The following is a 170,801-nucleotide window of genomic DNA, read 5'->3' on the forward strand; positions in this document are numbered from 1 at the left end:
TCTCCACAGTTTTGCTCTGTCAGTCCTTCTGCATCAATCCAATGGATTTCTACATAGGCATGATGGACATAGCCGGCATGACGCAGGGCCTCTGCCACCGATAAATAAGCATCGTGCAGTCCCACATATTTCCCTACTAAACCAATATGAACCGTGTTTTTCCGTTCTGCGGCCGACGCCACCATCTGCCGCCACTGCTCCAGTTCTGGCGGCGGCGCCTTGATGCCCAATTCACGGCAAACCACGGCAGAAAAATTTGCCTTCTCCAGCATGAGCGGTGCTTCATACAGATTAGGCAAAGTAAGATTCTCTATCACACAGTCCGGCTTGACATTACAAAACATAGAGATTTTCTCAAAAATAGATTTTTCAATGGGGCGGTCACTGCGCAGGACAATGATATCCGGGTGAATGCCCATCCCCTGCAGTTCCTTGACCGAATGCTGGGTGGGCTTTGACTTATGTTCTTTTGAACCGTCCAAAAAAGGGACCAGGGTAACATGAAGAAACAGGCTATTCTCCCTGCCCACTTCCAGGGAGATTTGCCTTACTGCTTCAATAAACGGCTGAGATTCAATATCCCCGATGGTCCCGCCGATCTCAGTAATTACCACATCGGCCTCCGCCGTTTTTCCTACATTATAGATAAATTCTTTTATTTCGTTGGTAATATGGGGAATTACCTGTACAGTGGATCCCAGATACGCCCCCTGCCGCTCTTTGTTCAGAACATTCCAGTACACCTTTCCAGCTGTCAGGTTAGAATACCGGTTTAAATCCTCATCAATAAACCGTTCATAGTGACCAAGATCCAGATCCGTTTCCGCCCCATCCTCGGTGACAAAGACCTCGCCGTGCTGATAAGGGCTCATGGTTCCGGGATCCACATTGATATATGGATCCAGCTTCTGGGCGGCCACCTTAAGGCCTCTGGCCTTAAGGAGCCGTCCCAACGACGCCGCCGTAATTCCTTTTCCCAAACCGGAAACCACACCGCCTGTTACAAAAATATACTTTGTCATACCAATTTCTCCTTTTCCGCTGCCTGTTTTTTATTTTCCACTGTCGCCATAGTTCGACAACACTCTGGCCGACGGATCCTTCACATCACAGCCCTCCCAGTTGGGGTTGGGCATCCAGAAATCCACGATCATCTGTCCCTGGCCGGGATAGTATTTTTCAAAAATCTCCCGATAGAGCAGCGATTCCTTGGTGAAAGGCCTTGCATGGGTGTATTTTTTGCATTTTTCTTCAAATTCTTCCTGGGTGTAATATTCCTCCGCATAGGCTTTTAAATCATCTACCATGGAATGACCCACTGCATCCGAAAACGCTGCTTTTTCCCGCCAGAGAATTTCTTCCGGCAAATATCCGCCTTCTTTGAACGCCGCCCGGAGCAAATACTTTCCTTTTCCATACCGGTTAAGCTTCAACTCCGGATCTACCGCCATCACATATTTTACAAAATCCAAATCTCCAAACGGTACTCTAGCCTCCAGGGAATTGACAGAAATACAGCGATCCGCCCGGAGCACATCGTACATATGCAACTCCCGCAGCCGTTTTTCCGCTTCCGCTTGAAAAGCCGCCGCATCCGGCGCAAAGTCCGTATATTTATAGCCAAACAATTCATCTGAAATTTCTCCGGTCAGCAAAACCCGGATATCGGTTTGTTCATGAATGGCCTTACAGACCAGGTACATTCCCATACTAGCACGAATGGTCGTAATATCAAAGGTGCCAAGCAGTTCTATCACGGTTTCCAGTGCATTAATCACGTCGTCTCTGGTAATGATCACCTCGGTATGTATGCTTCCAATATAATCCGCCACCTGCTTGGCGTATTTCAAGTCGATGGCATCTTTCTCCATCCCCACAGCAAAGGTGCGGATGGGGGTTTTGCTTTTCTTTGCCGCAATGGCGCACACCAAAGAGGAATCCAAACCTCCGGAGAGAAGAAATCCCACCTTTGCGTCTGCCACCAGCCGTTTTTCCACCCCGGCCACCAGCTTATCATGAATTTTTTTACAAACGGTTTCCAAATCGTCATGACAAACCTTTTCTACCTTGGAAATATCACAGTAGCAAATAAATTTTCCATCTTTATAATAGTGTCCCGGCGGGAAAGGCCATATTTTATCCGTAAGCCCCACCAGGTTCTTTGCCTCGCTGGCAAATAAAATCACTCCATCACTATCATAACCATAGTATAGCGGCCGGATCCCAATGGGATCCCTTGCCGCTATATACTTTTCTTCGTTTCCGTCATAAATCACACAGGCAAATTCCGCATCCAGCATGGCAAACATATCGGTGCCATACTCTCGGTACATGGGAAGCAAAAGCTCGCAATCAGAACCGCTTGCAAAGGTATATTTGTCAGAGAGCTTTTCTTTGAGCTTTTCAAAACCGTAAATCTCGCCGTTACAGACCACGTAACTGCCGTCCATCTCAAAGGGCTGCATTCCAGCCGGTGTCAAACCCATAATGGCAAGGCGATGAAAAGCCATCACGCCGTTTCCAGTATCCACAATCCGGCTGTCATCAGGTCCCCGGGACACGGTGCGGTCAAATCCTTTCTGAAACTTATCCATATCTGCATTTTTGCCGCAGTAAGCCATAATGGAACACATACCATATACCTCCAATCACATTCTGTCAGCCGGACACATAACCACTGCTCTATTCCACATCCTGCAAAGCTGCATAGCCTTCTTCTCCAGTACGTACCTTAACCACATTTTCCACATCATATACAAAGATCTTGCCGTCACCGATGTGTCCCGTATAAAGCACTTTCTTGGCCGTTTCAATTACAGTACGAACTGGCACTTTGCTGACCACGATCTCTACCTGAATCTTTGGCAGAAGGTTCGCCTCCACAGGAACACCACGATAATATTCCGGCTTACCCTTCTGAATACCACATCCTAATACATGGGAAACAGTCATGCCCGTAATACCAATTTGCATCATTGCTGCTTTCAGATGCTCAAATCGAGATTCCTTACACACAATCTCTATCTTAGTAAATTTCACACCCTCATCACTAAAGGCAGGAACTTTTTTCACCTCTACTGCCTCCGCTGGAGGAACATCTCCAACTACAGCCTCCGCATTTTCATATCCATAAGGAAGACTTTCCACGGCTGGCACAAAGTCCGCATACGCACTGGGCAGTCCATGTTCTGTACTGTCAAGACCCTGTATTTCTTCTTCCGGTGAAACCCGAAGGCCAATGGTCTTTTTGATTAAGAAGAAAGCAAGCGTCATCATCACACCCGTCCAAACCAATACCGCCACAATTCCCACGATCTGAATACCAAGCAAAGACGGATTTCCCGTATAGAAAAGACCTTCCAAGCCTGCAGGGGCATTGGGGTTTGCCAATAAGCCAACCGCCAAGGTTCCCCAGACGCCGTTTGCCAAATGGACGCCCACTGCACCGACCGGGTCGTCAATATGTAATTTCAGATCCAAAAATTCTACAACCACTACCACCAAAATACCAGAAACAATACCCACAATCGCTGCGCCCAGCGCATCTAAAGCGTCACATCCGGCTGTCACACCAACCAGACCCGCAAGAGAGGCATTTAAACACATGGAAACATCTGGCTTGCCATTTTTAATCCAAGTAAACACCATAGTGGTGCACGCCGCCACTGCCGGCGCAATGGTTGTGGTCAGGAAAATAGAGGCCAGTGAAGCCTGATCCCATGCCGCCGCACCGTTAAAACCATACCAGCCAAACCAAAGGATAAAACAACCTAACGCACCCAAGGTAATGGAATGTCCCGGAATAGCATTGACCTTTTCTATCTTTCCCGCTTTATCCTTCACATATTTTCCCAAACGGGGACCCACCATAATAGCACCGATCAACGCCGTCAAGCCGCCTACCGAGTGGATGGCCGCCGAACCTGCGAAATCATGAAATCCCAGCTGTGCCAGCCAGCCCTGGCTGTTCCAAATCCAGCCTGCTTCCACCGGATACACAAAGAGAGAAATCACACCCGAGTAAACACAATAAGCAAGGAATTTCGTTCTCTCTGCCATAGATCCAGATACAATGGTCGCCGCTGTCGCACAGAATACCAAGTTAAACACAAAGCTCGACGCATTTTCTTGAACAAAGTTTCCAAAATCAGTAAATATTCTTAAGTTTGGAATACCGATGATACCAAAAACATAGTCTTCTGCCATCATCAAGCTAAAGCCAAGCAGAACAAATACCACCGTTCCAATACAGAAATCCATCATGTTTTTCATAATGATATTCCCGGCATTTTTTGCCCGGGTAAATCCCGTTTCCACCATAGCAAACCCTGCCTGCATGAAAAACACTAATGCCGCACCAATCAAATACCAGATACCAAAAACCTCTGTCGACACCGCTTCTCCCAGCAATCTGCTGATTTCTTCCATTGCCATATGACTCCACTCCTTTTTCTATCAAATTTTTTTACCTTACACTAAACAACATATCTCCATAAGATGGATACGGCCAATATTGTTTCGCCGTTAATATTTCCGCCTCATCGCAAGCAAGCCGCAGCTCGCTCATTTTTACCAGAACCGTATCCCTTATTGCCTCAGACTGTGGGATAATTCCATCAATGTGATGCATCGCCATCAGGGCTTTTTCCAGTTCGTCCGTTTTGACTGCAATCCGATCAGTCAGATCAGAAAGTTTCTGTACCAGTTTACATTCATAGCTGCAGGCAATGGAGGGATCCAATGCCTTTTTTCTGGCGGCATTCTTTGCCACATCTCCTGCATAAGCCTCAATGGCCGGCGCAATCTGCGTTTTTGCCATATCCACCATGGTATTGGCCTCTATCAACACCGTCTTGCAATAATTGTCCAGCATGATCTCACATCTGGATTCCAACTCCGCTTTCGAATAAATTCCATGAGCTGTCAGCATATCTACATTTTTCTTATCCAGCAAATGCGGCATGCAATCCGGTGTGGTGCGATAATTCAGCAAACCCCGCTTTTCAGTAGCTTCCTTAATCCATTCCTCGTCATACCCGTTGCCGTTAAAAATAATCCGCTTATGATCCTTAATGGTTTTGCGAATCATTTCATGCAGCATGGTTTCAAAATCATCGGCCTTTTCCAGACGATCCGCATAGATTTTCAAACTTTCTGCTACCGCCCCATTTAACATGATGTTTGCACAGGCAATGCTGTTAGAGGAACCCAGCATACGGAATTCAAATTTATTTCCAGTAAACGCAAAGGGCGAGGTGCGGTTCCGGTCTGTGGTATCCCGGTTAAATTTGGGAAGCACATCAACACCCAGCTTCATTTGTGTTCTTTCGGTACCACTGTATGGTGTATCGTTTTCAATGGCTTCTAAAACAGCGTTTAATTCATCACCCAAGAAGACCGATACCACTGCCGGCGGAGCTTCATTGGCTCCCAGCCGATGGTCATTTCCGGCCGTTGCCACCGAAAGCCGCAAAAGATCCTGATAATCGTCCACTGCTTTGAGCACTGCGCAAAGGAACAACAGGAATTGGGCATTTTCATAAGGTGTTTCTCCTGGAGAAAGCAAATTTACACCAGTATCGGTAGCCATAGACCAGTTGTTATGCTTACCACTACCGTTAACGCCTGCAAAAGGCTTTTCATGAAGCAGACATACCAATCCATGCTTTGCCGCAACCTTCTGCATAATTTCCATGGTCAACTGGTTATGATCGGTTGCGATATTGGTGGTAGTATAAATCGGAGCCAATTCGTGCTGCGCAGGCGCCACTTCGTTATGCTCTGTTTTGGCCAGAACACCCAGCTTCCACAATTCCTCATTAAGCTCTTCCATATAAGCTTCTACTCTGGGCTTAATAATACCGAAATAGTGATCGTCCATTTCCTGTCCCTTGGGGGATTTTGCACCAAAAAGGGTTCGTCCGGTATAACGGAGGTCAGGGCGCTTATCATACATCTCCTTAGTAATTAAAAAATATTCTTGCTCTGGTCCTACCGAAGTGCGGACACATTTTACATTTTGGTTCCCAAACAGCCGGAGGATTCGCAGGGCTTGACGATTTAAAGCCTCCATAGACCGCAGCAGCGGTGTTTTCTTATCCAGCGCTTCCCCGCCGTACGAACAAAAAGCAGTAGGAATACATAGGGTCTTTCCTTTAATAAATGCATAAGAGGTCGGATCCCACGCGGTATAGCCCCGCGCCTCAAAGGTAGCCCTAAGACCGCCCGACGGAAAAGATGATGCATCTGGCTCACCCTTGATCAGCTCTTTTCCGGAAAACTCCATAATCACACCGCCATCCGGCGAAGGGGAAATAAAGCTGTCATGCTTTTCTGCCGTGATTCCCGTCAGCGGCTGGAACCAATGGGTATAGTGGGTCGCGCCGTGTGCCACCGCCCAATCCTTCATTGCCTCTGCCACTGCGTTGGCAACGCCGATATCCAGCTGCGCACCTTCATCAATGGTCTTGCGCAGTGTTTGATACACCTTGGCTGGCAGATTTGCTTTCATCACCCTGTCATCAAAAACCAAACTTCCAAAATACTCTGATACCGTTCCCATCATCATCTCTCCTTTTCCATAATATTGTTAAAACAAAAGACAAAGACGCCTGTTAATTAGGAAGAACTCCATGAAAGACGCCTTTGCCTTTTTCTTTATTTTCGCTTTTTTAATTCCTCGTCTTTTTCAACTGGGAAATCAATAAAAAAAGCGTCTTCGAGTATCAAACTCAAAGACGCCCTTGCCTTTTACAACCCGTATTGTACACCCATCGGAAGGATTTGTCAACCCCTTTTTTCAAATTTTTTTCTTTTTTTTTCAAAAAATCCATTTTTCGGCTTGACAAATAACATGGAAAGGTGTATAATGCCTGCAAATGAGCAAAGGCGTTCATTTTGGTACGGAGTCGCTTCCGCACCAAAATGAACGTCTTTTTCTGTTGAGTTTTATTGAGAAAGGAAGAAGCCATATGAAAACAGAAGGTCAAATACGCATCCCCTCCGGCTGTGCCATTGCCGCGGTCATCTCCAAAGAGGGAAACCGAATGTCCGGTGAGAGCATTACGCAGGCCATGAAGCCCATGCATGACCGGTCCAACGGACTGGGCGGCGGCTTTGCGGGTTATGGTATTTATCCTGAATATAAGGATTTTTATGCCCTGCATATGTTTTTTGACGAACGGGCGGTGCGCAAAAACTGTGAAGTATTTTTAAAAGAACGGTTTGAGATTGTAAAATCCGAAATTATTCCCACTCGCCAGATTCCTGAGATTACTGACGCGCCGATTATATGGCGCTACTTCGTTTCTCCTTTAAAATCTGTTCTATCCGCCATGCAACTGAGTGAAAAGGAATTTGTAGCAAGAACCGTCATGAAAATCAACGCCGAAATGCCAGGAGCCTATGTTTTTTCCAGCGGCAAAAACATGGGCGCTTTCAAAGCGGTTGGCTTTCCGGAGGATGTAGGCGTATTTTACAAACTGGAAACCTATGAAGGTTACTCTTGGACTGCCCACGGACGCTATCCCACTAATACGCCAGGATGGTGGGGCGGTGCCCACCCCTTCACCCTGCTGGATTATTCTATTGTTCATAACGGAGAAATTTCATCCTATGATGCCAATCGCCGTTATATTGAAATGTTTGGTTATCAATGTACGCTGCAAACCGATACCGAAGTTATCACCTATATCATGGATTATCTTCTCCGGGTACAAGGACTGACTGTGAAAGAGGCTGCCAATGTCATTGCGGCTCCGTTTTGGAGTACCATTGCAGGAAAACCTGACGTCGAAAGGGAAAAACTGACCTATCTTCGGACCGTATTTTCCAATCTATTGATTACTGGGCCTTTTTCCATTGTTTTTGGCTTTAACGGCGGACTTATGGCGTTAAACGACCGGTTGAAGCTGCGTTCCATGGTAGTCGGAGAAAAAGATGATAAAGTACTGATTGCCAGCGAAGAAGCTGCCATTCGTGTCATGGAACCAGAAGCCGAAAACATCTATGCTCCAAGCGGCGGTGAGCCGGTTATTGTTAAGGTAAAGGAGGGTGCATACTGATGCAAAACATCTATATCAATCCGGAATTTGAAGTAATCAGAAATGAGAACCGATGCATAAAATGCCGCGTTTGCGAACGGCAATGCGCCAATGAAGTCCACAGCTATGACGCAGACTTGAACCTTCTTATCAGTGACGAAACAAAATGCGTCAACTGTCAAAGATGCGTTTCTCTGTGTCCTACCAAAGCCCTGAAAATTGTAAAAAACGACTGCAGGCTTCGGGAAAATGCCAACTGGTCCGATTCTACCATTAAAGAAATATACAAACAAGCCAGCAGCGGCGGCGTACTGCTTTCCTCTATGGGAAATCCAAATCCGCTGCCGGTATACTGGGACAAAATTCTTATCAACGCCTCCCAGGTGACCAATCCACCCATTGACCCTCTGCGGGAACCGATGGAAACCAAGGTCTTTTTGGGAAAAAAGCCAGAAAAAGTGCAGCGGGACAAAAACGGAAACCTGATCTGCAATACCCCACCCCAATTGGAGCTTTCCATGCCGGTCATGTTTTCCGCCATGAGCTACGGATCCATCAGCTATAACGCCCATGCAAGCCTTGCAAGAGCTGCCACAGAGCTGGGTATCTTATATAATACAGGCGAGGGCGGCCTGCACGAGGATTTTTATTGCTATGGCAAAAACACCATTGTACAGGTGGCTTCGGGACGGTTTGGCGTGCATAAAGATTATCTGGAAGCCGGCGCAGCCGTAGAGATTAAAATGGGACAGGGAGCAAAGCCGGGTATTGGCGGCCATCTGCCCGGTGCGAAAATCGTGGGAGACGTTTCTCGGACAAGAATGATTCCCGAGGGTTCTGACGCAATTTCTCCGGCGCCTCATCACGACATTTACTCCATAGAGGATTTAAGACAGCTGGTATTTTCATTGAAAGAAGCAACGGAATATCAAAAGCCCATTATTGTAAAAGTTGCCGCTGTGCATAACATTGCTGCCATCGCAAGCGGCATTGCAAGAAGCGGTGCAGACATCATTGCCATTGACGGCTTCCGCGGCGGCACAGGGGCCGCTCCTACCCGTATTCGGGATAATGTGGGCATTCCCATTGAACTGGCGCTGGCATCGGTTGACAGCAGGCTTCGTGAAGAAGGAATTAGAAATAATGTGTCACTTGTAGTAGGCGGAAGCATTCGCAGTGCCTCCGATGTGGTAAAAGCCATTGCACTTGGAGCAGACGCCTGCTATATTGCCACTGCTGCAGTCCTCGCCCTGGGCTGTCACCTATGCCGCACATGCCAAACCGGAAAATGCAACTGGGGCATCGCCACTCAAAACCCTGAACTGGTCAAACGACTCAATCCGGATATCGGGAGCCAACACCTTATCAACCTGATGACGGCCTGGAAACATGAAATTAAAGAACTGATGGGCGGCATGGGCATCAATTCCATTGAAGCCCTGAAGGGTAATCGGCTTATGCTGCGCGGTGTCGGCTTAAACGATCGGGAACTTTCTATTCTTGGTATTTCGCATGCAGGAGAGTGATAATAATGAAAAAAGTTTATGTAGATGAAAAATGGTGCCTGGGTTGTCATTTGTGTGAATATAACTGTGCCTTTGCCAATTCTGGCATATCCAATATGGTCAAGGCGCTGAAAAATAAACCCATTTATCCAAGGGTACATATTGAAGAAAGTGATAAAATTACCTATGCGGTTTCCTGCCGTCATTGTGAAGACCCCATATGTGTAAAAAGCTGCATTTCCGGAGCACTTAGCATCAAAGATGGAGTAATTTGCATTGACCATGACAAGTGCATTGGATGCCTTACCTGCATTTTAGTATGTCCGTACGGTGCGGTGGCACAAGGAGAAAACGGCGTTGTTCAAAAATGCGAGCTCTGTCTGGAAAATTCCTGCGGGTCCCCTGCCTGTGTAGCCGGATGCCCCAACAATGCTATTATTTATGAGGAGAGGTGAGCTGCTGTGAAAAAATATGTGATTATTGGCAACGGTGTTGCCGCAGCCGGTTGTATTGAAGGAATCAGAACACAGGATACTGCATCAGAGATAACCGTCATATCTGAAGAAAACCATCCTGTCTACTGCCGGCCTCTGATTTCTTATTGCCTTGAAGGTAAAACTACAATAGAAAAAATGAACTACAGAGAAAAGGATTATTACTTAAACAACGGCTGCAATGTTCTATATGGAAAACAGGCCATAAAAATCGATGACAAACATAAGCTGGTTATCACCAATAGTGGGGACGAGATTCCATATGACGAGTTATGTATTGCCACAGGCTCTTCCCCCTTTGTTCCGCCCTTTCCCGGCCTGGAGACGGTGGACAAAAAATTTTCTTTTATGACAATAGATGATATGCAGGCTTTAGAGCATGCCATAAATAAAAACACCAGGGTTTTCATTGTGGGTGCCGGGCTGATCGGACTGAAATGCGCCGAAGGGCTTGCAGACAGAGTATCTGAAATCACCGTATGCGACTTGGCAGACCGTATTCTCTCCAGTATCTTAGACGAAGAATGCGCCGCTTTGATGCAGAAGCACCTTGAAAAACATGGAATCAAATTTCTTCTGGGGGACAGCGTTGCCACCTTTGACAAAAACACCGCAAAGATGAACAGCGGTACAGACGTTGCCTTTGATGTACTTGTTCTGGCTGTCGGGGTAAGAGCAAACACTGCCCTGCTCAAGGAGATTGGCGGCGAGGTGAACCGTGGTATTCTTATTAATGATAAAATGCAAACTTCCATAGCCCACATTTATGCCGCAGGAGACTGTACCGAAGGAGACGATATTTCATCTGGACAGAAAAAAGTCCTTGCCATTCTTCCCAATGCATATATCCAGGGCAAATGCGCCGGCATTAATATGGCAGGAGGTGAAGCGGTCTTTGACAATGCGATCCCCATGAATTCCATCGGTTTCTTTGGACTCCATGCCATGACTGCAGGCAGTTATCCCACCAAGCAGGACGGTGGTGAAGTGTATGAGGAAAAAGGGGATTCCTTTATCAAAAGACTTTATATGAAAGACGGTTTTCTCGCGGGATATATTCTGATTGGAAAGGTTGACCGGGCAGGCATATACACTTCTTTGATACGGGAAAAAATGCCTCTGACGGATATTGATGCTGCAATGCTAAAAAAATCTCCCTCTCTTGCAATATTTTTGCCCGAAACCCGTAGAAAAAAACTTGGAGGTGTGTTATAATGAATATAAGCGCAAGAAACACCGATTATAAAGAACTAAATGCTGCTTTACGCGATGCAAAAGGCGACTGCAGTATTACGGATTGCCTGGGTCAACGTTTTATTGCTGCCGGTATGTCTGATAAAAATATAAAGATTACGGGGATTCCCGGTAATGCACTGGGAGCTTATCTTAACGGCGCAGTCTTAGAGGTTATGGGCAATGCGCAGGATGCTGTAGGCGATACCATGAATGACGGGAAAATTATTGTCCACGGAAATATTGGCGATGCCGCAGGATACGCTATGCGAGGCGGCAAAATCTTTGTAAAAGGCAATGCGGGCTACCGAGCCGGTATTCATATGAAAGCCTACAAAGAAAAGCAGCCAATCATGGTAATCGGCGGCAAATGCGGAAGTTTTTTAGGCGAATACCAGGCAGGCGGCACTATTATTGTCCTTGGCCTGAGCAACGATCGCAAAAATATTGTGGGCAACTACCCATCTACAGGTATGCATGGTGGTAAAATTTATCTCCGAAGCGACTGCCATGGCATTAAATTCCCGTCCCAGGTTACGGCTCATGCCGCCGATGCAACCGATATAGAACAAATTCGCCCTGCTGTTTCGGAGTTTGCCGAATTATTTGGCCTAAATGCGGAAGAAATTCTTAGCGCCCCTTTTACCGTAGTCACTCCGGACAGTAAAAATCCTTACAAACAGATGTATGTTGCAAACTAAAAGAAAGCAGGTAAAAGATTATGAAGTATTCAAAACAAGAGGTATTGCAGTATGTACAGGAGGACGATGTAAAATTTATTCGGCTTGCCTTTTGTGATGTGTTCGGCAGGCAGAAAAATATCTCTATTATGCCAGAAGAGCTTCCCCGGGCCTTTGAATACGGAATTGCATTCGACGCCTCCGCCATCAAGGGCTTTGGAGACGAAACCCATTCCGACCTGTTGCTCCACCCGGATCCAGAGACGCTGATGCAGCTTCCATGGCGGCCAGAGCACGGTAAGGTAGTACGCATGTTTTCCACCATTTCTTATCCTGATGGCCACCCTTTTGAGCGAGATACTCGTCAACTTTTAATTCAGGCAACAAAGGAAGCAGAAAAAGCCGGCTGCCGCTTTGCTTTCGGCGCAGAGCAGGAATTTTATCTTTTCCGGCTGGATGAAAACGGCAACCCCACCAAGATACCCTATGACTATGCCGGATATATGGATATTGCACCAGATGACAAAGGGGAAAATATCCGCCGGGAGATCTGTCTTACCTTGGAACAAATGGGAATTCGCCCTGAGAGCTCTCATCACGAGGAAGGACCGGGACAAAACGAGATCGACTTTCGGTATTCCGACCCGGTTTCCGCCGCAGATAATGTAATGACATTCCAAACGGTGGTGCGAACGGTTGCCCAGCGCAACGGTCTGTTTGCGGATTTCAGTCCCAAGCCCTTGCGGGATAAACCAGGAAACGGCTTTCATATTAATATGTCAGTTAAGGCCGACCATTGTCCCGATGCTCTTTGCTATATGATTGCCGGCGTTCTTGATAAAGTCAAAGATATGACTGCCTTTTTAAACCCCGCTGAGAATTCTTATGAACGTTTTGGCAGCAACAAAGCGCCGGAATATATTTCCTGGTCCAGTGAAAACCGCTCGCAGCTGATGCGGATTCCTGCCGCCGCCGGCGAATACCGCCGGGCAGAACTCCGTTCGCCTGATCCTTCCGCCAATCCCTATTTGGCTCTGACTTTGATTATTTATGCGGGTCTAAATGGAATTGAAAAAAAGCTTGACCTACCCATGGTGGCGGATTTTAACCTTTATAAAGCCGATCCAGCTGTGCTCCGTCGTTTTCAGAAGCTGCCGGCCGACCTGAATAGTGCCTGCAAGACGGCTTCGGACAGCGCCTTTATCAAAAAATATGTCGCCGAAGAGATCCTGCATATTTATTGTGGCTAAAACAAGCATACCTATATAACAAACCTGCTTTTGCCAGGGAAAAAGAGGGAGGAAGCACAATGAGTTTAAAAGAACATGGCTACAGCGTTCTTGTAGTCTCTGCGGCGGAGAAATTCAATGCCGCCTGTTCCGTGCTGCTTCCGGAAACCAAATACGATCCCGTTCAAATAGTACTTAGCGTCAACGCCGCAAGGCGTGCCTTTGCAGAGCGGGATTTTGATTTTGTCATTGTCAACGCACCCCTCCCGGACGATACTGGGGTTCGTTTTGCCATGGATGCCAGTATGGCAAAGGGAACAGCTGTCTTGCTTCTGGTAAGGTCAGAGGTGTACGGTGAAATCTATGATAAAGTAACAGAAAATGGTATTTTTACCCTTCCAAAGCCTCTTTCACGCTCAGCCTTGGCCATGGGGCTATGCTGGATGGCTGCCGCCCGGGAACGTCTTCGCCGTTTTGAAAAAAAGACCTTATCCATTGAAGAAAAAATGGCGGAAATCCGCCTGGTGAACAGGGCAAAATGGCTATTGATCAGCCAATTAAAAATGGATGAACCCTATGCCCACCACTATATCGAAAAACAAGCCATGGACCGCTGTGTTTCCAAACGGGAAATTGCGGAAGAAATTATTAAGACATATTCCTGATGATACAACATATTTCTGTTTTACTCTTGACAATCGCGGGTGTTGGTGGTATAGTAAGAGTAACTACATAATACAAACCGTTGATGCGGAGATAACGGCGGCCATGCCTTTACAGAGAGTCTGCGATGCTGAGAATCAGGCAAGAAACAAACCGTCAAATGGACCGCGGAGGGTGCAGTCAAATGCAAAACATGGTTTTGCAAAGTATTCTGCAACGCAGAGGCATGCGTCAGTTGCCGGGGATATGTTGGTATCCTGCTAAGTGCACGGGTTTTCCGTGAATGCAAGGTGGCACCGCGGATAATATTGATTATTCGTCCTTGACAGATACTATCTTTCTGTCAAGGATTTTTTTATTTTTGACAGGACGATCCGCAAAGGGGGTAGGCGTGGGACATCTCACGGCAAATTATGTTTCTTCTTATAAAACGATGACGGAAAACAACGCTGTTCCAAATTTAAGTACAGAATTTTTTGATATACGGAGGAATAAAAAATGAATTTTAATGGAATTGATTTTGATACTTATTTTAAAAATTATCCGGACGAAAAAGGCTATTTTGGAAAATATGGCGGTTCTTATATTCCACCCGAACTGCAAAAAGCCCTGGAAGAAATCACCCAGAGCTATTTTACCATTTGTAAATCCAGCAAATTTGTAAGCGAACTGCGCAGAATCCGCAGAGAATTTCAGGGCAGACCCACCCCGGTTTCCTATCTGGAAAGGCTGTCCGGCAAACTTGGCAACGTCCAGCTGTATGTCAAGCGTGAGGACCTAAACCATACCGGCGCCCATAAGCTGAACCACTGTATGGGGGAAGCGCTGCTTGCAAAATATATGGGCAAGAAAAAGGTCATTGCGGAAACCGGCGCGGGTCAGCACGGTGTTGCTCTTGCCACTGCCGCCGCTTACTTTGGTCTGGAATGTGACATTTACATGGGCTCTGTAGACATCAAAAAACAAGCCCCCAACGTGGCCAGGATGAAAATCCTGGGCGCCAACGTCATTGAAGTCACCGACGGTCTTGCCACTCTGAAAGAAGCTGTTGACGCCGCTTTTGCCGCCTATAGCAGAGATTATGAAAACTGTATTTACTGCATCGGCTCTGTGGTTGGTCCTCATCCCTTCCCACTCATGGTCCGTGATTTTCAGAGCGTTGTTGGGATTGAAGCCAGAGAACAGTTTCTTGACATGACCGGAGAACTGCCGGACGCGGTGGTTGCCTGTGTGGGCGGCGGATCCAACGCCATGGGAATGTTTGCAGGCTTCCTCAATGATCCGGTGGATATTTATGGTGTAGAGCCCCTGGGCCGGGGCGCCACTTTGGGCGATCATGCCGCCAGCCTGCAATACGGAAGCGAAGGCATTATGCACGGCTTTAACAGTCTAATGCTCAAAGACGAAAACGGCGATCCTGCCCCGGTTTACTCGGTTGCAAGCGGTCTTGACTATCCCTCCTCCGGCCCGGAACACGCGTTTTTGCATGACCTTGGGCGGGTAAAATACGATGTTGTGGATGACGAGGAAACCATTGACGCTTTCTTCACCCTTTCCAGACTGGAAGGCATTATCCCGGCGATTGAAAGCGCCCATGCAGTGGCTTATGCCATGAAGCTGGCAAAGAAGATGGGTAAAGGCTCTATCCTCATCAACCTCTCCGGCAGAGGCGACAAGGATATGGATTATATTATTGAAAAATATGGCATTCGCTAATGGAAGGTTTTAACAAAAAAGAAAGCGCAGCAAAAACCGCGCTTTCTTTTTTGGCATGATATGTACTATGTTTCAAACATACTGATCCTAAAGAATTACAAGACCGTCCCTGTCCTGTTTTGCGTGTTCAAAACCTATTTTTAAAAATTTTACTTTTTTGAATTTTTCATCTATACACAAAACATCCTTTACTTTCCATTGTTATTTTGTTGACTTTTAATAAAAAATATGGTATTGTTTTAAAAAGAACTTTTTGCGAAAATGTAGTAAAAATGCAAAGAAAGGGTGATCAGAATGAGCAAAAAGTTAACTTGGGTTTCAAAGATTAGTTTTGGTCTTGGCGCCTTTGGTAAAGACGCCGTCTATGCAATCGTTTCTACCTTCCTCTTGTATTTTCTGACCGATATCAAAGGGGTTGCGCCCGCATTTGTCGGCACCTTGTTCTTGGTGGCCCGCATTTTTGATGCGGTCAACGATCCGATCATGGGAGTCATTGTGGACAATACCCGCTCCAAATTCGGCAAGTTCCGGCCTTGGATCATGCTGGGAACCGTTTTAAACGCCATTGTCCTGATCTTTCTTTATTGGAACACCTCCCTTTCCGGCACAGCATATGCTACATATATTGCCGTGTTGTACATTCTGTGGGGAATGACTTATACCATCGAGGATATTCCATACTGGTCCATGGTCCCAGCTCTGACTGATGATCCAAAGGAGAGAGACCAGATTTCGTCCATTCCCAGATTCTTTGCCTCTCTTGCCTGGCTGGTAGTGGGTTCCGGCGGCTTTGCTATTATTGGTTTTCTAGGCAAAGGCGACAGTGCCGACGGTTTTTCCAAATTTGCCATGATCATTTCGGTGGTGTTTATCATTGCTTCTACCCTCACCTGTCTCAAATGCCGTGAAGCACATGAAACCCCTAAAAACACTGAAAAAACCTCACTGAAACAGATGGTAAAAATCCTTTTTACCAACGATCAGGTACTGGTGGTATTGGGTATCGCCGCATTCTTCAATCTGGGCTATCAGCTGGAAAACAGCTTTGCAACCTTCTATTTTAAATACGTGACCGGAAGCGCAGACGGAACATTATTCTCTGTTTACACCGGGGTTGCCGGCATTGCCCAAATGGCCACCCTTGCCTTGTTCCCCTCCATTTCCGCCAAAATAGGCCGGCCGGTTGCCTATCTGATTGCAGCAATCACGCAGATATTTGGTTTTGCCGCTCTGATGGCCTGCGGCTTTATTGCCCCAAGCAATATTATTTTGGTCGGCATATGCTCTGCTATCATCAACATCGGCATCGGCTTTATGCTTGTGCTGGTCACGGTCTCTCTGGCGGACGTTGTGGACTATGGGGAATACAAATTTGGAACCAGGAATGAATCGGTCATTTTCTCCACCCAGACCTTTGTGGTGAAGCTGGCCGGCGCCGTTTCCGGTTTCATTTCCGGAATAGGCCTTGAGCTGATCGGATTTGTGGAAAATACCGCCCAAAGTCCTCAAACCATTACCGGTATGCGGGTTCTCATGTTTGTCATTCCTGGTATTTTTGCCATTATTACATATATTATTTATAAGCGTTTTTACAAAATCAGGGGCACATTCTTTGAAAATATGAAAGCCGAACTGGAAAAAAGAAGGTAGGGAACAATGATGTTACTAGGTGTAGATTATTATCCAGAGCAGTGGGATGTCTCTATGATGGATGCCGATCTTGACACCATCAAGGAGCTGGGCTGCAACGTTATTCGTATCGGAGAATTTTGCTGGCATATGATGGAAAAAACCGAGGGAAATTATGATTTTTCCTTTTTTGACACGGTCATTGCCAAGGCAAAAGCCAAAGGCTTGAAGGTGATTATGGGGACGCCCACTGCCACCATTCCCGCCTGGCTTGCCAAAAAGCACCCCGATATTTTATCCGAATTTGAAAACGGCCGCAAGCGCACCTTTGGCGGCAGGCACGTGTACTGCTTTAACAGCCCGGTGATGTATGAATATTCTGAAAAGATCATTCGTGCGGAACTGGAGCACTTTAAAAACGAAGACGCCATTGTTGCCTGGCAGATCGACAACGAGCTGGGACATGAATCCAGCGACGTCTGCTATTGCGGGCAGTGTCAAAACGCCTTCCGAGATTATCTCAGAAAAAAATTTCATGATGATATTGATGCGCTGAACGAAACCTATGGAACCACCTTCTGGTCACAGGAGTACAACGATTTTGACGAGATCCCAACGCCCATGGCCACCATCACCACCCATAATCCGGCCCTGCGGCTGGACTGGGAGCGTTTCCGCAAAAAAAGCATTACGGACTTTGCCGCATTTCAGGCAAAACTCATCAAAGAGATCCAGCCAAATGCGGTGGTCATGCACGATTTTTCGGGCGGCGGTCTGGAAAAACACTGTGACTTTTCCGAAATCGCAAAGCACCTGGACCAGGTTGCCTATAACAACTATCCAGTGTGGGGAGGCCAAAAAGAACCAATCCCCCCACACGAAATTGCATTTGGACTGGATTACATTCGCGGACTGAAACAGGAGAACTTCTGGATCACAGAGGCGATCATGGGCGCCCAGGGACATGATGTCACCGGCTTTCTTCCCCGCCCCAATCAGGCGAAGATGTGGTCCTGCCAGGGTATGGCAAGGGGCTGTTCCTCTTTGATGTACTTCCGCTATCGGGGAAACACCAAAGGAGCCGAACAGTTTTGCTATGGCATTTTGGATTCGGATAACATAAAACGTCGGAAATTCTATGAGGTGCAAAGCTTTTTTGCGGACATCTCTCAATATGAAAAACAGCTTGCAACACCGGTAGTCAGCAAGGTCGCCATGGCCTATGACTATGACTCTCTTGCAGCCTTTCGGATTCAGCGGCAAAGCATTCTTCTTGACTGCGTGAAGGAGATGCAAAAGCTCTATAAGCCGTTCTATGACCAAAACATTATGGTGGATATCATTCCGCAGGACGCTTCTTTTGACAATTACAAAATTCTGATACTGCCGCTGATGATTATCGGCAAGCCGGAACTGCAGGCCAGGGTAAAAGCCTTTGCCCAAAACGGCGGCATTGTCATTTTGACCTATCGCAGTGCTGTAAAGAATGCAGACAACAATCTGACCCTTGGCAAAGTACTTCCGGTAGGCTATGATGATCTGACCGGCATAGAAGTCATTGAAACCGAAAGTTTGCAGGATCTTAACGCCTTTCCTCTTGCAGGACAGGGGAAAATGGAAGGAAAGTCCGGCTATGGCGGCATTTTCAGAGATATGATTGTGGCAAAGGACGCCGACGTTCTCTACCGCTATGCTGACACCTTCTATCAAGAGTTTGCGGCAGTGACCAGAAAGCAGTATGGCAAGGGCACAGCCTATTATCTTGGCTGTTCGGTAGATGAAACAACATTGGGTGAACTGATTGCCTCTGTTTTGCAGGAGGCCGCCCTCCAGGGCATCGTATCTCCGGACGGAGTAGAAGTGGTGCACCGGGGTACAGACACCGATAAAATCTGCATTACCATGAACCATAATGCGTATACGGTAGAAACAAACGGCTTAAAGTTAGCCCCCTTTGGGTATCACATTGCACCGGCGAAGGGTTAATGTATTTTAACTTTTATGAGAAATGGCACCGGATTTTTGATAAATCCGGTGCCATTTTATGATTGCATAATTGTTATTGGACTGTTGTTATACTTCCTCTTCTTCCTGCGGGTTTTGCTTCAAATGCCGTTTCAGCACCAAATTGATATACTGGGATAAGGAACGGTCACAATTTTCTGCCCGAATCTTCAGCTGTTCTATAACATCTTCATCTAAAGTAATACTCACACTTTTCTTAAGTGGTTTCATCTTGACCCTCCTGTTTTTCTATTTTGCCGTATCTGTGCTTATCTTTGAGAATATTATAAAACAATGTATCAAATATGTCAATTTCAAATGCTTCCTAGTTTGTACCTATTGCAATCTCAAGGCAACCGACACGATTTTGAATAAACTGATAGAAAAAGGTTTGGCACCTCTGTTTATCACAGAGATGCCAAACCTTTTTGCCTTTATCACCATTGAATCCGATACGTAACGGGTTTCTCTCCGCTCTCCGCCGTCCATTGGGTTACACCATTTTGGCAGCAAACCTTAACCGGTACCTCTTCACAAAATACCGCCGCCTGCTCTGATGGAAAGACCGCCCGAAAGCTCCGGCTGGGCTGAGGATATCCGCCCTCCGGCGGGAACAGGGTTAGCTCCGCTGTTCCGTCTCCCTTGTCCTCAAATGCCATTTTCGTCACCGCATAGATATCCTTTTGATATTCCATGGTATCTCCATCGTCTTCATACAGCAAAAAGCTTCCGCTTCCGCCGGGATACATACGAATATACAAAGGTTCTTCTGTTTCTTCATCCAAATAGTCCTTGGGCGTTTGGGTCACAAACACTGCCCCTGGCTTGACAAAAAGCGCACCGCCCTTTCCGGCAGGAGGCTCATACGTAATCTCTCCGCTGTAGATCACATTGGTAAAATAGTCAATCCATTTTCCTTCCGGAAGGGACAGGTTCATATCAAAGGCGCCCACCAGCAAAGAATCCCCCAGCATATACAAATTGGTTGTTTGATCGTATCTTTCATCCTGCGGATATTCCAGCTGCATGGGCCGGATGATAGGGATCCCGGTCAGCCATGCGGCATAAGCAAAGGAATAAAGATAGGGAAACAAAGACGACCGCAGTCTTGCGTAATCCCGAATGATTGCTTCCTGCTTTCTGCCAAGCAGCCACGGATGATGCCAGTTCCGCCATGCCAAAATCTGCGACCACGGAAGCAAAAAACCGTAATGCAGACTTTTGACATTGCTAGGGTCAATATCACAGGTGGTATTGGTATGTCCGCAAAAAGCATAGTTCAAAATCGAAACCAGCGTTGCCGGCCCCCCGCCGGTGTCCCCGGCCCAGGTGGCGGCATACCGCTGGGTACCCGCATACAGAGCTGAGGTATAGATCATGGCTCTTCTTCCGGTATATTCCGAAAAGCCCCGGCTCATCTGCTTGGCCAGCAGTACCGGATACAGATTGTGTATTTCATCATCCGTATACCGGCACGCCCAAAGCCGGTCAGGATGCTCCAGCACCTGATTGGCGCCGTCCATCTTAAAGGCGCTGACGCCCTGATCTACAAACCGTTTCAGGTGGGTAAACCAGCTCTCCCCCGGAACAGTAATCTTATCCATAATAGACCCATGTCCAAAATGATCGTCCATGATCTCTGCGCCCTCATAGGAATTGGCACGGCAATCCAACTGTTCCTGTTCTTCCTCCCAGAGCAGGTCATAGTCACAGCACAGCCAAAGACTGAGCCGAAAACCCATCTGTTTTACATTATAGAGAAAAGACCAGGTGCCCGCATAATTCTTTTCCACCCAGGTTGGAAAATAGAACCGCTCCGGATGCCATTCTTTTTTGGTGGTAAAGTCATAATGCGTCTCCATCCAGCCCGGCTCCAGACCCACCATATCGCAGGGGATCTCCTCCCGGCGAAACTGAAAACAATCGTTCACCACATCATGGGCGCCCTCTTCTTCGTTGCATACAAAGGTAAATCCATAGCCCGCTCTTGGCAGCAGCAGAGGTCTGCCAGTCACCTTGGTATACTTGCCGATCAACGATTTCATGTCTTCACCCAAAAACAGATAACAATCAAGGATTCCTTTTTCCGCAGTAATATGTACCTGATTTCTCCCCTGACTATCCAGATCAAACCGCATTCGGTAGGTACAGTTGACAAAAAGCGCCCAATTTTCAGAGCTGATCAAAAACGGAACCGGGCCGTAACATACCGCATTTCTGACCCAGAGATCGGCAATTCTGCCCCGTTTCATCACGGTTTCCCGGCTTTCGTCTCCCAATCCAAACAGCCTTTCACGGTCGGACAAAAAAACGGTCAGGGAAAACCCATCGGCTTTCTGTACGGGCAGAATGCTTCGGCTAAAGTCCTGCCATATATAGGTCAGCTTTTCCTCTCCTTCTACCATTCCGCCGCCTTCCGCGGGGACCGACGTCACCACTTGGTACCGTGTCAGCAAGGAAGCGCTTTCTCCGCCCCCAACAAGATGCAATACTCCCTCATCTGTTTCTTCATACCAGATATTCTTTTTCCATAGTTGCATAACTTCCTCCTTTATATCTCAACCCAGCATTCCGGCAAGGCGCTTTCCGGAATTTTTGCCTTCCTGTTTTGATGGATGGTAATATGATACATCTTTCCCCGGAACCGGCGGTGCACCGTTACCGGCAAAAGAGCCGCAGGCAGACAAGGATCGACAATCAAACCGTCCCAATCTGGACGGATGCCCAAAAGATACTGGGTAGCCGCAATGTACATCCACGCCGCCGTCCCGGTCAGCCAGCTGACATTGGCAAGGCCGAACTTGTCACTCTCCGGCCCGAAAATGTTGGAGGCGTATACATACGGCTCTGCCTTATACCGCCACTGACCGGCATACTTCTGGGCATTGGCGGGGATCAGCTGGGTATAATACTCCCACGCCCGATCCGCATGCTTCAATTTTGCCTCTGCAATGACCGCCCAGGTATTGGCGTGACAAAATACACTTCCGTTTTCTCCGCAACCCTTGTTATAGCAGGTCAGCGCCTCTTCTTTGCTGGGATAGTCGGTCGTCATGGCAGGATGAATCTTTTTGATGCCAAGCGGAGTGTTAAGCAAGCGGTACACGCTGTCCATGGCAGTTTTTTGCTGGTTTGGCGTTCCCATGCCGGAAATCACCGACCAGCTTTGGGTATTGAGCCAAATCTTGGCCTGGGGTTCTTTTTCAGAGCCGATCATCCGTCCCGTATCCGTAATACAGCGCCGGAACCATGCCCCATCCCATGCCGTCTCCGTGACCAACCGATTCTGCGCTTCATATATCTCCCGATAGAGTCTGCCGTCCTCTCCCCGGCGCTCTGCCAAAGCTTCCATCATGGGAAGCACCGTCCCAAACTGCATACTTGTCCAGATACTCTCCCCCTTGCCTTTGGTGCAGACACGATAGAGCATATCGTTCCAATCTGACGCAAGCATCAGCGGAAAGCCCCTCTCTCCCAGATGCGATACTGTAAAGGCAATGGACTTTTTCATATGTTCCCATACCGTCCCACGGCCGCTGTCATAAAATTCTACCTGCGTGTCCAAATAGGAAAGTTCTCCCTCCTCCAGACAGATATGATATGCCGCCATCACCAGCCATAGATGATTATCCGAATGGGTTCTGGTCACCGGATCCCAGCCCTCTGTGGGAAAGCAATAATGATTACAGTGCCCGTCCTGATACTGCTGGGTAAACAGCAGATTCAGTTTTTCTCTTGCTCTTTTTGTGTCAAAGGGAATCATGGCCAAAATATCCTGCGCCGTATCCCGCACCCCTACGCCCCGGAATGTACCTGTGGCATAATAGCTGATATTTCTGGAAAACTGAAAGTTCCGCTCCGCCTGATAGGGATTCCAGATATTAATCATCCGCTCTGCTGTCTTATCTTTCATCTCACAGGAAAACCGGGACAAATAGGTATCCCAATGCTGTTTGAGCCCATCAAAGGAACGCTTGACAAAATCCTGCTCCCGGCAATGCTGTACCGCAGATATAACCGCCTGCTCTGTCATGGCTGTGCCCAAAAATATGGTTACTTCCTGCTCCTGTCCCGCCTTAAGCTCTATGGGAATTTCCAGTGCAAAACAGGGATCGCCCCCATACAGCGTAGAACCGCTGCAATGCCCTTCCTCCACTCTTTTGGGATTTTCCTCACTGCGGTAACTTCCCACAAATTCGTCTCGGTCACAGTCAAAGCCCGCCGCCGGAAGGGTAGCCGCAAAATATACCAGCGGCGTCTCATCCGGCTTTGGCTGATTCTCCACCGCATAATGATAGATAAGAATATCCTCTCGGTTATAGCAGGAGAGCTGATGCTTGTTATAGCACTGCCATTGCAGTTCCCGCATAAATTCCATCATGCCAAGCTCCACATAGGGAAACAGAGTAATTTTTTTATCCGTGTCACTTTTCAGCTGAAGGTGCATGATCAGGCAATTTTCCAATTCCCCCACAAAGTAAAGGGCATTTACAGCAAGACCCTCTCTCTTTGCCTCATAACGGGTATATCCCATACCATGGGCCGCCTGCCACTGTTCCGGTTTTGCGGCACATGGTTCACTGGTAGGACACCAAACCGTTTCCCCATCCCGGATATAGGTATAAAATCCGCTTCGATCGGTGGGCAGATGGAAAAACCGATAGTGGTTAATCCGCCATATCTGCGGACTTTTATAAAAAGCTACCCCGCCGCCTGCCTGACTGAGCATGGTATGAAAGGTGCCGTTTGATAAATAGTTCATCCATGGTGTCGGCGTGTCATATTTGTTAATCTGTATTTCTTTTTCCGCATCACAAAATGTATACTGCTCTTTTTGACTCATTTTCCTGCCTCCATTCTTTTTCTATATTTCAACCGCCTTTTTGACTGATCATTGCTATCGCCGGCATACGCATCTGCACTTTTGTACCCTTTCCCGGCTTTGAAAAAATCTGCACCCCGTATTTTTCTCCAAAGGTAAGCCGAATTCTAAGATGCACATTCAGCAATCCAATATGCTGGTTTTCCGCAATCTCATCCTGCTGCATCTGCTGACGCAGCCGTTCCAGCACAACGCCTTCAATTCCCAATCCATTATCGGTAACCGTAATCACCACATCGTCCCCCATTTTCCGGATCCGCACATGAATCCGGCAGTTTTGGCTGTTATAGTCAAACGCATGATTGACCGCATTCTCTAAAATGGGTTGAAGGATCATCTTCACCGTCTTTAAATTCTCGGTCTGAGGGTCTACTTCCCACACCACATGGAACATATTTTCGTATTTGATATTTTGGATCTCCATATACTTTCTGGCATACTCCACCTCAAGAGATATGGGAACAATATGATCTTTGGTATTTAACGTAATTCGCAAAAATTCCGACAAAAGCGTAATAATCCGTACTGCCTCATTATCCTTCCCCATATGATTCATTACAAACAAATTGACCGCCTGAAGGGTATTAAAAATAAAATGCGGATTGATCTGGGTTTGCAGCGCCACCTTCCGCGCCTGCTGAAGGGATTTTAGCTCCCGGGTCAGCTGCTGTTCTACAGCGGAATAATCTTTAATGATCCGCATAATATTATTGGAAATAAATAATGTTTCGTTCCAGTTATCCTGATCCGGCCCGCTTGCTTCCGACCCCTGCACATGAAACAGGGCTATGATCTCTACGATAGATTGATATATTTTTTCTGTCACATAAAATGCTAAAATGACCAGGGCAATCAGAAGTCCTGCTGCCCCCAGCACGATAACCGTACCAATGCCCTTTGTGTCCATCAGCTGTTTTTCGGGAATGACCGTCACATAGGACAAGTCATATTCTGACCGGGTCAGGGCATACAAAAAACCGTTTTTCTGGATTTCATCCGTGTCCGCTTCGGGGCAGAATCCGGCAATGATCCGTTTTGCCTCCTCCTCGTCAGTTTCCCTCTGCCCGCTGGACACTGTGTAAAGCATTTCCTGGTTCTGATCTAAAATATAAAAGTCCGCCTGGTACTGCTGGTTCATGCGCAGCAATTCATCCTCGATCCGATCCAGCTCCACTTGCACACACAAAAAACCTATGTTATCCAGTTTCCAGCAAACACTCAGATACTCCTCTTTGCCCGTCATCGGCTCTAAAGAACTCATCATATAAAACGTTTCTCCCGTCTGCCGATACCGCTTCAGCCAATCCCTGTCCTCAAATACTTCCATCTTGCCGCTTACAGTATTGGAATAGACATATTGGCTCTTAAAACTGCAGAGATAGACATTGGCAATCCAATCGCTTTTATTTACCTGGGAAAAAAAGGTATACACCACTGGATGCAGGGTTGACTGATACTCGCTGCTGCTGATCGGAATCCCTTCTTTACTTAACAAAAGATTGATATACTCGCTTGAGGCTGCCGATTCATAGATCCCCAGCACCTCACCCATGACATGGTCTACATAATTCCCTGATTTCATGCTGATTTCTCGGGACAGAAATTTTAAATCCCTATTCTGACTGTAATGATAATATGCGGACAAAATCACCGTATATACCAGGAAAAAAATCAGCATCACAGTCAGCAGCATCCGGAAATATCGAAAAAACACACTTTTAAACTTATATTTGCGCAGAATATCTAAGGTCGGCTTGATCATTTCTCTTCCTCCCGCATTTTATGCTTGCTGCGGTATTCCAGCGGTGTTTCCCCGGTCACCGCCTTAAAGGTCTTATAAAAATGCTGTACATTGCGGTATCCTACCATTTCTCCGATTTCATACGCCTTTCGCTCCGATCCGGTTAGCAGTTCCATGGCGTGCCGGATCCTAACGTTCATCAAATAGTCAATAAACCGCTCTCCTGTTTCCTTTTTAAACATACGGCTGAAATACGCAGGGTTCAATCCTACATACTCTGCCACTTCGTCCAGAAAAATATCTTTTTGATAATTTTGCTGAATATACTGTATCGCCTGCTTCAGCGCAGACTCCGTGCCGGAGGACTGTATGCGGTATAACGTCTGCAATAAAAACTGCTTAAGCTGTTCCCGGTTCATTTTTTCCAGATTCTTGGGTTTCTCAAGGTCCAAACACTCCAGCACCCGGCCGGCAAACCGCCGTATCTCATGCAGTTCGGTCAAATAATCCATAACCATAGCTGCGATGTTTGCCGCACGGGCATTGTCATGCTCTTTGACATGATACTGAATGCTTTCAAGCAGACCGGTTTCTATTTTCCCCCGGTCCGAAAACCGCATAAAATATTCTGTCACCAGATGCTCCACATCCTCTACCACGTTCCCTGCCATGCAGTTGGGCTTCACATCCAGCACATCCTGCATTTCCCGGGAAAAGCAATCCAGTCCGTCATGGAACGCTTTTGCGGTAAATTTCTCTTTCTCTCCCATGGCAAGCAGTAAGCTTTCCTTGCTGCTATGCCGCAAAATATAAAAACAAATGTCCCCAGAACAAAAACTCAGAATATTTTCCAGGGTAGTAAAAAATCCGTTCTTGCCGTAGAAATATTTTTGTGATAAATACTGCTCTAAATTTTCCCATTGGATACCAATTAAGCAATACCGCCGATGAGAGCTTAAGTCAATCCCCGCACTCCGGAGGCTTTTCTCCAATTCTTCCTCGCTGCGGTATCCGCCGGTAACCATATCCAAAAGCACCTGCCGGCAATCCTCCTGGTTCTTGCGCCGCTCCTGTTCTAACTGGTCTCGTATCTTTTTAAAACAGCAATAAAGATCCTGATACGAGGTTGGTTTGGTTAAATATTCCTCCACCTTATAGATAATCGCCTGCCGGGCATACTCAAACTCCTGATACCCGCTGACCAAAATCACTTTGATATCCAGTTTCTGTTCCGCCACGTACTGAGCGATCTCAATGCCCGAGACATACTTCATCCGAATATCTGAAAGCACCACATCCACCGGATGTCTCTTAATATATTCCAAAACCTCCCGGCCGTCCAAAAACTCGCCCACAATTTCAAAGCCCAGGCTCTTCCAATCCAGAAGCTTTTTCAGCTCACGCAGAATAAACCGCTCGTCATCTGCCAGCACCAATTTAAACATATTGTCCCCCTCCAACGTCTTTTTTCCGCAATAGCAGGAAATGGCATAAAATTCAGAACCTCTGAATCCTATACCATTTCTTTTCACGAAAACGCCATCTGCAAAGTGTCCAAAAACTTTGCATCGGTTTCTGTATCAAAAGGCACTTCATCCCCAACTAAAATCATGCCGCTTTCATGCCAAAACACCAATTGTCCCATGGATTCTGAAACCAGACGCAAAGGAACCATAGTAATATCCTCCTGCAAAAACGGCGCAAACGGCATTTCATAAGTTTCTCCATTTTTGGTATACTCTGAACTTCCTATCGTAAACAAAAGTGTAGTATCTCCTGACTGCATGAAAATCTTCTGATGCTGTCCATCCCATTCCACCGAATATCCCAGACCCTCTGACAGGATTCTCAAGGGAACCCAAGTGGTATCCTCTATCAAGACCGGTGGCTGTACCTGAATTTTCCGGCTATTTTGGAACAAAACCGGACTGTTAATCTTCATGGCGGCAAGATTGGGATTTCTTTGAAACATCAATGCCGTCATGGCTTCATAACCATCAATGATATTCAGCCGCACAGCACTTGCCAGTACTTTGCCGCTTGTTCCAGCAATATGCACGGTCAGTTTACCGTCGCTGAGCTGTATCATACCAAGCTCCAGCCAGCCGCTGACCCCTTGGTTCTGCGGCAATTCATATTTCTGCTCGATTTCCGCAGACTTTAATGTCAGGGTTGCCGCGGGACAGCCCGCGTCACTGATGGCATTCCACCAGCTTACATAATAGGCGCCCGGCTGGGTTTCTATCTTCCACGTTCCAGCCGCGCCGGATGCCCCTTTGCCTTCCATTACCGCAGTTCCGCCAAAACCGGTCAAGGTTCCTGCCTGCCACAGAGCCGGGTCCTCCGGCTCCATAGCATCAATCTGATATACACTTTCTGCCCCAAACACAGCGGATGGACACAGCAAAAATATAATCAGCAATACAAAAACAATCTTTTTTATTCCTGTCTGCTTCATCTTTTTGTCCTCCTCTTATTACTGCTCCATATTCCGCAAAACAATCATATGCCGCGGTTCTCCGCCTGTCATGGCAACCAAAACTTTGGAACAATTTGCTCCAAACTCCGTATAGGGACGGATATCGTCCGCACTGCCCGAGGTTACCCGCAATTCTCTTCCTCCATATTCCACAACGTCTATCGGAAAGATATTCAGCGGCACACGGGTGTTGATATAAATTCCCGTTAAGTTCCCCTGCAAATCTTCCGTTTCCGGAATGCCGCTTGGGCTATATTTTTCTACCGTAATATCCTGGGTGGTTATGGTTGCAATGCCGCCGCTGACCTGGTATACATAACCCAAAAATGTTTTTCCGCTCTTTTCACTCCATGTGGAAAAACGGTGGGCATAATTCTGCAAATCCGAACCAAATCCACCTTGAAAAGGATTGCCGTCCAGTCCGGTGGTGAGTCCTCCCACAAATAAATTGGTAGTATCGTTCGCCCGGTCAACCGCTTCCTGAGAAATGTAATAACGATATTTCATCTCCGGCACAAATCCATCGCTTCCCCCCGATGGATTGGGGATTCCCGGTTTGTATACAATATAAATCTTGCTGACATTACCATCCGTATCGGTGGCATAACGGAAAATATCGCCTTTTTCCAATTGGTATTCTCCTGTGCCAAACGGAGATGTGGCATACTCATATTCCTCGGCCAGTGTAAGTTCTACGGTCTTGCCATCCTGGTAAGCCAAAATCTTCTGTACTTCATTATAATCCTTGTCAAGGCTGGTCATCAAATCAAGGGCAATGGTCATGGTCTTGCGGTCCTTCCAGCTGGAAAGCGCCCCAGTGGAGGCATCTACACCAGAAATCACAATATCCGCCATAGGCGAAGCCGGATCTGTACCGTAACCGATTACCTCATATCTGCCGTCTACCTGAAACATATTGTAATTGGTTTTAATGTATTTGTCCGCCTCGGTAATATCTGCCGGAACACACAAAACCTTTGTGGAAGAATCCACATAAATCGCACCACCAAAGGTTTTCAACCACCCCTGAAATGCCATATTATCTTTGGTCTGGCTGGTTACCTCGCCAATTTTATACAGCTTTCTGGTTCCGGGGATCGGTTTGTCAGCCGGAAGAATCAACCGTTTTATTTCATTGTCTTCATTGATCTGATATTCAATCAGACCGCTGACCCCTTGCATTTTGTCATAAACCTCACTGCCGGAGCAGGTAACCTCGTTACCGTTTTTATCCTCAAACCGAACACGGGATGCACATTTATACACTTCATCTGTCCCGTTTAAGGCGTAGATCCGGAACATACAGGTGGCAGAAAATCCATCATCCTTGGCCATTTGCATAATATATCCGTAATTGGTCCCGCCTCCGAAAGAGGATTCCATCCAGCCAATCTTTCCCTCCGCATTTAAATACATGGTCACCTGATCCCCAGGGGAAAATTCCATGCGCTGGTTTGAATTGAGATATTCTGCCGCCAGTTGATACTGAACCTGATCGACAATATATATGGGTCCATCTTCTTCCGAACGCTCTTCTTCTATCTTGCCGGAAACCTGCCGGTTCGAAAGCACCACTTCCTTGACGTGCTCGTTTTCAGCTACCATCAAAACCTGCCCCTTTGCTATCTCCGCAAACGAGCTTTCTCCGCCTTCTGCGTTAAGAATGGTAATCCTCATGTCCTCATCCGCGGTATCTAAGACAAGTCCTTCTGTTCTTCCAAGTTTATCATACACTATAGATTCTTCCGTGTCAACGCTGGCAACATATATCGTCTGATAATCTTTGACCAGCACCACTGTTTTGCCTTTATTGTTGATAACCGTCACGTTTCCGCTCTTTGGCGTCAGTGTTTGGCCGTTCCATTCTCCAGCTGCAAGGCCATTATAGATCACCGTGGCATCCTCAGGAATCCGCAGACTGCTATTTTTTCCGTTCCGCTCATATACGATCTGACCATCTGCATACCCTATGATTTCCTTGCCTGTAACCGTTCTGATGTTATTGGATCCCAAAAGATAGCTATGCAGAATGTTTTTATCCGTCTTTTTATCGTGTTTATAGTATGCTTCCACCTGATATGCCAAATATTTTCCTATATCAGCGGCATCCCCTGTTTGCAGCAATACATTGTCGATTTTTACTTCCCCTCTGCGCAGCGTACTCGGCCCCCACATGGAAGTAATATCATTTTCTTCCACAATTCCGGTAATTTCTGTCAGCTGCATAATCTCTGTCAATAAGGTTTCATCCTTATGGGTTTCATAGGACCGGGTTTCTCCATAAGAAACACACTGAAGAATCTCGGTATCCAATGCGGCACTGAGCATATGCGCCAAATCCAACCGGGTAATGGGCTTGCCTGCCGTACCGGAAAGCTCTCTTAAAAGCCCCAAATCCCTAGCCGTTGCTATGTATCCCTGGGGGTATCCGCCTGCCATTTGGGAAGGAAGCCGATAACCCAAAATAATGATCATGGTTTTGACCGCTTCTTCGTACAGCATTTCTCGGTCCGGTTCAAAATTACCGGCGCCGTCACCCACCATAATTCCATACTGGCAAATGGTTTCAATGACACCAGAAGCCCAGTGATCCGACGGTACGTCCAGGAAGCTCCCCGCATCGGCGGCAGGCGCTTCCGTCTCGCCAAGCTCTACCTGCTCATCGCTGTAAAACGCATCATACCAAGCGCCGTTTACCGGCTCCACATTAAGAACCGTACACAAAATCTGCGCCATCTGCGCCCGGGTCAGCGCATCATCAGGATGAAACAGACCGTCTTCATAACCCTCCATAATTTCAAGTGCCATCATACGGCGCACCGCATAAGGAAGCTCCTCCTGTACCGGCGGGGTTTGTTCCGCCTGCTCTGTTTCCACAGTTTCTGCCGTATCTGCCGCCTGCCCATATGCGGGAAGAATACAAAACGCAGTGATTAATAACCATATCATCCATTTTTTCATGATTCTCTTCCCTCCAATACTCTATACAGCATAACCGCAGCTTCTGCCCGGGTCAACGACGCATCCGGCAGGAAATATCCCTGGTCATTCCCCTGAAGAATGGAAGCCCCGGATAAAACCCCTACCGCTTCTGCCGCATAACCGCTGATGCTTTCTTGGTCTACAAAGCTGTGAACCTGTGTCTGTTCCATCTCCAATGCCTGATTCTGCATGGCACGGTATATCAAAACCGCAGCATCTTCCCGGCGGATCCACTGTCCTACGCCAAACTCTGTATCAGAAATTCCATATACCAGTCCATGCTTGACACCAGCGCCCACATAAGCCGCATACCATGCGTCAGGCTCTACATCCGCAAACGTCGCTTCTCCTTCTACCGAAAGTCCAAATCCCGCAATCAGCATCTTGACAAACTCTTCACGGCATACCGGGCGCTCCGGTTCGAATTTTCCGTCTCCCGTTCCGTTTAAAATTCCTCTCTTCGCAAGGCTCACAATCTGCACTTGTGCCCACGGATAATCCGTAAGATCCGAAAAAACAGGCTGATTCTGTTCTTGTTCCATAGCGTCAATGTCATTTTGGTCAATTTCATAGATTCCAGTGGTGCCGCCGCCGATGCCGGAAGGTCTTCCGCCTCCGCCGCCACCGCCGGTTCCGCTACCGCCAGTTCCGCCGCCCTGTGCGGAAACCTCACTGACCGCAGTTTTCAATGCACTCCGAAGTGTTTCCGGTGTCGTTGGCGCCGCCTTCACCAGCTTTGCGTCCACCGTATTTTTCTGCGTATCCGATAAACGCCCATACGCCGTCAAATCCAAATCCAGCAAAGCGGCATATTTCTCTAAAATACCGCGCACATGCCCATAGCCATTGTTTTTGTAATAGCCGACCGCAAATACTGCTGTCTGCTTTTCAAAATCCGCTTGAAGGTCTGCTATGTCTGCAAAGTTTTTGCCCTGCATACTCTCTGCCAAAGCCTGTTTTGCCCCAGCCTTGATCCCATCGGCAAACAAAGCATAAGCCTCTTCTTTTTCGCTGAGCTTTAAAATGTCTTCATGCAAAAACACGCCGTTTTCCATCACCGTTTTTCTCTGATTAAAAGCCTCTACCACAGCAATTTCTTTCAGCGCCGCCTGCAGTTGCTTGATGCCCTCTGTTACCGACGGATCCGCTTTGGCTTTCTCCAAAAGAGCCTTTGCAACCGGCGTCTTGTTTAAATCCGCATAAGCAGTATCCTGCAGTCCTGCGGCATTTTCATACTGCTCCAGAACCTGCGCCAGCTTTGCCGCATCCTCTTCCTGCACACAAGCAATGACCGCATTTAAAAACGCTTCTGTTTCCTGTGTATTCGGAAGGTAAAAGGAAAAACTCTGATCCTTTTCCTCCTGGGCAGAAATCACACCTCGATAATCTCCGCCGGCGTTTATCAAGGTGAAAACGAAGGAATATGCACCGTTTTCTGTCGTTTTGATCTGATCCACATGCGCAACGCCGTTCTGTCCGTCATATACCCGAATCGTGACATTCCGGTTTTTCTTTGCCTGCTCTGTCACACCGGAAACAGAAATTTCTCCCGTTTCGATATCTACCTTGCATACCGGTTCGGCCGCCAGCGCCGAAACTGCCCACAGCAGGCACAGTAATAAACAGATTCCTATTTTTCGTTTCATCATGATACCCCTCTTTCTGCAGCCAGTTCTAATCCGCTGCCGCTATGATCATATACCGCAAAATATCCCGCCTGCGAAAGTGCGTAAGGATCTTCATAAGCGATACATTCCTTGCCGTCCACGAAAACCGTCAATAACGTCCCGTTCACCTGCTGATTGGATGTTATTTTCACATCATGCCACTGGCCGTTACCCAGCAAAGCATTGGGTACAATGGCAAGAAACTCCTTCTTTCCGCCGCGGCATCTCACAAGTTCCATTCTGTCTTTTCGCATGACCAAAAGATACCCTTCTGTTTCCCAAGGTGAGCAGGTTCCATCTGCCATATGAAAGCCCAGCGCCTGCCAGGCATCTCCTTCACCCGGCGCGGCTTTTATGGAAAAGGCCGTTTCAAAATTCAACGGCAATTTCTCCTTGGTGGCGTTTTGCTCACCAGAAAACCGCAAGAGGCCTGCTTGTTCTTCCGCGGGCTGCTGCCAGTCCCCGGCCGCAAAAAGATTTTCTGCTTTTTTGATCTCACTGACACCGGCCTTGCCCAGCAAACTGTCATCTGCTGTTTCTTCCACACCGGACAGCTGAATATATCCGCCGCCGCTGGGATTATACAGCGCCATATTGCCTGCCTCATAAAATGGATGGTTCATATCCACATAATCAAAAACAGTTTCGTTATTGACCCGTACCAGGATCCGCACACCGCTTTCCACATCAATGGCGCTGAAATCCAGCCGGCACGGTTCTCCATTTTTGATATATTTGTTCTCCAAGGTGTCAAGAAATTCTGAATACCCCAGCGTAAATTTCTGAAATTCTATGACATCCTCCTTAATTACCATCAAATAACAATTCCCCGCTGTGTTGTAAACATAGTTGCTGGTATCGTTCTGCCGGAGGGCAATGGCCACCCAGCTTCCCTTTGTTTCCACCTCCAGCATAGCGCTGATGCCTTCGCAGTTTTGCATGGGCCGTACCGTATTGGCAATGACATCGCTTTCACACCGCACAGTATTTCCTTCAATTGAAACGCCGCCGTTGCCGCCCCAGGATTTTTTATCTCCCACAAACTCAGAAAAATTAACAAAGCCGCGGTTCTGCCGCTTTTGCACCTGGTTCATAACATTAGAGAGATTCGCAGAAACACTGTCAATTTCACTTTGCCGGGGATGTTCCTCTGACAGCACATCTCTGGCGCCGGTTAACGCATCCTGAAGCATCTGTTTGCTGCCCGGCAAATATTGACCAATTTCCTCACCTTCCTGCATTTGTGCAATAATCTGTTCTGCCTGCACTGCTGTCTGCTCCAATGCCGAAGAAGTCACCTGGGCATCGTACTGCGTTGTAGTAAAACGATAGGGCTTTCCTCTATTATATTGCTGCGTCTTCAGCTGACGCCCCATAGCATAAGCCGTTACATCCCAATAATAAACCATTTCATTTGCCTGTAAGTTTTTCACTTCCAGATAGGCATAAGGCGTCTTTTTCTCATATACAATCTGTTTCATTTCGGGATCAATCGCAATTCTAAGAATATAATAATCTGCCCCCTCGGCCGCTTCCCACCGGAACAGATTAGAAAGGTTTTGCTGTTCTTCCTCTCCGGTTTTGGGGAAGCTCTTTTTAAACTGTAATTGCGGCGGTGTAATTTCTGTACGATATTCATTGGTATAAATTCCAAAATCGTCCATATTAAATTCCATATTCGGCAATTTCTGCTTCAGTTCCGAATCCGCCCGGAACGCAAACTGATGTTCTGCCGCGTTCTCAAAATCTTTGGTGCCTTCGATATTAATATTATTTTCCAGCCTCTCCGCATATTTAATCACACTGTCCTGCAAATAAAACGGCTTAGTATTGACTACCAGATTATCATAAAGCAAATTATATTTTGGAACCCATTGTTCATCCGACAAAATTGTAGAAAGATTGGGATATTTACTATAGGTCTGGCTTTGATAGGGAACCTTTTGCAGGCTCTGATAACATTCTCCGCCTTCTACCGCCATGGATTTTCCCCAGCCTTCGCCACGGCTGTCAAAGGTGATGCTTTCACGTCCGTTGATAATCAAATTATCATGCACAATATGATCCCGGCCGCCGCCAAGCAGCATCCCCAAAGCAGTGTTTTCAATAATGTTATGATGAATGTGATTGCCGCAAAGCATATCATCCATATAAATCCCAACCGTCAGCGCCGCCGCGGAACCGTCTTCCACATATTGAATGTCATGCAGGTAATTATAAGCAATTTCCGTGCCCCGGTCTACAAAGGACCGTCCTGCATAAATCGCTCCTGCGTCCAAAGATTCCTTGACCACGTTATAAATTTCGTTATAACGGATCTTGTGGTCATTTCCGGAATAAGAGATAGCATAATGCGGTGCCTCGTGCATGACACAATGTTCCACACTGTTTCCCACACCGGTCATATAAACTGCGGCGCCATAGGTTTTCTGGTTCAGTCCAAAATCATAAAATTCACAGTTGGTCACACTGTTTTCCCCCGGGGTCAGCGTCTGCTGATCTCCTCCCCGAAGATACACGCCTGTTGAACCAAAACTGATAAAATTGCTGTCTGTAACCGCAACCCGCTTGCCATTGGTAAGGGAAATACATTCTTTTCCAATGTTTTTAAAGGTACACCCACGGATCTGCACATCCGTACAATTATCCATTTCCATTACGGTATCCATGGTTCTCTCAAACCGAAGTCCCTCAAACCGCACATTGGATACACCGTTTAACCAAAACATCACATCTGACATGACCGAAAGTTCCAAACTGGTATCTGTCAGCGTATAAGGGGGATAAAAATAGAGTTTCACCTCTTCTCTGTCAATATAAAATTCCCCTGGCATATCCAGTTCTTCCAACAAATTATTAACAATATACCGAGCGCCGTCCACCACACCGAAGGTGCTGACACTTTCCTTGGTCGTGATGGTGTTTGCTTTGGGATCTACACTTCCAATTTTCATACGGTCATAGGCATAATCATACTTGAAAAAACCTTCCAGCAAAGCATCCGGCGCCGTTTTCCACCGATCTGCCCTCTCATTCGTATATTCAATTACCGCCGGAACACTTGCCGTCTCATGCCGTGCGCCCGCTTCATACCTTTGCCCAGGATTGATCACTTTGTCCACATTGGCATATCCCACATTGGGCCAGCGCGCAATGGTCTGCCTTTTATCATTGACATACAGCATCGGCAAATCGGTTGCGGTATAGAAAAAATATGCCGGAAGCACATACGGTACCAAAGAATCAATTCCCTGAGATTTTAAATCAATAACGCCAATTTTATCTACCACTTCCGGCTGTATCCGTTCTCTGATTTTTTTGTCCGTAACCGGCAGAAATGCTGCGGGATTCAAAGAACGGCTGCCTGAAAAGGTAACTTCCGCCCCCTCTGCCGCCCGGTAAACGACTGGAGCCGCCGTTGTACCAGAATCGTCTGATGTAAAATTGACAGTATGATCTATCTGATATTCCCCCGAAGCAAAGATGACCGCAATTTCTCCGGCGGCAGATGCCCGCTTTTTCTGCACCATCGCCTTCGCTCCTTCTATGGTTCGAAGAGGCGCATCCTTCTCTCCGGTAGCAGAGTCAGATCCATCAGGCGATACATAAATCTCTACTGCCGCTGCTGTGCCGGCACAGATCTGCGGACAGAATCCCATCATCATGATCATTGCTATTGAAAATGCTGTTATCTTCCTTCTCATTTTGTTCCTCCTAATCATGCACCGATTCAGCCAGCGGCTTTAAGCCATCCTGGCTATCCCAAAAATAAACCTCCACTACCGTATTCTGCGGCAGTTCTTTGGGAACCGCAAGAGATACGGTAACTTTCTTTGTTGCCTGCGGTTCCAGCGTAACCGGCTTTGATGAAAGTGCCAGCAAAAGATCCTCTGCCTTGAGGTGAACCCATATTTCTCCGCTGACGATCTCCTGATACTCACTGATAAGCTGTGTGCTAATCAGCGCCATATCGCCTTGCAGCTGGCTGAGATCCGCTGCTTCACCCCAAACATCGGCCACCTCCGGCGGCAGGATTTGGATCTGCTCTTCCCGCCGGAAATGGAAAATCTCACTGGTTTCTCTTCTGTCTATGCAGGCAGATAAGTTGACTGCCTCTACCTGCCAGTAAAAATCACCGGTTTCGCCGCCCGGCAAGATAAACCGTGTATCTCGGCCATACCAATTAACCGTTTGGTCAATCAGCGGATCTGACATATCCGCATTGCGTGAAACACGGATTCGGTACTCGTCCGCACTCCGTGCCGGCGCCCAAACCAACTCGGTGTCCTCTGTGCCAAGCACAGCTCCGTTTTGCGGATACATGGGCCGGGATTTTAATTCTCCGCGGCCGGCTTTGTTGATAAACCCCATAGAATCCATGGGAAGTGCACCGGCTTTTTCCACTGCCGGGGATCCCGCCTTCAAAGAATAGTGCAAACCGTTTTCGCTTTCCTGTACGCCGGCTGAGGTTTTGCTGTAGGTTTCATAATCCCCTTCATGCTGTACCGCCTCGGTATCCTGCACTTTATCCCGGCTGTCATGCCAAAACAAAACATAAACCATCGCATTATTCCCTGCATAGGATCGCCACGGCCGTCCCATATCATACTGCCGATACTCGTCATAATGCTTCTGAAATGTACCGTCACCGCTGTAGGCCACATGCCGGCTCATGCCATCACACAATATCTTTAAACCAGGATATTTTTCATACCATACGGCTGTGTCTGTCTGCGCATTTTGAAGCCGTGCCTGCATTTCTTCATAAACCTGTCCTCCCGGCAGAGTAAAGGCAGAGGCCCACTGACCAAACGACATGCGTTGGTCAAAGGTATACCCCATCTTACAATCCACAATTACATTATTCCGAAAACTCAGGTCATGCCCGCCGCCAAGCAACGCACCGCGGCTGCACCGGGATATCAGATTATGATGCACCGATATACCGCTTTGGCCATCATCGATATAAATGCCCTGATTATCCACATAACCATCTTTGGAAAAGGGGGTCTGTACCGGCTTCTGCGGCAAATCGTGAATATAATTATACTGAATTTCTGTTCCCAAGTCCACCCAGCTTCTTCCGGAATATATGGCGCCCGCATCCAGCGCCTCTAACACCACGTGATGAATCTCATTTTTTTCAATCTTATGATCATTTCCCGTAAAACGAATTCCCGACTGCGTGCACTGATGAATCAAATTATTTCGAACCACATTTCCCGTGCCTTCTATACATACCGCTCCGGAGGCGGTGCGGAAAGTTTTTAACACATTGGAAATTTCACAATCTTCCATACAGTTGTTTTGATGTTCCAAACTATACTTATAGTCCATGCCGTAAATACCAACACCATTGCCTCCGATAAAGGAGATGTCAGAGCTTTTGAGGGTATTGTCTGTTCCGCCCAGAATTTCTACGCCTCTCTTTCCGGCATGTCGAATATCACACGCAAGAAGGGTCACATGACTGCTGTCCTCTATCAGCACCCCATTTTCACGATTACCCCGCACAGAGACATTTTTAAGGGTTACGTTTTGCGCGTCGCAGAACCATACTGCCGCACCGGTATCCACTGCCAACTCCACATTGCTCATATCCCCCATGGGATAATAATACAATATCAGGGTTTCAATATCAAGATACCATTCTCCGGGACTGTCCAGTTCCTCCAGAAGATTGCAGACAAAAAATGGTTTATCCCCCTCTGTCAAATCATGCATATAATCGTTTCTTGGCAGCAGCTGTATTTGATTGTCCAAGATGTTTTTAACATAAAACTGGTCAAAAGCATACATATAAGACCAATACCCGCCTGCAATCAGTTCTCCTTTTTTCGCAGCGGCTTTCCAGCGCTGCTCCATATCCACTCCATCAAAGGAAAATGCCGCTTCTCTGCTCTGTCCGCCTACCTTCACCGGCGCTGCCCAGGCAAATTCATTGCCGTTTGGGTATCTGGCCAGGGTACAAGGTGCATCTTCCTCTGTGAGGATATAATAACTCTTTCCCGAATACGCTCCCGATCCTATATCAATGGGATAAGGAAGCACCCCAGATGCAAACAGTCCGCTGACATCTGCCTGATACACCCTGCTTTTGACCGTCTGTCCAATACGGGAATCCTGTGCCGGCACAAAAGCTTCTCTTGGCACCTGCACCGTGTCTGCAAAAGTGACCTCGCCGTCTCCAAAGGGCCGAATCACCGTTCCATGCAAATCTCCGGTAATATATTGCTGTCCCCGGTAGACACCACCGTGCAAATAAATGACAGGCGAAATGCCATACTGGGAAAACAAACTGCTCTGTGCTAGTTCAGCCGCCTTGGTAAGACTTAAAACCGGTGCGGAGGGATATCCCATCCCTCCCGCATCGGTACCGCTTGGGGAAGCATAGACACCAAACAGCCGAATCAGCACCGGATCATAACTACTGCGGCAGCTTCCGCCTATGACCACGTACCGGTAATCCCAGGAGGTATAGTACTCCACATCCAGCCAGAAAAAAAGCAAAACATTAACCTGCACTCTCCCGTTTTTCACCTGTACGGGCGTCCGTATGCTCACGGTTCCGCCGTCCACCAGCACCTGATCACTCCCTGCACTGCCGCTTGCTTCACAACCCGCCAAGTGCAGACTGAACCGCTCTCCGTCAAAGGAACAGGAACCGCCCAGCGCCCCGGCGGCAGTCTGAAGATCTACTGTCACTTCGCCGTTTTGAAAGGACGGCGGCGCATCGTATTCCTGTATCTGCCCGCCGGAAAGGTATATCATGCTGTTTTCTGCCATAATCACTGCGTTTTCCAGCAGGGCGGCAATCGAATTATCCTCTTCCGCTCTTACCGGAATGCACATCAAAGCAAAAACCAGTATTGTACACCACGCACAAATTTTCCTTTTCACAGCGGTTCTCCCTCCTTAGCTGATTTCGACCACCTTTCGGTCCGTAATGGGACATCCGTTTTCCATAGATTCCCAAACAAAAATCCGAACTTCGTACTTGCTGCTGTCTGCTTCCGGCATCTTTAAGGTCTGGGACACGCTTTCTGTGGCGCCGGAGGCCAAAACGCCTTCCACCACTTTCATATCCGCCATCGCATTGCCATCCTTTTGATACAGGCATACCACACAGGCATACTCTTTTTCTCCTGCCGGAACCTTGGTATTTTTCAGTTTCACTCTGACCGTTACCTCGCTGTTTACCGCAATAGCCGTACCTTCTGTTGCATACACAATATCCGGGCTCATGGTAGTAAATGAAATCTGCACCGGTTTCTGCATGGGCTTGATTTCCGCATCGGAAGAAGCTACGCCGCTGATTTCCAGTACATATTCCGTGCCCAGTTCCAACTCCTCCAAAACCGTAATTCTGGCCTTTTTGCTGCTGCCTTCTACGCCGGTCACCGCATAGGCTCCCGACGGCACCGGACTGCCGTCTGCTTTTTTCATTAACTTAAATTTCTCACTGTTTAAGTCTTTTGCCGCAACATCACTGCTGAATTCCACATCAAACTGCGGCGTCAAAGAGGTTCTTTCCGGCTCGGTCAGGCTATTGCCTGTCACCCTCATCTCCTCTTTGTTTTCCACACTGACTTTTACATAATCGACGGTTACGTCAAAATCTTTTTCCAATGTACTCTGCGCCTTATCTCCGCCAAAAGATAAGTAATTAATGCTCTTGATGGCGTCCTTATTGCCATAGGTATAATAGGTGCCTTTGGATTCGCCATTGACAAACACCTCAAAGGCCGCCGCTTTCATATCTACCCTGTACTGAATGGTAGTATATTCATTTTCTTTTAACGTTCCAAATGTTCCAAAAAGCCATGAAAGAGGGGTTTCGCACGCCGTTAAAGCGCCGCCGCTGGCTTTCAAATACACATGGAAAGAATAATTCTTCTCTTCTCCCGTTTCGGTTACCGCTTTGCCGCCCAGCAAACCAAATACCCACTCTTTGGGAAATCCGGTCGCCTTCACCCGATACTCAATGGTATAGATATCGCCTTCTGCCATCTCCGGGAAATTGATTCTGGAATACGGAACCTGGCTGCTGCTCCCAGTTGGAAAATGAATCAGCAAGTTGCCGTCTTGCGGCGTCGCAGTAACCAATCCTTGCGGCTGTGCGCTGTAACTTCCTTCTGCGGGAGTAAAGGTACTGTTGGTCCATTCCGTTGGAAGCTCTTCCTCCGGTAACTCATCCATCGATGTAATCTTAATATAATCAACAATAATACTGTACTCGCCGGTGATATCCTTGGGGGCTTTGCCGCCAAATGTCAAATAATCCGTGATCCGGGTGATTGGATTGGTCTGCTGATACTGGTAATAGGTGCCCATATTGATACCGTCTGCCCAAACAGTAACACGATCCACGTCCATATCAACCAAATATTTTATGGTTACAAACTGCGCAGGATCCCCGATCTTTCCATAATTGCTGGTCCAATCTGCCGCTTTTTGGCACGCCGCCAAACTACCGTCTTTGCTCAGATAATGATGGAAGGTCCCGGCGCCTCCTGTGGTTTCGGTCCCAAAGGAACCAAACAGCATGGTATCCTGCGGATTTTCTGCTTTGGCACGAAATTCGATTTCATAGTATTTCCCTGCCTGTATCTCACTGAATCCCATGGCCGCACGTGCCCAGATTCCTGTGCCCATTCCGGCTTCCGGAGTAAAGCGGAATTTTAAATTCTGCTCCGTATCGGTCTCCACAATGCAATACTGACCCTGATAGGCCGCTTCACCATCGGCTGTGGTGAAATTGGTCTTTTCCCATGTTCTGGGCTTGTCTGACCCTGGGTCTTCTGGTTTGGTATCAGAAGATTTTACCCGAATGTAGTCTATGGTTACAACAGTGTCCCCATTTAACTTTTTGGGCGGCTGTGTCCCAAAATTTAAATAGCTGCTGATGGTATCCCAGGCATTGCTCACCTGATTTGCATAAAACGTCCCTTGTTTTATGTCATTGACCCAAACTTCCACAGACGCATTCTTTTTGTCAACAACATAGCGTATTTTGGAAAATTCTCCTATGGAAATTTTGCCGCCGTATTGTGATACCCATTCCGAAACCGATATACAGGCAGAAAGCTTTCCGTCAGCACCGACATAATGATGAAAGGTTCCTTTTTGCCCGCCTTCTGCTGTTAAACCCAAACCACCAAGCAAAAAGTTATCCGCTGGATTTTCCACCTTGACCTGATATTCAATATCATAATAGTTTTTGGATTCTACTTTATCAACGCCAAGAGGTGCATGGGCCCATATTCCTGTATCCATTGGCTCGTCTGCCTTTGCCTTGAACGTAAAGCGCAGATTATGATCTCCATCTGTATCCACCATACAATACTGACCCTGATAAGCCGCTTCTCCGTCCCCTGCCGTAAAGTCTATCTGTTCCCATACATCAGACAACGGCTCTCCCGGTTTGGCATCAGAGGATTTTACGCTCACATAATCAAGCGTTATGCTGAATCCCCCCGCCGGAAAATCCTGCGGCTTGACTTCTCCAAAGGTCATATATTCCGTCAGGCTCTTCACCGGATCTGTTACGCCGTTGATCGCATAACTTCCCATGTCTGTCCCGTCAAGGAAAATATTTACCGATGCATTTTCCATGTCCACCACATATTTGACCGTGAAATACCGGCTCAAATCATTGACCTTTCCGTACGTTGTTGTCCACTCCTGCTGCGTCTTGCAGGCCAGCACACTTCCGTCCGCATTCATGTAATGATGAAAGGTAAAGGACGCATCCTTTTCTGTCTTTCCGAAAATCGCCCCAAACAAAGTATTATTCGGACAGTTTTCTGCCTTGACTCGGTATTCAATCTCATAAAACTTGCCCGGCGCTACCTGTGATATTTTCAGCGGTGCACGAGCCCAGATTCCCCATGGCTCATTGGCACCCTCCTGGGCCTCAAACCGAAACCGCAGATTATTTTCCTCATCAAGTTCAATAAACGCATATTGATTCTGATAAGCCGCTTCTGCATCCTCTACGCTGAAGCTGTCCATCCGCCATTCATTGGTTGGTTCTGCCGATACCGGCACCACTAAGGTTCCGGTAATCAGCGTTAGCGCCAATAATAACATACAAATTCTTCTCATCTTCTCCTTCCTTTCTGTGCCTGATATTATGATTTTTTAGTGATCAATCCATCTATCTGCACACGATATCCTGAAGCCGCATCATTCTTCTCGCCAAGCACTTCTACTACCGCGGTATGCGGTCCGTCCGTAAGCTCAAAGGTGCTGAACGGAAGTACTTTCTGTGAATTGATTCCTGTATAATACTGATCCAGTATTGCCTTCTGCTCACCGTCAATGCTCACTTTTATTTTTCCGTATTTGGTTCCCAATCTTGCTTCAAAAGCAAAGATAGGACCTTCAAAACTTAGCGTCAGTTTTGCGCCCTTTTCATCAGAATAAAGGGATGTCCCCTCTGCCGTCCAGGTTCCGGTCTTCTCCGCCTTTTCCGGCAAAATTCTCTGACCCATATACGGATAATAATTCTGCATCAGCGGATTTTCCTGAGAAACAGGCAGTTTCAGATATTTTTCCGGCTGATTCAGGCAGTTTTCTACCAAAGCCGCATAAAGCGCATGTCCACTGTCGTTGGGGTGTACGTCATCTGCCCAGTAATTACTGAATGAAATTTCTCCGGTCAGGCATCTCTCCTGCACCATACTTTGTAGATCAATGGAAGGGATACCATAATAGTCCGCAACCTGCTGATGCACCTTGGCACAAGCATCAAACTGCCGGGATGCCGTATACACAAAGATGATATAGGGCGTTTTGGGAAGGGCAAGCAGATTTCTTACAATTCCTTCCATCTGCTGTTTCACCTTGCCCGGAGAAGCATATCGGTCATTTACCGCAAATTCCACAAATACCACATCCGGATCTTTCACTGCCACATCATCATACAGCCGCAGCAAACCATAATCCGAACCAGTTCCGCCAACGCCTGCGTTAAAATTCTGCACATTGGATGCAGGAAATGCTTCTGTAAACAGCTTGGAGGTTATTCCCGCCCAACTCTTGTTTTGCGTATCCGTAGATGCGGCGCCTTCCGTAATGGATCCGCCAAGGTACACAACATTGATGTTTTCTTTTTCTTTCAGTCCCGCAAAATCCGCAAGCTTGGTGCCTGCTCCAAAACCAGCCGTATCTGCCTGAACTGCCGGCTTCATGCTCTCCAAACTTCCCTGCCAGAGCATTGCCTTTGCATACCATCCCTTTTTGGCGCCGGAAACATCGCAGGCCAACGCATCAAACACTCTGACCGTTCCTGCACCAGCCGGGACTTTTGCGCTTTCCAAAGCCGTTTGGACTAATGCACCGGTATCGGAATAAAGCGCAATGACTGCCGTCAGCAGATATTCCTGCCAGCTGTTATTGGTCACAACCGCTCTGACCCCGACATTCTGCTGTCCTTCCAAATCGAGCAGCTTTAGCCCCTGCGCATCACAAAGATAAAAACTGTCTACAGACGCTTCTCCTTCCGGCGGCTGAGGATCTGCCGGTTTTTCCGCAGAAGAAGCAATTTTGACATAGTCTATGGTGATGCTGTAATCACTGCTGAGAGAATTGGGGCCCTTTTCTCCAAAGGTGAGATAATTGGTAAATTTGGTGATGGCAGAGGTATTCTGATACATATAAAAAGTTCCCATTCGTATCTGGTTGATCCAGATTTCTACTGTACCGCTTTGTGTATCTACCACATACCGCACGGTTCCAAAGGTTCCCGGTGAAATTATGCCGCCGTATTTTTCTGTCCAGCTGCTGGCCTGTTTACAGGCCGCCAGGCTGCCGTCAGAATTCATATAGTGATGGAAGGTTCCCGCTCCGCTTGCTGTGGTGACCGGCAATGCCCCAAACAGCAGCGTATCCGGCGGATTTTCCACCTTGGCTCTATATTCAATCTCATAATACCGCTCCTGTGCAATTTCATTGACACCGGTAAAAACTCTGCCCCAAATGCCTGTGCTTTGTCCCTGATCTGCCTTAAACCGGAAGACCAAGTTATTTTCCGCATCGGTTTCGACAAACGCATACTGCCATTTATAGGCCGCATCGCCGTCTTCCGTTGTAAAATCGGTCTTTTCCCACGTATGGGGCAGGGGCTTTTGATCCATAGACTCCAATCTGATATAATCGATCGTAATGCTGTAATCCCCGTTGATCTGCTGTGGTTTTTTTCCGCCGAAACTTAAATAGTCGCTGATGCTGACCAAGGGGGTGGAAACCTGATACAGATAATAGGTTCCCTGCTTGCTTCCGTCAATGGAAATATCAACCGTGGAATTTTTCATGTCAACCAAATATTGTATCATGACAAATTCTTCTGGATTTTCAATTTTCCCGTAATTGCTGGTCCATTGCTCCTTCGCTTTGCAGGCCGCTACTGCACCGTCAGAATTCATATAATGATGGAAGGTAGCCGCCCCGCCTTCTGCCTGGCTTCCAAATGTTCCATACAGCATGGTATCCTGCGGATTTTCTGTCTTGACACGAAATTCTATGGTATAATAATCCCCCGAGGCGATCTCTCCCATTCCAATATTGGCCCGTGCCCAAATATCACTTGACACCGTGCTGTCCTTGTCCGCCTTAAACCGGAATTTCAGGTTATTCTCCTCGTCCGTTTCCACAAAGGCATACTGATTTTGATAGGCCGCCGAGCCATCTTCTGCGGTAAAACTGGTTTTTTCCCAAACCCTTGGTTTTTCCGGTTCGGGCTCTTCCGGCTTGGTATCAGAGGATTTTACGCTCACATAATCAAGCGTTATGCTGAATCCCCCCGCCGGAAAATCCTGCGGCTTGACTTCTCCAAAGGTCATATATTCCGTCAGGCTCTTCACCGGATCTGTGACGCCATTGATCGCATAGCTTCCCATATCCGTCCCGTCAAGGAATATATTTACCGACGCATTTTCCATATCCACCACATATTTGACGGTAAAATACCGACTCAAATCACTGACCTTTCCGTACGTTGTTGTCCACTCCTGCGGCGTCTTGCAGGCCAGCAAACTTCCGTCCGCATTCATGTAATGATGAAAAGTAAAGGACGCATCCTTTTCTGTCTTTCCGAAAATCGCCCCAAACAAGGTATTGTTCGGACAGTTTTCCGCTTTTACCCGATATTCGATCTCATAAAACTTGCCCGGCGTTACCTGAGAAATCTTCAGCGGCGCACGTGCCCAGATCCCCCACGATTCACTGGCTCCCGCCTGGGCCTCAAACCGAAACCGCAGGTTGTTCTCCTCATCCAGTTCTATAAACGCATATTGATTCTGATAAGCCGCTTCTGCGTCCTCTACGCTGAAGCTATCCATTCGCCATTCATTGGTCGGCTCTGCCGATACCGGCACGGTTTCCCAAAAAGTCATACAAAATACAATCAAACAAACTGCTGCTGTAATCCGATTTTTTATTTTCATTCTGATACCCTCTTTCTGATATCTATTTTTGCGGTATTACTTTTTGTTTTTGACCCATTCATCAATCTGACGCTGTACTTCCTGAAGCACCTTTTCCTGCCCCGCATCATAAAGCTTTTTCAACATTTCATTATAAGTCGCTTCGCTTGCATCACTGCCGTTGCTGACCGCCTTATATTCCTTTGAAACGGTTGCAATCTGCGAAAGCTCTGTCTTAATTGGCTCGGTGTCCAAAATAAATCCGGCAAGCGGCGAAACCTTTGCCTCGTCATTCATTTTTTTAGTCTGCTCCCAAACATCGGCATCCTGGCCTTCCATACAAAAGGCGTTAAACTGATTTCCAAACATCCATGCCACATTGGGTTGATAACCGCTGTCCGGCGTTAACCGAATATGGTCTTCATCCACCCAGGTATAATGTTTTCCTTCTAACCCAAAACAAAGCATATTATAAAGCTCTTTATTGGTATTGACTTCCTGTATAATTTGAAGTGCTTGCGTTGGATATTTACTGGTACGTCCAATCGCTGTCATGGTGGTAATTCCGGCATTGGCAATCAAATACGGCTCCTCAATGGGAATAATAATGCTGTCCTTGCCATATTTCAGTTTGATTTCCGATTCCGCTCCGGGCTTGATCCTGGCTTGATATACACCGTATTTTCCCGCTTTTAGATCCGTTTCGTTCTCCAGCACACTATTGACATCTTCGCGGATATATCCCTTTTGATACCAATCTCCCAGCGTTTTTACCCCCTCTTTATATTCCGGAGTTTCCACCAGGATCTCTGCTTTGTAATCCGTAGAATCCTTGCGGATGACCACGCCGGTCTGCGGGATAACTTCTTCATACACCGGAGAGGAAAACATGCTGGCTGTCCATTCCACGCAATACGGAATCAAACCCGGTTCCTTATCTTTTAAGATTTTTAGGTAAGGTTCTATGTCCTGCACTTTTTTTACTGTGCTGAAATCAAACTGATACTTGTCTGCGTAATCCTTAAAAACAATTAGTCCCAGCTGATTAAACAACACTTGAATATTGGGTATTGCATAGAGCTTTCCATCTACTTTGACTGCATCATACAGATAATCCGGAATGCTTTCCTTCAGCTTGGGCGCCTCTGTTTCCAGCATATCATCCAGCTGCAAAAAAGCCCCCTTCTGTGCATTCTGGATATACTTGTTGGTCCAGTCCGCAGTAAAGCACAAATCTACTTCTTTACCAGACGCCAGCATCATGGTCATTTTATCGTTATAGGATCCCGCATCAATAAACTGCAAGTCCAGCCGCGCCCCAACATTTTTCTCTAAAATCTTATTGACCTCATCAACTACTGTTTGTTTGTCACTTTGGTTTTCCTGTGCCAAATACCAAGTCAGGGTAGGCACACCGGCATTTGCGGACTCCTCTGTTTTGCCCCCGCAGCCTACCAATCCCCCCAATGCCATAGCTGCTCCCATCATTACCGCTAACGTTCTTTTCCAAGTTTTCATGTTCTCTCCTCCTTATATATGAGATTTTAATTTTTTCTGTTTTTAACCTTTGACAGATCCAACGGTCAGACCTCTTACAAAATACTTTTGGAAAAACGGGAAAACCAAAAGCATCGGCCCGGCCGCAATCACCGCCATTGCCATACGAACCGTCTCAGACGGCATTTCCGATACACTGATACCATTTGCTGACATACTTCCTTGCTGCTGTAACAGCTGAATATTCATCAAAATTCGCTGCAGCAGATACTGAAGGGTCAGCAGTTTTTCATCATTGATATAAAGCATGGCGGTAAACCAGTCATTCCACCGAATTAGCGCCCCCAGCAGCGCCACCGTGGCCAGTACAGGCTTGGAAAGAGGCAGAATCATGGTGAAAAAAATACGGTATTCACTGGCACCGTCCAAAAGCGCCGACTCAATTAATTCAACAGGAATACCCGCAAAAAAAGTGCGAAGCAGAAATACATGCCATACATTGATCAGCCCCGGAAGAATAAAAACCCATATGGTATCGTTAAGATGCAAATACTGAGTAATCAAAATATAGCTTGGAACCATTCCCCCGGCAAACAACATAGTGAAAAATAAATAAAAAGAAATAAAACGTCTTCCCTCCATATCCCGCTTGGACAGCGGATATGCCACCATTGCCATTAAAATTACACTGAGAAAGGTTCCCACTACTGTTGTAAATGTAGTTACCTTGTACGCATCAATGATACTCTGCGGATTTTTAAACACAAAACGATATGCTGACAAATCAAAATGCTTAGGAATCAGCTTATACCCCTCCAAGGCAACATCCTTTTCATTAGAAAAGGAAATAGCCACAATCAGCAAAAAAGGATACAGCACAAGGATACAAAGCAGAATAAATATCAAATGAAACAGCAGTTCTGTATTAAAAAATTTTTTTCTTTTTTTCATGATCCGCCGCCTCCTTAAAACAATGCGTTATCCGGTTCGATCCGGTTTACAATATAGTTGGTCAGCAGCACCAGAACAAACCCGACGATCGACTGCAAAAAGCCTACCGCTGTTGACATGGGAATATCGCCTATGCTTCGCATAACCCGATAAATATATGTATCCATCACATCTGTGGTAGAATACAGCGCTCCCACATCACGGGTCAGCTGGTAAAACAGGCCAAAGTCCGCACGGAAGATATTTCCAATGGACAAAATTGTTAAAATGGTCATCAAAGGTACCAGCGAGGGTATGGTAATATACCGTGTCACCTGCCATTTATTTGCCCCGTCTATTTCCGCCGCTTCAAAATAAGAATGGTCAATCCCCATAAGTGCGGCATAATACATCACACAGTTAATGCCCATATTCTTCCATGTATTTGCAATGGTAAGAATGGCCGGCCAATACACTGGTTCTCCATACCAATCCACCTTATTTAGGCCAAACATCTGCAGCATGGAATTGATCGTTCCATAAGCTGGATTCAACATGGCATATGTCATATAACCTACAATAACCCACGAGAGATAATACGGAATAATCAAAATGGTTTGATATGTTTTTACAAAGATCCGGCGCTTTACATCATAAAGCATAATTGCCAGTGCCACTGCCACAATCAATCCTACTATAATAAACAGCGCATTTAATACAATGGTGTTTCTTGCAATGCGGAAAAAATCATTAGAACGTAATACAAAATTAAAATTTTTCATTCCAACCCAGGAACTGCCGAAAATTCCAAGGTCATAACGATAATCTTTAAATGCCAACACCAAGCCCCCCATAGGCAAATACTGAAATACAAAAACCAGCAGCATGGGGATAGTACACATGGATAATAACTGAAGCTTGTTTTTATGCCACCGCCTGCGCCTTCGTCGTTCTTTTTTCTTTGTCACAGGCATTTTTTTCATTGTTGCACTGTCCACAATTTTTCACCCCCATAAAAATTACTCTTTGTATCATTATACCATCAGTCTTGGGAGAAAAACATTCACGATATTCTACTTTTCATTCATCTTTTTTGACTTGCCGACAATTCTAGATCTGCCCCCATACAAAAAAATTCTTGAAACTGCTGTTTTTCCCTGCGAAACCACTACAAAACCCTATTTTTCGGCATAAGAAGTTTTGTCTATGATTGCTGTTTACATTCTTCTTTATGTGTGCTATACTAAATCTGTATGCACAAAAGGAGTGAAACCATGAAAAGAGAAGATTTGAGAAATGTCGCTATTATTGCCCACGTTGACCATGGGAAGACCACCCTGGTAGACGAAATGCTCAAGCAGGGCGGTATTTACCGAGAAAACCAGGTGGTAGAAGAACGAGTCATGGACAACAACGACCTGGAACGGGAACGCGGCATTACCATACTGGCAAAAAATACTTCTGTCTATTATCATGACATTAAAATTAACATTATTGACACCCCAGGACACGCTGATTTCAGCGGTGAGGTGGAACGAATCTTAAAAATGGTCAACGGCGTTATCCTGCTGATTGACGCCGCGGAAGGTCCTATGCCACAGACACGGTTTGTGTTGCAAAAGGCACTGGAGATGCACCATAAGGTCATTATTGTGGTAAATAAAATCGACCGTCCCGACGCCCGTCTGGATGAAATTCCCGATGAAATTCTGGATCTTCTGATTGATCTTGAGGCAAGCGATGAACAGCTGGAAAGCCCTATCATTTTCTGTTCGGGCCGCAGCGGAACTGCTTCCCTCTCTCAATATGAACCGGGAAAAGATTTGACCGTACTGTTTGAAACAATCAAAAACTACATTCCCGCACCGGAAGGGGACGAAAACGGCCCCCTGCAAATGCTGGTATCTTCCATTGATTATAACGACTATGTAGGCCGAATCGCCATTGGTCGGATCGAACGGGGTGAAATTCACCAAAATCAGGAAGTGGTCATTTGCGACTATCACGAAAAACACCAGCCCTATAAATCCAAAATTGTCAACATCTATCAGATCGACGGTCTGGGCCGCACTCCGGTAACCTCCGCCAAAGTGGGAGATATTATCTGTATTTCAGGCGTGACCGATATTACCATTGGTGACACCATCACCGCACCGGATACCCCGGAGGCACTGCCATTTGTGAAAATCAGTGAGCCCACCATTGAAATGACCTTTTCGGTTAACGATAGTCCCTTTGCAGGACGGGAAGGCAAGTTTGTTACCTCACGGCAATTGCGTGCACGGCTGATGCGAGAATTATTAAAGGATGTTTCCCTGCGGGTTGAAGACGGCGAAACAACAGACAGCTTTAAGGTGGCCGGCAGAGGCGAAATGCACATTTCGATTCTGATTGAAACCATGCGCCGAGAAGGTTATGAATTTTCTGTCAGTACCCCAAAGGTGTTAATGAAGGAAATTGACGGAAAACAATGTGAGCCCATGGAACGGTTGATCATTGACGTTCCCGAAGATTCTATGGGCCCGGTCATGGAAAAAATGGGAAGCCGCAAAGGCGAGCTTCTTCAAATGGCCCCCCAGGGAAGCCGGATGCGGCTGGAATATCTCATTCCCGCCCGGGGCCTGCTGGGATACCGCAGTGAATTTTTGACTGATACCAGAGGGGAAGGTATTATGAATTCTGTCTTTGACAGCTATCAGCCTTTCAAAGGCGAAATCAACCGCCGCCACACCGGCTCGCTGGTCTCTTTTGAAACCGGCGAGGCTGTGGGCTATGGCATATTCAAAGTTCAAGACCGCGGCACCATGTTTATCTCCCCTGGAACCGCAGTGTACGAAGGTATGATTGTGGGTTATTCACCCAAAAGCGAAGATATTAATGTTAACGTCTGCAAAAAGAAACAGTTAACCAATACCCGGGCTTCCGGCAGCGATGAAGCCCTGCGGCTGACGCCGCCTCAGCAAATGAGCCTGGAGGCCTGTCTGGAGTTTCTAGCAGATGATGAATTATTAGAGGTTACGCCTCAAAACCTGCGGCTGAGAAAGCGAATTTTGAACAACCAGCTCCGCGCCAAAGCCAATGCCAGAAATAAAAATGCTTAAAAAAGGAGGTCCAAGCTGTTGGACCTCCTTTTTTATAACCGAACCGGAACCTCCCGCACCGCCCGGATGGAATCCGGCGTTACAGCACATTCCAGTGCAAATATACGAACTCCTTTTTCCGCCGCACGCCGCAGTGCCGCACCAAAAGCAAGATGGGTTTGATCATTAGGGGCAAAATACATAACATTCTCCATTTGAATGATAAAAACAGCCCACGCCTCATATCCGCACTCTATACACCGGCAAAGCGTGTTTAAATGCTTGATTCCCCGTTCCGTAGGGGCATCAGGAAACAAAGCCACACCTTCCATCTCTAAGGTTACCCCTTTGATTTCCGCAAAAATTTTCTTTTCACCCGCTTCCAGATAAAAATCCAGCCGGGAATCTATGAAGGTTTGCTCTGCCTTGATTTTTTGAAGGCCAGGAATTCCGCCGTTTTCTGCCCATTCTTCAAATACCCGGTTAGGGATCTGGCTGTCTATATTTACAAGTTTATCTCCTCGGTTCACCGCAATCAGATCAAAGGCCGTTTTCCTCCCGCCGCCAAAGGCTCTCTGCAGATACACCTCCGTGCCGGGAATCAACAATTCCCGGCACCGCCCTGTTGTCTTAACATGACAAAACTCTGTTTTACCGTCTATTTCTATATAGGCCGTAAAACGATTTGGCCGTGACAGAAACCTTCCGGACACAACTCCATCATACTGCATTAGCCACAGTTCTCCTGTGCAAACCCCAATTCCCGGGCTGTAATTGCCGCCGCGCAGCCTACCAGCTCAACACACGGCCGTTTTTTATAATAGCCTTCCGTCCGGGGCTGGGGCACGGGATCATCCGGCCCTGATGCCAACCCCAACAACTCCCTGCATACAATGGAAGGGTTCTCCTTCTTAAATTCTTCAGCCAGATGCTGGATCAAGGCATAGTGCTTCTTTTTTCCTTCCTGATCCTTGGGGCCAGTATATCCACATTTCAGTCCCGCCACCATGAACATACCGCTGACCGCGCCACAAACCTCCCGCAAACGGCCCATACCGCCGCCAAAAGATGAGGACATCATTAAAGCCGTTTTCCGGTCAAGGCCTAAATCATCGCAAAAGGTCAGTACCAGTGCCTGGGAACAGTTATAACCCTCTTTAAACAATGCCATAGCAGTTTTACGGTATTCTTCTTCAGTTTTTTTCATCATACACACTCCTTTTCAAAACAGGGACAGAACAGTTGCCCGTTCTGCCCCTCAAAACTACATAATCATGGATGCAGGCTTGTCCTCCTCTTCCACCGTCTCATAGTATTTGATCTGATCCAGACGATAAAATTCATAACCTGCACTCTTTAAATATTCAATAATGGATGGCAGCGCCTGAGCAGTACTCTTTTTTGCGGCAGCATCATGCATTAATACTACAATATGATCCTTTCCTGCCGTTTCTTTCATTCTGGCCAGCAATTGTTCGGCTGTACGGGAAGAGCTCTCCGCATCGCCATTTAAGGCATTCCAATCCACATAGTAATAGCCTTTCTCCTGAAGCAGTGTTTTATACTTCTGCTTTTCTGCCGCATGATCTCCTGCATTATAACTGCCCCCAGGGAAACGCACCAGCTTAAATGGTTCCTCTCCTGTCACTTCGCGGATCAGCCCCTCTGTTTTTTCTACCTCGCCTATAAAGCTCTCCCCCGTGGCATACAACGCCTTATAATCATGGCTATAAGTATGATTTGCCAAAAGATGTCCCTCATCATAAACACGTCTGGCAATGTCTTTGTTTTTTTCAATCATATTGCCCAGCATAAAAAAGGTTGCCTTAACATTATATTGCTTGAGCACATCTAATATTGCCGGCGTGACTGTATTTGTAGGACCATCGTCAAACGTCAGATAACAGGCCTTGCCTTCCCGTCCTGCGGCATCTTCTGCAATTTTCAGCAGATTATTTTGTTCCGAAGCTGGTGGAATCTGTGGTGCCGGCTTTGGCGTAGCTGCCGGAACTGCATCTGCCGAAGCTTCCTCCTGCTCTGTCTGCCCATTTTTCACTGAAGAAACAGAAATTCCTACTACAACCGCAATTACAGCAACCACTGCTGCACATATTATCAAAAAACGAAACCGTTTCCTGCGCAGCATCAGCTGATAACGCCGGCCGCTTTGACGGCTTATGTTACCATAAGACATTTTCCTTTCCATATGATCTCTCCTTTGTTCCTTGAAACACTTAAAAAGTTTGTTTTATCTTCGTATCTTCCTATTCATTATACCTATCTTAACCCAAAAGTCAAGTTTTTTTACACAATCTCTAAATTGTAAGCAATTTGTAATAACGTGTTGATTTATGGTCTTTTTCAGATCAAAATAAAAAAAGGCCCAGCATGCCAAAACTCGGCACGCCAAGCCACACATTATTATGCAGGTATTTTCCGACAAATCTTCAGTTGCTGTCCCGGCACAATTAAGTCCCCTTCAATATGATTCAACCGCCGCAGCTCTTCCACTGTGGTATGATACCGCTTGGCAATATTCCAAAGCGTATCCCCTTTCTGCACAAAATACAAAACAATGCATGGACAGGGTTTTTCTTCCTTTTCTTCGCATTCTTTCATATCTTCGACCAAAACTGTCCCGCCAGTTTTCAGTGATTTTACCGTTAGTCCGATTACAAACCGCAGTTCCAGGCTGTCATCTCCGCTAAGGGTATAGCTGACATGTTCCATCAATGCCCGCGCATCACACGCAGTATCGCTTCCTGCGCCTGGTACAGCAAAGCTCTGAGAAAACTCTGAATTATGATCAAAGCCGGAAATTGGGACCATTTCATCTTCCGGAAGATAAAGGACAGAAGTATGAACGGTTCCATAAGCCGTCACCTGTCCGTTTTCTGCTGTAATCCGGTCTATTCTAGCCTGAGCGTTGACATCATAAACCTGCTTAATTTTTGGAAGCATAGACGGTACTCTTGCCTGGTCCTTGTGCGAAATCTCAGCCGTGCTATTATCCAAAAGCTGCTCTAAATCATATCTTTTTTCCATAAGATCTAAACCGCCGCTTAAGGAATACGCATCGGTCACCGCCTCTGCTTCCACAATTTCACTGCCCCGGACTTGGGCGCCCAACACAATTTCTATCCCCAGTTCCCGGGCCTCACCGTCTGCATCATCTCTCACCTCATAATACATGTCCTGAACTGAATATTCTACTTCACCTTCCATACCTTCCGCCGCGCCTTCTATATCCAAAATCTCAGTAAACGGCAGGATATGCTCTGCAAACTGTATCGATTCATTTTCATCCTCTCCGGTATACAAAGCGCAAACCCGCACCTGCCCTTTGGCCACCGCCTTATTCTCCATCATACACAGCTCCGTAGATGATGGAACTGCCGTAACCTTAAGCATTTCATTGACCGGTGGCTTGCCAGCCGGTAAAGCTACCTGCTCTCTTATAATAATTCTACACTCTTTACCCTCTGTACTGCTTACAACCCGCAGCTTTTCCCGGCGCATAGCAATATTGTCTCCGTTTTCCGCACCGGTGGTCAGTGATAAAACAACCGGGCGCACCACCTTAACACCAAGCCCAGCCACACAACGCAGATTCAGTTTTCGACTGTTAATCAGCGTGTGGTCAAAGCTAACTGCTTCTGCCTCAGCCAAAAGCTGCATATCCGGCATTGCCCCGCGGCAGTCCACCGTATGTTCAAACTCCTGCGCAGCAGAAAGACTTTTTAACCGGCCAGACCCTTCTCCTTCAGGAATATAAAGCACGGTGATCCGCACAATCCCTCGAAGCAAAACCTTGTCCTGCTGCATCAGCTTTTCTGTAATACAGATATTCCCGCTAACCTCCAAAACTTTTTTGATGTCCGGCTTGATGTCCGGAACAATGACATCGCTTTCCACCATGGTCTGACTATACTTTTCTCCTACCACCTCACTGGTTTTGATATCCTGCTTCAATAATTGAATCGCCATTATGTATTACCCCATTTCGTAACAGTATAAATTCTTTGTTCATATATATGAACAAACCTTTGCATTTATGATAAAGAATTCTGTATACTACCGGCAAAAACTTTTTGCCGTTGACGAACCGGGGAAAATGTTCTATAATTGAATCGACAAAAATTTGCAAAATGCAGGAGATGAGATGCATCATGAAAAAACGAATCCTACTGATTGTATTATGTCTTGCTGTCGCTGCCGCAGGCACAGTTTTTTTGATAGAAAAGCTGAAAAGCAAGCCGGAAGACAGTCTGATGGCATACACTGCCATGATAACAGCGCGCAACTATGAAGAGATGTACAATCGGCTTTCTGATGACAGCCGCAGTACTGTTGATCACGACACTTTTGTCAGCCGGAACAAAAATATCTATGAAGGCATCGACGCTCAAAACATTACGGTCCAAATTGACGAAATCACAAAGGAGGGGCGCAACCGCCGGCTTTCCTATACCATTTCTATGGATACCGTAGGGGGAAACGTCTCCTTTTCCTGCAGTACGATTTTTAGTAAAAACAAGGAATTTGGCTGGGGTCCTGATTGGGATGACAGCATGATTTTTCCTGACTTGACCGCAGAAGACAAGGTGCGGGTCACCACCTCCAAGGGCAAAAGGGGCAGTATTTTAGACCGCGATGGAAGTCCACTGGCCTCCGATGGCACAGCCGATTCTGTTGGTCTAGTACCCGGTAAAATCACCGACAAAGAAACAACTTTAAAATCCATGGCAGAGCTTCTTCAAATCACCCCGGAAGACATTGAAAACAAATTGTCCGCATCCTGGGTCAAAGACGATTCCTTTGTCCCGGTCCGCACCATTACTGCCGGTAATTCCACTTTGAAAGAACAGCTTCTGGCTTTGCCCGGTGTCATGATTACCAGCACGGATGCGCGGGTATATCCTCAGGGAGAAGCCTTTGCTCACTTGACCGGATATGTCCAGGCTGTTACCGCAGAAGACCTTGAAAAAAATCCGGACAAAAACTATACCACACAAAACGTTATCGGCCGCACCGGACTGGAAGCGCTTTACGAGGACACCCTGCGGGCGGAAGACGGCTGTGAAATCTACATTGCTGACAAAAATGGAAAACGCAAAAGTAACATTATTGCCCGTCCTGCCAAGGACGGAACCGATGTGAAGCTGACCATCGATACCGGACTACAAAGCGCTCTGTATGACCGCATGAAACAGGATAAGGGATGCGCCGTAGTGATTGATCCTACCAACGGAGAAACGCTGGCGCTAGTAAGCACGCCATCCTATGACCCCAATGCCTTTGTCAACGGCATGACCGAATCGCAGTGGCAGGGACTGAACGAAGATCCTGCCATGCCCATGTACAACCGCTTCAAGGCCGCTCATTGTCCCGGTTCTTCTTTCAAGCCCGTCACCGGTGCAGTTGGCCTTACCTCCGGCAAGCTTAGCGCCCAGGAGGATATGGGACACAGCGGTCTTGCATGGCAGAAAGACACCAGCTGGGGTGATTATAAAGTAACCACCCTAACCGAATATTCTGGTGCAGCCAACCTTACAAATGCACTGATTTATTCAGATAACATTTATTTTGCTAAGGCTGCGCTGAAAATCGGTGCCGACACTATGGCACAGGGGCTCAGCAGTTTAGGCTTTGGTCAAACCATGCCATACACTTTCAGCTTAACCGCCTCTTCCTTTGGCAAAGACGGCGCTTTTTCCGGAGAGATTGATCTTGCAGACAGCGGCTTTGGACAAGGCGCAGTACTGGTTAACCCCATTCATATGGCATCCATATACTCTGCCTTTGTCAATCAGGGATCCATGATCCAGCCCTGGCTGGTCTATGGTGAAGAACCCGAAACACCTTATTTGAAAGAACAGGCCTTCTCCCCTGATGCCGCCCAGGCCATTCAGGACGCCTTGGTTCAAGTTATTGAAAATCCTGGCGGTACCGGACATTCCGCCGCGATTTCCGGCGTGAAACTGGCAGGTAAAACCGGAACCGCAGAAATCAAACAGTCTCAGGATGACCAAACCGGCACGGAGCTTGGCTGGTTCAACGCCTTTAACCTTGACAGCGACACTCCCCGGCTTGCTGTTGCCATGATCGAAGATGTCAAAAACCGCGGCGGCAGCCACTATGTAATTCCCATTGTCAGATCCATTTTTGAATAAGGAACACGCCTTCGCTTTGCCTTTGACACTGCCCCCCTCCGCTACAGAATTTTTAAAAATGCCGGACAAACAAGGACTGCGCCCAACGGTTAAACATAGTAAATGTTTAACCGTTGGGCGCGGTTTGTTTTTTTATATATATTATTTCTTTTAAAAATCCAATTCCTCCGCATAGGGAATGGAAATACTGGAACCCTTTCGGCTGACCGTGACCGCAGAAACTTTTCCCGCATATTTTACGGCATCAGACAGATCCGCACCATCCGTCAATTTGACACACAACGCCCCAATAAAGCTATCTCCTGCCGATGTAGTATCCACCGCATGAACCTTTTCCGCCGGGCAAAACATGACGTTATCCCCTATATTATAAGCACACCCCTGTTCTCCCCGGGTAATAATCACCGTTTCCGCGCCCCGCCCTCTTAACTGCTGTATGGCAGATACACAGCCTTCTTCCGAATCGGTACAAATTCCGGTTAAGGACTCTGCTTCATGCTCATTGGGCACCAAGACATCTGTCATACCAAGCAAGGTATCGGGCAGTTCCCGGGCGGGTGCCGGATTTAAAAACACCATCGTCCCATGCGCCGCAGCAATTTCCGCGGCCCGTATCACCGATTCCAGCGGAATCTCCAGCTGCATCACCACACAGTCGGCCTCCGCAATGAGCGACTCTTTCTGTTCAATCAACGCAGGAGTAACCAAATTGTTAGCGCCAGGGCTGAGTATAATAAAATTATCTCCGCCGGCAACCGTAACCAAGGCGATGCCCGTAGCCTCCTCTTTGCTTTCCATTCCCTGAAATGAAATTCCATACTCCTGCAGGGTATGAAGCAGCAACTGCCCATGGGTGTCACAACCCACTGCTCCCAAAAAGGAAACCTCTCCGCCCAGCTTAGCCACTGCCGCCGCCTGATTCAGTCCCTTACCACCGGCTGCAGTGGAAAACTCATTTCCCGGTATGGTTTCTCCCAGTTTAGGCATCCGGGAGGTATGTATGGTCAAATCCGCATTTGCACTGCCAACTACAAGAATCTTTTTCATTCTTTTTTCTCCTTAATATGTTTCATTGTCATTTTAACTTTATCTTTAATGGATACCGTTCCAATCCCAAAAATGGACGTGTGAAGCGTATCACCAATGGGGTTTCTCCAATACGCAGGAATATTTTGAATTCCCCTTGCCATTCCTAAAACAGACCCGGCCGTTGCACCGTTACAGTCCGTATCAAAGCCGGTTTGCACCGCCATGCAGATGGTTTTTCCATAATCGCCGCCACCATATAAAAGAGAAGCAGCAACGATTTCCGCATTGGAGATCGTATGACACCAGTCATGCGCCGAAAATTCATCAAATCTTTGATGGATCTTGTCAAAGCATTCCTTCTCTGTCACTCCGCCATGAAAATCCTCCAAAACGGAAACAATTCCCTCATACAACCGGGAGGTGTGCGGGATCTGACCAAGACCGCCCCAAATAATGTGCTCTAAATTATCGTCCACGGCGGCAAAAGCCAACATTGCAGCAGCAAACATTTCGCCGTATATTCCATTTTTGGTATGGGAAATGGAGGCATCCCGCCAAGCCATTTCCGCCGCGGTTTCCGGATCACCCGGATTGATATAACCAAAATAATCTCCCCGGATTTGAGCCCCTATCCACTCCCGATACGGATTTTTATACATAGCTGACTCCGGCGGCGCATATCCCTTGACAAAATTGCAAAAGGCCACCCGTTCCGCCGTACAATAAGCATCCTTGCTCTGGCTTTCCAGCCAAACCCGGGACATATCATATGGGGTGAAATCTCTGCCGCATTGCTCTATGGTCTTTTGCGCCAGAATGACATAATTGGTGTCGTCATCCACAGGCATACCGTCGATTTCATCCGCATACGCCCGAAGCTCCAGAGGAAAACTGTATTTTTTACAGATTTCTTCATTAATATCACTGCGGTAAATATACCGGTGCATGGGATAGTTTCTCGTTTCTTTCAAGAAGGGGATTAGTTCATCCGTCCTCATACCCTCTACCGTTTTCCCCAGCATACAGCCGCAGATCCTTCCCATCCAGGCTCCGTAAATTTTTTCTTCTGTAACCGGCGCTCCAGATGAAACCGCAAAAGACGGTTTTTTCTGCAACGCTTGAATCTCTTCTAGTCCGGACGGTTCTATATAAGCATAATCCGACCTTTGCGCCGCATTTAATACAATGTGGAACAGAATATCTCCAAATTGTTCCCGAATCGTTCCCTTCGGCAATTTTGCCACCGCTTCAAACAGATCTTTATAATTTTTAATATCCAGTCCTTCCTCTATAGACTGCTGGTATTCCGTCAAAAGATCCGAGGTGTATACCTCCCATTCATGCAGGTTCCCATATTCAGGCTTGATGGTCTTATTTCCCATTTCTCCAGCAATTCTGGCATCGTTTCCCAAAACCAGCGCATCCAAAGAAAGGTTAAAATAACGGGAAATTTTTATAATATGCTCCAGATCCGGTACGGTACTACCATTTTCCCATTTCTGTACCGCCTGTCTTGACACCCCAAACAGCTCCGCAAATCCCTCCTGAGACATTTTTGCATCTGTTCTCAGCTTATAAATCATCTTCTGAATTTTCATACAACAGCACCTCCTGTAAAATACTGCTTTTATCATACAAAATAAAGCAGCATTTCTCAACCAAGGCCAAAATACATTTTATGCAACTTAAAGTTGCGTCGTTTTATAAAAACAGGAGTGTACCATGATTGGCACACTCCTGGCTTCTACCGCCTGATTTGCAAAAAATGCTCCACGGAAGCAACAGCATTGGCACCATCGGAAGCGGCGGTAATAATTTGGCGCAGTTTTTTTGTCCGCAGATCCCCTGCCGCAAAGAATCCGGGCACAGAGGTAACACCGGTTTCGTCGGCCTTGATAAAGCCGCCTTCATCCTTGCTCACCGTACTAGGAATCCACTCACTGTTAGGCCGAACGCCTACGGCAATAAATACGCCATCCAAAATCAGTTCCTCCTCAGTGTTAAGCAAAATCCGCTCCACCCGGTTTTCTCCGTCAATTTCCAACACCTGGCTGTTCCAAACTGGTTGGATCTTTGGGTTGTTCAAAACCCGTTCCGCCAACGCGCGCCCAGCACGAAGGTTGTCTCTGCGGTGAACCAGATAGACTTTTTCGCATAGGTTGGCAAGATAGAGTGCATCCTCAGCCGCCGTATTGCCACCACCCACTACGGCTACCGTCCGACCGCGGAAAAAGGCTCCATCGCAAGTAGCACAATAACTAACGCCTTTGCCGGCCAGCCGATCTTCACCGGCCACCCCCAGTTTTCTATGCCGGGCACCCGAGGCAGCAATGACCGTTTTTGTCAGATATTCCCCTTGCTCGCCTATCAACAAAAAATTCTGCTCCTGCCGCTTCACTTCCTGAATATGGTCAGTTATAAATCCTGCACCCAAGCTTTCTGCATGCTCCCGCATTTTGGCAGAAAGAGAAAACCCATCCGCCGACGCAAAGCCAGGGTAATTATCGATCTCAGAGGTATTCATCATCTGGCCGCCAGACACTGCCGCCTGCTCGATTACTGCAAAATCCAACATGGCACGGCTGGCATAAACCGCCGCCGCCAGTCCCGCCGGCCCCGAACCTATAATTAGGGTATCATATATTTTCATGGATCTATCCTACAGCGCCACATCGGCCAATTCTGCCAACTGCGCCTTGGTAATCACGCCTACGCTGGAATTAACCAACATACCGTTTTTAAACACCAGTACGGTAGGCACTGACATAATGTCATACTGGCGGGCCAAGGGCATCTGCTCATCAATATCCACCTTGCAGACCTTAACCTTTCCCTCTGCACTCTTTGCAAAATCCTCTAAAATCGGACCAAACATTTTACAGGGGCCGCACCAGGTTGCCCAGAAATCCACAACAACCGGAAGTTCCGACTGTAAAACCTCTTTTTCAAACGTATCTACTGTAACATTCAACATAATTTTTCCTCCTTTTTCAACTTATATTATTAGAGTCCCTTTTTTATTCCAATTCTATTCCGTGTAAAGCTTTTTCAACATCGTAAACGCAGGCTCCAACCACTTTTCCGCATCTAAATTCTCTACCTGCCCCGCATCGCAGGCGGCTGCCGTTTCCGGATCAATGGGCAGCTGACCCAAAACCGAAAGGCCATAAGTATCCGCAACCTCCTGAAGCCGGCTTTCTCCAAACACAGCAATTTTCTCACCGCATTTGGGACAAACCGCATAGCTCATATTTTCTACCAAACCCAGAATGGGAATATCCATCATCTGTGCCATTTTTACCGCTTTTCCTACTATCATAGAGACCAGTTCCTGCGGCGAGGTCACCACTACGATTCCATCAACCGGCAGGGACTGGAAGACGGTAAGAGGCACATCGCCGGTACCTGGCGGCATATCCACAAACATAAAATCAATATCGTCCCAAACCACATCCGTCCAAAACTGCTTCACCGTACCAGCAATCACTGGCCCTCTCCAGATTACCGGATCCGTATCGTCGGGCAACAGAAGATTGACCGACATTACGGATACTCCACCGCCGCTCACCTGGGGCAATATCCCGTATTCACTGCCTTTGGCCTTTTCGGTGATTCCAAATACCTTAGGGATAGACGGCCCGGTTACATCCGCATCCAGAATGCCGCAGCGGTAACCTGCTTTTTGCATTCCAGAAGCCAGAAGAGAGGTGATCAAGGATTTTCCCACTCCACCCTTACCGCTGATAACACCTATCACTTTTTTTATAGAACTCATTTGATTGGGAGCCGCCGCAAAGCTTTGGGGCTCCGTCCTATCCCCGCAATTTTCAGAGCAGGAAGAACAGTCATGTGTACATTCACTCATTTTTACTACCTCGGTTCTCTTTGATTTGGCACCATTTTGGGCCGTCTTGTATTTCCTCTATATTATAGCCTTCCGTCGCCTTACTGTCAACCGTCTATTTGCTATCTTTTCCGATCCGCCGGACTAAATCTGCATAGATGTCTGCAGACTGTTTTTTCAAGATACCGGCAGCTCTTTCTGCCTCGGCTCGGGAACCGGCAAAAATCTGAAGTTCCAAAAGCGGCTCATTTGCATCCAGCATCTGCAAAGACGCCATATACTGATACGGCGCAACCGGTAAAATCTCGGTCTTAACCGCGTTAGGGTCTGCCTGTTCGGCAAACTTCATGGCGCCTACCGCCTCCTCAATCCGCCGGCGAATACTCTTTGGTACCCGTTCAAAAAAGAAGGAATTGGTATCTGCACCTTTTTCAGTCAGAGAAAAGCATTGGTCATTGCGATAATACTTACTCTCCACATAGCCGTCCTCAATCAATTCGTTGAGCATCACCGCCAGATCAAAATATCCCATTACCTCTTTTTCCCAGGTCAAAACCTCGGACAGATCTGGCATGTTCATGGGCTCCACATGCCGCTTTAGGGTATATAAAATGGCAAACTTCATTTCATCGTGCTCTAAAAACATCTTCCCACCGCCTTTTACTTATTTTCATAATCAGTATACGGCTTTTGGTGCGGAAAATAAATACCCACCAGACCAAGTCCCGCATGGGAAGTGATGATCGGCCCAATTTTCATTACTTTAATTTCAGCAGGCTTCACCTTTTCCTCTACCATTTTGGAAAGGATCTCTACCTTATCCTCTGCATCGGAATGAAGAATATATACCGTATTCTTTTCTGGTGATTCCATGCGTTCCTGGGCATATTGTACCAGCACTGACATGGCTTTTTTCAAGCCTCGCACCTTGCGGTATGCCTCCACAAGGCCACCGTTAATATTTAAAATCGGCTTAATATCAAGCATGGTACTGATGGCCATGGTAGTAGCCTTAATTCTTCCGCCCTTTTTCAAAAAAGTCAGATCATCCACTACAAAATACGCTGTATCCCTTGTATAGCACATATGAAGGAAAGTGAGTATTTCCTCCTTGCTTTTTCCTTCCGCTGCCATCTGCGCCGCTGTCACCACAGGATAGCCGATCACATAGGCAAACATCCGGGAATCCACTACTGTAATATCAAAACCTTCTTCCTTGAGTTGCTCTGCCACCAGACAGGAGGTATTATAGATTCCGCTTCCGTTTGAGGAAATGGTCACATGGATAATCGAATCTCCGTCCGCGCCCAAGCGGCGATAAACCGACTCCACATCTGCTGGGCTCATTTGGCAGGTGGTAGGAATCTCATCCGTCTGCCGAAGCAGGTCATAATATTCCTCCGGGGTAAAATCCCGATCCGCACAAATAGTTTTATCCCCCAGATAAATCATAAACGGCAGGATTTCAATATTTAATTCTTTGGCTGTGGCCGCCGGAATATCCGCCGCGGCGTCCGTCATGATTCTGAGCATGGCAATACCCCCTGTTTTTCTAAATTTTCAAATCCAAACTGGCGTAGCACCTCATAGGCAATCACTGCTACCGAATTGGATAAATTCAGCGAACGCTTGTGCACCTTCATGGGAATCCGGATGCACTTTTCAATATGCTCCAAAAGCAAATCTTCTGGCAACCCTTTGGTCTCCTTACCAAACACCAGGAAAATTTCCTTCCCACCATTGTCACAATAGTTTACCCCTGCATAATCCCGAGGCGCTTTGGTAGTACAATAATAAAAATCACCATTGGGATACGCTTTTAACACCTCGTCAAAGCAGGCATATTCATGAAGTTCCAGTTCATCCCAGTAATCTAGTCCGGCCCGCCGCACCTGCTTTTCGCTAATATCAAACCCCAAAGGATGCACCAGATGTAAAGGCGCACCAATGACCGAACAGGTCCTTGAAATATTGCCGGTGTTAGCGGGAATTTCCGGTTCCACCAGCACAATATGCAGCCGCATCACGACCGCTCCTTTCTATGTCCAAAATTTACGGTCCAACGACCGATACTGTATCGCTTCTGCCAAATGGGACGCTTCGATGCACTCGCTTCCGTCCAGATCGGCAATGGTCCGCGCCACTTTTAAAATCCGATTATGGGCCCGGGCGCTCAATCCAAGTCGCTCATAGGATTCTTTCAACAAAGCAGCTCCGTCCGGCTTTAGTGCACAAAATTCCTCCATCATGGCCGGTGTCAGCCGGGCATTGGAATAGACTCCGCTCCCCTGATAACGCCGATGCTGCAATTCCCGTGCACGATCCACTCTTTTTTTGATCTCTGCCGACGTTTCCGCCGCATCACTTTTCTGTTCCAGTTCCTCATAAGGTACCGCCCGTACTTCAACCTGGAGGTCGATCCTATCAAGCAGAGGACCACTGACCCGGCTGAGATACCTCTTGATCTGTGCCGGCGAACAGTTGCATTCATGGGCAGGATCACCGTAATAACCACAGGGGCAAGGATTCATAGAAGCCACCAACATAATATTACATGGATAGGAATAAGCCCCGCTGGCCCGCGTGATGGTCACCATTCCATCCTCCAACGGCTGACGCAGGATCTCCAGCGCCTGCTTTTGAAACTCCGGCAGTTCGTCCAAAAATAAAACGCCATGGTGCGCCAAGCTAATTTCTCCAGGGCGTGGCATGCTTCCACCGCCAGTAAGCCCCGCGGCTGAAACCGTATGATGCGGGCTCCGAAACGGCCGGGTCAAAACCATAGGCTGATTCTGCGGCAGTTTCCCAGCGATGGAGTGTACCTTGGTGACCTCCAGCGCCTCTTCAAACCGCAAATCCGGCAAAATAGAAGGAATACGCTGGGCTAGCATGGTCTTGCCCGATCCCGGAGGGCCGATCAGTAAAAGATTATGTCCGCCGGCAGCTGCCACCTCAATGGCACGCTTCACGTTCTGCTGGCCTTTGACCTCAGCAAAGTCCGGCCCGTTCTGGGCAGCTTGCCGCAAAAGCGCCTCAACATCCACCTTGCAAGGCTGTATCTGCTTTTCTCCCATAAGGTGCGCTGTCAGTTCTTTCAAACTTTCTACACCATAAACTTCTGCCTCAGCAACCACTGCCGCTTCCCGGGCATTGGCGCCGGGAAGATACACCCTGTGTACTCCACTTTGATAAGCCGTAATCGTCATAGGCAAAGCGCCCCGCACTGGCCGCAAATGGCCATCCAAGGACAGTTCTCCCAAGAAGGCTGCATTCTCTGCCACAGCAGCAGGAAGTTGACCAGTGCTGATTAAAATTCCCAACGCAATGGGCAAATCCAGGCATGCTCCTTCTTTTTTCACGTCCGCCGGAGCGAGGTTGACCACTATCCGCTTTCCTGGTATCTGAAATCCTGCCTGTTTGACCGCAGACCGAATCCGCTCTTTTGATTCCCGCACCGCGGCATCCGGCAGTCCCACAATCTCCCAGGATGGAAGTCCCGGACTGACATCGGTTTCCACTTGAATCCAGTGCCCCTGCATACCGCTAAGTCCTACACTATTGATTCTGGCTATCATAGGTCTTACTCCTCTGTTTTTTATATTTCCACATACCGCTGTTCCCGCTCTGCCCGGGCAAAATAACCGGAGGCCAGCACTGGCTCAAACAACACCCCTTCCCGGATCTTGATCTCGGGATGCGCCACAGTGCGCGAAATGGCACGGTAAACAAAATCCGCTGCCAAATTAGCTGCATCAATCAACGGCATTCCCTTAACCAGGCCACCGGTTAATACACTGGTATACACATCTCCCGTGCCGTGAAACGGTCGATTAATATAACCACAATTTATCTTATAATATTTCTTAGTTTGGGGATCACAAACTGCCACACACATAGAATTTTCTGAATCCATCACACTGGTAATCACTGCCGCGCCGGCGCCCATGTCACAAAGGCCCCGGAGCATCTCCCGGATCTCTGCATTGCACAGTGGATGATTGGGATATGGTATATCCAAAAGCAGGCACGCCTCTGTCACATTTGGTGTAATAATATCTGCCATAGCAGACAACTGTTTCATGCCGCCAATCAGGTTTTTCATTCTATCACTGTACACAGTCTGTACATCCAAAAGGGCATTGTCCCCCATAACCGGATCCACCACGGCCAAAGCTCCCTTTGTTCTCTGCTCCGTCATAAACTCAGCGGTAATATCAATCTGCCTCTCTGAACTCATATATCCACTATAAACCGCATCAAAGCTAAGGCCGATCTGCCGCCAATGGGCAATAATCTTAGGCATTTCCTCTGTCAGGTCACAGAGAGTATAATTCTGAAATTCATAGGTATGCGTAGATAGCACCGCCGTGGGCAAAGGGCAAACTTCCACCCCCATGGCAGACAGAATGGGAATCGCCTCGGTCAATGATACCTTTCCAAATCCCGACAGGTCATGGATGGCCGCCACCCGGGGTATTACTCTATTGTTTTGCATATACAACCCTCTTTTTAAAAATATTCACTGTCTATCTGTCTAAGTTCCTCTATGGTAAGCTCCCGCAGCTGACCAGGCAAAAGCGCTTCATCCAGCAGGACGCCGTTAATCGCCGTCCTTTTCAAATAGATCACCCTTTTCCCGGCCGCCGCAAACATTCGCTTAATTTGATGGTACTTTCCCTCCATAATAGTAACCTCTGTCTCCGACACCGCTCCAGAGGTCAAAATTTTTAATTCTGCCGGGCGGGTCACATACCCATCCTCCAGCAGGACGCCACGAGCAAACAGAGCTACATCTTCTTCCGTGACATTCCCCTCCACCCGGGCAAAATAACGCTTTGGCACATGATGCGCCGGACTGAGAAGCCGGTGTGCCAGAATACCATCGTTCGTCAGCAGACAAAAGCCCTCTGTATCCAGATCCAGCCTTCCCACTGGAAACAAATCAAAATGCTGATATTCCTCCGGCACCAGATCCAGCACCGTTTTATGATGCTTATCCCAGGTGGCAGAGAGATAGCCTCCGGGCTTATGAAGCATCAGATATACATATTTCCGATACTGCATTCGGGTATCCCTTAAAAAAACCTGTGCCGTTTCCGGCACCACCTGTGTTTCTGGCCGGGGCTTCGGCACACCCTCCACCCGCACCAATCCACTTTTAATCAGCTTTTTAATCTCGCTTCGGGTGCCGGCACCACAGTCTGCCAAATATTTATCAAGACGCATCTTCCACCTCATATTTTTCTCATTTTCCGCATAGGCTTTACAAAGAAATGGAGGAAAAACCTATGATCAATTTTTTTAAAACCCGGAAAATCCTTCTGCTGACCCTGCTCGCCGCCGCGGTGACAGTAGGGATTATTTTTCTGCTTTTTGGTGCCGATTCGGAAGTCAATCAAAAAAATCTGGATTTTATCCGTTCTTATGGCTGGGAAGTAGAGGAAAATCCGACAGAGATTGCCCGGCTGACCATTCCAGAAGAATTTGACACTGTTTTTAATGCTTATAACGAACTGGCACAAAACGCCGGTTTTGACCTGACCCCATATAAGGGTGTTAAAGCCACCCGATATTCCTACCGGGTCTTAAACCACCAGGATTCTGATTCGGGCTTGATCCGTGCTAATATTTTTGTCACCAAGGACGGCATTGCCGCCGCTGACATTTCCTCCCTGGAACTGGGTGGATTTTTAATACCTATCAGTGACACCTCCGGACAGATCCCAGCACAATAAAATTATTATACCATATCTTTTTCATAAATTCCATACATATTGTTAAATTTTTATTGAAATCCGGGGGAAAATATACTATAATGGTTGCAAAACTGATTATAGATATGCATGAGGAGGTACATTATGAAAATTGAAACAAAATGTATTCAATCCGGCTATACCCCAAAAAACGGGGAGCCCCGGGTTCTGCCCATTTATCAAAGTACTACCTGGAAATACAGTTCCACTGAACAGATGGGTCGTTTGTTTGACCTGGAGGAGAGCGGATATTTCTATACCCGTCTTGCCAATCCCACCAACGATGCGGTAGCGGCCAAGATTGCCGATCTGGAGGGTGGCGTTGCAGGCATGCTTACTTCATCAGGACAAGCCGCCTGTTTCTATTCTATTTTCAACATCTGTCAGGCGGGAGATCACTTTGTCTGCTCCTCCACCGTATATGGCGGCACCTTTAACCTGTTTGGTGTAACCATGAAAAAGATGGGCATTGAGGTAACCTTTGTAGACCCCAACGCCAGCGAGGAGGAGCTCTCTGCCGCATTTAAAGACAATACCAAAGCTATGTTTGGCGAAACCATTGCAAACCCTGCGTTGGTGGTACTGGATATCGAAAAATGGGCTAAAGTAGCACACGCGCATCAGGTGCCACTGATTATTGACAACACCTTCGCTACCCCCATCAACTGCCGGCCTTTTGAATGGGGCGCAGATATTGTGGTGCATTCCACCACCAAATATATGGACGGCCACGCTACCAGCGTAGGCGGCGCCATTATTGACAGTGGAAATTTTGACTGGGAAGCCTCCGGCAAATTCCCCTGTCTGACCACACCGGATGCATCCTATCATGGGATCACCTATACCCAAAAATTTGGCAAGGCCGCTTATATTACCAAGGCCACTGCCCAAGTAATGCGGGATCTGGGTTCGATTCCCTCACCGCAGAACGCCTTTTTGCTGAATTTGGGTCTTGAAACCCTTGCTTTGCGGGTAAGACAGCACTGTAAAAATGCGATGGCAGTGGCGGAATTCCTGTCTCATCACGAAAAAATATCCTGGGTCAATTACTGCTCTCTCCCCGGTGACAAATATTATGATCTGGCGCAGAAATACCTGCCAAACGGTTCCTGCGGCGTCATCTCTTTTGGGGTCAAGGGCGGGCGCAGTGCGGCTGTGACCTTTATGGACAGTCTGAAGCTGGCGGCTATTGTCACCCATGTGGCAGACGCCCGCACTTCCGTTCTGCACCCTGCCAGCCATACGCACCGCCAACTCAATGATGAAGAACTGAAAGCGGCTGGCGTCACACCAGACCTGATTCGTTTTTCTGTGGGTATTGAAGATCAAGAGGATATTATTGAAGATATCCGTCAGGCGCTGGAAAAAATATAAAAATGCAAAAAACCGGAGCACATCACATTGTGCCCCGATTTTTTTATTCTTCCATCAAACCATATTTTGTTTTGATACGATCCAATTTTTCTATCATAGGCGCAGACAAAAACCACAGAAAAAACACGGTGGAAATGGCATGGATCAGATCAAAGGGGATTCCCATCAAATAAGCGGACAAAAACGCCTCTTTGGTGGGCCGAGCCTGACCAAGTAGAACCGTTGCGGTGTTCATGATCCCCCCATAAACCACAAATGCCGCAATGGCGCCAAACACCGCCAAGGATCCCTTGGTTTTTTGCAACAACCCCTTTTGAAAAAGCACGCCTGCTAAAAACCCAATGATGCCAAAAGCAAACATCTGCCACGGCGTCCACGGTCCCTGACCGAAAAAGAAACCAGAAACAAAGCCAGTAACCGCCCCAACCAAAAATCCGGTTTCGCCTCCGAAACAGACTCCGGCAAGGATCACTAACGCCACCACCGGCTTAAACTGAGGCAGCATAAAAAATGCCGTTCTGCCCGCCACCGCAATGGCACACAGCACACTGATAACCACCAGTTCCCGGGCTTTGGGTCTTCGCTGTTCAAACACCATGGCAAAGGGAAGCATGGTCTCTAAAATGATCAGCAAGCTGATAAAATAATATTTCCGGTCACCCAAATAGTACATACCCACAAAAATGGTAAGAGGTACCGCAATCAAAATGAGTCCAGCCGCCGCCCAAAGCCGTCGGGACAGCCGCCGCTTTCCTCCAGGCATCTGCCGGGATGAAGCTGGCAGATCCAGTCTTTTTTGCGGGATCAGCGCCGCCAAGCAAAGCGCCAGTTCAAAAACAGAGGCCGCCTGCACCAAATAATCCCGCCAGTCCGTATACCGATTGTAAAACAAAATTAAAGTCGCAAGAAATGCCGCACCAAAAAAAACGCCAAAGGCAACCCTTTTCCAGGTCAGCTTTTCCCGCACCGGTTTTTGGGGCGCTTCCGCTTTCTTCCGCTGTTCCTCAGAGGGATACAGGGTGTCATCGACTTCCTCAGCTTCCGGCGGCTGGCTGACCACTCCGCCGCAGGCGGTAATCACATCCTCCGGCAGAACCGCCTGTGGCAATACTGTTCTTGCCATCCGGTTGGCGGCGGTGGTATAAAAGCGTTTTCCGACAAAAAATTCCCGGGGTGTACCGCTGCTAACCACGTTCCCATCAAAAAACAATCCGCACCTGTCCGCATACCGGGCGCAAAATTCAATATCATGAGAAACCATAATCACCGTCACACCCCGCCGTTTGAGTCCAGCCAAAAGTGCCGCCAACTTTTCCTTAAAACAGGCATCCAGTCCCTTAGTGGGCTCGTCCAGCAGTAAAATTTCCGGATCATTCAGCAAAATCTTGGCAAGCGCCGCCTTTTGCTGTTCTCCTCCTGACAAATCATAGGGGTGCTGGGAAAGCAGCGCTTCGATCCCGCAGAGCCGGGCGGTCTTTTTCACCTTTTCCGCCTTTTCGGCCGCAGACAGCCTGCTCTCTTTCAGCATCTCATATAAATCAAGCTCCACTGTCTTTTTCACAAACAGAGATTGCGGGTTCTGGGGAAGTACTCCCAAAAGGCCGGTATACCGATCTCCAATCTCTTCTACCGGCTTATCTTGTACCAGCACCTTTCCCCTGTACGGAGTCCGCAGGCCGCTAATTAAGGATAAAGTAGTTGTTTTTCCGGTTCCGTTTCCGCCCACCAGAGCATAAAACTCGCCTTTTGCAATTTTCAGAGAAAGGCCTTTGACTACATCTGCCCCGTCTTTTTCATACCGAAACCATACGTCCCGCATATGGATCAGCGGATGCTCCGGCGGCGGATTCTGCACCGCTTTGGAAATGCGGCTGGGGTCGATCTCCCGCTCTGTGGCAAGAGTCTCCAGCCAGGTGCGCCCCTCCCGCACAGTGAGCGGACAGGACAAAGAATTGGGCACATCCGCATAAATCCGCATAGGAGTAGGCAGAGCCCGATACATGGTATGCCCCTGCTCCCGCAGGGTCTTTTCCACCTCCCGGGGACTGCCGTTTGCAATCACTTTGCCGCCGTCCATAACCACCACCCTGTCCGCCAACGGAACAGCCTCCTCCAGCCGATGCTCCGAAAGGATCACCGTCGTCCCAATTTCCCGGTTGATTTTGGCAAGTGTCCACAAAAAGTCCTGCGCCGCAATGGGATCTAACTGGCTGGTGGGTTCATCTAAAATCAATACCTCCGGCTGCATGGCCATGACTGCCGCCAAATTGAGAAGCTGTTTCTGGCCGCCCGAAAGCGCATCTACCTTTTGGTAAAACCAGTTCTCAATTCCAAAAAAAGATGCCATTTCTGCCACCCGTGCCCGAATATCAGCGGTGGCATAACCCAGGCTCTCCAGCCCAAAGGCCAGTTCATGCCACACCTTATCTGTTACGATCTGGTTGTCCGGGCTCTGCAAGACAAAACCGATCCTCTCTGTCTGGTTGCGCATATCCACACTGTCTAAAGGCTGATCGCAAAATACCACCTCTCCCGTCCGGCTGCCATGGGGGGCAAGCATCGTTTTGAGCTGCCGCAAAAGAGTAGATTTTCCACAGCCCGACTGGCCGCACAAGACCATAAATTCCCCTCTTTTCACCGTCAGGCTGACATGACAAAGCGCCGGGATCTCCTGCCCTGGATAAAAAAAGGTCAAATCTTTGATTCGATAGCTTTCCATTGATGTGCCTCCCACAATTCTATAACCGCAGGGATCAGGCAAAGGATCCCATATGCAACAAATACACTGCTGTGATAAACCGAAACACCAGCGCCCTTCATGGTCGGAAAATACCGAAACGCATTTCCACCCAGGACGGCACCGATCAAAACATAGATACCAAGCCCGGCAATCACCAAAAAGACTGTCCTATCCCGCCTGTCAAAAGTAAAAACAGAAAATGCGGTGCGGCCCGGCAGTCCATAACCCCGGCTTCGCATACTGTCCGCCGTTTCAATGGCGTTTTCCAGCGCCCAGGTCACCATCACTGACAAAATGGTAAGCCCGTGCCGGGCACGGGCAATCACACTTCCGCAGGAAATGTCCCGGCCGATCCCCCGCTGTGCCTCTGCCACCTTATGTATCTGAGTTCGGAACTTGGGCACAAACCGCAGTACCATAGACAGGATCAGGGACATGGCCGGCATCATCCGGCCAAACAGATAGATAAATTTATCACTTGTCATGACTGCGTGATAACAGGAAAACCAGCTAATGACCGCACCGATCATCACCGCAGCACCAAGGCCAAAGGCCAGCGACTCAAGCGTCAGTGGGTTGCCGCTGGGGAGATAGGTCAAAATGGTAGCTCCCTCATGATTAAAGGCAGGATTCAGCAAAGCAGAAATCAGCATCAGCGGCAAGAGATACAGCAGCTGGAACCGAGCCGCACGCCTGCCGTTAAGCAAAACCGAATAGAAAAAGCCACTGGCCAGGGAAATTCCCAAACACACCGGGTGCATAAAAAACATGGAAAACAAAATCACCGCAGTAAAATAACTGAAATTAACAATGGGATGATACCGTCCAAATCCGCTCATTGACCGCCCTCCGCCGCAGCGTTAAAGCCGCCCACATCTACGCCCAGGGTACAGGTATACACCCATTCCACCCGGTCGCCTTCCTGTAACTGATACCGGGAACAGCCGTAATTGGGGAACCAGCCGTTGACCGAATACAGCCATCCAGACAGCTCGCCGCAGTCAAATTCATATAAATTCCCGATTCCCTCGATATATGCGCTGTTGTGCAGGGGTGTGTTCTCAAATTCCATATGGATCTTATTCTTCTTCATTTCCCGCAAAAGCAGGTTAAAAACACTTTCCCCCTCATAAAAGGTCACGGTCTGCTCCGCAAAAAGAACCCCATCTTTTGGAACCAGCTCCGCTTTCTCCGGATCCAGCCAATCCATATTCTGCAAAATCGTGTCACAGCGCACCGACATGGTACAAGTCAGTTCTTTATCAGTAATCACCGCGTCCTGCGGCTCTATAGGCTGCGGCTTATCTGCCGGCACGGCGCCGGTATCATACCGATCCCGCACGGTGCCTTGGGATCCCGCCGTCGGCGCCTCTGCCCCCTCCTGCGAAGCCGCAGACGCCGGCTGTTCCGGCGACGAAGTCTCTCCCGCTTTTGGCGGCGGCTGATAGGTAATCTCCGGCGTACTGCTCTGTGCCAGCCGTGCCGCCATTTCCACCTTTTCCTCGGCAGTCATGGGCTGGTTCTCTTCTCCTGCTGGACGTTCCCGGACCTCTGCTTTTTCCTTTTCTGCAGTTTCCTGCGGCGCCGATTCCGGCGCTGCTGTCTGCTCGACATTTTCTTCCTCCGTCTGAGGCGCTGTAGGCTCCGGCATATCCGTTTTCACCGACGCTGTCTGTCGGTATTTATTTTCCTCCGGCCAGCCCCGCAGGGACGGCGCATTGCCGCCCCACCAGAACACTGCCGCCAAAACGGCCAAAACCATAACCCCCATCAAGATTTTCTTTCCATGTTTTTTCATCTTTGATCCCTCTTTTTACAGAAGTCTTGCACGCTCCAGCATGGTGTACAGCATCCTGGCGATCTCGCCCCGGCTCACCGCCTCCTGAGGGCGAAGCTCCAAAACGGTATTGTCTAATATGTCCTCCTTGGAGCAAAACGCCAGTGCGCTCACCGCCCAATCGGACGCCTTGACATAATCTATATAGCCTGCCAAAAGATTCCGGGCGGCAAAGGTGTCGATCTCCGTGTTCATGCCACAGAGTTTGGCCGCTCTGGCCACCATCACCGCCGCCTCTTCCCTGGTGATTTTACCTTCGGGATCAAACTCCGTATCCGACACACCGTTGATGATGCCATAGCCCGATGCGGTTTTGATATAGGGATAGTACCACGCAGTTTCCGGCACGTCAGAGAACGTCCTGCCACCTTCTGAAGCAAGGCCCAGACCTCGTGCAATAATGGCCGCAAACTCCGCCCGGCTCATGTTGGCATCCGGCATAAACTCCGTTTCGGTCATGCCGTTGATAATGCCCCGCTCCGCCAGCGCTTCTACTGCTGTTTGTGCCGAATGCCCGGCAATATCGGTAAAAGTTTTGCCTTTGCTTGTGATCTCCATCACATGTACATCTTCTATCTTGCCGGAAAGGCCGATGTAGTTCTCTGTTTCAACCGCTGCGGCATCTTCCATTCTGTAAAGGCTGGATTCCCCCGCCGCAAACCGCTTCACCGCCGCCAGAGCATAGAGTCCCTGCTCCGTAGACATTTGTGCAGAACCGCTTCCGTCTGCGGTATGTACAAAGCCTTTTCCCGCCTGATAATAGGAAAGGAGATGAGAAAACAAGGTATTTCCGCCTTTGACAAACCGGGGATCTTCATAGGAAATCCCCAGCTCACACAAAGCAACCAGCATCTGGGCACAGCTCTCCAAATTTTCCGTCCCGTCCCAGCCGGAAAAGCCCGCATTTTCATTTTGATATGCAGACATACAGGCAAGGGCGCCCTCTATGGCCTCCTTTACCTCCGGCCGGTCCTGGTATTTTGCCAGCGCCTGCAGTGCCATGCCGGTGACATCGGGTTCTGACACGCTGTCTTTGCCCGCAGAATCCGTACCGCTGACCAGAGACCAGCCGCCGTCCGGCAATCTGCTGTCCAGAATTTTTTGAATATACATATCCCGGGTTGCCTGCACGGCCGCCTCCGGATTTTGGGGCATTGCATAATTTTTGCAGTCCAGCGCCAAAAGCGCCCAGATGGGGCCGTTGATCCCCTGCCATGTGGTCTTTTCATAGTCACCCAGGGCAGTCAAAAGATCATACCCCGCCACATTGGTGGGATCCTTGCCAATGGCGCTGAGCGCCACAATGATCCTGGAATACTGGGTCATTTTCTTCTCATCCAGCACTCCGCCGCAGGCTTTGACATAATCTTCGACTCTGTAATAATAATCCTGAAAATAGTCCTCCGGCACTGCATAGCCGCCCCGGGCCAGGCCCAGCACTGCCCACTCGCCGCCAATACTCCCCACCTGGGGCTCCGGCACGGTTTCTAAGACGTATTTTGCCGCATCCTGATAGATATCCTCCGCTTCTGCCGCCGCTGCGGCGGCGGGCAGCAGAATGATGAATGCCACAGCCCCGCTGAGCAGTCTCCTCATTTTGCCGTTCATTCCGTTTGCCTCCTATCTCTTATGCCGCAAGCCCTGCCAGAAAGACGGACAGCACCTTGGCAATCTCTTCCCGGGTGGCATATTCTAACGGCGCAAATAAATTGTCGCCCCGTCCGTTCAAGATTCCCGCCATCTGCAAGCGATAAACCGCATCGCCCGCATAGCTGTCAATCTGGCCGTCATCTGCAAAGGTGGTTTTCTCCATAGTCTGGGGGAAGGTGTAGTTTGCCACATTTGCCGCATACCGATCGATCATTACTGCAATATCCTGCCGGGTAACACTGGCGTTGGGATCAAATTTTCCTTCAAAGCCCTGCACGATCCCCTGTTCTGCCGCCCAGGCAACCGCCCCGGCAAACCAATCCTCGGGAGAGACATCCGAAAAGCTCGAATCAGCCCCTTCGACAAGTTCCGCACCGCTCATTCTTGCCAGCATCGCCGCCAGTTCTGCACGGGTCACCAAATCCTGAGGAGCAAAACTGTCCTCCGTCTTTCCCTGAACGATGCCTCTTTCTACCAGGTCATAAATATATTCTTCCGCCCAGCCGCTGACATCACTGAACCGCTTGGGTTCGGTGACCTCCTGCTGGGTATTATCCACACTGATACCACCGGAAACCGTTGGAAGGCTGCCTCCACCGCTTCCGCCGCCGATTCCGGAAGGCCTGCTGGGCGTGACCGGCTTGCTCTCTTCTTCATCCTCTTCCTTGGTATAATCGTCTGTATAATGGAATATGACCGAATCTCCGTCCTTTAAGGTGCAGGCATTTAACGCCTTTTGAATATGCGTGCCGTTCACCTTATACATCCAGCCGGAAAACGGGCCGTTATCAAATTCTTTCAATCCATTAACGGAAGACACGTAGCTGTCTCCTGACATCTCATATGCAATCCCCGCCGCTTTCAGCGCCGTTTCAAATAAATCTTTCACCGTTGCGCCGCTGTCTAAGGTATAGCTTTTTTCTGCGATCCAGGTTTCAAATTTGTCATGCTCTTCCGGCTTTTCGTGCTTACTGTCCCCAATCAAGGTAAAAGAAACTTGAATTTGATCATCGCCAACGGAGCCGCCACCACCAGAGGTAGTTTCCAGCTTTACCGTGGCATCCGGCGCAAGCCGGACTACAAACGGCAGGAATTTGCCTTCCTTTTCCGTTTCTCCATATTTTTCAATCTGAATGGGATACTCCCCTTTTACAATTTCCAGCGTAACCGCACCATCTTCATCGGTGGTTTTCTCAATTGCCGCATTGCCTTCGCCGATGACAACCTTGGCATCAACAATAGGAACTATTTCGGTCACCGGCGTATAGTCCGGTGCAGGACCATAGGTGGTCTGTTTGGTAGTAAATACCATCTTGGCCTTACCCTTGGCAGGATAGGTAATTTCCGGTTCCAGCGGAATCATGGCGCTCATGCCGCCATAATAAAATACCAGTTCGTCTCCATCCTTTATCTCGCAGTCACTGATCCCTACGCTGGCTGCTTCGTTATTGACCATATACTGCCATCCATCATAATCCTCACCAAAGGTATTTGCGGCTTCTCCGTACAGGCTGTTGATATAAGCCCCATATGCACCGGGCTGAATATCCCGCTGCTCCGCCGGCACTGCCGCCTCCAGGACGGTCAGCGCAGTCACCTTGCTGTCACCCGGCAGGGTCAGCGCCTTTTCGTACAGCTTATTTTCGCTGATCCCCTCTACTCGTACCGAAACGGTCAGGACGTCTTTTTCTGTTGGCTCTCCAAACGTAAAGACAGAATATGGACCGCAGGCCTTTACCATACCGGTCCAGGCGATCAAAGCCCGGAACCCCTGTTCCGTAGACATGGCGTTTTCGCTGACATTATTGGTATAGCCAAATTTATTGGTCTCTGTGCGAAATTTCATCAGGCCGTCTATGGCACTGTTTTCCCCTTTGACAAACCGGGGATCGGTATCCGCATCAATCCCCACAGCGGACAGACCCACAACGATCATTGCGGTGGCATTGGAATTTTCCGCACCGAAATTACCGGTTTCGGTCTGCACCGAAGACAGCCAGGAAACTGCCTTGTCTACCGCTTCTTTCACTTCCGGCCGATCCAGGTAAGGCGCCAGTGCAGGAAGAATCATCCCTGTGGTTTCCGCACCCCATTTTGTGCTCCAGCCGCCGTTTTCTTCCTGCTGATCAAGGAAATAGGTAATCAGTTTTTCCCTATCTGCTGTCCCCTCCGGCACCTCATATTTCCCGCTGTCATAGGCCTGCAAAAGATATGCCGCCGACGTGATATAGGGAATGCTTCCCTTAGAAAGCTCCGCAATCATGTTCCATTTGGAACCATCTTCCTTCATCAGTGCAGTCACATCTTTGCCAAGGGCTGTCAGCGCAATCACGTTTTTCAGGTCTGCGGTTCCTTCTTTGGCAGAAGCGGCAAACGCCTCTTTTTGGGTAAGACTATCCGCCTTGCCAAATGCTGCCATTTCCGCGATCACCCAAGGATCAACAGAGTCTTTGTAATCTGCCGCAATGGTTTCCATCATAGTTTGCGCAATGGAGGCGTTATCCTCTGCTAAAGCCGATTCCTGCGCCTTGACGATCAGATACGGAGGAATGATCTTGTCGCCGTATCCCCCTTCTTCCCCCTGGGCAGAAAGTATATATTCCCCCTCTGCAAGGGTAAGGGTCACTCCGCCGTTTTCATCCGTGACCGCACCGTCAATGGGGGTAAAAGCTCCCTGGGCATCCAGTGTGCCGATCTGAAAGTCTGCCATAGGCTCGGTCAGGTTCTCAATGCTCTCCTCCTCGCACAAACCATACCAGGCCACCCAGTAGCCATCAAGGGACAACTCCGCCTCCTCATTGGCAGGTACTGTGATCTCCTTTGCCTTCTGCCCTCCATAGGTGAACCAGGTATAATAGTCCATGGCATAGGAATCCTGATAAATAAAGAAGTCCAGCTGATCTCCAGGGTTTACCTTGGTCTGGGCAATATTCAGCCCTTCATAGCAATCCGGCATTCCCGCCACAGGCTGTGCCGGTGCATCGGTATGGGGCATCGCTCCGTTGACAGTAAACCCAATGTTCATGGTCTCCATACCAAACATCACGGAAATAGAACCATCCGTCACCTTCAAATAAGTATCTTTGTCTTCTTTCGTAAAAGCACCGCCAAAGATTTCTTCATGTGCCTTGACCAAAACATCCAGCGCACAGACATCGTCTTGACCGATAGCAGGGTCATAGCTATAGCCATATTCTGCCGCAATCCCTGGTTGTACCGCATACTCTCCCGGCGGAAGCACATTTGCCCCTGCCGCTATGCTGCGGACAAAAAAGGTTGCCGGCTCTGCCGCCCATGTCGCCGCCGGGACCAACATGGTCAGCAGCAGACAAAAAGCTGTCAAAAACGCTAAAATTTTGGTGTTTCTCTTTTGGGTCATTTTCTCTCCTCCTGTTCTTTTACACAAAAAACCGCCCCTTAAATGCAGGGACGGCGACACACGCATTGTGATTCGGCAATGCCGATGTGTACACTCCAAGGCCCTGTGGAGTTTTTTGTACGCATTGCCCGGCAGGTCTTCCGACTCAGGGTATCACGCAAGCCTTTCGCCTTCCCGAAAATTTTCAGTGGCGCAAGAAAGGCCGCTTCCTCAATACGGCAGCAGGACTGTCCGGGAGTCTCACCCGGTTCCCTATTCTCGCACAGTGTGCGCACCGGCCAATGTAAAATATATTTATTTTTTTCTTTATCTTACCTTATGTATCCTTTTCTGTCAAGGCTATTTTCCTGCATAAAATTCAGAAACAGCCCCTAACACCGTCACCTATTTTGGCGGAATTTTTTACTAATTTTTTTGCCGCGGCTTTTTTATTTTTTCATCTGTGCCCGCGGACAATCTCTATCTTCACAATCCAGACATTCTGCATCGGAATGTTCTTCTATACAGCATTGGTAATAATCACATTCATCACAACAGCACAGATATTCTCCTTGCTGATTCTGATGATTTCCGTTTCCCAAACAATCTTTTCCGTATTTTCCCGGAGTCAATACCGTCCCCGTGATATCAACAATCATTTTTGCCCCTCCCACATCTATCATTATCCCTATATATGGTTATACTTATATTAATATACTCTAAAATATGAATAATGTCAAACAGGGCTCTACATGATACAATATGGATGAAACTGGGGTGATAAATTTGAAAAGTGTATTAAAAGAACAAAAGGAATTGCAGGAAGTGGATTTTGGAAGCGTCAGGCTGACTTTAAAAGAATTTCTAAAACAGCACCGCTATACCCGATATCAACTCGCCAGGCACACGAGCATCAAATACCAGACCATTGACCGCTATTACAAAAACAACATTGACCGGGTAGATTTGACCCTGCTTGCCAAAATGTGTTTCTCGTTGGAATGTGATTTGTCAGACATTTTACAGTATATACCGCCAAAAACCAACTGAATCTGCCGCTGATTTACCGCAGAAATTTTTCTTGACAATTGAAGCGGTATCTGGTATGATATACAAAATTTGATTTTACAGGAGCCGATCCTATTACTTATGGAAGATAGTACAGACGGGGACAATCCCCGAATATGGTACAAGAGAAAAAGAAGACATAGCCTGATTCTGCGCTTATAGCAGGATGGGTTATGTCTTTTTGTATTTTTTCTGATAAATAAGGAGGATTATTGTGCAAAGTTCGGTTGCAGCTATGATTTTTTTACAAGTGATTTTAATTTTTCTCAATGCGGTTTTTGCCTGTGCAGAAATCGCCGTGATTTCCATGAATGACGCAAAGCTTGCAAAACTGGCAGAAGCCGGCGACAAGAGAGCCGTCCGGCTGGCCCGGCTGACCAGCCAGCCAGCCCGGTTTTTGGCCACCATTCAGGTGGCAATCACCCTGTCCGGCTTCTTGGGCAGTGCTTTTGCGGCGGAAAATTTCTCCGGACTGCTGGTAGACTGGCTGGTCTCTTTGGGCGTCGGCATCAATCCCGCCATGCTGGATACTGCCGCTGTCATTGTGATCACCGTTATTTTGTCCTATTTTACCCTGATTTTTGGTGAGCTTGTCCCCAAACGGCTTGCCATGCGCAAGGCGGAACCGCTGGCACTTGGCATGTCCGCCCTGATCAGCGGCATTGCCGCTCTGTTTTCCCCCATTGTATGGCTTTTGACCGTCTCCACCAACGGAATCCTGCGGCTTTTGGGCATAGACCCCAACGCCGAAGATGAAAATGTAGGCGAGGAAGAAATCCGCATGATGGTTGACGTCAGCACCGAAAAAGGCGCCATTGACCGGGAGGAGAAACAGCTGATTCAGAATGTCTTTGAGTTTGACGATCTGACCGCCGGAGAGATTGCCACCCACCGCACTGAAATTTCCATGCTATGGACAGAAGAATCCATGGCAGACTGGGATCACACCATTCACCACAGCCGCCATACGCTGTATCCGGTCTGTGAGGACTCCGCCGACAATGTCATCGGCATTCTTAATGCCAAAGACTATTTCCGTCTTCAGGACAAAAGCCGGGATTCTGTTATGAAAAACGCCGTCACCCTGCCCTATTTTGTGCCGGAAACGGTGAAGGCGGACGTTCTGTTTCGCAATATGAAGCATACCCGAAGCAAGCTTGCCGTGGTATTGGATGAATACGGCGGCATGACCGGCATCGTGACCATCAATGATCTGGTGGAACAGCTGGTGGGTGACCTGGATCTGGACGAAGAAAAAGAACCGCCCGCGCCCCTAATAGAACAAATTGACTCCAAAACCTGGAAAATCAGTGGCCTGGCTCCACTGGAGGAAATTGCACAGGCGCTTGGCATTGCTCTTCCCGAGGAAGCGTATGAAACCTTCAGTGGCCTGGTATTTGACGCCCTTGGCACCATTCCCCCCGATGGTACCACCGCAGAAACAGAAACGGAAAATCTGATGATTAAGGTGCTCAAAATTCAGGACCATCAAGTCAAAACCGCCGTGGTCTGCCTGAAAGACCCGTCTTACAGCAACGAAAAATTTTAACTTTACACTGTTCTTACAACGCAAATACTGATAATTTTTAGAAAAAAAGGATCAGCCGGCTGGCTGGTCCTTTCTTTATCTTCACATCTCCGACCTGAAAATCGGCACTTATTTCAAATATTCTATGATCTTGTCGCCCATTTCACGGGTACCAAGAAGCTTGCCGTTCTCGTCCATAATATCACTGGTACGCCAGCCCTCATTCAAAACCTGCGCTACCGCGTTTTCAATGGCCACCGCCTCCGCAGTCAGATCAAAGCTGTCCCGCAGCATCATAGCACAAGACAAAATAGTGGCAATGGGGTTTGCCTTATTCTGCCCGGCAATATCCGGCGCACTACCGTGAATCGGCTCATACATTCCTCTTGTGGTACTCCCCAGAGAAGAGGAAGGAAGCATACCGATAGAACCGGTGGTCATGCTGGCTTCATCGGATAAAATATCACCGAACATATTCTCAGTAACAATCACATCAAACTGAGCAGGATTACGCACCAGCTGCATGGCACAATTATCCACCAGCATATCCTCAAACTCCACATCTTCATATTCCTTAGAGAGCGCATGCATGGTTTCTCTCCAGAGCCGTGAGGTTTCAATTACATTGGCCTTATCCACGCTGGTCACCTTTTTCCGCCGCTTCCGCGCCAATTCAAAGGCCACCCGACCAATACGTTCAATCTCCATTTTGGAATATTCCAGCTCGTCAAAGGCCACCTCGCCCAGTTCGCCGCCGTCCTTGCGTCCTCTCTCACCAAAATACAAACCGCCGGTCAGTTCCCGCACGATTACAAGGTCAATTCCATTTTCTGAGATCTCCGGCTTTAAAGGACAGGCATCCGCCAGCGCCCGATACAGCTTGGCAGGCCGCACATTGGCAAACAGCCCCAACTTGCTTCGCAAGCCCAAAAGCGCCTTTTCCGGCCGCATACTCCCCGGAAGGCCATCCCATTTGGGACCGCCCACCGCACCCAACAGAACCGAATCTGATTGAAGCGCGATTTCCACCGACTCCTCCGGCAGAGGAACCCCGGTTGCGTCAATAGCACAGCCGCCGGCCAGAATATCGGTATACACAAAGGTATGGCCATACAGCTCGCCGATCCGGTCAAGGACTTTTTCTGCCTCCGTCACAATTTCAGGGCCAATTCCATCGCCCTTTACCACTGCTAATTTGATATCCATATCCTTACGCTCCTTTGATTGAATTGAGCAGGCCGTTCTTATTGATAATTTCCTTAATAAACTCAGGGAATGGTTCGGCCTGATAGGTCTCGTTTTTGGTCAGGTTGTGAATCTTTCCGGTGTCAAAATCGATCTCCACCTCATCGCCGTCCTCAATCTTCTCCGACGCCTCCCGGCACTCCATAATTGGAAGCCCAATGTTAATGGCATTACGGTAAAAAATCCGGGCAAAGGTAGCAGCAATTACACAAGAGATTTCCGAAGCCTTGATAGCAATGGGCGCATGCTCTCTGGAAGAGCCGCAGCCAAAATTGTTATGTGCCACAATGATATCCCCTGCTTTTACCTTTTTGGTAAATTCCGCGTCAATATCTTCCATACAATGGGCCGCCAGTTCCGCAGGCACAGAGGTATTCAAATACCGCGCCGGAATAATCACATCCGTATCCACATTATCCATATATTTATGAACCTTGCCTTTTGCTTGCATCTTCCTGTCTCCTTTCCTGTCCGCTTACAGTTCTTCCGGCGAAGCGATATATCCCTTCACCGCCGAAGCTGCCGCTACGGCTGGTCCCGAGAGATACACCTCCGATTCCGGATGACCCATTCTACCCACAAAATTACGGTTAGTCGTAGCGATTGCCCGCTCGCCCTTGGCGAGGATCCCCATATGACCGCCCAGGCAGGGTCCGCAGGTGGGGGTGGAAATCACACAGCCGGCGTCCATAAAGATGTCAAACAATCCCTCTTTCATGGCCTGCCGGTAAATCTTCTGGGTTGCAGGGATAATGATCGCCCGAACATGGGAGGCAATATGTCTACCCTCAAACACCTTGGCTGCCGCCCGCAGGTCCCCAATCCTGCCGTTGGTGCAGGAACCAATGACACACTGGTCGATTTTAACTTCACCCACTTCATCGATGGTACGTGTATTCTCCGGCAGATGCGGAAACGCCACGGTCAGCTTGATTTGACTCAGATCAATATCATACACTCTTTCATATTCCGCATCCTCATCCGGCTCGTATACCGTATAGGGACGGCTTACCTTATCTTTCAGATATTCCTTGGTCACATCGTCGACCATAAAGATACCATTCTTTCCGCCTGCCTCAATGGCCATATTCGCCATTGCCAGACGGTCATCCATGGACAGGTACTTAAGCCCCTCTCCCACAAACTCCATGGACTGGTACAAAGCGCCGTCCACGCCGATCATACCGATGATATGCAAAATCACATCTTTACCAGACACCCATTTTTGCGGCTTGCCGGTCAAATTAAATTTGATGGCCGAGGGCACCTTGAACCATGCCTGTCCGGACGCCATACCAGCCGCCATATCGGTGCTTCCCACTCCGGTGGAAAACGCACCCAGCGCACCATATGTACAGGTATGGGAATCTGCGCCAATTACCGCTTCGCCGGGGGCAACCAACCCTTTTTCCGGCAGCAGAGCGTGTTCAATTCCCATTTCGCCCACGTCATAAAAGTTGGTCACATCATGTTTCCCCGCAAATTCACGACAAAATTTACAGTGTTCTGCTGACTTAATATCCTTATTAGGGGTAAAGTGATCCAAAACAATAGAAATTTTATCCTTGTCAAACACTTTATCAAAGCCGTTTGCTTCAAATTCCTTGATGGCCACTGGGGTGGTTACATCGTTGCCCAGAACCATATCCAGATTCGCACGGATCAGCTGCCCCGCCTTAACAGACGGAAGTCCCGCATGGGCCGCAAGAATCTTTTGTGTCATGGTCATTCCCATAGCATATACCTCCTTTTTCTTTTTCTATGCTTTCAACACCGCACCAGTGGACGCAGAGGTCACCAACGCGGAATACTTTCTCAGCACGCCATCCTGAATATTGGGCGTTTTCGGCACAAAATTTTTCCGTCTCTCTGCCAGTTCCTCATCAGATACCAGCATATTTATGGTACCGGCCGGAATATCAATGGCAATAATGTCACCATCACGCACCAGGCCGATATTGCCGCCTTCTGCTGCTTCCGGAGAAACATGACCAATGGCCGCCCCCCGGGTTGCGCCGCTGAACCGTCCGTCGGTAATCAGCGCTACATCCTTGTCAAGACCCATTCCGCAAATAGCCGAAGTGGGGGAGAGCATCTCCCGCATGCCGGGGCCGCCCTTGGGGCCCTCGTACCGAATCACCACTACGTCACCCTTGACAATCTTACCAGCATAAATAGCGGAAATCGCCTCTTCTTCGCTGTCAAACACCTTGGCGGGACCTTGGTGTACCAGCATCTCGTCCGCCACCGCACTGCGCTTGACCACCGAAACATCCGGCGCCAGGTTGCCCTTGAGCACTGCAATACCTCCGGTAGAGGAATAAGGGTTATCAATGGGACGAATCACTTCATAGTCCAAAACCGGATGCCCTGCGATGTTCTCTCCCTGTGTCTTTCCGGTCACTGTCATGGTATCTAACTTCAGCAGGCCCTTTTTGCTCAGTTCATTCATCAGAGCGGTCACACCGCCCGCCGCATACAGATCCTGCACATGATGATCTCCCGCCGGTGCCAAATGGCAGAGGTTGGGGGTATCCGCACTAATCTCGTTTGCATAATCCAAAGTAAAAGCCGCGCCAGCTTCATGTGCGATAGCCGGCAGGTGCAGCATGGAATTGGTGGAACAGCCAAGAGCCATATCCACCCGTAAAGCGTTGTAAATGGCATCCGGGGTCATAATATCTCTCGGCCGGATATTCTTTTCCAGCAGGGTCATGATCTGCATACCCGCCTGTTTGGCAAGACGAACCCTCTCTGAATACACCGCTGGCACCGTACCGTTGCCCGGCAGAGCCATACCCAGAACCTCGGACAGACAGTTCATGCTGTTTGCTGTAAACATACCAGAGCAGGAACCGCAGGTAGGACACGCCGCTTCTTCCAACTCCAAAAGCTGGCTCTGATCAATTTTCTCCGCCTGATAAGCGCCCACCGCTTCCATTCCGGTGTTAAAATCCCGGTAGCAGCCCTTAAACTTCATAGACAGCATGGGACCGCCGCTGATAACAATAGCAGGAATATTCAGCCGTGCCGCCGCCATCAGCATGCCCGGCACCACCTTATCACAGTTGGGAATCAAAACCAGTGCGTCAAACTGATGCGCCTTTGCCATGATCTCTACCGAATCCGCAATGATTTCCCGGGATACCAGGGAATATTTCATTCCCTCGTGGCCCATGGCAATTCCATCACAGACCGCAATCGCCGGCACCTCAATGGGGGTACCGCCTGCAATCCGTACGCCGTCCTTCACCGCTTTGGCAATGGTATCAAGATGAATGTGCCCCGGCACAATCTCGTTTTGGGAATTGACCACACCGATCAACGGACGCCGGATTTCTTCGTCCGTCAGTCCAAGCGCTTTCATCAACGACCGGTGCGGGGTGCGGTTAGCACCGCTTTTTACATTATCACTGTTCATATCTCATTCTCCTTTTGGTACGCCGAAAGGGGCGGAGCGGTCGCTCTGCCCCTTTCTTAAACAGCCGGCCGACGCCGGCCATTTTTTTCGGGTCTATCCGTCTTATTTCTCGTCGTTCCAGGAATACATCTTTCTCAGTTCCTTACCAACCTTTTCAAGCTGATGCTCTGCCTTAATTCTTCTAGTAGCATTAAAGTGCGGACGGTTTACTGCATTCTCTGCAATCCAATTCCGGGCAAAGGTTCCGTCCTGAATCTCAGATAATACCTTTCTCATTTCTTTTTTGGTGTCCTCGGTGATGATCCGCTTTCCGATCTCATAGTCGCCATATTCAGCAGTGTCGGAAATGGACTTTCTCATCTCGGTAAAACCGCCGTGGTAAATCAAGTCAACAATCAGCTTCATCTCATGAATGCACTCAAAATATGCATTCTGAGGATCATATCCAGCTTCTACCAGAGTCTCAAAACCTGCCTGCATCAAAGCACAGACACCACCGCACAGTACTGCCTGCTCGCCGAACAGGTCGGTTTCTGTCTCCATCTTAAAGGTGGTCTCCAGTACACCGGCACGGCTTCCGCCGATACCAGCCGCATAAGCCAGAGCAATATCAAAAGCATTACCAGAAGCATCCTGTGCAACCGCAACCAAACAGGGAACACCCTTGCCTGCCAGATACTCACTGCGAACCGTGTGACCCGGTCCCTTAGGCGCAATCATGATAACGTCCACATCTTTGGGCGGGATGATCTGCTGGAAGTGGATGTTGAATCCGTGCGCAAACGCCAGGATCTTACCAGCGGTCAGGTTCGGCTCAATGCTCTCTGTGTAGAGCTTTGCCTGTTTTTCATCGTTGATCAGGATCATGATAAGATCCGCTCTCTTTGCAGCCTCAGCCGCCGTATAAACCTCAAAGCCAGCCTTTTCCGCTACTGCCCAGGACTTACTTCCTTCATACAGCCCTACAATTACATTAACACCGCTCTCCTTTAAATTCAGAGCGTGGGCATGTCCCTGACTTCCGTAACCGATTACAGCAACGGTTTTATTGTTGAGCAAACCCAGGTTACAATCACCAGCATAGAAAATTTTAGCCATAATAAATTCCTCCAATTTTTTTATGTAAATTTATTTTTTTTCAATTTTATCCGCGTTTCAGCCCGGTCAGTCCGGTCCGAACCAGTCCGCGCACTTCATACTGCTCCATCAAATCAATAAACGCATTGATTTTATTCGGCGCGCCAGTCAGCTCCGCTGTCATGTATTCCGAAGAAATATCCACGATATTCGCCCGGAAAATATCACAAATCTGCATTACACCGCCCCGGTCTTTTGCGCTTACTTTTACCAGCACATGTTCTCTGAGCACAGCACTATCCTTATAAAGTTCAGTAATTTCAAGCACATTCACCAGCTTTGCCAGCTGGTTCTTGATCTGGTTCAGCGTATCCTCATCTGCCTGGGTCACAATGGTCATCCGGGATACATCCGGATTTTCCGTCACACCCACCGACAAGCTGTCAATATTATACATCCTTCTAGAGAAAAGCCCTGACACCCGGCTCAGTACACCGGCATGATTTTCTACCAGAACGGATAACACATGCGTATTGGTCACTGCTTTTCCCTCCTTAATCAATCTCGATTTCCAAAATGGGATCCTCAATAGACTTACCCCCCGGAACCATGGGTAGAACCGTCTGATCCGAGTCAATAATACAGTTGATTACCGTAGGGGTATTGCGGCAGTTGAGCGCCGCTTCCACCGCCTTTAAAAGTTCCGGCTTGGTGGTTACTGTAAAGGCATTGGCCCCTAAACCTCTTGCCACCATATCATAATTGGTTTTCTTATTGAGGGTGGTATTTGAGAACCGCTTGCCGTAAAACAGTCGCTGCCACTGTCGCACCATTCCCAAAACGTTGTTGTTCATAATGACCTCAATAATAGGAAGCTCTTCCTTTGCGGCCGTAGAAAGCTCATTCATATTCATATGGAAACAACCGTCCCCGGTAACATTGATTACCGTGGCTTCAGGATTTGCCACCTGCGCCCCAATAGCGGCGCCCAGGCCAAATCCCATGGTTCCCAGCCCGCCGGAAGATATGAATTGCCGCGGCTTTTCCATACTATAAAACTGCGCCGTCCACATCTGATGCTGTCCCACATCGGTGGCCACAATGGCATCACCGTGCGTATAGTCATACAGCGTCTCCAGTACACACTGCGGTGTCAGTATATCCCCCTCAGAATGCACCAAGGGATATTGTTTCTTCCACTGCGCAATCTGCTGCATCCATTCTGCATGTTCCTGCCGAGACAAAATCTTGACCAATTCCGTCAAGACAGCCTTGGCGTCTCCCACCAAATGGGCGTCTGTTTTGATATTCTTATCAATCTCCGCACGATCCACGTCAATCTGAACAATTTTCGCATTTCGTGCAAAGGTAGCTGTATCACAGGTCACCCTATCCGAAAACCGGGCGCCCACTGCAACCAAAAGGTCACAGTTTTTCACCGCAAGGGAGGTTGTCTTCGTACCATGCATTCCAATCATACCGGTAAACGCCGGATCACTGGCAGGAAATCCGCCAAGTCCCATAATGGAAAGCGTCACTGGTGAATCCAGCAGCTGCTGGAACCGTTTCAGCTCCGCAGAAGCATCTGCCGCAATGATCCCGCCGCCGGCATAGATCAGCGGCCGCTGCGCCTTCTCCAGCATAGAAACCACCGTTTCAAAATCCGCAGCAGGAGATTCCACCTTGTAATTATCAATCTTTTCCGGGATTACCCGGGTATATTCTGTCTGATTGGCAGTAGCATCCTTGGTAATATCCACCAATACCGGTCCCGGCCGTCCGGACATGGCAATCTGAAACGCCCGCCGAATGGTGGGAGCAATGTCCTCCGCCCGCTTTACCAAAAAGTTATGCTTGGTAATCGGCATGGTCACGCCTACAATATCAATCTCCTGGAAGGTGTCTCTGCCAAGGAGAGGGGTTGCCACATTGCAGGTGACCGCCACAATGGGAATGGAATCCATATATGCCGTGGCAATCCCGGTGACCAGGTTGGTTGCCCCCGGTCCCGAAGTGGCAAAAACCACACCCGGCCGGCCACTGCTTCTGGCATAGCCATCTGCCGCATGAGCCGCTCCCTGCTCATGGGCCGTTAGAATATGACGAATTTTGTCTGAATACTTATAAAGGGAATCGTAGATATTTAAAATGGTGCCGCCGGGATAGCCGAAAATGGTATCCACACCCTGCTCCAGCATACATTCCACTACGATATCCGCCCCTGTTAATTTCATAGCCGATACGCTCCTTTACGCTGTAAATCTCTCGACAAAGGCTCAAAAGCGCAGGTCTATTCAAGGAAATATCTGTCTGCTTTCCCCTTAAATATCCTCTTTATCTTATTCTAAATATTATACATGAGGCAAAAAAGATTGTCAATACTTTCACATTGCAACAATCACCAAAAATAGTCCCGTACAAACAAAAAAAATCAACATTTTTGCATTTTTGCATACACGTAACACGAAAAACCGTTCTTATTTTTTTAAATCTTCTTGCCTATCAACCAAGCGTCTTCCGCACCGGTGTGCCGTTACATAGCACCAACCTGGGCCGTGCGTTCATATCCGGAGGCGTACCCTTCCAAACCACCAGGTCTGCATCCTTGCCTGGTTTTAAAGAACCCACCCTGTGATCCAGCCCACAGATTTCCGCGGGAGTCTTGGTCACTGCCCGCAGAGCCGCCCGAGGCGAAAGACCTTCCCGTACTGCCGCACAGGCACAGAGCAACAAATATTTCTGCGGCGTTTCGGGGTGGTCGGTGATCAGGGCTGTTTGGATTCCGGAACCGATCAAAATAGCCGGCGCCGCCTCGGTCTGATTTTTCAATTCCGGCTTGCTGCGGTCGGTAAGAATGGGACCAGAGAGTACTGGCACCTTTTCCTCCGCAATCCGCTCCGCCGCAAGATGTGCCTCTGTTCCGTGCACCAAAACCAGCCGCAGATTAAATTCCCGGGCAATCCGTATGGCAGTAAAAATATCGTCCAGCCGATGGGCATGGGCATACAGCGGAATCTCCCGCAGCAGCAGTGGGAGCAGTGCTTCGCACTTAAAATCCCATTCCGGTTTTTCTTCCTCCTCCGGCGCTTTTTTGTGTTTTTCTGTCTGTTCCAAATAATGCTTTGCCTTATACAACGCCTCCCGCAAAACCGCCGCCGTTCCCATCCGAGTGGAGGGAAGCTGGCCTTTGTCATGATACACGCTCTTCGGATTTTCCCCAAAGGCGGCTTTCATGCCTGCTGGCGCCAGGATTGTCATATGATCAACACAAACACCCCAGGTCTTCATGGCAAGCAGCTGACCCGCAATGGGATTGGTGCTTCCCGGGCCGGTAACCACCGTAGTAATTCCCGCCTGCGCCGCCTCCAAAAATGCTCGATCCATGGGGTTGACTCCGTCAATGGCCCGAATTTGGGGTGTCACAGGATCGGTGTCCTCATTACCATCCGCCCCTTCAAAATCAAGTCCATCTTCCCACATGCCGAGGTGGCTGTGCGCATCCACCAGCCCCGGAGTGATCACTGCGCCCTCTGCATCTAAAATCCCGGCATTCTGGGGAAGTTCCGGCATATCCTCCATCTTTCCCATGGCGGTGATTTTGCCATCTTCCAACGCCAAATATCCGTCCTCAATATCCTCTTCCTCCATGGTGATCAAATTGCCATGAAGAATATAAAGCACATCTTTCATCTTCTCTCTCCTTATTCCCTTTCAAAATAAATCTCTGCGCCGCAGCTCTCTGCCAGCTTTTTTCCATTCTCTTCCCCCAAAACCATGGCGGCGGTGGAAAGGCAATCCGCCAGCAGTGCCGAATCCGCGGCAATGGTAACCGCACTCAGCCCGGTATCTACTGGATATCCGGTTGCGGGATCCAGGATATGGTGATACAGCTTTCCATCGTACCAAAAATTTCGTTGGTAAATACCGCTGGTTACCACCGCCCCGCTGTCTATGGTCAGCGTTCTGCTATATTCCCCATTTTGACCAAATGGTTTTTGGACTCCCACTTGCCACTGGCCGCTTTTTCGTCCCGGATTTTTGCCAAACACCAACACATTGCCGCCCAGATCCAGTACGCCGTATGCCGCGCCACATTCCTGCATAGCTGCGGCAGCACAGTCTGCCGCATAGCCCTTAGCTGCACCGCCCAGGTCAATCATGACTCCGTCCTCTGTTTTGTACGCCATCTGATTCTCCGCGTCCAGCACCACCTTTTCCCAACCCACATGAGAAAGTGCGGCAAGAATGGCTTTATCTTCCGGAGGGACCGCCGTTTCTTCACCGTGAAAAGGCCACAGTCGGGATACCGGAGCAATGGTCACATCAAAGGCGCCACCGGACAGCCGGCTGATCTCCTGTGCTGCCTTTAAGACCGCTGTTGTATCCGCGTCCAACTGAACTCTCTCCCCTTCCGCCGCGCGGTTAAATGCCGCGACCACAGAAGTATCACTGTAAAAATTGACCGCCTCCTGGATTTCCCGAATTCGTTCAAAGGCGGCCTTGACCGCTTGCTCTGCTTGCGGGCCGCCAGCACGAATGGTACAGACGGTATCCAGCAGAAACTGGGTCTCACAGTACTCCTGCTGTCCGCACCCTGGAAGCAACAAGCAAAAGAAGACACTCAACAAACCCATGGCTATTTTTCGTATTTTCATGATCTATCCTCGCAAACTCAAATTTACTTTTTCATTATAGACCATGTGCCGCCAGCGGTCAAGTTTTTCTTGCCCTTTCCCGCAAACTGTGCTATACTCATGACATACTGAAAAAAGGAGCGTACCCCTGTGATAAAACTGATTTCATGGAATGTCAACGGTCTGCGGGCCTGTATGCAGAAAGGGTTTATGGAAAGCTTTAAAGCCCTTGACGCCGATATGTTTTGCCTGCAGGAAACCAAACTGCAGAAAGGGCAGATTGACCTTGATCTGCCGGGCTATTATCAATACTGGAACTATGCCGAAAAAAAAGGATATTCCGGCACCGCTTTGTTTACCAAAGAAAAGCCCTTGTCCGTTTCCTATGGCATGGGGATTGAGGAGCATGACCAAGAAGGACGGCTGATTACTGCGGAGTATCCGGATTTTTATCTGGTGGTCTGCTATACCCCGAATTCCCAGGACGGATTAAAACGCCTTGCCTACCGTATGGAATGGGAGGATACTCTTAGGGCCTATCTTAGCCGTCTGGAAGAGAGCAAACCCATCATCTATTGCGGGGATCTCAACGCGGCACATCAGGAAATTGACCTGAAAAATCCCAAAACTAATAGAAAAAACGCCGGATTCACCGATGAGGAAAGGGAAAAAATAACCCTTTTGCTAGCGGAACATAAAATTGACACCTTCCGCTATTTCCACCCGGACGCCGAAGGAGAATACTCCTGGTGGTCCTACCGCTTCAAGGCTCGGGAAAAGAATGCTGGCTGGCGCATTGACTATTTTATTGTGTCCGAAAGCCTTAAAGATCGGCTGGAAAGCGCCGCTATTCACCAAGAAATTTTTGGCAGTGATCATTGCCCCGTAGAACTTATCCTAAAAGACACAGACTAAAAAAGCTCCCGGTATTCGGCATGAAAACCGAATACCGGGAGTTTTTTATCCTTATTCTGCTGGAAGGAAACGGAGCAAAATACCATATTTCTCTTGAAAATACCGGCGGTTACAGCCTTTATGGCCCACCGCCCGGGACATCTCTCGGGCAGGAACCTTAATTTCCCGCTTTCCCTGCTTTAAAACCATTTCTTCCAGCTTGTCTCGCCAAATTCGACTCTCCACAAGTTCGCCAAAAGCCGGATGAAAGGGACCCGCCGCCACTGTCCCTGGCTGACGCAGATCCTCTCCCGCATGAAGTCCTAACCGAATCACCGGAATATTGCGGCTGCGAAATTCCAGCAAAGCTCCCTTTGCGGTCTCCACTGCCTCCTCCAGAGTCTGAGGCCGATATTTTCCCTGCCGATACAATTGTTCTAAAATCGTATCCTTTAATACCAGTACTGGGTAAATTCGGGCACAGACCGGATCCAATTCTGCAAAAAGGCGGGCGGATCGCAGATCGGTTTCCGCGTCTGAACCGTACATGCCGGTCATCATCTGAATACCAGGCGCAATACCTGCCTGCCGTATTTGTTCCACTGCCCGACAGGTCTCAGAAAAGGTATGCCGCCGCTCGTTTTTCTCCAAAACCGCATCCTCCGCCGACTGCGCCCCCAGTTCTATCACGGTCACACCGTATGATGCAGCCAACTCCAGCACCGGTTCTGTGATATAGTCCGGCCGGGTAGACAGCCGGATCCCACTAATTTGATCACCAAACCGTCGCGCCGCTTCATAAAACTGCCGCTGAAGCGAAAGAGGCAAACCGGTGAAACTGCCGCCGAAAAATGCTGCCTCTGCCTGCCGCTCCCCTTTGGGAAGCCAGGAAAGTCCCTCTTTGATAATTTCCTCCGCCATAGCCGGCGTGACCGAGGTCTGCACACCGGTAATTTTTTTCTGGTTACAAAAAATACAGGCATGAGGACAACCTTCATGAGGGATAAAAACCGGGATATTATAGTGCCTCACAATGCCTCCAGCGCCTGCCGTGCCGCCTGCTGTTCCGCCGCTTTCCGGCTGCCGCCCGTCCCTTTCCCGATCACTTTACCCCGGTAAACTGCCTCCACCGAAAACTCTGGCTTATGATCCGGTCCTTTGCGGCCGGTCATGCGGTAGGTCACTACATCTGTACCCTTATCTCTTTTTTGAAAATAAGTCTGAATCTCTGATTTATAATTGCGAAAATCCATTTTGGAAGAGTGCTCGATAATCTCTCCCAGGTGCTCCAAAATCCACGCCCGTGCTGGTTCCATACCGCCATCTAAATAAATCGCCCCCAGCACTGCCTCAAAGGTATCTGCAAGTATGGACGCCTTATTCTTGCCACCGCAGACCGTTTCTGACTTACCAAACCGAACGCCGCTGCCCAGATCCATCTCTCTTGCCGCAGCTGCCAGCGATTTTTCACACACTGCCGCCGCCCGCATTTCGGTCAGCCTGCCCTCATCCATATTTTTAAATTCGTGATAAATATGCTCTGCTACCACAAACGACAAAATGCTGTCCCCCAAAAACTCCAGTCGCTGATTGCTCTCAATTCCACATTCATTGGCAAGAGAAATGTGGGTCAGCGCCTTTTTCAGCAGGCTCTGATCTCGAAATGTATACCCGATATTCACTGCTTTTCTTCCTTTCACTGCAAAAATACTGAAAAACGCCCTCTCCCATTAGGAAAGCGGCGTTTTATTCTGTCAATCTATGTATTTTTTCAAAACCACTGAAGCATTGTGGCCGCCAAAGCCCAAAGAGTTCGATATGGCATAGGTGATATCCGCCGCCCTGCCCTGGTTGACCACATAGTCAAGATCGCATTCCGGATCCGGTGTCCTGTAATTAACGGTGGCCGGCAAGAATCCGTCCTCAATGGCAAGGGCAGTCAAAATTCCCTCAATGCCGCCGGCTGCGCCCAGCATATGCCCGGTCATAGACTTGGTGGAGCTAACCGCCAGTTTATAGGCGTGCTCTCCAAACACCGTCTTAATTGCCGCCGTTTCGTATTTGTCGTTATACGGAGTAGAGGTTCCATGCGCATTGATATAATCCACATCTTCTGGCCGAATACCGGCATTTTCCACCGCTGCAGCCATACATCTTGCGCCGCCTTCACCTTCTGGCGCAGGTGCAGTCATGTGATATGCATCATTGGTGGATCCATAACCCACCACCTCTGCAATGATATGGGCGCCGCGTGCTTTGGCGTGTTCTAATTCCTCAAGAACCATAATGCCGGAGCCTTCACCCATAACAAAACCGTCACGGTCCTTGTCAAAAGGACTGCAAGCCCCCTTGGGATCATCATTCCGGGTACTCAAGGCCTTCATGGAGGAAAAACCCGCCAACGCCAATTCATTCACCGTGGCCTCTGCACCGCCGGTTAGGATAATATCCGCATCGCCCCGCTGAATGGCCAGCAGCGCCTGACCCATAGCATCGGTTCCGGATGCACAGGCAGATACGGTTGTTAAATTGACTCCTTTGCAGCCAAACATAATAGAAACCTGACCCACAGCCATATTGGAAATCATCATAGGGATCATAAACGGACTAACCTTTCCTGGTCCCTTTTCCAAAAGACGGGCATGCTGTTCACACAGCGTACTGATTCCCCCGATACCACTGCCAATAATACAGCCCACACGGTTCCCATCCTCTTTGTCAAGGGCAAGGCCCGCGTCGTCAACTGCCATTTTGGCGGCCGCCACCGCATACTGCACAAACAGATCCATCCGCTTGGCTTCTTTTTTATCCATAAAATCCTCCGGCTTAAAGTCCTTGACTTCTGCCGCAATCTGGCATGCAAAATCAGAAGGATCAAACCGGGTGATGCGGTCAATGCCGCAAACACCTGCTTTGACATTCTTCCAAACCTCTTCTTTTCCTATTCCCACAGGGGTGACCGCACCCACTCCCGTGATAACTGCTCTCTTCATAGAAAATCTCCTTCCGCCGCCCTGCCTCGGCTGTGTTTTATCGTCTTTTCTCTTATCCGCAGGGCAAAAAAGAATAAGAGTATTTTTGATGTGCCGCCGCTTTGCAGGCACAGCCCCAAAGCCACGGAGTGCGGCGGAACTCTCCCGGGTTCCCGACATTCCTGCCGCCTTGGCAAGATCATAGAGAAATATGCGCCGGGTATCCCAGCGCCCATTTCTGCAGGATCCTGCCTATGCCGCGCGGAGCCTTAGTCCCGCGCGGCCGCAGAGTTTATTACTGTTTGTCTTTGATGTACTCAACAGCGTCACTAACCGTTGCGATCTTTTCAGCATCCTCATCCGGAATTTCAATATCAAATTCCTCTTCCAGAGCCATCATCAGCTCTACAATGTCCAAAGAATCTGCTTCCAAATCATTAATGAAAGAAGCGTCCATTGTAACGGCATCCTCTTCCACTCCCAGCTGTTCTACTGTGATCTCCTTTACTTTTTCAAAAATATCCATGATACATCCTCCTTCAACTAACTTTTAAATAATATATGGATTGATTGTTTTTTCCTTTTTCTGTAGACTATATCACATAACTAATCCGCCGTCAACATTTATTACCTGTCCTGTGATATATTTTGCTTTATCACCAGCCAAAAACAGCACCAAATTGGCAATGTCTTCCACCTGACCAAACCGCTTAAGAGGAATGGACGCAAGATATGTCTCTTTGATATCCTCCTTGAGCTTGTCGGTCATGGCCGTCTGGATAAAACCGGGCGCCACCGCATTACAGCGGATATTTCTTGCCGCCAGTTCTTTTGCCACCGACTTGGTCAGCCCAATCAGCCCTGCCTTGGATGCGGAATAATTGGCCTGTCCGGCATTTCCCATCACCCCGGACACCGACGCCATATTAATGATAACGCCGCTGCGCTGCTTTGTCAGTGTTCTTGCCGCCGATTTGATCACATTAAATGCACCTTTTAAATTCACCGCAAGTACGCTGTCCCAGTCTGATTCACTCATCCGCATAATCAAATTATCACGGGTAATGCCTGCGTTGTTTACAATCACATCTATCTTTTCAAACTTCTCTAAAGCAAACTTAATAAGTGCATCGGTTTCTTCCGGCTTTGATACATCACAGAGCATATACTCCGCTTTGCCGCCGTTTTCCCGGATCTCTGCGCAGGCACTTTCCGCCAGTTCCTTTTGCAAAGGGATGTCAATACCGTTAACTACCACATTGGCCCCCTCTGCACCAAATTTCAGCGCGATCTCTCTGCCGATTCCTTGGGTACTTCCTGTTACAATCACTGTCTTATTTTGAAATTCCATGGGTATTCCCTCCCTTTCCGCCGTTATGCCAACGCCGCTTTCAGCTTCTCAAAACTGGCCATGTCCTCTACGTTGTACACAGCCGCCTCTTTGGTGATCTTCTTTACAAAGCCGCTCAACGCCTTGCCCGGGCCAATTTCCACAAAGGTATCCACCCCGTCTTTTAACATTCTCTCCAGACTGGCCTGAAACAGTACCGAGGAGGAAACCTGACGCACCAGCAAATCCTTGATTTCCGTCTCATCTTTAACATAATCGCCAGTCACATTGGTAATCAGCGGCACTTGAAGAGGAGAAAAAGTGATCTTTTCCAGTTCCTTTGCCAGCTTCTCGCCGGCGCCCTTTAACATACTGCAATGAAACGGCGCACTAACCGGAAGCATCAGCGCCCGCCGGGCGCCTTTTTCCTTTGCAAGCTCGCAGGCATATTCCACCGCTGCCTTCTCACCCGCTACGGTGATCTGTCCTGGACAGTTAAAGTTGGCCGGCTCTGCCACACCTTTTTCAGACGCCGCTGCGCAGACCTCATACACCTGTTCCGGCGCAAGGCCAATCACTGCCGCCATGCCGCCTACGCCAATGGGGACTTCTTCCTGCATGTACTTGCCCCGTTTTTTCACCAACGGCACCGCATCAGCAAATTGCAGGCTTCCTGCCGCTACATGAGCCGTATATTCCCCAAGGCTCAGCCCTGCCACCACATCTGGCTTGATTCCCAGGGTTTCCACCACCCTGAGCGCCGCTGTGGACATGGTCAAAATTGCCGGCTGGGTATTTTCGGTAATCATCAGCGTTTCACTGTCACCGTCAAAAATCATCTTTTTGACATCAAAGCCCAGCGCCTCTGAAGCAGATTCAAAAACATCATCTGCTGCTTTAAAATTCTCGCAAAGCTCTTTTCCCATGCCAATGGCCTGCGCCCCCTGGCCGGAAAATAAAAATGCTGTTTTCATATTCTCTTTCTCCTTCTGTCTGATCAAAACTCTACGCCGTCAAACAAATCAGTCACAATCTGTCTGCACGGCTTAATATCATTTACCAATCCTGCGCTCTGTCCGGCCATCACGCTTCCCATCTGGGTATCGCCGTCCACCACAGCCGCCCGCAGTGCGCCGGCGCCCAATTTTTCAAAGGCTTCAATATCGCCTTCCTTTTCGATCTTATCCATCATCCGAGTTGCTTTGTTCTTCAATGTTCGCACCGGATGTCCGGTAAACCGTCCGGTTACTATGGCATCCCTGTCTTTAGCGGCCGCAACCATATCTTTATAATTTTGATGTACGGTGCATTCGTCTGAACAAATAAACCGGGTCCCCACCTGAACGCCCTCGGCTCCCAAAGCAAAGGCCGCCCGCACACCCCGGCTGTCCGCAATACCGCCTGCAGCAATCACCGGAATATCTACCGCATCCGCCACCATGGGAACCAAGGTCATGGTAGTCAGCTCGCCGATATGACCGCCAGCCTCACAGCCCTCTGCTACCACAGCGTCAGCACCGCTTTTTTGCATTCTAACCGCCAGGGCTACACTGGCAATCACCGGAATCACCACTGTGCCAATTTCCTTAAAAGCCGGAATGTATTTTCCCGGATTTCCTGCTCCTGTAGTAATTACCTTCACCTTTTCCTCAAGGAGCATAGTGAGTACTTCATCCGCATAAGGAGAAAGCAGCATCACATTGACCCCAAAGGGCTTTTGCGTTAAGGTTCTTGCCTTATGTATTTGCTCTCTTACATAGTCTGCCGGCGCGTTTCCCGCCGCAATCAGGCCAATACCGCCGGCATTGGCTACGGCTGCCGCCAGTTCCGCGGTAGCAACCCATGCCATTCCGCCCTGAATCAGGGGGTATTCCGTGCCCAGCAGTTCACATATACGGTTCTTCATTTTGTCTTTACTCCTTTGCATATTCATAATTTTACAGCTCAATCAGCACTGCGCCCCATGTCAAACCACCGCCCATGCTGACAATCACCACCAAGTCTCCTTTTTTCGCCCGGCCTTCTTCCACCGCCTCACACAACGCAATGGGTACACAGGCCGCCGACATATTGCCATACCGCTCGATATTGGAGAACATCTTCTCTTCTCCAATTCCCAGTCGTTTTCTTGCACCTTCTATAATCCGCATATTGGCCTGATGAGGCACCACAAGATGGACATCATCCATGGTCTTGCCTGCGTCCTCCACCACCTTTAATGTGGCAGCGGCCATCATCTTGACCGCAAATTTGAACACCGCACCGCCGTCCATCCAGATGGTGTGCATATTTCCAAAAGGCCGGCGCTCCTTATCGATCTCGTCACAGCGTAGGCCCGGAATGGTCAGGCAATCGCCATGTTCACCGTCCGCGCCCAAGAAACAGGATATCACACCGGTCTCTTCTTCGGTGGCCTGCACCACCGCCGCGCCGGCGCCGTCTCCAAACAGCACACAGGTGGAACGATCCTTATATTCAGTAATCTTGGATAAGGTATCCGCACCAATAACCAGCACATTTTTATACATGCCATTTTCCACATACTGGGCTGCAGTGGTGATGGCAAAGATAAATCCGGGACAGGCGGCATTCACATCAAAAGCCGCCGCATTCACTGCCCCAATCTGCTTCTGCACCAGACAGGAAATAGACGGTGTATACATATCCGGCGAAACCGATGCCGCAATTATCAATTCAATATCCTCTGCCTTCATGTCTGCGTCCTTTAAGGCATTCTCCGCTGCCCGCACTGCTAAATCAGACGCAAAAGTATGTTCATCGCTGATACGGCGTTCCTTGACGCCCACCCGCTTGGTAATCCATTCATCGCTGGTATCTACCATCTGTTCCAGGTCTGCATTGGTCAGCACCTTTTCAGGAAGATATTTTCCCAGGCCAATTATTTTCGCATGTAATTTACTCATCTGCTTCCTCACATTCCCGGGTATCCACCCCATATTTTTGTATATTATCTGTAATGATCTCAATTAAGTGATTTTCTACCAGTTTCTTTGCCTGCAAAATTGCATGATAGAAGGCCTTTCCATTGGAACTGCCATGAGCCTTTACCATCGGCTTTGCCGCGCCCAGAATAGGCGCTCCGCCATATTCGGTATAATCCATGGTCTTTTTTAAGCTTTTGAGCCCGCCGCGGACAATTCCTGCCGCCAGCTTAGAAAACAAATTCTTTAGAAAAATCCCCTTGAGCATATCATAAAATGCCATGCCCATGCCTTCCATAAACTTGAGGATCACATTTCCGGTAAAGCCATCACAGACCACCACGTCCGCGCCGCCTACCGGAATGTCGCGGGCTTCGATATACCCCTCATAACGAACGGGCGTCTTTTTCAGCAGCTTATGGGTTTCCACCACCAACGGCGTTCCTTTTTCTTCTTCTGTACCAATATTGACCAGTTTAACCCGTGGATTTTTACAGCCCATTATCTTTTCCATGTAAATTGAACCCATGATAGCAAACTGCTTCAAAAACGCAGGGGTACACTCGGCATTGGCGCCGGCATCCACCATTAGAAAACATCCGGAAGTAGTGGGCATGATCGGGGCAAGAGCTACCCGGCGCACTCCCCGGATCCTTTTGATCATCAGTGTTGCGCCCGCAATCAGCGCTCCAGTATTCCCGGCGCTAACCACCGCATCTCCCTGGCCATGCCTGAGCAGGGACAAAGCCACCCGCATGGAGGAATCCTTTTTCTGCCGGATTGCGGTCATAGGGTCATCTTCCCCCTCTATGACCTCTTCTGCATTGACTACCTCAATTCTATCCCCATGATAGCCGCAACGTTTCAGCTCTTGCCGAACCGCTGCCTCCCTGCCCACCAGAATAAGATCAACATCCATATCTCTGACCGCCGCAACGCAGCCATCCACTACCGCAGCAGGCGCATCGTCTCCGCCCATTGCGTCAATAATAATCCTCATTCACCATACCTTCTTTATGTTTCGACCACCTGCGGGAAACCATTACCATATTATAGCGGCAATTTTGTCAACCGCGCAAGCTACATTCTGCTTTTTTAACCGTTTTTAATGAATTTGTAACACTTACGTAACACTATTTAAAGTTGATCAGCTTTCGGTTTTTCACAATATAATCCACGCCGGAATACACGGTAAGAATCACCGCTAGAATGACCAGCACCAAAATAACCATTCTTCCATAAATTTCCATCTGAGGAAAATGTGCAGTAACAATCTCAAACAACATCACCGCCACCACCAGCGCAAACTGGGAAACGGTTTTTGCCTTCCCCCACATGCTGGCGGCAATCACCTTGTTTTCGCCCATAGCAATCAGCCGAACGCCGGTAACAATCAGTTCCCGGGCAAGGATAACCATGACAACACCGGCAGTTACATACGGCACATCCCGCTCCACAAAAGAGATCAGCGCCGCCATATTCAGCATCTTATCTGCAAGGGGATCCATCAGCTTGCCAAAGGTGGTGATCTGCCCGTTCTTCCGGGCCAGATAACCGTCCAGATTATCCGTCAGCGTAGCCAGCAGGAAAACAATCAATGCGCCGTATAAACCGGCGGTACCACAGCAAAGGTACAAGACCATATAAACCGGAATCAAAACGACCCGAAGCAGGGTCAGCTTGTTTGGTGTGTTCATGCTCCGCCTCCTGTTATTCCTCTTCCGCCCGGCCAAACAGGTCATACTCCATGGCCTGTTCCACCTTTACATTCACAAATTCGCCTTCCTTTAAAGCACGGTCACAGGTGAAAAACACCTTTCCGTCAATTTCAATGGAATCCGCATAGGTTCTTCCATACCAACGTTTTACAATCTCGTCCCGGCCCTCGGTCAAAACCTGAACCGTACTACCAATCCGGCTCTCTCCCCAGCGGGCGGAGATCTCCGACTGCACCAGCATCAGTGTTTCTTGGCGCCGCTGCTTTTCCTCTTCCTCGATCTGATCCTCCATACCCCATGCCGGTGTATCCTCTTCTCTAGAATAGGCAAATACACCCAGCCGCTCAAATCCAGTTTGTCTCACAAACTCTATCAGTTCCTCAAATTCTGCTTCGGTCTCCCCAGGAAAACCTACAATCAATGAGGTACGCAAAATTGCCCCCGGCACCTGCGCCCTAATTTTTTGAATCAAACTGGTAATCTGTGCCTTGCTGGTTCGGCGGCCCATTCGCTTTAAAATACGGTCACTGATATGCTGAATAGGTATATCAAAATACGAACAAAGTTTCTCTTCCTGTGCAAATACCGAAATCAGTTCATCGGTCACCAACTCCGGATAACAATAATGTACCCGTACCCACTGTACGCCATCAATGGCACAGAGTGCGCGCAGAAGTTCAGGCAGGCAATATCTCCCATAGAGATCATATCCATACCGGGTGGTATCCTGTGCTACCACCACCAACTCCTTTACCCCTTCTGCCGCCATCTGCTCTGCTTCTTTTAAAATATCCTCTCTCTGCCGACTTCGGTACGGACCACGAATGGAAGGAATCACGCAATAAGTACAGTGATTGTCACAACCCTCTGCAATCCGAATATAGGCGGTATAGTCCGGTGTGGTTCGCCGCCGGGACGCCTCACACAGCAACGGCTCTGCCGGGCAGAACACCTGCTGCGTCTTTCCTTGTTCCAGGGACCGCAAAATCTGACCGATCCGGTCAAAGCCATTGGTACCGATCACTGCATCTGCCTCTGGGATTTCCCGGAGAACCTGCTCCCGGTACCGTTCTGCCATACAACCGGTCACCACCAAATATCGGCATTTTCCACTTTTTTTATACTGCGCCAGCTCTAAAATACATTCAATGGATTCCATCTTTGCCGGCTCGATAAAGGTGCAGGTATTCACAATCAGGATCTCTGCATCCTCTTCCTGTTCCACAATTTCGTATCCTTCCTGCTCCAAAAGCCGCAACATCTGCTCGCTGTCAATCAAGTTTTTGGAACAACCCAGGGACACAAGCGCCACCTTGCTCAATCTATCTTACTCCTAACCTATTGTATTCTATTCGTCAAAATTAAAGGAATACTCCTCCAGACACCGGTTAATCTCTTTCATAAAATATCCCCGCCGAAGCAGCCGGGCTTTCAGCTTTTCAAGATCCTTTCGGCTGTGCACCGCCGCACACAAATCCCGTTGGCGCACATAATCTGCAAGAGCGCCAGCAAAATCGGCCTCTGCCTCTTCCATGGCATCGTCGATCACCTTGGCGGCGACCCCTTTCTGCCGCAGCTCCTGCCGGATCCGCGTTTTGCCCTTGGCTCCCAGCGCGGCTGCGTCCGCAATATAACATTGGGCATACCGCGCATCGTTCAAAAACCCCGCCCGGACAAACTCTTCTACTACCTGCTCTGCCAGTTCCTTATCATAGCCCCGGCGAACCAAACGGTCATAAATTTCCCGGCAGGTATACATCCGTCCTGCCAGAAGCGCCGCTGCGACGCCCATGGCCTTCTGCCGCATCTCCATCTTCTGCACTTCCTGTTTTCAATGTATTCCGTATCTTCCTGCCTTATGCACAAAACGGCGGACAACCTCAGCCTTTTTTCGGCTTGCCAGGCTTAGCCACCGGCGTAAACGGTGTGGCTTCCACCTCTCCGTCATCGGCGGCCACCGGAAGACCTACTGCTTCACGAACCTTAAGTTCTATCTCCCGGCATAATTCAGGATTATCCTTTAAAATCTTCTTTACACCTTCCCGGCCTTGTCCCAGACGTTCCCCATTATAAGAGAACCAAGAACCGCTTTTATTGACAATATCCTTCTCCACTGCCATGTCCAGAATATTTCCTTCTTTGGAAATTCCTTCACCGTAAATAATATCAAATTCCGCTTCCTTAAATGGCGGGGCAACTTTATTCTTCACAATTTTAACCTTGGTACGGTTTCCTACCATACCGCCATCATTTTTGATGGTTTCCACCCGGCGCACATCCAATCGTACCGAAGCATAAAACTTCAGCGCGCGTCCACCCGGCGTGGTTTCGGGATTTCCAAACATAACCCCTACCTTTTCCCGCAGCTGATTAATAAAAATTGCCGTTGTATTGGATTTGCTGATGACGCTGGTTAATTTTCGCAAAGCCTGAGACATCAATCTTGCCTGAAGGCCCACATGAGCGTCACCCATTAACCCCTCAATCTCCTGCTTGGGAACCAGCGCCGCAACCGAGTCCACAACGATTACATCAATCGCGCCGGAACGCACCAGCTGCTCGGTAATCTCAAGCGCCTGCTCCCCTGAATCCGGCTGGGATACAATCAAATCGTCAATTCGCACGCCAAGCTGCTCGGCATAAACTGGATCAAGGGCATGCTCCGCATCGATAAACGCTGCCTCGCCGCCCATTTTCTGGGCTTCTGCCACAATGTGCAGTGCAACGGTGGTTTTACCGGAGGATTCCGGCCCATATATTTCGACAATTCTGCCTCTGGGGACACCGCCGATCCCCAGCGCCGCATCCAGCGCCAACGATCCAGTAGGAATGGCCTCCACATTGGTCACCGGTTTTTCGCCCAGGCGCATCACTGCACCCGAACCGTATTGTTTTTCTATATTACCGAACACACTCTCAAGCGCTTTCTTTTTTTGTTCGTCCATAATATCACCTTTTCTGTTTCCTTGTTTAAATTGGCGCAACGCTTCTGCTAAGGCAAACTTCCCGCAGAGTTTGCGACAGATTGCAACCAGCACAGGAAGCATTAGCTCCTCAGGGTTTCAGAGGGAGATGATAATTCCCTCTGAAATCCTGAAATAGACCCCGATGCCTAAGAGGCGGGGGACATCTGTGCTTAGGTTATTTCCTTTCCATTATAGAATACCGCAAGAACAGTGTCAAGCAATTTTTTGTCATATAATCAGAATATCATATTAAGGTATGTTTTCTGCGGCGAAAACAATCCTGTGCAGGTAAAATCCGGGGCACAGCCAAACACTAGTTGCGCAAGATACTTAATATTGACCTCCGAATCATAGCCCTCACATGGCATGACCGTTCCATCCTTGATTAAAATATCCATGTTGTTTTCCGAAATATTTTCATCGGTAATCCGCAACCGCAGTTCCCCTTTAAAATCCACCGTCATGTCCTTCAGTACCCGCAAAGGGTCAACAATTCTGGCCATAGCAAAAGGCTGCACCTTACTCTCATGTTCAATCTCGCAGACGCCACAAACCTCATGCAGCTCAAAACCGCCGGATGCGGTGGTAATCATGGCGTAGCCGTCCTCCTGGTCTCCTGTTTGATGAAAGCGAATAAATCCCTTTGATAAAACCAATAGATCCTCCAAAATCCGCCGCCAGGTTTCCGGCGTCCGCAGAACATAGCCTGTCCGGTTTTTCATCTCCCGGGCATAAATCCGATCCAGGCGGGAGATCAGCTGAGGGCCCAACTGTTTCGCCGTCACTGCACCCCGTCGGCTTACCGTCTGGGCATAGCGGTAGGTCTTTTCGTAACACTGCCGGTATCCAAATTTTTCATAAAACCCATAATCAAAGGGCACAAGCAAACTGATTGGCTGCCGCCGCTGTTTCATCTGGTCAAAGGCAAAGCCAAACATTTCCCGTACCAGTCCCCGCCGCCGAAACTCCGGCAAGGTTGCTACCCCGGATACATAATTGATATCATACTCCATATGCCGCAGACGGATTTTGTGTGGCATCAGCTGCATATTGGATGCCGGAACGCCGTCCACCTCCGCCACAATCGTATCCGAATACGAAAAATTCTGTGTAAAATTCCAGTCAATAAACGATGCCGGATCTTCAAAACACACCTGCCAGGCGTGCTTCAAAAACGGCAGATCCTTTGGTTCTGCAAGGCGCACCATGTTAACACCTCCGTATGAAATCCTTACCTTATTTTGTTATTGTACCCTAATTTTACGAAAAATGCAAGCTGAACTGCTTTGCCACGCAAAAATACAGACAGGGCTTCTTTTCCAAAGCCAGACTGCCTGTTTTTCCGCAAGTCAACGTCCCCGCCTTGACAAAAGCAATGTCGATTTGTTTTATCAAATAAATTAATTTCCCAACATATTTTCCTAAAGAACGCCGAATTCTTCCATACATATCCCTCTTTGGTTTATTATGATTGTAAAAAAATTTTAAAAAAGCACTTGACAAAATCGAAAATTAGATTTATACTAAAATAGTAATGATTATTATTATTATTTAGAGGCGGGGTTTTATGCAACCAACAGGCATAACAAAAAACAGCAAACAGCGTAGTGCCATTTTACTGCTTTTACAAAATACCAAAAGACACCCAACCGCCGATTGGATCTATGCAGAAGTACGGAAAGAACTTCCAAACATCAGTCTGGGAACGGTATATCGGAATTTGGCTTATTTGACAGAACAAGGCTTGATTCAGCGGTTGGATGTAGGCGAAGGAATGGATCGATTTGACGGCAATGTTGCACCTCACTATCATTTGTTTTGTGAACACTGCAAAAGGCTTTTGGATTTGGATCTTCCCTATAATGCGGAACTGAATAAAAAAGCAGGAACGGCATATTCAGGTAGGATTTTGTGGCACAGCTTAGTTTTTCATGGAATATGTCATATTTGCAGCAAATCTGAAAAGGAAAAAGAATAAAAATTATTTATATTTTGGAGGTAATGAAAAATGAAAAAATGGGTATGTACTGTATGTGGTTATGTATATGAAGGAGAAAATCCCCCGGAGGCTTGTCCGCAGTGTAAGGCTCCTGCATCCAAATTTAAAGAGCAAAGCGGAGAAGTTACCTGGGCTTGTGAACATGAAATTGGTGTTGCAAAGGATGTAGATCCCAGAGTAGTAGAAGGATTGCGCGAGAATTTTACTGGCGAATGTACAGAAGTAGGAATGTATCTTGCAATGGCTCGTCAGGCGATCAGAGAAGGCTATCCGGAAATTGGTGCATTTTACCAGCAAGCCGCATTTGAAGAAGCAGAGCATGCGGCAAAATTTGCTGAACTCTTAGGCGAAGTGGTATACGCAGACACCAAGAAAAACCTGCAGCTGAGAATGGAAGCGGAAAACGGCGCTACTGCCGGCAAATTTGAGCTTGCAAAGCTGGCAAAACAATTAAACTATGACGCCATTCATGATACCGTTCACGAAATGGCCAAGGATGAAGCGCGGCACGGTAAAGGCTTCGAGGGACTTTTAAAGAGATATTTTGGTTAATCTAAATATAACTAAATACGAATAGATATACTCTGAAAATGACTTAAAATAAGGCTTTATGATACTTGGTCTTGAAACACGATTAGTAAATTTTCGCTAATCGTGTTTTTTTATATTTTTCTGTATTTTCTTGTTTCGTGGGAAATCCGTGGGAAAAGCCATCGAAATTGACCGTGTTTTAGATTTTTCCCACGAAAACCCCTGAAACCCCAGTGTTTATGCGGCTTTGATGGGTGTCAAAATGTTTTTTTCGTGGGAAAAAATTTTTCTATCAAAACTTAAGATCTCTGCTGCTAATTTGATAAAATTATTTATAAAGACCATGTATAGGAGGTCTTACTATGATAGGAAGTGTACGAAAAAAAGGTGCTACATGGTCATATAGAATTGATTTGGGGGTCATTAATCAAATAGAATGTAGTGGATACAAAACAAAAAAAGAAGCTACCACTGCTATGCATGAGGCTATATATAATTATACCGGTGGACCATAGTCAAAAAGTGGACAAAGGAATGAGAAAAATAAGTAAGGCACAACCCAGGCATGCTCGGAGAACAAAAGTGCAACCTGATTAGAAGTAAGCATGCCAAGTGAGCCACGAGGGCGTCCGGAATTGTAGACGCCCTCAATATATTCAAAAACAGGGAGCTGGAGCTCCTATAGAGAATGGTATGTTCTATGGTTTATTGCTTCTTTCTTAAGATACTTAAAGAAACATTCACAGCAGGCATTATCAAAAGAAAAGCCCTTTTTAGAAAAGGATTGCACAACGTCCAGAGAATCCAGAAGCTGTCGGAAAGCAAAAGCAGTATACTGACTTCCCCGGTAGTCAGCATAAATATGCAGGATCAAAGAAGCAATGTGTTGATTCTCCTTTACACGGGGAGCAGAGGCGGTGGAGAAACGCTTATAGTAAGTACTTCTGTTAACCTGCAGAACCCGGCAAAGCATTTTTATGCTATGCTGGAACCGAAGCTTATGAACAGCGTCTAGTCGTTGTACGAATGTGGCGTAAAGATGGCAATCGCTTTTTTAAAATTGTTTGCAGCCATATGATCTCTCTTTTATTCTATCATATATTCCGTCTTTGTATCTACTTTTTTAGCGTTGATCCTCCTTTTCTAATACCATATTGAGAAAACAAACTTTTTACTATTATTCAGCATATCCATTATTCTCAAGCCATGATTCAATCTGGCTGTCAGTGGTTGAATTCGTTCCGCGGAATCCTTCTGTAACTGTGCTGTCCGGGCACAATTCACGGATTTTAGAAAGACTGCCGCTGATGCCGGTAGAACCGCTGGTACAAAACGGCATAATAGTTTTGCCTGACAGGTCATAATTTTCAAGAAACGTTCTTACCGCCGGCGGACACTGTCCCCACCAGATAGGATATCCCAATACAATTGTGTCGTATTGTTCTATATCAACCGAAAGCGGCTGAATCTGCGGACGTGCGTCCGTATCCAGCTCCTGATTCGCGCGGCAGTCAGAATCATTATAATTCAAATCTTCACTTGTATAAGGCTCTACCGGTATAATTTCAGCAATATCTCCATTTGTAACACCCTGCAGCTTTTCAGCCAGCGATTCCGTATTGCCTGTTGCGGAAAAATATACGATAAGTGTTTTGTTTTCTTCTGCTTCATTTTCATCCGCAGTGCTTTCCGGCTCTGTTATACTTTCCTCAGCAAGTGTGGTTTTTGTAATTGTTACTGTTTCGGTTTCCTGTGTCCAATCTACATTAAATTTAAAGCTTTCAGCAATAAAACGTATCGGCAGCATTGTCCGGTCATTGATAATAGCCGGAGCTGTATCAAGCGTTACCGGTTCTTCGTTTAAATATGCCGTAGTGCTGTCTATTGTAAGGACAATCGTATCCTGTTCGTAAGTTAATGTTACTTCACGAGTTTCATCATTCCATGCAACAGTACCTCCGATTTCTTCCACAATGGCGCGTACCGGAAGCAATGTTCTGTCATTTACAATAACAGGAACAGTACCATCTGCATCAATACCTTTTTCTGCTCCGTTTATTGTCATTGTCGGATTTCCGATCTGCATTGTAATAGTAATACTTTCTGCATTTTCCAATGCTGAATTAACGGCATTTACTATATTGAGCGTTCTTGGGAAACCATTATATGGCGTACACAAATATATAGCCGCAAGCATCATATCCGCTGTATTTCCCGCTGATAAATTTTCTGCAACAACAACCGGAACGTCAGTTTCTCTTCCGCCCTCTGCGCCAAGCAGTATAAGATCAACAAGACTTTGCGCCTGTTCATTGTCTGATGTGACAGCCGCTGTCTGATCAATATAAGCGTTTACTGCATCAAGAACGATTTTTTGCATTTGCGCGTCCAGATTTGCGTCTATATATCCGTCGGCATCATCGGTCTGATAATGTATCATTGTATCTGTTAGCTCCTGAGAATCAGTTGTGTATTCTTCTATATCGATCGCTTCTGCTGCTGTCGGTTCCACAACGCCCTCTGATGGTTCCTGTGTGCTTTCATTTATGGCTTTTAACGCTTCAACTGTCTTTTCCTCACCATTATATTCTTCATTTACCAAAAGAGCAGCGCGGAGCATATCCTTTGAATGACCTACATTCAGATTTCCTGTTATATGCGACGCTACCTGGCTTAAACAAGTGCCGTTTGCAGCAATGGTGCAGAATGTGAGAAACTCTCTTGTGTTAAGAGATAAACCTGCGCGGTTATAGAAATCACCAAAGCATATTCCGGAAAGATACAAGGTCTGCAGTTTCTGACTTTGTGACATATCATCAGTGATGGTACCGATAGACGGTCCGAAAATATGTCTTTGAGCGGCTAATCCATCATCATAGCGTGTTTCCTCATCGGACGTTATACGGCTTTCTGACGGCAGTTCTATATCAAGAGCGGTAAGAGCCGCATCTGCTGCGTCCATTGCCTTTATTGCTCTTGTATATCCGCAGTATGGCGCAGATTGATAAATGGCTTCTTTTATCTGTACCGCAGTTAAACCGTCGCTGATTGATTTTTCTACAGCTTCGGCTATCTGGTCATAGTTTTGATTTGCCGTAAGAGTTACAAGGATTGACATATCCTGCAAAGCTACATCAAGATTTTCGTTTATAAATTCTTCTCGATCACCGTCTGTCATTTGCGTCAGCTCCTGTCTTATAATCGTTTCATCCGCCGAATAAAATTCATCACTTACTGCAAATACATTTGTAAGCGAACTTGCCGTAACTATGCCGGAAAGTAAAATAGATATTAGTTTTTTCATGTTAAAATCCTCCTTAGATTTATTCAATCACTTCATTTGCCCTTAACCAATCTTCAATTTCCTCTCTGTCATAAGAAGAATAAGTAACTGCTAAGCCTTCTTTTATAACGCTGTCCGGCTCAAGCTTTGCAATCATGCTGATGCCTTGCCCGAAACGTCCTCCGCCCATAGAGCAGAAAGGAATGATTGTTTTTCCAGACAAGTCATAATGATCTAAAAAGCTGCTGACAGGAGCGGGTATGGATGCCCACCAGTTACAATAGCCGAGTAAGATGGTATCATATTGATTAATATCAAGACCGGCATCTTCAAGATATGTTTTTAGGTTCGGCAGCTCACCGCTGCGAAGCTCGTCAAGAGCCTCTCCGTACAGAGCTGTTCCGTTATGCGATGAAGAATAAGGCGTTTCTCGTTCGATCCTGAATATATCGGCTCCCGATATGTCAGCAATAATTTTTGCAAGCCCGTCTGTATTGCCTGTCTGCGAGAAGTAGGCAATTAAGGTTTTTCCTGTTGACTGTTCAGCGCTTACGCCATAAACACTTTTAACTTCTCCCGTTGAACCGTCTGCGTTTCTTGCAACCCTCATACCGATGCTGTAAAGTGGAACATCTGCCGGATAAGCGCTGCGATAGGCTGAACGAATGTGTTTCGGAAAATCGTTCCATCCGCCTCCGCGCGCTACTTTATAGCTCCCGCTTTCAGGACCGGTAGGATTTTCAGCCGCGTTTGTATCGTATTCTCCATACCAATCCCAAACCCATTCGGCAACATTTCCATGCATATTGTACAGTCCGAAATGATTGGCGTTATAGCTGTCAACATCAACCGTTTTTCCCAAATATCCGTTTACCCAGCTTCCGCTGGCGTCGTTGTTATAACCGTAAGCATTGTAGCAATTCGCGTCTTCGTCGTAAACGTAGTCACCAAAGGAGAATGGTGTTTGGGTATTTGCACGACACGCATATTCCCACTCTGCTTCTGTGGGAAGTCTGTATCCATTTGCGCTTTTGTCCCAGGAAACAGTCTGCCCGTCAATAGTATAGACCGGATCAAGTCCGTATTTTTCACTTAAAGCATTGCAAAAACAAATCGCATCATACCATGTAATATTTTCTACAGGTAAATTTTCTCCAACGTTTTCACTTGGATTGCTGCCCATGATTTCCTGATATTCTTTCTGTGTCAGTTCTGTTTTGGCTAAATAAAAGCTGTCAACACTCACTGTATGTTCCTTTTCATCTGACACGCGCTCTGCTTCGGAAGGATCGCTTCCCATATTAAATGTGCCTCCGCTAATCAGTAACATATTATCATCCTCTATCTGTTCCGGCTTTGTATTATCTTCTTTTATTATAGTGATCGTTTGCGTTTCTCCTGCCCATTCCACGTCAAAATGAAATCCTTCCGCTATAAACCGGATAGGCAGCATAGTGCGGTCATTTATAGATACCGGAACCACATCAAGTGTTTGCGCCTCATCATTCAGATACGCTGTACTGCTGTTGAGCGTCAAACGAATCTCATCATCACCATAAGTCAATGTCGCCGTTTGAGTCGCTTCGTCCCAGGCAACCGTTCCGCCTATTTCCTCTACAATTGCCCTTACAGGAACCAATGTTCTGTCGTCTGTAATGATAGGGACTGTTCCCCTGCCCGGGTCAATTTCTTTTTCTGTGCCGTTAGCGATCATCATGGGATTATTGATCTGTAAAATAATTTCCTCAGTATCTGCCGCGTATCCAGGCGTCAGTTGTGCTAACAAAACCATACAGACGGTTAAAAACAATGATATTGTTTTTTTCATTTGCTTATCCTCCTTATCTTTTCTATATTTTTAAATAACAACATTTAACCAGTTTGCTATTTCCGCATCAGAAACATGATTCAGTATTCTTCCGGGTTTCCAGTTTGCGTCTTTGCAAAGTCGCTTTAACACATCAGCGGTTTTTCCCATACCACTGCCTCCGGAAGTAGCGAAAGGGATCAGCGTTTTCCCTGAAAAGTCGTAACTTTCCAAAAAAGTGTTGATAATGGTCGGCGCTACATACCACCAAATCGGAAACCCAATAAATACGGTGTCGTATTCTTCCATATTGGATACTGTTTCTGCAATCTCAGGCCGGGAATCCGGATTATTCATCTCAACCGAACTGCGGCTTTTTTTGTTTGTCCAGTCAAGGTCAGAGGGGGTATAGGCAACTGCGGGCTTTATTTCAAATAAATCCGCATTTGCCGCACTTGCTAACCGTTTTGCGGTGTTTTTTGTGGTTCCGCTTGCAGAAAAATATGCAACTAATATTTTATTCATTTTCATTTTCCTCCAATTTGTTATATTTTTCATCGCTTACGGGTTCACACCACTCATTGGAAGTGCTTTCTCCGGGAACCTCTATCGCGATATGTGAAAACCAGCTGTCTTTTTTTGCCCCGTGCCAGTGCTTTATTTCAGGCGGGATGGTAATTACCATTCCGGCATGAAGAGAAACGGGCTTTTTATTTTCTTCCTGATACCAGCCTTCGCCGGCAGTGCAGATTAGAATCTGTCCGCCGCCTTTTTTTGCATGGTGAATATGCCAGTTATTGCGGCAGCCAGGTTCAAAGGTTACGTTTGCAAGAAAAACCGAGGTTTCCTTTGGATTGGTTAAAGGATTCAGATAAGAATTACCAACAAAATATTTTGCGTATGCTTCGTTTAAATCACCTTTTCCAAATATATTTTCTTTTTCAAATTCCTTAAAAGACAAATGTTTTATACCATTTTCTGCCTTTCTATTTAATATTGTTCTTCTCAAGCCAGTCTGTAATATCTTCCGAAAGCTGAGAACCTCCGGAATAGTGAATTGACAGCGCTTCTCCCATTACAGCATTGGGGACCAGTTTGGATATTGCGGTTAAGCTTTGTCCGAAACGTCCGCCGCCATGTGAACAAAATGGGATAATCGTCTTACCCGTAAAATCATATTCTTCAAGGAAAGATGCAACAGGCATTGGTATTGATGCCCACCAGTTCGGGTATCCGAGCATAACGGTGTCATACTCATCCATATTTTCCACATGACTTGCAAGCTCCGGTCGTGCTTGCTCATTTTGATCCTGCTGTGCCTGGTCCAGGACGGTGTTGTAATCGCTGGAATATGGATTTACCATTGTGATTTCAAACAAATCCGCTCCGGTCTGACGCTGAATCTCTTCGGCAGCACCTTTTGTATTACCGCTCCAGGAGAAATAGGCGATAAGCATTTTTCCTCCATCACTGCCGCCGGGAACCTGGGTGGAAGTACCGGATATACTTCCGGCTCCTGCCGCCGCATTCAGAACCAAACGGATACCGATATTAAAGCTTGCTTTGGTTTGTTCCATTGTAGCTCTGTAGGCTGAACGCATATTCTTGGCAAAGTCATTCCATCCGCCGCCGCGATAAACCCTTAGCGTTCCCGATTCAGGCCCATAAGGATCGGTTTGTGCATCTTTGGGATATTCTCCGTAATAATCCCAAACCCATTCTGATACGTTTCCGTGCATATTGTAAAGTCCATAAGGATTTTCAGAAAAGCTGTCCACTGCTACTGTTGTTTGGCGGTATTCTCCCGGCTGTACTTGTAAATTGCCTTGAGAAAAATAGTTATCTTCTATTTCATACGGATAATGTCCGTAATAATTTGCATCGTCTGCACTTGGTGAATTTTCCATGTAAAACGGGGTAGAGGTGCCAGCACGGCAAGCATACTCCCATTCAGCTTCGGTAGGCAGTCGGTATCCGTTTGCGCTTCTATCCCATGAAACAGTCTGACCATCCACTGTATAAGCCGGCGTTAAGCCTTCTTTTTCGCTTTGGGCATTGCAATAAATAATAGCGTCCATCCATGAAATTGTTTCAACTGGCAAATCCTCACCTTGAAAATTACTTGGATTTGTCCCCATAATTTCTTCGTATTCTTTTTGTGTCAGCTCATATTTGCTCATATAGAAGTCACTTACCGTTACTTCGTGTAATGTTTCATCTTCACTGCGCCATGCTTCAGATTCCGGACTGCCCATTTGAAATGATCCGCCTTTTATGAGAACAAAATCATCTGAAATATTTCTGCTGTCTTGATTTGTAACCATATCAGCTGTTTGATTTGCGGGGTCTCCATCCGGAGCTTGCTCTGTGCCGCACGCGGCAAGCACAAATATAAGAAGCAGGGATAACATGAAAGATATATATTTTTTCATGAAACAACCTCCTAATTTGCAGTTTCGATATTCTCTAACCATTCACTGACAGCGCTGTCAGGATTTGAAGCTGATCCGCCGCCAATGTGAAGCCCCTGAGTTACATCGGCGTTTGGCTCAAGTTCTTTTATTTCATTTACAGTATTTGATAATCCGCTGCCTCCACTTGTGCAGAATGGGGCTACCGTTTTACCGGAGAGATCATAGTTATCAAAAAATGTATAAAGAATCATAGGCATATCTCCCCACCAGTTGGGATACCCAACATAGATAACATCATAATCTGCAATATTTTCAATGCTCTCTGAAATAACAGGCCGTGCATTTTGTTGTTGTTCTTCTTGTGCAATATCTAATACAGTATTGTAATCATCACTATACGGTTCGCTCGGAACAATTTCAAAAATATCAGAATCTGTTTGAGATTGAATTGATTTCGCTACATTTTCCGTATTCCCTGACCATGAAAAGTAGACAACCAAAGATTTTGCATCTTCTGCAGGTTCGATTGCATTTTCTCCTGATACCTCTAAAGATGTGTTATCAGCCGGCGTCAAAGAAGGTTCTGTATTTGGCGCATTGTCATTACCGCATGATGCTAATGACATAAGACCAATGATCATTATCATGGATAAAAAGATTTTTTTCATAATAGAGACTCCTTTCAATATTCTTTTTAGTCTTTCATCTGCATACAGTTTCCTATAATTTCTCCTGTACGGAGATACTGATATGTTGGCATTTCAAACAAAACCGGCTTTAATATATCATAGCTTATTCTATCATTCTCATCTAAGACAGAATCCTCTGCATGAACAGCAACGATTTTGCAAATAAAACTCTCAAAGCCGGGTGTTTTATAAATGTCATCAACCATGCACTCCATTACAATTGGTGAATCTTCAATGATTGGTACTCCGGTTTCCGATAATTGGTATTCGAAAACAGAGGATTTATCTACTTTAGCACCGCTTACAGTTCCAACATAGTCCGCTTTTTTAAGCATTGCCTCACTAACAATATTCACGCTTAATGCATTTGTATCGTGAATTCCCTTGTTTGTATAGTGAGTATCGCAAAGACTTATCATAATTCTGTCATGTCCGATAATTCCAAGATGTCCTACCAAAGCATAATTTGGTTTTCCTTTTACCATTGTACCGACCACAACAAGAGGTGTCGGATAAAGCGCTAACTTTGTTCCTAAATTCTTTTTCATTTTGATTCCTCCTTGTAATTTGTTTACTTTTGACTATTCCTTTGCATTTCAAATCGAAGATAATCCAATCGATCTAACTGTTTCTCTTTAAAGTGAATTTCATCAAGAGTGCCGTTCCTTTTTTTGTTAAGCATTTCTATTCGTTCTTTTTGCGTGGAATTTTCCTCCAAAAGCAAACGCATATATTTTTCTACTTCCTCATTCGTAAAGCCAATATCATGAAGTGTCATAATCGTACTCAATCGTTCTATGTCACTTTTATCATACTGCCAGGAACCCATTACTTTTTTTACTTCACCACACAAGCCCCAGCTCTCATATTCCTTCAGAATTTTAATTGGAATATTATATTTCTTGCTTGCTTCATTAATTGTCATTTCAAACTTCCTTTCCGACATAAATAAAAAATAAAGGTATCCGCTGTTAGGATACCTTTATTATACAATCTTTTTTCTGTTATGTCCAATACTTATAATTTATTACCAGTTATGCTTTTTAAGTATCGCGATGCGAAATTGATAAAAGCAGAGGTTGTAGCAGAAAATATCTGCTCTTTTTTCCATGCTAAAGCCGTTGAAACTTCTAAAACAGGGTGCAACGGTATAAAACTCAGATTCTCGTAAGTACAGTTTAATTTTATGCTAAGCATTACGCCTATGTTTTCTTTAGCTAACACGGCTTCGTTATAGGGCAAATTAGCAGTCGCTGTAATTTTTACCTGTTCTCTATAATCACCCAACCACCTTCCGATGCGGCTTTGATTGAAATCACCCGTTGCAGTAACAAGCGACATTCCAACTAAATCTTCAGGTCGTATACTTTTCTTTTCATAAAGTGCAGAATCGTTCTGGACAAAAACACCCCACTGCTCTTTAATCGGCATATTGACAAAGTTATATTTACGCATATCAATAGGTTCTGACATTAGCCCAATATCTAAAAACCCCCTTTCAATATAGTCCCTAATGTTTCCCGCATTTCCACTATATACCTCATATTTTACATTTGGATATTTTTGACGAAATTCTGAAATGATTTTTGCTAAATATTCTGTGGAACGAAATTCCCCGCTGCCTATTGAAATTGTGCCTGAAAGCGTGTCATCTTTTTGCAGAAAATCTCTCTTAGTTTTATCTGCCAAAGATAAAATTTCCTGCGCTCGGCGTTTTAATATCATTCCATCTTCTGTTAAAATGATATTATGATTGCTCCGAACAAACAGCTTAACTCCCAGTTCCTGTTCCAAATCAGCAATTTGCCGTGACAATGTCGGCTGTGTAACATGAAGAATATTTGCAGCTTTTGTAAAGTTTTCTTCTCTTGCAATGGCTAAAAAGTAATTGAGTACACGAAGTTCCATGCCTTATCTCCTTAATTATATTTTTATACATTATATCAAAAATTATATAATTTTCAATATCTATAACTATATTATGCCTTTTATGTATTGAAATCAAATATACATTAGATTAGAGAAATACGGTATATTCTCTGAAGAGAGAGTATACCGTATTAAAAAACATTTGATATGTTTACACTGCTATTTCGTTTTACGGCTTTTTACGACTTTTAATATCCAATGCGCGCTAAACATACACAAAACTGCAATTGCTATAACATCAAGATAGAAATATAATTTTGGCTCCGCGTAATCTAAGAAAACAAATTCACTTTTTAAAAACATATACTGTAAAAAATCTCTTTTAATCAATGCGTATATTCCATACATAGAAGCCGCCGCTGTGCAGATATTAAGTGCAGTACATCGGATATTTGACACAGCTTTTATGTTTCGTTTTTTTCGTATAACACTTAATATTACAGAAATATGCTGTCCTATATGAAAACCCATCAGGATAAATCCCCAATAAGCGCTTAGTATATGTAATTTGCGGGCAAAAGCCATACCTCCGTTTATAGGCAAAAAAGCAAATACATGACGGGAAATAACGATACTGCTGTATATCTGCATAAGCATAATTAAAAACAGAGCAGTATCCGTAATAAGGCTAAAAACCCGCACGGCTGACATTCTGCCTTTGAATAATGTTTTATACCAGTTTCGATTTAAAATATGGTGCAAAAAGTAGAGAATAAACATAGCTGCTCCAAACCATTCATGCGCTGTTTCTCCCCAAAACTGATACCCCATTAAAAGCATCAGAGCAATCGTCATAAAGATGTCTATTACTCTCCTGGCTCTTTGTTTCACGCGCCCACCTCCTTAAATAGTCTGATTTCCAACAGACCAAACGTGTGGGTCCTTTGCGGAAGCCTTTGTGTTTTGCGCCATGACACCCACAAGCCTGTGCGGCACATACGCCTCCTCAAGATAGACTCGTTCTTCCTCGCTCAAGGTCAGTTCCACGGCCTTTATTGCGCCCTCAACATGCGACGGCTTTGTCATACCGACTACCGGAGCGTCAACCTTTGTCAAAAGCCACGCAAGAGAAATTTCTGTCATTGATACTCCGTGCTTTTGTGCCAGCTCTCCCACACGATTGATAATGATGCGGTCCTGTGTTTCGGTCGCGGCATATTTTAGCTTTGCGTAGCTGTCCTCCATCAAGCGTTTGGATGTTTCATCCGGATATTTTGAAAGTCTTCCGCCTGCCAGCGGGCTGTATGGCGTGAGTGCAATATTTTCCTCTTTACAGTAGGGAACCATCTCACGTTCTTCCTCACGGAAAATCAGGTTGTAATGCCCCTGCACAGATATAAACTTTGCAAAACCCTCCTTTTCTGCCAGTGCGTTTGCCTTGGCAATTTGCCATGCAAAACAGTTTGAAATACCGATATACCGCGTTTTTCCTGCTTTTACAACAGCGTTGAGACCTTCCATAATGTCATAGAGTGATGACTGATAGTCCCACATATGATAGATATACAAATCCACATAATCCATGCCAAGATTGGCAAGGCTTCTGTTTATGCTGCGCTCAATATGCTGCTTAGCAGTGATGCCTTTTTCAATTTCTTCTTTTGTCCGCGGCAGAAATTTAGTTGCAATTACAACATCATCACGTTTTGGGGCATAATCCCATAAGGCTCTGCCTAAGTATTTTTCGCTTGTGCCGCTTTGGTATCCGATTGCCGTATCAAAAAAATTGATTCCATGTTTAAGTCCCATGCGTATGATCTCCCGTGAATGTGTTTCGTCAAGTGTCCAGCTGTGCTGACCGTTATTCGCGTCGCCGAACCCCATACAGCCCATACATACGCGGGATATTTTTAAATCTGAATTTCCTAATTTTATATATTTCATAATTTTACACTTCCTGTCTTTCCATTACGCGGCATGGTACTCCGTATGCGACGGAATTATCCGGGATATCGTGTGTAACAACGCTCCCGGCGCCGATCGTAACATTATTTCCTATTCTGACACCGGGAAGAATGATACTTCCGCCGCCGATCCAGGTGTCGCTTCCAATGCTGACCGGTTTTGTGGATGTGACCAGCTTCCCTGACTCGGTGTATCTTTCGGAGCCGTTTTTAGGATGAACCGCGGTGTAAATTTTTACATCCGGCGCAAGCAGTGTCCGGTCGCCAATTATGATTTTATTCGCGTCAAGCAGAGTACAATTCATATTGATAAAACTATCTTTTCCAAGATAAATGTTGCAGCCATAGTCAATACAGAGAGGCTGATTGATGCGCGCTCTTTCGCCCAAAGCTCCAAGCATTTTACAAAGGATATCATGCTGCGATACAATATCATCCGGTTCAATACGGTTAAATTCCCACATCATCCGCTTTCCGCGCATGTGTAAATCTTTGATGTCCGTATCTGCACAATCGTAAGAAAGGCCTGTCATCATTTTTTCTATTTCCGTCATAAATCAAAATCGCCTGCCACTTCAATATATTTCTGCATATATCGTTCCTTCTAAAAATTCTACATATTCCGCTCCTGATTCTATACTGCCTAACGGAACAAGGTCATCTGAATAGCTCCAATTTTGATAGAACAGCGCAAGGTTACCCCACGGTGCGTAAAGCGCAAACGTTCCCGGCTCTGGCTGACAGCCTGCCGCCTCTTCATCTTTTACAAGCTCATTATCGAGATAGGCGATTTTTTCGGTATTGTTATAGTCTTCAAAAACAACCGTCATAGGTAACTTTGAAATAAAATCATCAGCTGTTTTGTTATTTTCCATAGCAATGATTACTTCTTTGTCCTCCCAGGAAAGACGTATTTTACGTTCCTCTGATATTTGAGAGGTTTCGTTTGTTTCATTATTTTCATAACCGTTTTCCGTCATCCATTCTTTCGCCTGTTCCGCCGTTGTCGAGCTTGTTCCGCGTAAGCCTTCTTTTACGTCTGCGTTCGGGCAGGCGCTTTTGATTGCTGAAACGGAGGCGGATATGCCGCTGCCGCCGCTTGTGCAAAACGGCAGAATGGTTTTACCCGATAAATCATATGTCTCTAAAAAAGTATTGATAATTCTCGGCATCGTACCCCACCAAATCGGGTAACCTAAGAATATGGTATCATACGTTTCTATATTTTCTATTGTTTCTGATATTGCCGGGCGGCTTGTTTCGTCCTTCATTTCGATATTAGCACGGCAGTCATCATTGTTATAATTTAAATCTTCTGTTGTGTAAGGTTCCTGAGGGATAATTTCCCACAAGTCGGCGTCTGCCGCCTGGGCTATGGTCTGCGCCAAAGCCTTGGTGTTGCCTGTAGCGGAAAAATGCACCACAATTGCCTGCGATTGCGTGTTTTCCTGTGTATCCGCCGGATTATCAACTGCCGGCTGTGAGGTTGTATCCTCTTTTTCAGCGTTTTTTGTTATGGTAACCGTCTGGGCATCGCCATTCCACTCAACCGCAAACTCAAAACTTTCTGAGATAAACCGGATCGGAAGCATAGTGCGGTCATTGATGGATACCGGCGCGACATCAAGGGTTTGCGCTTGGTCATTGAAATACGCTGTAGCAATGTTTAACGTCAAACGAATTTCATCTTCGCCATAAGTCAATATTGCCGTTTGGGTTTCTTCGTTCCAGCCAACCGTTCCGCCCATTGTTTCAATCAGAGAACGAACGGGGATAAGTGTTCTGTCATTTTCAATAACAGGAGCCGTTCCGCGTCCCGGATCAATTTCTGCTGTACTTCCGTTTACGGTCATGACAGGGTTTCCGATTGTCAAAACGATCACGGTATTATTTTCTTCCTCTATACCCTGTGCGGCGCAGCTGGTTGTAAAGCACATGGTAAAAATACAGCATAGAACCAGTAAAACCGATAACATTTTTTTCATGATAACTTACCTCCTGACTTTAAAAATCAATAGCAGTTTTTTAAGACGGTTAAAATATCATTTTCGTCCATTTGTTTGTATCCGCCGCCCTGTATGGTGGATTTCGCGATAAGAGGCAGCATTTCTTCCGTTGCGCCAAGCTCACGCAGAGACGAAGGAAGTCCAAGCTCTCTGATAAAATTACTAAGTTTTTCAATACCTGCCATTGCCGCTTCCTCTTTGCTTAACGTATCCGTATTGACATCCCATACGTTTTTAGCGAAACGGACAAATTTGTCAATGCCGAATTTATAAATATACTTATAATACGCGGTTGAAATGGCCGCAAGTCCCGCGCCGTGCGCGCAGTCTGTATACGCCCCAAGCTGATGCTCTATCATATGCACTTCCCAGTCCTGCTCCTTTGAAAGCCCTGTAATCGTGTTTAATCCAATGGTGGCGCACCACATGATGTTGCTTCTGGCCTCATAATCCTCTGGATTTTTCAAGGCGGCACGTGCACTGTGTGTTAAAGACCGGAGTACTCCCTCAATCACATAATCGGTGGTATTGTCATCTGTTCCGGAAAAATACTGCTCCAAAAGATGTGAGAAGGTATCAAAAATACCGCTTGCCATCTGATATTTGGGGACAGTGTAAGTGTACTCTGGATTTAGGATTGAGAATTTTGGATAGACGTTGGGCGGATACACTCTGCCGTTTTTCAGCATTTTCTCCTCATTGGTAATCACCGAACCGCCGTTCATTTCAGAACCGGTGCCTGCCATGGTTAGGACAGCCCCTACCGGAACAATTTCATTGTCAACTTCTTCATAATCAATCCAATATCTCTGCCATGGGTCGCCTTTACAATATGCCGAAATGGAAATGGCTTTCGCACAATCAATGACGGAACCGCCGCCTACCGCTAAAATTAAATCCGCATGATTTTCCCGTACAAGCCTTGCGCCCTCCATCATCTGCTTATAGGAAGGATTGGATTTTATTCCCGCAAGCTCTACAATCTTTTTGCCTGCTTCATTTAGGATTTTGATCATTTTATCATAGAGCCCGCTCTTTTTTACAGAACCTTTTCCATACACCAAGAGCACTGTGTCGCCATAATTTGCAAGCTCGGAAGAAAGGTTCTCAAGCGCCGTTTTGCCAAAATAAATTTTGGTGGGGTTAAAGTAGGTAAAATCAAATTTCATGTTTTTCATCCTCCATATATAAATTTAATGTTGTACCATTTTTATAATAAAGATCATACTTATTTATCTATTTATATTATAAGCTGCTTCAGTTGAAATGTCCAATACTTATAATTTATCATGAGATATGCTTTTTAGTAATTTACATTAGAAAAAATTGTTGAGAAAACTGCAAAACTCGTGAAAAGTCTTGAAACAGGCTTCATAAAATAGTATAATACATATAAGGAATAGATCATGGAGGATTGCTGTATGATGGTAAATTATAAGAAATTGTGGATTATGCTTGTAGAAAAAGGCATGTCTAAAGTTTCACTTAGACATGCGGCAGGTTTTTCTTCTTCAACACTGACCAAATTGAACAGAAATGAGCTTGTTGCCTTATCAGTTTTGGTAAATATTTGTCATGTTTTAAAATGTGATATTGGTGATATTATGGAAGTTGTTCCAGAAGAATGAAAAATACAATGATGGAGGTGTAGCATGAAGAAATTATGTTCCCTTTTATTTTCGTTGGTAATTATAGCAGCTATGACAGGATGTGATGCAATATCTATTGGAATGATTGGCGGCTCAGATGGCCCCACAAATGTGATTGTAAGCTCTGGAAAAGAATCAAAGTATCGTTCGGAAAAAGAACCGGTAAAGGTAGTTAAGGTAGGCGGATTCTTGTATTATGAAACAGGTGAAGACAACGATATAAGCGGCAGATGCGGAACTTTGGACGGCCACTTTGCAAAAGCGGCAGAAAAATATGAAATCCCTCAAAATGATAATGAGTCCAATTTTGAACTAAATGATACAAACTGCAGCGGATACCAAATCGGTATGGCAGAAGATACTATCGAAATACCCATTGAGAATGATTGGGAGATTTTTAAGAAGTTATATGATCCGGAAAAGGACCTTTCACAGTATAAATTCATTATGAAAGTTGAAGGCAAAACAGAGTATTCTTTTGGGGATGCGGAATATATTGTACTTACTAATGACTTGGACATTACGGCGAATGATATAGCAAAGTCCTATCTCAGTTCACAGTCCGCAGATGTATTGGATGTTTATATTGTGTCTATGGATACGGATTAAAGCATCATTTAAAACATGGAGGGAAATATGATTGAAACGAAACGCCTTATACTTCGTCCTTTCTTGGAAAGCGACGCAGAAGATGTATTGGAATATTTAAAAAAGCCTGCTGTTAACTGTTTTGTCAGCATGAAACTTGATTCTTTGGAAAAAGCCAAAGAGGAAATGAAAAAACGCGCTGTAGAAACCGAGTATTATTTTGCCATTGTACTAAAAGAAACGGGCAAAGTAATTGGTGAAATAGACGCTTACCCGGAGCGAGGCAAGCCGCATGATACCACCGCTCCTCTTGACGCTTTCAGTCCCTGCTGGATGCTAAACAGAGCTTACCAGGGTAAAGGATATGCATATGAAGCAGCATGCGCTTTCTTCGATTATTTGTTTCGGGAAAAAGGAGCAAGGCGCGTTTATGCCTATACGGAGGATTATAATTTGTCAAGCCAAAAACTGTGTGAAAAACTAGGTATGCGAAAAGAAGGCATGTTTTTGGAATTTATATCTTTTGTGAATAATCCAGACGGCACGCCCCACTATGAAAATACCATTCAGTATGCAATTTTAAAAAAGGAATGGCAAGGCGGTGTAAATAAATGCAAAACAAAATAATTGTTCTATATAAATCTGAGTATGGCTTTACCAAACAGTATGCACAGTGGATTGCGGAGAAACTACAGTGTGATTGTGTAGAGATTAGCGCAGTTGATTTTAATAAAGATTACAAAACTATTATTTTCGGCGGCGGATTATATGCCGGAAAAATCAACGGTATTAAAACGCTGATAAAGAATTACGATAAAATCAAATATAAAAAAATAATTGTGTTTACGGTTGGCGTAGCCGATGTGAACGACGCAGAAAACATTAAGAACATTGTATCTTATGCAAAAAAACAAATGCCCGAAGAAATGTTTTCTAAAATAAAGCTGTTTCACTTTAGAGGCGGTATGGATTATGGGAAAATGTCTTTTATTCATCAGTGTATGATGTGGTTTATGAAAACAATGCTTTCTAAAAAGCCGGAAAATGAGAGAAGCGACTCTGACCAGGCAGTGATAGAAAGCTACGGCGGAAAGTTTGATTTTTCCGATAAGAATACGATTAATGATTTAGTGAGGTATTGTCTATAAAATCAAAAAAATCATAAGTTTAGCATGATACGTATTGGAGGTGTTGGTTTTGAATATAGAATTAAAGAAATGGTCCTTTGAAGATAAGGAAAGCTTAATAAAAATTTGCAATGAAGTTGACAGAACATATTTAGCAAACAGACTGCCCTTCCCATATACAGATGAGTCGGCTGATTGGTGGCTTAATATGGTGAAAAATCATGATGGCGTGGATAGCGTCTTCCGTTTAATAATAGCTGACGGAAGACCCGTCGGAAGCATTTCTGTTGAACCTAAGAATGATGTGTATTGCAGGGATGCTGAAATAGGTTATATGCTGTTGAGCGATGAATGGTCAAAGGGTATTGCTACAGAAGCAGTAAGGCAAATCTGTGAAATAGCTTTCAACAAATTAAATATTATAAGAATCACCGGCTATGTTTACGAACCCAACACTGCTTCAAGACGTGTACTTGAGAAAAATGGTTTTCAACTTGAAGGGATTATGAAACAGGCTGTTTCAAAAAACGATAAAATATATGATCTCTGCATTTATGGGAAACTGAAATAAGCTATATTTAGATACTATAGAAAGGCAATTTATATAATGGAATATTTAATTCGGCCTATGAAACCGGATGAATATGGTTTGCTTGAAGATTTTTTATATCACGCCATATTCATTCCGGATTGGTATAAAGATCCCGTACCCAGATCGGTTATATATGAACCGGAGCTATGGTGCACGATTGAAAATTTCGGGCAGGATAAAGATGATTTCTGTCTTGTTGCAGAAGCGGATGAAAAAATAGTGGGTGCAGTTTGGGTACGTACATCAAAGCAATACGGTCATATTGATGATAAAACTCCTTGCTTTTCTATTTCTTTGTATCCTGAATATCGAAATCAAGGTATTGGTACAGGGCTGATGAAGAAGATGATAAAGTTTTTGACAGACAAAGGATATAAAAGGGCTTCTTTATCCGTACAAAAAGAAAATTATGCCATGGGCTTATACAGTAAATTGGGGTTCGAAACTGTAAAAGAAAATAACGGAGAATGTGTTATGGTAAAAAAACTAAATTCACCGGAGGAATACCATGAATATCAGAGAGCAAAAAATCAGATTATGGTTTGATATGTGGCTTCAAAAAAATGACCTTGGAATTTTAGATTTATTTTCGGATGATGCTGTATATATTGAAAGCTGGGGACCTGAATATAAAGGCGCAAAAAAGATAAAACACTGGTTTGATGAATGGAACACACGCGGAACAGTTTTCGTATGGGACATTAAACAAATGATTCATACCGAGGATAAAACGATTGTAGAGTGGTACTTTGAAAATAAGATGAATGATGGAAAAGTTGAAGCATTTGATGGAGTTTCCCTTGTTCGTTGGTCAAAAGATGATGAAATAGAATTCCTCAAGGAATTCGGATGTAATTGTAATCGCTATGACCCGTACAGAAACGGAGCTACTCCGGAATTTTCAGGAGAATCATCTATGTGGTTTTAAGGAGGAGAAAATGAGCTTTGCGATAGATGAGTGGGTGAAAAAGTACATATCAGCAGTGCAAAAGCAGTTTCACGATAGAATATGGTTTCTTGGGCTTCAGGGAAGCTATGGACGCGGTGAGGCGACAGACCAAAGTGATATTGACATGGCACTGATTTTAGATTCTGTGTCAATAGAAGATTTAGACATCTACAGCAAAATACTTGATGCTCTCCCAAACCGGGATAAGGTATGTGGATTCGTTTCAGGCAAAAATGAATTGCTTTCATGGGAGCCGGCAGACCTGTTCCAGTTTTATTATGACACGACCCCCATACTGGGATCATTGGATGAACTTTTAAATAATATCCATGAGGAAGACATCCGGCGTGCAATTCGGATAGGTGCCTGCAACGTGTATCATATGTGCGTACATAATTTAGTGCACGAGAAGAGCGAAGATATATTAAAAAGCCTGTATAAATCAGCCTCCTTTACCCTGCAGGCAATTGCATTTTTGAATACAGGTCGGTATAAAAAGAAAAAGGCACAGCTTCTTCCTCTTTTGAATGATAAAGAAGAACTTGTTTTAAGAACCGGTATAGAGTTAAAAACAAAGAAAAGCTGTCAGAGCAAGAATTTAGAGATTATTCTAAGTTATTGCTCAACTGGGCATCGAAATGGATTTGTGAGGAGTGATATTATGGCGAAATTAGAACAAACAGTTTATGGTGATTTTGATCAGATACTTAACAAAATTGAAACTGGTATCTTAAACGGCAGTATGTCGGCGTCGCTTGAGGATTCCAGCGATTTTGAAAGCGGCAGCACACGGTGCAGCGTCCGTGTTTTTGAGCGTTACAGCTGGACTGGCTCAAACCGTGTAAGCCTAAGCGTTACCCTGTTTCAAGGTGATGACGGTATGATTCATCTTTCAGCAATTACCGCCGGCGGAAGTCAGGCAATGTTTTTTAAGCTCAATATCTTTGGCGAAGAAGCGTTTTTGGATAAGCTGAGAGAGCTTTTGTAATTTATATGAAGTGAAAAAGGAGTATTACATATGCCGGTTTCAAGTATAAAAGCAACATTTGATTGTGATATTCAAAGAGTGTGGGATATCGTTACAGATGATAGAATCCTGTGTATTTAAAATACCACTTCTCCACCTGTGAGCGTGAATTTTTTTAGGCGTTTCAAGCCATGCGGTGGATATATTCCGAAAAAATCCAGTATAAAATGGGTTTGGAGTGATCTTGGTGGAAATGAAAGAAGTAAAAGAAAACAAAAAACAATATCTATCTCTTCTGCTTTTGGCAGATGAGCAGGAGAACATGATTGACCGTTATATTGAAAAAGGAACCATGTACGTACTTAACGATAACGGCGTAAAAAGCGAGTGTATCGTTACAGATGAGGGATTCGGAATTTTAGAGATTAAAAACATTGCAACAGTCCCGACACATCAAGGAATGGGCTATGGCAAAGCCTTGATATCATTTATTGCAGATCACTATAAATTAAAATATGATGTTTTGCAGGTTGGGACAGGAGACGTTCCGTCTACCATAGGATTTTATAAGGCATGCGGATTCGAGTATTCCCATAGACTCAAAAACTTTTTTACCGATAATTATGATCATCCTATCTATGAAGACGGGGTGCAATTGGTTGATATGATTTATTTAAAAATGAAGCTATAAATCAGAATGATTGGAGGTAAAGTATGGCATCTTACGGTCAAAAACTTCCCGTTAACTATTATGCCTTATCTTTTCACTGGCAGAAATTAAAAAAAGAAAATGCACCGCTTAGAGCTATGGTTAACCGTCAGCTTGTCAATGTTTCAGAAATTTTTATGATTCGTTTATTCAAAGCCTGAAGATCCTTCTTATCACAGAATGCTAAGAAAAACTTCGCGTGCTGAACAACGGCTTAAAGTATAATGGGGTTTCTATTTTGGGATTGTAACCTAATTGATTAAAAGGAGTGTTTGCATTGAAAAAAGTAAAAATAACGGTTTTAAAAACCACTTTGGACTGGATAGCAGATACAAAAGGTTTCTATCAGCCTGTATACTGCTTTGCGTTACAAATAGGTGAACAGGAAACTATGAAAGATTATGTTCTTGCTTTCAAATAACAGCTTAATCTTTTGTTCGTTTTATGGAAAGTATACTTGACATTTCTCCTCTCGCATGATATACTAAGCATACGGAAAGTAAACTTTCCATATGCTTAAAGGGGGGAGAATATGAAAAACCGACTGGAAGAGATCAGAAAAAGGCAGGGTATTAAACAGGAAGAGCTTGCGGCAGCCCTTGAAGTCTCAAGACAAACCATCGGATCACTTGAAAACGGCAGATATAATCCTTCCATAATCTTGGCGTTTAAAATCGCAAGATATTTCAATATGAAAATTGAAGATATTTTCATTTATGAGGAGGATGAGCAATGAACAAGAAGGCAGGAATGTATATAACATCTGTTATAGGCATTATTTTGCTTATAGCAGGGCTGATGGTGTTAAAATTTGTGGAAGAACCAACAGGATTTGTTCGTGTTTTACCATACATATTCATTGGTGTGGGATGCGGTCTTTTCGGACATGGCATGGGTGAAATTGCAAGCGGACGATTGCTTAAAAACAGTCCGGATATTGTAAAACAAATGGAAATAGAAAAAAATGACGAACGGAATATTGTGCTTGCAGCCCGTTCCAAGGCAAAAGCTTTTGATATGATGACCTTCGTATATGGCGCATTGATGCTCTCTTTTGCACTGATGCAGGTAGAGCTTGCGGCGGTGCTGCTGATGGTAGCGACATATTTGTTTGTGGAAGGATATGCAATATTTTGCCGATTTAAGCTTGAAAAGGAGATCTAATCAATGGATAACAATATAAAATTTACCATAGAGCATTTATCAAAAAGTTTTGAGAAAAAAGAGGTTTTAAAGGATATAGATTTTACCTTTGAAAAAGGAAAGATTTATGGTTTGCTGGGACGAAACGGCGCAGGTAAGACCACACTGTTTAACTGCTTAAACCGTGATTTAAAGGCGGACGGCGGAGACTTTTTCTTTGAAGAAAACGGGCAACGCCGAGAGGTAAAGGCAGATGACATCGGATATGTTCTCTCTACCCCTACGGTGCCAGAATTTTTGACCGGGCGGGAATTTTTGAAATTTTTTATAGATATTAATGAAAAGTCAATTACAGATAAAAAGTCTATTGATGAATATTTTGATTATATGAGCATTGCACCTGCTGACCGTGACAAGCTGTTAAAAGATTATTCTCACGGAATGAAAAATAAAATGCAGATGCTTGTAAATATCATAGCAAGACCGAATATTCTGCTTTTGGATGAACCGCTTACTTCTCTTGATGTGGTGGTTGCGGAAGAAATGAAACAATTGCTAAGAAACTTAAAACAAGAGTGTATTATTATTTTTTCTACGCATATTCTCGATTTGGCGCTTGATTTGTGTGATGAAATCGTACTGTTAAGCCATGGAGAACTGGAACTGGTTGAAAAAGTGAATCTTGGTAATAAGGACTTTAAGGATAAGATCATTGAAGCATTGCGGGAGGACGGGAATGAATAAAACACTCAAAATCTCCTTTGCGCTGAAAAATACATACCGTGTAAACAGTATATTATACGCTTTAAAGCAGATGCTGATTTTAAAAAAGATATTGCCTTCTGCATTATACGGTGTAAAGGGTTTAAAAATATTTGCAAATATTCTGTCGGTTATATGGGAATTTCTTTCAGCCTTCCTGGGAAAGCTCATTTATCTTTTCTGTATTTATGGGGTTATCTTCTTCGGATATGACGGATATTTAAATAAAAGCGAATTGTTTTTGCATATGCTTTTGTTTCTCACCGTCATAGGAGCATTTTTAAATACCAATTTATTTAACCCATCAAAGGAAAAATATTATGCGGTATTTTTGATGCGCATGGATACAAAGCAGTATGTTTTAATCAACTACGGCTACGCCATTTTAAAAGTGATAATTGGTTTTTTGCCTTTTATGATTTTAATGCGACCGCTTCTAAATGTTCCGCTATGGCTGAGTATTGTATTGCCCTTTTCCATTGCGGGGCTGAAGCTTTTTGTTGCCGCCTCGTCGCTTTGGGATTATGAAAAACGTGGATTTGCGTATAATGAAAATAGGCTCGGAAAATTTTTATGGGCGTTTGTGGCTTTGATGGTTATTCTTTCTGGCGGACTGCCGGCGGCAGGTTTAGCAATTCCAAAGACTGTAAGCACAATATTGTTTATCGCCTTTGTACCTATGGGGATGATCGGTGCGGTAAAGGTCATAAGATTTGATGAATATAAAGCGGTATTTCAGGATTTATTTTCACAGACGCAGCCGTTTACCGATAAAAAAACACAGGCTTTAAGAAAGCAGTCAGAAAAACATATATCGACTGACACAAGCATAACAAGCAGCCGCAGAGGATTTGAATACTTAAATGAGTTATTTATCAAAAGACATAAGGATATTCTTTGGAGCGCGTCAAAGATGATTACATATGTCTGTATTGTATTAACCGTTGGAGCTGTAATAGCCTCTTATCTGTTCCCTGCGATTAAGGAAACAACGAATCATTTGATTTTAAACTGGCTCCCGTATTTTGTGTTTATTATGTATTTGATAAACCGCGGAACGGGTTTTACACAGGCATTGTTTGTAAACTGCGACCACAGTCTTTTGACATACCCGTTTTATAAACAGCCGGGAATGATTTTGAAATTATTTGCCATTCGCCTAAGAGAAATTATGAAAATCAACGCACTTCCGGCTTTGGTTATCGGTGCGGGACTTGCGCTTTTGCTGTTTGTAACGGGAGGAACGGACAATCCGCTGAATTATGCAGTTATCATTGTATCAATTTTGTGTATGAGCGTCTTTTTCTCGGTACACTACTTAACGATATATTACCTGATGCAGCCATATAATGCCGCAACGGAAATAAAAAATGGTATGTATCAGGTTGTAAAAATTGCAACATATTTTGTTTGCTACTATATGATAAAAATCAGAATGCCTACCATTGTTTTCGGTACGCTTACCATTATATTCTGCGTTTTATATTGTATGATTGCATGTATATTGGTTTACCGCCTTGCACCGAAAACATTCAGGTTAAGACAGTAAAAATCATATAAATATGTTTAGAATAGGAGAGATGAAAATGAAGAAAAAAATGATTTCAATTGCACTTTGTTTGCTTATGCTTGCAAATATGCCGGCAGTATTGGCGCAGGATAACGGTTCATCGAATGATTATGCTTCAAGGGGCGAGGTTGCACAGATGCTTTTAACTGCAGCAGATGACTATAATCCTGATGTTATGAAAGAGGATATTATCAAGGGATATGAGGACGGACAGCTTCATGAAGATTGGTCTGTCACCCGCGCGGAGGCGCTTGTGATGTTAAAGCGTGCATTCGGAGAACTTCCCGAACCCACAGGGTATAACAAAACGGTGGCACTTCCGGCGGAAAGCTTTTCTGATATTCCCGAATGGGCAAAAACAGAGCTTAGCGATGTGTTTGACGCAGGGATAGTTGCAGGAACCTCCGAAGGCATTTTCTCACCTGACGAGAGCGTGACGAAAAAACAAATGGAATTATTTATTGAGCGTGTGTATTCCCTGTTCGGAACAAATTTAAAGGATGACTTTTATGCGGCTGTTAATAAAGATACCTTAAACAGCCTTGAAATACAGCCGGGAAGAGTGATGAGCGGAACGCTGTATGATTTGCAGGATAAGAGTACGGAAGATGTAAATACGATTCTTGCTGAAATGATAGGCAAAACCTTTGAAAAAGGTACAAAAGAGCAGAAAATTGCAGATTTTTATCAGAGTGTTGCCGATATGGATTCAAGAAACAAAGAAGGCATAGAGCCTATTAAGCCATATCTTGAACTGATAGACAGTGCACAAAATATTAATGATTTGATTAAAGTACAAAGCACTGTTTCAAAAGATTTGTTTGTTGCACAGTTTATGGGATTTGGTCTGACGGTAGATTTAAAGGACAGCAACAGCTATATGCTGGTTTTCTCAGTATCTTCTCCGACACTTCCCAAGGATACCTGCCTAAACGGAACCGAGCAGCAGATAAACGCTTATTTAGAATATATTAAGACACTGTATATGCTTGGCGGTGAAACCGAAGAGGATGCTGCAAAAAAAGCAAATCAGTATTTTGAGATGGAAAAGCTGATGGCGCAGTCTATGCTTGATGCCGCAGATTCCGGAAATGTTGACAAGGTATACAATATCTATACCATGGATGAAATAAAGGCAATGTTCCCGGAAGTTGACATGGATACGGTTTTTGCCGATTCAGGTCTTAAATTAGAAGATGATATCATTATCGGGGATACCGGCCTTACAAAAGCATATGCAGAGTATTTTAATAATGATAATATCGACACATTAAAAGCTGCCGCAAAACTTTCGCTTCTTCAAGGCTGGGGAGGGGCGTTTAATCAGGAATTTATAGATGCGTCAGATAAATTCAACCAGGATTTTATGGGCGTATCGGGGAGCTATACACCGGAGGAACGCGCTCTTCTTACGGTACAGAACACCATGCCTGACTATATCGGAGAACTCTATGCCGAAAGGTATTTTACCCAAGAGGCAAAGCAGGATGTTGAAAAAATGGTACAGGATATTATTGCGGTCTACAGAAACCGCATACAAAACCTTACCTGGATGAGCGATACAACCAAAGAAAAAGCGCTGAAAAAGCTTGAGACTATGAATATAAAAATCGGTTATCCCGATGAGTGGGAAACGGCCATAGATAATGCAGAAATAAAATCCACAACTGACGGGGGCAGCTATTTTACAAATATGCTTTCCATACTCGCAGCGCAAAAAGAAGAAGCCTTATCACTCCAGGGTACGGCTGTTGATAAAACACAGTGGATGATGTATCCGTTTACCGTGAATGCCTGCTACAGTGCAACACAAAATGACATTACCTTCCCGGCGGCAATTTTGCAGGCGCCGATGTATGACGTAAATGCCTCCTATGAACAGAATTTAGGCGGAATCGGCTATATCATTGCCCATGAGATTACCCACGCATTTGACAATAACGGTGCAAAGTTTGACGAAAACGGAAACGCCGCCGACTGGTGGACTGAAGAAGATTATGCAGCATTTCATGCGCTTTGCGAAGATATGATTGCATTTTATGACGGTGAAGAAGGCATACCGGGAATACCAATGAACGGAACTCTTACTTTAAGTGAAAATGTTGCGGATAACGGCGCTGTTGCGTGCATTACCGAAATTGTTGCGGGACTTGAAAATCCTGATTTTGAAACCCTTTACAAGAGTATGGCAAACTGCTGGGCATCGGTAGCAAACCGTGCATATTATCAGTATGCGGCGCAGGCAGATGTGCACAGCACAGATAAATTAAGAGTAAACAGAGTTTTGGTAAACTGTGATGAATTTTTTGAAACATTTAATATTGGAGAAACCGACGGAATGTGGGTTGCTCCGGAAGACAGAGTTAAAATCTGGTAAATTAAAAAAAGATAGCAAAATTGTAAGATGAAACATCTTACGGCAAAATCATAAAAGTATAAAAAGCCGATAATTTGAGGTTTGTCCTCAGTTATCGGCTGTTTTCATATACAAAAATTGGTTAAAAGGTACATATACATTAACCTTTTTTTATTGGACACTTTTATCAAGCTAAAAGTGTCCAATAAAAAACAACCCATTTAATCAAAGTAATGGATTGTCTTTATAAAATGATTTACTAATATTAAGCGTTAGAGGTACAATTCACAGTTTTTGCGTTCAGAGCAGACATTCTTCAGCATTACATTAACGGCAGCGAGCATAATATGGCTTATCTTTCTTGCGGACTGCGGACAGATGGATACACATCGCATACATGATATACATGCACTGCGGTTTACTTTTTTGGGATTATCTTTATCAATAGCTAAAACAGGACATTTCTCAGCGCACAAACCGCACTTTATGCAGTGTTTTGATGCCTTTGGGACCATGCCCGAACCACTTCTTTTTTTATATGGGTGGTTTCCGGGAACTGTGGGTTCCGTATCGTTTTCATCAGACAGTTTTGACTGTATTTTTCTGGTAAATTCAACAAGCTGTGCACGGTCTTGCTCATCCGGACGACCTGATGCATATCGGCGCGCAATAGAATGTTCTGCAACAGCAGCAACGGCAGAAATATTGCGAAATCCGGACCGTTTTGCAGTGTCCTGTAATTCAACTAATGTATCTTCGTAAGCACGGTTACCGTAAACACAAACAAGAACAGCTCTGGCTCCGTTTCCTTTTATGGCAGCTATCCGTCTCACCGCAGGTTTCGGCACGCGCCCACCATAAGACGGCACGGCAATAACCGCAACATCGTCTTCTGCGAGCAAAATATCAGAAAATTTATTTTTTCTATCTGTTAAATCAACAAACAGTACATTTTCTCCAATTTCGTTTGCCAAAATATCGGCTGCTTTTTTGGTCCCACCGGTAGGACTAAAACAAATTTCATAAAGTTTCATTATACAATTCCTCCGGTTATTATTTTATCAATTCCAGTATTAAGCATAGTTTACCTCTTTCTTGTCAGTAGTTTGTATTAGTAAAATCTTCATTGCATTTGTATGAGTACTTTACCGTCTGTATGTCCTTGAGCTACAAGCCGGAGAGCATCATTTGCCTGTTCAATGGTAAAAGTATGGGAGTCTATCCTGGGAACAATATGATTTTGTTCCACAATTTTTGTTATTTTCTGAAGTTGTGCACCATCAGAACGAACAAACATAAAACGATATTCTTTTTCCTGATTTTTTGCAGATTTGTCATATTTAGCACCTGCTAATGAAAACAAAATACGTTTGAAAAAAGGAAAATGGTTGCGTACAGCATATTCCTTATTGGGGCTTGTACGCAGGCTCAATAGCCGTCCGCCTGTTTTCAATATAGACAATTCGTGTTCAAATTCTCCGAATCCGAGGGTATCAATAACGTAATCTACATCGGAAAGAAATTCCCAGTAATTCTCTTTTTGGTAATCAAAATATTGATCTACTCCGGCCGAGAGAAATAATTCCTTGGCGCGTTTATTGCCTGAGATGCTGACATGAAGCCCTAACGCCTTTGCAATAGGAACCGCTATCTGGCCAAAACTGCCGGAGCCGCCGGAAATAAAAATGGTTTCCCCCGGCTTTGCTTCCAATTCCTCTGTTATTCCCTGCCATGCAGTTAAAGCGGTTAAAGGTATTGCGGCGGCGGTGGTAAAATCATAACCGGCAGGCATTTTTGAGATAGCAGCTTGATCTATCGCAACATACTCCGCAAAGGCCCCAATTTTAGAAACAGGCAAACGGGCATAAACTGCATCTCCCGCCTTAAAACCGAGCTCACCTTTTAGCAAATCGGTTATCAGCTCATGGGAAAGTGTTGCAGGATACGGCAGATTAAACTCATCATCTCTCTCTTTCTGGTACGATGGCAGGCTAATGTGTCCCGCCATAATGGAATCAACGCCACTGTCAATTAATTCTTGAAACACTCTGCCGGATAGCCTTTTCCATTCTTCCAAAGCTAGAGTATTCTGCGTTGGTACAATATGCTGGTCACGATAATCCAGTCCATCTCCTGGAAAATGCTTTGCACATGCAGCGAGGCCATTTTCCTGCATGCCATGCACAACCCAAGGCAGCAGCCTGACCGCCAATTCGGCATCGTCAGTCATTGCCCTAACGTTGACAAGCGGATTCCTGGGATTAATGTTTCAATCTGCCACTGGCGAAAACGACCAGTTTGCACCTATTGACCTTGCTTCAAGCGCAGTTACTTTGCCGTAGTCATACGCAAGTTTTGGGTCATTTGCAGCACCGAGTCCCATCAGATAGGGAAGCTGTGTCAGCCCCTTTACCATACTGCCGCAGCCGTTTTCAAAATCTGATGTAATCAAAGGAGGGATATCAGCTTCCTCATAAACCTCCTCAACATAATTGCGCAATTCATCAAGTCCTGCATCGTCTGGCTCAGTAATAATCTCCCCAAAGAAAAACGCTGCACCTGGCTTATCAGTCAGCTTTTTTCCCTTTTCTATACGGGCGACTTTGGTCTGCAATATTTTTTGCTCAATTGTTAAAGCATTCATATCTATCATTTTATGTACGCCTCACTTTCAAACAGAAATGTTCGGTCAAGATTTCTTCAAACGGAAACAGCCTTACTGTAAAACAATAATTGCACCGTCCTCTATTTCATCAATTTTTATAGTGCAATTGCTGACCGACAAAGATTTTCCCTCCTGGTCTTCAAAGGTATAGAGAATTGCATCCGAAAAATCAAAGGTGGTTTTTAACACGGTGTTTAAAGCCGCCTTTTTAAATGGTGAAGTATTTGTTATACAAATTACATAATACCCATCACCCTTTAATGTCTGATGCAAAAGATATCGCTCGCCGCTTATAGTTACAGGGGCGGCTACGCCACACATCTCCAGTGCGTCATAAAGTTCAAAACTGCTGAGATATTTGTCTGGCTGAAAAAAAGTTGGCCGGTAACCACCGCAAAATCCGCTATCTTTTACAATGATTTTCCCACCATTGCGCTCAAAGATCGCAAGCATATTTTTCTCCTCTTCGGAAAGCTTCTCATATGCTGGTACACATAACACCTTTACGCCAAGTTGATTTTCACTGAGGTCAACAGCCCTTATTATATCTGGGGAAATATTTTCCAGACGCAATTGTTTATACATGGCAACAAAATCAATAAGCCAACTATTTTTTAAAGAACGGTTATCGCATACACTTCCTTCATTTTCTATGGCATCTGCATACATAAAAGCATAGTCGGAATGCAGAATCGCTACGGAAGAACGTAGTTTATTGGCATAAATAAATATATCAGACAATTTGTTGATTAATTTGACCACTTGTTTTGCGTTTTCAAAATTGGGAGTTGGTTTTCCAAATTCATCTACCACCCCAAAGCCATTTCCTTCTGGCGAATCTGGATAAGTATGGTCACCGCGCCATTGATAATACATAATGGCTTTACAGCCGCTGCCCAATGCCATATACGTTTCTCTACGGAATCTATCCAGCGGTATATCCGTTCTGGCATCATATTCAACCAACCACATGGGTTTCCCATAAAGCGCTCCGGCGGATTCTGCCATATCGAGATCGAGGTTGGCAAAATATGCTTCTGGCATATTACATCGATAATAGTGGGTAATACCGATCGCATCCATTCGCTCTGCACTGTCATAAAAATTAACACAACGGGAGGAATTGCACGGCATCGTTGGATCCGTTGTCAAGCAAGTCATTGTCTCAATCCCCGTTGCTGCTTTTGCGATATCAGAGCTATGGTTTAAAAAATTACTGAGCGCCTGCATGGAAAACAAGCGCCAGTTTATCCACGCAGCGGGGCTTTCCCCTTTTGCGGGACGAGCTATTGGCGGAGCACAGGTGTTCGCTTCCTGCTCAGTCATAATCTGTTTTTCCACCAGCCATTTACGATAAGCGTCCACAGTGTCTGGATGATAATCGAATATTCCGCTTGATGGATAATGAGGCTCGTTATACGTAAGAAAGCAGGCAGTATCCGAGCAATCTTTAAAGTGTCTTGCCAGCGCACGGGTACAGTTTTCATTATCTTTTAGTATTCCTTTATGATGCATGCTATTTTGTATGAAATCATACCAGCAGCTGGTATCCATCTCCTTCCCTTCAGAATTTACCATGAGACAATCCGTATATCCAGATGGATTGGAGGTATAACCCTGCAAACGTATCATGCTTGCGATGCCAACGCGATCCGCCTCTTTTGCTAAGGCATCCGCTAAGGATCCTTCATACACAACCTCTCCGTTTTCATCATAAGAGATTTTCCCTAATGCCGCAAATCGCACCAAATTAAAGCCTGCATCAACCATCCCTTTAAGATCCTTTTTCATTTCACCAATTCTGTCTCCCTCCGGCGGAACAGGTACCTTACGTTCATGATAGGAGGCATAGTAGGATACCCCAACACAATAAACTGGCTTTCCGTTTTTTTCAAGCAAACCATTCTTTACTTTATACAATTTTATCCTGCCCCCATTTATACGTGTTTATCGGTGATTTTTTCAAAAACTCTGACATAGTCCACTATAAACGTGTCCCCAACTGCATCATAAGTCTCTTTTCTCGGTTCATGAGAGGCATCACGGTATCCTTGCGGCTCCGTAGTAATTAAGATAAATTCCGGGCAATGGGACACAAGACTGTCAATATGTCCATTTTCTATGCCGTCAATATAAAAAGTATAACCCGTTGTATCCCATAACAGTCCGAATCGATGATAGCCATCGTCAAGATTTTCCATGCCGCCTGCGTGGATATTTCTCATATCCTGTCCATACCCACCCGAAAACGCATTATGCGCAGCAATTTTGCCCGGGGTGAAACATTCCATAATATCAATCTCTGTTCCCGTATAAGCGCTATCTAAGGATGCACCGATTATCGGGGACTGTATCCAAAAAGCCGACCACCAGCCTGGCTTTGTCTGAAGTTTGCAGCGACATTCATAATAACCAAATTTGTGCGTATATAAGTTTTCTTTTAGTTTACCTATTGGCCACTGCAAATGATCTTCGCCAAATTTTGTCTCTTTAACCGGCTCATCCATAAAGTTATATCCTGTCTGCAGCTGACTGCTGACCGGTTTTCCTCCCTCCTCAATCAGAGTAAAAACGGCATTGCTTCTTCCATCCAGATGTACGCCTTTATCCGTCCAAGCTGGATGAAGTTTTCCCATCATGGATAGACGGTAATCCCATTTTGTCCGGTCAAGTTCGGTTCCATCAAATTCATCACTCCACACAAGCTTCCAATCACCCTTTTCTGGCAGCAGGCTTGGTTCATGCCCCTTAATATCTACCTGTTTCATTTTCTTCCCCTCCATTTTTTTAATTTGTGTACCCTTATCCACAATGGGATAAAGCTGAATCATATTACCGCCGTCTACCACAAGTTCCGCACCGGTAGTGTTTTTAGACAAGTCACTGCCCAAATACCAAGCCGCATTCGCAATATCTTCAAAATTCGCAATATCACCCAGCGGGGTATAGTTGGAGAGCGCATGCCTGCAATCATTATAATTGTTCTCCCATCGATCCGTCTTTATCATACCTGGCAGCACCGCATTAACCCGTATATGATACTTTCCTAAATCAAGCGCCATTGCGCGCATCATGCCCAGTGCGCCTGACTTAGAAGCGCTGTAAGACACTCGATCCGGAATGGCGCGGTACGCCGTATTGGAATTGATAAACACAATCGATCCGCCGCCTTTTTTTCTCATCTGTATGGCTGCCTGCCGCGACAACATGAAGTTCCAGCCAATATTTGTGTTAATAACATCCATGAATTCCTCTACAGACACGTCGAAAAATTGCTGGCGAATTCCAAGATTCGCCGCATTTAACACCAGGCAATCCATCGAATATCCCAACTTTTCTATATCGGAAAAAATTGCTTTTGCATCTGTCTCATCAAAAATTTTCATTCCATAGCCCTTGGCAAAAACACCGTATTTTTCTGACAGCGTCTTTGCGGTCTGCTCCGCTTTTTCTGCACTTCGGCTCCCTAAAAAAAGATTATAGCCTTCCTGTCCAAACCTTTCGGCGATACCAAGCCCCGTATTGACTGTGGCACCGGTAATAAAAACTGATTTACGCATCATATTCCTCCTTAAAAATAAAATTCTGTTTTCGGCGGCCGGATATCCGTCAACGCACCTGTATAATGCCGCAAGACGTGCGGCTGATACGGGTGCCTGAGGCATTCTTCCTCATTGATCTCAATACCAAGGCCTGGCCTGTCAGGAATCTTCATAAAACCATTCTTGTATTTGAGACACTCCGTGGTAATGTCCTTACGGTATTCCACATCAGAATACATGATTTCCAAAATACAAAAGTTTGGACAGCTTGCCGCCAGCTGGAGTGTTGCTGCATTTGCCACAGGGCCGGACGGGTTGTGTGGCGCAAACGGGATATACCGGCATTCTGCCTCTGCCGCAATTTTTTTCAGTTCCATAATTCCCCCGGCATGCGAAATATCTGGCTGAATATAATCTGCTGCCATCAAATCAAACATCCGTTTATAATCCCAGCGGGTATACAATCGTTCTCCTGCAGAAATTGCCACCGGAGATTTGTCGCGCACCGCTTTCAGTGCATCCAAATTATCCGGCGGAACAGGCTCTTCAAAGAACATAGGATGGAACTGTTCCAATTCCTTTGCAATTTGAATCCCTGTCGGAATGTTAAACCTGCCATGTCCCTCTATCAGCAAATCAACAGAGTCACCCACCGCAGCACGCACCTCCGCAACACATTCCAGTGCAGTATTTAACTCCTTATTTGAAATTTCCAGATACGACTTGCCAAACGGATCCCACTTCATGGCAGTGATTCCCTTTTGCATAGCCGCTTTTGCCTTTTCGCCAAATTCCTTTGGCGTTTTTGCACCGGCAAACCAGCCGTTGACATATATTCTCACTTCATCATGTACCTTGCCGCCCATAAGCTGATACACAGGAACACCAAGGTGTTTCCCCAGAATGTCCCAAAGCGCCATCTCCACAGCGGACAAAGCGGACATGAGCACCGCACCACCCCGCCAGTATGCATCGCGGTAAATATTATGCCAATGCGCTTCAATATGGAATGGATTTTTACCGATTAGATAATCCTTGATATGCTCCACCGCACCAATGAGGGCTTTTTCTTTATACTCCAGCGTTGCTTCACCGATTCCGTCAACACCCTCATCCGTGTAGACCTTGACAAACACCCAATTTGTCCGAAAGCAGTCCACTGCAAAGGTTCTGACATCCGTTACTTTCATTTGAATTTCACCTCCTCATATATGTCCGGTATAACCGCATTGTCAAGGTCAAACCCGGATGGATCCAGATTGTCAAACATGCCCCAGTGTATGGGAACCGCCCACTTTGCGCCTGTCTTTTTGGCAAACCGCTTGGCATCAGCAAGGTTCATATTATTGCCCACGCCGTTGATTGGCAGAAATACCACATCAATATTCGCCGGTAAGTCCTTGAAAATTTCTCTGTTGTACAGCGTATCGCCCGTTATGTACAGTTTTTCCCTGCCATCATCTAAAATAAAGCCAATTGCCGTTAAGTCTGAATGCTCCGCTTTGACTGCAGTAAATGTCACTCCATCCTGCGTCCAAACGGTTCCTCTGTTAAACATCACGTAGTTATGATTGCCGCCGAATTCCCGCGCTTTCTGCCATGCATGATATGGTGCAAGAACTGTCAGCGTCTTTTTGGCATTCAGAAATCGCGGAAGTGTTTCCGGATCAAGATGATCGATGTGGTCATGTGTCAGCACAATTACATCGAGCTGTTCTTTAAACAACGCTTCCTTGACCGGAACCCGCCGCCAATTTTGGGGATGAACCTTTACAACACTGTCTGACAGATATGGATCAACCATAATTTTTATTTTTCCCGTGTCAATCAAAAGTCCAGCCTGTCCAATCCATATTATTTGCATCCTCCTCACCTCTTGCGGCTATTGTAACACAGCTGCTTGACAGCTTCCAGATAAAATGTTATCATAATTTTTAGAAATATTACTTTTTAAGAGGTGTGTATATATGCATATTATGCCGCAAATTGTAAACACTGGCGTGTATGATGCAGCCCTAGTGCATAAAAATATACCCTCCACCAAACCGCGGAGGGTATCTGTGTATGAAATTGAACTTGTATTGGAAAACGGTGGCTATTCTTATATTGGCGACGAAAAATATCAAATAAAAAAAGGTTGTATTATCTGTGCAAAACCCGGGCAGATTCGGCATACCGAACTGCCTCACAAATGCTATTATATCCATGTCATAATAGAAGACACCGAGCTTGCCGCCATGTTAAACAATATTCCAGATTTTTATGCTCCGTCTGATACCTCCGAACTGGAAACCGCATTTCGCGCATTGCTTGCCGCCAATGTACTTCCTAACTTGGATCAAGGAATCCACACTACCGCAAAATTTTTAGAAATTTTATCTCTCCTGTTTCATGACAACCGAATCACCACAGCCCCCACGGCACACCGGCACGGACACACCCGTGTGATACAGCAGGCAGTGGCGTATATTGACGCAAACTACACCTATGATCTCACGCTTGCTGATATTGCGGCGCACGTCCACCTGAGCAGAGTATATTTTCACAACCTTTTTCTTGCATCTACCGGACAGACACCGCATGATTATCTGCTCAGCAAACGCATCAGCGCCGTTAAGTTTCTTCTGACCACAACAGACAAGCCGTTCTCCGAGATCGCGCTCGACTGTGGCTTCTCCTCGCAGGCCTATATGGCTTATGTTTTCAAGCGTAAAACAGCTTGTACGCCTATGCAGTACAAAAAGCAATTAAGCCTCCTTTGGGAAAAGCCCTAACACTTTCTTTAACCCGCACTTCCAGATTGCTTCATTCCTATTTTCCATTTCTCATTGGCATGCTACGCCACATACCCTATCAGGTACTATAACGCCGTTTTGATAGACGGTCCATCCGCGCCTTCCATATTTTTCTCCCGTTTTGTCATACACAATCTGATAGTTATCACCCAGAACGTACAGATGATCCAACCGAAAATATTGCCAGGTTTTTGGGATCATCGGTCTAAAAAACACCTTTTCATCTATAATACGAATACCTGCCAGTCCTGTGATGACTAAATCGCAGAAGGTAGAATGATTATAATCCTTTCCGCGTTCGTAACCCCCTTTTTCCTTCGGCCAGTTCCAGTTCTTCAGTATCTCTCTACTGGACCATACATCTTCATATGGAGCTTTGACCTCATCAATCCACATAATTTTTTCTCCGCCTTGCACAGTCCGGTTATGCTGCTGGGCATACTGACGCAACAGTCTGCAAAATAATCCTCCATAGACATCCCGATCCACTTCTGCCGCCTGAATAAGCGCCGTAAGTGTCTGTGAGGTAGCAAACGGCCATATATAGCCATTCCATAAACATTCGTGCTCTGCATGGTATAAAAATGCGGGGTGACTTTGCTCCGCCGTAGTGATTCCGAATTCTGTACCAAAGATTTTTGGATCTTCCAAAAATAAAAATACATTCTCATGTCCCTGCTTCGGTATTCCAAAATACCATGGAATATAGCCAATCAGTTCTTTGGGAATCTTTTCAGACACCATATCCTTTACACGAGAAAACGTCTCATCCGCAGGATGCAATGCTTTAAAAAAGCCATCCCGCCATAACAGCTGCCACATTCTCTGGCGAATTTTCTCAGCCTTAAGCCGAAATTCCTCCAAAGGTTTTCCACACTGCACCGATAACGCATAGATTGCCGCCGCATCACCGTACATATAACTATTGAGCGTCGGGCGAATGCCTTTCGTCGGTTTCCCGTTCTTCGTTCCGCTGATGGAAAATTCCATCGCATCCCGATCGTCCAACGACCAGAACAAGCCACATTCGGTTTGCCGCGCTTCTTCCCATGCATAATAGTAAGAAATTGCCTCTTTTAAAAAATTTGATAGATTGATACTTCCGGTAACCTTTTGAAATTCCTTCGCCGCCCAGATAAGCCACGAACTGTAGCGCATTCCTTCCTGCCTGTTGGTTAGAAAAAAGTAAATATAATCTGTCAAATATCTTTCCGCATGTTTCAGCCATCGTCCCTCCATAATATGGTGTCCAGCCGCGGCGTTAATCAGATTATACTTCCCACTCCAAGGCACAGGTGGAAGGAACTCCGTTATCATCGAACCCTCGGGCGTTTTTTTTATATGTTTACGATAAACCCACCACCGGAAGTAATACGTCCTCTCAATCTCAGTATCTGGACATTCCAACAAGGGAATCTCTTCCTGCATCCATTCCAGTGAATGTATATTATCAATATCATTTCTATAATATTCCTTATCCTCAGCGTTAAATTCTGACACATACCGCTCTAAACACATTTGCTTTTCTCCGTTTGCTCGGCGTAAAATAAATTGCGGACAAAACACTCGGCTAAGCCAATATATTCATTCGATTGTTTTCTTCCATTATACCACAGCATCCACTTATTCTCCTTATCATTCCATGCCACAGCCGGCTTATAGCAGGCATCACCATCCCACTCACCCGGCGTGGGTACAATTAAGGGATTATGACAAGAGCGCTCCCAGTTTGTTATTCCGTTTTTAGACCTCGCTACACAAATTCTCGCAGTATCAATATCTTCATATCCGATATAAAACATTAAATAGTTCATATCTTCTGTCTTGATAATACTGCATCCGCCAATTCGATCCTGTTCAAAATAATTTTCTTTGTTGCAAGCAAAGATAGGATTATTTCCCCACTTTATCCAATTGACGCCGTCATCACTTTCCGCATACGCAATGACATTAGGTTCATAGGTATCTCCGGCAGAATACCACATCTTATATTTTCCTTCTTCATATAAAACACAGGGGTTCATAACAGAATCCCCTTCCCAGACATGCTCAAACGCCAAAACCGGCACCGCGGATTTTCTTTCAAAATGATAGCCGTCCGTACTTTCGGCATATCCAATCCAACTATGTCCGTTTGCCTGTCCGGTATACCACATCTTATACACACCCGCTATGCAAAGAACACAATTTCGGTTTATATCATCCTCCCAGCCGCTTTGCGGGTTGGGTTCCAATGTAATAACAGGTGTACTCCAGTTTACTCCATCACTACTAAAGCTTACTGCACAGGATTTTTTATTCCTATAAGAGAAATCCATTCTAAACATTTTGTTTTCTTTTGAAACATAAGCATCAAACATACTGCCAAGTGTTTCGCAGCCCAAAACAGGATTTTTATCATATTTCTTAAAATACTCCATAAATTCATCCCCTTTATCATTGACTTTCTGTGTTGACCATGCTATATTATAAGCAGGTCTTCCATACCTGTCAATATCCATTTGTTTCCCTTAATTTACAATTTGTTTTATTATAAAGGAGGATGCATTTTGAATTTATTAAATGAATCCTGTTATGAAAAAGAAAAATATATGCGGGTTGCTACAGAAATTGCTAAGCAACTATATTTTTATGCGCAATGGGCCGGCCGGTTTGTGTGCAAACAGGATTTCCGCATCAAACGTAGTCACCTGCCCAGCTTTCTCCTGATTTATACGCTGGGAGGCAGCGGCATATTGGACTATAAAGGGAAGCAATACCATCTGGAAGTAAACAGCCTTTGTTTTTTAGACTGTCAGGAGCTGCAAGTATATTCTACCTTCAAGGCCCCTTGGACATTCAAGTTTATCCATTTTTATGGAAACCTCAGCACAGCCTACTATAATTATATTATACAGTTATACGGTGCACCGGTTTTTTCAAATGCTGTTTCGGATATGGATCATATGTTTGACCGTGTAATCCGAAACGTCCAAAACACCGAGAGTGAAGCGTTTTGCTCCGAATATATTTATAGAATTCTTACCGCTTTGATCGCTTTTTATCAGCGCATAAATGAACCGTTCCATTTCAAAAGCATTATGAATTATATTGCGGAACATTATGCAGAACCAATTGATGTGGAAGATATCGCACAAACATTTAACTTTAGCCGCAGTTATTTCACAACAAAATTCACGTCTGCAACTGGAATCTCTCCCTATGCCTATCTGAAGCAATGCCGCATCGCCGCAGCCAAAGAGCTATTAATTAACACCAACTGCAGTGTTCAAACGATTTCTGAGCTCTGCGGCTTCAGCAGCAGCTCTTCTTTCATCCGTACCTTTAAAAGCGTGACTGGAATGACTCCCCGGCTATATAAAAATAATGATTCTCATGAATAATTGGGATATTTTGTTTGCCTCATTCCGCTGTCTACTTTTTTTGACTATGGTTCATATTTCTGCCGCAAGTTTTCGCTGATTTTCATTATATCGTGTTATGAAGTTGTGTATTTGCTTGAATAGAAATCTCAATTTCTCTTTTGGTATATCCTTCTTCTTTTAAACTGATTATTTCGTTCTCATACTCTTTGATATGTCTATAGGTTCGTGTCATAAAAATTCCCCCTATGGTAGTTTCTTTTATTCTACCATAGGGGGTACTTTTTTCTATTGTCCATTTTTACTGGACCTGCTGATCGATGCCGACGCACCGGCTTTTCTTTGCCGCTCTCCCTCCGCTATGCTATACCAAGCCGAGGGAGCTGCCTGCCTTTTTACAATTTCCGGGTATCCGTCTGACGAATCACCTGCCGAAGCGGAAGCACCCGACCCGGCGAAACGGAAAGCTCATCAACACCCATTTTCAAAAAGGTTTGCGTCAAATCCAGGTCAGCGCCCAGCTCACCGCAGATACCGACCCAGATTCCTTCTTTGTGCCCGTTTTCCACCGTCATCTGGATCATGCGAAGTACCGCTTCGCTGTGCGGTTCAAAAAAGTCGTCAAGGGAAGGGTTCTGCCGGTCAATGGCCATGGTGTACTGGGACAGGTCGTTGGTGCCAATGCTGAAAAACGCCGCTTCCTTTGCCAAAAGATCCGAAATCATTACTGCGGCAGGGGTTTCGATCATAATCCCCTGTTCCGGAACCATAAAGGGAACGCCGTCCGCTGTCAGTTCCTCTGTCACCTGCTGAACCACCGCCTGAATCTTTCGCATTTCCGCCACAGAGGTAATCATCGGGTACATCACCGAAAGGTTCCCGAAAGCCGCTGCTCGAAACAGCGCCCGCAGCTGTGTTTTGAAGATCTCCGGACGGGTTAAGCAAAGCCGGATGGCCCGTAGTCCCATTGCCGGATTTTCCTCATGAGCAAGGCCAAAATAATCCGCCTGTTTATCCGCCCCAATATCAAGAGTACGAATAATCACCTTTTTCCCCGCCATGGTTTCCGCTACCTGTTTATAGATAACAAACTGTTCTTCTTCGGTTGGAAATGTATCCCGCTCCAAGTACAAAAATTCACTGCGGAAAAGGCCGATACCGCCTGCATCGTTGCTGAGAACCAGCGCCAGATCCCGGCTGTTGCCAATATTGGCATAGACCTGAATCCGCTTTCCATCCAACGTGACGTTTTCCTTGCCTTTTAAAGTCTGCAAAAGCCGCTTCTTCTCTTTCTCCTGCGCAAGCCGCGCCTGCATTTCTTTCAGCAGCTCTGGCTCAGGATCCACATAAATTTTGCCGGAAAATCCATCCACCACAGCTGTCTTCCCATCGGATTCGTCCGTAAGCGGAAGATCTGCCCCTATAATGGCCGGAATATTCATGGTTCGGGCTAAAATAGCCGTGTGGGAATTGGCAGAACCCTTCACCGTCACAAATGCCAGCACCTTGGATTTATCCAGCTGCACCGTCTCGCTGGGGGCCAAATCCTCAGCGGCAAGAATCATCGGTTCGCCACCACCGTCCTGTTCTTCTTCCCGCCCGGACAGAATCCGCAGCAGCCGCTCTGAAATATCCTTTACGTCCGCGGCTCTTGCCTGCATATAGGCATCGTCCATGGACGCAAACATCTGTGCAAAATTTTCGCCGGTGGCAGCCACCGCATACTCAGCGCCAAGGCTCTGGTTTTTAATAATATTTTCTATGGATTCCAGATAATCCGCATCGTCCAGCATCATCTGATGAATCTCAAAAATAGCGGCATTGTCCTCGCCCACCTCCCGGCAGGCTTTGTCATAAAGGCTCTTCAGCTGTGCCGCGGCGGTTTCTTTTGCCGCCAAAAAACGCTCCATCTCCCGCTGGGGATCTTCAACACGAACCCGTTTGACTGTCTGCGCATTTTTGCGGTAAACGCGGATTTTTCCTATGGCAATTCCGCCGAACACACTTTTCCCCTGATAGGTAAGCATAGCTGTTCCTCCTTCCGGCTGTGTATCAGTTACAGGTTATTCTTCAAAAATTCCTCAAGTGCAGCTGCCGCGGCTTCTTCATCCTCGCCCTCTGCGGTAACGGTCAGCGTTTCGCCGCATTTTACCCCAAGACCCATGACTGCAAAAATCCGCTTTGCATCACCGCTTTTCCCGTCTTTGGAAAGGGTAATTTTAGAGGTAAATTTCCCGGCTTCCTTCACCAGCATTCCCGCCGGCCTTGCATGAACGCCCAGAGGATCGGTAATTGTATACGTAAATTCTTTCATTATAAAACACGCTCCTTTTTTAAAAATTTTCCATATCTTAACTTTACCATAAAATCATAAACTATTCAACATGGCAAAAGAAAATATTTTTTAGTTTTTTACAGGCTTTTTCAAAATCCCCAGCAAGATAGCGGACACCACCGTTCCTACCACCAGTGACAGCAGATAAAACAGTGCATGATCCACCACCGGGAAGACAAAGATTCCGCCGTGGGGCGCCATCAGCGTGCAGGAAAACGCCATGGATAACGCACCAGCTACCGCAGATCCCACAATACATGAAGGAATCACCCGCAGAGGATCGGAAGCCGCAAAGGGAATGGCGCCCTCTGTGATGAAAGACAAGCCCATAATAAAGTTGGTAGGACCAGCCTTTCGCTCTGCCTGCGTAAACTTGTTTTTAAACAGCAGGGTGGCCAGCGCAATGGCGCAGGGGGGAACCATGCCGCCCACCATAACCGCCGCCATAATATCATAGTTGCCGGCTGCAATGGACGCCGTGCCAAACACATACGCGGCTTTGTTGACCGGGCCGCCAAAATCCACCGACATCATACCGCCCAAAAGCAGTCCCAAAAGGATTTTACTGGTGCCGTGCATTGCCGCAAGGCCATTGTTCATCGCCGTATTGAGCGCGCCAATCGGCGGTTCAATAATATAAGTCATAATCAGTCCAACGCCCAAAATACCAAGCAGAGGATAGAGAAGCACAGGCTTTAAACCATCCATACCTTTGGGCAGTTTTGCAAAGACCTTCCGCAGGAACACCACCAGATAGCCGGCAATAAAACCTGCTGCCAGCGCCCCTAAAAACCCAGAGGTTCCGTTTGCCGCAATGGCGCCGCCAACAACGCCCACAGCCAGCCCCGGACGGTCGGCAATGCTCATGGCAATAAACCCGGCCAAAACCGGAAGCATAAATCCAAAGGCCACATTCCCTATGCTTTTAAACAGCGCCGCTACCGGGGTAATGGTACCGAATTGGGAACGCACCTCGTCAGAAACGCTGGATAGGTCAACCATAAGTCCGTCAATCAAAAAGGCTACTGCAATCAGAATACCGCCGCCCACCACAAAGGGGAGCATATGAGAAACGCCATTCATCAAATGCTTATAAACGGTATGCCAGCCGCCGCCTCCGGAAGTGGGAGCGGCATCCTCTGCTCCGCCTTTTGCGTGATAAATGGGAACCGATCCCGAAACCGCCCGTGCAACCAGCTGATCTGCTTTGCTGATTCCATCGGAAACCTGGCATTCAATGACCGGCCGCCCGTCAAATCGTTCCATAGGAACCTGCGTATCCGCCGCAACAATAATACAATCCGCCGCCGCAATCTCTTCCGGCGTCAGTACGTTCTTTGCGCCGCCGCTGCCCCGGGTTTCTACTTTAATGGAATATCCTTGCTTTGCGGCAGATTTTTCCAGCCCTTCTGCCGCCATAAAAGTGTGGGCAATCCCTGTGGGACACCCGGTGACCGCCAACAGGCGGACTCGTTTCTTCTCGATCTCCGGTGTCTTTTTTTCCGCCGTACTTTCCGCATCCCGAGCAGATTCCGCCTCATCAATAATCCGGAGAAAGGCATCGGGGGATTTGGCTTTTCTCAGATTCTGTGCAAAATTTTCGTCCATCAAAAGCACAGACAACTTGCTGAGAACATCAAGATGTACGTTTTCCTTCGTATTCGGCGCGGCAATTGCGAAAATCAGAGTGACCGGCTGTCCGTCCACCGAGTCAAAATCCACCCCGCCGGGAATCACCATGGCCGCCAATCCGGGCCGGGAAACCGCATCGCCCTTGTAATGCGGAATGGCAATGCCTTCTCCTACCGCCGTGGTACTTTCTTCCTCCCGTGCAAACAGCCCCTGAATATAAGCCGCTTTGTCGGTCAGATTCCCGCTCTTTTCCATTAAATCTCCCATAGCGTGAATGGCTGCTTCCTTGCTCTCCGGCTTTCCATTTAGTATAATGCTCTCTTTTGCCAGTAAATCAGTGATACGCATCATAAGACCTCCTTTTTAAATTTGTTTTATAGGTTCCTTTATCATTGTCTCATACAAGGCCGCAATTTCATTTCCTGCGGCTAACTCCGTTGAAAAGGCGCTTGCACTTCCGGCACACAATCCCATCCGAAAGGCCTTTTCATAATTTTTACCGTCCAAATATCCTGCCAGAAAACCGGCTACCATAGAATCGCCCGCTCCGGTGGAGTTCACTACCTTTCCCCGGGGCGCCGGGCTGAAAAACGCCTGTTTTTCTTCCGTAACCAGAATACCGCCCTCTCCCGCCATGGAAACCAGCACGTTTCTTGCACCCATTTCCTGCACAAGATAGGCATGTTCTGCAATTTCCTTGATACCCGTCAATGTTTTCCCAAACAATGCGCCCAGCTCATGATGATTGGGCTTTACCAAAAACGGATGGTAGGAAAGTACATTTTTCAGCAGATCTTTTTCCGCGTCTACAATAATGTTCAAATTCCGGCCGTTTAGCCTCTCCATAATCTCACAATAAACAGAATCCGGAAGTCCGGAGGGAATACTGCCCGCCAGAACCAAACAATCCCCATCCTTTAACATCTGAAGCTTTTGATACAGCACCGCCATAGCGCTTTCCGGAATGGAGGGACCCTGTCCGTTGATTTCTGTTTCCTTGTCTGCCTTCAGCTTGACGTTGATACGAGAATTTCCGTCCGGCAGACGGATAAAGTCCGTATGGCAGCCCAGCTGTTTTAAAATCCGTTCAATTTCTCCGCCGGTAAACCCAGCAATAAATCCCAGCGCCGTATTGGGCACCCCCAAATTCTGAAGCACCACCGAAACATTGACGCCCTTGCCCCCGGCCATAATCTTTTCTGCCGCCGTGCGGTTCACCGTTCCTTCCTGGTAACCGGGAACCTTTACAATGTAGTCAAGCGCCGGATTAAAGGTCATGGTATAAATCATTTTTCCACCTCCGTAACAGAATATTTTTGATACGCGCCGGGCACCTTGCCGGCAATAATATGAAAGTCCGTAATCTTGCCGAACCGAACGCTGGCCGCCCGGTCAAACTTAGATGCGTCGCAGAGCACATACCGCTTCATACACCGTGATGCCGCCAATTCCTTTACTGCCGCTTCTTCGATATCCGGTGTGGTAAGTCCGTTTTCTATGCTGATACCGTTGGTACCGAAAAAGCCTTTGCTGAAATTGTATTTACTCAAAGATAAAACTGTTTCTGTCCCTACAATGGCTTCGGTGACCGGCTTCATCCTTCCGCCGGGAAGATAGACCATCAACCCCCTTTGCGCCAGCGCCCGCGCATGCCCTGCCGCATTGGTTACAAAAATCGCCTTGGTATCCCTTACATATTCAATCATATATTCCGTGGTGCTTCCGGCATCCAGATAGACAAGGTCACCATCTTCAATCAAAGCCGCCGCCGTCCGGGCAATTTTCCGTTTTTCCTCTGCACAGAGTTGCCGCCGGCTATGCAGGTCTTCATCCTGAAGCCGCACTGCATGGCTAAGCGCCATCGCCCCGCCGTGTACTTTGAAAATCTGTCCGGTTCTTGCAAGCTCGTTCAAATCCCGACGGATGGTGGATTCCGATACCTGAAGCAGCTCTGTCAGCTCCTGGCTGGTTATGCTGCCGCGCTGATTCACCAGTTCCACAATCCTTTCAAACCGTTCCTGAGTCAGCATAGCGTCACCTCCATCTTTTGACCGTTTTTGACCGTTCTCGAATTACAGCTTCATTATACATTCAAAAACAGTCATAGTCAATCATAATAATGCACGAATCTCACCCTTGTTTTTGTGCATTTTGTACAATATTTTCAGAGACACGCCAGTAAAGTTTTTACAAGCAGCGTCGAAAACATGACGGAATTTGACGGAAACCGTTATTTTGCCGTAAGCAACAGAAAAAAAGGCATAAAAAACTAGAGGTAAGCGCAAAACATAAAGAAGAAGGACCGCAAAGCCGCTGATTTTTGTGCAAAAAAAGATTTGCTAAACGATAGGTTTTGTGGTAGAATAAACAGCGGAAATAAATTACGCTAAACATGCGGCGCGTTTGCCGCGGCTGTTAGGAGGCGTCTGTATTGAAAAAAAACACCAGCAAAGCTGCGTATCAGGAAAGAAAAGCCTTTATCAAAGATGAAATTACAGGGAAACTGAAGCGTTATTTTGGAAAAACAGTGAAGCAAGCCACCCAGCGGGAGATTTATACCGCCGTTTCCATGACCATTCGGGATGAAATCATGGAAAAATGGGTTGCTTATAAGGAAAAAACAGATAAAAAACCCCAGAAAGAACTTTATTATTTATCCTTTGAATTTCTCATGGGACGCGCCATGGGCAATAATTTAATGAACCTGACCGAAACGGATCTTTACCGTGAAGTGCTCGCCGATATGGGCGTTTCGCTGGAAGATGTAGAGGAATACGAAACCGATGCCGGCCTTGGCAACGGGGGGCTTGGCAGACTCGCCGCCTGTTTCCTGGATTCCCTGACCAACTTGGAACTGCCGGCCTTTGGCTGCGGCATACGGTATGAGTATGGGCTGTTCCGCCAAAAGATCGTGGACGGCTATCAAATTGAGATGCCGGACCCCTGGCTGCAGAGCGGTAATATCTGGGATATTGCCCGGCCGGAGGACATCAAAGAAATCCACTTTAACGGCAGGGTGGAAGAATATATGGAAAACGGTCAGCTAAAATTCCGGCATTTGGACTATAACACCGTCATGGCTGAGCCCTATGACATGCCCATCACCGGTTTTGAAAGCGAAACGGTCAACACCCTCAGACTGTGGCGGGCCGTATCGCCGGAAGTGATTGACATGAGCGAATTTAACCGGGGGGATTATGTCAAGGCAACCGAAAACCGGGCCTTGGCGGAAGTAATTTCAAAAATACTCTATCCCGAAGATAACCACTATGAAGGCAAGATGCTGCGGCTGAAACAGCAGTATTTCTTTGTCTCTGCCACCATGCAGTGGATCTTGAGCAAGCATAAGCAAAAAGAGCTGCCCCTTGACCGGCTGCCGGATTATGTACAGATTCACATAAACGACACCCACCCCACCATTGCGATACCTGAGCTGATGCGGCTCTTAATGGATGAAGAAGGCATGGGATGGGACGAAGCCTGGGGCATTGTAGGCAGGACCTTTGCCTATACCAATCACACGATTTTGTGCGAAGCCCTGGAAAAATGGCCTTTTGAGATGGTAGAGCATCTGCTGCCAAGGCTTGCCATGATCATCCGTGAGATCGACCGGCGTCAGCGGGAGATGCTGTGCGACCGTTTCCCCGGCGATTATGGCAAGATTGAATATATGGCAGTGATTTCTCAGGGACAGGTCAGCATGGCCAACCTCTGTCTGACCGCCTGTCACAGCATTAACGGGGTTGCCGCCCTGCATACGGAAATCCTGAAAAAGGAAACCTTTAAGGACTATTACAGCATTTATCCGTATAAATTTAAAAACATGACCAATGGTGTCACCTTCCGCCGCTGGCTGTACAAGGCCAATCCGCAGCTGGCTTCATTGATTAGCCAGTCCATTGGCGACGGCTGGATCAAGGATTACCGGCAGATGGAAAAACTGACCCCCTTTGCGCAGGATCCGGCTTTCCGCAGCCGCTTTGCACAGATCAAGCACGAAAACAAAGTGCATCTGGCAGAATTTATTAAAGAAAAAAACGGGATTGAAGTGGATCCGGATTCTATGTTTGACGTACAAATCAAGCGCCTGCATGAATATAAGCGGCAGCTTTTGAAAATATTGCAGATCGTATGCCGTTATCAGCAACTGCTGGAACATCCGGAGCAGGCGGATCCTCAGCCCGTCACCTATATCTTTGCCGCCAAAGCGGCGCCGGGATATAAAATGGCAAAGCTGATTATTAAATTCATTAATGATGTGGCCTCGGTCATCAACAGCGATTCCCGGGTCAACAAAATTATGAAAGTGGTATTTGTTGAAAACTACAGTGTTTCCATTGCGGAAAGGATTGTGGCGGCCGCTGACGTCAGTGAACAGATTTCCACTGCTTCCAAAGAAGCTTCAGGCACAGGCAATATGAAGCTGATGCTCAACGGTGCACTGACCCTGGGTACCATGGACGGCGCCAATGTGGAGATCCGTGAGCAGGTGGGCGACGACAATATCTTTATTTTCGGCTTGTCCTCCGAAGAAGTCCTGCGTATTTACGCACACGGGAAATCCCCCAGTCCAGAGATTTATGCGTCTAACCCTGTGATCAAAAAAGCGGTGGATACCTTAATCGACGGCACATTCAACCAGGAAAACCTGTTTTATGAAATTTATCATTCCCTGGTAATGGGCAGCGGATTTGCAGATAATTACCTGATTCTGGCGGATTTTGACTCCTATCTCCACGCCTGTCAGCAGGTGCTGGATAAATTCAAGGATAAGGATGCGTGGTTTACCAGTGCGGTGATGAACACCGCAAAATCCGGTTTCTTCTCAAGCGATCGGACCATCGAGGATTATAACCGGGAAATCTGGCATCTGACATAAGAAAAAAAGAATAAAATAAAAGGGACGCTGGATGCTGCGGCTGTCCGCGTCTCTTTTTACTTTTATAAATATTAACGCCGCAAAGGATATTTTTAGGAGGGTTTTTCCATGAAAAAATTATTTGCTATGACATGTGCACTGATGCTGATGCTGTCTCTGGCAGCCTGCGGCAATACCGCAAGCAACACCGCAACACCGTCATCTACTGCCGCACAAACCGCAGACAGCGATCTTGCCTATGTCAAGGACAAGGGCGAAATGGTGATTGGCTATACGGTTTATGAACCTATGAACTATACCGATGACAGCGGCAAGCTGGTTGGCTTTGATACCGAATTTGCAGAGGCAGTCTGCGAAAAACTGGGCGTAACCCCCAAATTTGTGGAAATCGACTGGGACAACAAATTCCTGGAGCTGGATTCCAAGAGCATTGACTGTATCTGGAACGGTATGACCATCACCGATGAGGTGACCAAAAATACCAATGTAACCAAGCCGTATGTAAAAAATGCGCAGGTTGTAGTGATGAAAGCCGACAAGGTGGCAGAATATACCACACCAGAATCCATGAAAGATCTGAAATTTGCGGCCGAAGCCGGTTCTGCCGGTGAGAGCGCCATTGAGGAAAACGGTTTGGACGCCAATTATACGGCAGTTGCCGCACAAACTGACGCTATGCTGGAAGTGATGAGCGGTTCTGTTGACGCCTGCGTGATTGATAACACCATGGCAACGGCAATGACCGGCGAAGGCACCAGTTATGCCTCTTTGGCTGCAGGGATTGAGCTGACTTCCGAGGAATACGGGATCGGGTTCCGCAAGGGCTCTGACCTGACCGAAGAGGTTAACAAAATTATGGATGAATTAAAACAAGACGGCACTTTGCAAAAGCTGGCAGATACATATCAGTTGACTCTGGCCGAATAATTTTAGCCGTTTCCTCTTAGCTTCCTGTGCGGTTAAGAGAAATATTATATTAAAAAAGACTGCCGGCGCACAGCGGCAACAAGGAGCACAGTGTAATATTCATTACACTGTGCCTTCATCGGAATGACGTTCCGTGCGTGCCTTTTCTGCTCCGCGCCGGAAAGACACGCATGGACAATAAGGAGATTTTTATGTTTATACAGGTAACGCTCAGTCTTCTTGAAGGCTTTTCCATGACCCTGAAGATTTTTCTTCTTACCCTTGCACTTGCTCTGCCTCTGGGGCTGATCATCAGCTTTGGCTCCATGACCCGGCTGACCCCGGTCAGGTGGCTGGTGCGCACCTTTATCTGGATCATCCGCGGCACCCCCTTGATGCTTCAGCTGATCGTAATTTATTACGGTCCAGGGCTGGTAGCTGCCTGGGCGGCAACAAAAGGAGGCAATCCCATCTTTAATATGATTGCCTCCTGGACGGTGCCCGAACGGTTTGCGGCGGTCATCATTGCCTTTGTTATCAATTACGCCTGCTATTTTTCTGAAATCTATCGGGGCGGGATCGAGGCGATCCCCAGAGGGCAATATGAAGCCGGACAGGTTCTGGGCATGACCCGGATTCAGATCTTTTTCCGGGTGGTGCTTTTGCAGGTGGTCAAACATATTGTCCCGCCTATGAGCAACGAGATCATTACACTGGTCAAGGATACCTCGCTGGCGCGGATCATTATGGTCTATGAAATCATTTGGAATGCGCAAAAGTTCATCAAATCGGACGGCCTTCTCTGGCCGCTGTTCTACACCGGCGTGTATTATTTGCTGTTCTGCGGTATTTTGACCCTGCTGTTCCGGTACATAGAAAAAAGATTGGACTATTTTAGGTAAAAGGGTGTTGATATGAAGATACTGGAAATAAAGAACCTTTATAAAAGTTTTGGAAAAACCGGCGTTTTGCACGGTGTTAATTTTTCCATGGAGGAAGGCGAGGTTGTTTCGATTATTGGCGCCTCCGGCAGCGGGAAAACCACTCTGCTGCGCTGTATCAATTTTTTGGAACGGGCAGACAGCGGACAGGTACTGCTGGACGGCCAGGTTCTGTTTGATGCAGAAAATCAGGGCCGGCTGACCGGCAAGGAGCTGAGAAAAAAACAGCTGAATTTTGGACTGGTATTTCAGGATTTTAACCTGTTCCCTCAATATAACGTGCTGGATAATGTAATGCTGGCGCCCCGGCTTTTGGCCAAAGAACGGCCGGATTTTAAAGCCAACCGGAAAGCAATTTTTTCTGAAATTGAAGAAACCGCCCGGGGGCTTTTAAACCGGGTAGGGCTTGGAGATAAACTCACCAATTATCCCTGTGAGTTGTCCGGCGGCCAGAAACAGCGGGTTTCCATTGCCCGGGCTTTGGCGCTGAAACCAAGGATTCTATTCTTTGACGAACCAACTTCGGCGCTGGATCCGGAACTGACCGGCGAAATCTTGAAGGTCATCCGCAAGCTGGCAGAGGAACATATTACCATGGTCATCGTCACCCACGAAATTGATTTTGCAAGCAATGTCAGCGACAAGGTCATCTTTATGGCTGATGGCATTGTGGTGGAAGAAGGCCCCCCTTCCCAGGTCATTGACCATCCTCAAAATGAGCGTACCAGAAGTTTTTTACAAAAACTCAACGAGAAATAATGCTTGAATGGGGCATAAAGTTAAAAGTTTAACAAATTTTTAAAAAAAGGCTTGTATATTTTTCGCTTATGAGGTAAAATATTACTGTAGGTCATTTTTGAAAAAAATGAAATAAAATTTATACAATTTATCAGGAGGTACTTTACTATGGCAGTAAAAGTAGCGATTAACGGTTTTGGCCGTATTGGCCGTCTGGCATTCCGGCAGATGTTCGGTGCTGAAGGATATGAAGTTGTTGCAATCAACGATCTGACCAGCCCGAAAATGCTGGCACACCTGCTCAAATATGATTCTGCACAGGGTAAATATGCGCTGTGCGACAAGGTTTCTTCCACCGATGACAGCATCATTGTTGACGGCAAAGAAATCAAAATTTATGCAAAGGCTGATGCATCTGAGCTTCCCTGGGGCGAATTGGATGTGGACGTTGTTTTGGAGTGTACCGGTTTTTATACCTCTAAGGCAAAATCCGAAGCACACATCAAGGCCGGCGCAAAGAAGGTTGTTATTTCCGCTCCTGCGGGCAACGACCTGCCCACCATCGTTTACAGCGTAAACGAGAAGACCCTGACCAAGGAAGACACGGTTATTTCCGCTGCTTCCTGTACCACCAACTGCCTGGCTCCCATGGCTGACACGCTGAACAAGCTGGCAAAGATCAAAAAAGGTTATATGACCACCATCCATGCTTATACCGGTGATCAGATGACCCTGGACGGCCCCCAGAGAAAAGGCGATTTAAGACGTGCAAGAGCTGCCGCTGTGAATATTGTTCCGAACTCCACCGGTGCTGCAAAAGCAATCGGCCTGGTTATCCCGGAACTGAACGGCGTTCTGGACGGCTGCGCGCAGAGAGTTCCTACTCCTACCGGTTCTCTGACCCAGCTGGTTGCAGTTTGCGAAGGCAAAGTAACAGAAGCAGACATCAACGCTGCTATGAAAGCTGCGGCTTCTGACTCCTTCGGTTACACCGAGGACGAGATCGTATCTTCTGATATTGTTGGTATCACCTATGGTTCTCTGTTTGACGCTACCCAGACCAAAGTTATGGATATGGGCGACGGTACCACTCTTGTAAAAGTGGTTTCCTGGTACGACAACGAGAACAGCTATACCAGCCAGATGGTAAGAACCATTAAATATTTCGCTGAGCTGTAAAATAAAAGTAAGAAGGCCCTCCGCAAAAGCGGAGGGCCTTCTCAGACTGTCGAAAAAGTCGTTATACCGCAATCTTCGTCGCGGCAAGCTTTTTGGTTTGCCGCATTTTTTATGAAAATACGGCTTCACGTTATCGGCTGCCGCTCCTCTTTCCCGCAAAACCAGCGGTTTTGCGGGAGCCCTGTACCCGAAGGCTCCCCGGGCATTTATGTTGACCGCAAAATTGCTTTTCCTTTTCGCAAAAATGACGCCGGATTCATCGAGAAACCGGCGTCATTGCTTGCTTTTCCCGCAATCGCTCTCTACTGTACCTTTGTACCTAGGCGAGAGCGATTGCGGAAAATCTAACTTCCTTTTTCGGCATCTGTCAGCGTGTCGATTAACGATCGACACGCTGAGACGGCTCTCCGCAAAAGCGGAGAGCCGTCTTTTTTCTTTTTTATCCATCAACCCTCACGGTTTAAAAAATCCATGATTTCATCCACTGTGGTAAACGCCATACCCGTTACCGTGTCCGCACAACCGTAATAAATGGCGATCCGTCCGGTTTCACTGTCTGTCAGACAGGAGCATGGAAACGCAACATTTGGCACGTCACCCACGCACTCATAAAGGGTCTGAGGGGACAGCAGATAGGAATGTCCGCGCTTTAACACCTTCCACGGCTTTTCAAGATCCAACAGTGCCGCACCAAAGCTGTATACAAAACCATTACAGCTGGTCAAAACACCGTGATAAATCAGCAACCAGCCTTCATCTGTCTCAATCGGCGTGGGGCCAGCGCCAATTTTAGTGCTTTCCCAGCCGCCCCGGGTGGACATAACATGGCGATGACAGCCCCAATAGGTCAGGTCCGGACTTTCGCTGTAGAAAATATCCCCAAAGGGAGTGTGGCCATTGTCACTGGGCCGGGACAAAATTGCGTAATTTCCGTTGATTTTCCGGGGGAACAATACGCCATTCCGGTTAAACGGAATAAAGATATTTTCCATTTTGTAGAAAGTTTTAAAATCAAAGGTATATGCCAGACCAATGGTAGGGCCATGATAGCCGTTACACCAGGTCACATAATACCGATCCTCAATAAAGCAAACTCTGGGATCGTATCCGTATTCAAATACCCCCACCTCGTCTGCATCTTTCAGGTTTTCGCATACAAACCGAATGGGTTCTTCTTCAATCGTCCAATTTACGCCGTCCTGGCTTTTTCCCGCATGCAGGCGCATTTCTCTTGCTTTGTTGTCCACGCGGAATACACCCCGGTATTCATCTTGATACCGAACGGCCGCACTGTTAAAAATACTATTCGCACAGGGAATCAGATTCCGAGGGATAATCGGATTCTGTGAATATCTCCAGACAGGCTCTGTGCATCCTGCCGGCTTGTTTTCCCACGGCATATCAGGCAGTGGATTTCCAATAATTTTTGCCATATGTATCATACCTTTCTTCCCGCATGCGTATTTATTTTCGTGCCTGTCTGCGGGTCAACAAAAATGCACACCTAAAGTATACTGTATCCTTTAAAAAAATGCTTCCGGAATTTCAAGATAAAGATTGCGTTTTTTATGATTATATGATAGAATGAATGTAACAAATGATGCGGAAAGGAAGTCTGGAAATGGAAAAGATTCGCAGGCTGTCAAAGGAACTGACCTCAGAAGAGGGTATTGCTGTACTAAAAAACCGGGTAGAACGCTGTTTTCCCCTGCATTGGCACGAATTTTACGAACTGGAATATATCCTTTCCGGCAGTGGAACCTATACCTTAAACGGCACCTCCTACTGCGCAAAACCAGGTATGCTGTTTTTTTCGACCTATATGGATTTTCACGATATTGTGCCTCAGGAGCCCATACAAACGCTGACCGTAGAGTTTGACGAACGCTGGATTGACAAAACACTGTTTTTGGACCTTTATACCTCCACCGTAATTGAGAATTTTGATGCAGACTGGCTGATGAAGCTGGCAGAGGTTTTGCAGGCCAAGCAAAAATATTATGCCCTTTATGCAGAAAAACTTTTGAACTGTATTTTGGTTGAGGTGTGTCGTCAAATCAATAACAACAGCGCCCAGGGGAAACCGGTGGGGATTGCAGAAAATGTGAAAATGGCCTTGCAATACATTCATCTTCATTTTAGAGAAAATATTTCCATGACCGAGATTGCCCGGCAATCCGGCGCCTGCCCCACCTATTTTAGTAAAATTTTTAAAGAACAGACCGGCGTAACTTTAAAATGCCATCTCACAGATCTGCGCATCGAATACGCCAAACGACTGCTGCAATATTCTGATATACCGGTCACCGAAGTTTGCTTTGACAGCGGCTTTAATACCTTTTCCTCCTTTTACCGGATGTTTTTTGACCGTACAGGTATGTCTCCACAAAAATACAAAAATTCACTTTCTACTGATGGGAACTACTAGCATTGTTTGCTTCCATTTTCCATGACAACACTTTCCGGCTAAGTCCGTATATTTTTATAGAATTTGGAAGGTACGAAGTGGACCATGACGGATTCGGCGGTTATCAGCCCATGCGCTGTGTCTTTGATGGTAGGGTATAAGATGTGCATTCGTTTTTTATCATAAGATGAACTGTATGATTGAAAAAAGACCCTGCGGCAATGAACAATTTGATTTCCGCCCCGCAGCACGAATTTCTGCGGCATCAACGACACGATGTTCTCCTCCCTTGGATGAACGACACCAGAGATCCATTCCGTGGATACTATTGGGAGCGCCGGCCCTGGCGGAAAGATGCCCGAAACGCCAGCTGGCCCTACACCGGCTATACTCGTCAGCGGGAAAATGAAGACTATGAACCCCGCCAACTGGATTATGCCACTGGCTTGGAAATGGTAAACGCGGTACGCACCAAAGAAACAGAAAAATCATTGATTTAAAATCCAGCACAGAAATATAATGCCCGCCTATGTCAGAACCTCTCTAACATAGATGGGCTTTTTTATCGCTTACGCCTTATTTTAAGAAATCCTCCCGCTGGGGCGTAAAGACATCTACCAGCACACCGTCTTCCAACGCCTCATTGCCATGGGGAAGTCCAGATGGAATATACAGAGAATCTCCGGCTTTTACCGTCACTTTTTCTCCGTCTAAATCAAACAAAAAGCTGCCCCGCACCACATAGCTGATCTGCTCATGCGGATGCGTGTGTACACTCCCTATTCCGCCTTTATCAAAAGTTACCTCCACCATCATCAATCCACCGTCATGTGCCAAAATTTTTCGTCTGCTTTTTGCGTCCAAAATTTCATATTCAACATTTTGATTTTTTACAACCATAGGAACACCCCTTTTACTCTTTTATTTGCCTCAAACCCAGCTGTGTGTGTTTGGGCTGATGTTTTAAAGAAAAAGGACCTCGTTTGAGGTCCTTTCAGCGTGTCGATAAAGTATCGACACGCTGAAAGATGTTGAAAAAGGAAGTTAGATTTTTCGTAATCGCTTTCGTCGGCGTACAAAGGTACGGTAGAGAGCGATTGCGGAAAAAGCAAGCAATGACGCCGGTTTTTCGATGAATCCGGCGTCATTTTTGCGAAAAGGAAAAGCAATTTTGCGGTCAACATAAATGCCCGGGGAGCCTTCGGGTACAGGGCTCCCGCAAAACCGCTGGTTTTGCGGGAAAGAGGAGCGGCAGCCGATAACGTGAAGCCGTATTTTCATAAAAAATGCGGCAAACCAAAAAGCTTGCCGCGACGAAGATTGCGGTATAACGACTTTTTCGACAGTCTAAAAGGACCTCGTTTGAGGTCCTTTTATATTTTGCTTATTCGTCTTTATCCAAGATACAAAGCAGTCTTACACGTCCCTGAGACATATAGAGCAATACCTTGCTGGGATTGGTAGCACCCTCCTGATAGGTGGTCAACCCTTTCAGCGCACCTTCATACTCACTGGAAAGATCCGTAATCTGCAGTTCTGCGCCAGAATTGTCATATCTCAGAACCCGTGCGCCGCTGAACTCAGAGAAGTTAAAGATCTGTGCATCATTTGGATTGTCGATCACATCACCCTTGCCTACTCTTTCATCGCGAATAGTAAAGCTGGTTTCATCCGTAGCAATGACACTGCCCAAAATAACCGCATATTCTGCATCATCAAAGCTCTCACCCGCAGGCTCAATGAAGGTTCCGTATCTGTTATCATCACCTAATCTATAGATGAGATCTTCGCTCATGTACTTCATGTCACCTTCTTTATCTGTTCCCGCACGGAAGATATCACCTTTGACCGGAGAAAGATCCGATTCGTTGGAAATCCAGGATTCCAAGGTGCCTTTCGGTGTGGAATAGGAAGAAGAATATCCCTCAACATACAGCATATTCTGGTTATTGTTGGCCGGATTGGACTCACTCCGCACATCGGTCACCACATTGACAGGTGATGAAGAATCAACTTCACCGGAAGCATTGCCGCCGTAGCATACTACAATTTTAGCGGAATTGGTGTTACTTACATCATAAACCTCAACATAGTACTCCTGGTTGTTTTTAAAGGTAACAGCCAAACTGTTCTTTGCATAGTCATCAAAACTGTCACGGTCACTGGGAACAACAAAGATGATGGAGCTTCCAATATTGATGTTTACGCCCGTACCCTTCAGCTGCTTGGAAGAACTGGTATAGGTCATGGACCCGCTTGCTGCCGGAGTGAAGTAGTACAGCGTATCCACTGTGGTTTCTTTACCGCTATTGGTAATCGTATCATCCGTAACAGTAATAATTTTATCTACCGCTCTGCCGCTGCTGCTGTTCTTTGTGGTATATTTAACAACCTGCTGAACATCTACGTTGCTGTTCTCAGGGTCGGTATTCTGAAGGTTTGCGGTATCCATCAAAGCATCCAAAACACCATTGACCGAACCCATATCTTTACCGTTAACACGGGTAGATTTGGTAACCACCAGATATTCTTCCTGACCATTCTGATTCAAAATACGCAGGGTAATGGTATCATCAAAGGAATCAGAAGATTCTGCATAACCCATGATGTAACCATAGCTCACATTCTCCGTTACCGCATCTTTCTTATAGGCAACTACATCACCATTGATATCCAGGCAGTAAGTGCCGCTGTCCTGTACAACGGGCATTTCCAATGTGCCGCTGCCGCCTTCCATCCAGGGAGCGCCCTGAGAGAACTTATATTTCTTGCCGTTGATGGTCATGCTTTCTGCATCAACACCATTGACGGTACCGCTGACAGAGTCCGTAACAACAACCGCGGTCTGAATGACTTCGCCGCCGTTACCTGCATTGCTTCTGGCAAGACAGATAATGTTGCCTGTGCCGATAGAACTATAGGAAACCGTTGCGCCGCTGGTGTTCACAATCGTAGTAGGAATGCTTCCATTGTCTACATCCAGAACCAGGCTCTTATCCTCACCCGTCCGGGTCACATCGTCAACAATAGAATATTCTGCAGACACTTTTGTAGATACGTAATAGATCTCATAATCTTTGATATTGAGCAGGTCGTATTTGCCGTCACCATTGGAATCCAGCAAGGTAATGGTTCCAACTGTAGGAATCATGCTGGGATTAAAACGGCTGCTTGCCGCATCACGGCCATACAGCTTGCCGTTATAAATAACCACGTTCTGGTTATCCAAGGTCAGCTGGGTAGAGGTCTTGTCCGCATCGGTCTTATAATACCGGATCTGGGTAGCCGTAGTGGTATCATACTCTACCATATCAGAAGTAATCTCCAAATCACGGTTGTCGCGCAGTACATATAATCCTAAAGTCCGGATACTGCCGCCGTCGTTCTTATAATAGTACTCAATCTCATAACCCAGATATTGCTTCAAAGAAGTGTCTGTGGTTCTATAAGTATAGGTTTCATAATTGCCGCTGTCCGGCTCTTTGGCATAAATCTGGATCTCATCATCACGCAGATTGACATCCGGCGAGGTCATGCTGGTCACGCCATCGGAGGCAATGGTTCCTACGTTCTTGATATAACCCAGATAATCGGTCAGAATGGTCTTTTCTGTCAGCGTATCCTGCTCGATAATCCGTACTTCCAAGGAATCGTACAGCATCTGTGCGATACAGGAACGGCTTGCCGGGGTCTCAGCTTGTCCCAAAGAACTTGCATACTTGGTAATACCCAGCTTGTTGGCCTGGGACAGATACTGTCCATACCACGGAGTTCCGCTGACATCAATGTCCGTGTAGCCCAGGGTGCAGACAATCATCTTGACTGCTTCTTCATAGGCAACATTGTCACTGGGACGGAAAGTACCGTCTTCGTAACCGTTGATAATGCCCATGCTGTATGCGGTATTGATATTGGGGATAGCCCAGTTGATGTCGGTATTGTTATCATCTACATCCGAAAAAGGAAGACCGGAAGCACTGGTGGATCCCACGGAACCATAGTTCAGGGTACGCATCAGCATTGCCGTAAATTCCGCTCTCGTAACATTTTGATCCGGACGGAAGGTGCCGTCAGGATATCCGTTAAGAATGCTCATCAGGCTCAAGGTCTTTACTGCTGTGGCATACGAAGCTGTATCCGCAACATCAGTAAAACTGGTAGTGCCTGTTGTCGTTGTCGTTGCCGTTGTGTCCTCAGCGTAAGCAGCTGTAAAAATACAGGTTGCAATCATTGCTACTGCCAGCACCAGGGACAGGAACCTTTTTGTGTTTCTCATAGTAGTTTCCTCCCGAGAAAATATGTTTTTATTATTTTACGTCAACCCTGCATCGGCATCAAAAGACACCTCCGCATTTGATATTTTACCATCAACCTGTCCAAAAGTCAAGTTAAAATCCTATAACATTTTAGGGGATTGTTTGGCATTTCTTCCAAAATCAACAGCTATTTTTTCTCGCCCTCTCCCACATTTACGCCTGCTATCTTTAAAATCGCCCGCTCTACTGCGTCTTTCGAATTTTTCCAGGGTTCCTTCTGAAACCGGTAATCAAATTTCTGTATAAACCAGTCCACATCTTCTTCCACCCGCTGAAAATTTTCCGTCTGCACCGGAATCAGTTGTTTTAAAAAATCCCGGTATTCCGCGGACGAAAGCCGCTTTTTTCCCTCTTCCATTACACGCTTAAAATGTTTCAGGCAAAAACCTTTTCCCGACAACACCTTTTGCCTAAATTCGGGCTCTTTCTTCCATAGATAAAAGAAAGTATCCACATAACTGTTCATCCGCCCTGCCATGCGGCGGCAGGCATAACAGCTGTCCTCTACCTCCTGCGCATACTGTACAAAGGGCCCTGCCGCCTCCTGTTTCTTGAATAAGCCCCGCCGCCCGCTGTCCGCGGCATCAAGTTCTTCCGGCAACAGTTTCTGCATGTCGGCTCTCAGCTTTTTCATATGGGTACTCAGCATCAGCGCAAGACCCAGCCGGTTGCCCGCCTGAAACATCTGCCGGTAATGTTCCTCGCAAAACCCCAGCCGATCCGTTTCCCCACGCACATCTTCTTCCATATACGACGGACCCATGACATAATCCAAAATATCCTTCTCCAGCTTCTGGTGCAGTGCACAAAAAGCACATTCGTCCTGCTTGTCAAAGGCTTCGTTGACCGGTATGGTATATAATTCTTCCTTCATTTTTCTGCTTCCCTTCTGCTTGTATTGCTTCTTTTTATTATTGCATATTTGTCATTATTATGCAACCTTTTTGGGGTCAACTTGACAAAAATACCGTTTTCAGGTATAATGAGCGGTAATTTGAAAAGTCCTGCGGGACTTTTTCCACTTTGTGAAGGAGGTCTTTTTTCATGCGAATCAAAAAGCTGGCGTTGTTTCTGGCGGCCGTGATGACCCTGGTCAGTCTGTCCGTTTCCGTGTCAGCCTATGACAATATGTTTTCGGATGTGCCGGAAGACGCCTGGGAAGCGCCTTATGTTTATGATCTGGTGGGCCGGGGGATTCTTAGCGGCTACGGGGACGGCACCTTTGGCCCCCGCGTTACCGTAAAACGCTGTGAATACGCAAAGATGCTGGTGGGTATCAGCCAGACACCCCTGAGCAACAGCCTTACCACCCCTTATGCAGACGTACCCAGCTGGGAATGGTATTTCCCCTATGTCAACAGCTCCACCTCGTTTATGACAGGCTTTACCGAGGACGGCGTTTTATACTTCCGCCCCGAATGGGACGCCACCCGTGAGGATGTCACGGTAGCGCTGATCAAGGCGCTTAATATTGACCTTTCTCCTTATACCGATCCTACCGGGTATTTATCTCAGAAGTTTTCGGATGTGGATTCCATCGCCGCCCATAACCGGGTTTATATCGCCGCCGCCGTTGACAAAGGCTATATCACCGGCGACGTAAACGGAACCTTCCGGGGACAGGATCCGATTATCCGGGCGGAGATTGTGGCGGTTCTTTGCCGCGCTTTCCCCGCAGATACCAACGATTCCACCAATACTGCCGTCAATGACACATTGACGGCTTTCTTTTTGGATGTGGGACAGGGGGACGCCTGTTTTTTAGAGCTTCCGGGCGGTAAAACCATGCTGATTGACGCCGGAACCGCGCAGGCAGAACAAACCATTCTGTCCCTGCTGCAAAGCCGGGGACATTCCCACATTGATTATGTGATTGCCACCCACCCCCACGCCGACCACATCGGCGCCATGGCGCAAATCCTCCAGCAGGTTTCTGCGAGCGTTGTCTATATGCCCGACGCCCAGACCAATACCAAGACCTTTGAAACCCTGCTGCAAACCATTCTGGACAAAAATCTGCCCGTGGTAAAAGCCGCCGCCGGCGTCACCATTGACGATATACCCGGCTGCAGCGCCGTTTTCCTGTCGCCGTCAGAAACTACGCCGGAAGATCTGAACGACCAATCCGCGGTTTTGCGGCTTTCCTATGGACAGATTGATTTTCTCTTTGCCGGAGACGCCGAAGCCGGCGCCGAAGCGGTTATGTGCAGTACCGGCCTGCCCCTTTCCGCTGATATCCTGAAAGTGGGGCACCACGGATCCGACACCTCTCTGACGCCTGCGTTTCTGGCCGGGGTCAGCCCTTCCTGCGGGATCATCTCCTGCGGCGCTGACAATTCCTATGGCCATCCAGCCCAGCAAACGCTGGATGCGCTTTCTGCCGCCGGCGCACAGATCTGGCGCACCGACCAAAACGGCACCATCACCGTTACCACAGACGGAAACACCTTTGCCTGTCAGGCAGAGCGCTGAAAAAAGGAGGGTATTTATGACAGTAATCATTGACCGAATCGAGGGCGATACCGCTGTGGCCGAACTGCCCGACGGCAGTTTTGCCGCCCTTTCTATCAAGCTGATTCCCGGCGTCCGGGAAGGCGACGCGGTAACCATTTCGATTGACCAAGAAGCCACTTTAAAAAGAAAAAAACATATTGACCAATTGATGAAACAGGTTTTTGATGAAAACCGAAAGTAACCTTTTTTCCGCCAACATAATTTATGGAAGGAAAGCCTTATAGAATAAAAACACGTCCAGGCACGGACGTGTTTCAGGGTGTCGATAAACCACCACCATGCTGCAGCGGCTGCCTAAAACAGCCGCTCTTTTCCATTTTAACTTTTTGACCCCAACTATTGACGTTGAGCCTTTTTAATTTATTCAATTTAATTCAATTAACAAAAACTAATTTTTTTGAATGGCTTCTATGCTATCATCCAGAATGATTTTATTTAACCGTTCTAAATTAATGGAATAAAATTTATATCTATTCTTAGTTTTAACAATAATCATATCATCTGGTATTTGACGCATTAGTTTTTTTACCATATATTTACTTTGTTTCATATTGTTCTGCAGTTCTATCATAGATATACCTTGCTCGCTGAATAATGCCGCTTGAATCAAAAGACTATATAATCTAAGTATCTCATCACTATCAGTTAAATGCCTAATAGCCAATTCATACTTTTCCCATATAGTTATTTTTTCGTTCAGCGATTTCTTTAATTCTTTCATAGCTTTATATATCATCTCTAATTGCATTAATAGAAAGGGCGTTATATCGCCAAGATTACGTTGATCATTGCATAACTTAAACGCTTTATAATATGTGCTAATATTCTCTTTTATAGTTTCTGAAATCCTTAAGGATATCAATGGGGTTAGCGTTTTAGAAATTCCATAACTCAATATAAACCTTCCTAATCTCCCATTACCATCATAAAACGGATGAATATATTCTATTAAATAATGAAAAATACAAACTCTAAATAACTCATCCACCGATTCATCCTGCAAAAATTCAAGAGCTCGTGTCATCGCTTCAATTATTTTACTTTCGGGTGTTAATCCAGTATGAATTATTCTATCAGTTTCACTATGAACAGTAACCGCCTCTTTACGAAAAATTTTCCCATCTGGTTTATTTTTGGGATCTTCATGAAGTATTTCTTCGAGAAATACTTCATCATAAATATCCCTGATATTCTGACAATTATCCAAACAAATTTGCTCTTGCTTAATTAACTTTAGATATTTATTAACTAATCCTACAAAACGTTGATGTTTTCCTTCATGCTTTGATTGCACTTCTAAAATATTCAGGGCTTCACCAATCTCTTTCCGACTACTGTGTACACCCTCAATTTTATTTGTGATAACTATTTCATCAATCAAGCATTTTTTCGAATATTGATCTATTGCAATACCAGGAAGTTCGTTGCATAAACTCGATACTTCTTTATCAATCTTTGCAATTTTATATGCGATTTTCATTACCATAGCATTTTCCATATAGAACGCCTGATGTTCTCCTATATAAAAATTAAGTTTAACCGTATCTTCTGAATTAAATCTTTTTAAATATTCTTCAGCATAAATATCATTACTTTCATAATATAGGCTTTTTAAGTTATTATACTTCATAAAATCCACCTCTATTTTTCTATTTAGTTAATAATATCATATGTTAAATTAAAAAACAAGCTTTTTTTAATTTAATATTCAAACTCCAATTGCTATATATAAATTATTTAGTGTTTTTTTCTTTATCTTTCATGTTCTATGTGCGATTAATCAAAATTAATATGTCTTATTTATATGTATCTTTTCCTTTACTATACTTATTTTTTCACATTTTTTACCCACAACTAATTATTCAAATCAAATTTCACTGCTTTCGTTCTATATTAATAATATATAATATGAATGTCATAGCGTGCCATAATTATATCATCAAACTTTTTTCTCGAGCTCGATTTATTGCTTACTCCAACATTTATTATAGAGCCAAATATTAAATAAAATCGTGTATAAAACAAATAACCCACGCAAAAACGTGGGTTTATACTATAGAAAAACCCCTGTTTTCGCTCAGAAAGCAGGGGCTGCTTTTGTTAATGAGAATAAATTTCTAAAAATTTGCGTAAAGGCGAAAAGATATGTTGATTTATCAGTTCTGTTCCACCTATGTATTGCG

The 170,801-nt window shown here is 46.4% G+C and carries 146 protein-coding genes, 1 pseudogene and 1 riboswitch (1 of these 148 only partly in view); of the genes and pseudogenes, 49 read left to right on the forward strand and 98 right to left on the reverse strand.

The genetic code is table 11. From position 1 onward, the window contains the following. The 4 genes in view from INF28_RS00620 to INF28_RS00635 are tightly spaced (at most 49 nt apart) and all read right to left on the reverse strand, a layout consistent with a single transcriptional unit that may run on beyond the window. Positions 1-1,022, reverse strand: partial view of a CTP synthase gene (locus INF28_RS00620; protein WP_226391525.1) — the 5' portion only. The gene continues 589 nt to the left of window position 1, outside the view; 1,022 of the gene's 1,611 nt are visible here — the first part of the coding sequence; its start codon is at positions 1,020-1,022; its stop codon lies off the left edge, out of view. 30 nt (positions 1,023-1,052) lie between these two features. Next, entirely contained in the window at positions 1,053-2,633 is a 1,581-nt protein-coding gene (gene asnB, locus INF28_RS00625) for an asparagine synthase B (protein WP_226391526.1), read from the reverse strand. Positions 2,634-2,682: 49 nt separating this feature from the next. Beyond that, entirely contained in the window at positions 2,683-4,434 is a 1,752-nt protein-coding gene (locus INF28_RS00630) for an ammonium transporter (RefSeq protein ID WP_404815128.1), read from the reverse strand. Between the two features lie 31 nt (positions 4,435-4,465). Next, on the reverse strand, positions 4,466-6,562 hold the full coding sequence (locus INF28_RS00635) for a glutamine synthetase III family protein (RefSeq protein WP_226391668.1): 2,097 nt from the start codon (positions 6,560-6,562) through the stop codon (positions 4,466-4,468). A 409-nt stretch (positions 6,563-6,971) separates the two neighbouring features. On the opposite strand from INF28_RS00635, the gene INF28_RS00640 reads away from it, so the two are divergent. The 11 genes from INF28_RS00640 (at position 6,972) to INF28_RS00690 (ending at position 19,177) form a co-directional block, all read left to right on the forward strand. Then, on the forward strand, positions 6,972-8,063 hold the full coding sequence (locus INF28_RS00640; protein WP_226391527.1) for a class II glutamine amidotransferase: 1,092 nt from the start codon (positions 6,972-6,974) through the stop codon (positions 8,061-8,063). Continuing rightward, entirely contained in the window at positions 8,063-9,568 is a 1,506-nt protein-coding gene (locus tag INF28_RS00645; RefSeq protein WP_226391528.1) for a glutamate synthase-related protein, read from the forward strand. Before INF28_RS00640 ends, INF28_RS00645 begins: the two co-directional genes overlap by 1 nt. A 5-nt stretch (positions 9,569-9,573) precedes the next feature. Further along, positions 9,574-10,002, forward strand: a complete 429-nt coding sequence (locus INF28_RS00650) for a 4Fe-4S dicluster domain-containing protein (RefSeq protein ID WP_226391529.1) — start codon at positions 9,574-9,576, stop codon at positions 10,000-10,002. A gap of 6 nt (positions 10,003-10,008) precedes the next feature. Next, on the forward strand, positions 10,009-11,256 hold the full coding sequence (locus INF28_RS00655; protein WP_226391530.1) for an NAD(P)/FAD-dependent oxidoreductase: 1,248 nt from the start codon (positions 10,009-10,011) through the stop codon (positions 11,254-11,256). Then, positions 11,256-11,975, forward strand: a complete 720-nt coding sequence (locus INF28_RS00660) for a GltB/FmdC/FwdC-like GXGXG domain-containing protein (RefSeq protein ID WP_264175632.1) — start codon at positions 11,256-11,258, stop codon at positions 11,973-11,975. The genes INF28_RS00655 and INF28_RS00660 overlap by 1 nt, the downstream gene beginning before the upstream one ends. 20 nt (positions 11,976-11,995) lie before the next feature. Next, on the forward strand, positions 11,996-13,204 hold the full coding sequence (locus tag INF28_RS00665; RefSeq protein WP_226391531.1) for a glutamine synthetase family protein: 1,209 nt from the start codon (positions 11,996-11,998) through the stop codon (positions 13,202-13,204). 59 nt (positions 13,205-13,263) lie between these two features. Further along, entirely contained in the window at positions 13,264-13,848 is a 585-nt protein-coding gene (locus tag INF28_RS00670) for an ANTAR domain-containing response regulator (protein WP_226391532.1), read from the forward strand. Between the two features lie 103 nt (positions 13,849-13,951). Continuing rightward, on the forward strand, positions 13,952-14,110 hold the full coding sequence (locus INF28_RS00675; protein WP_226391533.1) for a hypothetical protein: 159 nt from the start codon (positions 13,952-13,954) through the stop codon (positions 14,108-14,110). 249 nt (positions 14,111-14,359) lie between these two features. Next, positions 14,360-15,562 (forward strand): tryptophan synthase subunit beta, encoded by a 1,203-nt coding sequence (gene trpB / locus INF28_RS00680; protein ID WP_226391670.1) that lies wholly within the window; start codon positions 14,360-14,362, stop codon positions 15,560-15,562. 294 nt (positions 15,563-15,856) lie between these two features. After that, a complete protein-coding gene (melB, locus tag INF28_RS00685; protein WP_226391534.1) occupies positions 15,857-17,212 on the forward strand; it encodes a melibiose:sodium transporter MelB in 1,356 nt (451 codons plus the stop codon). Positions 17,213-17,218: 6 nt separating this feature from the next. After that, positions 17,219-19,177, forward strand: a complete 1,959-nt coding sequence (locus INF28_RS00690) for a beta-galactosidase (RefSeq protein WP_226391535.1) — start codon at positions 17,219-17,221, stop codon at positions 19,175-19,177. A gap of 87 nt (positions 19,178-19,264) precedes the next feature. On the opposite strand, the gene INF28_RS00695 is transcribed toward INF28_RS00690, so the two are convergent. From INF28_RS00695 to INF28_RS00765, 15 genes are all read right to left on the reverse strand, one after another. Beyond that, a complete protein-coding gene (locus INF28_RS00695; RefSeq protein WP_226391536.1) occupies positions 19,265-19,426 on the reverse strand; it encodes a TraY domain-containing protein in 162 nt (53 codons plus the stop codon). Between the two features lie 206 nt (positions 19,427-19,632). Then, entirely contained in the window at positions 19,633-21,735 is a 2,103-nt protein-coding gene (locus INF28_RS00700) for a glycoside hydrolase family 31 protein (RefSeq protein WP_226391537.1), read from the reverse strand. A gap of 11 nt (positions 21,736-21,746) precedes the next feature. Beyond that, positions 21,747-24,038: a GH36-type glycosyl hydrolase domain-containing protein gene (locus INF28_RS00705; RefSeq protein ID WP_226391538.1), complete on the reverse strand. Its 2,292-nt coding sequence runs from the start codon at positions 24,036-24,038 to the stop codon at positions 21,747-21,749. 28 nt (positions 24,039-24,066) lie between these two features. Next, complete coding sequence (locus tag INF28_RS00710) at positions 24,067-25,839, reverse strand: sensor histidine kinase (protein WP_226391539.1); 1,773 nt, start codon at positions 25,837-25,839, stop codon at positions 24,067-24,069. Next, on the reverse strand, positions 25,836-27,263 hold the full coding sequence (locus tag INF28_RS00715) for a response regulator transcription factor (protein ID WP_226391540.1): 1,428 nt from the start codon (positions 27,261-27,263) through the stop codon (positions 25,836-25,838). The genes INF28_RS00710 and INF28_RS00715 overlap by 4 nt, the downstream gene beginning before the upstream one ends. Before the next feature lie 83 nt (positions 27,264-27,346). After that, on the reverse strand, positions 27,347-28,276 hold the full coding sequence (locus INF28_RS00720; RefSeq protein WP_226391541.1) for a copper amine oxidase N-terminal domain-containing protein: 930 nt from the start codon (positions 28,274-28,276) through the stop codon (positions 27,347-27,349). 18 nt (positions 28,277-28,294) lie between these two features. Beyond that, positions 28,295-31,258, reverse strand: coding sequence for an S-layer homology domain-containing protein (locus INF28_RS00725; protein ID WP_226391542.1), 2,964 nt, complete (start codon positions 31,256-31,258; stop codon positions 28,295-28,297). After that, positions 31,255-32,928, reverse strand: a complete 1,674-nt coding sequence (locus INF28_RS00730; RefSeq protein ID WP_226391543.1) for an S-layer homology domain-containing protein — start codon at positions 32,926-32,928, stop codon at positions 31,255-31,257. The genes INF28_RS00725 and INF28_RS00730 overlap by 4 nt, the downstream gene beginning before the upstream one ends. Then, positions 32,925-36,650, reverse strand: a complete 3,726-nt coding sequence (locus tag INF28_RS00735) for a right-handed parallel beta-helix repeat-containing protein (RefSeq protein ID WP_226391544.1) — start codon at positions 36,648-36,650, stop codon at positions 32,925-32,927. Before INF28_RS00735 ends, INF28_RS00730 begins: the two co-directional genes overlap by 4 nt. Positions 36,651-36,660: 10 nt before the next feature. After that, positions 36,661-39,846 carry a right-handed parallel beta-helix repeat-containing protein gene (locus tag INF28_RS12970; RefSeq protein ID WP_226391545.1) on the reverse strand — a complete coding sequence of 1,062 codons (3,186 nt, stop codon included), beginning with the start codon at positions 39,844-39,846 and terminating at the stop codon, positions 36,661-36,663. A gap of 15 nt (positions 39,847-39,861) precedes the next feature. Continuing rightward, positions 39,862-43,053 carry an Ig-like domain-containing protein gene (locus INF28_RS00745; protein WP_226391546.1) on the reverse strand — a complete coding sequence of 1,064 codons (3,192 nt, stop codon included), beginning with the start codon at positions 43,051-43,053 and terminating at the stop codon, positions 39,862-39,864. Positions 43,054-43,079: 26 nt separating this feature from the next. Beyond that, the gene (locus tag INF28_RS00750; RefSeq protein WP_226391547.1) at positions 43,080-46,394 is read right to left on the reverse strand and encodes an SGNH/GDSL hydrolase family protein; all 3,315 of its coding nucleotides are present in this window, start codon (positions 46,392-46,394) and stop codon (positions 43,080-43,082) included. 36 nt (positions 46,395-46,430) lie between these two features. Beyond that, positions 46,431-47,891, reverse strand: coding sequence for an ABC transporter substrate-binding protein (locus tag INF28_RS00755; RefSeq protein WP_226391548.1), 1,461 nt, complete (start codon positions 47,889-47,891; stop codon positions 46,431-46,433). Positions 47,892-47,933: 42 nt separating this feature from the next. Then, entirely contained in the window at positions 47,934-48,821 is an 888-nt protein-coding gene (locus tag INF28_RS00760) for a carbohydrate ABC transporter permease (protein WP_226391549.1), read from the reverse strand. 14 nt (positions 48,822-48,835) lie between these two features. After that, the gene (locus tag INF28_RS00765; RefSeq protein WP_226391550.1) at positions 48,836-49,798 is read right to left on the reverse strand and encodes an ABC transporter permease; all 963 of its coding nucleotides are present in this window, start codon (positions 49,796-49,798) and stop codon (positions 48,836-48,838) included. A gap of 276 nt (positions 49,799-50,074) precedes the next feature. On the opposite strand from INF28_RS00765, the gene typA reads away from it, so the two are divergent. Further along, the gene (gene typA, locus INF28_RS00770; protein ID WP_226391551.1) at positions 50,075-51,901 is read left to right on the forward strand and encodes a translational GTPase TypA; all 1,827 of its coding nucleotides are present in this window, start codon (positions 50,075-50,077) and stop codon (positions 51,899-51,901) included. Positions 51,902-51,933: 32 nt separating this feature from the next. On the opposite strand, the gene sfsA is transcribed toward typA, so the two are convergent. From sfsA to INF28_RS00790, 4 genes are all read right to left on the reverse strand, one after another. After that, positions 51,934-52,611, reverse strand: a complete 678-nt coding sequence (gene sfsA, locus INF28_RS00775; protein ID WP_226391552.1) for a DNA/RNA nuclease SfsA — start codon at positions 52,609-52,611, stop codon at positions 51,934-51,936. Then, a complete protein-coding gene (locus INF28_RS00780) occupies positions 52,611-53,090 on the reverse strand; it encodes a C-GCAxxG-C-C family protein (protein ID WP_226391553.1) in 480 nt (159 codons plus the stop codon). The genes sfsA and INF28_RS00780 overlap by 1 nt, the downstream gene beginning before the upstream one ends. Before the next feature lie 54 nt (positions 53,091-53,144). Beyond that, positions 53,145-54,086, reverse strand: a complete 942-nt coding sequence (locus INF28_RS00785) for a polysaccharide deacetylase family protein (RefSeq protein WP_226391554.1) — start codon at positions 54,084-54,086, stop codon at positions 53,145-53,147. A gap of 215 nt (positions 54,087-54,301) precedes the next feature. Continuing rightward, positions 54,302-55,867: a DUF3794 and LysM peptidoglycan-binding domain-containing protein gene (locus INF28_RS00790; protein WP_226391555.1), complete on the reverse strand. Its 1,566-nt coding sequence runs from the start codon at positions 55,865-55,867 to the stop codon at positions 54,302-54,304. Between the two features lie 182 nt (positions 55,868-56,049). On the opposite strand from INF28_RS00790, the gene INF28_RS00795 reads away from it, so the two are divergent. After that, positions 56,050-58,053 carry a penicillin-binding transpeptidase domain-containing protein gene (locus INF28_RS00795; RefSeq protein ID WP_226391556.1) on the forward strand — a complete coding sequence of 668 codons (2,004 nt, stop codon included), beginning with the start codon at positions 56,050-56,052 and terminating at the stop codon, positions 58,051-58,053. A gap of 150 nt (positions 58,054-58,203) precedes the next feature. On the opposite strand, the gene rbsK is transcribed toward INF28_RS00795, so the two are convergent. The 11 genes from rbsK to INF28_RS00850 form a co-directional block, all read right to left on the reverse strand. Continuing rightward, positions 58,204-59,100, reverse strand: a complete 897-nt coding sequence (gene rbsK, locus INF28_RS00800) for a ribokinase (RefSeq protein ID WP_226391557.1) — start codon at positions 59,098-59,100, stop codon at positions 58,204-58,206. Next, a complete protein-coding gene (locus INF28_RS00805; protein ID WP_226391558.1) occupies positions 59,097-60,680 on the reverse strand; it encodes an ADP-ribosylglycohydrolase family protein in 1,584 nt (527 codons plus the stop codon). The genes rbsK and INF28_RS00805 overlap by 4 nt, the downstream gene beginning before the upstream one ends. 146 nt (positions 60,681-60,826) lie before the next feature. Then, a complete protein-coding gene (gene trxB / locus INF28_RS00810; protein WP_226391559.1) occupies positions 60,827-61,732 on the reverse strand; it encodes a thioredoxin-disulfide reductase in 906 nt (301 codons plus the stop codon). A gap of 9 nt (positions 61,733-61,741) precedes the next feature. After that, entirely contained in the window at positions 61,742-62,056 is a 315-nt protein-coding gene (gene trxA / locus INF28_RS00815; RefSeq protein ID WP_226391560.1) for a thioredoxin, read from the reverse strand. 54 nt (positions 62,057-62,110) lie between these two features. After that, positions 62,111-62,947: an Mrp/NBP35 family ATP-binding protein gene (locus INF28_RS00820; protein WP_226391561.1), complete on the reverse strand. Its 837-nt coding sequence runs from the start codon at positions 62,945-62,947 to the stop codon at positions 62,111-62,113. A 94-nt stretch (positions 62,948-63,041) separates the two neighbouring features. After that, positions 63,042-63,572 carry a DUF4364 family protein gene (locus tag INF28_RS00825; protein ID WP_226391562.1) on the reverse strand — a complete coding sequence of 177 codons (531 nt, stop codon included), beginning with the start codon at positions 63,570-63,572 and terminating at the stop codon, positions 63,042-63,044. A 14-nt stretch (positions 63,573-63,586) separates the two neighbouring features. Continuing rightward, positions 63,587-64,459 (reverse strand): DegV family protein, encoded by an 873-nt coding sequence (locus tag INF28_RS00830; RefSeq protein WP_226391563.1) that lies wholly within the window; start codon positions 64,457-64,459, stop codon positions 63,587-63,589. Then, on the reverse strand, positions 64,444-64,950 hold the full coding sequence (locus INF28_RS00835) for a tRNA (cytidine(34)-2'-O)-methyltransferase (protein WP_226391564.1): 507 nt from the start codon (positions 64,948-64,950) through the stop codon (positions 64,444-64,446). The genes INF28_RS00830 and INF28_RS00835 overlap by 16 nt, the downstream gene beginning before the upstream one ends. Before the next feature lie 15 nt (positions 64,951-64,965). Further along, the gene (locus INF28_RS00840) at positions 64,966-66,501 is read right to left on the reverse strand and encodes a YifB family Mg chelatase-like AAA ATPase (protein WP_226391565.1); all 1,536 of its coding nucleotides are present in this window, start codon (positions 66,499-66,501) and stop codon (positions 64,966-64,968) included. Positions 66,502-66,521: 20 nt separating this feature from the next. Beyond that, positions 66,522-67,421: a pyridoxamine kinase gene (locus INF28_RS00845; protein WP_226391566.1), complete on the reverse strand. Its 900-nt coding sequence runs from the start codon at positions 67,419-67,421 to the stop codon at positions 66,522-66,524. 14 nt (positions 67,422-67,435) lie between these two features. Then, positions 67,436-68,164 (reverse strand): pseudouridine synthase, encoded by a 729-nt coding sequence (locus tag INF28_RS00850; protein ID WP_226391567.1) that lies wholly within the window; start codon positions 68,162-68,164, stop codon positions 67,436-67,438. Between the two features lie 50 nt (positions 68,165-68,214). On the opposite strand from INF28_RS00850, the gene INF28_RS00855 reads away from it, so the two are divergent. Then, on the forward strand, positions 68,215-68,661 hold the full coding sequence (locus INF28_RS00855; protein WP_226391568.1) for a DUF4830 domain-containing protein: 447 nt from the start codon (positions 68,215-68,217) through the stop codon (positions 68,659-68,661). 123 nt (positions 68,662-68,784) lie between these two features. Beyond that, on the forward strand, positions 68,785-70,053 hold the full coding sequence (locus INF28_RS00860; RefSeq protein ID WP_226391569.1) for an O-acetylhomoserine aminocarboxypropyltransferase/cysteine synthase family protein: 1,269 nt from the start codon (positions 68,785-68,787) through the stop codon (positions 70,051-70,053). 43 nt (positions 70,054-70,096) lie between these two features. Here INF28_RS00860 and INF28_RS00865 read toward each other — a convergent pair whose 3' ends face one another. The 6 genes from INF28_RS00865 to INF28_RS00890 form a co-directional block, all read right to left on the reverse strand. After that, the gene (locus tag INF28_RS00865; RefSeq protein WP_226391570.1) at positions 70,097-72,772 is read right to left on the reverse strand and encodes an energy-coupling factor transporter ATPase; all 2,676 of its coding nucleotides are present in this window, start codon (positions 72,770-72,772) and stop codon (positions 70,097-70,099) included. Next, positions 72,745-73,632: an energy-coupling factor transporter transmembrane component T gene (locus INF28_RS00870; protein WP_226391571.1), complete on the reverse strand. Its 888-nt coding sequence runs from the start codon at positions 73,630-73,632 to the stop codon at positions 72,745-72,747. The genes INF28_RS00865 and INF28_RS00870 overlap by 28 nt, the downstream gene beginning before the upstream one ends. Then, the gene (locus INF28_RS00875) at positions 73,629-74,591 is read right to left on the reverse strand and encodes a DUF4430 domain-containing protein (RefSeq protein ID WP_226391572.1); all 963 of its coding nucleotides are present in this window, start codon (positions 74,589-74,591) and stop codon (positions 73,629-73,631) included. The genes INF28_RS00870 and INF28_RS00875 overlap by 4 nt, the downstream gene beginning before the upstream one ends. Positions 74,592-74,606: 15 nt before the next feature. Beyond that, complete coding sequence (locus tag INF28_RS00880; protein WP_226391573.1) at positions 74,607-76,238, reverse strand: S-layer homology domain-containing protein; 1,632 nt, start codon at positions 76,236-76,238, stop codon at positions 74,607-74,609. A gap of 19 nt (positions 76,239-76,257) precedes the next feature. Then, positions 76,258-79,659 (reverse strand): S-layer homology domain-containing protein, encoded by a 3,402-nt coding sequence (locus INF28_RS00885; protein WP_226391574.1) that lies wholly within the window; start codon positions 79,657-79,659, stop codon positions 76,258-76,260. Positions 79,660-79,772: 113 nt separating this feature from the next. Beyond that, positions 79,773-79,953, reverse strand: a riboswitch (cobalamin riboswitch). 134 nt (positions 79,954-80,087) lie between these two features. After that, on the reverse strand, positions 80,088-80,297 hold the full coding sequence (locus INF28_RS00890) for a hypothetical protein (protein ID WP_226391575.1): 210 nt from the start codon (positions 80,295-80,297) through the stop codon (positions 80,088-80,090). A 127-nt stretch (positions 80,298-80,424) separates the two neighbouring features. On the opposite strand from INF28_RS00890, the gene INF28_RS00895 reads away from it, so the two are divergent. After that, positions 80,425-80,688, forward strand: a complete 264-nt coding sequence (locus INF28_RS00895; RefSeq protein WP_226391576.1) for a helix-turn-helix domain-containing protein — start codon at positions 80,425-80,427, stop codon at positions 80,686-80,688. 232 nt (positions 80,689-80,920) lie between these two features. Continuing rightward, the gene (locus INF28_RS00900; protein WP_226391577.1) at positions 80,921-82,255 is read left to right on the forward strand and encodes a hemolysin family protein; all 1,335 of its coding nucleotides are present in this window, start codon (positions 80,921-80,923) and stop codon (positions 82,253-82,255) included. A 108-nt stretch (positions 82,256-82,363) separates the two neighbouring features. On the opposite strand, the gene leuB is transcribed toward INF28_RS00900, so the two are convergent. The 9 genes from leuB to INF28_RS00945 all read right to left on the reverse strand — a co-directional run bounded on the left by leuB (position 82,364) and on the right by INF28_RS00945 (position 92,632). Then, a complete protein-coding gene (gene leuB / locus INF28_RS00905; RefSeq protein ID WP_226391578.1) occupies positions 82,364-83,440 on the reverse strand; it encodes a 3-isopropylmalate dehydrogenase in 1,077 nt (358 codons plus the stop codon). Between the two features lie 4 nt (positions 83,441-83,444). Next, positions 83,445-83,930, reverse strand: coding sequence for a 3-isopropylmalate dehydratase small subunit (gene leuD / locus INF28_RS00910; protein ID WP_226391579.1), 486 nt, complete (start codon positions 83,928-83,930; stop codon positions 83,445-83,447). Positions 83,931-83,954: 24 nt separating this feature from the next. Continuing rightward, complete coding sequence (gene leuC / locus INF28_RS00915; protein WP_226391580.1) at positions 83,955-85,214, reverse strand: 3-isopropylmalate dehydratase large subunit; 1,260 nt, start codon at positions 85,212-85,214, stop codon at positions 83,955-83,957. 24 nt (positions 85,215-85,238) lie between these two features. Beyond that, entirely contained in the window at positions 85,239-86,900 is a 1,662-nt protein-coding gene (ilvD, locus tag INF28_RS00920) for a dihydroxy-acid dehydratase (protein WP_226391581.1), read from the reverse strand. A 102-nt stretch (positions 86,901-87,002) separates the two neighbouring features. Continuing rightward, positions 87,003-87,998: a ketol-acid reductoisomerase gene (gene ilvC, locus INF28_RS00925; protein ID WP_226391582.1), complete on the reverse strand. Its 996-nt coding sequence runs from the start codon at positions 87,996-87,998 to the stop codon at positions 87,003-87,005. Positions 87,999-88,044: 46 nt separating this feature from the next. Next, positions 88,045-88,518: an acetolactate synthase small subunit gene (ilvN, locus tag INF28_RS00930; RefSeq protein ID WP_226391583.1), complete on the reverse strand. Its 474-nt coding sequence runs from the start codon at positions 88,516-88,518 to the stop codon at positions 88,045-88,047. A gap of 13 nt (positions 88,519-88,531) precedes the next feature. Continuing rightward, entirely contained in the window at positions 88,532-90,211 is a 1,680-nt protein-coding gene (ilvB, locus tag INF28_RS00935; protein ID WP_226391584.1) for a biosynthetic-type acetolactate synthase large subunit, read from the reverse strand. 268 nt (positions 90,212-90,479) lie between these two features. Continuing rightward, positions 90,480-91,667, reverse strand: a complete 1,188-nt coding sequence (locus tag INF28_RS00940) for an amidohydrolase (RefSeq protein WP_226391585.1) — start codon at positions 91,665-91,667, stop codon at positions 90,480-90,482. 11 nt (positions 91,668-91,678) lie between these two features. After that, positions 91,679-92,632, reverse strand: coding sequence for an FAD:protein FMN transferase (locus INF28_RS00945; RefSeq protein ID WP_226391586.1), 954 nt, complete (start codon positions 92,630-92,632; stop codon positions 91,679-91,681). Positions 92,633-92,764: 132 nt separating this feature from the next. Here INF28_RS00945 and INF28_RS00950 point away from each other — a divergent pair, with 132 nt between their 5' ends. Further along, positions 92,765-93,526, forward strand: a complete 762-nt coding sequence (locus INF28_RS00950; RefSeq protein ID WP_404815130.1) for an exodeoxyribonuclease III — start codon at positions 92,765-92,767, stop codon at positions 93,524-93,526. A 51-nt stretch (positions 93,527-93,577) separates the two neighbouring features. Here the strand turns inward: INF28_RS00950 and INF28_RS12975 are convergent, their stop codons facing one another. From INF28_RS12975 to INF28_RS01025, 15 genes are all read right to left on the reverse strand, one after another. After that, positions 93,578-94,537, reverse strand: a complete 960-nt coding sequence (locus INF28_RS12975) for an elongator complex protein 3 (RefSeq protein WP_226391588.1) — start codon at positions 94,535-94,537, stop codon at positions 93,578-93,580. Further along, complete coding sequence (gene rnc, locus INF28_RS00960) at positions 94,534-95,187, reverse strand: ribonuclease III (protein WP_226391589.1); 654 nt, start codon at positions 95,185-95,187, stop codon at positions 94,534-94,536. The genes INF28_RS12975 and rnc overlap by 4 nt, the downstream gene beginning before the upstream one ends. Positions 95,188-95,259: 72 nt before the next feature. Next, positions 95,260-96,498, reverse strand: coding sequence for a beta-ketoacyl-ACP synthase II (gene fabF / locus INF28_RS00965; protein ID WP_226391590.1), 1,239 nt, complete (start codon positions 96,496-96,498; stop codon positions 95,260-95,262). Positions 96,499-96,772: 274 nt separating this feature from the next. Further along, positions 96,773-97,003: an acyl carrier protein gene (gene acpP, locus INF28_RS00970; RefSeq protein ID WP_264175634.1), complete on the reverse strand. Its 231-nt coding sequence runs from the start codon at positions 97,001-97,003 to the stop codon at positions 96,773-96,775. Between the two features lie 72 nt (positions 97,004-97,075). After that, entirely contained in the window at positions 97,076-97,828 is a 753-nt protein-coding gene (gene fabG / locus INF28_RS00975) for a 3-oxoacyl-[acyl-carrier-protein] reductase (protein ID WP_226391591.1), read from the reverse strand. A 23-nt stretch (positions 97,829-97,851) separates the two neighbouring features. Further along, complete coding sequence (gene fabD, locus INF28_RS00980) at positions 97,852-98,781, reverse strand: ACP S-malonyltransferase (RefSeq protein ID WP_226391592.1); 930 nt, start codon at positions 98,779-98,781, stop codon at positions 97,852-97,854. Positions 98,782-98,804: 23 nt separating this feature from the next. After that, positions 98,805-99,734, reverse strand: coding sequence for an enoyl-[acyl-carrier-protein] reductase FabK (fabK, locus tag INF28_RS00985; protein WP_226391672.1), 930 nt, complete (start codon positions 99,732-99,734; stop codon positions 98,805-98,807). Positions 99,735-99,744: 10 nt separating this feature from the next. After that, positions 99,745-100,731, reverse strand: coding sequence for a beta-ketoacyl-ACP synthase III (locus INF28_RS00990; protein WP_226391593.1), 987 nt, complete (start codon positions 100,729-100,731; stop codon positions 99,745-99,747). Continuing rightward, positions 100,724-101,749: a phosphate acyltransferase PlsX gene (plsX, locus tag INF28_RS00995; RefSeq protein ID WP_226391594.1), complete on the reverse strand. Its 1,026-nt coding sequence runs from the start codon at positions 101,747-101,749 to the stop codon at positions 100,724-100,726. Before plsX ends, INF28_RS00990 begins: the two co-directional genes overlap by 8 nt. Before the next feature lie 133 nt (positions 101,750-101,882). Then, entirely contained in the window at positions 101,883-102,446 is a 564-nt protein-coding gene (gene pgsA, locus INF28_RS01000; protein WP_226391595.1) for a CDP-diacylglycerol--glycerol-3-phosphate 3-phosphatidyltransferase, read from the reverse strand. Positions 102,447-102,459: 13 nt separating this feature from the next. After that, positions 102,460-103,779 carry a 30S ribosomal protein S12 methylthiotransferase RimO gene (gene rimO, locus INF28_RS01005; RefSeq protein ID WP_318961693.1) on the reverse strand — a complete coding sequence of 440 codons (1,320 nt, stop codon included), beginning with the start codon at positions 103,777-103,779 and terminating at the stop codon, positions 102,460-102,462. 36 nt (positions 103,780-103,815) lie between these two features. Continuing rightward, positions 103,816-104,280 (reverse strand): regulatory protein RecX, encoded by a 465-nt coding sequence (locus INF28_RS01010; RefSeq protein WP_226391597.1) that lies wholly within the window; start codon positions 104,278-104,280, stop codon positions 103,816-103,818. Between the two features lie 67 nt (positions 104,281-104,347). Further along, positions 104,348-105,412 carry a recombinase RecA gene (recA, locus tag INF28_RS01015; RefSeq protein ID WP_226391598.1) on the reverse strand — a complete coding sequence of 355 codons (1,065 nt, stop codon included), beginning with the start codon at positions 105,410-105,412 and terminating at the stop codon, positions 104,348-104,350. Between the two features lie 257 nt (positions 105,413-105,669). Next, on the reverse strand, positions 105,670-106,641 hold the full coding sequence (locus INF28_RS01020; protein WP_226391599.1) for a GNAT family N-acetyltransferase: 972 nt from the start codon (positions 106,639-106,641) through the stop codon (positions 105,670-105,672). Between the two features lie 52 nt (positions 106,642-106,693). Continuing rightward, on the reverse strand, positions 106,694-106,882 hold the full coding sequence (locus INF28_RS01025) for a hypothetical protein (RefSeq protein ID WP_226391600.1): 189 nt from the start codon (positions 106,880-106,882) through the stop codon (positions 106,694-106,696). A 118-nt stretch (positions 106,883-107,000) separates the two neighbouring features. Here INF28_RS01025 and INF28_RS01030 point away from each other — a divergent pair, with 118 nt between their 5' ends. From INF28_RS01030 to INF28_RS01045, 4 genes are all read left to right on the forward strand, one after another. Next, positions 107,001-107,411 (forward strand): Fur family transcriptional regulator, encoded by a 411-nt coding sequence (locus tag INF28_RS01030; protein ID WP_226391601.1) that lies wholly within the window; start codon positions 107,001-107,003, stop codon positions 107,409-107,411. 30 nt (positions 107,412-107,441) lie between these two features. Continuing rightward, complete coding sequence (locus tag INF28_RS01035) at positions 107,442-107,984, forward strand: NADH peroxidase (RefSeq protein WP_226391602.1); 543 nt, start codon at positions 107,442-107,444, stop codon at positions 107,982-107,984. 341 nt (positions 107,985-108,325) lie between these two features. Beyond that, on the forward strand, positions 108,326-108,478 hold the full coding sequence (locus INF28_RS01040; protein WP_226391603.1) for an Arm DNA-binding domain-containing protein: 153 nt from the start codon (positions 108,326-108,328) through the stop codon (positions 108,476-108,478). Positions 108,479-108,825: 347 nt separating this feature from the next. After that, positions 108,826-108,978, forward strand: coding sequence for a hypothetical protein (locus INF28_RS01045; RefSeq protein ID WP_226391604.1), 153 nt, complete (start codon positions 108,826-108,828; stop codon positions 108,976-108,978). 162 nt (positions 108,979-109,140) lie between these two features. Here the strand turns inward: INF28_RS01045 and INF28_RS01050 are convergent, their stop codons facing one another. The 14 genes from INF28_RS01050 to INF28_RS01115 all read right to left on the reverse strand — a co-directional run bounded on the left by INF28_RS01050 (position 109,141) and on the right by INF28_RS01115 (position 123,164). After that, positions 109,141-111,267 (reverse strand): flavodoxin, encoded by a 2,127-nt coding sequence (locus INF28_RS01050; RefSeq protein WP_226391605.1) that lies wholly within the window; start codon positions 111,265-111,267, stop codon positions 109,141-109,143. A 19-nt stretch (positions 111,268-111,286) separates the two neighbouring features. Next, positions 111,287-113,074: a flavodoxin gene (locus INF28_RS01055; protein ID WP_226391606.1), complete on the reverse strand. Its 1,788-nt coding sequence runs from the start codon at positions 113,072-113,074 to the stop codon at positions 111,287-111,289. 30 nt (positions 113,075-113,104) lie between these two features. Beyond that, complete coding sequence (locus tag INF28_RS01060; RefSeq protein WP_226391607.1) at positions 113,105-113,578, reverse strand: flavodoxin; 474 nt, start codon at positions 113,576-113,578, stop codon at positions 113,105-113,107. Continuing rightward, positions 113,571-114,014 carry a cupin domain-containing protein gene (locus INF28_RS01065; protein ID WP_264175635.1) on the reverse strand — a complete coding sequence of 148 codons (444 nt, stop codon included), beginning with the start codon at positions 114,012-114,014 and terminating at the stop codon, positions 113,571-113,573. The genes INF28_RS01060 and INF28_RS01065 overlap by 8 nt, the downstream gene beginning before the upstream one ends. A gap of 25 nt (positions 114,015-114,039) precedes the next feature. Further along, positions 114,040-115,485 (reverse strand): flavodoxin, encoded by a 1,446-nt coding sequence (locus INF28_RS01070; protein WP_226391608.1) that lies wholly within the window; start codon positions 115,483-115,485, stop codon positions 114,040-114,042. Positions 115,486-115,496: 11 nt separating this feature from the next. Beyond that, on the reverse strand, positions 115,497-116,135 hold the full coding sequence (locus INF28_RS01075) for a flavodoxin (RefSeq protein WP_226391609.1): 639 nt from the start codon (positions 116,133-116,135) through the stop codon (positions 115,497-115,499). A gap of 26 nt (positions 116,136-116,161) precedes the next feature. Further along, positions 116,162-116,704, reverse strand: a complete 543-nt coding sequence (locus INF28_RS01080; RefSeq protein ID WP_226391610.1) for a flavin reductase family protein — start codon at positions 116,702-116,704, stop codon at positions 116,162-116,164. A 23-nt stretch (positions 116,705-116,727) separates the two neighbouring features. Then, positions 116,728-117,081 (reverse strand): MerR family transcriptional regulator, encoded by a 354-nt coding sequence (locus INF28_RS01085; RefSeq protein ID WP_226391611.1) that lies wholly within the window; start codon positions 117,079-117,081, stop codon positions 116,728-116,730. Between the two features lie 92 nt (positions 117,082-117,173). Next, positions 117,174-118,064 (reverse strand): LysR family transcriptional regulator, encoded by an 891-nt coding sequence (locus INF28_RS01090; protein ID WP_226391612.1) that lies wholly within the window; start codon positions 118,062-118,064, stop codon positions 117,174-117,176. Between the two features lie 180 nt (positions 118,065-118,244). Then, a complete protein-coding gene (locus tag INF28_RS01095; protein WP_226391613.1) occupies positions 118,245-118,916 on the reverse strand; it encodes a DUF4405 domain-containing protein in 672 nt (223 codons plus the stop codon). Between the two features lie 12 nt (positions 118,917-118,928). Continuing rightward, positions 118,929-119,969, reverse strand: a complete 1,041-nt coding sequence (locus INF28_RS01100) for an aldo/keto reductase (RefSeq protein WP_226391614.1) — start codon at positions 119,967-119,969, stop codon at positions 118,929-118,931. Positions 119,970-119,973: 4 nt separating this feature from the next. After that, on the reverse strand, positions 119,974-120,543 hold the full coding sequence (locus INF28_RS01105; RefSeq protein WP_226391615.1) for a sugar O-acetyltransferase: 570 nt from the start codon (positions 120,541-120,543) through the stop codon (positions 119,974-119,976). 21 nt (positions 120,544-120,564) lie between these two features. Next, on the reverse strand, positions 120,565-121,974 hold the full coding sequence (locus INF28_RS01110) for a flavodoxin (protein ID WP_226391616.1): 1,410 nt from the start codon (positions 121,972-121,974) through the stop codon (positions 120,565-120,567). Positions 121,975-122,000: 26 nt separating this feature from the next. Continuing rightward, a complete protein-coding gene (locus tag INF28_RS01115) occupies positions 122,001-123,164 on the reverse strand; it encodes an iron-containing alcohol dehydrogenase (protein WP_226391617.1) in 1,164 nt (387 codons plus the stop codon). Positions 123,165-123,416: 252 nt separating this feature from the next. Here INF28_RS01115 and INF28_RS01120 point away from each other — a divergent pair, with 252 nt between their 5' ends. From INF28_RS01120 to INF28_RS01195, 16 genes are all read left to right on the forward strand, one after another. Further along, the gene (locus INF28_RS01120; protein WP_226391618.1) at positions 123,417-123,623 is read left to right on the forward strand and encodes a helix-turn-helix domain-containing protein; all 207 of its coding nucleotides are present in this window, start codon (positions 123,417-123,419) and stop codon (positions 123,621-123,623) included. Positions 123,624-123,647: 24 nt separating this feature from the next. Continuing rightward, complete coding sequence (locus tag INF28_RS01125; protein ID WP_226391619.1) at positions 123,648-124,253, forward strand: hypothetical protein; 606 nt, start codon at positions 123,648-123,650, stop codon at positions 124,251-124,253. A gap of 27 nt (positions 124,254-124,280) precedes the next feature. Continuing rightward, the gene (locus tag INF28_RS01130; protein ID WP_226391620.1) at positions 124,281-124,859 is read left to right on the forward strand and encodes a GNAT family N-acetyltransferase; all 579 of its coding nucleotides are present in this window, start codon (positions 124,281-124,283) and stop codon (positions 124,857-124,859) included. Further along, entirely contained in the window at positions 124,844-125,380 is a 537-nt protein-coding gene (locus tag INF28_RS01135; RefSeq protein WP_226391621.1) for a flavodoxin domain-containing protein, read from the forward strand. Before INF28_RS01130 ends, INF28_RS01135 begins: the two co-directional genes overlap by 16 nt. 49 nt (positions 125,381-125,429) lie before the next feature. Beyond that, positions 125,430-125,930 (forward strand): GNAT family N-acetyltransferase, encoded by a 501-nt coding sequence (locus INF28_RS01140; protein WP_226391622.1) that lies wholly within the window; start codon positions 125,430-125,432, stop codon positions 125,928-125,930. 57 nt (positions 125,931-125,987) lie between these two features. After that, positions 125,988-126,497 carry an N-acetyltransferase family protein gene (locus INF28_RS01145; protein ID WP_450099715.1) on the forward strand — a complete coding sequence of 170 codons (510 nt, stop codon included), beginning with the start codon at positions 125,988-125,990 and terminating at the stop codon, positions 126,495-126,497. Beyond that, the gene (locus tag INF28_RS01150; RefSeq protein ID WP_226391624.1) at positions 126,460-126,879 is read left to right on the forward strand and encodes a nuclear transport factor 2 family protein; all 420 of its coding nucleotides are present in this window, start codon (positions 126,460-126,462) and stop codon (positions 126,877-126,879) included. The genes INF28_RS01145 and INF28_RS01150 overlap by 38 nt, the downstream gene beginning before the upstream one ends. 10 nt (positions 126,880-126,889) lie before the next feature. Continuing rightward, entirely contained in the window at positions 126,890-127,888 is a 999-nt protein-coding gene (locus tag INF28_RS13055) for a DUF6054 family protein (RefSeq protein WP_404815129.1), read from the forward strand. 232 nt (positions 127,889-128,120) lie between these two features. Further along, the gene (locus INF28_RS01160) at positions 128,121-128,558 is read left to right on the forward strand and encodes a GNAT family N-acetyltransferase (protein ID WP_264175651.1); all 438 of its coding nucleotides are present in this window, start codon (positions 128,121-128,123) and stop codon (positions 128,556-128,558) included. Between the two features lie 23 nt (positions 128,559-128,581). Next, positions 128,582-128,737, forward strand: a complete 156-nt coding sequence (locus INF28_RS01165; protein ID WP_226391626.1) for a DUF3658 domain-containing protein — start codon at positions 128,582-128,584, stop codon at positions 128,735-128,737. A 116-nt stretch (positions 128,738-128,853) separates the two neighbouring features. After that, positions 128,854-128,997 (forward strand): hypothetical protein, encoded by a 144-nt coding sequence (locus INF28_RS01170; RefSeq protein WP_226391627.1) that lies wholly within the window; start codon positions 128,854-128,856, stop codon positions 128,995-128,997. A gap of 111 nt (positions 128,998-129,108) precedes the next feature. After that, on the forward strand, positions 129,109-129,312 hold the full coding sequence (locus tag INF28_RS01175) for a helix-turn-helix transcriptional regulator (RefSeq protein ID WP_226391628.1): 204 nt from the start codon (positions 129,109-129,111) through the stop codon (positions 129,310-129,312). Then, complete coding sequence (locus tag INF28_RS01180; RefSeq protein ID WP_226391629.1) at positions 129,309-129,740, forward strand: hypothetical protein; 432 nt, start codon at positions 129,309-129,311, stop codon at positions 129,738-129,740. Before INF28_RS01175 ends, INF28_RS01180 begins: the two co-directional genes overlap by 4 nt. 15 nt (positions 129,741-129,755) lie before the next feature. After that, the gene (locus INF28_RS01185; RefSeq protein WP_226391675.1) at positions 129,756-130,463 is read left to right on the forward strand and encodes an ABC transporter ATP-binding protein; all 708 of its coding nucleotides are present in this window, start codon (positions 129,756-129,758) and stop codon (positions 130,461-130,463) included. Then, complete coding sequence (locus INF28_RS01190) at positions 130,456-132,030, forward strand: hypothetical protein (protein ID WP_226391630.1); 1,575 nt, start codon at positions 130,456-130,458, stop codon at positions 132,028-132,030. Before INF28_RS01185 ends, INF28_RS01190 begins: the two co-directional genes overlap by 8 nt. 37 nt (positions 132,031-132,067) lie before the next feature. Continuing rightward, positions 132,068-134,428, forward strand: coding sequence for a M13-type metalloendopeptidase (locus INF28_RS01195; protein ID WP_226391631.1), 2,361 nt, complete (start codon positions 132,068-132,070; stop codon positions 134,426-134,428). A 251-nt stretch (positions 134,429-134,679) separates the two neighbouring features. On the opposite strand, the gene INF28_RS01200 is transcribed toward INF28_RS01195, so the two are convergent. The 7 genes and pseudogenes from INF28_RS01200 to INF28_RS01230 all read right to left on the reverse strand — a co-directional run bounded on the left by INF28_RS01200 (position 134,680) and on the right by INF28_RS01230 (position 142,478). Continuing rightward, positions 134,680-135,441, reverse strand: coding sequence for a 4Fe-4S binding protein (locus INF28_RS01200; protein WP_226391632.1), 762 nt, complete (start codon positions 135,439-135,441; stop codon positions 134,680-134,682). An 89-nt stretch (positions 135,442-135,530) separates the two neighbouring features. Further along, positions 135,531-136,199, reverse strand: coding sequence for an NADP-dependent oxidoreductase (locus INF28_RS01205; protein WP_226391676.1), 669 nt, complete (start codon positions 136,197-136,199; stop codon positions 135,531-135,533). A gap of 87 nt (positions 136,200-136,286) precedes the next feature. Next, positions 136,287-137,060: pseudogene (locus tag INF28_RS01210) on the reverse strand (glycoside hydrolase family 3 N-terminal domain-containing protein); the annotation flags it as partial. Between the two features lie 63 nt (positions 137,061-137,123). Next, positions 137,124-138,992: a beta-galactosidase gene (locus tag INF28_RS01215; RefSeq protein WP_226391633.1), complete on the reverse strand. Its 1,869-nt coding sequence runs from the start codon at positions 138,990-138,992 to the stop codon at positions 137,124-137,126. 17 nt (positions 138,993-139,009) lie between these two features. Beyond that, positions 139,010-140,635 (reverse strand): SDR family oxidoreductase, encoded by a 1,626-nt coding sequence (locus INF28_RS01220; RefSeq protein WP_226391634.1) that lies wholly within the window; start codon positions 140,633-140,635, stop codon positions 139,010-139,012. Between the two features lie 8 nt (positions 140,636-140,643). Then, positions 140,644-141,804, reverse strand: coding sequence for a galactonate dehydratase (gene dgoD, locus INF28_RS01225; protein ID WP_226391635.1), 1,161 nt, complete (start codon positions 141,802-141,804; stop codon positions 140,644-140,646). Continuing rightward, positions 141,801-142,478: an MBL fold metallo-hydrolase gene (locus INF28_RS01230; protein ID WP_226391636.1), complete on the reverse strand. Its 678-nt coding sequence runs from the start codon at positions 142,476-142,478 to the stop codon at positions 141,801-141,803. Before INF28_RS01230 ends, dgoD begins: the two co-directional genes overlap by 4 nt. Positions 142,479-142,674: 196 nt before the next feature. On the opposite strand from INF28_RS01230, the gene INF28_RS01235 reads away from it, so the two are divergent. Next, on the forward strand, positions 142,675-143,388 hold the full coding sequence (locus INF28_RS01235; RefSeq protein WP_226391637.1) for a helix-turn-helix domain-containing protein: 714 nt from the start codon (positions 142,675-142,677) through the stop codon (positions 143,386-143,388). 51 nt (positions 143,389-143,439) lie between these two features. Here the strand turns inward: INF28_RS01235 and INF28_RS01240 are convergent, their stop codons facing one another. Both INF28_RS01240 and INF28_RS01245 read right to left on the reverse strand, forming a co-directional pair. Continuing rightward, complete coding sequence (locus INF28_RS01240; protein WP_226391638.1) at positions 143,440-144,927, reverse strand: MGH1-like glycoside hydrolase domain-containing protein; 1,488 nt, start codon at positions 144,925-144,927, stop codon at positions 143,440-143,442. Next, entirely contained in the window at positions 144,918-145,829 is a 912-nt protein-coding gene (locus INF28_RS01245) for a glycoside hydrolase family protein (RefSeq protein ID WP_226391639.1), read from the reverse strand. The genes INF28_RS01240 and INF28_RS01245 overlap by 10 nt, the downstream gene beginning before the upstream one ends. 129 nt (positions 145,830-145,958) lie before the next feature. Between INF28_RS01245 and INF28_RS01250 the strand changes: the two genes are divergently transcribed. Then, entirely contained in the window at positions 145,959-146,792 is an 834-nt protein-coding gene (locus INF28_RS01250) for an AraC family transcriptional regulator (RefSeq protein WP_226391640.1), read from the forward strand. 85 nt (positions 146,793-146,877) lie between these two features. On the opposite strand, the gene INF28_RS12790 is transcribed toward INF28_RS01250, so the two are convergent. The 6 genes from INF28_RS12790 to INF28_RS01275 all read right to left on the reverse strand — a co-directional run bounded on the left by INF28_RS12790 (position 146,878) and on the right by INF28_RS01275 (position 152,768). After that, positions 146,878-147,006, reverse strand: coding sequence for a hypothetical protein (locus INF28_RS12790; RefSeq protein ID WP_264175637.1), 129 nt, complete (start codon positions 147,004-147,006; stop codon positions 146,878-146,880). Positions 147,007-147,166: 160 nt separating this feature from the next. Continuing rightward, a complete protein-coding gene (ptsP, locus tag INF28_RS01255; RefSeq protein ID WP_226391641.1) occupies positions 147,167-148,798 on the reverse strand; it encodes a phosphoenolpyruvate--protein phosphotransferase in 1,632 nt (543 codons plus the stop codon). A gap of 29 nt (positions 148,799-148,827) precedes the next feature. Next, complete coding sequence (locus INF28_RS01260) at positions 148,828-149,085, reverse strand: HPr family phosphocarrier protein (protein ID WP_226391642.1); 258 nt, start codon at positions 149,083-149,085, stop codon at positions 148,828-148,830. Between the two features lie 90 nt (positions 149,086-149,175). Beyond that, positions 149,176-151,086, reverse strand: coding sequence for a PTS fructose transporter subunit IIABC (locus INF28_RS01265; protein ID WP_226391677.1), 1,911 nt, complete (start codon positions 151,084-151,086; stop codon positions 149,176-149,178). 15 nt (positions 151,087-151,101) lie between these two features. Further along, positions 151,102-152,028 (reverse strand): 1-phosphofructokinase, encoded by a 927-nt coding sequence (pfkB, locus tag INF28_RS01270; RefSeq protein WP_226391643.1) that lies wholly within the window; start codon positions 152,026-152,028, stop codon positions 151,102-151,104. Further along, on the reverse strand, positions 152,025-152,768 hold the full coding sequence (locus tag INF28_RS01275; RefSeq protein WP_226391644.1) for a DeoR/GlpR family DNA-binding transcription regulator: 744 nt from the start codon (positions 152,766-152,768) through the stop codon (positions 152,025-152,027). Before INF28_RS01275 ends, pfkB begins: the two co-directional genes overlap by 4 nt. A 401-nt stretch (positions 152,769-153,169) precedes the next feature. Between INF28_RS01275 and INF28_RS01280 the strand changes: the two genes are divergently transcribed. From INF28_RS01280 to gap, 5 genes are all read left to right on the forward strand, one after another. Then, the gene (locus INF28_RS01280) at positions 153,170-155,617 is read left to right on the forward strand and encodes a glycogen/starch/alpha-glucan phosphorylase (RefSeq protein WP_264175638.1); all 2,448 of its coding nucleotides are present in this window, start codon (positions 153,170-153,172) and stop codon (positions 155,615-155,617) included. Between the two features lie 108 nt (positions 155,618-155,725). After that, positions 155,726-156,544, forward strand: coding sequence for a transporter substrate-binding domain-containing protein (locus INF28_RS01285; RefSeq protein WP_226391645.1), 819 nt, complete (start codon positions 155,726-155,728; stop codon positions 156,542-156,544). A 191-nt stretch (positions 156,545-156,735) separates the two neighbouring features. Then, positions 156,736-157,425, forward strand: a complete 690-nt coding sequence (locus INF28_RS01290) for an amino acid ABC transporter permease (protein ID WP_226391646.1) — start codon at positions 156,736-156,738, stop codon at positions 157,423-157,425. 12 nt (positions 157,426-157,437) lie between these two features. Further along, complete coding sequence (locus INF28_RS01295) at positions 157,438-158,223, forward strand: amino acid ABC transporter ATP-binding protein (protein WP_226391647.1); 786 nt, start codon at positions 157,438-157,440, stop codon at positions 158,221-158,223. A gap of 147 nt (positions 158,224-158,370) precedes the next feature. Next, the gene (gene gap / locus INF28_RS01300) at positions 158,371-159,381 is read left to right on the forward strand and encodes a type I glyceraldehyde-3-phosphate dehydrogenase (RefSeq protein WP_226391648.1); all 1,011 of its coding nucleotides are present in this window, start codon (positions 158,371-158,373) and stop codon (positions 159,379-159,381) included. A gap of 446 nt (positions 159,382-159,827) precedes the next feature. Here the strand turns inward: gap and INF28_RS01305 are convergent, their stop codons facing one another. Then, entirely contained in the window at positions 159,828-160,814 is a 987-nt protein-coding gene (locus tag INF28_RS01305; RefSeq protein WP_226391649.1) for a glycoside hydrolase family 130 protein, read from the reverse strand. A gap of 164 nt (positions 160,815-160,978) precedes the next feature. Between INF28_RS01305 and INF28_RS01310 the strand changes: the two genes are divergently transcribed. Together INF28_RS01310 and INF28_RS01315 are read left to right on the forward strand one after the other, a co-directional pair. Further along, positions 160,979-161,809, forward strand: coding sequence for an AraC family transcriptional regulator (locus tag INF28_RS01310; RefSeq protein WP_226391650.1), 831 nt, complete (start codon positions 160,979-160,981; stop codon positions 161,807-161,809). 200 nt (positions 161,810-162,009) lie between these two features. Next, positions 162,010-162,288: a hypothetical protein gene (locus tag INF28_RS01315; protein WP_226391651.1), complete on the forward strand. Its 279-nt coding sequence runs from the start codon at positions 162,010-162,012 to the stop codon at positions 162,286-162,288. 76 nt (positions 162,289-162,364) lie between these two features. On the opposite strand, the gene INF28_RS01320 is transcribed toward INF28_RS01315, so the two are convergent. From INF28_RS01320 to INF28_RS01330, 3 genes are all read right to left on the reverse strand, one after another. Beyond that, the gene (locus tag INF28_RS01320) at positions 162,365-162,688 is read right to left on the reverse strand and encodes a cupin domain-containing protein (protein WP_226391652.1); all 324 of its coding nucleotides are present in this window, start codon (positions 162,686-162,688) and stop codon (positions 162,365-162,367) included. A 484-nt stretch (positions 162,689-163,172) separates the two neighbouring features. Then, positions 163,173-166,064, reverse strand: a complete 2,892-nt coding sequence (locus INF28_RS01325; protein ID WP_226391653.1) for an S-layer homology domain-containing protein — start codon at positions 166,062-166,064, stop codon at positions 163,173-163,175. A 167-nt stretch (positions 166,065-166,231) separates the two neighbouring features. Beyond that, positions 166,232-166,978, reverse strand: a complete 747-nt coding sequence (locus INF28_RS01330; protein ID WP_226391654.1) for a DUF6062 family protein — start codon at positions 166,976-166,978, stop codon at positions 166,232-166,234. A gap of 170 nt (positions 166,979-167,148) precedes the next feature. Here INF28_RS01330 and INF28_RS01335 point away from each other — a divergent pair, with 170 nt between their 5' ends. Together INF28_RS01335 and INF28_RS01340 are read left to right on the forward strand one after the other, a co-directional pair. Further along, positions 167,149-168,576 (forward strand): S-layer homology domain-containing protein, encoded by a 1,428-nt coding sequence (locus tag INF28_RS01335; protein ID WP_226391655.1) that lies wholly within the window; start codon positions 167,149-167,151, stop codon positions 168,574-168,576. 16 nt (positions 168,577-168,592) lie between these two features. Continuing rightward, entirely contained in the window at positions 168,593-168,799 is a 207-nt protein-coding gene (locus INF28_RS01340) for a DUF3006 domain-containing protein (protein ID WP_226391656.1), read from the forward strand. A gap of 207 nt (positions 168,800-169,006) precedes the next feature. On the opposite strand, the gene INF28_RS01345 is transcribed toward INF28_RS01340, so the two are convergent. Beyond that, positions 169,007-170,248, reverse strand: a complete 1,242-nt coding sequence (locus INF28_RS01345; RefSeq protein WP_226391657.1) for a Fic family protein — start codon at positions 170,246-170,248, stop codon at positions 169,007-169,009. Between the last annotated feature and the right edge of the window lie 553 nt (positions 170,249-170,801).

This window comes from Ructibacterium gallinarum, assembly GCF_014982785.1.
GTDB lineage: Bacteria > Bacillota > Clostridia > Monoglobales > Monoglobaceae > Ructibacterium > Ructibacterium gallinarum.

Coding starts and splice junctions, on each gene's coding strand:
- asnB (WP_226391526.1), bottom strand. CDS start 2,633: ATGTGTTCCATTATGGCTTACTGCGGCAAAAATGCAGATATGGATAAG.
- INF28_RS00630 (WP_404815128.1), bottom strand. CDS start 4,434: ATGGCAATGGAAGAAATCAGCAGATTGCTGGGAGAAGCGGTGTCGACA.
- INF28_RS00635 (WP_226391668.1), bottom strand. CDS start 6,562: ATGGGAACGGTATCAGAGTATTTTGGAAGTTTGGTTTTTGATGACAGG.
- INF28_RS00640 (WP_226391527.1), top strand. CDS start 6,972: ATGAAAACAGAAGGTCAAATACGCATCCCCTCCGGCTGTGCCATTGCC.
- INF28_RS00645 (WP_226391528.1), top strand. CDS start 8,063: ATGCAAAACATCTATATCAATCCGGAATTTGAAGTAATCAGAAATGAG.
- INF28_RS00650 (WP_226391529.1), top strand. CDS start 9,574: ATGAAAAAAGTTTATGTAGATGAAAAATGGTGCCTGGGTTGTCATTTG.
- INF28_RS00660 (WP_264175632.1), top strand. CDS start 11,256: ATGAATATAAGCGCAAGAAACACCGATTATAAAGAACTAAATGCTGCT.
- INF28_RS00665 (WP_226391531.1), top strand. CDS start 11,996: ATGAAGTATTCAAAACAAGAGGTATTGCAGTATGTACAGGAGGACGAT.
- INF28_RS00670 (WP_226391532.1), top strand. CDS start 13,264: ATGAGTTTAAAAGAACATGGCTACAGCGTTCTTGTAGTCTCTGCGGCG.
- INF28_RS00675 (WP_226391533.1), top strand. CDS start 13,952: ATGCCTTTACAGAGAGTCTGCGATGCTGAGAATCAGGCAAGAAACAAA.
- melB (WP_226391534.1), top strand. CDS start 15,857: ATGAGCAAAAAGTTAACTTGGGTTTCAAAGATTAGTTTTGGTCTTGGC.
- INF28_RS00690 (WP_226391535.1), top strand. CDS start 17,219: ATGATGTTACTAGGTGTAGATTATTATCCAGAGCAGTGGGATGTCTCT.
- INF28_RS00695 (WP_226391536.1), bottom strand. CDS start 19,426: ATGAAACCACTTAAGAAAAGTGTGAGTATTACTTTAGATGAAGATGTT.
- INF28_RS00700 (WP_226391537.1), bottom strand. CDS start 21,735: ATGCAACTATGGAAAAAGAATATCTGGTATGAAGAAACAGATGAGGGA.
- INF28_RS00705 (WP_226391538.1), bottom strand. CDS start 24,038: ATGAGTCAAAAAGAGCAGTATACATTTTGTGATGCGGAAAAAGAAATA.
- INF28_RS00710 (WP_226391539.1), bottom strand. CDS start 25,839: ATGATCAAGCCGACCTTAGATATTCTGCGCAAATATAAGTTTAAAAGT.
- INF28_RS00715 (WP_226391540.1), bottom strand. CDS start 27,263: ATGTTTAAATTGGTGCTGGCAGATGACGAGCGGTTTATTCTGCGTGAG.
- INF28_RS00720 (WP_226391541.1), bottom strand. CDS start 28,276: ATGAAGCAGACAGGAATAAAAAAGATTGTTTTTGTATTGCTGATTATA.
- INF28_RS00725 (WP_226391542.1), bottom strand. CDS start 31,258: ATGAAAAAATGGATGATATGGTTATTAATCACTGCGTTTTGTATTCTT.
- INF28_RS00730 (WP_226391543.1), bottom strand. CDS start 32,928: ATGATGAAACGAAAAATAGGAATCTGTTTATTACTGTGCCTGCTGTGG.
- INF28_RS00735 (WP_226391544.1), bottom strand. CDS start 36,650: ATGAGAAGGAAGATAACAGCATTTTCAATAGCAATGATCATGATGATG.
- INF28_RS00745 (WP_226391546.1), bottom strand. CDS start 43,053: ATGAGAAGAATTTGTATGTTATTATTGGCGCTAACGCTGATTACCGGA.
- INF28_RS00750 (WP_226391547.1), bottom strand. CDS start 46,394: ATGAAAATAAAAAATCGGATTACAGCAGCAGTTTGTTTGATTGTATTT.
- INF28_RS00755 (WP_226391548.1), bottom strand. CDS start 47,891: ATGAAAACTTGGAAAAGAACGTTAGCGGTAATGATGGGAGCAGCTATG.
- INF28_RS00760 (WP_226391549.1), bottom strand. CDS start 48,821: ATGAAAAAAAGAAAAAAATTTTTTAATACAGAACTGCTGTTTCATTTG.
- typA (WP_226391551.1), top strand. CDS start 50,075: ATGAAAAGAGAAGATTTGAGAAATGTCGCTATTATTGCCCACGTTGAC.
- sfsA (WP_226391552.1), bottom strand. CDS start 52,611: ATGCAGTATGATGGAGTTGTGTCCGGAAGGTTTCTGTCACGGCCAAAT.
- INF28_RS00780 (WP_226391553.1), bottom strand. CDS start 53,090: ATGATGAAAAAAACTGAAGAAGAATACCGTAAAACTGCTATGGCATTG.
- INF28_RS00785 (WP_226391554.1), bottom strand. CDS start 54,086: ATGGAAAGGAAAATGTCTTATGGTAACATAAGCCGTCAAAGCGGCCGG.
- INF28_RS00790 (WP_226391555.1), bottom strand. CDS start 55,867: ATGGCGATTCAATTATTGAAGCAGGATATCAAAACCAGTGAGGTGGTA.
- INF28_RS00795 (WP_226391556.1), top strand. CDS start 56,050: ATGAAAAAACGAATCCTACTGATTGTATTATGTCTTGCTGTCGCTGCC.
- rbsK (WP_226391557.1), bottom strand. CDS start 59,100: ATGAAAAAGATTCTTGTAGTTGGCAGTGCAAATGCGGATTTGACCATA.
- INF28_RS00805 (WP_226391558.1), bottom strand. CDS start 60,680: ATGAAAATTCAGAAGATGATTTATAAGCTGAGAACAGATGCAAAAATG.
- trxB (WP_226391559.1), bottom strand. CDS start 61,732: ATGAAAATATATGATACCCTAATTATAGGTTCGGGGCCGGCGGGACTG.
- trxA (WP_226391560.1), bottom strand. CDS start 62,056: ATGTTGAATGTTACAGTAGATACGTTTGAAAAAGAGGTTTTACAGTCG.
- INF28_RS00820 (WP_226391561.1), bottom strand. CDS start 62,947: ATGAGTGAATGTACACATGACTGTTCTTCCTGCTCTGAAAATTGCGGG.
- INF28_RS00825 (WP_226391562.1), bottom strand. CDS start 63,572: ATGTTTTTAGAGCACGATGAAATGAAGTTTGCCATTTTATATACCCTA.
- INF28_RS00830 (WP_226391563.1), bottom strand. CDS start 64,459: ATGCTCAGAATCATGACGGACGCCGCGGCGGATATTCCGGCGGCCACA.
- INF28_RS00835 (WP_226391564.1), bottom strand. CDS start 64,950: ATGCGGCTGCATATTGTGCTGGTGGAACCGGAAATTCCCGCTAACACC.
- INF28_RS00840 (WP_226391565.1), bottom strand. CDS start 66,501: ATGATAGCCAGAATCAATAGTGTAGGACTTAGCGGTATGCAGGGGCAC.
- INF28_RS00845 (WP_226391566.1), bottom strand. CDS start 67,421: ATGCAAAACAATAGAGTAATACCCCGGGTGGCGGCCATCCATGACCTG.
- INF28_RS00850 (WP_226391567.1), bottom strand. CDS start 68,164: ATGAGGTGGAAGATGCGTCTTGATAAATATTTGGCAGACTGTGGTGCC.
- INF28_RS00855 (WP_226391568.1), top strand. CDS start 68,215: ATGATCAATTTTTTTAAAACCCGGAAAATCCTTCTGCTGACCCTGCTC.
- INF28_RS00860 (WP_226391569.1), top strand. CDS start 68,785: ATGAAAATTGAAACAAAATGTATTCAATCCGGCTATACCCCAAAAAAC.
- INF28_RS00865 (WP_226391570.1), bottom strand. CDS start 72,772: ATGGAAAGCTATCGAATCAAAGATTTGACCTTTTTTTATCCAGGGCAG.
- INF28_RS00870 (WP_226391571.1), bottom strand. CDS start 73,632: ATGAGCGGATTTGGACGGTATCATCCCATTGTTAATTTCAGTTATTTT.
- INF28_RS00875 (WP_226391572.1), bottom strand. CDS start 74,591: ATGAAAAAACATGGAAAGAAAATCTTGATGGGGGTTATGGTTTTGGCC.
- INF28_RS00880 (WP_226391573.1), bottom strand. CDS start 76,238: ATGAACGGCAAAATGAGGAGACTGCTCAGCGGGGCTGTGGCATTCATC.
- INF28_RS00885 (WP_226391574.1), bottom strand. CDS start 79,659: ATGACCCAAAAGAGAAACACCAAAATTTTAGCGTTTTTGACAGCTTTT.
- INF28_RS00890 (WP_226391575.1), bottom strand. CDS start 80,297: ATGATTGTTGATATCACGGGGACGGTATTGACTCCGGGAAAATACGGA.
- leuB (WP_226391578.1), bottom strand. CDS start 83,440: ATGGATATCAAATTAGCAGTGGTAAAGGGCGATGGAATTGGCCCTGAA.
- leuD (WP_226391579.1), bottom strand. CDS start 83,930: ATGCAAGCAAAAGGCAAGGTTCATAAATATATGGATAATGTGGATACG.
- leuC (WP_226391580.1), bottom strand. CDS start 85,214: ATGGGAATGACCATGACACAAAAGATTCTTGCGGCCCATGCGGGACTT.
- ilvD (WP_226391581.1), bottom strand. CDS start 86,900: ATGAACAGTGATAATGTAAAAAGCGGTGCTAACCGCACCCCGCACCGG.
- ilvC (WP_226391582.1), bottom strand. CDS start 87,998: ATGGCTAAAATTTTCTATGCTGGTGATTGTAACCTGGGTTTGCTCAAC.
- ilvB (WP_226391584.1), bottom strand. CDS start 90,211: ATGAAATTAACAGGGGCGGATATCGTAGTGGAATGTATGCTGGAGCAG.
- INF28_RS00940 (WP_226391585.1), bottom strand. CDS start 91,667: ATGAAAGATGTGCTTTATATTCTTCATGGCAATTTGATCACCATGGAG.
- INF28_RS00945 (WP_226391586.1), bottom strand. CDS start 92,632: ATGAAAATACGAAAAATAGCCATGGGTTTGTTGAGTGTCTTCTTTTGC.
- fabF (WP_226391590.1), bottom strand. CDS start 96,498: ATGAAGAGAGCAGTTATCACGGGAGTGGGTGCGGTCACCCCTGTGGGA.
- acpP (WP_264175634.1), bottom strand. CDS start 97,003: ATGGATATTTTTGAAAAAGTAAAGGAGATCACAGTAGAACAGCTGGGA.
- fabG (WP_226391591.1), bottom strand. CDS start 97,828: ATGGAATTTCAAAATAAGACAGTGATTGTAACAGGAAGTACCCAAGGA.
- fabD (WP_226391592.1), bottom strand. CDS start 98,781: ATGAAAACAGCATTTTTATTTTCCGGCCAGGGGGCGCAGGCCATTGGC.
- fabK (WP_226391672.1), bottom strand. CDS start 99,734: ATGCAAAGGAGTAAAGACAAAATGAAGAACCGTATATGTGAACTGCTG.
- INF28_RS00990 (WP_226391593.1), bottom strand. CDS start 100,731: ATGAGTAAATTACATGCGAAAATAATTGGCCTGGGAAAATATCTTCCT.
- plsX (WP_226391594.1), bottom strand. CDS start 101,749: ATGAGGATTATTATTGACGCAATGGGCGGAGACGATGCGCCTGCTGCG.
- pgsA (WP_226391595.1), bottom strand. CDS start 102,446: ATGAACACACCAAACAAGCTGACCCTGCTTCGGGTCGTTTTGATTCCG.
- INF28_RS01010 (WP_226391597.1), bottom strand. CDS start 104,280: ATGGAGATGCGGCAGAAGGCCATGGGCGTCGCAGCGGCGCTTCTGGCA.
- recA (WP_226391598.1), bottom strand. CDS start 105,412: ATGGACGAACAAAAAAAGAAAGCGCTTGAGAGTGTGTTCGGTAATATA.
- INF28_RS01020 (WP_226391599.1), bottom strand. CDS start 106,641: ATGGTGCGCCTTGCAGAACCAAAGGATCTGCCGTTTTTGAAGCACGCC.
- INF28_RS01025 (WP_226391600.1), bottom strand. CDS start 106,882: ATGTATGGAAGAATTCGGCGTTCTTTAGGAAAATATGTTGGGAAATTA.
- INF28_RS01030 (WP_226391601.1), top strand. CDS start 107,001: ATGCAACCAACAGGCATAACAAAAAACAGCAAACAGCGTAGTGCCATT.
- INF28_RS01035 (WP_226391602.1), top strand. CDS start 107,442: ATGAAAAAATGGGTATGTACTGTATGTGGTTATGTATATGAAGGAGAA.
- INF28_RS01040 (WP_226391603.1), top strand. CDS start 108,326: ATGATAGGAAGTGTACGAAAAAAAGGTGCTACATGGTCATATAGAATT.
- INF28_RS01045 (WP_226391604.1), top strand. CDS start 108,826: ATGCAGGATCAAAGAAGCAATGTGTTGATTCTCCTTTACACGGGGAGC.
- INF28_RS01050 (WP_226391605.1), bottom strand. CDS start 111,267: ATGAAAAAACTAATATCTATTTTACTTTCCGGCATAGTTACGGCAAGT.
- INF28_RS01055 (WP_226391606.1), bottom strand. CDS start 113,074: ATGAAAAAAACAATATCATTGTTTTTAACCGTCTGTATGGTTTTGTTA.
- INF28_RS01060 (WP_226391607.1), bottom strand. CDS start 113,578: ATGAATAAAATATTAGTTGCATATTTTTCTGCAAGCGGAACCACAAAA.
- INF28_RS01070 (WP_226391608.1), bottom strand. CDS start 115,485: ATGAAAAAATATATATCTTTCATGTTATCCCTGCTTCTTATATTTGTG.
- INF28_RS01075 (WP_226391609.1), bottom strand. CDS start 116,135: ATGAAAAAAATCTTTTTATCCATGATAATGATCATTGGTCTTATGTCA.
- INF28_RS01080 (WP_226391610.1), bottom strand. CDS start 116,704: ATGAAAAAGAATTTAGGAACAAAGTTAGCGCTTTATCCGACACCTCTT.
- INF28_RS01085 (WP_226391611.1), bottom strand. CDS start 117,081: ATGACAATTAATGAAGCAAGCAAGAAATATAATATTCCAATTAAAATT.
- INF28_RS01090 (WP_226391612.1), bottom strand. CDS start 118,064: ATGGAACTTCGTGTACTCAATTACTTTTTAGCCATTGCAAGAGAAGAA.
- INF28_RS01100 (WP_226391614.1), bottom strand. CDS start 119,969: ATGAAATATATAAAATTAGGAAATTCAGATTTAAAAATATCCCGCGTA.
- INF28_RS01105 (WP_226391615.1), bottom strand. CDS start 120,543: ATGACGGAAATAGAAAAAATGATGACAGGCCTTTCTTACGATTGTGCA.
- INF28_RS01110 (WP_226391616.1), bottom strand. CDS start 121,974: ATGAAAAAAATGTTATCGGTTTTACTGGTTCTATGCTGTATTTTTACC.
- INF28_RS01115 (WP_226391617.1), bottom strand. CDS start 123,164: ATGAAATTTGATTTTACCTACTTTAACCCCACCAAAATTTATTTTGGC.
- INF28_RS01120 (WP_226391618.1), top strand. CDS start 123,417: ATGATGGTAAATTATAAGAAATTGTGGATTATGCTTGTAGAAAAAGGC.
- INF28_RS01125 (WP_226391619.1), top strand. CDS start 123,648: ATGAAGAAATTATGTTCCCTTTTATTTTCGTTGGTAATTATAGCAGCT.
- INF28_RS01130 (WP_226391620.1), top strand. CDS start 124,281: ATGATTGAAACGAAACGCCTTATACTTCGTCCTTTCTTGGAAAGCGAC.
- INF28_RS01135 (WP_226391621.1), top strand. CDS start 124,844: ATGCAAAACAAAATAATTGTTCTATATAAATCTGAGTATGGCTTTACC.
- INF28_RS01145 (WP_450099715.1), top strand. CDS start 125,988: ATGAAACCGGATGAATATGGTTTGCTTGAAGATTTTTTATATCACGCC.
- INF28_RS01150 (WP_226391624.1), top strand. CDS start 126,460: ATGAATATCAGAGAGCAAAAAATCAGATTATGGTTTGATATGTGGCTT.
- INF28_RS13055 (WP_404815129.1), top strand. CDS start 126,890: ATGAGCTTTGCGATAGATGAGTGGGTGAAAAAGTACATATCAGCAGTG.
- INF28_RS01160 (WP_264175651.1), top strand. CDS start 128,121: ATGAAAGAAGTAAAAGAAAACAAAAAACAATATCTATCTCTTCTGCTT.
- INF28_RS01165 (WP_226391626.1), top strand. CDS start 128,582: ATGGCATCTTACGGTCAAAAACTTCCCGTTAACTATTATGCCTTATCT.
- INF28_RS01175 (WP_226391628.1), top strand. CDS start 129,109: ATGAAAAACCGACTGGAAGAGATCAGAAAAAGGCAGGGTATTAAACAG.
- INF28_RS01180 (WP_226391629.1), top strand. CDS start 129,309: ATGAACAAGAAGGCAGGAATGTATATAACATCTGTTATAGGCATTATT.
- INF28_RS01190 (WP_226391630.1), top strand. CDS start 130,456: ATGAATAAAACACTCAAAATCTCCTTTGCGCTGAAAAATACATACCGT.
- INF28_RS01195 (WP_226391631.1), top strand. CDS start 132,068: ATGAAGAAAAAAATGATTTCAATTGCACTTTGTTTGCTTATGCTTGCA.
- INF28_RS01200 (WP_226391632.1), bottom strand. CDS start 135,441: ATGAAACTTTATGAAATTTGTTTTAGTCCTACCGGTGGGACCAAAAAA.
- INF28_RS01205 (WP_226391676.1), bottom strand. CDS start 136,199: ATGCCTGCCGGTTATGATTTTACCACCGCCGCCGCAATACCTTTAACC.
- INF28_RS01220 (WP_226391634.1), bottom strand. CDS start 140,635: ATGATGCGTAAATCAGTTTTTATTACCGGTGCCACAGTCAATACGGGG.
- dgoD (WP_226391635.1), bottom strand. CDS start 141,804: ATGAAAGTAACGGATGTCAGAACCTTTGCAGTGGACTGCTTTCGGACA.
- INF28_RS01230 (WP_226391636.1), bottom strand. CDS start 142,478: ATGCAAATAATATGGATTGGACAGGCTGGACTTTTGATTGACACGGGA.
- INF28_RS01240 (WP_226391638.1), bottom strand. CDS start 144,927: ATGTGTTTAGAGCGGTATGTGTCAGAATTTAACGCTGAGGATAAGGAA.
- INF28_RS01245 (WP_226391639.1), bottom strand. CDS start 145,829: ATGGAGTATTTTAAGAAATATGATAAAAATCCTGTTTTGGGCTGCGAA.
- INF28_RS12790 (WP_264175637.1), bottom strand. CDS start 147,006: ATGACACGAACCTATAGACATATCAAAGAGTATGAGAACGAAATAATC.
- ptsP (WP_226391641.1), bottom strand. CDS start 148,798: ATGCTTACCTATCAGGGGAAAAGTGTGTTCGGCGGAATTGCCATAGGA.
- INF28_RS01260 (WP_226391642.1), bottom strand. CDS start 149,085: ATGAAAGAATTTACGTATACAATTACCGATCCTCTGGGCGTTCATGCA.
- INF28_RS01265 (WP_226391677.1), bottom strand. CDS start 151,086: ATGCGTATCACTGATTTACTGGCAAAAGAGAGCATTATACTAAATGGA.
- pfkB (WP_226391643.1), bottom strand. CDS start 152,028: ATGATTTATACCATGACCTTTAATCCGGCGCTTGACTACATTGTAAAG.
- INF28_RS01275 (WP_226391644.1), bottom strand. CDS start 152,768: ATGCTGACTCAGGAACGGTTTGAAAGGATTGTGGAACTGGTGAATCAG.
- INF28_RS01285 (WP_226391645.1), top strand. CDS start 155,726: ATGAAAAAATTATTTGCTATGACATGTGCACTGATGCTGATGCTGTCT.
- INF28_RS01290 (WP_226391646.1), top strand. CDS start 156,736: ATGTTTATACAGGTAACGCTCAGTCTTCTTGAAGGCTTTTCCATGACC.
- INF28_RS01295 (WP_226391647.1), top strand. CDS start 157,438: ATGAAGATACTGGAAATAAAGAACCTTTATAAAAGTTTTGGAAAAACC.
- gap (WP_226391648.1), top strand. CDS start 158,371: ATGGCAGTAAAAGTAGCGATTAACGGTTTTGGCCGTATTGGCCGTCTG.
- INF28_RS01305 (WP_226391649.1), bottom strand. CDS start 160,814: ATGGCAAAAATTATTGGAAATCCACTGCCTGATATGCCGTGGGAAAAC.
- INF28_RS01310 (WP_226391650.1), top strand. CDS start 160,979: ATGATGCGGAAAGGAAGTCTGGAAATGGAAAAGATTCGCAGGCTGTCA.
- INF28_RS01315 (WP_226391651.1), top strand. CDS start 162,010: ATGAACAATTTGATTTCCGCCCCGCAGCACGAATTTCTGCGGCATCAA.
- INF28_RS01320 (WP_226391652.1), bottom strand. CDS start 162,688: ATGGTTGTAAAAAATCAAAATGTTGAATATGAAATTTTGGACGCAAAA.
- INF28_RS01325 (WP_226391653.1), bottom strand. CDS start 166,064: ATGAGAAACACAAAAAGGTTCCTGTCCCTGGTGCTGGCAGTAGCAATG.
- INF28_RS01330 (WP_226391654.1), bottom strand. CDS start 166,978: ATGAAGGAAGAATTATATACCATACCGGTCAACGAAGCCTTTGACAAG.
- INF28_RS01335 (WP_226391655.1), top strand. CDS start 167,149: ATGCGAATCAAAAAGCTGGCGTTGTTTCTGGCGGCCGTGATGACCCTG.
- INF28_RS01340 (WP_226391656.1), top strand. CDS start 168,593: ATGACAGTAATCATTGACCGAATCGAGGGCGATACCGCTGTGGCCGAA.
- INF28_RS01345 (WP_226391657.1), bottom strand. CDS start 170,248: ATGAAGTATAATAACTTAAAAAGCCTATATTATGAAAGTAATGATATT.